Origin of the sequence: Rhizobium herbae (assembly GCF_019511375.1) — a bacterium.
In the GTDB taxonomy this organism is placed as follows: Bacteria; Pseudomonadota; Alphaproteobacteria; order Rhizobiales; family Rhizobiaceae; genus Pararhizobium; species Pararhizobium herbae_A.
This window is the reverse complement of sequence record NZ_JAEUAO010000003.1, coordinates 345,661-572,842: the sequence shown is the minus strand read 5'-3', so window position 1 is coordinate 572,842 and position 227,182 is coordinate 345,661. Positions and strand designations below refer to the sequence as shown.

The 227,182-nt window shown below is 60.1% G+C and carries 223 protein-coding genes and 14 pseudogenes (2 of these 237 running past the window's edge); 140 read left to right on the top strand and 97 right to left on the bottom strand.

All coding sequences use genetic code 11. The annotated features are described in order from the left end of the window. Positions 1-456, top strand: a protein-coding gene (locus JNB71_RS15785) for an IS5 family transposase (protein WP_223215868.1); it begins 335 nt to the left of the window's first position. Within the gene, positions 1-456 belong to an annotated coding region that runs on past the window's edge; the region does not span the whole gene. Here JNB71_RS15785 and JNB71_RS15780 read toward each other — a convergent pair. Then, positions 427-876 carry a hypothetical protein gene (locus JNB71_RS15780; RefSeq protein WP_220372731.1) on the bottom strand — a complete coding sequence of 150 codons (450 nt, stop codon included), beginning with the start codon at positions 874-876 and terminating at the stop codon, positions 427-429. The genes JNB71_RS15785 and JNB71_RS15780 overlap by 30 nt on opposite strands. 993 nt (positions 877-1,869) lie before the next feature. Between JNB71_RS15780 and JNB71_RS15775 the strand changes: the two genes are divergently transcribed. Next, positions 1,870-2,052: a transposase gene (locus tag JNB71_RS15775; protein WP_220372730.1), complete on the top strand. Its 183-nt coding sequence runs from the start codon at positions 1,870-1,872 to the stop codon at positions 2,050-2,052. A gap of 359 nt (positions 2,053-2,411) precedes the next feature. Here JNB71_RS15775 and JNB71_RS15770 read toward each other — a convergent pair whose 3' ends face one another. The 3 genes and pseudogenes from JNB71_RS15770 to JNB71_RS15760 all read right to left on the bottom strand — a co-directional run bounded on the left by JNB71_RS15770 (position 2,412) and on the right by JNB71_RS15760 (position 5,054). After that, entirely contained in the window at positions 2,412-3,485 is a 1,074-nt protein-coding gene (locus JNB71_RS15770; protein WP_220372729.1) for a nucleotidyltransferase family protein, read from the bottom strand. A 317-nt stretch (positions 3,486-3,802) separates the two neighbouring features. Next, positions 3,803-4,250 (bottom strand): annotated as a pseudogene (locus JNB71_RS15765) (VOC family protein); the annotation flags it as partial. 483 nt (positions 4,251-4,733) lie between these two features. Beyond that, positions 4,734-5,054 carry a hypothetical protein gene (locus JNB71_RS15760; RefSeq protein WP_223215867.1) on the bottom strand — a complete coding sequence of 107 codons (321 nt, stop codon included), beginning with the start codon at positions 5,052-5,054 and terminating at the stop codon, positions 4,734-4,736. A gap of 587 nt (positions 5,055-5,641) precedes the next feature. Here JNB71_RS15760 and JNB71_RS15755 point away from each other — a divergent pair. Further along, positions 5,642-5,851, top strand: a pseudogene (locus JNB71_RS15755) (transposase zinc-binding domain-containing protein); the annotation flags it as partial. A gap of 13 nt (positions 5,852-5,864) precedes the next feature. Beyond that, positions 5,865-6,062, top strand: a pseudogene (locus tag JNB71_RS15750) (integrase core domain-containing protein); the annotation flags it as partial. Between the two features lie 149 nt (positions 6,063-6,211). Here the strand turns inward: JNB71_RS15750 and JNB71_RS15745 are convergent. The 5 genes and pseudogenes from JNB71_RS15745 to JNB71_RS15725 all read right to left on the bottom strand — a co-directional run bounded on the left by JNB71_RS15745 (position 6,212) and on the right by JNB71_RS15725 (position 11,428). Then, entirely contained in the window at positions 6,212-6,355 is a 144-nt protein-coding gene (locus tag JNB71_RS15745) for a hypothetical protein (protein WP_220372728.1), read from the bottom strand. Then, a pseudogene (locus tag JNB71_RS24745) lies at positions 6,355-8,174 on the bottom strand (diguanylate cyclase domain-containing protein); the annotation flags it as partial. The pseudogene JNB71_RS24745 and the gene JNB71_RS15745, both read right to left, overlap by 1 nt. A 406-nt stretch (positions 8,175-8,580) precedes the next feature. Further along, the gene (locus tag JNB71_RS15735) at positions 8,581-9,180 is read right to left on the bottom strand and encodes a phospholipase D family protein (RefSeq protein WP_220372727.1); all 600 of its coding nucleotides are present in this window, start codon (positions 9,178-9,180) and stop codon (positions 8,581-8,583) included. A 210-nt stretch (positions 9,181-9,390) separates the two neighbouring features. Continuing rightward, positions 9,391-10,221: a phosphoenolpyruvate hydrolase family protein gene (locus JNB71_RS15730; protein ID WP_220372726.1), complete on the bottom strand. Its 831-nt coding sequence runs from the start codon at positions 10,219-10,221 to the stop codon at positions 9,391-9,393. A gap of 10 nt (positions 10,222-10,231) precedes the next feature. Further along, positions 10,232-11,428 carry a Tm-1-like ATP-binding domain-containing protein gene (locus JNB71_RS15725; protein ID WP_220372725.1) on the bottom strand — a complete coding sequence of 399 codons (1,197 nt, stop codon included), beginning with the start codon at positions 11,426-11,428 and terminating at the stop codon, positions 10,232-10,234. A gap of 109 nt (positions 11,429-11,537) precedes the next feature. Between JNB71_RS15725 and JNB71_RS15720 the strand changes: the two genes are divergently transcribed. The 6 genes from JNB71_RS15720 to JNB71_RS15695 all read left to right on the top strand — a co-directional run bounded on the left by JNB71_RS15720 (position 11,538) and on the right by JNB71_RS15695 (position 16,848). Next, a complete protein-coding gene (locus JNB71_RS15720; protein ID WP_220372724.1) occupies positions 11,538-12,203 on the top strand; it encodes a GntR family transcriptional regulator in 666 nt (221 codons plus the stop codon). Positions 12,204-12,287: 84 nt separating this feature from the next. Continuing rightward, on the top strand, positions 12,288-13,538 hold the full coding sequence (locus JNB71_RS15715; protein ID WP_220372723.1) for an extracellular solute-binding protein: 1,251 nt from the start codon (positions 12,288-12,290) through the stop codon (positions 13,536-13,538). Between the two features lie 106 nt (positions 13,539-13,644). Further along, a complete protein-coding gene (locus JNB71_RS15710) occupies positions 13,645-14,526 on the top strand; it encodes a carbohydrate ABC transporter permease (protein ID WP_223215889.1) in 882 nt (293 codons plus the stop codon). Then, complete coding sequence (locus tag JNB71_RS15705) at positions 14,523-15,350, top strand: carbohydrate ABC transporter permease (protein ID WP_220372722.1); 828 nt, start codon at positions 14,523-14,525, stop codon at positions 15,348-15,350. The genes JNB71_RS15710 and JNB71_RS15705 overlap by 4 nt, the downstream gene beginning before the upstream one ends. Before the next feature lie 2 nt (positions 15,351-15,352). Then, on the top strand, positions 15,353-16,444 hold the full coding sequence (locus JNB71_RS15700) for a Gfo/Idh/MocA family protein (protein WP_220372721.1): 1,092 nt from the start codon (positions 15,353-15,355) through the stop codon (positions 16,442-16,444). Positions 16,445-16,458: 14 nt separating this feature from the next. Next, on the top strand, positions 16,459-16,848 hold the full coding sequence (locus JNB71_RS15695) for a cupin domain-containing protein (protein ID WP_220372949.1): 390 nt from the start codon (positions 16,459-16,461) through the stop codon (positions 16,846-16,848). 422 nt (positions 16,849-17,270) lie between these two features. Here the strand turns inward: JNB71_RS15695 and JNB71_RS15690 are convergent, their stop codons facing one another. The 4 genes from JNB71_RS15690 to JNB71_RS15675 all read right to left on the bottom strand — a co-directional run bounded on the left by JNB71_RS15690 (position 17,271) and on the right by JNB71_RS15675 (position 21,779). Next, positions 17,271-18,479: an MFS transporter gene (locus tag JNB71_RS15690; protein ID WP_220372720.1), complete on the bottom strand. Its 1,209-nt coding sequence runs from the start codon at positions 18,477-18,479 to the stop codon at positions 17,271-17,273. Positions 18,480-18,538: 59 nt separating this feature from the next. Beyond that, on the bottom strand, positions 18,539-19,519 hold the full coding sequence (locus JNB71_RS15685) for an AraC family transcriptional regulator (protein WP_220372719.1): 981 nt from the start codon (positions 19,517-19,519) through the stop codon (positions 18,539-18,541). 285 nt (positions 19,520-19,804) lie between these two features. Beyond that, the gene (locus JNB71_RS15680) at positions 19,805-20,527 is read right to left on the bottom strand and encodes a response regulator transcription factor (protein ID WP_008536437.1); all 723 of its coding nucleotides are present in this window, start codon (positions 20,525-20,527) and stop codon (positions 19,805-19,807) included. Between the two features lie 13 nt (positions 20,528-20,540). After that, positions 20,541-21,779, bottom strand: a complete 1,239-nt coding sequence (locus JNB71_RS15675) for a GAF domain-containing sensor histidine kinase (RefSeq protein ID WP_220372718.1) — start codon at positions 21,777-21,779, stop codon at positions 20,541-20,543. Between the two features lie 280 nt (positions 21,780-22,059). On the opposite strand from JNB71_RS15675, the gene JNB71_RS15670 reads away from it, so the two are divergent. The 5 genes from JNB71_RS15670 (at position 22,060) to JNB71_RS15650 (ending at position 27,413) form a co-directional block, all read left to right on the top strand. After that, the gene (locus JNB71_RS15670) at positions 22,060-23,076 is read left to right on the top strand and encodes an ABC transporter substrate-binding protein (RefSeq protein ID WP_220372717.1); all 1,017 of its coding nucleotides are present in this window, start codon (positions 22,060-22,062) and stop codon (positions 23,074-23,076) included. A gap of 71 nt (positions 23,077-23,147) precedes the next feature. Then, positions 23,148-24,596 carry a sugar ABC transporter ATP-binding protein gene (locus JNB71_RS15665; protein WP_220372716.1) on the top strand — a complete coding sequence of 483 codons (1,449 nt, stop codon included), beginning with the start codon at positions 23,148-23,150 and terminating at the stop codon, positions 24,594-24,596. After that, positions 24,593-25,540: an ABC transporter permease gene (locus tag JNB71_RS15660; RefSeq protein WP_220372948.1), complete on the top strand. Its 948-nt coding sequence runs from the start codon at positions 24,593-24,595 to the stop codon at positions 25,538-25,540. The genes JNB71_RS15665 and JNB71_RS15660 overlap by 4 nt, the downstream gene beginning before the upstream one ends. Continuing rightward, positions 25,537-26,484 (top strand): ABC transporter permease, encoded by a 948-nt coding sequence (locus JNB71_RS15655; RefSeq protein WP_220372715.1) that lies wholly within the window; start codon positions 25,537-25,539, stop codon positions 26,482-26,484. The genes JNB71_RS15660 and JNB71_RS15655 overlap by 4 nt, the downstream gene beginning before the upstream one ends. A 14-nt stretch (positions 26,485-26,498) precedes the next feature. Next, a complete protein-coding gene (locus JNB71_RS15650; RefSeq protein ID WP_220372714.1) occupies positions 26,499-27,413 on the top strand; it encodes an SMP-30/gluconolactonase/LRE family protein in 915 nt (304 codons plus the stop codon). Between the two features lie 566 nt (positions 27,414-27,979). Here JNB71_RS15650 and JNB71_RS15645 read toward each other — a convergent pair. Beyond that, complete coding sequence (locus JNB71_RS15645) at positions 27,980-29,065, bottom strand: LacI family DNA-binding transcriptional regulator (RefSeq protein WP_220372713.1); 1,086 nt, start codon at positions 29,063-29,065, stop codon at positions 27,980-27,982. 210 nt (positions 29,066-29,275) lie between these two features. Here JNB71_RS15645 and JNB71_RS15640 point away from each other — a divergent pair, with 210 nt between their 5' ends. The 6 genes from JNB71_RS15640 to JNB71_RS15615 all read left to right on the top strand — a co-directional run bounded on the left by JNB71_RS15640 (position 29,276) and on the right by JNB71_RS15615 (position 36,142). Beyond that, a complete protein-coding gene (locus JNB71_RS15640; RefSeq protein WP_220372712.1) occupies positions 29,276-30,229 on the top strand; it encodes a sugar phosphate isomerase/epimerase family protein in 954 nt (317 codons plus the stop codon). A gap of 61 nt (positions 30,230-30,290) precedes the next feature. Further along, a complete protein-coding gene (locus tag JNB71_RS15635) occupies positions 30,291-31,523 on the top strand; it encodes an ABC transporter substrate-binding protein (RefSeq protein ID WP_220372711.1) in 1,233 nt (410 codons plus the stop codon). Positions 31,524-31,596: 73 nt separating this feature from the next. Further along, on the top strand, positions 31,597-32,484 hold the full coding sequence (locus JNB71_RS15630) for a carbohydrate ABC transporter permease (protein WP_220372710.1): 888 nt from the start codon (positions 31,597-31,599) through the stop codon (positions 32,482-32,484). Then, on the top strand, positions 32,484-33,371 hold the full coding sequence (locus JNB71_RS15625) for a carbohydrate ABC transporter permease (RefSeq protein ID WP_220372709.1): 888 nt from the start codon (positions 32,484-32,486) through the stop codon (positions 33,369-33,371). Before JNB71_RS15630 ends, JNB71_RS15625 begins: the two co-directional genes overlap by 1 nt. A gap of 5 nt (positions 33,372-33,376) precedes the next feature. Further along, positions 33,377-34,459 carry an ABC transporter ATP-binding protein gene (locus JNB71_RS15620; protein ID WP_220372708.1) on the top strand — a complete coding sequence of 361 codons (1,083 nt, stop codon included), beginning with the start codon at positions 33,377-33,379 and terminating at the stop codon, positions 34,457-34,459. Between the two features lie 30 nt (positions 34,460-34,489). Next, complete coding sequence (locus JNB71_RS15615; protein ID WP_220372707.1) at positions 34,490-36,142, top strand: GMC oxidoreductase; 1,653 nt, start codon at positions 34,490-34,492, stop codon at positions 36,140-36,142. Between the two features lie 992 nt (positions 36,143-37,134). Here the strand turns inward: JNB71_RS15615 and JNB71_RS15610 are convergent. Together JNB71_RS15610 and JNB71_RS15605 are read right to left on the bottom strand one after the other, a co-directional pair. After that, positions 37,135-39,228, bottom strand: a complete 2,094-nt coding sequence (locus JNB71_RS15610; RefSeq protein WP_220372706.1) for an ATP-binding protein — start codon at positions 39,226-39,228, stop codon at positions 37,135-37,137. Beyond that, a complete protein-coding gene (locus JNB71_RS15605) occupies positions 39,225-39,983 on the bottom strand; it encodes a response regulator (protein ID WP_222857299.1) in 759 nt (252 codons plus the stop codon). The genes JNB71_RS15610 and JNB71_RS15605 overlap by 4 nt, the downstream gene beginning before the upstream one ends. A 198-nt stretch (positions 39,984-40,181) precedes the next feature. Between JNB71_RS15605 and JNB71_RS15600 the strand changes: the two genes are divergently transcribed. The 5 genes from JNB71_RS15600 to JNB71_RS15580 all read left to right on the top strand — a co-directional run bounded on the left by JNB71_RS15600 (position 40,182) and on the right by JNB71_RS15580 (position 46,629). After that, positions 40,182-41,198 carry an ABC transporter substrate-binding protein gene (locus tag JNB71_RS15600; RefSeq protein WP_220372704.1) on the top strand — a complete coding sequence of 339 codons (1,017 nt, stop codon included), beginning with the start codon at positions 40,182-40,184 and terminating at the stop codon, positions 41,196-41,198. A 119-nt stretch (positions 41,199-41,317) separates the two neighbouring features. Then, on the top strand, positions 41,318-42,346 hold the full coding sequence (locus JNB71_RS15595) for an ABC transporter substrate-binding protein (RefSeq protein ID WP_220372703.1): 1,029 nt from the start codon (positions 41,318-41,320) through the stop codon (positions 42,344-42,346). A 68-nt stretch (positions 42,347-42,414) separates the two neighbouring features. Then, positions 42,415-44,637, top strand: a complete 2,223-nt coding sequence (locus tag JNB71_RS15590; RefSeq protein WP_220372702.1) for an ABC transporter permease — start codon at positions 42,415-42,417, stop codon at positions 44,635-44,637. Then, positions 44,634-45,695, top strand: a complete 1,062-nt coding sequence (locus JNB71_RS15585; protein WP_220372701.1) for an ABC transporter ATP-binding protein — start codon at positions 44,634-44,636, stop codon at positions 45,693-45,695. The genes JNB71_RS15590 and JNB71_RS15585 overlap by 4 nt, the downstream gene beginning before the upstream one ends. A 139-nt stretch (positions 45,696-45,834) precedes the next feature. Next, positions 45,835-46,629 (top strand): inositol monophosphatase family protein, encoded by a 795-nt coding sequence (locus tag JNB71_RS15580; protein WP_222857298.1) that lies wholly within the window; start codon positions 45,835-45,837, stop codon positions 46,627-46,629. A gap of 226 nt (positions 46,630-46,855) precedes the next feature. Here the strand turns inward: JNB71_RS15580 and JNB71_RS15575 are convergent, their stop codons facing one another. Further along, on the bottom strand, positions 46,856-47,377 hold the full coding sequence (locus JNB71_RS15575) for a hypothetical protein (protein ID WP_220372700.1): 522 nt from the start codon (positions 47,375-47,377) through the stop codon (positions 46,856-46,858). Positions 47,378-47,955: 578 nt separating this feature from the next. On the opposite strand from JNB71_RS15575, the gene JNB71_RS24740 reads away from it, so the two are divergent. Continuing rightward, the gene (locus JNB71_RS24740) at positions 47,956-48,369 is read left to right on the top strand and encodes a hypothetical protein (protein ID WP_346657276.1); all 414 of its coding nucleotides are present in this window, start codon (positions 47,956-47,958) and stop codon (positions 48,367-48,369) included. A gap of 192 nt (positions 48,370-48,561) precedes the next feature. Here the strand turns inward: JNB71_RS24740 and JNB71_RS15565 are convergent, their stop codons facing one another. The 9 genes and pseudogenes from JNB71_RS15565 to JNB71_RS15525 all read right to left on the bottom strand — a co-directional run bounded on the left by JNB71_RS15565 (position 48,562) and on the right by JNB71_RS15525 (position 55,585). After that, positions 48,562-48,810, bottom strand: a complete 249-nt coding sequence (locus JNB71_RS15565) for a hypothetical protein (RefSeq protein ID WP_220372699.1) — start codon at positions 48,808-48,810, stop codon at positions 48,562-48,564. A gap of 80 nt (positions 48,811-48,890) precedes the next feature. Beyond that, positions 48,891-49,631 carry a TfuA-like protein gene (locus JNB71_RS15560; RefSeq protein ID WP_220372698.1) on the bottom strand — a complete coding sequence of 247 codons (741 nt, stop codon included), beginning with the start codon at positions 49,629-49,631 and terminating at the stop codon, positions 48,891-48,893. Further along, positions 49,628-50,812 (bottom strand): YcaO-like family protein, encoded by a 1,185-nt coding sequence (locus tag JNB71_RS15555; RefSeq protein ID WP_220372697.1) that lies wholly within the window; start codon positions 50,810-50,812, stop codon positions 49,628-49,630. The genes JNB71_RS15560 and JNB71_RS15555 overlap by 4 nt, the downstream gene beginning before the upstream one ends. Then, the gene (locus tag JNB71_RS15550; protein ID WP_220372696.1) at positions 50,812-51,027 is read right to left on the bottom strand and encodes a hypothetical protein; all 216 of its coding nucleotides are present in this window, start codon (positions 51,025-51,027) and stop codon (positions 50,812-50,814) included. The genes JNB71_RS15555 and JNB71_RS15550 overlap by 1 nt, the downstream gene beginning before the upstream one ends. 25 nt (positions 51,028-51,052) lie before the next feature. Next, positions 51,053-52,855, bottom strand: a complete 1,803-nt coding sequence (locus tag JNB71_RS15545) for a peptide antibiotic resistance protein (protein WP_220372695.1) — start codon at positions 52,853-52,855, stop codon at positions 51,053-51,055. 5 nt (positions 52,856-52,860) lie between these two features. Then, positions 52,861-53,295, bottom strand: coding sequence for a helix-turn-helix domain-containing protein (locus tag JNB71_RS15540; RefSeq protein WP_220372694.1), 435 nt, complete (start codon positions 53,293-53,295; stop codon positions 52,861-52,863). 402 nt (positions 53,296-53,697) lie between these two features. Next, positions 53,698-54,769 (bottom strand): annotated as a pseudogene (locus JNB71_RS15535) (tyrosine-type recombinase/integrase). Between the two features lie 148 nt (positions 54,770-54,917). Further along, positions 54,918-55,340 (bottom strand): type II toxin-antitoxin system VapC family toxin, encoded by a 423-nt coding sequence (locus JNB71_RS15530; RefSeq protein WP_220372693.1) that lies wholly within the window; start codon positions 55,338-55,340, stop codon positions 54,918-54,920. Continuing rightward, positions 55,337-55,585, bottom strand: coding sequence for a type II toxin-antitoxin system Phd/YefM family antitoxin (locus JNB71_RS15525; RefSeq protein WP_220372692.1), 249 nt, complete (start codon positions 55,583-55,585; stop codon positions 55,337-55,339). Before JNB71_RS15525 ends, JNB71_RS15530 begins: the two co-directional genes overlap by 4 nt. A gap of 193 nt (positions 55,586-55,778) precedes the next feature. Here JNB71_RS15525 and JNB71_RS15520 point away from each other — a divergent pair, with 193 nt between their 5' ends. Continuing rightward, positions 55,779-56,024, top strand: coding sequence for a hypothetical protein (locus JNB71_RS15520; protein WP_220372691.1), 246 nt, complete (start codon positions 55,779-55,781; stop codon positions 56,022-56,024). On the opposite strand, the gene JNB71_RS15515 is transcribed toward JNB71_RS15520, so the two are convergent. Together JNB71_RS15515 and JNB71_RS15510 are read right to left on the bottom strand one after the other, a co-directional pair. Then, the gene (locus tag JNB71_RS15515) at positions 55,971-56,912 is read right to left on the bottom strand and encodes an alpha/beta hydrolase (RefSeq protein ID WP_220372690.1); all 942 of its coding nucleotides are present in this window, start codon (positions 56,910-56,912) and stop codon (positions 55,971-55,973) included. The genes JNB71_RS15520 and JNB71_RS15515 overlap by 54 nt on opposite strands. 32 nt (positions 56,913-56,944) lie before the next feature. Further along, positions 56,945-57,484 (bottom strand): helix-turn-helix domain-containing protein, encoded by a 540-nt coding sequence (locus JNB71_RS15510; RefSeq protein ID WP_220372689.1) that lies wholly within the window; start codon positions 57,482-57,484, stop codon positions 56,945-56,947. 226 nt (positions 57,485-57,710) lie between these two features. On the opposite strand from JNB71_RS15510, the gene JNB71_RS15505 reads away from it, so the two are divergent. Next, positions 57,711-60,404, top strand: a complete 2,694-nt coding sequence (locus JNB71_RS15505; protein WP_220372688.1) for an ATP-binding protein — start codon at positions 57,711-57,713, stop codon at positions 60,402-60,404. Positions 60,405-60,787: 383 nt separating this feature from the next. Here JNB71_RS15505 and JNB71_RS15500 read toward each other — a convergent pair whose 3' ends face one another. Beyond that, entirely contained in the window at positions 60,788-61,720 is a 933-nt protein-coding gene (locus tag JNB71_RS15500; protein WP_220372687.1) for a LysR family transcriptional regulator, read from the bottom strand. A gap of 94 nt (positions 61,721-61,814) precedes the next feature. On the opposite strand from JNB71_RS15500, the gene JNB71_RS15495 reads away from it, so the two are divergent. From JNB71_RS15495 to JNB71_RS15450, 11 genes and pseudogenes are all read left to right on the top strand, one after another. Further along, entirely contained in the window at positions 61,815-62,966 is a 1,152-nt protein-coding gene (locus JNB71_RS15495) for a muconate/chloromuconate family cycloisomerase (RefSeq protein WP_220372686.1), read from the top strand. 4 nt (positions 62,967-62,970) lie between these two features. Further along, entirely contained in the window at positions 62,971-63,261 is a 291-nt protein-coding gene (gene catC, locus JNB71_RS15490; RefSeq protein WP_220372685.1) for a muconolactone Delta-isomerase, read from the top strand. Positions 63,262-63,334: 73 nt separating this feature from the next. Then, complete coding sequence (gene catA / locus JNB71_RS15485) at positions 63,335-64,273, top strand: catechol 1,2-dioxygenase (RefSeq protein ID WP_220372684.1); 939 nt, start codon at positions 63,335-63,337, stop codon at positions 64,271-64,273. Positions 64,274-64,383: 110 nt separating this feature from the next. Beyond that, a complete protein-coding gene (locus JNB71_RS15480) occupies positions 64,384-65,742 on the top strand; it encodes a Rieske 2Fe-2S domain-containing protein (protein ID WP_220372683.1) in 1,359 nt (452 codons plus the stop codon). Further along, a complete protein-coding gene (benB, locus tag JNB71_RS15475; RefSeq protein ID WP_220372682.1) occupies positions 65,739-66,227 on the top strand; it encodes a benzoate 1,2-dioxygenase small subunit in 489 nt (162 codons plus the stop codon). The genes JNB71_RS15480 and benB overlap by 4 nt, the downstream gene beginning before the upstream one ends. A 39-nt stretch (positions 66,228-66,266) precedes the next feature. Further along, positions 66,267-67,289, top strand: coding sequence for a benzoate 1,2-dioxygenase electron transfer component BenC (benC, locus tag JNB71_RS15470; protein WP_220372681.1), 1,023 nt, complete (start codon positions 66,267-66,269; stop codon positions 67,287-67,289). Beyond that, a complete protein-coding gene (gene benD, locus JNB71_RS15465) occupies positions 67,286-68,074 on the top strand; it encodes a benzoate diol dehydrogenase BenD (protein ID WP_220372680.1) in 789 nt (262 codons plus the stop codon). The genes benC and benD overlap by 4 nt, the downstream gene beginning before the upstream one ends. A 44-nt stretch (positions 68,075-68,118) precedes the next feature. Then, positions 68,119-69,450, top strand: a complete 1,332-nt coding sequence (locus JNB71_RS15460) for an MFS transporter (protein WP_220372679.1) — start codon at positions 68,119-68,121, stop codon at positions 69,448-69,450. Between the two features lie 317 nt (positions 69,451-69,767). Then, positions 69,768-70,550, top strand: a complete 783-nt coding sequence (gene pcaD / locus JNB71_RS15455; protein WP_220372678.1) for a 3-oxoadipate enol-lactonase — start codon at positions 69,768-69,770, stop codon at positions 70,548-70,550. Positions 70,551-70,573: 23 nt separating this feature from the next. Then, positions 70,574-70,736: pseudogene (locus JNB71_RS24825) on the top strand (ISNCY family transposase); the annotation flags it as partial. Positions 70,737-70,924: 188 nt separating this feature from the next. Next, entirely contained in the window at positions 70,925-71,530 is a 606-nt protein-coding gene (locus JNB71_RS15450) for an ABC transporter substrate-binding protein (RefSeq protein ID WP_223215866.1), read from the top strand. Between the two features lie 181 nt (positions 71,531-71,711). On the opposite strand, the gene JNB71_RS15445 is transcribed toward JNB71_RS15450, so the two are convergent. Genes JNB71_RS15445 through JNB71_RS15435 form a run of 3 tightly spaced genes read right to left on the bottom strand, consistent with a single transcriptional unit; the run spans position 71,712 to position 74,543 of the window. Next, positions 71,712-72,686 carry a zinc-binding dehydrogenase gene (locus JNB71_RS15445; RefSeq protein WP_220372677.1) on the bottom strand — a complete coding sequence of 325 codons (975 nt, stop codon included), beginning with the start codon at positions 72,684-72,686 and terminating at the stop codon, positions 71,712-71,714. Positions 72,687-72,696: 10 nt separating this feature from the next. Next, positions 72,697-73,407: an SDR family NAD(P)-dependent oxidoreductase gene (locus JNB71_RS15440; RefSeq protein WP_220372676.1), complete on the bottom strand. Its 711-nt coding sequence runs from the start codon at positions 73,405-73,407 to the stop codon at positions 72,697-72,699. 32 nt (positions 73,408-73,439) lie between these two features. Next, complete coding sequence (locus JNB71_RS15435) at positions 73,440-74,543, bottom strand: glycerol dehydrogenase (RefSeq protein ID WP_220372675.1); 1,104 nt, start codon at positions 74,541-74,543, stop codon at positions 73,440-73,442. 84 nt (positions 74,544-74,627) lie between these two features. Between JNB71_RS15435 and JNB71_RS15430 the strand changes: the two genes are divergently transcribed. After that, complete coding sequence (locus tag JNB71_RS15430; protein WP_220372674.1) at positions 74,628-75,410, top strand: shikimate dehydrogenase family protein; 783 nt, start codon at positions 74,628-74,630, stop codon at positions 75,408-75,410. Positions 75,411-75,464: 54 nt separating this feature from the next. Here the strand turns inward: JNB71_RS15430 and JNB71_RS15425 are convergent, their stop codons facing one another. The 5 genes from JNB71_RS15425 to JNB71_RS15405 all read right to left on the bottom strand — a co-directional run bounded on the left by JNB71_RS15425 (position 75,465) and on the right by JNB71_RS15405 (position 81,153). Continuing rightward, positions 75,465-76,463 carry an ABC transporter permease gene (locus tag JNB71_RS15425; protein ID WP_220372673.1) on the bottom strand — a complete coding sequence of 333 codons (999 nt, stop codon included), beginning with the start codon at positions 76,461-76,463 and terminating at the stop codon, positions 75,465-75,467. Beyond that, positions 76,453-77,946 carry a sugar ABC transporter ATP-binding protein gene (locus tag JNB71_RS15420; protein WP_220372672.1) on the bottom strand — a complete coding sequence of 498 codons (1,494 nt, stop codon included), beginning with the start codon at positions 77,944-77,946 and terminating at the stop codon, positions 76,453-76,455. The genes JNB71_RS15425 and JNB71_RS15420 overlap by 11 nt, the downstream gene beginning before the upstream one ends. Before the next feature lie 54 nt (positions 77,947-78,000). Then, entirely contained in the window at positions 78,001-79,242 is a 1,242-nt protein-coding gene (locus tag JNB71_RS15415; RefSeq protein ID WP_220372671.1) for a sugar ABC transporter substrate-binding protein, read from the bottom strand. A gap of 68 nt (positions 79,243-79,310) precedes the next feature. Continuing rightward, a complete protein-coding gene (locus tag JNB71_RS15410; RefSeq protein ID WP_220372670.1) occupies positions 79,311-80,300 on the bottom strand; it encodes a transketolase family protein in 990 nt (329 codons plus the stop codon). A gap of 1 nt (position 80,301) precedes the next feature. Further along, entirely contained in the window at positions 80,302-81,153 is an 852-nt protein-coding gene (locus tag JNB71_RS15405) for a transketolase (RefSeq protein ID WP_220372946.1), read from the bottom strand. A gap of 114 nt (positions 81,154-81,267) precedes the next feature. On the opposite strand from JNB71_RS15405, the gene JNB71_RS15400 reads away from it, so the two are divergent. Next, entirely contained in the window at positions 81,268-82,764 is a 1,497-nt protein-coding gene (locus JNB71_RS15400; protein ID WP_346657275.1) for an aldehyde dehydrogenase, read from the top strand. 5 nt (positions 82,765-82,769) lie between these two features. On the opposite strand, the gene JNB71_RS15395 is transcribed toward JNB71_RS15400, so the two are convergent. The 3 genes from JNB71_RS15395 to JNB71_RS15385 form a co-directional block, all read right to left on the bottom strand. Continuing rightward, complete coding sequence (locus JNB71_RS15395; RefSeq protein WP_220372668.1) at positions 82,770-83,453, bottom strand: GntR family transcriptional regulator; 684 nt, start codon at positions 83,451-83,453, stop codon at positions 82,770-82,772. Between the two features lie 57 nt (positions 83,454-83,510). Continuing rightward, positions 83,511-85,115 (bottom strand): GMC family oxidoreductase, encoded by a 1,605-nt coding sequence (locus JNB71_RS15390; protein WP_220372667.1) that lies wholly within the window; start codon positions 85,113-85,115, stop codon positions 83,511-83,513. A 100-nt stretch (positions 85,116-85,215) separates the two neighbouring features. Further along, a complete protein-coding gene (locus tag JNB71_RS15385; RefSeq protein WP_223215865.1) occupies positions 85,216-85,857 on the bottom strand; it encodes an HAD family hydrolase in 642 nt (213 codons plus the stop codon). Between the two features lie 197 nt (positions 85,858-86,054). Here JNB71_RS15385 and JNB71_RS15380 point away from each other — a divergent pair, with 197 nt between their 5' ends. From JNB71_RS15380 to JNB71_RS15310, 15 genes are all read left to right on the top strand, one after another. Continuing rightward, positions 86,055-86,696: a bifunctional 4-hydroxy-2-oxoglutarate aldolase/2-dehydro-3-deoxy-phosphogluconate aldolase gene (locus tag JNB71_RS15380; protein ID WP_346657274.1), complete on the top strand. Its 642-nt coding sequence runs from the start codon at positions 86,055-86,057 to the stop codon at positions 86,694-86,696. A 58-nt stretch (positions 86,697-86,754) separates the two neighbouring features. Further along, entirely contained in the window at positions 86,755-87,588 is an 834-nt protein-coding gene (locus JNB71_RS15375; protein WP_220372666.1) for an SDR family oxidoreductase, read from the top strand. Between the two features lie 4 nt (positions 87,589-87,592). Next, positions 87,593-88,651, top strand: coding sequence for a zinc-dependent dehydrogenase (locus tag JNB71_RS15370; RefSeq protein WP_220372665.1), 1,059 nt, complete (start codon positions 87,593-87,595; stop codon positions 88,649-88,651). Further along, positions 88,648-89,697 (top strand): galactitol-1-phosphate 5-dehydrogenase, encoded by a 1,050-nt coding sequence (locus tag JNB71_RS15365; RefSeq protein ID WP_220372664.1) that lies wholly within the window; start codon positions 88,648-88,650, stop codon positions 89,695-89,697. The genes JNB71_RS15370 and JNB71_RS15365 overlap by 4 nt, the downstream gene beginning before the upstream one ends. Before the next feature lie 22 nt (positions 89,698-89,719). Beyond that, on the top strand, positions 89,720-91,219 hold the full coding sequence (gene glpK, locus JNB71_RS15360) for a glycerol kinase GlpK (protein ID WP_220372663.1): 1,500 nt from the start codon (positions 89,720-89,722) through the stop codon (positions 91,217-91,219). A gap of 7 nt (positions 91,220-91,226) precedes the next feature. Further along, positions 91,227-92,177, top strand: a complete 951-nt coding sequence (locus tag JNB71_RS15355) for a shikimate dehydrogenase family protein (RefSeq protein WP_220372943.1) — start codon at positions 91,227-91,229, stop codon at positions 92,175-92,177. 12 nt (positions 92,178-92,189) lie between these two features. Then, the gene (locus tag JNB71_RS15350) at positions 92,190-92,765 is read left to right on the top strand and encodes a glucose-6-phosphate isomerase (RefSeq protein ID WP_220372662.1); all 576 of its coding nucleotides are present in this window, start codon (positions 92,190-92,192) and stop codon (positions 92,763-92,765) included. Between the two features lie 12 nt (positions 92,766-92,777). Further along, positions 92,778-93,701 (top strand): phosphoglycerate dehydrogenase, encoded by a 924-nt coding sequence (locus tag JNB71_RS15345; RefSeq protein ID WP_220372661.1) that lies wholly within the window; start codon positions 92,778-92,780, stop codon positions 93,699-93,701. After that, positions 93,698-95,041 carry an MBL fold metallo-hydrolase gene (locus JNB71_RS15340; protein ID WP_220372660.1) on the top strand — a complete coding sequence of 448 codons (1,344 nt, stop codon included), beginning with the start codon at positions 93,698-93,700 and terminating at the stop codon, positions 95,039-95,041. Before JNB71_RS15345 ends, JNB71_RS15340 begins: the two co-directional genes overlap by 4 nt. Then, complete coding sequence (locus JNB71_RS15335; protein WP_220372659.1) at positions 95,025-95,810, top strand: SDR family NAD(P)-dependent oxidoreductase; 786 nt, start codon at positions 95,025-95,027, stop codon at positions 95,808-95,810. The genes JNB71_RS15340 and JNB71_RS15335 overlap by 17 nt, the downstream gene beginning before the upstream one ends. 16 nt (positions 95,811-95,826) lie before the next feature. Further along, the gene (locus JNB71_RS15330; protein WP_220372658.1) at positions 95,827-96,705 is read left to right on the top strand and encodes a sugar phosphate isomerase/epimerase family protein; all 879 of its coding nucleotides are present in this window, start codon (positions 95,827-95,829) and stop codon (positions 96,703-96,705) included. A gap of 69 nt (positions 96,706-96,774) precedes the next feature. Next, positions 96,775-97,674: a MurR/RpiR family transcriptional regulator gene (locus tag JNB71_RS15325; RefSeq protein WP_220372657.1), complete on the top strand. Its 900-nt coding sequence runs from the start codon at positions 96,775-96,777 to the stop codon at positions 97,672-97,674. Between the two features lie 10 nt (positions 97,675-97,684). Further along, positions 97,685-98,494, top strand: coding sequence for an inositol monophosphatase family protein (locus tag JNB71_RS15320; RefSeq protein ID WP_220372656.1), 810 nt, complete (start codon positions 97,685-97,687; stop codon positions 98,492-98,494). A 146-nt stretch (positions 98,495-98,640) separates the two neighbouring features. After that, positions 98,641-99,651: an amidohydrolase family protein gene (locus JNB71_RS15315; protein WP_220372655.1), complete on the top strand. Its 1,011-nt coding sequence runs from the start codon at positions 98,641-98,643 to the stop codon at positions 99,649-99,651. Beyond that, positions 99,648-99,944, top strand: coding sequence for a NifU family protein (locus JNB71_RS15310; protein WP_220372654.1), 297 nt, complete (start codon positions 99,648-99,650; stop codon positions 99,942-99,944). Before JNB71_RS15315 ends, JNB71_RS15310 begins: the two co-directional genes overlap by 4 nt. An 87-nt stretch (positions 99,945-100,031) precedes the next feature. Here the strand turns inward: JNB71_RS15310 and JNB71_RS15305 are convergent, their stop codons facing one another. After that, the gene (locus JNB71_RS15305) at positions 100,032-101,099 is read right to left on the bottom strand and encodes an SDR family oxidoreductase (RefSeq protein ID WP_220372653.1); all 1,068 of its coding nucleotides are present in this window, start codon (positions 101,097-101,099) and stop codon (positions 100,032-100,034) included. A gap of 96 nt (positions 101,100-101,195) precedes the next feature. Between JNB71_RS15305 and JNB71_RS15300 the strand changes: the two genes are divergently transcribed. The 15 genes from JNB71_RS15300 (at position 101,196) to JNB71_RS15230 (ending at position 117,239) form a co-directional block, all read left to right on the top strand. Further along, the gene (locus JNB71_RS15300) at positions 101,196-102,113 is read left to right on the top strand and encodes a LysR family transcriptional regulator (protein ID WP_223215864.1); all 918 of its coding nucleotides are present in this window, start codon (positions 101,196-101,198) and stop codon (positions 102,111-102,113) included. Between the two features lie 177 nt (positions 102,114-102,290). Next, complete coding sequence (locus JNB71_RS15295) at positions 102,291-103,214, top strand: LysR family transcriptional regulator (protein WP_220372652.1); 924 nt, start codon at positions 102,291-102,293, stop codon at positions 103,212-103,214. A gap of 177 nt (positions 103,215-103,391) precedes the next feature. Next, positions 103,392-104,174, top strand: coding sequence for an SDR family NAD(P)-dependent oxidoreductase (locus JNB71_RS15290; protein ID WP_220372651.1), 783 nt, complete (start codon positions 103,392-103,394; stop codon positions 104,172-104,174). A gap of 21 nt (positions 104,175-104,195) precedes the next feature. Next, on the top strand, positions 104,196-105,350 hold the full coding sequence (locus JNB71_RS15285) for an ABC transporter ATP-binding protein (RefSeq protein WP_220372650.1): 1,155 nt from the start codon (positions 104,196-104,198) through the stop codon (positions 105,348-105,350). 50 nt (positions 105,351-105,400) lie between these two features. Then, positions 105,401-106,825: an ABC transporter substrate-binding protein gene (locus tag JNB71_RS15280; protein ID WP_220372649.1), complete on the top strand. Its 1,425-nt coding sequence runs from the start codon at positions 105,401-105,403 to the stop codon at positions 106,823-106,825. 103 nt (positions 106,826-106,928) lie between these two features. Further along, positions 106,929-107,894 (top strand): carbohydrate ABC transporter permease, encoded by a 966-nt coding sequence (locus JNB71_RS15275; RefSeq protein ID WP_220372648.1) that lies wholly within the window; start codon positions 106,929-106,931, stop codon positions 107,892-107,894. Between the two features lie 9 nt (positions 107,895-107,903). Further along, positions 107,904-108,761, top strand: a complete 858-nt coding sequence (locus JNB71_RS15270) for a carbohydrate ABC transporter permease (protein WP_220372647.1) — start codon at positions 107,904-107,906, stop codon at positions 108,759-108,761. A gap of 42 nt (positions 108,762-108,803) precedes the next feature. Then, positions 108,804-109,949, top strand: a complete 1,146-nt coding sequence (locus tag JNB71_RS15265) for an ABC transporter ATP-binding protein (protein WP_220372646.1) — start codon at positions 108,804-108,806, stop codon at positions 109,947-109,949. A gap of 1 nt (position 109,950) precedes the next feature. Beyond that, entirely contained in the window at positions 109,951-110,193 is a 243-nt protein-coding gene (locus tag JNB71_RS15260; RefSeq protein ID WP_220372645.1) for a hypothetical protein, read from the top strand. Between the two features lie 13 nt (positions 110,194-110,206). Further along, on the top strand, positions 110,207-111,184 hold the full coding sequence (locus tag JNB71_RS15255) for an ABC transporter ATP-binding protein (protein WP_220372644.1): 978 nt from the start codon (positions 110,207-110,209) through the stop codon (positions 111,182-111,184). A 15-nt stretch (positions 111,185-111,199) separates the two neighbouring features. Beyond that, positions 111,200-111,988 (top strand): SDR family NAD(P)-dependent oxidoreductase, encoded by a 789-nt coding sequence (locus JNB71_RS15250; RefSeq protein WP_220372643.1) that lies wholly within the window; start codon positions 111,200-111,202, stop codon positions 111,986-111,988. Between the two features lie 11 nt (positions 111,989-111,999). Continuing rightward, positions 112,000-112,860, top strand: a complete 861-nt coding sequence (locus tag JNB71_RS15245) for an ABC transporter permease subunit (RefSeq protein WP_220372642.1) — start codon at positions 112,000-112,002, stop codon at positions 112,858-112,860. Then, positions 112,857-114,134 carry a hypothetical protein gene (locus tag JNB71_RS15240; RefSeq protein ID WP_220372641.1) on the top strand — a complete coding sequence of 426 codons (1,278 nt, stop codon included), beginning with the start codon at positions 112,857-112,859 and terminating at the stop codon, positions 114,132-114,134. The genes JNB71_RS15245 and JNB71_RS15240 overlap by 4 nt, the downstream gene beginning before the upstream one ends. 68 nt (positions 114,135-114,202) lie before the next feature. Further along, entirely contained in the window at positions 114,203-115,789 is a 1,587-nt protein-coding gene (locus JNB71_RS15235) for a Re/Si-specific NAD(P)(+) transhydrogenase subunit alpha (protein ID WP_220372640.1), read from the top strand. A gap of 16 nt (positions 115,790-115,805) precedes the next feature. Next, a complete protein-coding gene (locus JNB71_RS15230; RefSeq protein WP_220372639.1) occupies positions 115,806-117,239 on the top strand; it encodes an NAD(P)(+) transhydrogenase (Re/Si-specific) subunit beta in 1,434 nt (477 codons plus the stop codon). 140 nt (positions 117,240-117,379) lie between these two features. Here the strand turns inward: JNB71_RS15230 and JNB71_RS24820 are convergent, their stop codons facing one another. The 5 genes from JNB71_RS24820 to JNB71_RS15210 all read right to left on the bottom strand — a co-directional run bounded on the left by JNB71_RS24820 (position 117,380) and on the right by JNB71_RS15210 (position 121,240). Next, positions 117,380-117,955, bottom strand: a complete 576-nt coding sequence (locus JNB71_RS24820; protein WP_431028986.1) for a methyl-accepting chemotaxis protein — start codon at positions 117,953-117,955, stop codon at positions 117,380-117,382. Further along, positions 117,930-118,394, bottom strand: coding sequence for a hypothetical protein (locus tag JNB71_RS24815; protein ID WP_431028984.1), 465 nt, complete (start codon positions 118,392-118,394; stop codon positions 117,930-117,932). The genes JNB71_RS24820 and JNB71_RS24815 overlap by 26 nt, the downstream gene beginning before the upstream one ends. A 138-nt stretch (positions 118,395-118,532) precedes the next feature. After that, positions 118,533-118,889 (bottom strand): hypothetical protein, encoded by a 357-nt coding sequence (locus tag JNB71_RS24645; RefSeq protein ID WP_262927104.1) that lies wholly within the window; start codon positions 118,887-118,889, stop codon positions 118,533-118,535. A 115-nt stretch (positions 118,890-119,004) separates the two neighbouring features. Next, complete coding sequence (locus JNB71_RS15215; RefSeq protein WP_220372637.1) at positions 119,005-120,081, bottom strand: PAS domain S-box protein; 1,077 nt, start codon at positions 120,079-120,081, stop codon at positions 119,005-119,007. A 451-nt stretch (positions 120,082-120,532) separates the two neighbouring features. Beyond that, entirely contained in the window at positions 120,533-121,240 is a 708-nt protein-coding gene (locus JNB71_RS15210; RefSeq protein ID WP_220372636.1) for a helix-turn-helix transcriptional regulator, read from the bottom strand. Between the two features lie 87 nt (positions 121,241-121,327). Here JNB71_RS15210 and JNB71_RS15205 point away from each other — a divergent pair, with 87 nt between their 5' ends. Beyond that, positions 121,328-121,726 carry a VOC family protein gene (locus JNB71_RS15205; RefSeq protein ID WP_220372635.1) on the top strand — a complete coding sequence of 133 codons (399 nt, stop codon included), beginning with the start codon at positions 121,328-121,330 and terminating at the stop codon, positions 121,724-121,726. A 575-nt stretch (positions 121,727-122,301) separates the two neighbouring features. Here the strand turns inward: JNB71_RS15205 and JNB71_RS24470 are convergent. Then, a pseudogene (locus tag JNB71_RS24470) lies at positions 122,302-122,412 on the bottom strand (transcriptional regulator); the annotation flags it as partial. 56 nt (positions 122,413-122,468) lie between these two features. Between JNB71_RS24470 and JNB71_RS15200 the strand changes: the two are divergent. Continuing rightward, positions 122,469-123,023: pseudogene (locus JNB71_RS15200) on the top strand (transposase); the annotation flags it as partial. Here JNB71_RS15200 and JNB71_RS15195 read toward each other — a convergent pair. Next, positions 123,015-123,373 (bottom strand): annotated as a pseudogene (locus JNB71_RS15195) (helix-turn-helix transcriptional regulator); the annotation flags it as partial. The pseudogenes JNB71_RS15200 and JNB71_RS15195 overlap by 9 nt on opposite strands. A 146-nt stretch (positions 123,374-123,519) precedes the next feature. On the opposite strand from JNB71_RS15195, the gene JNB71_RS15190 reads away from it, so the two are divergent. Continuing rightward, positions 123,520-123,861, top strand: coding sequence for a helix-turn-helix domain-containing protein (locus JNB71_RS15190; RefSeq protein WP_220372634.1), 342 nt, complete (start codon positions 123,520-123,522; stop codon positions 123,859-123,861). 85 nt (positions 123,862-123,946) lie between these two features. Here the strand turns inward: JNB71_RS15190 and JNB71_RS15185 are convergent, their stop codons facing one another. Together JNB71_RS15185 and JNB71_RS15180 are read right to left on the bottom strand one after the other, a co-directional pair. Then, positions 123,947-124,783, bottom strand: coding sequence for a HEPN domain-containing protein (locus JNB71_RS15185; RefSeq protein WP_346657273.1), 837 nt, complete (start codon positions 124,781-124,783; stop codon positions 123,947-123,949). A 241-nt stretch (positions 124,784-125,024) separates the two neighbouring features. Beyond that, positions 125,025-126,788 (bottom strand): ABC transporter ATP-binding protein, encoded by a 1,764-nt coding sequence (locus JNB71_RS15180; RefSeq protein WP_220372633.1) that lies wholly within the window; start codon positions 126,786-126,788, stop codon positions 125,025-125,027. A 182-nt stretch (positions 126,789-126,970) separates the two neighbouring features. Here JNB71_RS15180 and JNB71_RS15175 point away from each other — a divergent pair, with 182 nt between their 5' ends. The 4 genes from JNB71_RS15175 to JNB71_RS15160 are packed head-to-tail and all read left to right on the top strand — an operon-like array spanning position 126,971 to position 130,019. Beyond that, positions 126,971-127,141 carry a phazolicin family TOMM bacteriocin gene (locus tag JNB71_RS15175; protein ID WP_220372632.1) on the top strand — a complete coding sequence of 57 codons (171 nt, stop codon included), beginning with the start codon at positions 126,971-126,973 and terminating at the stop codon, positions 127,139-127,141. A gap of 57 nt (positions 127,142-127,198) precedes the next feature. Continuing rightward, the gene (locus tag JNB71_RS15170) at positions 127,199-128,047 is read left to right on the top strand and encodes an McbB family protein (RefSeq protein WP_220372631.1); all 849 of its coding nucleotides are present in this window, start codon (positions 127,199-127,201) and stop codon (positions 128,045-128,047) included. 14 nt (positions 128,048-128,061) lie between these two features. Continuing rightward, positions 128,062-128,847, top strand: a complete 786-nt coding sequence (locus JNB71_RS15165; protein WP_220372630.1) for a nitroreductase family protein — start codon at positions 128,062-128,064, stop codon at positions 128,845-128,847. Next, the gene (locus JNB71_RS15160; RefSeq protein ID WP_220372629.1) at positions 128,847-130,019 is read left to right on the top strand and encodes a YcaO-like family protein; all 1,173 of its coding nucleotides are present in this window, start codon (positions 128,847-128,849) and stop codon (positions 130,017-130,019) included. The genes JNB71_RS15165 and JNB71_RS15160 overlap by 1 nt, the downstream gene beginning before the upstream one ends. A 42-nt stretch (positions 130,020-130,061) precedes the next feature. Here the strand turns inward: JNB71_RS15160 and JNB71_RS15155 are convergent, their stop codons facing one another. Beyond that, positions 130,062-130,502: a MucR family transcriptional regulator gene (locus JNB71_RS15155; protein WP_220372628.1), complete on the bottom strand. Its 441-nt coding sequence runs from the start codon at positions 130,500-130,502 to the stop codon at positions 130,062-130,064. A gap of 435 nt (positions 130,503-130,937) precedes the next feature. Between JNB71_RS15155 and JNB71_RS24810 the strand changes: the two genes are divergently transcribed. The 3 genes from JNB71_RS24810 to JNB71_RS15140 all read left to right on the top strand — a co-directional run bounded on the left by JNB71_RS24810 (position 130,938) and on the right by JNB71_RS15140 (position 132,675). Then, positions 130,938-131,303, top strand: coding sequence for a DUF3427 domain-containing protein (locus JNB71_RS24810; protein WP_431028977.1), 366 nt, complete (start codon positions 130,938-130,940; stop codon positions 131,301-131,303). Positions 131,304-131,583: 280 nt separating this feature from the next. Further along, a complete protein-coding gene (locus JNB71_RS15145) occupies positions 131,584-132,393 on the top strand; it encodes a M10 family metallopeptidase C-terminal domain-containing protein (RefSeq protein WP_220372626.1) in 810 nt (269 codons plus the stop codon). A gap of 117 nt (positions 132,394-132,510) precedes the next feature. After that, a complete protein-coding gene (locus tag JNB71_RS15140) occupies positions 132,511-132,675 on the top strand; it encodes a hypothetical protein (RefSeq protein WP_220372625.1) in 165 nt (54 codons plus the stop codon). On the opposite strand, the gene JNB71_RS15135 is transcribed toward JNB71_RS15140, so the two are convergent. From JNB71_RS15135 to JNB71_RS15110, 6 genes and pseudogenes are all read right to left on the bottom strand, one after another. Further along, the gene (locus JNB71_RS15135; protein WP_220372624.1) at positions 132,644-133,039 is read right to left on the bottom strand and encodes an ATP-dependent carboligase; all 396 of its coding nucleotides are present in this window, start codon (positions 133,037-133,039) and stop codon (positions 132,644-132,646) included. The two genes, JNB71_RS15140 and JNB71_RS15135, sit on opposite strands and share 32 nt — an antisense overlap. 90 nt (positions 133,040-133,129) lie before the next feature. Beyond that, complete coding sequence (locus tag JNB71_RS15130) at positions 133,130-133,351, bottom strand: DUF2726 domain-containing protein (protein ID WP_431029115.1); 222 nt, start codon at positions 133,349-133,351, stop codon at positions 133,130-133,132. A gap of 983 nt (positions 133,352-134,334) precedes the next feature. Further along, complete coding sequence (locus JNB71_RS15125) at positions 134,335-135,054, bottom strand: SOS response-associated peptidase family protein (RefSeq protein WP_220372623.1); 720 nt, start codon at positions 135,052-135,054, stop codon at positions 134,335-134,337. Between the two features lie 10 nt (positions 135,055-135,064). Beyond that, the gene (locus JNB71_RS15120; protein WP_220372622.1) at positions 135,065-135,403 is read right to left on the bottom strand and encodes a hypothetical protein; all 339 of its coding nucleotides are present in this window, start codon (positions 135,401-135,403) and stop codon (positions 135,065-135,067) included. 265 nt (positions 135,404-135,668) lie between these two features. Then, positions 135,669-135,887: a hypothetical protein gene (locus JNB71_RS15115; protein WP_220372621.1), complete on the bottom strand. Its 219-nt coding sequence runs from the start codon at positions 135,885-135,887 to the stop codon at positions 135,669-135,671. 433 nt (positions 135,888-136,320) lie between these two features. Then, positions 136,321-136,473 (bottom strand): annotated as a pseudogene (locus JNB71_RS15110) (transcriptional regulator); the annotation flags it as partial. A 135-nt stretch (positions 136,474-136,608) separates the two neighbouring features. Between JNB71_RS15110 and JNB71_RS15105 the strand changes: the two are divergent. From JNB71_RS15105 to JNB71_RS15090, 4 genes are all read left to right on the top strand, one after another. After that, positions 136,609-136,809, top strand: a complete 201-nt coding sequence (locus JNB71_RS15105; RefSeq protein WP_223215862.1) for a hypothetical protein — start codon at positions 136,609-136,611, stop codon at positions 136,807-136,809. A 197-nt stretch (positions 136,810-137,006) separates the two neighbouring features. Beyond that, positions 137,007-137,429, top strand: coding sequence for an antirestriction protein (locus tag JNB71_RS15100; protein WP_220372620.1), 423 nt, complete (start codon positions 137,007-137,009; stop codon positions 137,427-137,429). A gap of 151 nt (positions 137,430-137,580) precedes the next feature. Then, positions 137,581-138,771, top strand: coding sequence for a DUF932 domain-containing protein (locus JNB71_RS15095; protein ID WP_220372619.1), 1,191 nt, complete (start codon positions 137,581-137,583; stop codon positions 138,769-138,771). Between the two features lie 88 nt (positions 138,772-138,859). Further along, positions 138,860-139,300, top strand: coding sequence for a hypothetical protein (locus JNB71_RS15090; protein ID WP_223215861.1), 441 nt, complete (start codon positions 138,860-138,862; stop codon positions 139,298-139,300). 147 nt (positions 139,301-139,447) lie between these two features. Here the strand turns inward: JNB71_RS15090 and JNB71_RS15085 are convergent, their stop codons facing one another. After that, positions 139,448-140,638 (bottom strand): DUF1173 domain-containing protein, encoded by a 1,191-nt coding sequence (locus JNB71_RS15085; RefSeq protein WP_220372618.1) that lies wholly within the window; start codon positions 140,636-140,638, stop codon positions 139,448-139,450. A 192-nt stretch (positions 140,639-140,830) separates the two neighbouring features. Between JNB71_RS15085 and JNB71_RS15080 the strand changes: the two are divergent. Together JNB71_RS15080 and JNB71_RS15075 are read left to right on the top strand one after the other, a co-directional pair. After that, positions 140,831-141,095, top strand: a pseudogene (locus tag JNB71_RS15080) (toprim domain-containing protein); the annotation flags it as partial. A 334-nt stretch (positions 141,096-141,429) separates the two neighbouring features. Then, complete coding sequence (locus JNB71_RS15075) at positions 141,430-142,371, top strand: DUF2493 domain-containing protein (protein ID WP_220372617.1); 942 nt, start codon at positions 141,430-141,432, stop codon at positions 142,369-142,371. 73 nt (positions 142,372-142,444) lie between these two features. On the opposite strand, the gene JNB71_RS15070 is transcribed toward JNB71_RS15075, so the two are convergent. From JNB71_RS15070 to JNB71_RS15055, 4 genes are all read right to left on the bottom strand, one after another. Next, the gene (locus tag JNB71_RS15070; RefSeq protein ID WP_220372616.1) at positions 142,445-142,951 is read right to left on the bottom strand and encodes an RES family NAD+ phosphorylase; all 507 of its coding nucleotides are present in this window, start codon (positions 142,949-142,951) and stop codon (positions 142,445-142,447) included. Beyond that, positions 142,948-143,433, bottom strand: a complete 486-nt coding sequence (parS, locus tag JNB71_RS15065) for a type II RES/Xre toxin-antitoxin system antitoxin (protein ID WP_220372615.1) — start codon at positions 143,431-143,433, stop codon at positions 142,948-142,950. Before parS ends, JNB71_RS15070 begins: the two co-directional genes overlap by 4 nt. A gap of 157 nt (positions 143,434-143,590) precedes the next feature. Beyond that, positions 143,591-143,995, bottom strand: a complete 405-nt coding sequence (locus tag JNB71_RS15060) for a type II toxin-antitoxin system VapC family toxin (protein WP_220372614.1) — start codon at positions 143,993-143,995, stop codon at positions 143,591-143,593. Continuing rightward, a complete protein-coding gene (locus JNB71_RS15055; protein WP_220372613.1) occupies positions 143,992-144,252 on the bottom strand; it encodes an antitoxin in 261 nt (86 codons plus the stop codon). The genes JNB71_RS15060 and JNB71_RS15055 overlap by 4 nt, the downstream gene beginning before the upstream one ends. Positions 144,253-145,550: 1,298 nt before the next feature. Here JNB71_RS15055 and JNB71_RS15050 point away from each other — a divergent pair. The 3 genes from JNB71_RS15050 (at position 145,551) to JNB71_RS15040 (ending at position 146,663) form a co-directional block, all read left to right on the top strand. Then, positions 145,551-145,874: a DUF736 domain-containing protein gene (locus tag JNB71_RS15050; protein WP_220372612.1), complete on the top strand. Its 324-nt coding sequence runs from the start codon at positions 145,551-145,553 to the stop codon at positions 145,872-145,874. A gap of 225 nt (positions 145,875-146,099) precedes the next feature. Then, positions 146,100-146,216, top strand: coding sequence for a DUF4326 domain-containing protein (locus tag JNB71_RS24805; RefSeq protein ID WP_220372611.1), 117 nt, complete (start codon positions 146,100-146,102; stop codon positions 146,214-146,216). A gap of 279 nt (positions 146,217-146,495) precedes the next feature. Then, entirely contained in the window at positions 146,496-146,663 is a 168-nt protein-coding gene (locus JNB71_RS15040) for a hypothetical protein (RefSeq protein ID WP_220372610.1), read from the top strand. A 232-nt stretch (positions 146,664-146,895) separates the two neighbouring features. On the opposite strand, the gene traG is transcribed toward JNB71_RS15040, so the two are convergent. Genes traG through JNB71_RS15025 form a run of 3 tightly spaced genes read right to left on the bottom strand, consistent with a single transcriptional unit; the run spans position 146,896 to position 149,322 of the window. Continuing rightward, on the bottom strand, positions 146,896-148,815 hold the full coding sequence (gene traG, locus JNB71_RS15035) for a Ti-type conjugative transfer system protein TraG (RefSeq protein WP_220372609.1): 1,920 nt from the start codon (positions 148,813-148,815) through the stop codon (positions 146,896-146,898). Further along, positions 148,806-149,045 (bottom strand): conjugal transfer protein TraD, encoded by a 240-nt coding sequence (locus JNB71_RS15030; protein WP_220372608.1) that lies wholly within the window; start codon positions 149,043-149,045, stop codon positions 148,806-148,808. The genes traG and JNB71_RS15030 overlap by 10 nt, the downstream gene beginning before the upstream one ends. Further along, positions 149,035-149,322 carry a TraC family protein gene (locus JNB71_RS15025; protein WP_220372941.1) on the bottom strand — a complete coding sequence of 96 codons (288 nt, stop codon included), beginning with the start codon at positions 149,320-149,322 and terminating at the stop codon, positions 149,035-149,037. The genes JNB71_RS15030 and JNB71_RS15025 overlap by 11 nt, the downstream gene beginning before the upstream one ends. Positions 149,323-149,536: 214 nt before the next feature. Between JNB71_RS15025 and traA the strand changes: the two genes are divergently transcribed. Together traA and JNB71_RS24640 are read left to right on the top strand one after the other, a co-directional pair. Next, positions 149,537-154,156, top strand: a complete 4,620-nt coding sequence (gene traA, locus JNB71_RS15020; protein WP_220372607.1) for a Ti-type conjugative transfer relaxase TraA — start codon at positions 149,537-149,539, stop codon at positions 154,154-154,156. Positions 154,157-154,186: 30 nt separating this feature from the next. Next, entirely contained in the window at positions 154,187-154,309 is a 123-nt protein-coding gene (locus JNB71_RS24640) for a hypothetical protein (protein ID WP_262927103.1), read from the top strand. A 182-nt stretch (positions 154,310-154,491) separates the two neighbouring features. On the opposite strand, the gene rctB is transcribed toward JNB71_RS24640, so the two are convergent. Beyond that, on the bottom strand, positions 154,492-154,833 hold the full coding sequence (rctB, locus tag JNB71_RS15015; RefSeq protein ID WP_220372606.1) for an SMa0974 family conjugal transfer regulator: 342 nt from the start codon (positions 154,831-154,833) through the stop codon (positions 154,492-154,494). 275 nt (positions 154,834-155,108) lie between these two features. After that, positions 155,109-156,113, bottom strand: a complete 1,005-nt coding sequence (locus JNB71_RS15010) for a class I SAM-dependent methyltransferase (protein WP_220372605.1) — start codon at positions 156,111-156,113, stop codon at positions 155,109-155,111. A gap of 292 nt (positions 156,114-156,405) precedes the next feature. On the opposite strand from JNB71_RS15010, the gene JNB71_RS15005 reads away from it, so the two are divergent. From JNB71_RS15005 to JNB71_RS14990, 4 genes are all read left to right on the top strand, one after another. Next, positions 156,406-157,257 (top strand): helix-turn-helix domain-containing protein, encoded by an 852-nt coding sequence (locus JNB71_RS15005; protein WP_222857296.1) that lies wholly within the window; start codon positions 156,406-156,408, stop codon positions 157,255-157,257. A 101-nt stretch (positions 157,258-157,358) separates the two neighbouring features. Beyond that, positions 157,359-158,585: an MFS transporter gene (locus tag JNB71_RS15000; protein WP_220372603.1), complete on the top strand. Its 1,227-nt coding sequence runs from the start codon at positions 157,359-157,361 to the stop codon at positions 158,583-158,585. 2 nt (positions 158,586-158,587) lie between these two features. Beyond that, complete coding sequence (locus tag JNB71_RS14995) at positions 158,588-159,994, top strand: hypothetical protein (RefSeq protein WP_220372602.1); 1,407 nt, start codon at positions 158,588-158,590, stop codon at positions 159,992-159,994. A 372-nt stretch (positions 159,995-160,366) separates the two neighbouring features. After that, positions 160,367-160,855 carry a helix-turn-helix domain-containing protein gene (locus tag JNB71_RS14990; RefSeq protein ID WP_220372601.1) on the top strand — a complete coding sequence of 163 codons (489 nt, stop codon included), beginning with the start codon at positions 160,367-160,369 and terminating at the stop codon, positions 160,853-160,855. A gap of 76 nt (positions 160,856-160,931) precedes the next feature. Here the strand turns inward: JNB71_RS14990 and JNB71_RS14985 are convergent, their stop codons facing one another. From JNB71_RS14985 to JNB71_RS14970, 4 genes and pseudogenes are all read right to left on the bottom strand, one after another. Beyond that, positions 160,932-162,167 (bottom strand): CapA family protein, encoded by a 1,236-nt coding sequence (locus tag JNB71_RS14985; protein ID WP_220372600.1) that lies wholly within the window; start codon positions 162,165-162,167, stop codon positions 160,932-160,934. 69 nt (positions 162,168-162,236) lie between these two features. Further along, a complete protein-coding gene (locus JNB71_RS14980; RefSeq protein ID WP_220372599.1) occupies positions 162,237-163,082 on the bottom strand; it encodes a transporter substrate-binding domain-containing protein in 846 nt (281 codons plus the stop codon). Continuing rightward, a complete protein-coding gene (locus JNB71_RS14975) occupies positions 163,079-163,888 on the bottom strand; it encodes an ABC transporter permease (RefSeq protein WP_223215860.1) in 810 nt (269 codons plus the stop codon). The genes JNB71_RS14980 and JNB71_RS14975 overlap by 4 nt, the downstream gene beginning before the upstream one ends. 4 nt (positions 163,889-163,892) lie before the next feature. Beyond that, positions 163,893-164,544, bottom strand: a pseudogene (locus tag JNB71_RS14970) (ABC transporter permease subunit). 241 nt (positions 164,545-164,785) lie between these two features. Here JNB71_RS14970 and JNB71_RS14965 point away from each other — a divergent pair. Then, the gene (locus JNB71_RS14965; protein ID WP_220372940.1) at positions 164,786-165,697 is read left to right on the top strand and encodes a LysR family transcriptional regulator; all 912 of its coding nucleotides are present in this window, start codon (positions 164,786-164,788) and stop codon (positions 165,695-165,697) included. A gap of 88 nt (positions 165,698-165,785) precedes the next feature. On the opposite strand, the gene JNB71_RS14960 is transcribed toward JNB71_RS14965, so the two are convergent. Further along, positions 165,786-166,130, bottom strand: a complete 345-nt coding sequence (locus JNB71_RS14960) for a MarR family transcriptional regulator (protein WP_220372598.1) — start codon at positions 166,128-166,130, stop codon at positions 165,786-165,788. A gap of 94 nt (positions 166,131-166,224) precedes the next feature. On the opposite strand from JNB71_RS14960, the gene JNB71_RS24460 reads away from it, so the two are divergent. From JNB71_RS24460 to virB11, 13 genes are read left to right on the top strand one after another with little or no spacing between them, the layout of a single operon-like run. After that, positions 166,225-166,746, top strand: a complete 522-nt coding sequence (locus JNB71_RS24460) for a hypothetical protein (RefSeq protein WP_223215859.1) — start codon at positions 166,225-166,227, stop codon at positions 166,744-166,746. Positions 166,747-166,748: 2 nt separating this feature from the next. Continuing rightward, positions 166,749-167,420: a type IV secretion system protein VirB1 gene (locus JNB71_RS14955; protein ID WP_220372597.1), complete on the top strand. Its 672-nt coding sequence runs from the start codon at positions 166,749-166,751 to the stop codon at positions 167,418-167,420. After that, complete coding sequence (locus JNB71_RS14950; RefSeq protein WP_220372596.1) at positions 167,417-167,716, top strand: TrbC/VirB2 family protein; 300 nt, start codon at positions 167,417-167,419, stop codon at positions 167,714-167,716. The genes JNB71_RS14955 and JNB71_RS14950 overlap by 4 nt, the downstream gene beginning before the upstream one ends. Before the next feature lie 4 nt (positions 167,717-167,720). Then, on the top strand, positions 167,721-168,062 hold the full coding sequence (locus JNB71_RS14945) for a type IV secretion system protein VirB3 (protein ID WP_220372595.1): 342 nt from the start codon (positions 167,721-167,723) through the stop codon (positions 168,060-168,062). Then, complete coding sequence (locus tag JNB71_RS14940) at positions 168,037-170,436, top strand: VirB4 family type IV secretion/conjugal transfer ATPase (RefSeq protein ID WP_220372594.1); 2,400 nt, start codon at positions 168,037-168,039, stop codon at positions 170,434-170,436. Before JNB71_RS14945 ends, JNB71_RS14940 begins: the two co-directional genes overlap by 26 nt. Beyond that, positions 170,436-171,134 (top strand): P-type DNA transfer protein VirB5, encoded by a 699-nt coding sequence (virB5, locus tag JNB71_RS14935; protein ID WP_220372593.1) that lies wholly within the window; start codon positions 170,436-170,438, stop codon positions 171,132-171,134. The genes JNB71_RS14940 and virB5 overlap by 1 nt, the downstream gene beginning before the upstream one ends. Further along, entirely contained in the window at positions 171,131-171,346 is a 216-nt protein-coding gene (locus JNB71_RS14930; protein WP_220372592.1) for an EexN family lipoprotein, read from the top strand. The genes virB5 and JNB71_RS14930 overlap by 4 nt, the downstream gene beginning before the upstream one ends. Before the next feature lie 22 nt (positions 171,347-171,368). Beyond that, positions 171,369-172,304, top strand: a complete 936-nt coding sequence (locus JNB71_RS14925) for a type IV secretion system protein (RefSeq protein ID WP_220372591.1) — start codon at positions 171,369-171,371, stop codon at positions 172,302-172,304. 37 nt (positions 172,305-172,341) lie between these two features. Then, positions 172,342-172,617 carry a hypothetical protein gene (locus JNB71_RS14920; RefSeq protein ID WP_220372590.1) on the top strand — a complete coding sequence of 92 codons (276 nt, stop codon included), beginning with the start codon at positions 172,342-172,344 and terminating at the stop codon, positions 172,615-172,617. Positions 172,618-172,621: 4 nt separating this feature from the next. Then, positions 172,622-173,293: a virB8 family protein gene (locus tag JNB71_RS14915; RefSeq protein WP_220372589.1), complete on the top strand. Its 672-nt coding sequence runs from the start codon at positions 172,622-172,624 to the stop codon at positions 173,291-173,293. Continuing rightward, the gene (virB9, locus tag JNB71_RS14910) at positions 173,293-174,144 is read left to right on the top strand and encodes a P-type conjugative transfer protein VirB9 (RefSeq protein ID WP_220372588.1); all 852 of its coding nucleotides are present in this window, start codon (positions 173,293-173,295) and stop codon (positions 174,142-174,144) included. Before JNB71_RS14915 ends, virB9 begins: the two co-directional genes overlap by 1 nt. 9 nt (positions 174,145-174,153) lie before the next feature. Beyond that, entirely contained in the window at positions 174,154-175,326 is a 1,173-nt protein-coding gene (gene virB10 / locus JNB71_RS14905; RefSeq protein ID WP_220372587.1) for a type IV secretion system protein VirB10, read from the top strand. Positions 175,327-175,336: 10 nt separating this feature from the next. Continuing rightward, positions 175,337-176,326: a P-type DNA transfer ATPase VirB11 gene (gene virB11, locus JNB71_RS14900; protein ID WP_220372586.1), complete on the top strand. Its 990-nt coding sequence runs from the start codon at positions 175,337-175,339 to the stop codon at positions 176,324-176,326. A 60-nt stretch (positions 176,327-176,386) separates the two neighbouring features. On the opposite strand, the pseudogene JNB71_RS14895 reads toward virB11, so the two are convergent. The 12 genes and pseudogenes from JNB71_RS14895 to JNB71_RS14840 form a co-directional block, all read right to left on the bottom strand. Then, a pseudogene (locus JNB71_RS14895) lies at positions 176,387-176,610 on the bottom strand (tetrahydrofolate dehydrogenase/cyclohydrolase catalytic domain-containing protein); the annotation flags it as partial. A gap of 3 nt (positions 176,611-176,613) precedes the next feature. Further along, entirely contained in the window at positions 176,614-177,498 is an 885-nt protein-coding gene (gene purU, locus JNB71_RS14890) for a formyltetrahydrofolate deformylase (RefSeq protein ID WP_220372585.1), read from the bottom strand. A 65-nt stretch (positions 177,499-177,563) separates the two neighbouring features. Next, the gene (locus JNB71_RS14885) at positions 177,564-178,790 is read right to left on the bottom strand and encodes an NAD(P)/FAD-dependent oxidoreductase (RefSeq protein WP_220372584.1); all 1,227 of its coding nucleotides are present in this window, start codon (positions 178,788-178,790) and stop codon (positions 177,564-177,566) included. A gap of 52 nt (positions 178,791-178,842) precedes the next feature. Then, positions 178,843-179,160, bottom strand: coding sequence for a MocE family 2Fe-2S type ferredoxin (locus JNB71_RS14880; protein WP_220372583.1), 318 nt, complete (start codon positions 179,158-179,160; stop codon positions 178,843-178,845). Positions 179,161-179,170: 10 nt separating this feature from the next. Further along, a complete protein-coding gene (locus JNB71_RS14875; protein ID WP_220372582.1) occupies positions 179,171-180,184 on the bottom strand; it encodes a sterol desaturase family protein in 1,014 nt (337 codons plus the stop codon). Between the two features lie 11 nt (positions 180,185-180,195). Then, on the bottom strand, positions 180,196-180,987 hold the full coding sequence (locus JNB71_RS14870) for a 3-methyl-2-oxobutanoate hydroxymethyltransferase (RefSeq protein ID WP_220372581.1): 792 nt from the start codon (positions 180,985-180,987) through the stop codon (positions 180,196-180,198). Between the two features lie 91 nt (positions 180,988-181,078). Then, a complete protein-coding gene (locus JNB71_RS14865; RefSeq protein ID WP_220372580.1) occupies positions 181,079-182,083 on the bottom strand; it encodes a LacI family DNA-binding transcriptional regulator in 1,005 nt (334 codons plus the stop codon). A gap of 129 nt (positions 182,084-182,212) precedes the next feature. After that, a complete protein-coding gene (locus JNB71_RS14860) occupies positions 182,213-182,419 on the bottom strand; it encodes a hypothetical protein (RefSeq protein WP_220372579.1) in 207 nt (68 codons plus the stop codon). A 641-nt stretch (positions 182,420-183,060) separates the two neighbouring features. After that, positions 183,061-183,837, bottom strand: a complete 777-nt coding sequence (locus JNB71_RS14855) for an ABC transporter permease (RefSeq protein ID WP_220372578.1) — start codon at positions 183,835-183,837, stop codon at positions 183,061-183,063. After that, positions 183,821-184,651, bottom strand: a complete 831-nt coding sequence (locus JNB71_RS14850) for an ABC transporter ATP-binding protein (protein WP_220372577.1) — start codon at positions 184,649-184,651, stop codon at positions 183,821-183,823. Before JNB71_RS14850 ends, JNB71_RS14855 begins: the two co-directional genes overlap by 17 nt. A gap of 15 nt (positions 184,652-184,666) precedes the next feature. Further along, positions 184,667-185,668 (bottom strand): ABC transporter substrate-binding protein, encoded by a 1,002-nt coding sequence (locus tag JNB71_RS14845; protein WP_220372576.1) that lies wholly within the window; start codon positions 185,666-185,668, stop codon positions 184,667-184,669. 47 nt (positions 185,669-185,715) lie between these two features. Beyond that, the gene (locus tag JNB71_RS14840) at positions 185,716-186,798 is read right to left on the bottom strand and encodes a 4-oxalomesaconate tautomerase (protein ID WP_220372575.1); all 1,083 of its coding nucleotides are present in this window, start codon (positions 186,796-186,798) and stop codon (positions 185,716-185,718) included. Positions 186,799-186,907: 109 nt separating this feature from the next. On the opposite strand from JNB71_RS14840, the gene JNB71_RS14835 reads away from it, so the two are divergent. Next, entirely contained in the window at positions 186,908-187,810 is a 903-nt protein-coding gene (locus JNB71_RS14835; RefSeq protein WP_220372574.1) for a LysR family transcriptional regulator, read from the top strand. A gap of 276 nt (positions 187,811-188,086) precedes the next feature. Here the strand turns inward: JNB71_RS14835 and JNB71_RS14830 are convergent, their stop codons facing one another. The 10 genes from JNB71_RS14830 to JNB71_RS14785 all read right to left on the bottom strand — a co-directional run bounded on the left by JNB71_RS14830 (position 188,087) and on the right by JNB71_RS14785 (position 195,557). Then, positions 188,087-189,124, bottom strand: a complete 1,038-nt coding sequence (locus JNB71_RS14830; RefSeq protein WP_220372573.1) for a Gfo/Idh/MocA family protein — start codon at positions 189,122-189,124, stop codon at positions 188,087-188,089. 17 nt (positions 189,125-189,141) lie between these two features. After that, positions 189,142-189,591: a type II 3-dehydroquinate dehydratase gene (aroQ, locus tag JNB71_RS14825; protein ID WP_220372572.1), complete on the bottom strand. Its 450-nt coding sequence runs from the start codon at positions 189,589-189,591 to the stop codon at positions 189,142-189,144. Between the two features lie 27 nt (positions 189,592-189,618). Then, positions 189,619-189,987: a 5-carboxymethyl-2-hydroxymuconate Delta-isomerase gene (locus JNB71_RS14820; protein WP_220372571.1), complete on the bottom strand. Its 369-nt coding sequence runs from the start codon at positions 189,985-189,987 to the stop codon at positions 189,619-189,621. 25 nt (positions 189,988-190,012) lie between these two features. Beyond that, positions 190,013-190,888 carry a shikimate dehydrogenase gene (locus JNB71_RS14815; protein WP_220372570.1) on the bottom strand — a complete coding sequence of 292 codons (876 nt, stop codon included), beginning with the start codon at positions 190,886-190,888 and terminating at the stop codon, positions 190,013-190,015. Positions 190,889-190,900: 12 nt separating this feature from the next. Continuing rightward, positions 190,901-191,623 carry an amino acid ABC transporter ATP-binding protein gene (locus tag JNB71_RS14810; protein WP_220372939.1) on the bottom strand — a complete coding sequence of 241 codons (723 nt, stop codon included), beginning with the start codon at positions 191,621-191,623 and terminating at the stop codon, positions 190,901-190,903. A gap of 64 nt (positions 191,624-191,687) precedes the next feature. Further along, on the bottom strand, positions 191,688-192,530 hold the full coding sequence (locus JNB71_RS14805; protein ID WP_220372569.1) for a transporter substrate-binding domain-containing protein: 843 nt from the start codon (positions 192,528-192,530) through the stop codon (positions 191,688-191,690). Between the two features lie 52 nt (positions 192,531-192,582). Further along, positions 192,583-193,233: an amino acid ABC transporter permease gene (locus JNB71_RS14800; protein ID WP_220372568.1), complete on the bottom strand. Its 651-nt coding sequence runs from the start codon at positions 193,231-193,233 to the stop codon at positions 192,583-192,585. An 11-nt stretch (positions 193,234-193,244) separates the two neighbouring features. Beyond that, the gene (locus JNB71_RS14795; protein WP_220372567.1) at positions 193,245-193,913 is read right to left on the bottom strand and encodes an amino acid ABC transporter permease; all 669 of its coding nucleotides are present in this window, start codon (positions 193,911-193,913) and stop codon (positions 193,245-193,247) included. Positions 193,914-193,988: 75 nt separating this feature from the next. Continuing rightward, positions 193,989-194,819 (bottom strand): sugar phosphate isomerase/epimerase family protein, encoded by an 831-nt coding sequence (locus JNB71_RS14790; protein WP_220372566.1) that lies wholly within the window; start codon positions 194,817-194,819, stop codon positions 193,989-193,991. Then, positions 194,820-195,557 (bottom strand): GntR family transcriptional regulator, encoded by a 738-nt coding sequence (locus JNB71_RS14785; protein WP_220372565.1) that lies wholly within the window; start codon positions 195,555-195,557, stop codon positions 194,820-194,822. It abuts the gene before it with no gap. Positions 195,558-195,845: 288 nt separating this feature from the next. Between JNB71_RS14785 and JNB71_RS14780 the strand changes: the two genes are divergently transcribed. Genes JNB71_RS14780 through JNB71_RS14765 form a run of 4 tightly spaced genes read left to right on the top strand, consistent with a single transcriptional unit; the run spans position 195,846 to position 199,083 of the window. Continuing rightward, the gene (locus tag JNB71_RS14780; RefSeq protein ID WP_220372564.1) at positions 195,846-196,739 is read left to right on the top strand and encodes a dioxygenase; all 894 of its coding nucleotides are present in this window, start codon (positions 195,846-195,848) and stop codon (positions 196,737-196,739) included. 21 nt (positions 196,740-196,760) lie between these two features. Next, on the top strand, positions 196,761-197,543 hold the full coding sequence (hpaH, locus tag JNB71_RS14775; RefSeq protein WP_220372563.1) for a 2-oxo-hept-4-ene-1,7-dioate hydratase: 783 nt from the start codon (positions 196,761-196,763) through the stop codon (positions 197,541-197,543). An 8-nt stretch (positions 197,544-197,551) separates the two neighbouring features. Continuing rightward, positions 197,552-198,319: a 4-hydroxy-2-oxoheptanedioate aldolase gene (hpaI, locus tag JNB71_RS14770; protein WP_220372562.1), complete on the top strand. Its 768-nt coding sequence runs from the start codon at positions 197,552-197,554 to the stop codon at positions 198,317-198,319. Positions 198,320-198,354: 35 nt separating this feature from the next. Beyond that, entirely contained in the window at positions 198,355-199,083 is a 729-nt protein-coding gene (locus tag JNB71_RS14765; protein WP_220372561.1) for a transporter substrate-binding domain-containing protein, read from the top strand. Positions 199,084-199,341: 258 nt separating this feature from the next. Here the strand turns inward: JNB71_RS14765 and JNB71_RS14760 are convergent, their stop codons facing one another. Further along, on the bottom strand, positions 199,342-199,971 hold the full coding sequence (locus tag JNB71_RS14760) for a GntR family transcriptional regulator (protein WP_220372938.1): 630 nt from the start codon (positions 199,969-199,971) through the stop codon (positions 199,342-199,344). A 378-nt stretch (positions 199,972-200,349) separates the two neighbouring features. Here JNB71_RS14760 and JNB71_RS14755 point away from each other — a divergent pair, with 378 nt between their 5' ends. Genes JNB71_RS14755 through JNB71_RS14725 form a run of 7 tightly spaced genes read left to right on the top strand, consistent with a single transcriptional unit; the run spans position 200,350 to position 206,879 of the window. After that, positions 200,350-201,480, top strand: coding sequence for a BMP family ABC transporter substrate-binding protein (locus JNB71_RS14755; protein ID WP_220372560.1), 1,131 nt, complete (start codon positions 200,350-200,352; stop codon positions 201,478-201,480). A 17-nt stretch (positions 201,481-201,497) separates the two neighbouring features. Next, positions 201,498-202,646: an ABC transporter permease gene (locus JNB71_RS14750; RefSeq protein WP_220372559.1), complete on the top strand. Its 1,149-nt coding sequence runs from the start codon at positions 201,498-201,500 to the stop codon at positions 202,644-202,646. Further along, positions 202,646-203,572 carry an ABC transporter permease gene (locus JNB71_RS14745; RefSeq protein ID WP_220372558.1) on the top strand — a complete coding sequence of 309 codons (927 nt, stop codon included), beginning with the start codon at positions 202,646-202,648 and terminating at the stop codon, positions 203,570-203,572. The genes JNB71_RS14750 and JNB71_RS14745 overlap by 1 nt, the downstream gene beginning before the upstream one ends. A gap of 11 nt (positions 203,573-203,583) precedes the next feature. Beyond that, on the top strand, positions 203,584-204,300 hold the full coding sequence (gene biuH, locus JNB71_RS14740; protein ID WP_220372557.1) for a biuret amidohydrolase: 717 nt from the start codon (positions 203,584-203,586) through the stop codon (positions 204,298-204,300). Further along, the gene (locus JNB71_RS14735; protein ID WP_431029111.1) at positions 204,183-205,850 is read left to right on the top strand and encodes an ABC transporter ATP-binding protein; all 1,668 of its coding nucleotides are present in this window, start codon (positions 204,183-204,185) and stop codon (positions 205,848-205,850) included. Before biuH ends, JNB71_RS14735 begins: the two co-directional genes overlap by 118 nt. Beyond that, complete coding sequence (locus JNB71_RS14730; RefSeq protein ID WP_220372556.1) at positions 205,850-206,533, top strand: cysteine hydrolase family protein; 684 nt, start codon at positions 205,850-205,852, stop codon at positions 206,531-206,533. The genes JNB71_RS14735 and JNB71_RS14730 overlap by 1 nt, the downstream gene beginning before the upstream one ends. Beyond that, positions 206,526-206,879, top strand: coding sequence for a cupin domain-containing protein (locus tag JNB71_RS14725; protein WP_220372555.1), 354 nt, complete (start codon positions 206,526-206,528; stop codon positions 206,877-206,879). Before JNB71_RS14730 ends, JNB71_RS14725 begins: the two co-directional genes overlap by 8 nt. 24 nt (positions 206,880-206,903) lie before the next feature. Here JNB71_RS14725 and JNB71_RS14720 read toward each other — a convergent pair whose 3' ends face one another. After that, entirely contained in the window at positions 206,904-207,491 is a 588-nt protein-coding gene (locus JNB71_RS14720; RefSeq protein WP_220372554.1) for an iron-containing redox enzyme family protein, read from the bottom strand. Between the two features lie 341 nt (positions 207,492-207,832). Here JNB71_RS14720 and JNB71_RS14715 point away from each other — a divergent pair, with 341 nt between their 5' ends. The 5 genes from JNB71_RS14715 to JNB71_RS14695 all read left to right on the top strand — a co-directional run bounded on the left by JNB71_RS14715 (position 207,833) and on the right by JNB71_RS14695 (position 213,747). Further along, positions 207,833-208,036, top strand: a complete 204-nt coding sequence (locus JNB71_RS14715) for a hypothetical protein (protein WP_220372553.1) — start codon at positions 207,833-207,835, stop codon at positions 208,034-208,036. A gap of 13 nt (positions 208,037-208,049) precedes the next feature. Next, complete coding sequence (locus JNB71_RS14710) at positions 208,050-209,255, top strand: YcaO-like family protein (RefSeq protein WP_223215858.1); 1,206 nt, start codon at positions 208,050-208,052, stop codon at positions 209,253-209,255. Beyond that, positions 209,255-210,445, top strand: coding sequence for a TfuA-like protein (locus tag JNB71_RS14705; RefSeq protein WP_220372552.1), 1,191 nt, complete (start codon positions 209,255-209,257; stop codon positions 210,443-210,445). The genes JNB71_RS14710 and JNB71_RS14705 overlap by 1 nt, the downstream gene beginning before the upstream one ends. Continuing rightward, the gene (locus tag JNB71_RS14700) at positions 210,430-213,075 is read left to right on the top strand and encodes an adenylate/guanylate cyclase domain-containing protein (protein WP_346657271.1); all 2,646 of its coding nucleotides are present in this window, start codon (positions 210,430-210,432) and stop codon (positions 213,073-213,075) included. The genes JNB71_RS14705 and JNB71_RS14700 overlap by 16 nt, the downstream gene beginning before the upstream one ends. 447 nt (positions 213,076-213,522) lie before the next feature. Next, positions 213,523-213,747, top strand: coding sequence for a hypothetical protein (locus JNB71_RS14695; protein ID WP_220372550.1), 225 nt, complete (start codon positions 213,523-213,525; stop codon positions 213,745-213,747). A gap of 44 nt (positions 213,748-213,791) precedes the next feature. Here the strand turns inward: JNB71_RS14695 and JNB71_RS14690 are convergent. Then, positions 213,792-214,756 (bottom strand): annotated as a pseudogene (locus tag JNB71_RS14690) (phytanoyl-CoA dioxygenase family protein). Between the two features lie 452 nt (positions 214,757-215,208). Between JNB71_RS14690 and JNB71_RS14685 the strand changes: the two are divergent. The 12 genes from JNB71_RS14685 to JNB71_RS14630 form a co-directional block, all read left to right on the top strand. Beyond that, the gene (locus JNB71_RS14685; protein ID WP_220372548.1) at positions 215,209-215,499 is read left to right on the top strand and encodes a DUF1330 domain-containing protein; all 291 of its coding nucleotides are present in this window, start codon (positions 215,209-215,211) and stop codon (positions 215,497-215,499) included. 13 nt (positions 215,500-215,512) lie between these two features. Continuing rightward, positions 215,513-215,752: a hypothetical protein gene (locus JNB71_RS14680; protein WP_220372547.1), complete on the top strand. Its 240-nt coding sequence runs from the start codon at positions 215,513-215,515 to the stop codon at positions 215,750-215,752. Between the two features lie 362 nt (positions 215,753-216,114). Then, on the top strand, positions 216,115-217,143 hold the full coding sequence (locus JNB71_RS14675; protein WP_220372546.1) for a substrate-binding domain-containing protein: 1,029 nt from the start codon (positions 216,115-216,117) through the stop codon (positions 217,141-217,143). A 69-nt stretch (positions 217,144-217,212) separates the two neighbouring features. Beyond that, the gene (locus JNB71_RS14670; protein ID WP_220372545.1) at positions 217,213-218,751 is read left to right on the top strand and encodes a sugar ABC transporter ATP-binding protein; all 1,539 of its coding nucleotides are present in this window, start codon (positions 217,213-217,215) and stop codon (positions 218,749-218,751) included. 28 nt (positions 218,752-218,779) lie between these two features. Then, on the top strand, positions 218,780-219,772 hold the full coding sequence (locus JNB71_RS14665; protein ID WP_220372544.1) for an ABC transporter permease: 993 nt from the start codon (positions 218,780-218,782) through the stop codon (positions 219,770-219,772). Between the two features lies 1 nt (position 219,773). Continuing rightward, on the top strand, positions 219,774-220,790 hold the full coding sequence (locus JNB71_RS14660) for a sugar-binding transcriptional regulator (RefSeq protein ID WP_220372543.1): 1,017 nt from the start codon (positions 219,774-219,776) through the stop codon (positions 220,788-220,790). Next, complete coding sequence (locus JNB71_RS14655; protein WP_220372542.1) at positions 220,787-221,782, top strand: aldo/keto reductase; 996 nt, start codon at positions 220,787-220,789, stop codon at positions 221,780-221,782. Before JNB71_RS14660 ends, JNB71_RS14655 begins: the two co-directional genes overlap by 4 nt. A 12-nt stretch (positions 221,783-221,794) precedes the next feature. Continuing rightward, positions 221,795-223,543, top strand: coding sequence for a glycerol-3-phosphate dehydrogenase/oxidase (locus tag JNB71_RS14650; RefSeq protein WP_220372541.1), 1,749 nt, complete (start codon positions 221,795-221,797; stop codon positions 223,541-223,543). Then, positions 223,516-224,358 carry a class I fructose-bisphosphate aldolase gene (locus JNB71_RS14645; RefSeq protein WP_223215857.1) on the top strand — a complete coding sequence of 281 codons (843 nt, stop codon included), beginning with the start codon at positions 223,516-223,518 and terminating at the stop codon, positions 224,356-224,358. Before JNB71_RS14650 ends, JNB71_RS14645 begins: the two co-directional genes overlap by 28 nt. A gap of 31 nt (positions 224,359-224,389) precedes the next feature. Beyond that, positions 224,390-225,919 carry an FGGY-family carbohydrate kinase gene (locus tag JNB71_RS14640; protein ID WP_220372540.1) on the top strand — a complete coding sequence of 510 codons (1,530 nt, stop codon included), beginning with the start codon at positions 224,390-224,392 and terminating at the stop codon, positions 225,917-225,919. Beyond that, a complete protein-coding gene (locus JNB71_RS14635; RefSeq protein WP_346657282.1) occupies positions 225,916-226,059 on the top strand; it encodes a hypothetical protein in 144 nt (47 codons plus the stop codon). Before JNB71_RS14640 ends, JNB71_RS14635 begins: the two co-directional genes overlap by 4 nt. A 398-nt stretch (positions 226,060-226,457) precedes the next feature. Continuing rightward, positions 226,458-227,182, top strand: partial view of a DUF3141 domain-containing protein gene (locus tag JNB71_RS14630; protein WP_220372539.1) — the 5' portion only. 1,507 nt of this gene lie beyond the right edge of the window; only the first 725 of its 2,232 coding nucleotides appear in the window; it begins with the start codon at positions 226,458-226,460; the stop codon falls past the right edge of the window.

Below are 227,182 nucleotides of genomic sequence, written 5' to 3'. Positions count from 1 at the left end.
ACTTATAAGGAGGCTTTTGGTCGATCACGCGGCGGCTTTACGACAAAAATCCACGCCCGCGCAGACGGTCAAGGACGTCCTCTCGGCTTCATCCTGACGGGTGGCGAGGTGTCGGACTACAATGCCATTCCGGGCTTGCTGGCAATGCCGGTTTGCAAACCGAGATTGTTTCTCGCTGACAAGGGCTATGACAGCGACTTCCTGCGCGAGGAACTGCTGACCCACGGGATCAGACCAGTAATACCGCCGAAGGCAAACCGGAAAGCCCCGCCCGCTTGCGACTTTCGGGTCTATAAAGATCGAAACCGTATCGAGCGCCTGTTCAATAAGCTCAAGCAGTTCCGGCGCGTAGCCACCCGCTATGATAAAACGGAAAGGTCGTTCGCTGCGTTCCTTGCTCTGGCTGCCGTTCGCGTCTGGCTATCATCATTCATCGGGACGGGCCACAAGCCATGAGGTGATCGGAGCCTCACCAGTTCGGACGTCTTTGTAGGTCGAGCTAATCTTACTCAGCACCGCCTTGTCGTCCGTATCGATCTCGTAGAACGTGCTGTCGACGGCTCGGATTATAACCCACGTCTTGTCTGACTGCGTGGGTCCAGAGCCTACGAACTCGCCCCAGATAACCTGCCGCGTATTCTCCGCCAAGGCAGCTAGATCAGAGCCCGAGAGCCGGGCATTGTCTTGAGCCAATGCCTCCAATTGCTCGCCACCTTCACCTGTCGCCTCAAACCATTCGTGCCCAGGTTTGGACGACTTGACGGTCGAAACAATCCAATTTGCCTGCAAAGACCAAGGTGCCAAAAGCCGCAGTAAGTCTCTGAGATCAATCGCGAGGAAATTCTGTTTGAGATCATAAATCCTAAGTGTCGCCATGACGTCCCCCTGAGGCCACGAATCGCATCGGCAGCAACACTTTGTCAACAGGGCCTAGCAAACAGGCCCGTTGCCGGGAGGAGCATTATGGCGCCAAAGGCAGCATAGTTTTTTATTACGATCTCGCGCTCGACCAAGAGGCTTTGCTCCGCACCTTGTTGTTGGTTTATATAAAGGTCGAGCAAATCTTTCCCGGCTAGCGGCGGGGCTTCCTGCGAATGAGGTAGTGACATGTATCTGAGCCTCCCTGTTTATTACTGTTCCAGAATGACCTAGAAGTGAATAATAGATGGCGGAGCTCTGGCCGTGACCCGCAAGGAGGTCAGCGTGAATGATGTTAAGGCTTCACCGCATAGTTACCGACGAAAAACATCCACAACTCTAAACGAAATCACATCCGGTTGATAAGTTTCCTCGATAACGCCGCTCTCTTCTATTTCGCCAGCAGCTTGACCTTTGTGGCAGGCCGCCACTGTGTTCCTATCTTCCTGCATTACCACATTTCACTTTGACCGCTTTGCATGGCAATTTCGCAACGCTGCGACACGCCGTCAATGCCAACAAGCTCGACTGAGATGATCATCCTTAATTACGACGCCAACGAATGCCCCTTCAGCAAAGGCACCTGCCTACCCGAAATTTCTTACCCCCACCTTTTTCCCACTCCCCGTTTCTTTCTTGGTGGCATTTAATTTGAGATTCCGCGGGGCTGCGAATCTCAAATGAAAAGTAACTACGAGGATCTCCGCGACTGGCGCCCGCAGTCCACCATCTCTTCTATGCGTTGTCGAAGCGGGCTTTATTCTCACCCATCATATGGCCACGCAGCATGGAGAGCATTTTCCTGCCCGGCTCGCTGGCTACACCCGCTAAAAGAGCTGTCCGCAAGTGCAGCTGCAAGATCGGACTTGCGGGGTATCCCCACGGTCACGGCCGTCTTGTGATGTGAAGCCGAACATTGGAAGTCCTAGTGGTAGCACTAGGGGTAGTCCTATGACGAAGCAGCATATTGAGGTGATCACGTCGATCGGGCGTCGGCGGCGCTGGTCCCTGGAAGATAAAGAACGGCTGGTCGCTGCGACCTTTGAGCCGGAAGCGGTTATCTCGGATGTGGCGCGCTCGGCCGGGATTCACGTCAGCCAGTTGTTCCGGAGGCGCAACCAGCCCGCCCCCTGAATGAAGCCGGAAAACTCCAGCCTCCGCTGGTCCAGAAACCTGGGGCGGTTCAATTGCAGGCCGGACTCTAATCCATTCTGGAGCGAATTCGCAGAGGCAGGTCAGAAATAATGCCGCCCCATAAGATTGTGCGGCACTGTAAAGTATCACCGTGCGGCAAGCGGTTGGTTCAGCCCGCGCCGTTCCGCCTCGGTCTTCAATGTTCGTCGTAGGCTGTCCCATTCCTCCTTGTCTTCAACTCGGCTCCACAGCGCGGCGAGTCGATCATCATCTAGAAGCTTCCTAAAGGAGTAAAGTTTGCCCAAAATCGGCTATGCCGCGTGTGTCGAAAAAATGACACGATCACCGCCGTCATAGCGCTACCCTTTGTCAAGAGCGTTGACTTCCACACCGAGGGCGTCCGCCAGCGCCTCCTTACCGTTATCAGGCATCAGCGCGATGCCTGCCGCAAGGCCTTCCTGCCACGAGCCCCCCCGATCCCAGGCCTCCTGGTATGCGTCTGCCAAGAGGTCGCCCTGCCGGGTTTGGATCAGGGCCTCGAAGAGCGTGGCCGCTTGCAAGACGTCCTTGTCCCGCTTCGCCCGCCCGAGCGCGTCCGTGAGCCGCCTTGAAGCCACGATGAGCTTGTGGACGGCATACCGTTCGGGTGCAGGCACGTTCACGCTCACGCCTTCCCGATGGAGCAGCACCGTTCGCACGGGCTCGTAGATCAGGTAGTCGAGGAACCGGAGGTTTTCCGCCGACGCACCGCCGAGAGCGGGCATGGGCGAAGGCTTGCCCGTGTATCCATCCGACCCCCGGTTGCCCGTCAGGAATTCGACCCGGTAATTGGTCCGGTTGACGAATGCGGTCACACGCGCCTTGTCGGCCTGATGGGGGACGGCCCGAAACGAGGGATCGACAGCCTCCAAGATACCCAGGATCGGCGGCAGGCTGTCATCGACCTCCTGAGAGATCGCGAAATCCATAGCCAGGTCTGCATCGCCAGTCTGCATTGCCGTCGTGGGCAACCGGACGCCAAGGACGCCCGAGTAGCAGCCATAGGCAACCGAACCAACGAGGACGCCACGCAGACGGAAGAACCCCGCATCCGCGAGCGCCTTCGTGACATCGCCGGCGAACCGATCGGGAGCCGACATGCCTCCCGAGCGAAGAAGGGTGGACACCAATCGGCGCCGCTCCTTGATGTTGTTCTTTATCTCGCGATGTCGCCTGACACGCGCTGCGATCTCGGGATCAGCTGCGGGGCCAACATAGCTACGCTTGTCCTTGCCCTCAGGAGTAGGGATGTCGAAATAGAAATAGTCTTTGCCTTTCACCGGGACCGTGACAAAGCGGCCCTCGAGCGGAAAGTCAGACTGCCATTGCGCGTCCAACGTCTGCTGGGCGAGTTCCGCGAACATCGTCCGGAATACAAGATCGATATCTCTCATCGTCCAGGCCTCGCCTCGGTTATAATGAGTTTGCGAAAACATTATAGCTTGCCGCAGTTATAATGTTTACGCGAAAACATTATAACTCTCCTGCCGTCTGTCAAGGCATTCGGCCGAGAGGGCCGCCTCTGCAGATTGCCAATCGGGAAATGCACAAGAACTTTCTGCTAGGGGCGGTTTCGTCGAGGAGACATGCGCGCCCCGCAGCAGGAGGGTGCGTCGTGCCAGTCGCCACCGTGTCTAGCCGGATGCTCGCCGTCACCGAGGAAATGCGCACGGTCATGGATTTTGCGCGAAATGTCCTGGAGGGCGACGGCCTAGGGGTTCTTCGGTTCGCGGTCCGAGGAGAGGCTGCCGCGGTTGCGTGCGGTCAGGTTCTCGATCGCATCGGCAAGGTGGATTTCGGCGATGTTGTAGTCGCCGCGCGCTACCCGCATCTTGTGGGCCTCAAGCATGACGTCACCGTGACTGTCGAAACGGTAGGAAGCGAGCTCGCTGAGCAGGCCGAGCGGGTCCTCGAAACAGATCGAATCCATGAAGCCGCGATCCTTGGGACCCGAATGCTGTATGCCTCGCTCGTCGAGCCGCTGTACCGCTTGCCTAAAGGTGGCTTGAGAGACGGCGAAAGCGAGATGATGGACGCAGCCGATGTCGGTCCGGGCTTCGTTTCGGATCGGGCTTGCGGCTTTCGTCCGTGAAGATCGTGATCAGTCGGCCGTCGCCGGGATCGAAACAGAGATGGCTTTCCGAGGCTTTATCGAGATCTGATGTTGCCTGCACACGGCGGCCAATGCCGTGCCGGTGAGACCGAGTTCCGGGGCAAGCTTGCTTAGCGGCGCATTGCATACCCGGCTGTAAAGTTCGCTACGTTTCAACTGCATAAGTAGGTCCGCATTTCTAACACGTCGATATCGCACCACGATGACAAACTGGCGAACGTTGAGAGCTGAAGATTTCGTCTGATCGCAGCGATGCCTGGCTCGAATCGCTCTCGAAGGAGGCGTACCTTCCTTACGGAGGCGCTTGCCGGAGACAAAGAGCGTGACCTGATTTTCGTGGGCGTAAATGGAAACCGATTCCGCAGAATCCGAACCAACTGTCCGCTTCTTTGCGAGGCAATGTTATCGCCCGGTTTCAGGCTTGAACATATTAAACGGACCGTGAGTGTTGACTTCCGCCCATTCTCAGATGCCGGACGCGCACGCCAGCGGCCGAAACCGTCATTCGGATTGAGGTAAAACACCCACCTTACCTCAGGAGAGGTTTCCCCGTTTTGGGAAGTCTCGAGCGAGCAACCATCCTTGATGAGACTTGAAAGTCCGCGTTGATCTTCACGACGAGCAGCTTGCTGAAGTTGCCTGATACCTTGACGAAAACTTCGTCTTTGGACTTGAACGGCGTGATTGTTTTGATCTCGACGTGATCGTTGCCGAGCCGACCATCGGCACCTTGCGCATAGTTCTTGTTCAGCCTTATTCCGTAGGTGATGGCGCCAAAGAGTTCACCAATGTCTCCGTACACATCGAGATGACGACCTGTCTCGAGGTGGTAGCTTTCTGCCAGTGACAAGAGATTTCAAAATACGGGATCAAAGATCTGATCGCATTCGGATATTTGGCGCCCCACTCATGGTAACGGAGCTGTTCTTCCACGTCTGACCAGGAAACCCATTCGCCATCGCCATAGAAGGCCCGATCCGCGGCGGGCGAAGGCATCGATCACGAAAGCGACTTCATCCAAATCCTGGGGGCGTTGAGGGCCGCCTCGGTTTACTATATTCCGCCGGTCGTCGCTCTCGTGGTTGGATAGGCGTTCGCTCGCGAGCGAGAACACGCCTTCTTGCTGTGAGGGCTTGAGCCGTGCCAATAGCCATCGAGATCACGGAAGGCGCTCAACAGGTCCGTGCCACAGGCGCCATTTCACGGCTGTGATCTCCCTGTCGATGGACCAAAGGGTTTCGCAGAGAACGGATTGGGACCGTACCATGTAGTCCGCGATCTGCTGCATAGGCTGGATCCGCATGGCAATGTGGAACCGACACCGCCCTCTACGCCAAGGTGGCGACCAAGACGGTCCGCACAGCTACGAGTCCGCTCGACAAACTCAGCCTGTTCAAGCCGGAAGAAGCCTTCCCCGACGGTTGAGCCTTGCGTCCCTCGATCGAGAACTGCCGCACTGCTGCCCTCGGCGGTCACGTCTGGGCCTGCGAGGACTGCGGCCAGTGGCGGATCGCCTACAACTCCTGCCGCAATCGGCATTGCCCAAAGTGCCAGGGCGCGGCGGCACGGACATGGCTTGCCGAACGGGAGGCCGATCTGCTTCCGCTCGGCTACTTCCACGTCGTATTCACCCTGCCGGCCGAGGTCGGCGACAGACGCGAGCCCCCAGTCGAACGGCATGTCGGAAGCCTTCGTCAAAACCCTGAAACGGGATTACATCCGCATCTCATCCATACCGGACGCCGAAACAGCGCTCCGGCTCATCGATGGATGGCTCGAGGACTACAACGAAATCCATCCCCATTCCGCGCTCAAGATGGCTTCCCCTCGGCAGTTCATCATCGCTAAATCAAACTAGCCGACCTGTCCGGTGAAACGGGGTGCACTCCAGGCGTCGTCATTCAGTGCAAGCGAATGGACGGGCGGTTTCGTGCAACTGAAATCTACTTTCGAGCCTGAAAGATCGGCTGATTTCGTCCTTGCCGTCGAATTACAACAAGGCCCAGTTCACTCGAAGCTGATGGTGTGCAACGGCGGCCCTTCTCGAGCGGCATCAAGTGTGATGCCTGCTTCGCGCCATGGTGGCGGTACGGAGGAAGACAGATGATACAGGTGCATACTGATCGCATCTTTGCGCAGTTTGATGATCAAGCTACGTTCTCGTGCGGAGTGTTGCGTAGCATTGGCTCACGCTTTGGCGCAAGGTCGCCGATCGGCGCGGGTCTGCCCAACAGATAGCCTTGCCCTTCATCGCATCCCTCGCTGCGCAAGACTGACATCTGCTCGTCGGTCTCTATGCCTTCTGCCAGAACGGGGATGTCCAAGCTCTTGCCGAGCGCCAGTACGGCCCTTACGATGGCCTTGGACTGCCGATCCTGTTCGATCCCCTCGACAAAGGCTTTGTCGAGCTTGATCTTGTCAAACGGGAACGACCGTAACGTTTCCAACGACGAGTAGCCGCTCCCGAAGTCGTCGAGAGCCAACCCGACCCCGAGGGCCTTGATCTGGCGAATAACGTGCAGCGAGCGTGTCTTATCTTTGATCAACGCGGTTTCGGTAAGCTCCAGCTCGAGCCGGTGCGGAGGAAGACCGGTTTCAACGAGCACCTCATGCACCAGCCGAGGCAAGTTAGCATCCATGAATTGGACTGCTGAAACGTTGACGGCGACGCGGCAGGGTGAATTCCATGCCGCGGCATCGGCACAGGCGCGGCGAAGCACCCAGGCGCCGAGCGGTCCGATCAGTCCGTTCTCCTCCGCAACGGTAATGAATTCGGCCGGCGAAATAGGTCCGAGCTGCGGATGAGTCCAGCGCAACAGAGCTTCGTAGCCATGGATTTCGCTTGTCGAGAGCGACATCTGAACCTGGTAGTGGACCTCCAAGTCGCCATGTTCCAGGGCGTGCCGCAGTGCTTCGGCGAGCTGTCGGCGCTTGCGCACTCCCGCCCCGAGTCCCGCGTCATAGAACGACAATGCGTCGAGTGAAGCGTGCTTGGCGTGATACATGGCGAGGTCAGCATTGTTGATCAGTTCATCGAGGTTCTGGGCATCGTCTGGCCACATCGCCGCCCCCATGCTTGCGCCCACTCGCATCTCCATGCCCCAAGGCGAACAGGTCGCTTGAAAAGCTCGACAAGACGTCCGCCAAGTGTAGATACGTCGCTCGGAGTGCCGCATCTGATCACCGCGGCGAATTCATCGCCGCCGAGGCGGGCGACAAACTCTCCCTCATGAAGACATTGGGCCATGCGACGTGAGAGGATGCGAAGCGCTTCATCGCCTGCACTGTGGCCAAGCGTGTCGTTGATTTCCTTGAAGCGGTTGAGATCGATGCCGATCACGGCGAATTTGCGGCCGGTTCCCTGGGCTTCATCGAAGAGATTGGCTATGTGCTTCTCGAAGGCAGCGCGGTTCGGCAGGCCGGTCAATGCGTCGTGGGCTGCCATGTGTCGGAGTTGTGCCTGCGAGTCGGCTCGGACACTCGTGTCGATCAGATAGCTCGCGAGCCCTGCACCGACGATGATCAAAGCGACGATGGCGATCGCCAAGGCGAGCGCGAGAACGGCCGCTTTGTCGACCCCAGCGACACTCTCAGTCAGCGGAGTCACGCGATAGGCCGCCATTGCCGTGAAATGCAAGCCCACAATGCCTGAGACCAACAGTGCCACGGCCAAGCAGAAGTGTTGGGCCTTCAGCCCCGGCCGCGAGGTCAAGGCGACCGCCATGCCCGAGCAAAGTACGGGCAGCAATATCGAAGTTACGATGTAGTCGAATCGCCATTCGACTAGCCCGACCACATGATAGGCAAACATTCCGGTGTAGTGCATCGCTGAATACGAAAGGCCCGCGGCAGCACCGCCAAGCAGAGGGAACATCCGCGTCGCACCTATGCCGCTGACCGCAAATCCGACAAGAAGACCAACCATCGCGATCACCAGCGACATCAATGTCAAGACCGGGTCGAACGACACGGGTGCCGGGGGCTCGTACGCCAACATGGCGACGAAGTGGGTGGTCCACACTCCGCCGCCGCCACCGACCGCCGCAAGGAATTGCCAACCCAGCCTCTGACGACCTGACGCCAGTGCTCCACGGTGCAGTAGCCTCAGAGTGATTGCCGAGCCAAAGAGGCAGATCAGCGCCGCCATGAAGACCAGGGGCAGATTATGCTCGTTTAAGATGCAGCTTACGACGGTCATCATTGGCGGACGCTTGAATCCTCGGATACTGGGCGAAAGGCGTCACTTGTAACCCCAGAGCTTGAAGACTCTCTTACCAGAATCTCAATCCAGCCCGATGATGCGCCGACCCGGGTGGACAACGATGAACTTCGACAGGACGCCCCCTGCGAGACCCGCTCGTTCCCATTTTCCTGGGTTAGCCCTCGCTTATGACCCTCCTGTCCGCCATACCCGAAACGACTATGCTGGTCGTGGTCGCGGCGAATGCCTCGGCCGCATCCTTCTGAGCGATCTTGCGCCGGGTCAGTTCCTTGCTCCTGGCTGACAATAGATCAAACAGTTCCTGAGTCAAAGGCGCGGCATGCGCTTCGATCTCTGTGAAAAATTGCTCGAGTTGGAGATCGTGTCCGCCATCGACGAGCTCGTCCTCCGTGAGAAAAACGCCTGCCTCGACGTTATTCCACCATGCACTTTGGGTTAGGTTCGCAGACCCTATGTATGTGCCGGAGCCGCGCCACCAGATCACCTTTGGATGAAACTGGCGCACGAGTTTGCAGACGTATCGCCCTGACCGTCGGGCAAGAAATTGTTCTAGGACGGGAATACTTACAGGTACTTGTTCGTCAAAGCGTCCCCAGTAGCGAAGAGGTAGTTTGTTATTCCAACACCATTCAAAGAGAAGGTCGTTTTCGGTCGCGTAAGCGACCGCGGCGTCAACTCGTTCAGTATCTTTGGCGGCATTTAATAGGATGTTGCGCAGATAGTTGCCATTGATACCGTTCAACAGCAATTCCAAAGCGATTTCTCCCCCCGATGCACGCACTGAGGTGTACACTCTTCGCCCAGTCAAAGGGTGATCAATTGCTGAAGCTCCCAATGAGGACAATATCTTAGCTTCTGGTGCGATAAGAACGCCAGTTCGATTCCCATCAACGCAGTTGCTGGCAGCGGTAGGGGCGGTCAACGCTGATAAACCAAGTATGATTGTGGCCCCGGGGATCGCTTGCTATCTCTCGAGCCGTGCAAAATTCTCCACTTGGATACGGATCGCAGTCTCTGTCGGCAGCCGCTCCATTGAACTTGCGCCATAGAAGCCATGGCATCCCTTCGTCCGCTCGAGAACGTAACGCGCATCGGGGGATGATGATATCGGTCCGCCATGGCAGAGGACAATCACGTCGCTCCGCACCGTCCGCGCGGCATCGGACCATGCTTCAATCCTTTCGATGCAGTCGTCGAGGCTGAGCGCGGTCTCGGCCCCGATCGAACCGCCGGTGGTCAGGCCGAGATGGCAGACGACGATGTCGGCGCCGGCCTCGGCCATCGCCACGGCATCGGCGCTGGAGAAGATATAGGGCGTGGTCAGCATGTCCTTGGCACGAGCGCGGGCGATGATGTCGACCTCATGCTGGAAGCCCATACCGGTCTCTTCGAGATTGGCGCGGAAGGTGCCGTCGATCAGTCCGACCGTCGGAAAATTCTGGATGCCGGCGAAGCCGAGCGATTTGAGTTCGTCGAGGAAATGATCGGGCAGCATGAAGGGGTCCGTTCCGTTGACGCCGGCGAGGACCGGCGTGTGGCGGACGACCGGCAGAACCTCACGCGCCATCTCCTTGACGATCTCGTTGGCATTGCCATAGGCGAGCAGGCCGGCGAGTGAGCCGCGGCCGGCCATGCGGTAGCGGCCGGAATTGTAGATGACGATCAGGTCGATGCCGCCTGTCTCTTCGCATTTGGCGGATAGGCCGGTGCCGGCGCCGCCGCCGATGATGGGCTTGCCGGCGGCGATCTTGGCGCGGAGCTTTGCGAGTATCGTCTGGCGGTCTGGTCTGCTCATGTATTTGTCCTCAGGCAGCGATGGCGCGGAAATTCTCGGCGAGCGCCGAGGCGAAGGCGGAGTCGTTGATGTGGGCGTCGATCTCGATCAACTGCCGGTTGGCGGCCGGCTTCCAGCCATTGCGGATGGCTGAGAAGAGGGCGGCGTTGGCGTTCGGGTCGTGGAAGACCTGGCCGGGTGCGTCGAGGGCCGATACGCCGCCGAGTGGCAGAAGGAACCGCACGGGTCCCTCCATCCTGTTCAAGCGCTCGACGATGAATTGGCCGATCCTGTGGTTTTCCTCCGCCGTCGTTCGCATCAGCGTCACGTTGGCATTGTGGACATGGAGCAGCCGCTCACGGAACTGGACCGGCACCGTGTCGCGCGCGCCGAAATTCACCATATCGACGGCGCCGACCGACCCGACATAGGGCAGTCCCGTGCGGATGATGGCACCGAAGCGATCCTGCGTTGCCGGGAAAACACCGCCGACTAGAAGGTCCGGCACCTCGGTCGTGGTCACGTCGATCAGGCCCGAGACGAGCCGTGAATCGGCGAGCTTTTCCATCGATTGACCGCCGATGCCGGTGGCGTGGAAAACATAGATTTCATGGCTCTGCTCCAGCATTGCGCGAACCTGCGTCACGCAGGCCGTCGTCACCCCGAACATCGTCATGCCGAGCCCCGACTTGTCGCTCGCGGCATCGGCCACGGTATTCATCGCCATGCCGGCCGCGGCATGCGCGGCGTTGCCGATCACCTTGCGGGAGATAGCGTTGAGGCCGGCGACGTCGACGACCGAATACATCATGGCGAGGTCATTCGGTCCGACATAGGGGACGGTATTGCCCGAGGCGACGGTCGACACCATCAGCTTCGGCACGCCGATGGGGAGCGAGCGCATGGCGGCGGTGACGAGCGCGGTGTTGCCGGTACCGCCCAATCCCAGCACGGCGCCGATATCCGTGCGCGTCGCCAGGAAGGCGGCCAGGGCTTCAGACATCGCGGAGACCGCGGCGCCGCGATCGTTCTGGCTGAGGACGGCTGACGCGCCGTCCGGGTGGTGCGACGCGACTTGCGCTGCCGAAATGTCGGCAAGCGCGTAGGCGCCCTGCGTGGCGACATCGACGAGCAGGGCTTCGGCGCCAGCCGCCAGGATAGCCTTTTTCGCATAGGCGAGCTCGTCGCCCTTCGTGTCGCAAGTGCCTACGACATAGACCTTTTTCATGCGCTCCTCCCCGAGTCCGATCAAGAAATTCGTCTATTTGCATTTTGCATATTGTATATTTTCTTGGATATTGCATACTTTTTCGCGGGAAGCCAGACGGAAATCGACCATGAACGCGCCGCGCCACCTCACACTTCGTGAGCGGATCTATGAAGAAATCGTACGTCTGATCGTCGCTGGCGACCTGCCGAGCGGCGCACCGATTGACGAGAAGGAACTGACAGAGAAGCTGCAGGTCAGCCGCACGCCGTTCCGCGAGGCAATCGGCACGCTGGCAAAGGAGGGCCTGATCGAGATCAAGCCCTACCGTGGCTTCTTCGTGCGCAGCTTCACCCGGAAGGAAATCGACGACCTCTATGAATTGCGCAAGACGCTCGAATGCTTTGCGGTTGAGCTTGCCGTTCCACGGATGAGTGACCGCGACATTGCCGGCCTCGAAAGGGTTCTGGATGCCGCCGTCGAGGCGCTCCGCAACCGCGACATGGACACCTATGGCCGGCGCGACCGCGAATTCCACGAGACGATCGCGGAGCGCTCGGAAAACGCGGCTTTGATCGAGACGCTCTCGCGACTCGCACTGCAGATCCAGATCTGCCGGTCGATCGCTAATGAAAGCCAGGAATTCGCCGAGCGCGCCGCGCAGGAGCGTGACGACATCCTCAAGGCGCTCCGCACACGAGACGCCGCCGCAGCTTCGGCGCTGATGCGCGCGCATATCAGCGACGTGCAGTCGGCGGTGCTTGCCCGCTTTCCCAAGGGGATGGCGGAGCGTTGAGAGAGCAATAGCCGGCGGGATGGAGGTCCTGGCCGCGATATGGGGAGGTGCTGGCCAACGGCGCCCGAAAAGGAGGAGAAGGAAATGAATATCATCACAAGGGCCGCGGCGGCCGCGGCATTTCTCGCCGCCGGCGCCGACGTGCGCGCCGAGACCCTGCGCATGTGGGGCCCGGAGCAGATCACCGAACCGCTGATCGCTGAGCTCTGGAACGGTATCAAGGCCGATTTCGAGGTCAAGAATCCCGGCGTCACCGTCGAATTCATCCCGCCGACCGGCACGATCAGCAACGGTGCCGTACAGGCCGCCCTTCAATCCGATGTCGGCCCCGACGTCGTGCTTACCAATTCGGGCATCGGCCGCATCACCGTAGTCAAGAATGCCAAGCAGATTATCCCGCTCACCGCCTATTACGATGAGCGCGCCTGGAAGGACAAGATCTATCCCTGGCTCTTTGAAGAGCTGAAAGGCCAGTATGCCGGCGAGATCTATGAAGTTCCCGACGGGCTCGATGCGCTCGGCATCTGGTATCACAAGGACATGTTCGCCGAAAACGGCTGGACGATACCGGCCACCTGGAAGGACTTCGTCACCCTGATGAAGGCGATACAGGAGAAAAGCATCCAGCCGCTCGCGGTCGGTCCCCGCACGCCCGGCAGCGCCGGACATCTCTTCGGCAATCTGCTGCAATCGGCGAGCGGTACGATTAACGTCGGCAAGGCGTTGCGCGGCGAACTCGCCTGGGACGATCCGGCCCTGGTCGTCGGAGCTGTCCGGCTGCGTGAGCTGGTCGATGCCGGCTTCATCAAGAAGGAAATGGCGGGGCTCGATCTCGATGGTGCATCGCGACTCTGGTTCAACAAGCGCGCAGCCATGTTCGTGGCGGGCCCGTGGTTCACCGCCAATGCGCGCAAGGCCGGTTATGACCTGAACAATGCTGGCTACCTGCCGATGCCGTCTGACATGGCGGGCGAAGCCAAGCCGACGGGTGGTGTCGGCTGGAGCTGGCTGATCCCCTCCAATTCCAAGCAGCCCGAACTCGCGCTCAAATGGATCGATTTCATGCTGTCGGACGAGGTCATGAAGAAGCGGGCGCAGCATGCTGCCAGCACGATGATCTATCCGCGTGAGCTCAAGGATATCCAGCCCTCGACGCGTGTTCTCAAGGAGATATTCGCAGTGGCGGCCAACGGCGTCGGCTACAATCCGAGCGTCTACCTGCCGGCCGATGTCACCGACACCTATTTCCAGGTGATCCAGGGACTCGTCTCGGGGCAGATTTCGGGCGAGGACGGCATGAAGCAGATCCAGGGCAAGATGGTGGCGGTCCGCTGATGCGGGCGTTGCACGGGTGACGGGAGTGGCTGGCGTGGCGGGAGTGCAGGCCTTGGACGATACGGCTAGCGGCGCGGCAGCAACCGCGCCGCCCAGGAAGTGGGAACTGATTCCCGCCGGCCACGGCAATACCGGAACGGCCTTCTGGCTCATGGCGCCGGCGATTGCCGTCTACGGCATCTTCACGCTCTTTCCGATCGCCGTGACCTTCTGGCTCAGCTTCACGGACTCCGCGGGCTTCAACACGCCGGCCAGCTTCGTCGGCGTGGAGAATTACCGCAAGGCGGTACAGGATCCGATCGTCTGGCAGGCACTGTGGCAGACGATCATCTGGCTGATCTATCATGTCGTGCTGGCAGGCGGCCTCGGTCTCGGACTCGCGCTCGCCATTGCGCGTCTCAAGCGCAGCCAGGTCTTCTTCCGCACGGCATTCTTCCTTCCCCATCTCGTGTCGCTCGCGGTGGTCGGCGTGATCTGGGCCAATATCTACGATCCCTTCTTCGGGCTGCTCAATACCGGCCTGACCGAGATCGGGCTCGGCAACTGGACGCAGGGCTGGCTCTCCGATCCGGCACTCGTTCTGTTCTCAGTCAATGTCGCGAGTTCCTGGCAGGGTTTCGGGCTTTATATGCTGCTCTTCATCGCCGGCCTGCAGGATATCGATCCGGCGCTCTATGATGCCGCCGAGGTCGATGGCGCCAACAGCTGGCAGAAGCTGATCCATGTGACGCTGCCTGGCCTGCGCGAGGTGATGACTTTCGTCATGTCGCTCGCCATGATCAACGGCCTCAAGGGTTTTGCAACAGTCTTCGTGATGACCAATGGCGGGCCGTTCTATCAGAGCGAACTGATCACGACCTATATCTACCGGCTCGCCTTCCAGGCGCAGGATCATGGCCTTGCCGCCGTGCTCTGCATCCTGCTCAGCCTGTTTGCAATCACCATCACCATCGTCTTCAATCGCTGGCGAGCGAGGATGGCCCGATGAGCATGCGCAATCGCGAATGGCCGGTCGCGCTGGCTCTCGTTCCCGTCCTCGTTCTGGTTTTGGCGCCATTTGCCTGGCTGCTGGTTTCGAGCCTCAAGAGTGAAGCCGAGATCGGGCGAGCCGATCCTTTCGAATGGCCGGCCGAACTGATGTGGCAAAACTATCTCGATGCCTGGCAGATCGGCGGCTTCGGCGAACTGGTTGGCAACAGTTTCTTCAATGTCGCGGGCGTGGTGATCCTGATGCTGGTCACCTGCGCTCCCGCCGGTTATGCACTATCGAAAATCCGCTTTCCCGGGCGGGAGTGGATGTTCTATGCGCTGATCTTCGGCATGACGATCCCGATCCAGGCCATCGTCATTCCGCTCTATCAAGTCCTTTCGGGGCTTGGCCTCGTCAATTCGCTGGCCGGAATCGTCCTCGCCCAGGTGAGCAATGGCATCCCGTTCGGCATATTCCTGATGCGCAGCTTCTTCACCAATGTTCCGGACGAGCTGGTCGAGGCGGCGCGTATCGACGGTGCCTCGCATTTCCAGATCCTGACCAAAATCTTTCTGCCGATCTCGACGCCTGCCGTGATGGCGCTCGTCATCATCTCGGCGCTCTCGACCTGGAACGATTTCTTCCTGCCGCTGATCGTGCTGATCAGCCCGGATGTGCAAACCATCCCGCTCGGGCTCGTCCGTTTCGCCGGCACCTATGCCTCGGAGTACCGTCTGGTCTTTTCCGGCACGGTTATCTCCTTCCTGCCCATCATTCTGCTCTACATCCTCACCCAGCGCCGGTTCACCGAAGGACTGACGCAGGGTGCCATCAAGGGTTGACCATGTCCCATCACGTCCAGCGGGAGATCCGCTACAATTTCGAATACGAAAACCGCATCCGCGCCTGCTTCATCGGCGCCGGCGGGCATGCCTACCGCAACGTCTATCCGGCGCTGCGCTATGCGCCGGTGGAGCTGACAGGCATCTGCGACCTCGATATCGGCCGCGCCGGAAAATTCGCCAAGCTCTTCGGCGCGGAACGGGCCTATTCCGATCACCGCGAGATGCTGGAGAGGGAAAAGCCCGATCTCGTCTTCCTCGTCACGTCCTATCATCCGGACGGGCGGGTTCAGGCGACGGATCTTGCCATGGAAGCGCTCGCCGCCGGCGGGCATGTCTGGATGGAAAAGCCGACGGCGGCCAGCCTCGCCGAGATCGAGGAGCTTCAGGCCGCCAGCGCGAAAGCCGGCCGCATGGTCATGACCGGCCTCAAGAAGACCTTCTTTCCGACAATCGAGAAGCTGCGCGACCTCATTGGTTCACCCGGCTTCGGCCAGCTCACCTCGATCAATGTCCGATATCCGCAGAGCCTGCCGCCGCTCGCCGAACGCGGCGACCTCGTGAGAATGCAGAGCTTCCTCGACCACATCTATCACCCTGCCGCGATCCTCAACTATCTCGGCGGCAGGATCGAACGCGTGAGCTATGAATGGGAAGGGCGCACCGGCGCGACCGTCACCAACCTGAAATTCCGATCCGGAGCGATCGGCACGCTGCATTTTGCCGCCGGCCAGTCCGGTGGCAGCATGTTCGAGCGGGTCGAGATCATCGGCGAGGGTGCCAATGCCGTGGTTGAGAATGGCAGCAAACTTACCTATTTCCGCCGCGCCGACTTGCCGTCCTATGGCCGCGCCGCGAGCTTCATCCAGCCGGAGGACAATGCCGCGCTGGTCTTCGAGCCCGAGCACTCGCTGGGGCAGCTCTACAACAACAATCTCTTCTATCTCGGCTATGTCGGCGAGATCCTGCATCTTACCGACGCCATTCTCGCGGGCGAACCGATCACCAAGGGCACGCTGGAGGTCGCGGCCGAGATCATGAAGCTCTTCGAATTCTATAAGCACACCGATTCCGGTGTGCTGACCACGCTCTGACGGAAGGTGACGTGATGCAGACGAACGATCCGGTTTCCAGGAACCTCGCCGGCCAGATCGTCCCGACTTCATGGGGCGAACTCAACTGGAAGATAACCGACGACGCGGTGCCTGGCGCCGAAATGACCTTCGGCACCTGCCGGATCAATCCCGGCGAACGCAACGGGCTGCATTCTCATCCCGACTGCGAGGAAATCCTCTATGTCGTCTCGGGACGATGCGAGCATAAGCTCGGGGACGAGATGCATCTGCTCGAGCCCGGCGATGCCATCCGCATTCCCCGCAATGTACGGCACTGGGCGAGATGCCTTGGCTCCGAGCCACTTTTTGCATTGATCTTCTTCTCGTCCGGGAAACGCACCGCCATCAGCCATGAGGAAGAAGGTAGTACATTCCGTAGATAGCCGCTTGCGACGTTCTCCGTTGTGTTGATGGGGTCGACTGTTCGCATCTCATCAAGAGCGGGGGATAGGATCCGGACCGGGCGGCATGTTGCCGGCTCCTGTCGTGGGAGCGGACACTTGGCGAGGCCGAATGCCGACCGGCCGCTTCTGGCCCGAGCCACAGACGTACGAGGAGGAATTCGCGATCTAGTCGCCCGCATGGGGCGAGATGGCGGCTTTCGGGCGCAAGCTTGCCGCGCCATTCGTGAGCGCCGATCTGCAGCGCCCCGCAATCCAGATTCTTGTGGTTGCGGTCATGGGCGATCGGGCGATGCTCCTCGCCGCAACGAGAACGCATCGCCACGTCCCGGATTTAGCCTCACCCGGCCTCCTGGCCACCTGAGACCTAGCCTCTTCTGCTCACCTTCACCGGGGGCCAAGAGTCAGCTGCGGGGCTGCAGCAACGCCAGGACGATGGTCGATGCCGCCAAGACGGCGGTAATGATCAACGGCCCGGAAGCGCCATGGTGATCGACGATGTAACCGCCGAATACCGCACCCATGCTGATGGCGACCTGGAACGAAACGACCATCAAGCTGCCAGCAGCCTCCAAGGCGTCCGCTGCGCCCCGGGACAAGTTGGTAGGCAATACCACCGGAGCCATCCCAAAAGCTAAACCCCAAAGTGAAACCAGGGCAAGCGCGATGCCGCTATGTTCACCCCAGAGTACGAGAGCAAGCGCCGAAAACGCCATCAATACGCCGGTGACAGCGAGCGCCATGCGGATATTTGCGTCTGCCAATCGGCCGCCGGCGACATTGCCGATCACAGCGGCGATGCCAAACCCGAGGAGCGCCAAGGCAATCGGCCCGGTGCCAAGGAGCGTCACTTGTTCGAGGAAGGGTCGCACGTAGACCGAGCCGGCAAAATGCCCAGTCATCAGCAAGAGGATGGCAAGCATTCCCAGTTGAACAGTGCGCCGTTTCGTCAGCCGGAAGACGTCGGAAAGACTGTTGCTTGTGCTTGCGGGTAGCGTCGGCAAGCTGAGTACCTGCAGCAGCATCGCAACCGCTGCGAGCCCTGCAGTCATGGCCGTGGCGGCACGCCAGCCGAGCCAATCGCTAATCAAAGCACCCATCGATGGTGCAGCGATGGTGGCAAGAGAGACGCCGAGGGTGACTATGGCCATGCCCCGACCTGTCGCATTGGTGCCAACCAATCTCGCCACGACGGCAACTGAAAGCGCCCAGAAACCACTAAGCGCGATGCCCAGCCCGGCTCGACCCAACAACAATAGCCAAAAATCCGTCGCGAGCGCGGCCACGAGATTGGAGCCGATCGCCAAGGCACTGAGGCCAACCAGGACAGTCTTCCGGTTCAGTTTGCCGATGAGAACATTGCTCAACAAGGCCGTCACCGCGCCAACAGACGCGGTGGCGGTGACAACCTGACCGGCGGTTCCCTCGCTGACGCCAAGGTCACGCGCCATTGGCGTCAACAGACCTGCCGGCAGGAATTCGGCTGACACCAGCGCAAAGCTTGTGGCTGCCATTGAAATAACGGCAAACCAGGTCGTGGGGCTCCATGTACTCGGGACGGTAGAATCGAGGCCAATCGCGGGGCCGTCAAGCTGTGATGTTGTGTCCGTCATTGAAGTACCTCCAAGGTTTGGAAGTCTTAATAGCGGAGTTTTCCAGGATGATATGTGTCCTAAAGTCCGAATTCTATGTCCGTTCGTCCGGAAATGGTGCGGCGCACAAAGCCAGGTGAAACGCGGGTGATGCGCTTGAAGGCGCGAGCGAAGGAAGCTTCAGATTCATAGCCCAGTTGAGAAGCGACCTCGGCGACCGACATGTTTTGACCGAGTAGCTCTCGTGCAAGCTGCATGCGCAGACGGGCGAGATAGCGTGCCGCGCCTTCCCCCAAAATAGCGCTGAAGCGTTCCGCGAAGATCGAGCGCGATTGACCTGCCACGCCAGCAAGGGTCTCAAGCGTCCAGTCATGGCCGGGATCTCGGTGCATGGCTGCCAGCGCACGACCGATATGAGGATCACGGATCGCGGCGAGCCAGCCGCTGGTCGAGGCTCCGCTGCAATTGACCCAGCAGCGAATAAGCCTCGCGACGAGTACGTCCGCCATGCGTGACAAGACCGTGGCGCTGCCTATCTGGGGCTGCGACGCCTCTGCCGTCATGGCGGCGAGGAGGGGGCCGACGATCGGATCATTGCCAGCAACATCACAGCCCTTGATGATCGGTGGCATCAGAGCGATCAAAGGGTTGAGGGCATTCGCACCCAAAGCCATGGAACCGCAGAACAGGGTGCTCGTCGCTCCTGTTCCTTCATGCACCACTTCGCAGACATTGCCCCCCAATTTGGTGACGTGACAGCTCTTAAGCGAGTCCCCGACAACATCAGGCTTGCTGGCCAGTCGGTGTTCGACACCTTGTGGCAACAACACCAGGTCGCCGTCTTGTAACTCCTGCCATCCCTGGGCTTCGGTATGGACCCAGCATGGCCCCTCACTGACGAAATGAAAGCGAAGCAGCTGTTGCTGCGGAAAGGCGATGCTCCATGGGTGGCGTAGCTCACAACGGCCGTAGTTGACCCCACTCAGGCGAAAGTCCTGTAGAACTTCGCTTAGTGCGTCCGTAGGAATATGTGTCGGAGATTGGGATGAACGATCAAGCATTGGGACAATTTATATGCCAGGCGTCCGGCATGCAAGTAAGACATCTGCGCCATTGGCAATGGGCAACTGCCCCTTTTCCTTTGTGGAAGCCTAATGTCTCGGCCTAGCTGACGACCGGACGTACCCGTGCGGTTTGTGCGCATGGGGAGGCATAGGGGAAGGCCATGGCATGTATGATAGGGACCGAATATAAAGCTCGTGTGAGGCGCCACGCATCGCATAGCTTATAGGGTTAGGCAATCGGATGCCTTGCTGCTCATCGAACTTCCGGATCGTGTCCCGAAACTACTTTCCATCAAGCCACTCCTGCAGCTCGGCTTCGGCCCGCTCCAGAGCGCTGTAGTTCAGAAGTTTGCGCAGGAAAGCGACGGTCACGGCGCGGGCGCGGAGATTGAAGCGGCCGTCTTCGTGATCGTCGCCGGCGCTCTGGTAAACATCGAGCTTGTCGTAGAGCTGCTGCAGGCGGTTCTGCACGCTGCGCAGCGAAAGGCCCCTCCGCTTGGCGATCGCCCGGTCCGTGAGGCCGAGCGCGATATCGACGAGGATCTCGTATTCGGAATCGGTGAAACCGTTCGTCTGGCCGAGGCTCTTCTGCTGCAGGCCTCGCACTTCGCGGTCGATGACGCACTGGCTCTCGATGAAGATCGAGCGCAGCGCAAGCTTCAGCCGCTCGTCGGAGGCGGATTTCAGCACATAGCCATAGGCGGCGCCATCCGGCACGATACGCGAGACCCCGCGCACATAGGCCTCGTCCGAATAATTCGACCAGAACAGTATGCGTGTCTCCGGCCGCTCCTTCCAGATCGTGCGCGCCGCCTCGATGCCGTTGCGGTTCGCCATCTGCAGGTCCATGACGATATGGGCTGACTTATGGTCGCGCGCGAGCTTCTCGCCGACGGTGCCATTCTCCGCCTCGATCACCGTGTCGCATTCGGGCAGCGCCGCGTTCACAGCCTCGTGCAGATAGGACCGGTGCAGCGGGTCGTCCTCGACGATCAGAACCTTCATTGCGCCTCCCTCCTCAGTTCTGCCCGCTCGCCGGGTCGTGCGGGCCGAGCGGCAGCACGACGCGCACCGCAGTACCGCGATTGTTGTGGCCTGGCCCGATCGTGAAGCGCGCCGAAATCAGCCGTGCCCGGGTCTTCATATTGTCGATGCCGCCGCCGATCCGTCCCCGCGCCTTGGCGAGCCCAGTGCCGTCGTCGGTGATTTCGATCGACAGCCGCTCGTGGTCGGCCTCGAGCCTCACGGTGACGGCAAGCGGAGCGGCATGGCGCACCGCATTGTTGATCGCTTCCTGGGCGATGCGGAACAGCGCGACGCTAACGGTCGGTTCCAATTGCTCCAGTGCGCCATGGGTCTCGTCGACGAGGCCCCATTCGATGGCCGATCCCGTGTCGCGGGTCGATCGGTCGAGATGATGCTCGATCGCCTGTGCGAGGCCGAAGAGCTGGAGCACGGACGGTTTTGCCTGCTCGATGATCTGCCGCAGATCCTGCATGCAATGCTGCAGGGAGCGCGAAAGCGGCTCCAGCGCCTCGGGCGACACCTCGCCGTTGCGTGACAGCCGATCGATCCGGCGGGCGAGCCGCGTCAGGTCGGCCAGCGTCTGGTCGTGAAGGTCCATGCCGATCCGCTGGCGTTCCTGCTCAAGCGCTTCGGTCAGCTTCAGCGCGCCTTGCCGCAACCCCTCCTCGCGGGCGCGGGCTTCGGCCTCGACGATCGCCGAGCGTTGCGCATGCTCGGCCGCCTGCAATGCGTAGAAATAGGGCGTCAGCAGGTCGGCTATGATGCGGGCGCGTTCGATATCCTCCATCGTATAGACGCCCGCCGTCTGCGACGAACAGGAGAGCGCGGCGATGATTGTGCCCTGCACCTTCATCGGCACATGCAAACGGCTCCTCAGCGACTGTTCGACGATCGGACGCTTGAACGCGCCCTCGAAATGGAAACGCGGGTCGGTCATCGCGTCGTCGGCGAGCAGAAAGTCCACCTCGCCCCAAAGCAGCGAACGGATGGGGCTGTTGACAACAGGCGCGCCGGCAAGATCGCCCCAGGCGGTCTCGATGCCTGTCTCATAGGCCGTGTGGTAGTTGCCGCCTTCGAGCAGAACGCAGACATCGAGATGGTCGTGCGGGATGATATGGGCGACCTCGGCCGCAACGGAACGGATGGCCGAGCGGAAGTCGAGCTGGCCCGCGAGCAGCCGGGAAATGCCGAGATAGTGGTCGAACATGGCTGCGGGTGCGAGATGCAGCATCGTCAGTTCCTCCCCGAGACGGCAGAGGGCTCCTCAACCCGCTGCTATCTTTTCCCAGTAAGCGCCGCGGAAGCGCCGCCGTCTTGCGTAAACCCGCAATTTGTTGCGTAAAACCCGCAAACGACTTGCCGCCTTGCCCCTATACAGGCCAATCGATCTCCCGCATCCTGCCCTTACTGAGAGGAGGAAGCTCAGTGCAAGAACAATTTTCACTCAAGCGCAATTGGGACAGGCAGGAGAGTGAAGCGATCGCCGACCGGCGATCATGAGGGAGGAAGACATGACAATCCGTAAGATGCTTCTGGCATCGGCTGCTATTGCTTGCGCCGCGATGCCCGTTTCCGCCTTTGCCGACACGTCCGCGAAGAAAATCGCCCTTTCCAATAATTATGCCGGCAATTCGTGGCGTCAGGCCATGCTGACGAGCTGGGAAAAGGTGACGGGCGAAGCCGTGAAGGCCGGCGTCGTTGCCGCGGCTGACCCCTTCACCACCGCCGAGAACCAGGCGACGGAGCAGGCGGCGCAGATCCAGAACATGATCCTGCAGGGCTATGACGCGATCGTGCTGAACGCCGCCTCACCGACGGCGCTGAACGGCGCGGTCAAGGAAGCCTGCGACGCCGGCATCACCGTGGTGTCCTTCGACGGCATCGTGACTGAGCCCTGCGCCTGGCGCATCGCCGTCAACTTCAAGGAAATGGGCCGCAGCGAGGTGGAGTACCTGGCGAAGAAACTCCCGCAGGGCGGCAACCTGCTCGAGATCCGCGGTCTGGCCGGTGTCTTCGTCGATGACGAGATCTCGGCGGGCATTCACGAGGGCGTGAAGCAGTTCCCGCAGTTCAAGATCGTCGGCTCCGTTCATGGCGACTGGGCCCAGGACGTGGCTCAGAAGGCGGTTGCCGGCATCTTGCCGAGCCTGCCCGACATCGTCGGCGTGGTGACACAGGGCGGCGACGGTTATGGAGCCGCACAGGCGATTGCCGCGACCGACCGAAAGATGCCGACCATCATCATGGGCAACCGTGAAGACGAACTGAAGTGGTGGAAGGAGCAGAAGGACAGCACCGGCTACGAGACCATGTCCGTATCCATCGCGCCCGGCGTCTCCACGCTCGCCTTCTGGGTCGCCCAGCAGATCCTCGACGGCAAGCAGGTCAAGAAGGACCTCGTCGTGCCCTTCCTGCGCATCGACCAGGACAATCTCGAGACGAATCTCGCCAATACCCAGGCCGGCGGCGTCGCCAACGTGGAGTACACGCAGGCTGATGCAATCAAGGTGATCGAGTCGGCAAAATAAATCTCCCGGCGACTGCCGCGCGGGCGCAAATGGCCGCGCGGCATTCGTTGTGAGCAGATGTGGCGGGCAGTATGGATGAGGTTTTGAAGGCGGTGTTCGCCGTCGATGGCGCCAAGGTGAACTTTGGCGCGGTCAGGGCGCTCGACGGCGTCACACTCCGCGTCATGCCGGGCGAATGCGTCGGCCTCGTCGGCCACAACGGCGCCGGCAAATCCACGATTGTCAGCGTCATCAACGGCGGCCTCACGCCGCATGAAGGAAGCGTGGCGAGCGACGGCGAGAGACTGGAGCGTTATGGCATCAACGCGGCGCGCGCCCGCGGCGTGCGTTGCGTCTTTCAGGAACTTTCGCTCTGCCCCAACCTCTCGATCGTCGAGAACACCCGCATCATGCACCGCGATCTCGGTGGCTTCGGCTGGCGCAAGCGCGCCGCAAAAATCATCGAGAAAAGCCTTGATACGGTCTTTTCCGGCCACGGGATCGACAGCGGCCGGGCTGTCGGCGATCTTTCGATCGCCGAACGGCAGATGGTCGAGATCGCCATGGCCTTTTCCGATGCCGGCATCGCGCCGCGGCTGGTGATCCTCGACGAACCCACGTCGTCGCTCGACGCAAGCCTCGCTCGCCAGATGCTCGATCACGTCCGCCGCTTCACCGCCACCGGCGGCTCCGTCATCTTCATTTCGCATATCCTGCACGAAATCCTCGAAACCTCCGACCGCATCGTCGTCATGAAGGACGGCCGCGTCGTCGCCGAGCGCCCGGCGCAGGGTTTCGATCATCATGGTCTCGTGGAAGCCATGGGCACCGTCGCTAGGGGAGAGGGCGGGCAGCGCTCGCGCGAACAATCTACCGCGCCGCTCATACTGTCGCATCAGGCGAAAGGCCTTCCCTTCGCGGCGCGCGAGGGCGAGATCGTCGGACTGGCGGGGCTGGCCGGCCACGGGCAGACCGAACTGCTGCTCGCGCTGCATGCCGCCCACTCCGGCAACTGGCTGCCTGAACGCGATCCGCTCGTTACCTTCGTCGCCGGCGACCGCCGCCTCAATGGCGTCTTCGAGCTATGGAGCATCCTGCGCAACTTCTCCATCGCCTCACTTGGTGACCTGTCGCGGCGCGGCCTCGTCCTCGCTAACGAGGAAGAGACAAAAGGCGCCGACTGGAAGCGGCGGATCGAGATCCGCACGCCCGATATGGACAACCGCATCCTGTCGCTTTCCGGCGGCAACCAGCAGAAGGTGCTTTTTGCGCGCGCACTTGCGACGCGCGCACGTGTTGTCCTGATGGACGATCCGATGCGCGGCGTCGACGTCGGGACAAAGCAGGAAGTCTACGCCATCATCCGCGAGGAGGCAGCGCGCGGCCGCACCTTTATCTGGTATTCGACTGAAACGGACGAGGTCCGCCTCTGCGACCGCGTCTACGTCTTCCGCGAAGGCCGTATCAAGGCCGAGCTCGCCGGCGACGAAGTCAACGAGACGAATATCATCGCCACCTCCTTCGAAGGGGTCGCCGTATAATGTTCCGGCTCTCGTCCGATGCCATGCGCCTCGCCATCCCCGCCCTGTCGCTGACGCTGCTGCTTGCCGCCGTCTTCTGGATGCAGCCGCGCGCTGTGGGCTATGTCGGGCTCAACCTGCTGTTCAACCTGGCTGTGCCCATCGCGCTTGCGACCATCGCCCAGATGCTGATCATGGCAGTGAACGATCTCGATCTTTCGATGGGCACGTTCGTCAGCTTCGTCGCCTGCGTAACCGCGACTTTTCTGCGTGATGCCCCCGCGACCGGCGTCCTGATCCTTGCCGGCGCGATCGGGACCTATGCGGCGCTCGGCGTTATAATTCATCTGCGCAATCTGCCGTCCATCGTCGCCACCCTCGGCATGAGTTTCGTCTGGGGCGGCCTCGCCGTGCTGCTGCTGCCGGCACCTGGCGGCCAAGCGCCGGATTGGGTGCGCTGGCTGATGACCGTGAAGCCGCCGTTGGCGCCGATGGCGATCGTCGCCAGCATCGCCATTGCCTCTGTCGCCCATCTTCTCGTCATGCGGTCCTCGCTCGGCGTGCTGATCCGTGGCATCGGCGGCAACCAGCGCTCGGTCGAGCGCGCCGGCTGGTCGATCGTCGCGGCGCGCGCCAGCGCCTATGGTCTTGCCGGCCTCTTCGCCGTGCTCGCCGGCATCTCCCTCGTCGGCCTGACTACCTCGGCCGATGCCAATATCGCGCTACGCTATACGCTTTTGTCGATCGCCGGCGTGATCCTCGGCGGCGGCGAGTTCATCGGCGGCCGCGTCTCCCCGATCGGCGCCGTCATCGGCGCGCTGACGCTGACGCTTGCCGGCTCGTTCCTGTCCTTCCTGCGCATCTCGCCCGACTGGCAGATCGGGGCTCAGGGCGCGATCCTGATCATCGTGCTGGCGCTCCGCCTGATGCTGAACCGCTTGGAGAAGCAGGAGAAACGCCGATGACCCCATTGTTCCGACTGGTCAGCAAGCCCTGGATCTGGTCGTGGCTCGCCGCTTTCGTCGTCTGGTTCCTGACGATCATGGTGACGCTCGGGGCGAGCACGCTGGGCTTGTCGCAGGCTGCGCTAACCTTCGCCGCCTTCTCGGTCATCGTCGGCATCGGCCAGATGTTCGTCATCACGCTCGGTCCCGGCAATATCGATCTGTCGGTTCCCGCGACCATGACACTTGCCGGCACGGTGGCGCTGAAGCTGATGAATGTCGAAAACGGCTTGATTCTGTCCGGCCTTCTCATCGCCCTCGTCATCGGTCTCGTCGTCGGCCTCTGCAACTACGCGCTCATCAAGGCGCTGCGCATTCCGCCGATCATCGCGACACTGTCGACGAGTTTCATCGTGCAGTCCGCCGCGATCTGGACGAACCGAGGATTGCGCATCAAGCCTCCGAGCGTGCTGGCGGAATTCACCACGTCGAACACGCTTGGCGTACCGAACGTGGCAATCGTCGCACTCCTCATCTCACTCCTCGCCTGGTTCCTGCTGGAAAAGACGATCTACGGGCGCTGGATCTCGGCGATCGGCCAGAGCATGCCAGCCGCGCGCATGGCAGGCATTCCGGTCGACGGCACGCGCTTCGTCACCTATCTCTTCTGCGCCGTGCTCGCATCGGTCGCGGGTTATCTGCTCGCCTGCTTCTCGGGCGGGGCGGCGCTCAATATGGGCTCGGAATATCTCCTGATGTCGATCGCCGTCGTGGTGATCGGCGGCACGGCAGTCGCCGGCGGCGATTCCAACGTGCCGGGCATTTGGGGCGCATCGCTCTTCATGTTCCTGGTCGTTTCCATGCTCAACACCTACGGGGTCGGCGCGGGCATCCGCCTGATCATGACAGGCCTCATCATCATCAGCGTCATCATGCTCGCCGGCCGCCGGGCCGGCATGCGATAATTGGGAAGATCGCCATGGCCGAGGCCAGCATTTACGAAATCCACGACCCGAGCTTCCGGCAGTTGATCGTGACGAGCGCCGGCCTCGACGAACTCTATTCCGGCTGTCGCTGGGCGGAGGGTCCCGTCTGGTTCAACGATGCGAACCAACTGCTCTGGAGCGATATTCCCAACCAGCGTATGCTGCGATGGACGCCGGAAACTGCCGTCTCCGTCTATCGGCGACCCTCGAACTTCGCGAACGGCCACACGCGCGACCGGCAGGGACGGCTGATCTCCTGCGAACATGGCGGGCGGCGCGTCACGCGCACCGAGGTCGACGGCTCGATCACTGTGCTCGCTGACCGCTTCGAAGGCGCCAGGCTCAATTCGCCGAACGACGTGGTGGTGAAATCGGACGGCACGATTTGGTTCACCGATCCGACCTACGGTATCATGTCGGACTACGAAGGCTATCGCGCCGTGCCGGAGCAGCCGGCCCGTAACGTCTACCGGCTCGACCCAACGACCGGCGCGCTCGCGGCTGTCGTCAAGGATTTCATCCAGCCGAACGGCCTTGCTTTCTCGCCCGACGAAACGATCCTTTACGTGGCGGATTCGGCGGCAAGCCACGACGCAAGCCTGCCACGCCACATCCGCGCGTTCGACGTGGTCGACGGCAGCAGGCTCGCCAACGGCCGCGTCTTCTGCCTGATCGACAACGGCATTCCCGACGGCATCCGCACCGACGTGAATGGGAACCTCTGGTCGAGTGCGGCGGATGGTGTGCACTGCTTCGACCCGACCGGCAAACTGATCGGCAAGATCCGTGTACCGCAGACCGTTGCCAACCTCACCTTCGGCGGGCCTAAACGCAACCGGTTGTTTATTGCGGCGACGCGGTCGGTTTATTCGGTCTATGTCGCGGTGAGCGGCGCTCAGGTGCCATGAGGCCATGTCGCCGTTGGCGTGATCGAGCGATCGGCTCTGCAGTCCGTATCACGTGGCATTGGAGATGCCGCCAGCGACATCCCATGCATGATTGGTGATCCGCTACGACATGGAGAAGTACGGATGCGGTCGCGAGGAAGCCATGCGCCGGGCAGTCGAGGAGCGCCACCGAGACGCCAACAGGTGGTAGACACAGCGCGCCGTCCTGTCCGGTATTCGACAACCTCTCTTGACACCGCCTGTCCTGGCTGGAATGGCATAACCCCGCGTCGCGTCATAAATGCCGAAGTTGCGGAGACGGTTTTCCAGAAACGTTCCCGATCTGTGCTCGCAGGATCGCATAACATCTCCTGTGGAACCTGCGAAAATGACTCGGGACGAGCTGCTGATCGCAGGTTCGGTTCCTTTCAAGACCGCCGTCTGCGGAATTGCTGGTCGTTGGTTCTGATCCCGTCAACTTGGCAGACGTCAAACGACAAGATCTCAGGTTCTGCTCCCTTTCAATTCAATCACATAGCGACTTCTCGGCCGACCCACGCTCTTATCGAGCGCGATAACAAAACCGCTCAACATGAATTATTCGCCTTGGCGGCTGGTCCAACACTTTTCCTCATGATGAGCCGACTCGGAATGATCATCCTTGTCGGCACTTCGTCAGCGCCTTCGCTCATGCGCTGCATAAGTATTTCCACCGCGGTCTTTCCCATCACTTCGACAGGTTGTTCGATTGTCGAGAGGGGCGGATGGCAGTATTCGCAAACGGGTGAGCCGTCGAAGGAGATAACGGAAAGATCTTCGGGAATGCGCCAGCCTCTAGCCTGCACACCACTGATGAACGAGATCGCCATATCGTCGCTCTCTGCGATGACCGCCGTCGGTTTGACGGCGAGCTGGGTAAAATCCTCCACCGCGTGCTTTCCGGCCTCGAAGCCGTGCTGATAGGATAGGACCCCGCCCGATCGTGTGATCGAGGCCGGATCGAGACCCGTCTCGTGAAAGGCATCAACCAGCCCGCTGAAGCGCTCGATGTCATGATAGTTGTCGGACGGCCCGGCGATATAGAAGAATCTCTCATGACCGCGCGCGATCAGCATCCGCGCGGCTTCCGCCACCGCGCCGCGATCATTGGTGACGACGGAAGGAACGGACGCATCGCTCATATCGAGCAATAGTGACACGATCGGCAGCCCCGCCTCTGCGAGCGAGCGGCCAGCGACTTCGGGGAGTTTGGAGGACAGGATGATCGCCCCGCGCACCGTGCCGCCGAAGGCCAGGTTGAGAATGTGTCGTTCGGATGTTTCGTCGCGGTCCAGGTTGGCGATCATGAGATTGTAGCCGTTCTGGATCAGCGCCTGGTTGATGCTCTGAAGGACCTGTGGAATGATCTGGGACGCGCCGTGATGCAGCGATCCCGGCAGCACGATCATGATGATGTTGGACTTTCCGATGCGGAGATTGCGCGCCATCGCGTTTGGCGTATAGCCGAGCTTTTCCGCGGCGGCCGCGATCTTGGCGCGTGTCTTCGCATTGACACGTCCGGGATTGGCGAGTGCGCGACTGACTGTGGAGATTGCCACCCCGGCAAGGTCCGCCACATCAGCCATCAGTGGGCCGGAATTTTCCTCCGCGGGCAAGATTTTGTTTTTTTTCACCTATTCATCTTTCGCATGAATGCCTGCGTCGCCGATGCTACGGCAAGCGGAAAGTTTTGGCAAACGATTGCCAATAAGTACTTGCACAAAAGAACGGCTTGGCTATTATTCGTGCATGGCAAACGATTGCCATTTTTAATGCGCTGTATTTACTTGGATTTTCTGATGCGGATCGCGGCTCCGCAACCTGTGTCCTGAGGACGGAAAAGCATGGCAGTCGGTAGCAAGCTCCGGTTCGGAGTGGATCTGGTAACCTTCTTTCATCCCAGTTTTTGGGGCGTGGAATCGTTTGCCGAGATCATCGAACATGCCCGCAGCCAGCCGCGCGCCTTCTGGGACAGGATTCTCGACAGTGTCCAGGCCTCGGGCGTCACCGGCGTCGAGCTCACCTTTTCGCCGTTCAACTGGCAGGATGCGATCAAGACCTATGGCTCGATCGAGGCTTTCGCCGCCGAGCTTTCGCGTCGCGGTCTCGAACTCGCCAGCGGCTTCTTCGCCGAGCTCGAGGCGGCGGGCGATTTCACGGAGCCTGGGGCGCAGGCCGCACTGATCGAAAAAGCCGAGAAATATGCCGACTTCATCAAGGCTTGCGGCAGCGACATAATGGTCATTGGTGCGCCATTGCGTCAGACGCCCGGTGCTCAGCCGGTTCGGTTTCACGACTTCGACAGTGCCCGCAAAATTGCGGATTTCCTCAACCGGCTCGGCGCGGTTCTTCATGCCAACGGGGTGAGGCTCGCCCTCCACACGGAGGCGCATTCGATCTTTGCCTCGGCCCGCGACGTCGATCTGATGATGCTGCTCACCGATCCGGCCTATGTGCATATGTGCCCGGATACGGCTCATATCGTCGTCGCCGGCTCCGATCCGATCCAGGTGGTCGACCGTCATCACGAGCGCATGATCATTGCTCACTGGAAGGATGCGCTCGGGCCGATGCCGGCCGACACGCCGATCGACGAGCATATCCACGAGCGTCATCAGCCCTATTTCTGCGGCTTCGGTCTCGGACGTGTCGACTGGCCCGCCTGGGCACGGCTGCTGCGCGACCGCGGCTACGAGGGCTGGGCCATTCTCGAGCTCGATGCCGCCCCCGATCCGGTCCAGGACATTGCCGATGGGCTGAGGCTGGTCCGGCAGGCGCTGCTGCCGATCTATCGTTGACGCTTCTAGACTGAACGACCAACGGTCCCACCAAAGAGGGCCATTTTGACGAGGTGGAACAATGAAGAATGCCATGAAACTGTTGCTTGCCGGGGCTGCTCTGGCGGCGCTGCTTGCTCCGGCGAATGCCGACGACAAGCCGAAGGCCGAGGTCATGACCTCCTGGACATCGGGCGGTGAGGCCGCGGCGCTCAATATAATCCGGTCGGAATTCGAAAAGCGGGGCGGAGAGTGGGAGGATTCGTCCATTGCAGGCTTCGGCGCGGCCGACGCTGCCTTCCAGAACCGCATCGTGGCGGGCGATCCGCCTACCGCCAAGCAGGTGGTCATCGGCCTCGATCCGGCCGAGTTCATCAAGCAGGGCCTGATGAATCCTATCGATGATGTCGCCGCGGCCGGCAAATGGGCCGACGTCCTGCCCAAGACGATCTACGACTTCATCTCCCATGACGGAAAGGTCTTTCTTTCGCCGACCGGCGCCCATGGCGAGAGCTGGATGTTCTATTCCAAGGAAGCCTTCGAGAAGGCGGGCATCGCGTCGGAGCCGAAAAGCTGGGACGAGTTCTTCGCGGCCATGGACAAGCTCAAGGCAGCCGGGATCCTGCCGATCGCCTGGGGCGGCCAGGCATGGCAGGAGACCAAGGTATTCAACATGATCCTGCTGTCACAGGCAGGCATCGACGGCTTCCTGAAGATCTATGTCGATAAGGATACGAGCCCCGCTTCGATGGAGGCCATCAAGAAGACGCTGACCATCCTGGGCAGGATGCGGGCCTATGTCGACGAGGGTGCGCCGGGCCGCAACTGGAACGATGCGACGGCCATGGTCATCACCGCAAAGGCCGGGGTGCAGTTCATGGGCGACTGGGCAAAGGGCGAATTCACCGTTGCCGGCAAGGTGCCGGGCAAGGACTATGGCTGCATGATCTTGCCGGAATCTGAGGGAATGGTCTTTATCGCCGACTCCTTCGACTATCCGAAGACGGGGGATGCCAGCCAGGACAAGGCACAGAAGCTCTTGGCTGAAGTCGTGATGGACCCCGAGGTGCAGGTCGCGTTTAGTATCAAGAAGGGTTCGATCCCGATGCGCACCGATGTCGACAAGTCCCAACTGGACGCCTGCTCCCAGAAGGGCCTCGAGCTGATGAGTGCCGGCAAGATCGTCCCCGATCAGGCGATCATTCTCACGCCTCAGCAGGCCGGTGCGCTCGCGGATTATGTCGATGCCTTCTGGAGCAATCCGTCGGCCAATGTCGACGAGGAAGTGGCTAAGTTCCCGAGCATATTCCAGTAGTATGGCCCTCTACCGGCCATCCGCATTCGTCATAATGCGATGCGGATGACCGGCGCGGGACTGGTGAGCGCCGATGTCACGAAGCTACAAGCGATCATTTGCCGTCACCACGGCTCTGTTACCAACATGGATCGCGGTCATCGTGATCTATGTCGGCACGATGCTGTGGTCGATCCGTCTGTCCTTTACCGATTCCACGCTGTTTCCCTCCTCCAACTATGTGGGTCTTTCGCAATATGCGAAGCTGTTTGCGACGCCGAAATGGTGGGCGGCACTGCAGAATGTTGCCATCTTCGGCGTTCTCTACGTGCTGGGCTGCCTGGTCGTCGGCTTCCTGCTCGCGGCAGCCCTCGATCGTAAGATCCGCTTCGAAAGTGTGTTCAGGACGATCTTCCTCTATCCCTATGCCATGTCCTTCGTTGTGACGGGCCTGATCTGGCAGTGGATGATGAACCCTACCTTCGGCATACAGGCCAGTGTTCGCGCCTTCGGCTGGCAAGACTTCTCGTTCGATTGGGTCGTCAACCCCAACCTGGCCATCTATGCGGTCGTTATCGCCGGGATCTGGCAAGGCGCCGGGCTCGTCATGGTCATTGCGCTCGCCGGCATGCGGGGGATCGAGACCGAACAATGGCGGGCGGCCCAGATCGACGGCGTTCCCGCCTGCCGCATCTATCTCTCCATCATCCTGCCGCAGCTCGGACCTGCTCTCGCCGCTGCTGGCATGTTGCTCGCCCTGGGCGTCATCAAGACCTATGACCTGATCGTAGCCATGACCAATGGCGGCCCGGGATATGCGACCGAAGTTCCTGCCAAGTTTATCATGGACAGCCTGTTTCAGCGGCAGAATCTGGGGCTGGCGACGGCCGGCGCGACGGTCCTGGTGTTGACCGTCATCGCGGTGGTCGCGCCTTTCCGCTACGCCGTTCACATGCGGGCGAGACGCCGGGAGGGCGCCTGATGAGCAATCACATTCGTCCGAACGGACCGAAACCCTCGCGGCTGACGCCCGAGCGCATCGGGATATATGTCTTTCTCATTGCCGCGGCCCTGTTCTTCCTGCTTCCGCTCTTCGTGATGCTCGCCACGTCGCTGAAGACGATGGATGAAGTCCGGCTCGGCCAGATCTTCGAACTGCCACGGCAATTCGACATCGGCGCCTGGAGCACGGCCTGGTCCGGCGCCTGCCAGGGGATAGAATGCGTCGGCGTGCGCAGCGGGTTCTGGAACTCGGTCAAGATCACGGTTCCCGCCGTCACCCTCTCGGTCTTCCTCGGCGCGCTGAACGGCTACGCCCTGTCCTTCTGGCGCTCGTCAAGCTCGCGAATTCTGTTCGCGCTGCTGATGGCCGGCGGCCTGATCCCCTACCAGATCTTCCTCTACCCGCTGGTCCGTATCATGGCCAATCTCGAGCTTTACAATTCGCTCGCGGGCATCGTCCTGGTCCATGTCATTTTCGGCCTGCCGCTCGTGACTCTTCTGTTCCGAAATTACTTCGTGAATATTCCCGAAGAGCTCTGCCGGGCGGCGCGTGTCGATGGGGCCGGGTTCTGGCGCATCTTCTTCGAGATCATGCTGCCCCTGTCGACGCCGATGATTGTCGTCGCCTCGCTCTTCCAGTTCACAGGGATCTGGAACGACTTCCTTCTGGGTCTCGTCTTCGCCGGACGCGACAACCTGCCGATGACGGTCCAGCTCAACAATATCGTCAACACCACGATGGGCGAGCGCGCCTACAACGTGAACATGGCCGCGACCATCCTCACGGCGCTGGTGCCGCTCGCCATCTACTTCTTCTCAGGGCGCTGGTTCGTCCGCGGCATCGCTGCCGGCGCAGTGAAAGGTTAGGCTTCATGGAAACATCGATTTCCATTCGCGATCTGAAAATCGGCTATGGCACGCATACCGTCATCGAGCGGCTGTCCCTCGATATCGCTGTTGGCGAGTTCCTGGTGCTGCTCGGGCCGTCGGGCTGCGGAAAGTCGACGCTTCTCAACACGATCGCCGGCTTCAACGAAGCGTCCGAGGGCGAAGTCTGGATCTCGGGCCGCAACGTGACTTGGGAGGAACCCAAGGACCGCGGCATCGGCATGGTGTTCCAGTCCTATGCCCTCTATCCGCACATGACGGTTCGCAAGAATCTCTCTTTCGGGCTGCGCGTCGCCGGCGTGTCCAAGGATGAAATCGCAAGCCGCGTCGAAAAGACAGCGGCCCTTCTTCATCTCGAAAACCTGCTCGAACGGCGTCCGGCGCAACTGTCCGGCGGGCAGCGCCAGCGCGTGGCGATTGGCCGGGCTCTGGTTCGCGAGGTCAGCGTCTTCCTGTTCGACGAGCCGCTCTCCAATCTCGATGCCAAGCTGCGCAATGAACTGCGTGTCGAGATCAAGAAGCTGCACCAGCAGCTCGGCAATACGATGATCTATGTGACCCACGACCAAGTCGAGGCGCTGACGCTCGCCGACCGCATCGCCGTGATGCGCCAGGGCCGGATCATGCAGCTCGGCGCGCCCAAGGAGATCTATTACAGGCCGGCAAATCGCTATGTTGCCGGCTTCATCGGCTCGCCGGCGATGAACTTCATCGATGGCGAGGTCACGGTCGGAAACGGAGCCCCGTTCTTCAGGAGCAAGGACCTGCTCGTCGACCTCTCCGCCTATCAGTTTTCTGCCGAACCGAAGCCTTGCCCGGCCACGCTGGGGTTTCGGCCGGAGCATCTCGTATCCGGCGGCGCGGCGGCGAAGTTGCCCACTATCCCCGGGATCGTCTCGGTCGTAGAGCCGATGGGCACCGACACCGTCGTCTGGTTCGACTGGTCGGGAGAGAACCTCTCCTACAGGGTCATGGACGATGTGGCGCTCAACCCCGGCGATAGCATCAAGCCGGGACTCGCCATCGCCAAGGCCTCTCTCTTCGGCGCCGACGGCGCCCGCCTCTGAAACTGCCTTCAAAGAATAGGGAATTCCCACATGTCTCAGGTCATCTATGACGCGTTGGTGATCGGATCCGGCGCCGCCGGATCCTTTGCGGCCAAGGAACTGACGGCCCACGGGCTTTCGGTGCTTCTTCTCGAAGCCGGGCCCGCGATCGGACATGGGGACTTCGACCCCTCGCGCAAGAAGTTGCCCGCCAGCAGCATCAATATCTGGGAGCGCGCAAGGGCTACTTTGAAGGGGCAACCCATTCAGGCCCGAGCCGCCTTCTTCACCGAGCGCTTCAGCCACTTTTTCGTCAATGACCGCAAGAACCCCTATACGACACCAAAGGATGCGCCCTTTCTCTGGATCCGCGGGCGTCAGAGCGGAGGGCGGCTTCACAGCTTCGGTCGTGTGCTTCTGCGCTGGACAGACGACGATTTCAAGATCAACACACTGACCGGCAAAGGGGTCGATTGGCCGGTCTCCTATGCCGAGCTTGCTTCCTACTATGACGAGGTCGAATCGTATCTAGGGCTTTACGGCAACCGGGATCATGTCCCGACGCTGCCGGATGGCATCTATGCCAGGCCGGCGAAACTGACGCCGGCGGAAGAAATTTTCAAGCGCGAGGTCGAGGGTCGCTGGCGGGATCGGCATGTTGTCTCCTGGCGCTACATCGCGCCGGAAATCGAACGCACACCGCGGCCTCTGCGCGACGCGCTTCAGACTGGAAACCTGACCATTCGGCACGACGCCGTCGTCCGCCGCATCACGACGGACGAGCAGAATGGCCGGGCCACCGGCGCAGAATTCGTCGATCGTGTCACCGGCAAGATGGAAGCGGTCCGGGCGGCGACAGTCGTATTGTCGGCGTCACCGATCGAGAGCGTCAGGCTGCTCCTGAATTCGGCTTCAGCCCGGCATCCGGACGGATTGGGAAACAGCTCTGGCACGCTCGGGCGCTTTTTCATGGACCAGCTTCCCTGCCTCGCCTTCGGCTCCTTTCCGAAAGCCAAAGGCTGGGCGGTCGACGATTCCGCCCCGGCGGACCCTTTCTACAATCCCTCGGGCGGCATATTTGTACCCCGTTTCGACGCAGCTTCGCCCGACCGGGGCGATTTCAACTATCAGGGCAGCGTGGGTCGAGCCCCGGTGGGAGACGATGCACCTGCGCGCCTTGCCTTCTTCGGCTTCGGCCGAATGTTGCCCCATGCGGACAATCGCATCACCCTCGACCTAAAGCGCAAGGATGCATGGAAAATCCCTGTTCCTCATATCCGTTGCACAATGCGTGACGAAGAGCATGCGCTTCTGCGCCGGCAGGAGAAGACGATGGTCGAAATGGTCCACGGCGTCGGCGGCGAGCTTGAGTTCATCGGTTCGCCGCACGGGCTGACGGAAATGGGGCGCGGCGCCTTTCCGGACGCCGACCCGTTCAGCCGTCTCATGTTCCGGAAATGGTTCCGCAAGACCATGTGCATGGGAGCCGCCATCCATGAAACCGGCGGAGCGCGGATGGGCGCGTCCGGCCAGGACTCGGTGCTCAATCCGTTCAATCAGAGCTGGGACGTGCCAAACCTTATTGTGACAGACGCAAGTGCCTTTCCAGGTAGCGGCATTGCAGGTACCACGCTAACCGTCATGGCCCTGACCATCCGTGCTTGCCGCAACTTTGTTCGACAATACAGAGCTGGGGCGATGTAGCTCTCGATTTGCCGCGATTCTGACGTATCTCAGGAGGATTTCTGCTGCGGTCGGCTCCGTGATCTGCGTTCCAAGCTTGCTCTGCTGAAGCAATTCCCAGCATCTCGTTTGGATACCACAATGCGAAACCTAAGCGGAGGCTTGGATGACAACTGTATGGTCTCCGGTTCGTATCTCTTCAACTGCGTGGAGTGCCACGCCTCGCAGCTAATGGTTCAGCGACATGGAGAGTCGGAACTTCAAATCTACTCGAGACGATCTCACTTTCAGAGCTCGTTGCGACCATATCGAATGCCGCGTTGACACATCAATTCTCCGAGGAATCCATTCTAATCAGCAGAATACGCGCCATACCTGACCGAAGCGCGGGTGGATCGCCTGCGAGACCAGTTCGGAATTTCATAACAGGGATTCTCGCTTTAACTTAGCGCGCGCCGGACCGCCTCCATTCGAAAACCCGGATAAACGAGCGCATAGCCAAATCCGGCTAGCGATGCCCCGGCGAAGCCCACGCAGGCTGCCGGCGCGATCCAGACCCGGCCGGTGCCGTGCTCTGAATGATGACGAAGATCGCTGCCGCTGCGTTCGCAAGCGCTCACCGGCCCGCTCCCGCCGGCGCACTCAGCTTGTTGATCTCGACGCTCGGGTAAACTCTCTCTTCCAATAAAAGATCGAACGGCGGCCCTTATCGGCGCATCCGGTTCAATGTCGACCTATGATATCCGTTCTGCAGCAGAAAACCTGAACTGCTGTGCTGACCCACCGTCGAGGATCGCCTTGGTGAGGCAGGCCACCCGGTTCAACTGAGTTTTTCTTCATGTTGAGAAGTTGGGCATAATTCGATTCCTGACAAAGCTGCCCCACAGTTTTGAAGCATTTTAACCTGCTCCGAGAGATCGGAGGAAAGCTGCCATTCGCTCAAGACTTCACCAACCTCCGAGCGCCGCAACCCACACAAGGTTGCAAACTATTCAAGGACCTGGAACGCGATTTCACGCCGGAAACAACAGTTCAACGATTGTTCCCTTTCCCGGCTGCGAGGAAATACGAGCGTCGCCGCCACTTTGGCGGACGAAGCCATAAACCATGGCCAGGCCAAGACCCGCGCCGCCTTCGGCATCGCGGGTGGTAAAGTAGGGCTCGAATGCCTTGTCGATAGCCTCGGGCGTCATGCCAATACCGCTGTCCGTCACACTGACGCTGACGCCGGTCTCGCTGCGCGCGCAACGGATGAGGATCGTTCCGCCCGCTGGCATGGCCGCGGCGGCGTTGAGGCAGAGATTGAGGATCGATTGTTCGAAGAGCGCCGTGTCGATGAGGAAGGCGGGCAGGTCGTCGGCTATCTCGAAGGCAAGCCGGCATTTTTCGCCGATGGCGATTTCCAGCACATCGGCCATGCCGCGCAGCACCGCACCCAACTCCACCGCGTCCGGACGGATCGGCTGCTGGCTGCCGATGGAAAGCATGCTCCCGGCCAGTGACCTTCCGCGATCGGCAGCCTTGCGGATGCGGGCGAGGTGCCGCTTTTGCCGCTCATTGAAGCCAGTTTCGCGCTCCAGCAGGCCGAGGCTGCCTGTGATGATGCCGATCATGTTGCCGACCTCGTGGCTCACCTGGTGGGTCATGCGCATGATGCCATCGAGGCGTTGTATCTTTGCTGCCTCCGCCTCCTGCCGGTCCATGTCGGTGATATCGCGCGCCAGCAGCACGATGCCACCGTCAGGTTGGCGCGACAGTGACACTTCAGTCACCCGCCCGGCGTCAGAGCGGTGGCGCAGCACCGACCGGTCGGAGAGCAGGCCTGCGTCGTTTTCGGTCGGAAGGAGCGCCGGATCGATCTCCGGCAGCGGCGTCACGAAACTGCGGACCGGCAATTTCCTGGCCGAACCAGACCAGCCGACCAGCTCGATGACACGGCGGTTCATAGTGATCGGCCGGCCGCGCGGATCGAACAGCGCGATGCCCTCGTTCATACTGCGGAAGGTGGAGCGGATGGTGCGGGCAGCGGCCTCCGCCGTGCGCCGCAGCCGCGTCACGCGCTCGACGCTCTCGCGGAACGCACGAAAGGCTTCGAGCAGGCGCACCAGCTCGGTTTCCGTGCCGTCATAGCGCGGCGCATCGACATCTTTGCGCCCCTCTGCCAATTCGTTCATGCCGTTCGAAAGGGAGACGATGCCGCGTGAGACGCGCATGACGGAGCGGATGGAAACGACAGCCATAGCCAGCACGAGCAGCGAGGCGACGGCGACGATGACGAGGATGCGGCTCAAGGCGTCGGAGGTCAAAACGAGGTCGTCGCTGAGGCTGCGGGCGACGGCCTCGCTCTGGGTTTCCGTCGCATGCGACAGATCGCGCGAGACCGTATGCAGGCGCGAGACGGCGGCGCGGATGGCAAACATTTCCAGGAGATAGCGTGTCTGTGCCTCGAACACCCGTTCGTAAGGCGCAAGCTCGGCGGCGGCTATCCGGATGTCCGGTGCGGCGGGTTCGAGGCGCGGGGCGGTTTCGGAGACGTAGCGCCGGCGCAATTCGCCGAGCTGGAAGAGGCTGTCCGAATTGGAGGCGGATTGCACGACGGCGTTCAGCCGACCGCGCAAGTCGGCATCAGCAATGCCGCTGCCGGTTGCGATCTCGCCGAGCGCTGCCGCAGCCTCCGCCTTATGCTGCTGGGCGGATTCCGCGTCGCCTGCAAGCGCCGTCGTCTGCGTGCGGATCGTTTCCAGCAGCTCGACGATACGGCTGCTCGCAAAACCCTTCACTGCTGCCCCGTCGTTCTCAGGTTGCATGGCGCGCAGCAACGTATCGACCTGCACGACGACGGAGCGGCTTTCGCTGGAAACCCGGTAGGGCGAGGTCGCATTCATCAGGAAGGGCGCGCTGGAGACGAGATCGGAAACCTGCCGCGACACCAGCGAGGCCTTGGCGAGACTCGAAAACGCCTGCAGGCCATAAGCGGCCATCTCCTGGCGAGCCCGCTGCAGGCCGTAGACAGCGATGGTCGCCAGGCTGAAGACGAGCACGCAGATGAAGGCGATGGCAAAGGGCAGGCGAAAGGCGATGGAGGAGAGGAAGGGACGGCTGATCACGATGCGGTCTCGCCATCGTCGGTGTCGAGAACATAGCCCTTGCCGCGGCGCGTCTTGATATGGCGCGGCAGGTCCGGATTGCGCTCGATCTTGCGACGCAGACGCAGCACGAGCACGTCGACATTGCGGTCGATGTAGCGCTCGCTTTCCGCGCCCAGCCGGTCGAGGATATGCGCGCGGCTGACGGGGGCGTTCGGCGTTTCGGCGAGGATTTCGAGCAGCGCGAATTCGGCGCTCGTGAGCGACTTGGCAGGATCTGCGCGGCAGATGGCGCGGCGGCTCTTGAGATCCACCGACCAGTCGCCGAGCTTCAGGGATGTAGGCTCGTGCTCCCGTTCGCTTTCCCGCTCCGGCTTCAGCGAGGGGATGGTCCGACGCAGCACGGCCTTGATGCGCGCCGTCAATTCGATGGGCTCGAAGGGTTTGACGACATAGTCGTCGGCCGCCGTTTCTAGGCCGAGGACCCGGTCCGCTGCGCTGCCGGCAGCCGTCACCATGACAATGCCGATATTGGTCTGCGCCCGCAGGCGCTGCGCGAAGGTACGGCCGGAGGTGCCGGGCAGGTTATGGTCGACGAGCACGAGATGCACCGTTTCGCGCGAAAGCACGATCGCCGCTTCCTCCGCTGATGGCGCGGTGAGCGGCGTCCAGCCCTCCGCCTCCACAAGGTCGGAGATAAGCTCCGCCATGTCAGGATCGTCCTCGACGATCAGAATGCTGATCCTCTCATTCAACACATGCACGACCTCCCGCATCCATTATAGGCAGGGCCGTCACGATCTTCAAAGCGGGCTCGTGTTATGCGCTTTGTCACATTTGTAACCTTTGTCATTTTTTAAGGGTACGTCGCGGGCAAAGCTGTAAGAACCGTAACCATTCTTCGGTTGCGCAAGGCAGCAGATGTGACATCCTTACTGCGGAGATTGGGACGCAAGATCCAATGGGAGGAAATCGTGAGAGGCATTACCGCTTTCAGCGTGTTAGCGGCTTTGTGGCTGGCGAGCACCGGCATAGCTGCCCCATCGCTGACTGTTGTGTGCGGTGTGGACGAGATGTGGTGCGCCGCGATGAAGACGGCGTATGAGGCAAAGAGCGGGCACGAAATCTCGGTAACCCGCAAGAGCACCGGCGACATCCTCAATCAGATCCGCGCGGAGAAAGCAGCGCCGACAGTCGATGTCTGGTGGGGCGGCACGGGCGACACCCATCTGCAGGCTGGTTCTGAAAATCTTCTCGAACCCTACCAGCCGGCCCATGAGCGCGACATGCTGCCCTGGGCGCAGAATTTCTTCGCCATGTCTGGCGGCCGCTCGGCCGGTATATATGCCGGGGCGCTCGGCTTCGCCTATAATGCCGATCTGCTGCGCGAGCTGAAGCTGCCGGCGCCGACCTGCTGGATGGATCTGACGGATACCGCTTATCGCGGCCGCATCCAGAGCGGCAATCCGAATTCTTCCGGCACCGCCTTCACCACGCTTGCGACGCTGGTCCAGCTCTTCGGCGAGGACGAGGCTTTCCGTTATCTCGCCGCGCTCAACCGCAACATCGAGCGTTACACTCCCTCCGGATCTGCGCCTATAAAGGCGGCAGCGCGCGGAGAAACGCTCATCGGCATTTCATTCATGCATGATGCCGTTACGCAGAAGCAGGCGGGCTTTCCGCTTGTGATCGTCGCACCCTGCGAAGGCACCGGTTACGAGATCGGCGCCGTGAGCATCGTCAAAGGTGCGAAGAACATCGAGGAAGCAAAGCGCTTCGTCGATTTCGCGCTGAGCCCGGAAGGGCAGGGGACAGGAGCGGCGTCCGGCCAGAACCAGGTGCCATCAAACGCGAAATCCAGTCTGCCGCTGGCAGCGCCTGACATTTCGATGATCAAGATGGTGGACTATGACTTCGCCACCTTCGGCTCGCCGGAAGAACGAAGTCGACTGCTCCGCAGGTTCGATGCGGAAATTGCCGCAACGAACTGATCGAGCCCTTTAGACAAACAGCAATCGGAAATCGTGAACGCGCTGCCGCGGGCAGGCCGAAGGCCCCGCTGTGTCTCGTTCACGGGAAAAATCTAACCCAGGCACAGGAGGATGCCCGCATGAAAATCAACACCCTTTCCCTCATGCTCTTCGCCGGCACGGCGCTCGGGGCACTACCGGCGCAGGCCGCTGGCGAACTCAACCTCATCTGCTCGGCCGACGTCGTCATCTGCGAGCAGATGAAGGGCGATTTCGAGAAGGCGCATAGCGACATCACGGTGAACATGGTTCGCCTCTCGTCCGGCGAGACCTATGCCAAGGTTCGCGCCGAGGCTCGCAACCCGAAGACCGACATCTGGTGGGCCGGCACGGGCGACCCGCATCTTCAGGCGGCATCGGAAAATCTGACGCTGGAATACAAGTCGCCGAAGCTCGATGAGCTCAACGATTGGGCAAAGAAGCAGGCCGAAAGCTCCGGTTACAAGACGGTCGGCGTCTATGCCGGCGCGCTCGGCTGGGGCTACAATACGGAAATCTTCAAAACCAAGGGCTATAAGGAGCCGGTCTGCTGGGCCGACCTTCTGGCGCCGGAACTGAAGGGCGAAATTCAGATCGCCAACCCGAATTCCTCCGGCACCGCCTATACGGCGCTTGCCTCTCTCGTGCAGATCATGGGCGAGGACCAGGCGTTCGACTATCTGAAGAAGCTGAACGGTAACGTATCGCAATATACCAAATCCGGTTCTGCACCCGTCAAGGCGGCTGCGCGTGGTGAGACAGCGCTTGGCATCGTTTTCGTGCACGACGCGGTGGCGCAGACGGCGGAAGGCTTCCCGGTCAAGTCGATTACGCCCTGCGAAGGCACCGGCTATGAGATCGGCTCCATGTCGATCATCAAGGGCGCGCGCAACCTCGACAATGCGAAGATCTGGTACGACTGGGCGCTGACGGCAGAGGTCCAGTCTCGCATGAAGGATGCCAAGTCCTTCCAGCTGCCTTCCAACAAAAGCGCGGCAATCCCGAAGGAGGCGCCGCGCTTCGAGGACATCAAGCTGATCGACTACGACTTCAAGACCTATGGTGACCCGGCAAAGCGCAAGGCGCTGCTGGAACGCTGGGATCGCGAAATCGGCGCCGCCGCCAACTGATGTCCTGACGGGCGGCGCCTGCCTCCACAGGCGCCGCCTTCCTACACTCAAAAACAGCGAGGTCGGCCATGAGACATGGCAATCGCAGGCTGGACGTGGTCCTGCTCCTGGGCGTGGTCGCATTGACCCTATTGCCCTGGTATCGGATCGAGAACGGCTTCTTCGGGCTCGGTTGGCTGGCCGGTTTCCCCCTTTCCACGGAGGCCGCCCCCGGTCTCGTACAGATATTCGCGCATGGCCGGCTGTGGCTTGCCGTGGCTCTCGTGCTTCTCCTCCTGGCTGTCGTCGCCCGCGGCATTGCGGACCCGATGCGCCGCGGCGCCCTGCTCGCCTGGTCCGGTGCGATCGGTGTTCTTTTCCTCTCGCTCCAGGGCCTCGCCATCGGCTTTTCAGGCTGGAACTGGACGGTGAGCGAGACACTCTTCGGCCCGCTCTCGAACAGTCAGCCCGCCATGGGCGCCGGTGCGGTGCTCTCTTCCATCACCTTCGTGCTGCTCTTTGCCTTCGGCCTTGCCGAGCGCGGCGTGATGAAGGGCGATGCCTTCGTCGTCAGCGCGATCGCACTGCTGGTCTTCCTCGTCGCGGTCTTCGTCTTCTACCCGATCGGCAGCATGTTCATCGGTGCCGTGCAGGATTTCGACGGCTCGTTCAATGCAGCCAATTTCATCCGCAACATTCAGGATCCGAGCATCTGGAGCCTCAACTGCGTGATCGGTGCTGGCCGCTGCGGCGTCGCCTGGCGCACGCTGTGGCTTGCCATCATGACCGGCCTCGGCTCGACCCTGCTCGGCCTTGCCTTCGCGCTCGTCGCCACCCGCACGCGCTTTCCCTTCAAGAAGGGCCTGCGGCTGCTGACGATCCTGCCGATCATTACGCCGCCCTTCGTCATCGGTCTGGCGCTGACGCTGCTTTTCGGCCGCGCCGGTGTCGTCACGCAGGGGCTGTCGCAACTGTTCGGCCTCGAGCCCGGCCGCTGGCTCTACGGCCTCACCGGCATCTGGATCGCGCAGGTGCTGTCCTTCACGCCGATCTCCTTCCTTGTGCTGATCGGCGTCGTCGAGGGTGTCAGCCCGTCGATGGAGGAGGCGTCCACGACGCTGCGCGCCGGCCGCTGGCGTACCTTCTGGCGGGTGTCGCTGCCGCTGATGAAGCCTGGTCTCGCCAACGCTTTCCTCATCGGCTTCATCGAAAGCATGGCCGATTTCGGCAATCCCCTGGTGCTTGGCGGCAGCCACGGTGTGCTCTCGACGGAAATCTTCTTTGCCGTGGTCGGTTCGCAAAACGACCCATCGCGCGCCGCCGTGCTCGCCATGGTGCTGCTCGCCTTCACGCTCTCCGCCTTCCTGGCCCAACGCGTCTGGCTGTCTGGCAAGAATTTTGCCACCGTCACCGGTAAGGGCGATAGCGGATCGCATATCGCTCTGCCGCGCGGGCTGTCGATCGGGGTTCACGCCGTCGTCATCCCGTGGATCCTCTTCACGCTTGTTATTTACGGAATGATCCTGATCGGCGGCTTCGTGAAGACATGGGGCCTCGATAATTCGCTGACGCTCGACCACTACGCCAAGGCCTTTTCGATCAGCTTCGAAAGCGGGATTGCCTGGACGGGCGTCGCCTGGAACTCGTTCTGGACAACGATGGAGATCGCGCTGATCTCCGCCCCGCTGACCGCGGCTGTCGGCCTGTTGACCGCCTACATCATCGTACGTCAAAAGTTCGCCGGCAAAAATGCCTTCGAATTCGCCCTGATGATGAGCTTTGCCATTCCCGGCACCGTCATCGGCGTCAGCTATATCATGGCCTTCAACTTACCGCCGCTCGAAATGACCGGCTCGGCTCTGATCCTGATCGCCTGCTTCGTCTTCCGCAACATGCCGGTCGGCGTGCGCGGCGGGATTGCCGCGATGAGCCAGCTCGACAAGAGCCTGGACGAGGCCTCGCTGACGCTCCGGGCCAACAGCTTCCGCACGATCCGCAAGGTTATTCTGCCGCTCCTGCGTCCTGCCATCACTGCCGCGCTCGTCTATTCCTTCGTGCGAGCCATCACCTCCATCAGCGCCGTCATTTTCCTCGTCAGCGCCGAATACAACATGGCAACCTCCTACATCGTCGGTCTGGTCGAGAATGGCGAATACGGCGTGGCGATCGCCTATTCCTCCATGCTGATCCTCGTGATGATCACCGTCATCGCCGGCTTCCAGCTCATCGTGGGCGAACGGCGCCTGCGCCGTGAAAACCGCGTCGCCGGCCTCGCCACCTCCGCTTCCTCTCGTCAGGAGAAAATCGCATGATCAACCAGAAAGCCGGTTCCGTCGTCTTCCAGAACGTGCGCAAGACGTTCGGCGCCTTCACCGCCATTGCCGACCTGTCGCTCACCATCGAGCCCGGCACGCTCGTCACCCTGCTTGGCCCTTCCGGCTGCGGCAAGACGACGACGCTGCGCATGCTTGCCGGCCTCGAACATCCTTCGGCCGGAAAAATCCTGATCGGCGGCAAGGACGTCACCATGTTGCCGGCCAACGAGCGCGACGTCTCGATGGTCTTTCAATCCTATGCGCTGTTTCCGCATATGAATGCGCGCGACAATGTCGCCTATGGCCTGGAATCCTCCGGCCTCAGCCGCAAGGAAGCGCGCGAGAAGGCGGAAGAGGGGCTGGCGCTCGTCGGCCTTGCCGGCATGGGCCATCGCCTTCCGGCCGAGCTCTCCGGTGGCCAGCAGCAGCGCGTTGCCGTCGCCCGCGCGCTGGTGCTGGAGCCGCAGGTCCTGCTTCTCGATGAGCCGCTCTCCAACCTCGATGCGCGCCTGCGCCGCAAGGTGCGCACCGATATCCGCCAGCTCCAGCAGCGTCTGGGCTTCACGGCCGTCTATGTCACCCACGATCAGGACGAGGCGCTTGCCGTCTCGGATCGGATCATCGTCATGAAGGATGGCGAAATCGCCCAGTCCGGCGCCCCGCGCGATCTCTATGAAGCGCCCGCTTCAGCCTTCATCGCCGATTTCATGGGGGAGGCGAATGTCATCCCGTGCGAGGTGGTCGGCATCGACGGCGCCGATGCGGAAATCCGTATTGGTGGTTTCAAGCATCGCGTGCCAGCCGGGCGGGCGACGCCGGGTGCGGCAAGCCTTGCCGTCCGGCCCGGTGCCATCGCCGTTTCCGAGGGCCGTGGGCAGGGACTAGCCGGCCGTATCCTGCACTCGGCCTATCTCGGAGATCATGTCGAGTACGAGGTCGAAACCGACGTCGGCACGCTCTTCATCGTGGACCACGCCGTTGACCGCATTTTGCCGGTCGCGTCCGACGCAACACTCGGCTTCCGCAGCCGCGGTATCGCCCTTATCAGCGCGTGAGAGCCTCTCATACATTAGAATTCGATTGCCCGGCCGCTTGGTCGGTGGCGGATCTCACCTGGTGCGCCGGCAGCTATCCGACTGGCCGCCAACCTCTTAAAAAGCTAACGACCAGACCTTTACACGGAGTACCTGCATAATGTCGCAAGAGACGGGACTCGATACACGCTTTGCCTTCGCCAATGTGATTGCACAGGAGGCGGGTGCCATGGCGCTCGATTATTTCAACCGGCGTGAAACGCTTGTGATCGAAACGAAGCGGGATTTGCAGGATGTCGTATCCGTTGCCGACCGCAACGTTGAAACGTTCATTAGACAGCGGGTGGCGGAAACTTTCGGCGCAGACGGATTTCTCGGTGAGGAATACGGATATCAGGAAGGTCAGTCGGGATTTACATGGGTGGTCGATCCGATTGACGGAACAGCGCCCTTCGTCAATGGCATGGCTACATGGTGTGTGTCGATTGCCGTTCTGCACCGCGGAGTGCCGGTGATCGGCATGATCAACGTGCCGTGCGATGATGAGCTCTATGCCGCGGCTGCGGGCATGGGTGCGAGCCTTAACGGCAAGTCACTCAGCCTCGATCAATCACGAACTTTGCAGAATGCGATGACCGGCATCGGCTGCAACACCTATGTCACCCCGCAGCGGGTAGGGGCGATCATTGCTGCCTTGCTCGGCAAGGGAGGGAATTTCATTCGCAATGGCTCCGGTGCCTTGATGCTGGCCTATGTGGCCGCGGGTCGTCTTGTTGGCTACTACGAGCCTCACATGCGTGCCTGGGACTGCATGGCCGGCTACTGCCTCGTCAAAGAAGCCGGTGGAACTCATCTTGCCTTTCCAACTGAGGGTGAAGCCTTGTTACAGGGCCATCCGGTGCTGGCGAGCAATCAGACAGTCTACGCCGATCTGCTGGCAATCCATGCCGATTGAGAGGTCCCTGCCAGCGCGCGGTCGATCCGCTCATGGTGCCACATGAACCTTGCTTTGTCGCCTAGCTGTGAGCTTTCGGCGTTTATCGATCCGGAGCGATCTGGAAGACCGGTTGCCATCCCCAGTTTTCCAGAACGCACCGAACGAACCTTCATAAGAATACTCCACAACGATCTTCGTCGACCGGCTCGATACCATTGCTATGAGTTCCATACATCGCCTTATCTCAAGAATGCCTGGTTTGCCGCTGCACAAGTGAGATTTCGTACAAGCCTCTGTGCAACCCACGACATTTGTAACAACATCCATTCCTTCTCCGCTCTGCAAGAAGCGCCTTGCAGAGCGGGAGAAGAAATTTTGTTTTTTCCGCCAATGTCTTGATCTTGCTGGCGTCAAGCTTGCTGACGAACTCTGTTGAGTGTTCCTCACGCAGGTGACGAGAGACGTCCCGCCACGCTTCCTGCCCCGCCAGGATCGCGGCGAGCCGGCCGTGGATCGTCAGGTCCGCCGATTTGTCATCCTTCGAAGGCGCGATGACCACCTTCTGAATGACCTGCCGGGCGATCGATATCCAGGCCTCATCCGCTGGGTTCTCTCGCGTGGCCAGCATGTTCCTGACCGCGGCGATCGCGCTCGTCAGAATTCCGCCGTTGAGGGGAGGCGGCATTGGCGCAGGGATGGAGGTTGCCGGGAGAGTGATCAGCCGTCCGGTCAGGGCCAAGCGCTGCTGTTCCAGTTCATCGAGCATCTGATCGAGCGCCGGGATCGCTGGGTGGCCGGCTACCTGGACGGTCGGCGATCTTCTCACCGATGGCCCGTTGTTTTGTCTTTGTCGTGTGATCTCGGAGCGGAGCCGCGGTTCCGCGGGCACGCGCTCCGGCCGCGTGTTACGGCTGAGGCGATGTGGCGGTTGATTCTATCGAGATTGTCCGCTCCAAGATTGTCCGGCACAGCTGCGATGATCCGCTCCTCCAGCTCAAACCGGCTGATGGTCTTGTTGTTGGTGCAGACGATCCGCCGAGATGTTCGATCGGCAACTTCTTTTGCCCGTTGGTGCAGCCGTAGCGGTCCTTGGCCATGATCGCATAGGGACCGAGGCAGTGCGCGCATTCCAGGATGCCGCTCAGCAGGTATTGCGGCCGCCGGTGCGCCTTGTTCAGCCGGTTCCTTGTTGTCCGGGAAAAGCTCTTCTCGACCTCCATCTGCCGCCGCTTGACCGCCGTCCAGAGCTCGTAAATCAGAGTCGCGGAGGTGAAAAAGTGGGCATGACCATGAGAGGACACAGCTCGCGGGATTCCCAACCGATGTCGGCCAAGAAGCGGGGATGTGACCCATGCGCGGCACGCAAATGATGGACGGTCAGGCCGATCTCGCCATAAGTTCCCTGCGCTCGATCACCACCTTCACGAGGGCGTGCGCCGCCAGAACGGGCGACTGATCGCTGTCCTCGATAATGAGAAGGCCCGGTCCTGCGCCCTCAGGAGCGATATCCAGTCGTTCGCCGGGGATGATCGCCACGGGTTTTCCGTCTTCCAGAAATGTTTTGATCAAGGGACCTGGGCCGCGATTGTGCGCTTCCCACACGGAGCCGGAAAAGCCGACGCAGAAAGCGGCATCGAACCGCTGGCGGATTTCAACAAACTGCACGGCCAAAAACTCATTGCTCTGCCTGGCGTACGCCAAACAAGAACCTTCTTCGTCATGAAAGAGGTTAAGGAGAATGCGCGGCTGCCGTTCTGATCCACGAGGGCGCAGCCCTTCATGTTCTTGAACCCGAAATAACGACGGCCGGACGCATGGGTTGCCGCTTCCTGATGAGGGCTCGGAACAATCCCACGGCTCTTGCGAGACCTAGTGATGTCCGGTCAGCGAGCCACTCTCTTGATAGCGCTCTGCCAGACCGTCCGGCAAGATCTCGACCACGGTTTGGAGCTATTGCCGTTTGATCCCCTCCTTAAAATAGGACGCGATTTCGTGCGAAACATCGGCGCGATGACGCAGTTCCTTAGCAATCTGCTCAAGTGCCAGGTCGAGGCAATAGACCGTCTGCTCCGCCTCGAGAAGCACGGCACTTTCTCTGGCAAAAACGACAAGGCGGGCTATGGCATGGAATTCTTCAATCTGGGCTTCCGCCGACACCTTCAGCTCCGAGAACGGGATGGTGGTTTGATGGGTCGTCATTTCTGGCTCCGCAACGATAATGTTGCGTTGATCCTAGACACAGCGGATGGAAACTTCGCGTGACACAGGCGTGACACACTTCAAGATAGATTGCCGGGCCGGCGTTCCACGGAATGTTGTTTAACCATTTCATTCCAAAGGGTTGTTCGCTGGAATTGCCATTCCAGCTTGGCTGTCGGCCGAATGTCAGAGAGGCGTGACATCACTGACAGAAGCGCGATCGCATCGGCGCGCTTCTGATTGACGGCCAGGTGCCGAAGAGCCGCGACAATGGAAGATCTTCTCTCCTCGTCTATACCATCTAAACGCTCAAGCACGGATCGCCACGTACGATCCTTGAAGAAGATTGAGCGGGCAATCGCGTTGAGACGGTCGGCTTCGCTGCAACTGACGACCTGCCTGTCGACCAGGGCCTCGAGCGTTGCAGAAACGTTCACCAAGGGCTCGCTGAGGGAAAGCCAGCCGAGTTCGGCCGGGCCATGGAGCTGGGCCACATCCGAATCGTCTTGGCGGTTTCCGTCTTTATAGTCCTGGAAAATCTTGCCCACACCGATCATGCCGAACAGATGGCATTCCGCAGCCCTCAATGCGCCCATGCTGGCTGCCCCGAGAAGCGTAACGCCAGCGCTGAGCGCATACAGGATCTCCTTATGCCAGACCGGAGCGGTATATTCGAAGCCTCCGTCAACGATACCGATGACAGAGGCACCTTCCTCCACAGCTTGAAAGACGTCCCCCTGGATAGCCGGACCGCGGACAACGATATCACCGGCGCGCTTGCCTGCATCGGGCAATGTCGGGCCAACAAACAGTATTTTCATCCGAACGACCCTTTGGACAGGGCACGCGCGCCAAATCTCTGTGCGCGGCCGCCTTCGGGATTCTCTAACTCTGGTGCAAGCACTTTTACCACCGCAAACGGCCACGCAGGATCAGTAAGCGGCACGGCGATGATTGGTCCAAGCCCCATGCGCCTTAAGACATCAACGGTCGCTTTGAGGCCGCCACCCACCTGGCTTTTGAAATCGTCTCGACACACAGTGCCAGGATGCGCTCTCAACAGATGGCGCGTTTCCTCAGCCAGTGGTTGGCGATAGACCGAAGGATAGATATCGTCCCTGCCGCCGCTAATAAAGGTCATGCGAGATTGTGCCGCTTCGGTAATCGCGCGCGAGATAGCCTTTTGAACTGACGGATGCGTTCCCGCTCCATAATTCACATCGACAAAACGGGGCCGCCGAGCGGAGAGCACCTCCCCAGGAGCGACGAGAGCCGTGAAGGAGGGGACACCAATATCGCTGGTGATATCGAACAACCGCAACACCAGGCCTGCCGTTTCGATACGAGCAGCCAGTGCCGTTGTATCGGCGCAGCCGAGAGATCGCGGGTCAATGCACGACGCTCGCCTTGCCTCGAACCTGGATACCTGCCAAAGCACATATGCGTCCCGCTCGATCCGCTCGTGCAGACCGTGGAACGTGGCCTCCTCCACAGTGTTTCCCGAAGCCAAGCCATCGGATGATTGCCAGTATCTGCAATCGCCCAGCGTCCGGTCGAGCATTACAGCTTCGAGCGGTACGTGGATCTCTTCACCGGAAATCAGCTCACGGCCAGCTACCCAATCGACATTTTCACCGTCGCCGGCTACCGTTTGACCGGGCGCAATGAGGTTGGGAAGTTTATGAAATCGCTTCCCGGCACTCTTGAGCGTGTGCGTCGTTGCCTGAAGAGTGTCGCAGTGTGGCGTCGAGGCGATGACCCGCTCCAACGCTTCCATTACAGCTGATGTCCTTGCTTCATCGTCGGTAACGCCCTTTCCCTGGGCGACGACTATCGATCTTGCATTGGGTGTGTACGCACACCAAACGGGAATGCCTATACGATCCAGATCTGTGTGCCGAGCCACGCGCGTGATGCCAAAATCCGAAAGGAGGCCTGAGACACGATGATAAGTCTCCGCCGGGCTACATACCCTGTCACGCCACCCCGATTTGCTCAGCATCAGGTATCAAAAAGTCCCGCCGACACCGATGATGCAGACGAGATGGCCACTGCGAAGTCGACGTCCTTGACCACCACACCGCCGGACGCGCGAAGCTGGTTGGCCGAGGCCAGAGCACCGGTAACGGTGTTGAGCGGAGTGACCGTCCCAGCATCAATGTCAGCAACATAAAGTGTCGGATCTCCCGGAAATCCTATAACGACTACCTTAGACATTCCATTTTTCTCCTTTGTTGAGGTTTCAGTATCCGGCTTTTACGAGACCTTCCCGATACATTTCCTTCTGCCATGGCTCTCTGATCGGCAGGACCGCGAGCCATTTCTGCAAATCGAACTGAGGGTTGGCCTCCTTGTCCTTCCTGCGATAGTGATGCGCACGCTTGGTGTCGCCGAGCATTGCGCAGCTTGCAGCCAACAGCCTGTAGGCGGACGGCTGGTTAGACATGCTCTGGATGCGGGAGATCGCTTTATCGAACGCACCGACGAAGTAACTCGCGCCAGCAGCGCACCAGAAATATTCATCGGGTCCCAGCGGATTGAGTGCGATGGCCTTGTCGATTTTTTCCAGGCCGTCTTTTGGGCGCGAAGCATGAATGAGCGAGTCGGCGAAGCTGTAGATCGCATCGGCATAATGTGGGCTCAACTCCTCGGCCCGGCTAAGCGCATCCAGACTTTCGTCGAGTTCGCCCAGGTACAGTTTCGCCACGCCAAGCTCCTTGAAACCGTAGGCGATTTCAGGATTACGCTCGATTGCAAAGCGGGCGCTTTCCTCCGCCTTCCTTAGCAACTCAGGATCGCCACGGGCAGTGAGAACCCATTCGAGCGAGTAGGTTTTGGCAAGGCCGCTATATGCATGAGAGAAATTGGCGTTCTGCTGCAGCGCCTCGCGGAATGTCTTTCGGGCGCCGCGCACCGATGGCAGGGTAAGCCGGCTCATTTGTTGCACGCCGAAAAGATATCGCTGATAAGCGTCAGGGTGGTATTCGTAATCGCTGAGGGCGCTTTCGTTGCGCTTTAGCTCGGCGAGAATTCGATCCGCGACGATCTCAGCCAACGCCTTTCGATGGGATGATAAAAGCCCGCGCGCGATTTCGAAGCGATCGGCGTAGATCACATTGTCCGAGGGGACGAAGATGATTTGAACGACGAGGCCTTCACCCGTCAACTTCGTATCGACCACATAGGAAACGTCGTATCTTTCGAGGAGCAAGAGCTTGTCGTCGCTCGCTCGAATGCGTTCTGCCGTGTAGGGCGCAACGATCGACAGGCCGCGCAAGGCACAAAGGCCTATCGCGACATCGTCAATCAATGCACTGGCCGTGGGAAGATCCAGTTGTGAGGCGTAAACTCCAATTGGCGGCAGAAGCGCAACCCGTGGCTGCTTCGGCGACTGGAACGGGCGTTCCGTACCGACCACCGCTATCGCACCGGCAGACTGGCTTTTCCCCTCCACCACGCGAGGGGAGGCACCCATTTTCGAGCCGATCGAAAGGGTGCTCCGCACCAGTTGGTCGTCCGGAAAGCGTTCAAGGATGTAAAAAGCTGCTTGTCGTCTCGCCGCGACTTCCACCGAGGTCGCTGTATTGGCCGACATTTCAAGCAGCCGAGCACGCATCAGCTCGAGTTGCCTCTGACGCTGTTCCTTCAGCCAGCGACCAGATAGACCGTCGGCTTCATTCGTGTCGGCAAGAAACGTCCGATTGATCAAATCGACGAGAGACGACAAGGGTGTTTCTGCTGGGTGTGTCGCATCGAAGGCGTCTGCGTCGCAGACGAGTTGTTTACGATCGAGGGAAATATGTGTCGGTGAAAACGTCAACAACGAACCGTGCGGCCTCAGACGCGATATCAACTTCCTGAGATTCGTAAATGCAACAGCTCGGTGGTCGTTGCCCCACAGAAATTCCGCAGCTTCCTCACGGCTGATTTCAGCGGATGCGCTCGTCGCGAGGTAGGCAATCAGCAACAGTCCCTTACGAGGATACTTAGCCTCGTCTCCTGCAGCGTCGAGCAGGCGCAGCCTACCAAATGTCTGCAAGAACACGTTGCTCACCTAAGGACGTTGGTTGAATGGGGCGCCGCATCTGCAATTTGAATGCCAATGTCATCGGCGCCCGCCAGCGCCTTGGTCAGGGTAATGATAGTTTGCCGGACCTTCTTACTTTTGATCGACGTGAAGGCTCGATTAAGGGTCACTCCATCGCGCGAAAGGAGGAATGTCCCAATTTCGTCAACCTCTTGGAGATCCGGCGCCGACTGCTGATCCTGGAAGAAATAGGTTACCGGAACGCCCAAAACTGCTGCGGCCGCCTGCAATTTGCTCGCGCTGATCCGATTGGTACCCTTTTCATACTTCTGGATCTGCTGGAAGGTGATGCCCAAATGGTCTCCCAGCTTTTCCTGGCTCATTCCCAACACAAGGCGCCGCGACCTCAAGCGATTGCCAACGTGGATATCGATTTGATGTGGCGTGCCTTTTGCCATGCTAGTGCGCTCCCTGACGTGAAGAATTCAATCATGCGTTGACTCGCACCATGACAACTTCTTTCCAGAATGCAACAAACACTTGACTGGCCGGGATTACAAACGTCCAGGAAGCCCAGGCCGAGGGCACTCCTTCTGTTCAATTTTGCTCTAAGCCCGCCAGAATCACTCTGGTGTGGGCAAACCTCGATCTCTCCCACCGCCCTTTAGATGCTACACACCGTGGGAAACCTCTGAATCCGGAACATCAGCGAGATGGTTTGACTATCTCGCTGAGCACCGCGAGCGTCTCGTTCGTTCCTCGGCTTGCAGCCCGTTCGCGTTCGGGCCAACAGCTGCCATCGTTATTGACCTCGCCACCGATTTTGTAACGATCTCATTCCCGCGGAAAGGGAGGGTCTCTTAAAGCCCTGATGCGTTGGTGAGATTTGTGCGAAAACGGTCGCGCCGCCGCTGATACTTGCGCGTCATCTCGGCCGAGGCGTGGCCCAGCTGCTTTTGCACATAACGCTCCTCTATGTCGGCCGAGGAGGCAAGGCCGGCCCGCAGCGAGTGACCTGAGAACAGCAGGGCCCGTTCGGCTTCGGGCAGATCGGAGCGGACGCCGGCGGCGAGAGCGGTCTGCTTGACCAGGCGGGCGACATGCTTGTCGGAGAGCCGTTCGACGCCACTGGCGATGCGGCCAAAGCGGATCCAGCTTTCGAGGGCGGCGACCGGGCAGGCCTGCTCGGCGGCGCCGCGACCGACCTCGACCTCACGCCAGCCGGTCTTGCCGCGCAGCGTCAGCAGCACGCCCTCCGGAAAGATCTCGATCCAGCCACGGCCGTCGCTGTGGTTCCCATCCAGATGGTCGTCGCGCACGACGTCGAGGCCGACGATCTCGGAGCGCCGCAGGCCGCCGGCGAAGCCCAGCAGCAGGATGGCCCGGTCGCGCAGACCCCTGAGATCATGGCCGAGCGTGTTGACCATCGCCTTGATGTCGTCGCCGAGCACGGCTTCCTTCTGCCGTGGCGGCTTTGCATGCTTGCGGCGAATGCCGGCGAGCACCGTGGCGATATGCCGATCGGCGCGATCCATCGGCACGCCGCGCTGGCTAAAGTTCCAGGCGAGGCCGGAAAGCCGCCGCTCGATCGTCGCGACCGAGAGGGCAGGGGCATTGCGCTTCCGATCGCCGGCCGCACTGCCTGCGGCAGGCGCCGATATAGAGGCCGATAACCTGGCTCGACGGCGGCAGCGGCTCAAAACCTTCCCGGCGGCACCAGGCGGTGAAATGCGAAAAATCCTTGGCATAGGCGCTGCGGGTGTTGTCGGAGCTCGCGGCGTTGGCGTAGGCCGTCGCGGTTTCGACGAGGGCCTCCAGCCGCGGCGGGACACGGGACGTCGGCCCGGGGGCGACTGTCGCCTGCGGCGCGGGAAGTGAGACGGCCGTCTCAATTACGCGATCGACGCTGTCGGAAAGATCGCCATCGGCGATTTCGTCGATTCGTGTTTGCCAGGGGATTATGCATGGTTCGGGAGGCTATCAGCCTATGTCCGATAAGGCAAGCTTATCGGACATCTCGAGACGACGACGGGCGGTGCGGTAATATTGTCCTAAAGTGTTTAAACCGCACCCTGCGAAATCAACCCAGCCAGGGATCGACGATGATTGCGCCTGTTCCCTCGAAGTCTTTGACGTTGCGGGTGACCACTGTGAGCCCATGAACGAGGGCTGTCGCCGCAATCAAAGCATCGACTTCATTGCGCCGATCGGGAATGTGCAGATGGGCGCAGCGTGTCGCGATGGCATCGTCGATGGGAACGATGCGGCCGGCAAATTCTGGCCGGACATGACTGTCGAGCCAGGTCCGCAACCGCGCGCCTTGGCGAGCATCGCGCCGCTGCACGCCAAGGATACCCCGCTCCAGCTCCAGGATGGTGATCGCCGAGAGGAAGAAAGATGCCGCATCTTCCCGACCGACCCAGTCGACGACATTGGCGTCGGCCTTGCCGTCACCGATCTTTCGTAGTTCCGAGACGACATTGGTATCGAGCAAATAGGTCAAGACAGATCCACCGCGCGCGAAACAATCTCAACACGCTCCGGCGAAAAATCGATTTCGGAAAGCCCGGGCATGGCCAGGGCCTCGACCAGGCTGCGGCGCTTTCCGGAGAGACGCTTGAAGTCGTCGTAGGTCATCAGCACGTGCGACGGCTTACCCCGGTCGGTGATGATCACAGGTCCGTTTTGCGCGGCTTTCTTGGCGCTGCTGACATCATGATTGAGTTCACGGCTTGTGAGGGTGGACATGGCACGGCACTCCCATGTAGGTATGTACCTACATATAGCACCAATCGGGGCCGATACAAGACTAGACGCTACAGGATGGCGACTCGCCCGGGAATGGATGGCGCACCGCTCCAATTTCAGTTACCGGTCGTTACGCAGCAGCGTTTCCCGCACTCGCCATATCGGCGTCTTGCGGATATGACCGTCGAGATTGGTGTCGAGGACGGCAATCCGGCTCCGCCACAGCCTGCGTCTCGAAGCCGCCCATCGCCTCAAGCGCGATCGCATCGGCGTCGATGGTCTTCAACCGGCCGATCAGTTCATCGATGCCGGCATCGTCATCGCGGACAGCGAAAGCCTCACCCTCGCACCTTGGCTTTTCAACCGCCCGACGCGCCACGCGGGGTCACCGCGCGAAAGCGCTCTTCAAAGCCGCTACGGCATACGAAACGGCTCCTAGTGCGGCGGGGGTATCTGCCAGCGGGTCCAGTACTGCAAAATCATGGATCGTGCCCAGGAACCTTACCGCGCTCACTCTTACTCCGGCCTGCATCAGTTTACGCGCATAGGCCTCACCTTCATCTCTAGCCACGTCGTTTTCAGCCGTCATGATCAATGTTGGCGGCATCCCTTCAAGGCTGCGAATGGACGCGTCCTTTGGGGACGGTACGTGCACGCTAGCCAATGGTGCAAGCTCGTCAAAAAACTGCGACATCAGCTTTTCTGTCATCCAGGGTCCTTCGGCGAAGGACTGGTAAGACAGTGTGTCAAACTTGTCGGAGAGGGCAGGATTGAAGAGGATCTGGAGCAAGATCACGGGACCGCTGCGGTCTTTCGCCATCATGCACAGCGACGCAGCAATGTTTCCGCCAATGCCGTCCCCAGCGACAGCTATACGGGTCGGGTCCAGTCCCATCGACCGGCTTATTTCGATAACGCCGCAAAGAGCGCTATAGGCCACCTCGACCCTCGTGCCGAAATCTCCCTCGCTGACGTCTACGCAAAGCACTGCGACGCCACCACCTGCCGCAAGGTCGCGGCAGAGTCGTTCACCGTTGAGCGGGCCCTGTTCTTTACGCCCGCTCGAGCAGTAGAAGAGAAGGATTGGGCAGGGGGACGGCGCTAATCCAAGGGGCAGCATCAGACGCCCGCTTGCTTGATATTGCTCGCGTGGGAAATTGAGATCGTGGACGCTCGCAAGGGGTGCATCACAATCCTCCTGCAGGTCATGGAAACGACCTCTCAACTCATCAATGTCCTTGGCGGGACCAGAGTACCGGTCCAAGAATTCCTGTGTCAAAGTGTCGAGGACCGGGTTGGAGGAGGCGGATGTAATGTGAAGAGCCATATCGGACTTCGCTATACTTGAGGGGTTCTGGTTCATTCAGCGGGGGCGAAATGAGTGCGGCGCCAGTGGCTTGGAGTTTCGCCAGTCGACTGTCGGAAAAGCCGCGAGAAGTGAGCCTGATCGGCCAAGCCTACTTCGAGCGCGATCTGCGCGAGAGGTTCGTTCGTCTCCGCCAGAAGCGCCTTCGAGCGCTCGACTCGCATCTGCTGCACGTAGGCATGAGGAGTGACGCCGAAGCTTTGACGGAATGTCTTGGAGAAGTGGCTAACGCTAAGTCGGCAGACGGCAGCCAGATCTTCGCAACGTATCGTCTCGGAGAGATTGCACTTGATGTACTGGATGGCCCGCTTCATCTGCCAGGGGGCCAGGCCACCCATCGCGTTCTCTTTCGGCTCCGAGCGAAGGAGCGCCCGGGCCTTAGCAAGGCAGGCGCGCACCGCTTCAATGTCGCGATCCACCTCGACGTTCGCCTGTTCCAGAAGCTGCTTGATGCTGGAGGCTATGCCGTCGGGAAGATCGGAGAGAGAGACAGGAGAGATGGGACCAGTTTCCGTAACGCGGTAAAAAGACATTGAGAACTCCTTTCGGTCGGTTGGAACGGCAATCGCCTTGTCGATGACCAACTTCTAACCCAGGCCTCGTTCGGAGCGTGACTTAAGCTTTGTGAAGAGTTGCAAAGGGGCTTAATGGCGCTTTGCGTGGCGGCGAGGAGCGCCGGGAACGAAAAACAGGAATCTCTTGGAAGACGGCGCTTCTCGTTGTTGCTAAAAGGATCTGACAGAAGATCGCCCCTCTCTAATGATGGCCATGCAAGACAGCACCTTCACCTTCGACAGATTTACCCTCTCCATTTCGAAACGATCTCTCTTCGCTGACGGCGAGCCCGTCCGCCTAGGCGCCCGTGCGCTGGAGTTGCTGATCTTGCTCGTGGAGAAAGCCGGAGAGCTGGTCACAAAAGAGCAGTTGATGCAGCGGGCATGGCCTGACGCGACGGTCGATGAGAATGCAATGAGGGTTCACTTGTCCGCGCTGAGAAAGGTCCTTGGCGAAACAGCGGACGGTATCAGCTTTATCCAGAACGAGACTGGGCGCGGATACCGGTGGGTGATTCCGGTCTCTGTCGCGGGGGCGCAAGCTGCTCCGGTTCCGACAGCTTCTCCTCGACCTTCATACTTCTTGCCGGCAAGCCTGGGCCGGATCATCGGCCGTGATGAGGTGGTTCACGGATTATCCGAGCTCTTTCCTGATCGGCGACTTGTCACAATCGCCGGTCCGGGCGGGATCGGAAAGACAACTGTCGCTCTGGCTGTTGCTCACCGGGTGGCGAACGAGCAAAAGATCGCTGGCTGTTTCATTGACCTGGCCCCCCTGGCCAGCGGCACCCTCGTCGTCTCGGCGCTTTCCAGTCAGTTGGGCATCGCGGTCTCGGGCAGTGCCGAGCAGGCGATTGTTGCGGCGCTTGCGGACGAGACTGTCCTTATTGTCTTCGATAATTGCGAGCACGTCGTCGACGCTGTGGCGCGACTGGCTGAAACCATCCTGCAGGGCGCGCTGGGTGTGAACATCCTGGTCACAAGCCGCGAACCTCTCAGAGCCGCTGGAGAATCGATCTTCCGCCTGCAGACGCTAGAAGTACCCGCATACGCAACCGGCATGACCACAAGGGAGGCTCGCGAGTTTTCTGCCGTCCAGCTATTCTGCAACAAGGCTGAAGCGAGTTCCAGCGGCTTCGAGCTCACCGATTCCGACGTCCCGGCGGTGCTGGACATCTGCAGCCGTCTCGACGGGATACCGCTGGCCTTGGAGATGGCCGCCTCGCGCATGGACCTTCTCAACGTGCAGGAAATGGCCCGGCGGCTAGATGATCGGTTCACCGTGCTCACGAGAGGTCGGCGAACTGCCATGCCGCGCCAGCAGACGCTTCGGGCTACACTGGATTGGAGCCACGAGCTACTATCCGACACAGAGAAGGCAGTCTTCAGACGCCTGTCTGTCTTCCGTTCTTCGTTCGAACTCGACTCGGCTATCGCAGTGTGTCTGGGGCCCGGTCTGGAAGATTTCGTCGTATTCGATGCCCTGACGGCCTTGGTCGAGAAATCCCTCGTGACGATGGATCGTCGCGATCGGTCTTCCCTTTACCGTCTGCTCGATACCACCCGCTTCTACGCAGCGGAGAAGCTCGGTAAGGGCGCCGAGTTCAACGAGACCATGCAACGGCACGGTCAGAAATGCTTGAAGCTGTTCTCGTCGGAGATCACGACCTGGGACGGTAAGAACCCAGCCCAATGGCTCGCCGTCAATAGCTGGCGGGTCGATGATCTCAGGGCGGTGTTCGACTGGGCGTTTACGTCGGGCGATCACAAACTTGGCCTGGATCTGGTCGTCGCGTCGGCGTCGATCTGGTTCCACCTCTCTTTGCCATCAGAATATCTTGCCATTGCCCGGAGGGCGATGGCATCCATTTCGGGGACTGATCTGGTAGGTTCGGCCGCGGAACTTGAACTACTGGCGACCTTTGGCCACGCCCTGTGGCACACGTCTGGACCGACCGAGGACATGAATGACGCCTTCAAGCGGGCGGTCGAAATCGCCGACGAGCTTGACCTTCAAGGTCATAAGCTTCGTGCCGTCTGGGGCTTGTGGGCACGGGCCATCTTGTTTGGGAATTATCACGAGAGCCTTTCCTTGGCTGAGGGATTCAAAGGCCCCGCGTACGATACCGGCGAACTTGCAAACATCCAGACCGCCGATCACATGCTCGCTCTTTCCCATCATTTCATCGGCAATCAGGAAGAGTCCCTCCGCCTCTTGATGAAGGTGATCGCAGGTGATGACGCACCGGTTCGAGCAAATCATACGAACCACGCGCAAGTTGATGGCAAGACCGCCGTACTTGCTCTTCTCATGCGCATAACTTGGTTGCAGGGCGACAGCGAGCGCGCGCTGGAGCTTGCCAAGGACTGCGCCGAGGACGCACTGGCCTTGGATCATGATCTGTCGATCTGCTACGGGCTAGCGATTGGATGTATCCCTGTGGCGATGTGGTGCGGTGAACGCGAATTGGCCGACGAGTGGAACCGCGATCTAGTACGGCGGGCAACAAAGCGTGGCCTCAGACATTGGCAGGCATGGTCGGACGGGTTTGCAGCGATACTGACTGGAACGAACGTGTTCCCCAGGGACGCGACAGCGATGCAAGCGGAAGTTTTCGCGTCGCTTACGCCTGCCGCATTGAGCGATGAGTTGCTCGAGAGACTTGAAACGAAAGGAAGCCTGTGGTGCGGGCCAGAATTCATGCGCATTGCTGCCATGCGGGCTGACTCCACGGCGGAAGCAAGCCGCGAAGCTCTTGAGTCAGCGCGCGCTATGGCCAAGCACCAGGGTGCTGTCGCGTGGGAGCGACGCATCGAGGCATTACGCGCCTCGGACGGCAACTTTCCCGTCGCTCGAAGGTATGCCGCGGTCCGCTCTGGTCAAGGAACAGAAGATTGATCGCTTGCCAGAGCGTACGTTTGACGGGATTTCAGCGACAGCTCGATGCACGATGGGAAGCGCAGGTTGACTGTGACAGTGTGCGGCTGCTCCGATGGCCCTGAGCTGCGCAAGTCGGCCGATGCCGGTTGAAAGACGCGCCGAAGATTGAGACGTACCCGCAAGATGAACCAGCGGCGTTTCCAATGGATGAGTGATCCTGCCGATCCACCGCGTCTGGTCCGAAGCTCTTCAACTGCTGCAAGACGGCGCACGGCACCGCGGAGGGGTGAGGACATCGTCACCTTATTTCAATTGGTTAGTTTCAAGTGGCCGGCGGGCCGCGGGTTCGCACCCCTTCAAGAGCGCCACCGGTGATTTTGGGAAGTCGCGCTTGCAAAAACTCAAGCCTGATCGAGTTGAACGTTGGATAGTTGCAGCCAAGGGGGGTTGTCGGCGTACATTTCGCGAATGAGCTGCTTGATCTCTTCGACCCTTCCCTTCGCATCGTCGCGCCTGAAACTCATGATGATCGGGGAGGTAGCGTTCTCGTCTTTTATGATACGGTAACACACGTCGTCGGGTCTTTGCCGCTGCGACGCCGCGGGAACGACGCATAAGCTTACCCCGGCCGCCACGATACCCAATGCCGTTTGAATTTCACGGACTTCTTCCACGCTCCCAGGTGAGATGCCTTGCTCCGTCAACATGTTGAGGATCTCGTCGGCAAAGCTCGGACGCGGCGCCGACGGATAGACGACCAGCGGCTCGCCGGCGAGTTCGGCAAGGGCAATCGGTTCAGTGGAAAGCGATTTTGGATGTCCCTTGGGGAAGGCGACGACCAGTCGCTCCTCTCGAAGCGTCAGCCTCTCGATCTCCCTATCGTTGAACCGGACCCTGCCGAAGCCGACATCGATCCGTCTCTCCTTGAGAGCAGTGACCTGCTCAATTGACATCATTTCCCGGATCTCGATGTCAAGATCCGGCCAGCGCTTGCGCATGCGGCGGACGAGGTCCGGGATGCCGCCATAAAGGGTCGAGCCGACGCAGCCGATGACGTAGCGCTCCCGCCGCGACAAGCCGATCTTGCGCGTCTGCTCGCGCATGTGCTCGGTCCGAGCGATGATCTGCCCGGCCTGCTCGTAGAAGAAGCGGCCGGCCTGCGTCAGATCGAGAGGACGGCTCGAGCGGTCGATCAGCGGAACACCGAGTTCGTCCTCCAATTGCTGGATCTGCCGGCTGAGGGGCGGCTGTGCAATATGCAGGGTTTCCGCGGCCCGCGAGAAGTTCCGTTCGCGTGCGACGGCAAGAAAGTAGCGCAGTTGCCTGAGCTCCATGATCATACCTTTCAGGTATCAAATCCAACTTTTATAGTTTTGGACTGATGCAAAAGTGGGCGCTAATTTCCCAGTACTCAAGGGAGGAAAGCCGGTGTCATCCGAAATCCGCATCAGTGAGATCGAAACGATTATACTCGATCTGCCTACCATTCGGCCCCATCGGCTGTCGATGGTGACCATGAACCGGCAAAGCATGACTATCGTTCGCGTCCGCTGCACCGACGGCTTCGAGGGGCTCGGAGAGGGGACGACGATCGGCGGTCTCGCCTACGGGGCCGAAAGCCCGGAAGGCATGAAACTCACGATCGACGCGTATATCGCGCCGCTGCTGATCGGCTGTGACGCGACGCGCATCCAGGCAGCCATGGACCTCGTCGTCAAAGCGGTGAAGGGAAATCACTTCGCCAAATGCGCTGTCGAGGCGGCCCTGCTCGATTGCCATACGCGCCGCCTCGGTCTGCCGATGTCCGAACTGCTTGGTGGCCGACGCCGTGACAGCCTCCCAATCGCCTGGACGCTCGCTTCCGGCGACACGGTCAGGGACATCGACGAGGCGCAAGCCATGCTCGACCGGCGGCGCCACAAGGACTTCAAACTGAAGATCGGCGTAAAATCGATTGAAGATGACATCCGCCATGTGGGCGCTATCCGCAACGCACTACCGGACATGGCCTCCATACGTGTCGACGTGAACATGGCGTGGCGGGAGCGGGAGGCGCGCAATGCAATCGCGGCCCTGGCCGATGCCGGCTGCGTGCTGGTCGAACAACCGGTAGAGGGGATCGCATCGCTCGCCCGTCTGCAGCGGGTTTCCCCCATCGCCATCATGGCCGACGAGGTTCTCGTCGGGCCGGAAAGCGCGCTCGAGGCGGCGACTGCGCGGGCCGCCGACGTGTTCTCAATCAAGATCGAGCAGGCCGGAGGGTTGTTTGCCGCCGCCCGGGTGATCGCGATCGCGGAAGCTGCGGGCGTCAGCGTTTATGGCGGCACTATGCTTGAGGGGCCAATCGGCACGATCGCTGCCTCTCAGCTGATGGCAACCGTCAAGGAGCTGGAATGGGGCACCGAGTTCTTCGGACCGCTGCTCCTGACCGAGGAACTCCTGGAGGAGCCGCTGCGCTTCGAGAATTTTGAGCTGCGATTACCAACGGGTCCAGGGCTCGGTGTGATGCTCTCCGAGGAAGCCGTCAATCGCTTCCGCAGGGATGGCAAGCAAGCTTCGACCTTGCGTGTGGTGGGGTGAGACCATGCTTTTTCATGTTCGGATGAACGTGAACCTTCCCCATGACCTGCCCGCTGCCGAGGTGGCCGAAGTCGTGGCCCGGGAGAAGGCCTATTCGCAGGAACAGCAGCGCAGCGGCAAGTGGCGGCATATCTGGCGGATTGCCGGTCAGTACGCGAACTACAGCGTCTTTGACGTCAGGGACAATGCGGAACTGCACGAGGTTCTCTCGGGACTTCCGCTATTCAGATTCATGGACATCGAGGTGACGCCGCTTCTGAGGCACCCCTCCGCGATCCGTGAGGACGATACCTAGAATCTTCGTTAGGGGTTGGTCCCGGGAGGACGGGAACCGCCGCAGTTTCAAAAATCCAAGTGGAGGAATCAACATGAACGTGAAGATTTTCGACAGACCGGATATCCAGGAGTTTCTCAAGATCCTGAGCGGTTTGGACAGGACCGACGGCAATCCGCGCGTCAAAGAGATCGTTCATCGAATTGTGTCCGACCTGTTCAAGGCGATCGATGATCTCGACATCACTCCCGACGAATACTGGACCGGTATCGCCTGGCTCAATGAGATCGGCGCCGCCAGTCAGGCGGGCCTGATCTCCCCCGGCCTTGGCCTTGACCATTTCCTCGACGAGCGTCTCGACGCGATCGACAAGGCCCTAGGCATCGACAATCCTACCCCGCGCACCATCGAGGGACCGCTTTACGTGGCTGGTGCGCCGGTGTCGCACGGCTTCGCCCGTCTCGACGACGGCACCGACGAGAACGGCCACACCCTCATCATGCATGGCACCGTCTACGGGGTCGACGGCAAGCCGCTGCCGGGCGCCACGGTGGAGGTGTGGCACTGTGATACGCGCGGTTTCTATTCGCACTTCGACCCGACCGGAAAGCAGGCGCCGTTCAACATGCGCCGCACGATCGTCACCGATGAGAACGGCTGTTACAAGTTCCGGAGCATCGTCCCGCATGGTTACGGCGTGCCGCCCGGCAGCCCGACCGAGCAGTTGCTTTCTGCGCTTGGCCGCCATGGCCAGCGTCCCGCGCACATCCACTTCTTCATCAGCGCCGACGGTCACCGTAAGCTGACGACCCAGATCAACATCGAAGGCGACCCGCTGGTCAACGACGATTTCGCCTATGCGACGCGCGACGGCCTAGTGCCGGCCGTTGTCGAGCGAACCGACGAGGCCAGCATTGAGGCGAACGGCCTGAGCGGCCCGTTTGCGGAGATCGCGTTCGACATTCATCTCACGGCGCTCGTGAATGGCGTCGACAACCAGATCAACGAGCAGCGCAAGCGCGCCGCTGCCTGAGCGGCAAAGCCGGCAGCCGGTGTGGGCTGCCGGCCCTGACACCATCGTCATCATCGACATTGTTGCAAAGGCTGCGCCGGTCACAGCGCGTTCTTTGCGGGAGAGAGATCATGTCTGCGATTATAGACAAGGCCCGGGACCTCGATCACCTGCTCGCCACCGCCGTGCAGGACGACAAGGAAGCCGGCATATTCCGCTGCCGCCGCGACATCTTCACCAATGAAGACCTGTTCGAGCTGGAGATGAAGCACATCTTCGAGAGCAACTGGGTCTATCTGGCCCATGAAAGCCAGGTGCCGGAGAACAACGACTATTACACGACCGCGATCGGTCGTCAGCCGGTTGTCGTGACCCGCGACAAGAACGGGGAATTGCACGCCGTCATCAATGCCTGTGCCCATCGCGGTGCGATGCTTTGCAGGCGCAAGCACGGCAACAAGGGCAGCTTTACCTGTCCGTTCCACGGCTGGACCTTCTCCAACACCGGCAAGCTCCTCAAGGTCAAGGACGAGAAATCCACGCAGTATCCGCCGCAGTTTGCGAAGGACGGCTCGCACGACCTCAAGCGCGTGCCGCGATTTGCAAACTATCGCGGCTTCCTGTTCGGCAGCCTCAAGGAGGATGTGCAGACGCTGGAAGACTACCTCGGGGAGACGAAGGTCATCATCGACCAGATCGTCGACCAGGCGCCAAACGGGCTGGAAGTGCTGCGGGGCAACTCGTCCTACATCTACGACGGCAATTGGAAGCTGCAGATGGAGAATGGCTGTGACGGCTATCACGTTAGCTCCGTGCACTGGAACTATGCGGCGACCATGGGACGGCGCAAGGAAGAGGGCACGAAGGCGGTCGATGCAAACAGCTGGAGCCGGTCTGTAGCAGGCGTCTACGGCTTCGAAAACGGTCATATCCTTCTTTGGACGAACACAATGAACCCGGAGGTCCGTCCGGTTTACGGTCACCGCGAGGAGATCAGGTCCCGCGTCGGTGAAGACAAGGCGGACTTTATCGTCAACCAGACCCGCAATCTCTGCATCTATCCGAATGTCTTCTTGATGGACCAGTTCTCGACGCAAATTCGCGTCACCCGTCCGATTAGCGTCGACAAGACCGAAATCAGCATTTTTTGCTTCGCACCGAAAGGCGAGAGTGAAGAGGACCGCAGGCTGCGCATCCGCCAGTACGAGGATTTCTTCAACGTCTCCGGCATGGGCACTGCCGACGACCTCGAGGAGTTCCGCGCCTGCCAGGCCGGCTATGCCGGCACCGCCGCGCTGTGGAACGACCTGTCGCGCGGCGCCCCTCTGTGGATCGACGGTCCTGACGAGAACGCCAGGCGCATGGGCATCGAGCCGCTCCTGTCCGGGGAGCGCAGCGAGGACGAGGGCCTGTTCGTCCGTCAGCACGAATATTGGGCCAAGGTGATGCGCGAGGCGCTCTCCAGCGAGAAGAATGGAGTCGTCGCATGAGCCTTTCCTATGACGCCATCTGCGCTTTCCTCTATCGGGAGGCGCGCCTTCTGGACGACCGTGCGTGGGACGAATGGCTGACCTGCTACGCGCCAGACGTGACCTACTGGATGCCGGCCTGGGACGACAACGACCAGCTTACTGAAGACCCGCAGTCGCAGATCTCGTTGATCTACTACGCGAACCGCGACGGCCTGGAAGACCGAGTGTTCCGCATCAAGACCGAGCGTTCCGGCGCCTCCACGCCGGAACCGCGCACCAGCCACAACGTCTCCAACGTCGAAGTAGTGGCGCACCGGGGCGACGAAGTCGACGTGCGCTACAACTTCCACACGCTGAACCATCGCTACAAGGTTACCGACCAGTTCTTCGGCACCATGTTCGTCACCCTGCGCAAGAGCGACGGCGGGTTGCTGATCGCCAGCAAGAAGATCGTGCTGAAGAACGACTACATCCGCCAGGTCATCGACGTCTATCACATCTGACAGGCGTCGCTGGCCGCTACGAATAGAGGAGGAGGGTTCATGGCCTGCTACAGGATCGCATTGAACTTCGAGGACGGGGTAACCCGGTTCATCGAGTGCAAAGATGGCGAGAAGGTTCTCGATGCCGCCTTCCGCAGCAAGATCAACCTGCCGATGGACTGTTCCGACGGCGTGTGCGGCACCTGCAAGTGCCGGGCCGAGAGCGGCAGCTACGACCTCGGTGACGATTTCATCGACGATGCGCTGACGGCGGACGAGGCCGAAAGCGGCCTTGTGCTGACCTGCCAGATGAGGCCGTCCTCCGACTGCGTGATCGCCGTGCCGACGACATCGGTGGCGTGCAAGACGGGGCAGCAGACGTTCTCCGCGACAGTGGCGCGCGTCAGCCCCCACAACGATGCCGCGATCGTACTGGAGCTGGACGTGAATGCCGCGCCTGCCTTTTTGCCCGGCCAGTACGTCAACATCGACGTCCCCGGCAGCGGTCAGAGCCGTTCCTATTCCTTCAGCTCGGCGCCGGGCGAAGGGCGCGTCGGCTTCCTGATCAAGAAGATGCCTGGCGGGTTGATGAGCACCTGGTTGGAACGCGCGGAGGTCGGCACGAAACTCGAGCTGACAGGGCCGCTCGGGAGTTTTTACCTGCGCGACGCCCAGAGGCCGCTGCTGTTTCTTGCCGGCGGCACCGGTCTCGCGCCGTTCCTGTCGATGCTCGAAGTGCTGGCGCGTGCGAATTCTCAGCAGCAGGTTCACCTCATCTACGGCGTGACCCGGGACCTGGACCTGGTGCTAGTCGACGAGATCGAGGCTTATGCCAAACGGCTCCCCAATTTCACCTACAGCACCGTCGTCGCCGAGGAAGCCTCCAGTCATCCGCGCAAGGGCTGGGTGACCCAGCATGTACCGGCAGAGGTGCTGCATAACGGTGATGTGGACGTCTATCTCTGCGGCCCGCCGCCCATGGTTGATGCCGTGCGCAAGCATTTTGACGAGCAGGGCGTAAAGCCGCAGAGCTTCCATTACGAGAAGTTTACGCCCAATGCGGCGGCGAGGGAGGCCGCATGAGTGCGCCTCGTTTCGCGGGCCGTTTCACCGGCAAGGTGCTGGTTGTGACCGGCGCCGCGCAGGGGATCGGCCGCGCTGTGGCGCTGCGCGCCGCGCGGGAAGGTGGCAAGGTGCTGCTCGTTGATCGCGCAGAGTTCGTCGCCGAGGTGGCGGCCGAAGCCGGGGGCTTTGAAACTGCTGCCTTCAACGCCGACCTCGAAACCTATGAGGGGGCAGCCGCCGCGATGCGGTTTGCCGCCGAAACGTTCGGCGGCATCGACATCCTGATCAACAATGTCGGCGGGGCGATCCGCATGCGTCCCTACGCGGAATTCGAGCCGCCGCAGATTGATGCCGAAATCCGCCGCTCGCTGATGCCGACGCTCTACTGCTGCCACGCCGTCCTGCCGCATCTGTTCGCGCGCGGGGGCGGCACGATCGTCAACGTGTCGTCGAACGCGACGCGAGGCATCCACCGCGTGCCCTATTCCGCAGCCAAAGGCGGCGTGAACGCCATCACCCAATCGCTGGCGATGGAACTGGCGCAGCGCAATATCCGTGTAGTCGCAACCGCGCCTGGCGGCACCGAGGCGCCATCCCGCCGAATCCCGCGCAATGCCGCCGGCGACTCCACCGATGAAAAGGGCTGGATGGCCGATGTTGTGCGTCAGGTGAAGGAAACCAGCTTCGTGAAGCGCTACGGCACCATTGAGGAACAGGTCGCACCGATCCTGTTCCTGGCCTCCGACGAGGCGTCCTACATCACCGGCAGCGTGTTGCCTGTGGCTGGCGGCGACACCGGCTGAAGACTTCAAATTAGAATGCGTAACGGACTCGAGGAGGAGTGATCATGCGCACCATCGATGTAAATGAAGCGATAGACAACAAGCCGTTCGGGGGGTTCCAGTGGTTGGTAGTGGGGCTTTGCGCCCTGCTGCTGATCGTCGACGGCTATGACGTGTTCGTCGCCGGCACAGTGCTGCCGACGCTGATCGCCGAGTGGGGCCTGAGCAAGCCGCAGGCCGGCGCCCTGCAGGCCTGGGCGCTGTTCGGCATGATGTTCGGCGCCCTCTTTTTCGGACCGCTTGCAGACAGGATCGGCCGCAAGAAGGGCATCGCCATCAGCTTCGTGCTCTTCACGGCGTCCACGCTGCTGACCGGCTTCGCCAGCTCGCCGGGCGAGTTCAAGATCTTCCGCTTCGTCGCTGGTCTTGGATGCGGCGGGCTCATGCCGAATGCGGTGGCGTTGATGAACGAGTACGCGCCGAAGCGCCTTCGCGGCACCATGGTGGCCCTGATGTTCTCCGGCTATTCGGTCGGCGGCATGGTCGCCGCAAGCCTTGGCATCGGGCTCATCCCGCAGTTCGGCTGGAAGCCGATGTTCTTCGTTGCCGCGCTGCCGCTGCTGATACTTCCGGTCATCCTGTGGAAGCTGCCGGAATCGCTGGGCTTCCTCATCCGTCAGGGCGAGCAGCAGAAGGCCAAGCAGCTCTACGCGAAGATTGATCCGTCGGCGCACCTTGGCCGCGACGACAAGCTGGTCTTCACCGAAACCATGGGCGTTTCTGCATCTGTGGCCGAGCTGTTTCGCCATCAGCGCAGCTTGCGCACGCTCATGCTGTGGGTGGCCTTCTTCTGCTGTCTGCTGCTCGTCTACCTGCTGTCTTCCTGGCTGCCGAAAGTCCTGCAGGAAGCCGGCTATGCCGAGAGGGCCAGCCTCCTGAGCCTCTTCTCGCTCAATTTCGGCGGCATGGCGGGCGCGATCGCCGGCGGCTGGCTCGGCGACCGCTTTGGCCTGCCGAAGGTGGTGGTCGGCTTCTTCGTCGCCGCCACCGCCTCGATCGCGCTGATCGGCGTCAACCTGCCGGAGGGGCTGCTGTTCCTGACAATCTTTATTGCGGGCGCCACGACGATTGGCACGCAGATCCTCCTCTATGCCAGTGTCGCACAACTCTACAATCTCTCCGTGCGTTCTACCGGGCTCGGCTGGGCTTCCGGCGTCGGCCGCGTCGGCGCCATCGTCGGGCCGACGCTCGGCGGGGTCCTCCTGGCGCAGGAACTTCCGCTGCAGCAGAATTTCCTGATCTTCGCCATTCCGGCTGCGATTTCGGCCTTGGCGATGCTGGTCTTTGCGGTCAACAATGCCCGCAGTGCCGAAGCTGTTCAGCTCGCGGCGGCATAAGGCAATGTTACGGTGGCCAGCGAAGGCGTTCTTTGCATTCGGCCATCTTAGCAAGCGAAACTTCCACCTTGCCGCCTACGCCAACCCACGGATTATTGTGGTCAGGCAGCGCAGGGCGTAGACTTTGCGCTGCTCAATCCTGGATGAGACAATTTCCCTCGGGACGTTTCTTCGTTCCCGGCTCCGGCATGATAGTGTTCGGTCTAGGCTCGGCCTTCTGGGAGTTCTATCGGCTTGCCGCCCAATTGCTTCGGCCGGTGGGAGCCGCTCCGTCGCCTTCGCCCGGAGACATGCCCCTAATCGAAAGAATGCAGACCATGACAAGCCTCGACCTTTCGACCCACAGCCTTCATTACCGCATCGACGGAGACGCTGATGGAAAACCCTGGCTAACGTTCTGTAATTCACTTGGTACGGACCTGCATATGTGGGACGAGCAGGCGGAGGCCCTCTCCAGTGACTTCCGCATCCTACGCTACGATCTCCGAGGCCACGGAAGGTCCACGTCGCCCCGCTCTCCCTACGCCCTATCAGACCTCGGCCGCGATGCGATTGCACTGTTCGATTCGCTCGGCATTGCACAGACGCATTTCTGCGGCCTTTCCATAGGCGGGCTCACCGGCCAGTGGCTTGGCGTCCATGCCAGCGAGCGTTTCAACAAGATCATCGTCGCCGCTACCGCCGCAAAGATTGGCACCGCCGAAAGCTGGGCGACACGTATCGACGCTGTCAGGCAGAAGGGAATTGATTCCCTAACCGCCTCCACAACCGAACGCTGGTTCTCGCCGGCCTTTCATGTAGCCGAGCCGAACAGGGTGAACCGGATATTGGAAAGTTTTGCGGCGACCTCCGTCGACGGATATGTGGGCTGCTGTACCGCCCTTGCCGATGCCGATCTGCGCAGCGAAATCGGCCAGATCGACAAACCGCTGCTGGCGATCTCCGGTGCTGATGATCCCGTCTGCCCGCCCGCCGATCTCAGGGCGATTGCTGCAGCGGTCAAACATGGCGGGCATGTCTCCCTGCCTGGCCGGCACATCATTAACATTGAATCCGCGAAGGCGTTCAATGACGCCATTAAAGCATTTTTCTACCAATGATACCTGTCGCAGAGACGGCTGCACACAAGATCAATCTGACCCCCAGCAGGAGCGGACTGATCCTCGATCTCATCATCGAAATCGGCAATCCGGCCGATGCCCTTACTGGAAAGCTAGAACGCCTTCTACGGTGAGGCGCCGCAGCAGGCCGCCGCCGACACGGCTATGCAAAGACATGGAAATTTGCGCTAAGGCCAAGGCTCGCGTTGCCCTTGGCCTACCGGGCTGCCGAAGGGCTGCGTCCGCGCGATATCGTTGATCCCTATCTGCATCTCCAAGAGATCGGGGTGAAGATTCGTCAGCATCCACATTCTTGTGGATGGCGCAGAACTTCGATCGGAAAGATCATACCCACAAAAATAATGGGAACTCAAATGAGTATCACGACACGAAATCCCGAGTTCATCACGCGTCGCGCACTATTGGGATCTGCCGCTGCCGGAGCGGCGGGAATGGTCGCTTCGAGCGTCTTTCCCGCGCCCGCATTGGCTCAAGGAGCCAAACTGAAGGTCGGCTATGTCAGCCCGGTCACCGGCCTTTTCGCAACCTTCGCCGAAGCGGACTCGTTCCTGCTGAAGCAGGTCCGAGAGGCATTGAAAGGCGGCATCGTCAACAACGGCAAGACATATGAAGTCGAGATCATCGATGTTGATGACCAGACCAACCCGGATCGCTCGACGAGCGCAACCCAGCAGCTCATCAATTCGGACGAGGTGAACATCGTTCTTGCTCAGGGAGCTTTGGGCATCAAGAACGTCAGCGCCCAGTGCGAACTCGCCGGGGTGCCGTCGATTACGACCATGGACCCATGGCAGGGGTGGCTGTTCCCGCAGGGGGGCAAACCTGATACCGGGTTCAAATACGCGAACCATTTCTTCTGGGGTATTGAGGATATCATCTCGATGCCTGATCGAAGATCGTCTGCAGATCTGCGCCGACAATGTCGAGGCCGGACATGGACATCTCTAGCGATTGGCTGAATGTTCCATCAGCCGCCGCCGCAGTCTGCTGACCGAACGAAATGCTGTCGAGGGTGCCGACAACGTTGCCGGTGTCGGGATCAAGGGTCCAGCCGGTGGATACCGACCATTGAGATTCCAGGTGTTCCACTGAGACTTGGCACCAAGAATTGCAGGGACTGCCGGCCGCCGGGCTTGTCGGCTATAGAACGACAACACGGTTCCCCGAATTAGGTCCTGCTTTCAGCCGGGCAAGCGCAGCCGGCAAGTCGCCGAAGCCCGCCGTTTCAATGAGTTGGGCATCAAAACGTCCCTCGTGGATTGCTCCCGCCATACTGGCTCCGCTTGCGACGAGCTGTCCCCATTGCTGATCGCATGCATGGGTGTGCATCGCGTTGAGGCCCACCTCATGCAGCGAGATGGTGGTGGTGAATGCCGGCAGCGGCGCGGTCTCCTGCCTGTCCTGGATGCAGACGAGATGGCCGTTTGCTGTCAGAAGGGGCGCGAGGCTGGCGGCATGTGCACCGCTCACCATGTCGAACACTGCTTGAAGCGGTTGATGTCGCGCGCGGCCTTTCCAATCGTCCTTCCAGCTTTCCTCGCGGTAATCCGTTATGCTCGCCGCGCCGAGTTTCAGGAGGCGGTCCGTCTGCGATGCCGAGGCGACGGCATGAACGATGCAGCCCTTGTCGCGGGCGAGCTGAAGCAGGGCGCCGCCGACTGCGCCGGAAGCACCGGTGACCAGAACATGGGCTCCCGGCCTGAGAGGAACCTTGTCGATCGCCTGTTGCGCGGTCAGGCCGGGGCAGGGGATTGCGGCCGCCGCGGCGAACGGCAGGCCAGCCGGCAGCGGAATGGCCGCCCGTGCAGGAATAAGCGTGTATTCGGCAAACGAGCCCTGCCGTGTCAGATCGTTGTGATAGGCGACACGGGCACCGATACCGATGTGGCTGACGTCTTCGCCGATTTCCTCGACTTCGCCGGCGCCATCAACGCCGGGAATATGCGGCCAGGACCAGGCGTCGTGACCCCAGAGGATGAATTTCCAGTCGACGGGGTTGAGGCCGATCGCGCGATTGCGGACGAGCAGTTCGCCGCGCTTAGGGCGGGGCTTCGGCATGTCGCGCAACTGCAGGACATCGAGGTCGCCGGTCTTGTCGTGAATCCAGGCTTTCATTGTTTTCTCCTCAGCAGATCGAATAACCGCCGTCGATCGGGATCATGGCGCCGGTGACATAGCCTGCGTCGGATGACAGCAGAAAGCGTACCACGGAGGCGATTTCGGCGGGTTTTGCCCATCGACCCATGGGAATGCGGGTGCCGATGCGTTCGGCTCGGGACGGATCCGTGCGTGCCTTTTCGGAAATCCGTGTTTCCACCCAGCCGGGTGCAACGGAGTTGACCCGGATACCGCGTCCGGCCCAGGCAACGGCCTGCGAACGTGTCATGGCCGCGACGGCCCCCTTGCTGGCGGTATAGGCGGGAGCGCTGGGTGAGCCGAAAATCGCCCACATCGAGGCGATATTGACGACGGCGCCCCCGGCGGACCCAAGCCTGTCGAGAAGGGCCGTCGCAAAGGCAAAGCCGGCGGTGACATTGACACGCATCACCTGTTCGAAGGCGTCAGTCTCCCATTCCTGCTGATGGCGCAACATGCCGGCACAGTTGACGAGTGCGGCCACCGGCTGTCCTTCTGGCAGGGCTGCGACGCTGGCCGCCGTGTCGGTAAGGTCGACCTTGTGGAAGGTTACATTGGTGTTGAGTTCGTCGTCGCGATGGAGGCCGAGGGCGACGACATGATAGCCGCTTTCTGCGAGAAGCTCGGCAACTGCCCGGCCGATGCCGGTACCGCCGCCGGTCACCACCGCCAAGGGGCGTGTCTGATCCTGATTAGGCATTGTTTCCTCCTGTTTGTTCGTTGGGCAGGCCGTCAAGCCGCCTCGGCCTCCACGGCCTGCATCGCATCCACAATTTGTTTCGTAGTGAGCGGATGCGGGAAATTCAGCATATGCGGCACGGCAATCGACGCTTCGGCCACTGTCTGGAAGTGTGTCCTATCGACCGCGTGCCCTGCGAGCGCCTTCAGGCTGAGGGGCAGGCCGGCATGCCGGTAAAGTGTGGTTAGGGCTGGTGGAAGGCTTTCGCCGAGCAGCCGATGGTGGACCACGAGGCCATAGGCGACCTGGAACCCGTGCGGCTTTCGGGCGACGTCCGAAACCAGCGGCAAGCCGCGCGTGAGCGCATGCGGGACCGAAAGGCCACCGCTTTCGAAGCCGAGGCCTGCCATGAGGATCATCGCCTCGACCGCAGCATCGAAGGCTTCGTTCGGCTTTCCGGAGCCTGCAGCATCATAGGCAGCAGCGCCATGCGTGATCAGCGTGTCGTAACAGAGGGAGGCGATCGCTCTCGCAAGCCGTGTCGGGCGGGCACGGAACATGGTTGTGCCACGGCCGTCAGCACAGGCAAGCGCCTCGACCTTTTTCGACAAGGCATCGCCCAGTCCAGCCGCGAACATCGCCTTGGGCGCTCCGGCCAGAATGTTCGTGTCGACAACCACGAAATCCGGATTCCGGCCGAGGTGCCGGACCTCGATAAGGATGTCACTGTCGTCGTAGAGGACATAATTCTTGCTGGTCGGCGCATCGTTGGAGGCGACGGTCGGCACGGTGATCAGCTTGAGGCCGCGTAGATCCGCGAGCGCCTTGGCCGCATCGATGGCGCGCCCGCCGCCTGCCGCGATGACGATATCAGGATTGTCCTTGCCCAGTGCCGTGGAGAGCTGCCGGGCTGTTTCAAGCCCCAGTTGGCCTTTAAACGCGAGGATCACGATTGAAATCCCAGCTTTTTCCAGTGATTGGCGAAGGATGTCTTCGATGAGCGGCAGGATATGGATATCCGCGACCAGAACGGCACTCGTGCCGATCTGCGCGGCGAAACCGCCGATCCTGTCGAGGATTTCACGGCCCTGGACATAGCGCGATGGAGCACCGAAGACGTTGAGTTGCGGATCGAAAATGGAAAGGGGATCAGGCATTATTACTCTCAAGATATTTTCATATATGATATATGATTGTACAGCGCGTGCAAGCGCCTTGTCTCCGTTTTAAGGAAGAACTGCATGATTTCCGGAAAGACCCGCTTCGTTCCCCTGCTTGCCCATCCCGTTCACCACGTGCGAACGCCTGCCTTGTTCAATGCCGAATGCACGCGACAGGAACTGGATATGGTCATGGTACCGCTTGATGTACGGCCCGACATGCTCGAGCATACGGTCGCGGGTTTTCGGGCGATGGAGAATGTCGCGGGCATGGTGGTTACCATCCCGCACAAGGGATCGGTTGCAGCTCTTTGCGACCGGAAAGTTGGTGCCGCCGATCTCGTCGGTGCCTGTAATATCATCCGCCGGGAGCGGGACGGCAGCTTGACCGGCGGCATGTTCGACGGCGAAGGCTTCGTCGCCGGCCTGAGGCATCAGGGGTTCGAGCCGAAGGGGCTTCGGGCCTTGCTCGTCGGAGCAGGTGGTGCGGCGAGTGGTGTCGCACATGCTCTTCTGCAGGCCGGCGTTGCCGGTTTGACGATCGCCAACCGTTCGCGCGACAAGGCCGAACATCTTGCCGGTGAACTCGCGCGTGTCTTTCCGGATGCGCGGATTTCGGCAGGTGTTTCGGATCCGGCTGGTTATGATCTCGTCGTCAACGGCACGGCGCTCGGCATGCATGAGGGGGATGCCTTGCCGGTCGATGTCGAGCGGCTTGAAAGGGGAACCATCGTTGCGGAAGTCGTCATGCAGCCGGACATGACGCCTTTGCTGGTCGCTGCGGAAGCGCGCGGGTGCCGTGTTCACAAAGGTACTAATATGATCGAACAGCAGGTGCGATTGCTCGTGGATTTTCTAAAGTAAGAAAAAAGGTCCGCATCGCCTGTCGATGCGGACCAGTTGCGCTGCCTGGGAGGCTCAGACGCGTCTCTTGGCGTGTGCGCCGATGCCCTGCATCAGCACTGCCAGAATGATGATAACGCCCTTGATGATCTGCTGCGGATAGGCGGGAACGCTCATCAGGTTCATGATGTTTCCGATCAAACCGAGGATGAGAACGCCGATCATCGTGTTCGTCACCGTGCCCTTGCCGCCGGACAGCAAGGCTCCGCCGATCACACAGGCGGCGATCGCATCCAGTTCAAGGCCGATGCCTGTGACAGGGGTGCCGACGGCAGTGCGGGCGGTCACGAAAACGCCGGCAAGAGCAGAAAGCGCGCCGCAGAGCGTGAAGGCGAGAAACTTGTAGCGCCAGACGGGAAGGCCGGCGAGGCGCACGGCGCTTTCGTTGCTGCCGGTGGCAATGGTGAGACGGCCCCAGTTGGTCCGTCGCAAAAGGAAGATGAAGAGCGCGATGAAGAGCAGTACAGCCAGTACCGGCCAGGGCAGGCCGATGCCGGGTATGCCCTTGCTGCCGAAGGCTGTCAGGATCTGCGCCGTCGGCAGGTCGCGCGGAAAGCGGACCGGCTGGCCGTTCGACAGCATATAGGCAAGGCCGCGCGCCATGGTCATCATGGCGAGTGTGGCAACGAAGGACGCCATGCCGAAACCTGCAACGAGAAAGCCGTTGACTGCGCCGAGCAAGGCCCCGAGCAGAGTGGCTCCGAGAATGCAGACGACCAGGGCAGTGCCGCCATCGAAAGGCAGTGCCGGCATGACCATGGCCACGCCCATGCCGCCAATCGCGGCGACGGAGCCGACCGAAAGGTCGATACCGCCGGTCAGGATCACCAGCAACATACCGATGGCGACGAGTGCGAGCGGCGCCAGCTGCCGCAACAGGTTGTAGATGTTCTGGAGTGTCAGAAAATGCTCCGACAGCATGGCCGATGCGACGATCAGGGCCGCCAGCATGACATAGATGTTGTAGGTGATCAGGGTGGAAACGAGGCTCGAAGCCTTTGGATTAGTGGACATTTTCTCGCCCCATTGCCAGTTCGATGATGCCTTCCTCCGTGATGGCGTCGCCGGAGAGTTCGCCGGTGATCGTGCCCGCGCGCATGACGAGCACGCGGTCGCACATGCCGATCAGTTCCAGCATTTCGGAGGAGACCATGATGATGGCGGCGCCGCGGGCCGCCAGTTCGTTGATGACGCGGTAGATCTCGACCTTGGCCCCGACATCGACGCCGCGCGTCGGTTCGTCGAGCAGAAGAACGTCGCAGCCCGAGACCAACCATTTCATCAGCACAACTTTCTGCTGATTGCCGCCGGAAAGCGTGCCGGCATCAGCGTCGATACTTGCTGTCTTGAGGTTGAGTTGCTTGCGTAGAGCCTCGGTCGCGCTACGTTCCCGGCGATCACGAAGCAGGCCGAATGGCCCGAGATGTGGGTTGACTGGCGTCATCATCGCATTGTCAAGGATCGGCATGTCGAGAAGGCACCCCTGGTGTTTGCGGTCTTCCGGAACCAGGCCGATACCCGCGCGCACGGCTTCCCCGGGCCGACGGATATTCAGCATTTTTCCATCGAGGCGCACTTCGCCGGTGGAAAGCAGATCGGCGCCGAAAATCGCCCTGAGTACCTCGGTTCGCCCGGCGCCGACGAGGCCACCGATGCCCAGTACCTCGCCCCTACGAACGTGGAAGCTGACACCGGAAACGAGCGGTCCGGTCGAAAGATTGTCCACCGCAAGGGCGACTGGGCCGGGCGCGATATCACGGGAAGGAAAGAAATCCTTCAGTTCGCGGCCGATCATCAGGTTCACGAGGCTCTTGTGGTCGAGCGTCGACGTTTCCCAGGTGCCGACCGTCGCGCCATCCTTGAGGACTGTCACGCGCTCGCAGAGGCTGAAGATCTCGTCCAGTCGATGGGAGATGTAGATGACGCAGACGCCGCTTTCCCTCAGTCGCCGCACGAGCTTGAACAGCTTTTCCGTCTCGTGATTGGTGAGCACCGCGGTGGGCTCGTCGAGGACGAGGATCGAGCAGTCGCGCGACAGCGCCTTGCAGATCTCCACCACCTGCTGGTGCGCGACGGTGAGGTCGCCGGCAATATCGTCCGGATCGATGTCGTCAAAGCCCATGCCGGCGAGCAGCTCGGCAGCGCGCGTCCGCATGGCGCGGCGATTGACCAGGAACCCATGGCCGAGCGTTTCGATCAGGATGTTTTCCGCTACCGTGAGATGACGCGCGAGTGAGAATTCCTGATAGATGATGGAGACACCTTTTCGGATCGCGTCCTGAGGGCTGGCGATGCTGACGGGTGATCCGTCAATACGGATCTCTCCGCGATCGTGGGTATAGGCGCCGGCGAGTATCTTCATCAGGGTCGATTTACCTGCGCCGTTCTCGCCCATCAGGGCATGGACTTCGCCGGCGCGTGCGCAAAATTGTGCGCCCGTCAGTGCGGCAACGCCGCCGAATTCCTTGGAAATCTCCCGCATGTCCAGGCGGTCCATCTGATCCTCCTTGCCGATGGGGCGGGCCTGCTAGAGGCCCGCCGTTTCACGCTATCAGCCCTTGAGTTCGCCGATCGTCTTGAAGGCCGGAACGGTGTAGCGGAAGAAGGGGTTGGCCGTGTCGGGATCGATGAACTCGTCCGCGTTCGTCCCGGTCACGATCTGCGAGGGATAGTAGGAGCCGAGCGGCAGGTTATTGGCGTCAAAGCCCTTGTCGAAGATCTGGTTGATCAGCGTCATGACGCCTTCTCCGGTATGCGAACCGGAGCAAAGACCGGTGACCAGCATGTCACCGGATTTCACGAGGTCGAGAGCCGCGCGGAAGCCATCCGCCGCATTTGCGACCGCGATCTTGCCTTTGAGCCCCTGGTTTTCGAGCGCGCGCAACGCGCCCATGCCCATGAAGTCATTTTCGGCGAGAATGATGTCGAGCTTCGAGGAATGTGCGGTGAGAATGTCTTCGGCCGCATCCAGTCCGCCTTCCTCTGTCCAGAGGCCGACCCCCATGGAGACCACACTGAACTTTGCTTCCGGATAGTCGAACGAACCGCCGGTCTTCAGCTCCTGGAATTTCTTGAAGCCGGCGAGCATCGCGTCTTCACGGGAGAGATTGAGGTCGAGCTGCTGCGCACGCTCATAGATGATGCCGGTGATCATGCCGTTGACGCGGCTTTCCGATGTGGAATTGCCGACGGTGCCGAGGATTGCCGCTGCCGTGATCGGCTTATCGGCGCCGTAATGCTGCGCGACATAGCGACCAGCTTCAAAGCCGTTGCCATAGGGGTTGAAAAGCACGGTTGTGACGATCGAGCTGTCATCCGGGACGGTTCCAAGCGCGATCACCGGAATACCAGCATCGACGGCACGTTGGGCGTCGGCCGCTGCCGCCGCGAGATCGGTCGGATCCATCACGATGACATCGACCCTCTTGGCAATGAAGGCATCGATTTGCGCCGAGGTCTTGGCCGGATCGCCATCGGCGACCTGTACGTCGAGTTCGTAGCCGTATTCTTCGGCCTTGGCCTTGGCTGTATCGATGACGCTGACGAACCAGGGGTTGCCGAGCGTGATTTCCGTCCAGCCGATCACCAGTTTTTTGCCGGGCTCGCGGGCAGCGGTCGGCAGGGCTTTGGCAATGCCGGACCGATCGGCCATGTTAGGATCGATGACGCCTGACAGCGCCGAATTCGGCAGGAGCGTGTAGATTTCGTGTTTGTCGGCGGCCATCGCCGTCGTGGCGGATATGACGAGTGCTGCCGTGTACAGCATGCGCGATGCGGATTTCAGGAACCTCATGGTCTCTCTCCCTCTGTTGTGAAGTTCGATGTGGGGTCGCACGCCCTCCCGGCGCGCGACGACGCCTGTCAGCGGATGATTTCGCGGACAACCGTTTCGATGCCGGCCTGATCGAGCCGGTAATGGGCGTAAAGGTGCGTCGGTGGCGCGATCAGCGCGTATTCGTCGCGAATGCCGTGGCGCACCAGCCGCGCCGGGCTTCCCTCTTCGGCGAGCACTTCGGCGACGGCAGCGCCGAGACCACCGAGAATGTTGTGTTCCTCGATCGTCAGGATAAACTTCGAGCGGGCGGCGGCGGCAAGAACGGCGTCCCGGTCGAGCGGCTTGACCGTCGCCATGTCGATGACGCCGACGCTGCGGCCTTCCGCGTTCAGTTTCCTGGCGACCTGGATCGAGGGATGAACCGGAAGACCGCAGGCGATGATTGTCAATTCCTCGCCTTGCGCATGCTCGATTGCCTTTCCGAAAACGAAATCGGCCTTCGGATCGTAGATGTCCGGCTCGCGGCCACGCCCCGTGCGGAAGTAGATCGGGCGGTCATGATCAGCAGAGGCGCGGATGGCGGCTTCGAGCTGTGGGCCATCGGACGGCGAGACGATGGTCAGGTCGGCGATCGAGCGCATCGTGCCGATATCCTCGGTTGCGTGATGTGAGGTGCCGTAAAATCCCATGGAAATGCCGGTGTGATGGCCGATCAGCCGGACGGGCAGGGCGCAATAGGCGACGTCCATGCGGATTTGCTCGCAGGTGAGCAGACCAAGGAACGAGGCGAAGGTGGCGACATAGGGCATTGTGCCGGTGGTCGCGATGCCGGCAGCCGCCGAGACCATGTTCTGCTCGGAAATGCCGAAGGAGAAATAGCGGTCCGGGAACCGTGCAGCGAAGCGGTTGAGGCCGTTGGAATACTGCAGATCTGCGGAGCCTGCGACGATGTCGCGGCCCGCTTCAACGAGCGAGATCAATCCGTTGGACAGATGGTCCAGGCCCGGGTTCTTCATGTTCAGTTCGCGGTAGTGCCAGGAATTCGGTGAATTCGGGCGCAGGTTGGCAATGCTCATCTCAGATCACCTTGGAAAGAATTTCTTGACGGGCGGCTTCCGCGTCGGACGGATCGAGGTAGCCGAGGTGCCAGCCCGGTTCGGTTTCCATGTAGGAGACGCCCTTGCCCTTGAGGGTGCGCGCGATGATGCAGCAGGGCTTTTCGCGTGCTGTGTCTGCTTTGACGCGGCGAAGGAGCGCGGTCAGTTCGGAAATGTCGTGGCCATCGACGACATGCACTTCCCAGCCGAAGGCGCGCCACTTTTCGTCCAGCGGTTCGATGCCCATGACGTCATCGACAGCGCCATCGAGCTGGTAGCCGTTGCGATCGACGATCGCGACGAGGCGCGAGAGCTTGTGATGGGCCGCGCCGATAGCCGCCTCCCAGACCTGGCCCTCCTGCATCTCGCCATCGCCGAGCATCACGAAGGTGGTGAAGTCACGGCCCTGGCGACGCCCGTTGAGCGCCATTCCGAGGCCATTCGATAAAGCGTGGCCGATGGAGCCGGAGGAGAAATCGACACCCGGCACCTTGCGCATGTCGGGATGATCACCCAGCGGGTTGCCGAGCCGGGTATAGCCGTTCAGAATTTGTGTCGGGATGTAGCCGAGCTCGGCGAGGATGGGGAACAGGCCCACCGCCGCGTGGCCCTTGCCCATCAGGAAGCGATCGCGATCCGGCCATTTCGGATCCGGCGAAAGCCGCATCACATCGTAGTATAGCGCTGCGAAGATCTCGGCGGCGGAAAACACCGAGGTGTAATGACCCACCTTGGCGATCTCGATGAGCCGGATCGTTTCCAGCCGCACGAATTGCGCGCGATCCCTAAGGCGCGCGACCTCGGCTTCGGTGGGGTGAAAATCGTTTCTCATCGGCTGCGTCACGCGCTCCTCCTCTGAATTGCCAAACAGAAGCAACAATTCCTTGCGAGGCGGCGATGTAACATGATATATGATATATGTCACGGACAAAAATTGGAGGAGAACGTGAATCTTGCACTGACACATTCGGATGTGACCGCCATTCGAAACCGGCTCGGCATCAAGGGGCAGGCCTTTATCGATGGCCGCCTGATCGATGCGGCTTCGGGCGAAACGTTCGATGACATCTCGCCACGCGATGGAAAAGTGATTGCGCGCGTCGCGGCCGGCGACAGCGAAGATATCGATCGCGCCGTCCGGGCCGGGCGCCGCGCTTTCGAGGCAGGCGTCTGGCGTGACCGGTCGCCCAAGGAACGCAAGAAAGTGCTGCAGCGCTTTGCGGCGCTGTTCGAGAAGCACATGGACGAACTGGCCGTGCTCGAAACGCTCGACATGGGAAAGCCGGTCTCCGAGAGCCGCAATATCGATGTCAACGTCGTCCTCGATACCCTGCAGTGGTATGCGGAATGCCCTGACAAGCTCTATGACGAGATTGCCCCGACGGGACCCGGACAACTCGCGACGATCACCCGCGAGCCGATCGGCGTCGTCGGCGCCGTGGTGCCGTGGAACTTCCCGATGCTGATGGCGACGTGGAAGTTCGCCCCGGCGCTGGCCATGGGCAACTCGGTCGTCTTGAAGCCTGCCGAGCAGTCGCCGCTGACGGCGATCCGGCTTGCGGAACTGGCGGCGGAAGCCGGTGTTCCCGATGGCGTCTTCAATGTCGTTCCCGGTTTAGGCCCCACCGCCGGCAAGGCTCTGGGCATGCATATGGATGTCGATTGCCTCGCCTTCACGGGCTCGGGTGAAGTCGGCAAGCTGTTCCTGCAATATGCCGGACAGTCGAACATGAAGCGGGTTTTCCTGGAATGCGGTGGCAAGTCACCGAACATCATCCTCGACGACGTTCCGGAACTGCGCGTCGCTGCCGAGCGTGCGGCCACCGCGATCTGCTTCAACCAGGGCGAAGTCTGCGTTGCCCCGTCACGGCTGATCCTGTCCAAACGTATTCAGGACCAGTTCCTCGATATCGTCGTCAGTACAGCCAAGTCGATCCGTCCCGGCGATCCACTCGATCCGGAAACCAAGCTCGGTGCGCTGGTCGAAAGCAGTCATCGGGATCGTGTCGAAAGCTATATCGCCAAGGGGCGGGAGGAAGGGGCGCGGCTGGTGCTCGGCGGTGATCGTCCGACCGATACTCCGGATGGCTACTACGTCAATCCGACGATCTTTGCCGATGTGCGCAACGACATGACCATCGCGCGCGAGGAAATCTTCGGGCCAGTGCTCTCGACGATCACGGTAGAGGATGACGAAGAGGCTGTGCGTGTCGCCAATGACACCTCCTATGGTCTTGCCGCAGCGGTCTGGACGCGAGACTTGTCCCGCGCCCACAAGATCGCCCGTAAACTGCGCGCCGGCACGGTTTGGGTGAATTGCTACGACCATGGAGATGCGACAGTGCCTTTCGGCGGCTTCAAGCAGTCGGGCAACGGTCGCGACAAGTCCCTGTATGCGCTCGATAAATACACCGAGCTGAAGACGACCTGGATCGAGCTTTGACGATATCAGGAGGCGGCTCCGGCCGCCTCCTTGGCTTCCAGCCATTCGACCATCACGACGCCGACGCCGATATCCGCCTGAATGGCGCGCCGGCACGCGTCCGGATCGCGCGCTGTGAGCGCGCGCAGCACGTCATAATGGCCATGATCGCCGCTCGCCAGGATGCGTGTCGGGGTATTGAGGTGATAGAGGTGGATGAGCGGCCCCATCTGCGCCCACATGGCCTCGATCGTGGCGTAGAGCATCGGCATCTGGGCGGCTGCCGCGAGCCTGAAGTGGAACTCGCGGTTCACGCGCGAGGCCTCCAGCGGATCGCTGGCCGCGGCCTTCGTGAAGTCTGCCTGCAGGGCTTCAAGGGAGGCCAGTTCCTTCTTTGAAATTCGACCAGCGGCCTGCGCCGCCGCTTCTCCCTCCAGATGATGGCGGATGATCTGGATCTCGCGCAGCTCCGATGGCGTGAGGCTGCGCACCTGGATCGAGGTCGCCGCCCGCATTTCCAGTGCCCGCTCGGTGACGAGCCGGAAGATCGCTTCGCGAACGGGCGTGATCGAGACACCGAGTTGCTCGGCCAGACTCGCGATCGTCAGGCGCTCGCCCGGCTCATAACGTCCATCCATCAGCGAAGAACGGATCGTGCCATAGACCTGCTCGGAAAGGTTTCCCTTGTTGATCTTCGGCAATTGATTCATCGAGGGCCTGTGGCGGTTTGTGGGTTACGATATCTGCGTCTCAGCTTACAATGTGCATTACGCGTTGGATGGCGCAAGAGGCGTGAGGCCACGGACCATGTCCGATGCCTTCTCGCCGATCATTATCGCAGTCGCGTTCGTATTTCCCGAAATCAGCGTGGGCATGACGGAGTTGTCCACAACGCGAAGATTTCTGAGGCCATGCACCCTGAGCTCCGGATCGACCACCGCCATCTCGTCGCGGCCCATGCGGCAGGTTCCGACCGGGTGATAGACGGTCTTTCCCTTGGAGCGAATGTAGGCGCCAAGCGCTGCCTCGTCGTCGATCGTCTTGCCGGGATAGGCCTCGGTCTTCTCGACATAACCTTCAAAGGAGGGTTGGGCGAGAATCTCTCGTGCGAGCTTGAGGGCCTTGATCGAGAGGCGCATGTCTTCCGGTGCCGTCAGGTAGCGCGGATCGATGACAGGGTGGTCGGCCGGATTGGTGGACTTGAGGCGGATCTCCCCCCGGCTTTCCGGACGCAGCACGCAAGGGTTCACCGTCGCGCCGGCGCGTTTGATCGGTTCCTGGTCGCTGTCCATGAACACGATCGGCACGAAATGCATCTGGATGTTCGGCTCCGCCTCCATGTCGTCCACGTTTACGAAAGCGCAGGCCTCCGTGACGTTCGACATGACGGGACCGGACTTGAAGAGCAGATATTGCAGCCCGTTGCGGATCGAACGGAAGAAGCTGTCCTCGCCATAATAGCCGTGCCGGCCGGTGCAGAAGCGAATGGCGGGAAATTCGAGATGGTCCTGCAGGTTCTGGCCGACGCCCTCAAGCCGATGCTGGACGGCAATGCCATGCCGGCGCAGTTCCGCTTCCGGGCCGACGCCTGACAGCATCAACAGCTTCGGCGTCTGGACCGCGCCGCCGGAGAGGACGACCTCCTTGCCGGCGAAGACCTTCTCTATTCTGCTGCCCCGCACATATTCGACGCCGGTGGCACGGTCTCCCTCGAAGAGAATGCGTGTGACCAGGCAGCCGGTGCGGATTTCGAGATTGCCGGTCTTCAAGGCAGGGCGGAGGTACCCGACTGCCGCACTGCATCTGCGTCCATTGCGTGTCGTCGTCTGGTTGAAGCCGACACCACGCTGGCGCACGCCATTGAAATCCGGGGTGTAGGGTATGCCCGCCTCCTGCGCGCTGCGCACGAAGGCGCGCGTCAGGTCCGTCACTTGCCGCAAGTCCGAAACGCCGAGCGGTCCGCCCGTCCCGTGATAAGCATCGGACAGCCGGTCGTTGTCTTCCGCCCGACGGAAGTAGGGCAGCACATCGCCATAGGCCCAGCCATCGGCACCGAGGCGCGCCCAGTCGTCATAGTCGCGCCGCTGGCCACGGATGTAGATGGCGGCATTCACCGATCCGCCGCCACCGAGCACCGCGCCCTGTGGCAAGATCGGTGCCCGGCCGTTCAGAGCGCTCTGATGCTCCGTCTTGTAGTGATAGAGCAAGTCGCTATCGAGCAGTTTCACGAAGCCCGCAGGGATGTGGATGAGCGGATTGCTGTCGCGTGGACCTGCTTCAAGGACCAGCACCTTGCCTGCATCGGCAAGCGCCAACCGTCCTGCCAGCGCACTTCCCGCTGAGCCTCCGCCCACGACGATGTAATCAACCATTCATGCATCCCCCAATAAGATATATGATATATTTTATTGGAGACGTGTCGGATCGTCAACCACGGGAAAGGAGTGTCTTTTGAAATTCCAACGCTTTGGCTCAGCGGCGTGCCAGCACCTCGTCTTCAAATACGCGCATGGAGGAAAGCGTTCTGACGCCTTGTGGTGCAGTGCTGTGGCTGTGGGGAACGAAAACAGTCTCGATGCCCGCGGCCTGAGCGGCGGCCGCGCCACTGACGCTATCTTCCACGATGACGCATTCGCGCGGCGTGACGCCGAGAAGGTAAGCAGCGCGCAGATACCCTTCCGGGTGAGGTTTGCCATGCAATACGTCATTGCGGGCGACTGTTACCAGTCCTGGGCGCACAAGGCCCGCGGCACGCAGATTGACATCCATGATGGCTCGGTCGCTGTTCGAGATCACCGCCTGGCGAATGCCGGCGGCGTCGAATCTTCTCCAGGTCAGGACGGCGTCGTCGTAGCCCCGCAAAGCTCCTGCAGCGCGAAAGTAGAAATGGTGCTTGCGTCGTTCCCAGTCTGTCGGATTGGTCCGCAGGCCGAAGGTTTCGACGACATAATTATAAATCTCGTCCGACGAGCGACCGACGACACGGTCCTTGAGATCTGCCGGTGGGGTCAGTCCGGCTTCCTTCATGGCAAGGCCAAGCGCATCGACGGCGATATCCTCGCTGTCAACGAGCGTGCCGTCCATATCCCACAAGACTGCCTTGATCATTGTCATCCACCGCTTCCGTTCTGGTCCGGACCCGCTTTCCGGAAGAAAGAGTGCCCAAGGTTGCGGGTCTGCCAAGGGGTTCGAGCGCCCAGCGACCTTGTCTTCAGCGCAAAAAATAAAAATCATTTTTTTTCCTATTGTGCAATAACGAATTTCATTCTATAAATTTCCCACGGTAGAAAATTCGATCGAAAGGCAATCAAGTGGCGGCTGGAACGGATATTCAAAAGCGGATTGCTGCTGCGCGTCTCCTGCCGGTCGTGGTGCTGGAGCGCGCGGAAGACGCGGTGCCGCTGGCGCACGCTCTGCTGAAGGGTGGGCTTGCTGTGGCGGAGGTCACCTTCCGGACTGCGGCTGCCGCAGAGGCGATCTCCCGCATCCGCAAGGATGCGCCTGATATGCTCGTGGGTGCCGGTACGGTTCTGACGCGGGAGCAGCTTGCCGATGCCGGCGCGGCCGGCGCGCAGTTCGTCGTGACGCCTGGCTTCAACCCGCTGATCGTCGAGGCGGCGCAGGCGGCAGGATTGCCGATCGTGCCCGGCGTCAACAATCCGACGGGTGTCGAGCAGGCAATGTCCTACGGACTGGAGACTGTCAAATTTTTCCCGGCCGAGCCGAGTGGCGGCATTCCCTTCATCAAGGCTCTCACGGGTCCTTATCCGGGAATGCGCTTCGTGCCGACCGGCGGCATCGGTCCGGGCAATCTCGCGTCATATCTGGCTGTGCCGGCGGTTCTGGCATGCGGTGGCTCCTGGATGGTGGATGCCAAGCTCATTCGGGACGGGAATTTCGAAGAGGTTTCCAGGCTCACGGCGGAGGCCGTCGCGCTCGCCCGCAAGGGGTGATGCGGTTCTCAACGATTACGAAAACAAGCTCCGGGAGGAGCGAACACGGAGGTTTCACATGGCCAGCAATACCCTCTCCGAGGGCCTGTCCCTCAGGGGCAAATCCTGCATCATCACGGGCGCTGCCTCGGGGATCGGTGAAGCCGTTGCCCGCATTTACGCACAGAACGGTGCCAAGGTTGCCATGGTCGATTTCGACCGCGAGCGCCTGGAGCGTGTGGCGGCAGAGATCAAGGCTGATGGCGGCACGGTTCTGCCGATCTATGCCGATGTCTGCGAAGAGGAAACGGTCCGCTCGTTCTTCAAACAGGTGAACGACGCGTTCGGTTCGATTGATGTGGTGGTCAATTCGGCCGGCCGCGACAGTCTCGCTCCGCCGGTGACGCGGGTTACACTCGAAGAATGGAACAAGACGATCGGCCCGAACCTGACGGCGGTTTTCCTCTGCTGCCGTGAAGCCTTCATCTACATGGAAAAGCAGGTCGATGGCGGCCGCATCATCAACATGGGCTCGTCGTCCACACGCGTTGCCTCCGGTCCCGGCCACAGCCCATATCGCGCGTCCAAGCACGGCATGCTGGGCTTCTCCAAGAACATCCTGCTTGAAGGCAAGGACAAGAAGATCGGCGTGACCGTGCTCAATCCGAGCCATGTGAAGACGCCGATGACCGAGATCATCGACAAGGGCCTCTATGACGGTGACCTCGAGGCCTATGTCGATGGCTGGCTCGACGAAAAGGAAATCAAGGAAGGCATCCACGCCTCCTGTATCGACGTCGACAATGTAGCGTGGCTGGCCCTTTATGTCGCGACGCGCACGCCCGACGTCACCATTCCGACGATCTCGCTTTACCCGACCCACAAGGCTCATCGCTACGGGATGGAGGTCTAGGGCGATGAAGGCCGCCGTCTATCAGGGTCAGGGCAGGATCGCGCTGGAGGAACGGCCGCAGCCGCAGCCTCTGGACGACGAAGTGCTGGTCCGCGTTTTCGCCGCCTCGATCTGCGGCACGGACACAAAGGTCCTTCGCGGCGGCCACTTTCGCGTCGGGGTCAACGACACGCGTGTGCTCGGGCATGAACTGGCGGGAGAAATCGTCGAGGTCGGCCGGCATGTGTCGCACTGGCGTCGCGGCCAGCGGGTCTCCGTGGTGCCGAATATCGGCTGCGGACATTGCGACATGTGCCGCAAAGGCCTGAACAACATGTGCGCGGACTACAAGGCTTTCGGCATCGACATCGATGGTGGCTTCCAGCAGCACATGATCGTTACGGCCGGCGCCATCTCGGGCGGCAATCTTTTCGAGATTCCCGAGACGATGAGCTACGAAGAAGCCTCGCTGGTCGAGCCGTTGTCCTGCTGCTTCAACGCCTGGAAGGACCTTTCCGTGACGCCGGAGGATCGGGTATTGATCCTCGGAACAGGACCGATTGCCGGCATGTTCCTCCAGCTTGCCCGTGCTTATGGCGCGCGGCAGGTGATCGTCGTCGGCCGCCGCGCCGAACGACTCGAGGAGATTGCCCCGCTGGGTGCTACGCATACCGTGGACTCCAGCAGGGTCGACGCCGTCGACGAGGTCATGCGCCTGACGGGCGGTCATGGTGCCGATGTGGCACTCACTTGTGCTCCGGCACCCGAACTTCAGGTCCAGGCCCTGTCGTGCCTCGCGCGGCTCGGCCGGATGAATTTCTTTTCCGGTCTGAACAAGGGAACGCGCGTCGAGCTCGATACGAACAAGGTTCATTACTGGGGCCTCAAGCTTTTGGGTTCGACCGGCTCCAGCGTCGAGGACTATTCGCGCGCGCTCCGGCTCGTCGAAACCGGCCAGATCCGCGTCACCGACGTCGTCACCCATCGCTTTGGCATGGGGGAGGCGGTTGCCGCCTTCGAACATGCCCTGTCCGGCAAGGGCATGAAAACGATCATTTATCCGCAGGAGGAGAAGCTGCAATGAGAGCGGCTGTGTTGCATGCGCCCGGTGATCTGAGGGTCGAGGACGTGCCCGTTCCCGAGATCGGCCCGGATGACGTTCTCGTCGAGGTCAAGGCCGCGGGGATATGCGGCTCGGATATCGGCCGCGTCATGGTGACCGGCACCTATCATTTTCCGACCATTCCCGGACATGAATTCGCGGGGAGGGTGGAAAAGGTCGGCGCGTCTGTCAGCCACCTGAAGGTCGGCGACCGGGTGGCCGTCGCACCCTTGATGCCCTGCCGAAAGTGCCAATGGTGCGAGGCGGGCAAGTTCCATCTCTGTGACGATTACGACTTCATGGGCTCGCGCAGCGATGGTGCGTTCGCTCAGTATCTCTGCGCACCCGCCACAAATGTTCTGAAGGTTCCGGACAGCGTGCCCTACGAGGTCGCGGCGACCATCGAGCCGGCTGCGATCATTCTGCACGGCATCCACAAGCTCGATATCAAGCTCGGCGATGCGGTGGCTGTGGTCGGCTGCGGAGCACTCGGTTACTTCGCGCTGCAATTCGCCAAGCTGTCCGGTGCGCGGCCGTTGATCGCCATCGATGTCGATGACGACAAGCTGGCGCTGGCGCGCGAGGTTGGAGCCGATCTCTGCCTCAATCCGACCGGGGACGACGTGGTTGCCCGCGTCCAGGAGGCGACCGGCGGGCGTGGTGTCGCGGTCTCGCTGGAATGCGCGGGATCGGCGCCGGGCCGCAACCTCTCCATCATGGTCACGGCCAAGCAGGGTTCGATCATGCTCTACGGCACGGCGTATGGCGATGTCACATTCGCGGAAAAAGCCTTCGCGCGTATCGTTCGCGAAGAGCTTGAGGTCGTAGGGTCCTGGAATTCCTATTCGCTGCCATTCCCTGGAAAGGAGTGGTTTGACATCATTGGTTTGCTTGGTGACGGCCGCCTGAAAGTGGAGCCGCTCATCACGCACAGGGCGGCGCTGGAGGAGGCGCCGTCCATATTCAAGGCACTTAAAGAACGAAGCTTCGGCGGGTACCACAAGATTTTGTTCAAGCCGAACGACTGACGCATATCTGGGAGGAGACATTATGGTGGAGCGCTATGTCATGGCGCTGGACGAGGGAACGTCCAGCGCGCGGGCGATCCTGTTCGACAGGGCAGGCAACATCGTCTCGCTCGCTCAGCGGGAGTTCCGACAAATCTATCCACGGCCGGGCTGGGTGGAGCACGACGCGAACGAGATCTGGTCGACCCAGCTTTCCGTTGCGCGGGAGGTCATTCATAACGCCGGCATCGAGGCTCATCAGGTCGCAGCCATAGGGATCACCAACCAGCGTGAAACCTGCCTGATCTGGGATCGCAAGACGGGCGTTCCCCTGCACAACTCGCTGGTCTGGCAGGATCGCCGCACCGCGGGTGTCTGCGACCAGCTGAAGGCAAGGGGGCTCGAACGCTATGTGAAGGAGACGACCGGCCTCGTCATCGACGCCTATTTCTCCGGCACCAAGCTTGCCTGGATCCTTGAAAACACGCCGGGTGCGGTCGAGCGGGCCAGGCGCGGGGAGCTTGCAGCCGGCACTATCGATACCTGGCTGATCTGGAACCTGACGGGCGGCCGCGCCCATGTGACGGATGCATCGAACGCGTCGCGGACGCTGCTGTTCAACATCCATACCGGCGATTGGGACGAGCGTCTTCTGGCTGAACTCAACGTCCCGCGTTCCATCCTGCCGGACGTGCGCGACAGCTCGGACGTCTACGGCCTTGCAGATCCCGACCTTTTCGGCGCCGAGATCCCGGTCGCGTCCTCGATCGGTGACCAGCAGGGCGCTCTGTTCGGCCAGTCCTGCTTTGCCGAAGGCATGGTCAAGGCGACCTACGGCACCGGCGGTACCCTGTTGATGAACACGGGCGCGCAGATGCGGATGTCGGAAAACGGCCTTCTCACCACTGTTGCCTGGCGGCTTGGTGGCAAGCTTGAATATGCGCTGGAAGGCACGCTGTTTTCCGTCGGTTCGGTGGTTCAGTGGCTGCGCGACGAGCTGAAGATCATTCATAGCGCATCGGAAACAGAAGCTGCCGCGCTCGAGGTGCCCGATACCAACGGTGTCTACATCGTGCCCGCCTTCAACGGACTGTCGGCGCCTTTCTGGGACCAGTATGCGCGCGGCACGATCGTCGGCATCACCCGTGGTGCGAACCGCAATCACCTGATCCGCGCCTCGCTCGAATCCATGGCCTACCAGATCCGCGATGTGATCGACCGGATGGAAGCCGATTCCGGCATCGCGCTTGCCGAGCTCAAGGTGGATGGTGGCGCGGCGATGAACAATTTCGTGCTGCAGTTCCAGGCCGATCAGCTCGGCGTGCGGGTGCTGCGACCCAAGGTGATCGACACCACCGCGCGCGGTGCGGCGTTCCTCGCGGGCCTTGCCGTCGGTTACTGGAAGGACATGGCCGACCTGCATACCGCCTTCGCGCTCGACCGGGAATTTCAGCCTTCGACGGACCGTGCCTCCGCCGATCACCTTTACAACGGCTGGTGCCGCACCGTTGACCGGTCGCGGGACTGGGCCGAGCACGAATGAGGACACTCTGATGGCATACACCCCCGCAACCCGGCGCACGATGTATTTCATCGGGGTCACGACCGGGAAATCGTCGATCATGAAGGTGTTTCCGGCCTGGTCGGTGCATCTTGGCCTCGACGCCGAGATGAAGGGCATCGATTTCGTGCCGAACTCCGATCCGGTGTCCTATCGCGGCGCGGTCGAGTTCATCAAGGCCGACCCTTTGTCGCTGGGTGCGCTGGTGACGACCCACAAGGTCAATCTCCTGAAGGCGTCGCGCGTTCTCTTTGATGACCTCGATCCCTATGCGCGGACCCTGCACGAAATCTCCTCGATCTCGAAGCGCGGCAACCGTCTCGCAGGCCATGCCAAGGATCCGATCACAGCCGGGGCGAGCTTCGAGGCGATCGTGCCTGAGGGATACTGGGCGAAAACCGGCGCCACCCTTTGCGTGCTCGGGTCCGGTGGGTCGTCGCTTGCCCTGTCACTCTATCTGCACAACAAGAAGCAGGCCGGCGGAGACGTCCCGCAGCGCCTGATTGTCACTGCCCGGCGCGAAGCTTCGCTTGCCGAGATGCGTCATGTGCATGGTGAGATCGGCTTTTCCATTCCGATCGAGTACCGCCTCGCGCCGACACCGGAAGAAACGGATCGCGTCGTCGGCGACCTGCCTGCCGGCTCGATGGTGGTGAATGCGACCGGGCTTGGCAAGGATGGACCCGGCTCACCGCTGACGGACACAGTCCGCTTTCCCGAGAATGGTCTTATCTGGGAATTCAACTATCGCGGCGACCTTGTCTTCCTCGATCAGGCCCGTGCCGCCGAGCAGGAGCGCAACCTCACGGTCCATGACGGCTGGGTCTATTTCATCCACGGATGGACGCGCGTCATCGCCGAAGTTTTCGACATCGACATCCCCATGTCCGGGCCAGCCTTCGAGGCCTTGAGCCGTATCGCCCGCGACGCAACTGCCTGAAAGGAAACAGAAATGACCGCCATATTCCCAAGCCTTCACGAATTCAATCTCAACAACGGCCTGAGCTCGACGCGCGAGCCCATTCGCCGCACGCTGTCCAAGATGAAGGGCATGTTCCACGATCAGGCTGCCTTCGAGGCGCAGCTGTCGAAGGGTGATGCACTGCTTTACGAATTCTACGACATGGGCGTACCGGACAGCGAAAAGGACGTCGCCTATGGCACGTCGATCACCTATCCCGGCAAGGTCGGTGACGAATATCACATGACCAAGGGGCATTTTCACACGGTCATCGACACGGCCGAAGTCTATTATTGCCTGCGCGGCCATGGCTACATGATGATGGAAACGCCGGAAGGCGAGACGCAGTGGCTGGAGTTCCTGCCCGGCAAGGCGGTATATGTGCCCGGCCGCTGGGCGCATCGCTCGATCAATGTTCATCCGACCGAGCCGCTGGTGACCTTCTTCGCCTTCCCGGGCAATGCCGGCCATGACTATGGCACGATCGAAAGCAAGGGTTTCCGCAAGCTGATGGTCGAGCGTGACGGCAAGCCGACCGTCATCGACAATCCCCGTTGGAACGGTTGAGCGGATAGAACGATGCCCGGTCGGATCGCCATCACGCCCCGCTCTCTCTCCGGCTCCGGCCATCCGGTTCTCACGCGCCTGATGGATGAGGGGTTCGAGATCGTCTTTCCCGCGCCCGGCAAGACACCATCGGAGGAGGATCTGTTGCGTACGATACCCGGATGCGTCGGCTGGCTTGCCGGCGTCGAGCCGATCAGCACGCGGGTGCTCGATGCGGCCAAGGGATTGCGGGTCATCAGCCGTAACGGCACCGGCGTCGACAATATAGACCTTCGGGAGGCTGAGGCTCGTGGCATCACGGTGGAGCGAGCCATGGGCGCCAATGCCCGTGGTGTCGCCGAACTCGCCGTTGGCCTCCTCCTTTCATCGTATCGGCACATCCCCTGGTCGCACCAGCATCTCGTCAAGGGAGAGTGGTGCAGGCGGATCGGCCAAGAAGTGAAGGGGCGGACGCTCGCCGTCATCGGCTGTGGCGCGATCGGCCGGGAGGTCGTGAACATGGCGCTCGGGCTTGGCATGGAGGTGATCGGATATGACCCCTATCCGGACAGCCTGTTTTCTCCTTCGAGGTTCCATTTCGCGGCGCTGCAGGATGCACTTGTCGCCGCCGATGCTGTTTCCTTTCACTGCCCGCCTGGGGAAAAGCCGATCCTGGACAGCGCCATGCTTTCGCGCATGAAGAAAGGCGTGATCATCGTCAACACCGCGCGGGCCGAATTGATCGACGATGCTGCGATGCTGGCGGCGTTGGAGGGCGGGCACGTGACGACGCTGGCAACCGATGTCTTCCATCACGAGCCGCCGGAAAGTTCCGCGCTTCTGAGCCACGAGCGGGTGATTCTAACTCCACATGCCGGCGGGTTCACCGAGGAAAGTGTCGATAGGGCAACGACTGTCGCCGTCGACAATCTGCTGAAAAACCTGGTGCGGCGATGAGCATCATCGAGGTCGAGCCGCTGACGTCGGTGGAAAGCCTTCCGGCGGGCGAGGGGGCGGCGCTCGCCTGGCTCGGTCAGGCCGGCTTTCTGATCCGGCAGGGCGGCCTGAGGATCGTCATCGACGCCTATCTCTCGGACTCGCTTGCGGACAAATACCAGGGAACGCTGTTTCCGCATCAGCGCATGATGCCGGCTCCAATTGAGCCGGAGGCCTTGACCGGCGTCGATTGGCTGCTCTGTACACACGGTCATACCGACCACATGGATCCTGCAACGATTCCGGCCCTGCTGGCGGCAAATCCCAACGCGAAAGTGCTTGCACCGCGCGCGGAAAAAGCACGCGTCTTGGAGCGGGGCGTGCCGGAGGGGCGGCTTACTCTAATCGACGCGGGCGAAAGTGTCGATCTCGGCGGTATCGTCGTGACGGCGACGCCGGCCGCACACGAGGATCTGCGTCGCACGCCGGATGGCTATGTCTTCCTCGGCTACGTGCTGACCGGTGGTGGGGTAACGCTCTGGCATTCGGGCGACACGATCCCCTTTCCGGGCCTTGCGGAATGGCTGATGCCCTTCCGGGTCGATCTGGCGCTGTTGCCGGTCAACGGCCGCGATGCCCTGCGCGCTGCCAACGGCGTGCCGGGAAATCTCACGTTGGAAGAGGCGGTGGAACTCACAGACGAGATCGGCGCCCGGGCCATGATCGGTCACCATTTCGGCCTTTTCGATTTCAATACGCTCGACCCGGAAGATGGTGCGCGGATATTGGCGGCGATGAAGCCTCGGGCCGAAATCCGACTGGCGGAGGTTTCAACGGCATTCCGGGTTCGCCCCGCAGAGCGGGCGCCCCTTTCGGTTCTTATCGTCTGTCGGGGCAATATCTGCCGATCGCCGACGGCCGATGGCATTCTTCGCGCTGTTCTGCCCGGCCACAGGATCGATAGCGCTGCGATCATGGACTGGAATGTCGGAAAGCCGCCGCATGCCGAGACGGTGGCAGTTGCTGCTGCCCGCGGCGTTGCGCTGGAAGCGTTGGTGGCACGGCAGATTCGGAAGACAGACTTCGAGGAATTCGACTTGATCCTCGGCATGGACGACCACAACATGGAGGCCATCCGGGCACTCCGCCCGGAGAACGGCCATGCCCGCATCGGCCGTCTCGGCGCCTATGTGGCGCCGGGCGAGGAAACGACAATCATCGACCCATGGGGGCAATCGCGAGACGCCTTTGAGGCGGTTTTCGATCAGATCAACACGGCCTGCGAACGGCTGGCGCATTTCGCGCGGACCGCGCAGGCGGGCAACGGACAAGGGAGCAGCAGAGATGGACTTCGGACTTAAGGACAAGATCGTCATCGTGACGGGCGGCGCGACGGGTATCGGCCACGCGATCGCCCGTACCTTCCACGAGGAGGGCGCGACGGTCATCATTAATGGCCGCGATCAGGCCAAGCTCAACAAGGCAGCAGCATCGATCGGCCCGCGCGCCCACGGTGTCGTCGCCGATCTCCTGACGCAGGAAGGCGCTCTGGCACTTGCGGACTTTGCCGCCGGCTTCGGCCCAGTCTCGTTCCTGGTCAACAATATCGGTGTCTTCGACGTCAATGATTTCTTCGAAGTCAGTGACGAGCGCTGGATGGAATATTTCCAGCACAATCTCATGACCGCGATCCGGATCAGCCGTCTGGTGATGAAGGACATGCTGGCGCGCAACGATGGTAGCATCGTCTTCATCTCGTCGGAGGCTGCGATCCGTTCGATCGGCAACATGACGCCGTATTCCGTCACCAAGACGGCGGTGCTGGGACTGAGTCGTTCGCTGGCGGAGCTGACGCGCGGCACGAATGTGCGCGTCAACAGCTATATGCCGGGCTCGACCGCGACGGAATCGGTTGAAACCTATTTCGCCGATCTCGCCAAGCAGCAGGGCAAGACGGTCGAGCAGGCGCTCGCCGATTTCTACCGCGACGTACAGCCGTCCAACCTGACGCAAAAGCTCATCGATCCGGCCCTGCACGGGCGCGGCGTCGTGCAACTGATGACCAACGCGGCCATGAACGGTGTCTGCCATCGTGCCGATGGCGGGACGATACGCTCCATCTTTGGCTGATCTTCGGGAGGAAGAAATGGGCGGAAAATTGGGAATACACAGTCTTGTCTTCACTGACGACTGGTCGGGCGACAGGGCGGCGGAAAGCTGCCGGGCAGCAGCGGAGATCGGATTCGAACTGATCGAAGTGCTGATGTTCGATCCGGCGGCGCTCGATATTCCGCTCACCCGGCGCGTGGTGCGCGAGGCGGGGCTTGAGCTTCGTCTCGGCATGGCGCTCGGCCCCGATGCTGATATTTCGTCCACGGACACCGCGATCGCGCGGCGTGGCGAGGAAATGGTCGCAAGAGCGCTGGAGATCGCTTCGGAACTCCGCGCGCCGGCCGTTTCCGGCATCACCTATGCCGCCTTTTCCAGCTATTCCGCGCCGGCGACGCAGGAAGCGCGGAAAAGGGTTATTGAAAGCCTCAGCCGTCTCGACCGCCGTGCCGGCGAACTCGGGGTGCGGCTCGGACTGGAGCCGGTCAATCGCTATGAGAGCTATCTCGTCAATACGCTCGATGAAGCCGCAATGTTGATCCGTGCTTCGGGTGGCGCCAATCTCTTCATTCATATGGATACGTTCCATATGAACATCGAGGAGGGGGATATCACCGCCGCCATCCATCGCAACGCCTCGCTCCTTGGCTACGCCCATGTCGCCGACAGCAATCGCGGAGCGCTCGGCGGGGGACATTTCGATCTGTCGGCATACTTCAGGGCGCTGGAAACCGCGGGCTACTTCGGCGACTTCACATTTGAAGGTTTTTCCACCCGGGTCTTGAGTGATGCGCTTGTCGGTGGGGTGCGGCTGTGGCGCGAAGCCTGGGACGATTCCCTTGTGGCAGCCCGTGCTGCTTATGATGTTCTTCGCGTCATGCGGGAGAGTGCGAAGGCGTCATGCAAGGTCTGGTGAAAAAAGAAATTTCATTTTTGAGGGCTTGGCGGTTATAGAATTGCGACGAAACAGTCGGAGTCGTGATCGATGGACAAGGCAGCGGACAACAAGCAATCCATCCTGATGCGGATCCGCTGGAAGGCCGGATATATGAACCCGGCCTTACGGCGTATCGCGGATCGGGTGGTGAAAGCGCCGGAGGAGATCAAGTCCATCTCGATCAAGGATCTCGCCCTGCAGTGCGAGGTCTCGGAATCGACGGTCACACGCTTCGTGCGCGAAATCGACGTGCAGAGTTTCCAGCAGTTCAAGATCCTGATCGCCGAAGAGCTGTCTCAGGGAGCTGCCGCTGCCGAGCCATTGTCCGAACGTCATGTCTATGAGGACATCACCGACCAGGACAATACGTCATCAGTTCTCTCGAAGGTCGCGGCCCGTTATGCGATGACGGTCTCGGATACGCGGGCGGGACTTGCGGAGACGGAACTGGAGCGCGCCGTCGAGGCGATTGAAGAGGCCGACGTGCTCGGTTTCTTCGCCATGGGCGCGTCGCTGCTTTGCGTGGAAAATGCGCTGCTGCGTTTCATGCGGGTCGGCAAACGTTGCCTGTTCTTCCGTGACCTGGGTATCCGTCAGATTTCCACCTCCACGCTGGGGCCGAAATCGCTGGCGATCGGCGTCTCGAATTCCGGCCGTACCATTTCGACCGTGGACAGCCTGCAGCAGGCGAAGCTGCAAGGCGCAACGACCTTGGCGATCACATCCTTCCCGGATTCGCCAATCGTGCGGCACGCGGATATCTGCCTCTTCACGCCGACCATCACCGGCGTCGTAGGTCCGGGCGAATATCACGAATCCATGGTCTCTAAGATCGCGCAGCTTCAGGTCATCGACACGCTCTATTCGCTTTATGCAGTGCGCAATTTCGGTCGGGCCATCGAAGGCCTGGAGCGGACCTCCGACGTGACCGCGCTGACTCGCTACTAGAGGATTTTTTATGCCTGATACGCCTCCCTCCGTCGCAGGGCTGGAAGCCCGCCTTGCTGCCGCCGAACATGCCACCCGTGAAGCCGGGCGCCTGTTGCTGTCCCATTACGACCGCCGCAGCCAACTGGTCATTGAGCAGAAGGGGCTGAACGACTTCGTGTCCATTGCCGATCGCGAAGCGGAAGACGCGATCGCCGCCATTCTTCGTCCTGCCTTTCCGGAGGACGGATTTCTCGGCGAGGAAACCGGTGTCTCCGGTGCACGGAAAGCAGACCTTGTCTGGTGCGTCGATCCTCTCGATGGCACATCGAATTTTCTGAAGGGTGCGCACAACTGGTGTGTTTCGGTCGGTCTGTGGTCAAAGGGAGAGCCGATCCTCGGCGTCATCTATGATCCGCTCCGCGACGAACTTTTTGCCGGTGCGGACGGGATCGTGCCAACCGTCAACGGTATGCCAATCTCGGTCAGCACTACCGGCAGTATCGACAAGACGAGCCTCGGTCTCGGCCACAATCACCGTATTGCGCCGGCCGCTTTTGCGGTCGATGCGGAGCGGCTCTTCTCGGCCGGCGGCAGCTTCCGGCAGGTCGGCGCCGGTGCTTTGATGCTTGCCTACGTGGCTGCCGGTCGGGTGGATGGCTATTTCGAGCGCCATATGTGGTCTTGGGATGCCGTTGCGGGTCTCGCTCTCATCAAGGCGGCCGGTGGCCGTTTTCTAGCCTATCCTCAACCCGGAACGGCGCTTCCCAAGGGCGGGATTGTGCTTGCCAGCGGCCCGGCGCTTTATCAGGTTTTCGTCGATCTCTTCCAGCTCGGTTGAGCCAAGGCGGTCTTGCGCTCGCTGTCATGAAGACAGTCTTCGGATAACTCGAAGACTGCTGCATTCGTGTACATGCTATTGACCCAAATGGCCTTTTCGGGGCCGCCACGGCGCATCTGCGCCTTTGGATCGATGGGAGAAAGCGAATGAAAGACGGAATGTTTGTCTTTGACGCGGCGGTGCATTGCCAGGACTTCAGTAATGGCCAGATCAAGGACGGCAGTGACGGCCGGCGCGTGCGCATCCTGCGTGAACAGCTGACCGGTTTCATCAATTTGACCGGCCGGCGCGGGCCGCCGCCGGAAACAGAAACGTTTTCCAATCCTGACCTCGACTGGGGGGTGGATATGTTGTTCGGCAAGGCCGATACGGACATGGCCTGCGCCTGCTCCGTGCCACTGTTTTCGCATTGGCGGGCGGGTCTCGGTCCCGTGGAACTCAGCCATGCCCTCGCCAAGAAAGATCCCAAGCGCATCGTGCTGACCGGTGGGGTCGACCCTGCCTATCATGGTCTCGGTCCGGCCCTGAAGGAGATGGAGCGGCAAGTGCATGAGCTTGGCGCCGTCAGCTTCAAGTTCTACCAGTATCAGTCTCGCGGGTGTTCCTGGCGCGCCGACGACCGTGACATTGCCTATCCTCTCTGGGAAAAGGCTATCGAGCTCGGCGTGAAGATGGTTCAGTTCCACAAGGGCTTTCCGTTGGAACTCGGGCCGGTCGAGGCCTTCAAGCCGAACGATATCCAGTATGCCGCCGCCGATTTTCCGGAACTGAATTTCGGCATCCACCACCTCGGCGATCCCTATGTCGATGAAACGATCTCCATCGCGAGTCGGTTTGAAAACATTTATCTGATCCTGCCGCTCTGGTTTAACCAGTATTATCTCCAGCCTTGGAAAATGCTGCAGCGGCTAGGCGAAGCGCTGCTTTATGTCGGCTCCGATCGCATCTGCTATGGCTCGGAAGCCTTCATCTGGCCGCATGTCCAGACCTATATCGATACGCTCGCCAATCTCGAAATGCCCGAGGAACTGCAGGAGCGTTATGGCTATCCGGAAATCACCCGGGAGATGAAGGAAAATATCCTCGGCAAGGCGTTTGCGCGTGGCATGGGCATCGACATCGAGGCGAAGAAGCGTGAACTGGGACTGGTGGCATGATCGATCGTGTCCTCCTTGACGCGGCCCTCGGCCGTGTGCGGCCTCTCATCCTCGGACATGGGGGTGATATCGCCATTACTGATGTGAGGGGCGATGGCGTGGTCAGCGTTGCGCTGACCGGCGCTTGCCGCGCCTGCCCAAACCTCGCCATGACCTTTGTCGGTCCTGTCCGCACCTTCCTGATGGAGGTGCCTGGGGTCAGCGCTGTCGAATGTGATCAGGTGAATGCCGGAGCGCGGGCGTTGTCGCGCCTCGCCAGACTGCTTAACGCCCATCCCTATCCCGCCGCCTGACGGCGGGACTTTTATCGACGCATAAAGAAAGAGCGCATCGGCAAGGCCGATGTGCTCTTTTCGTGAGTGGGTGGACCTCTGGCGACGTCAGGGAATGATGCGCTCCGCGCGCAGCCGGTCGAAGACGTCGATGAAAGACTTTTCCGTGTCCTGAATTTCTCCGAAGCCGAGCGCCCGGCTCTTGGCCATGGAGTGCAGGCATTCCATCGGGCGGCCGAGGTCGAGATCCGTATGCCAAGGGGAAGCGAGACGGTCGAGGGCGTGCGGCTGGAGGCCATGCTGTCGCACCAATGCCTGCCAGTCCGGATCGAGGTCCTGCATTCGATCCGTCAGTGAATTGTACTGGCCGGGATAGGCGCCCACCTCGATACCGAAATAATCGGCGATGTGCTTCCACAATTGCTCCCAGCGGAAGACGTCGCCGTTGGTGGCGTTAAAGGCTTCGTTGCGGGCATTCGGCTCCGTCGAGGCCCAGACGATATGCTTGGCAAGCAATCGCGCATCGGTGATGTCATTGATGCCGTGATAGGCCGTGGGGGTGCCGGGGAACGTGAAGGGGCGGCCGGTCGCCTTGCAGATGGAGGCGAAGGTTGCGAGTGTGGCGCCGATATTCATCAGATTGCCGACGGCATAGCCAATGATCGTATGCGAGCGGTGTACCGACCAGCCGTAGCCGTGGCGGGCGGCATAGTCCATGGCAACGTCCTCGAGTTCGTAATAGAAATTCTTCTTCGTCAGGCGCGGTGCGTCCTCGCGGAAGGGTGTGACCGGCGTTACCTTGCCATAGTCCTCGAACGGCCCGAGATAATGCTTGGTGCCGGTGACAACGGCGACATGCTCCACCGTGCCGGCGGCTGCAACGCCATCGAGGAGAGTCCGCAGCATGCCTCCGTTGAGCCGGATGTTTTCGTCCTCGTTTTTCCCGAGCGTCCATGTGCAGAAGTAGACATGGGTGGGGCGAAGCGTCGCCAGCGTTTTCAGTGCTGCTTCGCGATCCAGCAGATCGACGGCATGAGTCTGCATATAGGATGCGCTGATGGGGGGGCGGCGCGATAGCCCCGTTATCTCCCAGCCGCCGAGATCGCGCAGGTGTTCGGCCACGTTGAGCCCGACAATACCGGTCGCACCGGCCACGAGTGCCCGTTTCTGATACATGTTTCAGTCTCCTCCATTGGGGTCGAAGGAGACCACTGCCATTTCCGGCTTGCCGCAGTAAGCAGCACTCTGTCATAAGTGAAGTGATCACGTGTCATGAATGAGGCAGTTATGTCCGGCCGCATTTCCGAAATCGAGGTTTTTGTCAAGGTTGTCGAGACCGGCAGCTTCACTGCAGCTGCGGATGCCCTTCGCCTGTCTCCCTCGGCCATCAGCAAGATTGTTGCCCGCATCGAGGCGCGCCTTGGCCTGCCGCTTGCCATCCGCTCGACGCGAAAACTGCGTCTGACTGTCGAGGGGGAGGACTATTTTGCCCGCGGCAAGCAGATCCTTCAGGACATATCCAGCCTGGAGCGGGGTGTACGCGAAAGCGCCGGCCAGATCGGCGGTACGCTTCGGGTCAGCTGCAATGTGCCTTTCGGCATTCATCGTGTCGCGCCGCTGGTTGCCGGTTTTCTCGAAACCTTTCCCGATATTGCACTGGAATTTTCCCTGTCGGATACGACCGCGGACCTCATCCGAGAGGGTGTGGATGTGGCCATTCGTACCGGAGTGCTAACCGATTCAACGATCCGCTTTCGCCGTCTCGCGTCGTCGCCGCGCCATGTCGTGGCGTCGCCGGCCTATATCGAGCGGCATGGCTTGCCGATCGAGCCGCGCGATCTCCTGGAGCACAATTGCCTGACGCTCGGTTTCAGCCGCAGCTATGGAAAATGGCCGTTCCGGGTCGATCAGGATGGCGTCGTCACCCAGCTCGATCTGGCTGTGAAGGGCAATCTCAGCCTTGACAATGGCGAAAGCCTTCGCCGATTCGCCCTTGATGGAGTTGGCCTCGCGCGCCTTTCGGATTTCCATATCGGGCATGATCTGAAGGCTGGGCGGCTTGTCTCCGTGCTCGAAACATTCAACCCCGGTGATCGTGAGCCTGTCTCCATCATTTATGCCGACCAATCGCCGCTGGCACCACGTATTCGTGTCTTCATCGACTATCTGATCAAGCACCTCGCGCCATAGCAATTTTGATTTGTGACGTATTTTCCATACTGAAATGATTAATATTCGCAGAGGGATTCCGTGGGGCGGTGTTACTGCTTGATGACGGTTCCGGTTTTTTCAGAAGGAGGGCGCCCCGGAAGCGGCGCCTGGGAGACCGAAACTGCCGGGCAAGCCTGCCCGAACGGAGGACTGCGGATGAACTGTTTGGCCGATCTCAGGATGTTTTCGGAAATAGCCCGCTCACAGAGCATGGCGAGTGCTGCCAATCGCCTCGGCATGGCGCCGGCGACGATCAGTGGACGCTTGAAGGCGCTGGAAGACCACTATGGCATGGCGCTGGTGCGGCGCACGACGCGCTCGCTTCTTCTGACGGACGAGGGCAGGCTGTTACTGGAGCATGCGGAGCCGGTGCTCTCCGGCTTTGCGGATCTCGAGCGCGAAATGGGCGGCCGGCGACATGCTGTCGAGGGCGGGCTGGTGCTTTCCTGCGCTACCGATATCGGACGTGGTCATGTGCTGTCACTCGTCCATGCCTTTGCCCGCGCCCATCCGCATGTCAAATTCTCGCTGCGTTATGATCCGACCGGCAGCCTCAATGAAATTCATTTCGATGCCGCCCTTCGCGCCGGTCCCGTAAAGGACTCGGGCCTGACGATCCGAAAGCTGTTCGCGATGGAAACCGTAACGGCCGCCGCTCCCGGTTATCTGGCGGAGCGCGGCATCCCGGCATCGCCGGAAGCGCTGGAAGATCATGACTGTCTGCGTCTTGAAGGCTCGATGATCGGCGGTGATGTCTGGACATTCGAGGCGGGCGCACAGCGAAATATTGCCGTTGGCGGGCGGTTCCGGGCAAGCGATCCTGAGACCCTGAAAACCCTTGCTCTGCAGGGGCTTGGCGTCTTGCGTACTGCGCGCGCGGACATTGAATCAGAGCTTCGTTCCGGGAGGCTGGTGCCGATACTTGCGCCCTTCGAGCCGGCAGCGGCCCGTGTCAGTCTGATCAGCGACACACGGCGAAGGCTTCCCGCACGTACGGCAGCCTTCATTGATTTCGCTCTGCAGCATTTCGCTGGTGGAAGTGACCAGACGCATAAGCGTTGGCGGCAAACAGCCGCTTGATCGTGTAAAATTTTTTTTCTTGCAAAATTTATAAAAAGAAATTAGTTCTATCGGGCAGGGCAAGTTCCTTGGTCGAGAGGCTAGTGGCCGTCAGGCCGACAGGAGAGGAACGCGCAAACCGCCTGGAGGGGCGGTGCGCCGGAGCGGATCGCTCCGTATGCCAGGGAGGTTTAGGCAATGGATTATGGGCTGAATGGCAAGCACGTGCTTGTAACGGGAGGGGCGACGGGCATCGGCCTGGCGGTTGCGGAGGCGTTTGTCGGCGAAGGTGCGCGCGCTACCGTCAGTGGCCTTTCCGAGGCAGAGGTCAATACCGCTGTAATGCAGCTCGGCAAGGGCGCCCAAGGCATGGCCTGCGATCTCACGGTTGCGGGCGAGGACAAGCGGCTCGCCGATTTCGCTGCTGACGCCGCGCCCGTGGACTTCCTGATCAATTCCGTGGGGATTTTCGAAGTCCGTCCGTTCTTCGAGACGCGGGATGAAGACTGGTTCCGCTTCTTCGACGTCAATGTAATGACCGGTGTGCGGATGTCGCGCCTCATCCTGAAGAGCATGCTGGAGCGGGGCGAAGGCTCGATCGTTTTCATCAGCAGCGAAAGCGCGGTGAAGCCGCAGGCCTGGATGCCGCATTATGGCGCCATGAAAGCCTGTCTGCTCGGCGTATCGCGGGCGCTGTCGGAGCTGACGCGTGGCACACAGGTTCGGGTCAACACCATCCTGCCGGGGCCGACCGATACGACGGCCGTGCGCCGCTATCACGAGGAAATCGCCCGCGAAAAAGGTATCACGCGCGAACAGGTCGTCTCCGACTATTTCGATGAGACGGAGCCAACCTCGCTCATCCGCCGGATGATCGCTCCGGCGGAGGTGGCGGCAAGCGTTGTTCATCTTGCCGCGTCTCCTGCCCTGAATGGCATGGCGATGCGCGCCGAAGGCGGCACCATCCGCGCAATTCTTTGATTTCTTAAACCGGAAAAGACCATGGCTGACCTTCAGATCGAAAACCTGGCGAAAGCTTTCAAGGGTGGGTTCACCGCACTGAACGGCGTCTCGCTCGATGTCGCGGACCGCGAGGCGGTGTTCCTGCTCGGCCCGTCGGGGGCAGGCAAGACCACGACGCTTCGTCTCGTCGCCGGGCTGGAGGACGCGACCGCCGGGCGCATCATGATCGGCGGCCGCGACGTAACCCGCTGGACGCCACGCGAGCGCAACCTCGCCATGGTCTACGACAAGCATTCGCTGTTTCCGCATCTCACGATATATGAAAACCTTGCCTATCCGCTGCGCATCCGGAAAATGTCCGATGCGGATATCCGCCGCCATATCTCCGGCGTCGCGGAAACCTTGCAGATCGAGAAGCTGCTGGAGCGCCGTCCAAATCAGCTGTCGGGTGGTCAGCAGCAACGTGTGGCCATCGGCCGGGCGCTGGTGCGCGACGCGGATGTATTCCTGCTGGATGAACCGATCTCGCATCTCGATGCCCAGTTGAGGGCGCGTATGCGCGTCGAGTTCAAGCGGTTGCAGCGCGATTTCCGCGCGACGATGCTCTACGTCTCCCACGATCAGCTGGAAGCCATGACCATGGCGGACCGGATCGTACTGATCAACAAGGGGAAGATCGAGCAGATCGCCGCGCCGCAGGAACTGTTCGATCGGCCGGCAACGCTATTTGCAGCCACCTTCATCGGCGAACCGCCCATGAATGTCATGCAGGCGGTGATTTCGGAATCGAACGGCTGCAGGTTCCTGCGTATCGGTGAGGCGTATATCGAGGTCGACAAGGACTGGATGCAGGATGGTGAGGCGCTCCGGCCGGGCGACAAGTATCTGCTGGGCCTGCGGCCGCAACATCTTTCCCTGTGCCCGGCGGACAGCACGCATGCCTGCCGGGTCAACGGCACGATCTTTGCTGTCGAAACGCTCGGGTCACGCGTTGTCTTCGATATCGACGTTGAGGGCACCGTGATCCGCGCGATGTCGACGATCGACGCAGCGCTCAAATATCCCCACACGATCGGCGCGCCAATCTCTTTCCGGATCGATCCGGATTTCATCTATCTGTTCGATGCCGACCGGGGCCGCATCGTGCGCCAGGCACGTTTCACGACAAGGGGGAAAGCAAGACTCCACGCCTGACAAGGCGTGGCGAAGGGTACGCATGCATCACCAAACCTGAGGAGGAGATAATGAACGTCATGAAAACCACGGCCGCACTGGCGGCCGGCCTTGCGCTCTGGACGCTGGCGCTGCCTGTGCAGGCCCAGACCGAAGCGCAGAAAGCGCTTTCCGGCACCACCATCCATTTCCTTGCGCCATCCATGCCGCAGTTTGCCGCGCTCGGAAAGTTCCTGCCGGAATTCGAGCAGAAATACGGCATCAAGGTTGTCGTCGACGAAGTACCGTTCGAAAACTACCGGCAGAAATCGCTGGTCGAAATGCAGCAGGGCACCGGCACCTATGACTTCTTCGCCGTGGACGTGATGTGGCTCGCCGAATATGCCGCCGCCGGCTTCCTTGAGCCGCTGATGCCCTATGTGAAGAATACGGACCTGACCGACGCTGACTACGACATCGATGACTTCCTGCCGCGTGTCATCAGCGGCACGGGCGTCTTCAACGATACGCTGTTCACGATCCCGATCGGCGCCGGCCCCGTCGGCACGACCTTCCGGGCCGATGTCGCGGAAAAGGCAGGCTTCAAGCTGCCGGAACGCTTCTCGCCGGACTTCACCACGCAGTACATGTTCGATGCCGCCAAGAAGGTGAACAATCCCGAGAGTAACATGATCGGGTTCGCCAATATTCCGGGCCGCTGGTTCTGGGGTGTGACCTATCTCCCCTATCTTTATGCCTTCCAGACGCCGGAGACCAAGGGCGACGAATATGTCGACAAGGACTGGAAGATCTCGATCAATAACGAGCGGACTGTCGCTTCGATCGATTACTTCACCAGCTTCAAGCAGTTCATGCCCTCCGACAGCGCCAACTGGGGCATCGGCGAGGCGACGGCCGTGTATCAGGCGGGCAACGCCTTCGGAACCTGGAACTACCAGGACTTCGTCAAGGGCTTCTTCGAAGACCCGGAAACGCAGGCGAAAGTCGCCGGCAAGAATGTCCACCTGCATACGCCGGTTGGTCCGAACGGCGTGATCGATCCCTGGTTCGGGGCCTGGTCGCTTGGTCTGTCCAAGGACTCCAAGAACAAGGAAGCAACCTGGACCTTCATCCAGTGGCTCACATCCAAGGACATCCAGGCTCGCGCGACACAGTACGGTGCAGGTCCCTCGCGGCACTCGACATACAAGAGCGAGACGCTGGCGAAGTATCAGCCCTGGTGGCCTGGCGTCTATGAATTCATGCTGAAGGAAACCAATCCGGACGAGCGAATTCGCGTGCCGGAATGGGCTGAAATCTCCGACATCATGGGCGAGGAAGGCAACCGGGTCTGGATCGGCGAGATCGACAGCAAGACGGCCGCCGCCAACATGGAAAAGCGCATGACCGAAGCCATGCGCAAGGGCGGCTATTACATTCCGGGCCGTGACGACCTGCCGAAGCAGCAGTGGCGTGACCTGACCTACTACGACCGTCTGCCGTCTAGCTGGAACTGATCATCGGGTCCGTCCGGGCGTGTCTGACACCCGGACGGACAACCCGGCGCGGTCTTTACCGAAGCGCCAACTTTTCTCACTATCAATGCAAAGGGACTGAGACATGTCGATCTCGGAACATACCACCACAGCCCATGCGCTGACCTTCGGGCAGCGGGGCTTCCTATCCCGTTTCGGCCCCTCGAACCGGACGATCTTCCCTTGGGTGCTGATGGCGCCGACGCTGATCATTCTGTTCGCGATCGGTATCTATCCGTTCCTCTACTCGCTCTATATCGCAGGCCACAACGTCATCCTGTCGAAGCCTTACATTCCGCAGCATTTCGTCGGGCTCTATCAGTATCAGGCCGTCGTGCAGGATCCGGAATTCTGGCATGCGCTGCGCAAGACGCTGCTCTTCACCGTGCAGGCGGTTTTCATCGAATTCTGGCTCGGCCTCGGCCTGGCGCTGCTCTTCCAGCGGCAACTGCAGGGCGTCGCCTTCATGCGCCTCTTCATCCTCATTCCGATGATCCTGCCGCCGCTCGTCACTGCGCTGGTCTGGCGCTACATGTTCTATCCCGGCGCCGGTCTCATGACCTACTATGTCGGTGCCGTGACGCGGGCTCTGGGCCTCGGTGAAATCCCGTTCCTCTCCGATCCGGTCATCGCCTTTCAGACGCTCGTCTTCGTCGATGTCTGGGAATGGACGCCCTTCATGTTCCTGATGCTGTCGGCCGGCCTCGCCTCCATCCCGCGTCAGCCCTATGAGGCAGCGGAAATCGACGGTGCGGGATCCTGGCGTGTGTTCTGGACGATCACCATGCCGCTGCTGCGTCCGGCGATCCTGATTGCCGTGATCATTCGCACCATGGATGCCTTCCGCACCTACGAACTGATCGTCATCATGACCCGTGGCGGGCCGGGTAATGCCACCACCACACTCAACGTGTTTCTCACCAAGACGGGCCTCGAGTTCTTCGATGCGTCGAAGGCCGCAGCGCTCTCGTTGATCATGATGATGATCATCATCGTGATGAGCTTCGTGTTCATCCGCGTCTTCCGGTCCAAGACCGAAGTGGCCGAATAGGAGATTGCCATGAAGAAGCTCAGTTCCATGCCGGAATCGCCCAGTGCACCGCCGGCGCAACGCAACTGGTGGGTCTATGTCGTCCTCATTCTCGTTTGCGTCGTCAATTTCCTGCCTTATCTGCGGGTCGTGATGGCCGGCTTCATGGATGGCGCGACCTCCTCGTCCGCCACGCCTATCTGGTTCTTCTCGCCGTCTCTGGAAGCCTTCGATTACCTGATCTTCGAGAAGGGGATCATGAAGAACTTCTTCAACAGCGTCGTCGTGTCGCTCGCTTCCACCTTCTTCTCCGTGACGATCGGCATGTTCTGCGCCTATGCGCTGGCACGCTATGATTTTCCGGGACGAGACGACGTTTCCTTCTGGGTGCTCACCAACCGCATGATGCCGCCGGTCGCCGTACTCATCCCGATCTTCGTGACATTCCAGACTGCCGGCTTGCTCGATACTCTGCTGGGGTTGATCATACTCTATACCGCCATGCAGCTTCCCTTCGTTGTCTGGATGCTGACCGGCTACTTCCGTGACATTCCCCGCCGCTACGAGGAATCCGCCATGGTAGATGGCGACACCTGGTTTGCCGCCTTTCGAAAGGTCACTTTGCCGATCATGGCACCGTCGATCACGGCAACCGCGATCTTCGTGATGATCCTGTCGTGGAACGAGTTCGCCTTTGCCACCTTCCTGACCAGCAACCAGGCGAAGACCATGCCGCCGGCCATCATGGCCTATTCCATTGGCGCCGATATCAAGTGGAACGTGCTGGGCGCTGCCGTGGTCCTCATCACCGCTCCGCTCATCCTCTTTGTCCTGTTGCTGCAGCGTCAGCTGATCAGCGGCCTTTCCCAAGGGGTTGTGCGCAAATGATCCCTCTCCCCATCAGCGCAGGCAAGACATTGGAGCGCCACCATGGCTGAACTCGAGATCAACAGCCTCATGAAGCAGTTTGGTGCTTTCCAGGCCGTCAACGATGTGAATATCACCGTCAATAATGGCGAGTTCGTCTTCCTTCTCGGCCCGTCCGGCTGTGGGAAGACCACGACGCTGCGCATGATCGCCGGCCTTGAAATGCCGAGTAGCGGGCGGATCGCGATCGGCGGCCGCAATGTCACATTCCTGCGCCCACGCCACCGCAATGTCGGCATGGTCTTTCAGGATTACGGCCTCTATCGCCACCTGACGGTGTTCGGCAATATCGCCTATCCGCTGGAAGTGCGCCGCCTGCAGCGGGCCGAGATCGCCCGCAAGGTGAGTGCCGTTGCCCGTACCATGCAGATCACCGAGGTCTTGCAGCGCAAGCCGGACCAGCTTTCGGCAGGACAGCTGCAGCGCGTGGCGATCGCCCGCATGCTGGTGCGCGATGCCGATGTCTTCCTCATGGATGAGCCGATGTCCCATCTCGACGCGCAACTGCGCGGCCAGATGCGCGCAGAGCTTCGCCATATCCAGAAGAGTGTCGGCGTCACCACGATTTTCGTGACGCACGATCAGCTCGAAGCCATGACGATGGCAGACCGCATCATCGTCATGAAGGACGGCGAGATGCTGCAATTCGCCACCCCGCGCGAAATCTTCGAGCGGCCGGCGACCGAGTTTGTCGCGACCTTCGTCGGCGAACCGCAGATGAATGTCTTCGATGTTCGCATCACGCGTATCCAAGGAAAGATCGCCGCCATGACGGAGGACTTCGTCATCCCGCTTGATGCGAGATGGATGCAGGAGAACGGTGTGGAGAATCTGGTCGGCCAAGGTGTCCGGCTCGGCGTTCGGCCGGAGCATATCTCGGTCAGCGACAGGGCGGAAGGTGGCCACGGCGTCGCTGCCGAACTCTATTCCTTCGAACCGACCGGCGCTGAGAACCTCTACGTCCTGAAATGCGGCGGCGTAACCATCACGACGCGCAGTTCGACAACCGAAACCGCCCATCTGGCGAAGGGGGAGGGCAGCCGCCTCTACGCCGGGTTCGATCCGAATTGGATCTATCTGTTCGAGCCGGGGTCCGGCCGCACGATCGCGCAGGCTGCCGCCAGCCGGTCCGAAAACGAGGAGATGTAAAATGCAGGGAAAATTTGTTCTTTTCCTGATCCTGGCACTGCTTCTCGGCTCCTGCACGGTCATGACCGGCAACGTCTCACACTGGCCCGCGTCACTGATCGCTGTCGTGGTCATCGTGGCGTTCAAGCTCTGGAACGATCGCATCAAGCTGCTCGCCTGGCCGATGGAGTTCCTGCTCGCTGCCGGTGTCACGATGATCGTGATCAATCTCGCACGGCTCTACATGATGCCGGTGGTCTACTGAGAGGGAAATCGCGATGGCAACCCATGCTCTTGTCGTTAATGGCCTCGTCAAGGCTTTCGGCACGAAACAGGCTGTGCGGCATGCAAGCTTTTCGGTCGCGCGTGGCGAGATCACCGGTTTTCTCGGGCCGAATGGTGCAGGCAAGACGACAGTCATGGGCATGATCATCGGCTTGCTGGAGCCGGATGCAGGGACGATCGAGTTCCTTGGCCGCCGTGACCGTAGTGACCTCTCCATTGCCCGGGCGCGCAGCGGTTATCTTCAAGAGCGGCCGCGGATCTATCCCGAAATGTCCGCGCGGAATTATCTCCGCTTCTTCGCCGATCTTTATGGCGTGCCGGATGCGGCGATGCGTGTGAACGAGGCCCTCGATCGCGTCGGATTGCGTTCCGCCGCCGAACGCAGGCTCGGTTCATTCTCGCGCGGCATGCAGCAGAGAGCATGTCTGGCACGCGCCATGCTGCACAGGCCGGAATTCCTGATGCTGGACGAACCCGCGCTCGGCCTCGATCCGAACGGCGTTGCCGATATGCGGGCGATCTTCCGCGAGATGAAGTCGGATGGCGTCACGCTTCTGTTTTCCTCGCATCAGCTGGCGGAGATGGAGCGCGTCTGCGACAGCGTCGTCTTCATGCGCGAAGGAGAGGTGATCGCCGCGGGCCGGCCGTCCGAGATCGCACCGGGCGGCTGGGCGAATGGCGGCCTGCGGGCCGAGGTCTTCGAGGCAATGGATAACGCGCTGAAGGCGATCTCCGCCATGCCCGAGATCGTCGAAGCCCGGCAGGTCGGGCCGCAGCATCTACTGCTCCATCTGAAGGCTTTCCCCGGGGATGCGCGCACCGCGCGCGCTCAAGCGGCCAGCCTGCTGTCGGCGGCCGGACTGACGGTGCTTTCCGTCGACGTCGATATGCCGACGCTGGAGGATGTGTTTCTCGGCCTGACCCGGCCGGAATTTGTGGCAGGCCATGAACCGGCCGCCACGCTGATGTAGGAAAGGATATGTCCGATGGACCTGGGTTATAACAACCGCCGCTGCCTGATCACCGCCTCGACCGGCGGTCTCGGCTTCGCCATAGCGCGGGCCATGGCCCTCGAAGGCGCGACCGTGGTGATCAATGGGCGCAGTGTCGAGACGATCGAGCGCGCGATCACACGCCTGAGCGCCGAGGTGCCGGCGGCCAAACTGGAAGCCGCCGTCGGCAATTCCGGCACGCGCGAAGGCTGCGACGAATTGATCGCCAATTGTCCCGACGTGGACGTGCTTGTCGTCAATCTCGGGATCTACGAGGCGGTCGATATCTACAAGGCCGGTGACGACCGCTGGTATGAGCTGATCGAAGTCAATGTCATGAGCGGTGTACGCCTCGCCCGCCATTACCTGCCGAAGATGCTGGCGCGGGATGCCGGCCGCGTGGTCTTCATGGCGAGTGAATCCGGCATCAACCCCGCTCCCGAAATGCCGGCCTATAGCGCGACGAAGACGATGCAGCTATCGCTTGCCCGCAACCTTGCCGAGACGACGAAGGGCACCAATGTCACCGTCAATTCCGTCCTGCCCGGCCCATGCAGCACCGAAGGTGTCGCCGACCTCATTGCCGGCCTCTATCCCGGTGTGCCGACGCCGGAGGCCGAACGCCGTTTCGTCGCCGAGAACCGTCCGACCTCGCTGATCCAGCGCCTGTCGAAGCCGGAAGAAGTCGCGGACTTCGTCACCTTTCTCGGTTCGTCGCGCACCGGCATCGTCAATGGATCCGCTCTGCGGATCGATGGCGGCCTCATCCGTACTGTCATGTAAGAGAACCGGCTATGGAATATGTTCGCCCCTTCTTTGTCGGATTGGACCTTAAACCTCCGGGTTTCATCCGGCAGACCGTGCTTCTGGTCCGGCGGGAGACGGCGGCGAAATTCCACGCGATCTGGTTCTGGCTGGTAGCGACCATCATCGCATTGATGGCCTATGCCTACGGTTCCGGCTTCCAGAACACCTTCCAGACCGAATCCGTCATCGTGGCCGCCGATCCCCTCGCCGGATTGAACGTTGCCGTCGTCATTTTTCTCGGCCTTGTCCTGGGTCTGCGCCTGGCCGGAGGTCTGAGCTGGGAGCGGGAACACGGCACTCTGGAGGTACTGCTGGTTGGGCCGGTTTCCTGGTCCGCGATCATCCTTTCGAGATATCTGGTCGAGGTGATCGTGCTTGTCGGACTGATAACGCTCTATTGCAGCTATCTGCTGCTCGCCCAGCCACTCGGTGCCGGCGTGATCCACCTCCCGGCATTCGTCTCGCTTGCAGGATCCGTCATTTTCGTCCTCCCGGTGATGGGGCTGGGGCTTCTGGTGTCCGCCTGGGCCGGTTCCGTGCGTGGCGCGGTCGTCGCCTATCTGTCGCTGGTATCGGTGATGGCCGTTTATGAAGCCATGCTCGGCCTGTTGCGCGGTATGACCGCCGATGAAATGAGCCTGTTTGCGCTCTATCTGCGCGCCGGGCTTGAAAGTACCGCACCACTTGTTCATGTGCTTTCTCCCGTTGCCGGCGTTGGCCTGCTTGTTCAAAGCGCCTTCGAACACACGACACCGGGTCTTGCGCAGATCGCATCCTCGTTTGGGCTGACGATAATCCTGCTGGTTGCTGCCTGGTTCACAGCACACCTGAAGGGAGCCAGCGCATGAGGTCCGTTCTTCTTGCCCTTTTCCTTGCCGCGATGACGGCTGGCAGCGCCGGGGCTATCGAGCCCGAGCGCCGGGATGCCATTGTTGTAACCGGACGTGTCTGGGATGGCTTCGCCTTCCAGGAAATGTTCCTGCCCTCGCGGTCGTCTGCGCTCCACCTGATCGCCGGTGAAGACAGTGCGCTCTCCTTTGTCGGCACCAAGGAGTACTACTGGCCGCTCTCACGGCAGGTCTATGTCGATTTCGAAGCGAAACGTCAGGATCTCGATGGCATCCTGAAGATCAGCAAGGACGGCAAGGATATCGCGGCCATCCACCTGTCACCCTATGTGATTCTCTATCCGCAGGGCGCCGTTAACGGCCACGGGGAATTGTTGTGGGGCGATGCCGCCTTGGCTGCTTACAGGACCTATCAAGATGATGAGCGATCGTTCAATCGTCGCTATTCCGGGGCTCTGGCCCGCCAGACCGCTTACGAAAAGAGGCTCGTCGAGGCCGGCACTGCGCGGATGAAGGGCGCACCCGCTGAAGTCATCTCGCCTCCCGAAGCCTTGCCGACGCCGAGCCTCAAGCTTGTGACGGCGCCTGTCCGGGCCTATCGGCTCGCTGTCCCCGCTGGGCGCTATGACATGGCGTTATATACGAAGGAAAGGCCGATCGAGGGGACCGCACGGACGCTCAATGTCATCGACATGAACGGCCGGAGTGTAGTGGTTGCAGACGTCGTCCCGGAGGAGCGCTGGACGCGCCCGATTCAGAGCGATCATCCTGGCGAGCGCATATTCGTCAGGCCGGGCTCGACCTTTTACCTGACGCTTGCGGCGGCAGATCGGTTTCAGGAGCCGGACTACCTGTCCGTCGTCTCGCCGCAGACGGATGTCGTGCAGGGCCGCGACATCGTGGTTCGGCGCAAACCCGCAGACATTGACGTGGTCGATGTGCGCTTCGGTGACGTCGAGGCTCAGGCGTCGCTTGCGCGGTTCAAGGTCGAACAGGCGACGGGGTCCGGGTTCGGTTATCGGGTCCGTTCCGTCAAGTCGGGCGAGAAGGAGGATTTGACCGCCTTTGCCGTGACAGTCCCCTCCGACAGAGACGTTATCTCCGGTCAGGTCTCAACACAGACTAGCTCTGCATCTGCTTTCACCCGCGACATCGTGGTGGTTCAGCCGCGCAACAGCGGTCTCGCGCTCGGCCTTGCCTTTTTGCCGCTCCTCGGTTGGTGCGGGGTCAGGCTCCGCAGGCTGGGAGCATCCCGCAGCAGGCCGGCTGGTTGATACCGGCAATTCAGCAAGATTTCGGAATTTGATCAGCCGGCGTCGCACCGGTGAAGGGAAGGTATGACATGAAGATATTGACACCGCGGGAGATTTTTCCCGGTGAGTCGCGTGTTGCGATGACGCCGGAGAGTGCTCAAGGGCTGCAGAAGCTTGGGTTTGGTTGCGTGATCGAGACGGGCGCCGGGTTGGCGGCGGGGTTTTCGGATGACGCGTATCGGGCTGTTGGTGTGGAGATCGCGCCGTCTGCGGCGTCGGTTTGGGCCGGGGCGGATGTGATCGTCAAGGTTCGGCCGCCCGAGCCGTCTGAGGTGGCGCTGTTGTCGCCCGGCAAGACGCTGATCTCGTTCTTCTATCCGGCGCAGAACAAGTACCTTTTGGACGCTGCGAAGGCGACCGGTTCGAACGTGATTGCCCTGGACATGGTGCCGCGTATCAGCCGAGCCCAGAAGATGGATGCGCTGTCGTCGATGGCCAACATCGCCGGCTATCGCGCAGTGATCGAGGCCGGTAGCAATTTCGGGCGGTTTTTCACCGGGCAGGTGACGGCAGCCGGCAAGGTGCCGCCGGCCAAGGTGCTGGTGATTGGCGCGGGTGTCGCGGGCCTGGCCGCGATCGGAACTGCAACCTCGCTCGGCGCTATCACCTACGCCTTCGATGTGCGGCCGGAAGTGGCCGAGCAGATCGAGAGCATGGGCGCGCAGTTCGTCTATCTCGATTTCGCCGATGGTCAGGGGGCAGGCCAGCAGGACGGTGCCGCGACCGGCGGTTATGCCGCCCCGTCCTCGCCGGAATTCCGCGAGAAGCAGCTTGCAAAGTTCCGCGAACTGGCACCCCAGATCGACATCGTCATCACCACAGCACTGATCCCCGGCCGTGACGCGCCCAAACTCTGGCTGGAAGACATGGTGGCCGCGATGAAGCCGGGATCCGTCGTGGTCGACCTTGCCGCCGAACGCGGCGGCAATTGCGACCTTACGGTGCCGGACCAGAAGATCGTCTCGGACAACGGCGTCACCATCGTCGGCTATACCGACTTCCCGAGCCGCATGGCAGCACAGGCCTCGACGCTCTATGCGACCAATATCCGCCACATGATGACGGACCTGACGCCGGGCAAGGACGGGGTTATCGTCCATAACATGGATGACGACGTCATTCGCGGCGCAACGGTCACCAAGGATGGCGAGATCACCTATCCGCCGCCGCCGCCGAAGATCCAGGCGATCGCCGCCCAGAAGCCGAAGGAAAAAGCCCAGGAACTGACGCCCGAGGAGAAAAAGGCAAAAGAGGTCGCCGCCTTCAAGGCGCAGACGAAGAGCCAGGGCATCCTGCTGTTCGTGGCGACCGCTCTGCTGCTGGTGGTCGGTTCCGTCGCACCGGCGAGCTTCATGAGCCATTTCGTGGTCTTCGTGCTCGCCTGCTTCGTCGGCTTCCAGGTGATCTGGAATGTCAGCCATTCCCTCCACACGCCGCTGATGGCGGTGACGAATGCGGTCTCCGGTATCGTCATCCTCGGCGCACTGCTTCAGGTCGGGTCAAGCCATTGGCTCGTGGTGATCCTGGCCGCGCTGTCGGTCCTGGTCGCCACGATCAACATTGTCGGCGGCTTCCTCGTGACGCGCCGCATGCTCGCCATGTTCCAGAAGTCCTGAGTTAGAGGCCACCATCATGACCATTGGTATCGTTTCGGCCGTCTATGTCTCGGCTGCTGTTCTCTTCATCCTGTCGCTTGGCGGGCTTTCTGGCCAGGAAAGTGCCAAGCGCGCCGTTTGGTACGGCATTGTCGGCATGGCGCTGGCTGTATTTGCCACTGTTTTCGGACCCGGTGTCGGCAACTGGTTCGTCATTCTCATGATGATCGCCGGCGGCTCGGTGCTCGGCACCTATGTCGCATCCCGCGTGCAGATGACGGAAATGCCGCAGCTTGTCGCGGCCCTCCACTCCTTCGTCGGCCTGGCCGCCGTCTTCATCGGCTTCAACGCGCATATGGAGGCGGCCAACATTGCCGGCATGGACGAGGCGGCGCGTTCGGCCTTGTCAGGCTTTGCCGGCATCCTCGCCCACAAGAGCCCGGTCGAGCTGGCTATCATGAAGGTCGAGGTGTTTCTCGGCGTGTTCATCGGCGCCGTCACCTTCACCGGCTCGGTCGTCGCCTTCGGCAAGCTGGCCGGCAAGGTCGATGGTAAGGCAAGCAAGCTGCCCGGCGGCCATTTCCTCAATGCAGCCGCCGCCATCCTCTCGCTGCTGCTGCTGATGATGTATGCCAATGGTGCCGGTGCTTGGACGCTGATCGCCATGACGCTGCTCGCCGGATTCATCGGCTATCACCTGATCATGGGCATCGGCGGCGCCGACATGCCGGTCGTCGTATCGATGCTGAACAGCTATTCCGGCTGGGCGGCCGCCGCCATCGGCTTCACGCTCGGCAACGATCTTCTGATCGTTACCGGCGCGCTGGTCGGCTCTTCCGGTGCGATCCTGTCCTACATCATGTGCAAGGCGATGAACCGCTCCTTCATCTCGGTCATCCTCGGCGGCTTCGGCGGTACGACGGGACCGGCGATGGAGATATCAGGGGAACAGATCGCCATCGATGCCGACGGTGTTGCCTCAGCCCTCAACGATGCCGACAGTGTCGTCATCGTGCCGGGTTACGGCATGGCGGTGGCGCAAGCCCAGCAGTCGGTCTCGGAACTGACCCGCAAGCTGCGCGCCGCCGGCAAGACCGTGCGCTTCGCCATCCATCCCGTCGCCGGTCGTCTTCCCGGCCATATGAACGTGCTACTCGCCGAGGCCAAGGTGCCCTACGACATCGTTCTGGAAATGGACGAGATCAACGACGATTTCCCGAATGCCGACGTCGTCATCGTTATCGGCTCCAACGACATCGTCAACCCGGCCGCCCAGGAAGACCCCAATTCCCCGATCGCCGGCATGCCGGTGCTCGAGGTGTGGAAGGCCAAGCAGGTGTTCGTTTCCAAGCGCGGCCAGGGCACCGGCTATTCCGGCATCGAGAACCCGCTGTTCTACAAGGACAACACCCGCATGTTCTACGGCGATGCCAAGAAGAGCATCGACCAATTGCTGCCGATGATCTCTTGAACACAAGGATGGGGCCGAAAGGCCTCATCTGTATTTCGGAGGGAACCCATTTTCTCACCGGAAGTTGCGCACTCACCCAAACCGCAAAGAGCGGGAGGCCAATGCTCCCCGCTCTTCTATTTTCTCTGCTCTCATCCTCATCACACAGTTTGTTTCGTCAATTTTGTAATGCTACCGACTACTGACGATCCGAAGAGGGGGACTTGTGCCGTCCGGTCCTGCTGAGACTGGGCCGCATATGACGGATAGCGGAAGCGGCCGAGCAATTGGGCTAGGCGATCGGCTTCCTCGGCGAGGCTGGCGCTGGCGCCATTCGTCTGGACCACCATGACGGCGTTCTGCTGGGTAAACTGATCCATCATGTTGACGGCGGCGTTGACTTCGGCGAGGCCAACGGCCTGCTCGCGCGCCGATGTGGCGATTGCCTGGATGAGCTGGTGGATTTCGCGGATATGCGTGCCGATCTCGTTCAGCGACTGGCCAGCCTCCTGAACGAAATGCACGCCGTTTTCCACCTCGGTATTGGAGCTGGCGATCAGTTGCTTGATGTCGCGCGCTTCCTTTGCCGACCGCTGGGCGAGTTCGCGGACCTCCTGCGCAACAACGGCAAATCCCTTGCCCGCGTCGCCGGCGCGGGCGGCCTCGACCCCGGCGTTCAGGGCTAGGAGATTGGTCTGAAATGCGATTTCATCAATCGCTCCGACAATCTTCGACATCTGACCAGAGGACTGCTCGATCCGGGCTCATCGCCTCGATGGCGCGATTGACGATATCTTCTGACCGCTCGGCGCTACGATTGGCAATATCGGCGATCTTGCGGGCATCATCCGCCCGTCCCGAAGCCGAGGTGACATTACCGGTGATTTCCTCAAGCGCGGCGGCGGTCTCTTCGAGGCTCGCCGCCTGTCGCTCCGTCCTTGAGGACAGATCGGCGCTGTCGGTATTGATTTCCTTCGTCGCCCCGGCAATTACGCCCGCGGTGGAGGAAATGTCGGCAAGCAGAGCGCCGAGCTGAAGGGCTGCCTGGTTGAAATCCGCCCGCAACCCTTCGAATTCGGATGAAATCGCGTCGACAAGTTCGACCGTCAGATCGCCGGACGCGAGCCGATCCTCTCCGTGAATCCGGTGAATGGTGAGATCATTGCCAAGTTGCACGGTGCGACTTCCGCCATGATCGAGAAGGCAATTGGCTCGGGGAACCGGCGCAACGTGGCGAGCTCGACTTCGACCTTGCCGCCGTCGCGCTTCGCCCGGTCAGCTGTAGCCCGGTTGGCGAGCGAAAGGCTGGCCGGCTTAACGCGACCGGTCCGGTCCGGGATCGTGGCCGCCTTCTCTGGTCGCTGATGGTGCCAGGCTATCCAACGGAATGCACAGCCGGACTACCAAGCCCTCAGGTGTCCATTGCTTCGACAGATCTGCCCTCAGCTGCTGCGTGGTGCCCGAAATGAGTTTGCTTCCGAACCCCTCGATCATCTCGTTCGTCATCGCGGGTGCACCGTTTTCACGCCAAACGAGCACCAAGCGGCCGGCCTCTTCGGTACATTCGATGGCTATGCGCCCGGTAGGGGTGGACAGTGCCCCGTATTTGGCTGCATTCGTCGCTAACTCATAGATCAATAGCGAAACGGGTGTGATGGCTTTTTCGCTCACGGGGGCATCGGGACCGTCGATCGCAATGCGTGTCGGCTCACCGCCGCTGTAGTCATAAGGCGCGAGGATAATCTGGATAATCGCATGAAGCGTTGTGGCCGGATCCCCCAGATAGTCATCGGTCGCGGGTCGAGCTCGTGTCAACGCGTGGGCGCGCGCGAGCGCGTTGAGGCGGTCGCGCAACGAGGAGGCAAGCGCGACCACTGACGGGGCGCTGCGAGCGCTGAGCGACAATACCGCCAGCCACGGCAAACAAGTTCTTGATCCGATGGTCCATTTCCCTCAGGAGGAGTAACTGTTCCTCGTGCGACCGACGCCTTTCGGTAATGTCGCGAGCAATCTTCGACACACCGATAATGTTCCCTGCCGAATCCTTGATCGGCGAGACCGTAAGGGAAATGTCAACCAGGCTTCCATCCTTGCGTTGGCGAATGGTCTCGTACTGGTTAATGCGTTCGCCGTTAAGAATCCGCCCGAGGATGATCGGTTCCTCGTCCTGCCTGTCCGATGGGATAAGCATTGTCCCCGGTTGTCCGATCGCTTCGTGCTTCTGGTAACCGAACAAACGTTCGGCGCCAGCATTCCAACTCGTGATAATGCCGCGCAAATCCTTGGCCAGGATGGCGTCCTCTGCCGATTCAACAATAGAGATTAGTCGACGGGCGTCATCGTCGGCCAAGTGGCGAGCAATGCTAAAGCCTAGTTGCCGCGCCACCGTCAGCGCCAGCTCTATCTCATGATCCGTGAAACTGTGGGGCGTTCGATAATAGGCCATGAATTTGCCGATGACGCAGCCATCAATCGTCAGGGGAATGAAGGCGAGTGCCCGGATTCCTTCTTTGCGGATCGTCGCTTTTAAGCCTTCGGATTCGTCCGCCACCTCGATGTCTTCGATGCAAATCGGATTTGCCTCGTGATCGCCCGGCCGCCAGGGGGAGTGGCCGTCGACAGCCAGTCGGTACTTTTCAGACAAGCCGCGCCAAGCGACGAACCGCATGACACCTTCAGTATCAAAGCGGAGGATAGAGGCGCGCGGACAGCTGAGGCCATCGGCGATTGCGTCGAGGGCTGCGTCATAAACCTCGGTCAACGAGCATGCACGGTACAGGCGGTCGGTAAATCGAAAAAGTACAGCCTGCGCTTGTGCACTGAGGAGCGGGACTTTCTTCATCCGTAGCGGCTCTATCTCCATCCTAGACTCCGCAGGTCAGAGTAAACGGGATTCATCCGTCAGCTTACTGATTGTTTGGCGAGAGTGACACGCAGTCGTGGAAGAGCGGCACTTGGTCCGGCACTTGCGATTGCGTTCTACAGAGCCACTATCAGCCAATTGAGCGTGCAAACGGCGGCTTTGCCTGTGTTTCGATGATGCCGCAAACAGACCCCTTTTTGTCGCATAAAACAGGCGGCAACGCTACTGAATTGATGCGTATGATGGGGTCATTTCAGGGAGGGGGCGAAATACTACCTTAAGCGATCGGGCGGGTTATCCTAAGCGCCATGATAACTTTCACACGGTAGGGATTTTTGGGCGGTTTAGCTTACACAACAGCCGCTCGATAGTCCCCCGCAGACGGCAAAGTGCGACCCGTTGCTGCCGCTCGTCGATATCGTCCGGGATTTCCTGTGCTGGGCCGAGGCGGTCATTGCGCCCCACGAAATTTCCGCATTTCGGCATCGCGCCACTGCTGCCATTGCTGCCGCAGCTTGCTCCTGGACATGCCTATGATTTCATCGAGAATCTCAACCTTGAGAAGTTGTTCGGTGCGGAAATGCCGGAAGGCTTGTTTCGATTGGCACCACGCGATCAAGAGGCTGTGCGTGTCGGCATAGCCGAGAAGCACAGGCCACACGATGCGGCTGGTGATCGCCCCATCCGCCGCGCGATAGTCGAGCTCGAGCTTGCGGCCCTCCCTGATGGCCAACCTGAGCGGACGCGTGTCGCGTGTCACATCGCCGCCGACATCATCCGGTCTGATGCCGACGGCGGGCTGGGCAACATAGGGAAGAAGGTTCTGCGGCATGACCGATGTGATCTTGGCCATCACATCGGTGGCGGCATTCCTTATTGCCGCGTCGTTCAACCTTGCCACCATTTGAACGCCGAGCACGACGGCCTCTATCTCGTCAGGGGTCAGCATGAGCGGCGGCATGTCATATCGCGGGTCGAGCACGTAGCCGAACCCCGCTTCGCCTTCGACCGGAACACGCTGGGCAATCAGGTGTGCGATATCGCGATAGACGGTTCGCCGCGCGACCTCAAGTTCATCCGCAAGCTCAGACGAGGTCACCGGGCGGCTCGACCGTCGAAGAATTTGGATGATCTGGAAAAGCCGATCTGCTTTTCGCATGCCTGATGACTCCTGCTGCCACCACGCTGTCAGCACGGCTCTGTCACGAAAGCAAGGGAAGAGATGGTCGCACACAAGGAGAAGATTATGAAGTTAGCATCCACCCGCCTCATCGCCTCGGATATCAACAGCATGGTGGCCTTTTATGAACTTGTGACGGGCTGCCGGGCCGACTGGCTTGCGCCCGTCTTCGCCGAGATCGTCACCCCCGGCGCGAGCCTTGCAATAGGCAGCGCGGAAACCGTGGCCTTGTTCAGCGTGGGCAGTTCTGAGCCAGGATCCAACAGGACAGCCATTCTCGAGTTCATGGTGCCGGACGTCGATGCGGAATTCGAACGGCTCAAGGACCAGGTCACTGTCGTGCACCCACCCAAGGATTTGCCATGGGGCAACCGGACGGTGCAGTTTTCAGACCCCGAGGGGACACGCGTCGCCCTCTATACACCCGTAACCGACGCCGCGCGACGGCGTTTCGCTGGCCGTTGATTGGCCGATGTTGCCGGCTCTTCTGTTGAGTAACCTTCCGCGCGCAGACGATCGCAACCCAGCGCGACTCGCAGACCATCTCGTTGCGTGCCGCCGCGTCGTAGCTTAGTGGAATTGCGCGTCGACAGGCGGAACCAGTGCTTGGTCATGGTTCCAAGCTTGGCCGCTCAAGGTTTCGCCGTCCAACGACATTTGAGAAATCAATTATCGACTATCGATTCAGAAATGATGCGACGCTTAAGCGTCAGCCCACCCGGAGCTGGCAACAATGCATGAACTCCGGTCGCTTGTTTCTGTCTAGTGGCGGTGTAGGTTCCAGATTTCTGCTGCGTCGCGCCCAAGTTCAGCAGGTGCCTGCAAAGGCAGCCCTGAACAGAAGATTCCCGCCCCACCCCTGATTTCCACTCCGCCCTTGGGCGGAGCGAAGCAGGCGGAGGCCTGAACGCGCTTTCACATTGCGCCGAAGAGAAGGCCGGAGCCTGGTGGTAAACGCGGAGTGGGGCGGCCGCCATTTTGCTTCCCGGCTGCACGGACCATCGATGTGGAAGGAGGAGGGGCCGCTTAGCGGCCGTCCCTTATGTTTGGGCAACAGCTTCCGCTTGGCCTGGTGTCATCCGTTTCAGAAGTCGGATCAGATCGCGCATGGTGTCGGGCGGTAATCGTTCGATAAGCTGAATTAGCGCCCGAAAGGCCCGGACATGCTCCCCCACTTAGTTAAGTGTGTAGGAGTAGTGTCGGTATTATGACTAGCATCAAGCATAAGATAGAGGTCCTCTCCGGGCTTGAACGACGGCGGCGCTGGAGCACGGCGGAGAAGTTGGCCATCATTCAGGAAACCTACGAGGCAGACGCGACGGTGAGCATCGTGGCCCGTCGTCATGGGATTCAGCCGAACCAGTTGTTCGCCTGGCGCAGGCTGGCGTCTCAAGGCGCGTTGACGGCGACGGCCGCCGAAGAGGAGGTTGTTCCGGCATCCGAATACCGGGCGCTTCAGGCCCAGGTGAAGGAGTTGCAGCGCCTGCTGGGCAAGAAGACGATGGAGAGCGAAATCCTCAGGGAAGCCCTCGAAATCGCCGGAGGCCCAAAAAAAACGGATGTTGCGCTCGATCTCTCTTCCGAGGGGAATTTTGGAATGAAGGCCGTCTGCGAAACTCTAGGTGTCGCCCGGTCGAATATCGCTGCGCGTGCCGCAAATTCCCCTTCCAGAGCCAGAGGACGTCCACCACTCCCGGATCGGGAACTGGTGGAGGATATTAAGGCCATCATCGCCGACATGCCGACCTACGGCTATCGGCAACAATGTCAGGCGATCCTCTGCTTCTTCAGGCGTCTTGCCCCACAAGTGCGGCGCTGTGTCGAAGATCATATCGAGGGGCATAAAGCCCATGATCTCACAGAGGTGAATCAGTCGCGGGACCGACATCCGAGCTTCTGAGCCCCGCTCGTACCTGCTGTAAACAGATACCGAGAGTCCTAGCAAATGCGCCAAATCGGCGCGGGAGATGCCTTTGGCCTCGCGCGTTTTCTTGAGCCAGGCCGAGATCTTTTCATCCATCTCCTTTGCGGTAAGGATGCCGTCGAAACCTGGCGGAAGACCGGCCTGTCAAATTCCGGATCGTCTACTTCGACCAAACCTTGTGCGCTCATCAAGCTGACTGCATCCGTCACCGGCCTTACCCTTTTTGTATGTACCGCCCTCAGCGCCCACTATGCACCACATTGAAGTATTTTGGAGTACGCTCTCCGAAGAAGACACTTGATGCAGTTGATGTCATGTTGGCCATCGCATTCGTATGCAACGAAGGCTTAGGGGGATCAGCCAAGCAACGCTTAGTGAAGGACTCGGCGTCTCTTTCCAGCAGGTCCAGAAATATGAGAAGGGTACCAATCGCGTCGGATCAAGCCGGTTGCAGGGGATCGCAATCATTCTTGGCATCCCGATTTCCTTCTTTTTTGAGGACGGACCGCGCGCGGTGCCCGACGCTCAGCCGGACATGAATGCCGACAATGACATCGTCGCTCTCTTCAACACGGCGGAGGGTCTCGCCCTCAGTCGCGCCTTTTCCAGGATTGAAGATCCAAATGTCCGCAGGAAGTTCGTTGGCCTGGCGACGGCATTGGCGGCTAAGCCTTAATAACGCGGGACGCATGGGACCTCGTCAGAAGGACAGGCGCTCCGTGCAGATGATGTTGACTGATTCCTGCAAGGCCTTCACGCGCTCAACCACAGGCCAGCTCCTCGGCGGAGACGGTGTATTTGGGCGAATAGCGCGCTTCGACATAGGCTCGCCTAAGCCTTTCGAAACAGCGCCTCGCAAAGCGTGTGTCGCGTGGCCAGACGTCTACGAGGCGGGGATCGACGCTTTCGGCCTGCGAGCGAAGCTTGTCGAGACGATGGAGCTTTGGACTATAAAGGGTCAGGACGAGCAGGGTGCAATGATACAGCCGTTCGGCAGCTTGGTGTAGATTGAAGACCCCTTCGCTGTAATTCCCGCGTTCGATCAGGAAGAGGGCGGAGGCCTTGAAGGCGTCCGCACTTGGAAACCAGTGGTCGAAATGCCTTTGTGCCTCGGCGCGGGCCTCCTCTGGTGCGAGGGGTTTGGGGGAGGCGAGTGGGAAACCCGGCGTTTCATAGAGCACGATCCCGTCGCGGGCGATGTCGATGAAGAAGGGGCGGCCGGCGGTAAGCTGATCATTGACGTCCTGATAGCTGTGGACGATGAAATTGACGGGCGTCGAGAGCCGGCGGGTGATGATCAGCTCCTGCGACAGGCGCTCCTCGGCTCGTTCCCACGCCTCGTGCTCCTCGCCGAAGCTCTCATAGTTGACGACGATGAGCAGATCGTAATCCGAGCGGTAGCCGCTCTTGCTGTCCTCGACCCAGTCGCCGCGGGCATAGGAGCCGAACAGGATCAGCTTGAGAATGCGGCCGCCCTTCTTCTTGTCCGAAAGCTTGCCCTTCTGCGCTTCCTCGAACTCGTCGAAGAGAATCTGCGCGACGCGAGCGAGCTCGCGGCGCTTGTTGTCCGGCAGGTGGTCCAAACGCTCACTGAGCATCGGTAAGCGCTGCCGCGGCGATTTGTGATGGGTTCTCGGACATCATCCTCGATTTAGCCGAAAATGCCTGACGAAACAACGCCGCTACACTCCCGCTGCCACCACGCGATGCTTCTCTCGTGCTGTCTGACATGAGTGCACGGTGTTCAGCCGCAAGGGTGCTCATGCCACATGGCAACGTTAGCTGACTAGGCCGATGCCGAGGTCGGCGGGTCCGAGGCAAAAAAGCAAGCACCGCGGGTTAGTTGGCTTCCAGAGCTGCGTCTTGTCGGGTGCCGGCTTCACCTTCAACGAATTTTCGATACTCTGAATTATTGACGAGGAGCGCGGAATGGGTGCCTGCCCAATACTGCTGCGCAGGGGCCAGAAATAGCACTTGCGTATCGTCATTGAGCAGTGAGAGGTCATGGGTAACAGAAATACTAGTGCAACTCTGCTGCAATTCCGCGAGAGCATCCAAAACCCGCTTACGATTAGCTTCATCCAATGCTGCCGTGGGCTCGTCCAAAATTAGCAAACGCGGCTTTGTCAGCAACGCGCGCGCCATGGAGAGCCTTTGTTTTTCGCCTCCCGATAGCCGGTTGCCTCTTTCTCCAACAGTTGGCTCACCTAAAGTTTGGTGACGTTGAACGACCTCATCAAGCGCGAGCTTTCGAATTACATTCTCAATCTCCTCGGCTGACGCTTCTATTCCAAAGGCAATATTCTCAGATATTGACCAGTCGAATAGCAAGCAATCCTGCTGCACTACGGCGACATTTGATCTGAAGATAGCTGCGTTATGCTCGGTTATCTTTTGCCCGTTGATGAGATAGTCGCCACCACTGGCAACGGATAGGCATGAAATCACCTTTAAAAGCGACGATTTACCTACGCCCGAAGGGCCGACGATGAACAACTGCCCGTGGCTGGGAACAGTAAAGGACAGATCAGCCAGCAATGTTCGATCATCAATTTTAAGCAGCAGGTTTCGCGCTATCAACGATACAGGATCGCTGCTTGCCGCATCGAACTGAGCGATCTGTGGGACGGGCACTGAAAGCAGATCTGTCAATAGGCGCGCCTCACCTAAGGAGGAGCTCACTTCCCTGTAAACCCTGGCAAGTGTCTCAACTGGCTGGAGCAGGCGGATGATGTAGGTGTTCAGGAGAACAAGTTCTCCGATACTCATTGTCCCTCGACTGGTATCAACAGCCCCACGCCAGAGCACGCCTAGAACAACAATGCCAAACACGAGGGCCTGAAGAACTCCAAAATAGGCCCGCTGTTTAAAAGTCACCGCCCACGCGCGATCATTGATCTTTAGCTTTGCATTCAAGCGCTCCGTGAAATCCGGCACCATGTTGGATTGTTGCACGAGTTCCGCGTTTGCCACGCCGTCGAGGCCGAAATTCCAAGCCTGAATACCGGTTTCCATCGCTCCTTCTGTCGCCTTCCTGATTTTGGCGGCTGAGATATTGGTGATGGCTCCGTACAAAAAGAGAGCAGAGAACAGAAAAAGCGCTATCCACGCATCGATCATAAAGGCAATAACCGAAGCGGCTATCACCAGCTCGATCAGCGTCGGAATTAGAAAGAACGTCAAGTTCGACGTGATTTCGCGAACAGCATCAAGTCCGCGCTCAACGGTCCTCCCTATCTCATAGGTGGTGTAGTTCTTCAGGCGATAATACGGCAGCGACAATGCATGTCTGAACACATGCGTTGTAAGGTGTCGTTGGAGACGCAAATTCATAGGTCCAAATGTGAGCCACTGGGCCTGCTCCAAAATACCTACAACCGTCAGACCGATCCCAAATGCGATTATGTATTTGGTACCCAGCTCAACCTGAACGTCGCCCTTCGTGAGCGCGTCTATACCTAACGAGAAAAATATGGGGAACAGCGCTGCGCCTATCGCTGTAAACGTAATAGTTGCCAAAACCAACGAAAACAAAGCTCTTTGTTTTCCGCTCTTCAAAAGCATATCGTTTATTATGCCAAATAAGTTTGCTTTATCACCCATTATCATTCAACTCCTATTGCATATTCATGATATAGCTAAGAATAACCAACTTTATTATTCGTAGCTTCATTCGATATGTACTTGATACCATGATGTTTTTGCTTGACCAACAAAAAATCCATGCTAGCTATTTCTTGGCAGCAATATCGCTGCACTCAGAATGCAAGCACAGGAGGTAAGTGATGGCTTCGCAGATTCTTAACCCGCCGCAGTTTGGCACCGAGATCGAGTTCATCGACGCCGGTGAGACACCAACCCAGACCGCAGCTGCAACATGCTCGCGTTGCGACAGCAGCAGCCGTTGCGGCGCTTCTGGCAAGTCGTCTGGCTCCGCCAGCTCCGTATCGGCCTAACCGGGCCAAGGCGGCCCCGTCCGGGGCCGCCACCCTTTTCACAGGAAGTTGGCATTCATGTTTTCGGTATCCCCATTTATACTGAGTTCCACGCCAACCGACGGTGCGTGGCAGCTTTTCACGCCGCTCGGTGCCGCTCGGGTAACGGATGCAAATCTCGTTGCTGCGCTGGGCGAGCTGTCGACACTGAACCCTCACATTCATGAAGAGGCCATTGGCAGACTCTTGGAACGACAAGCGCTGCCGATAAGCGCCGCACAGCAGTTCCTGGAGCGCCTGAAGGTGCTACGAAGGATCGACGAGAAGAAGAACATCGTCGTTTTCTCGCCCTCGGAATCCATTGCAGCCGGCTTAGCGGAGCTGGTCTTGAGCCGTGACGCGGTTTCGTGCCGTTACTGCACGAAAGTCTCCGATATCGCTGGCGCCGAGCTCGTACTTGCGATCCAGAATCAATATCAGCCACAGCTTGCGAGGGAAATTTACAGCGCATGCAAAGAGAAAAAGGAGAGCATATTGTTACACTCCTATTTTGTCTTTCGGCATTTCATAATCGATGGATTCTACTCTCCTGCCATCGATCTGCCGGATCATTTCAGCGGCCTGCACAATCTAGCGGGCCTCGACCGTTCGGCAAAATTCAAGCCTGCGAGCTGGGCCGATTTCTTTTTCACTGATCCCTATGCAATCGAGACGTTGTCGGTACCCACCTTTCCGTCCGCCGACATCGAAATCTCCGCCGCCCTTCACCTGGCTTACACTCGCATGCGGCCTTTGCTCACAGACGGCGTATCGCCGCTCTTTCCAGACGACTTGAGCACGGTCATAGAACTGAATCTGGACACCGGTCGAGTTGAACGACACAGGGGTGTCCATTCCAATTTTAGTTCCACTCTCAGAGAGATTTAAAGAGGAGATCCCCCATGAGGCATGTCAAAATCTCTTCCTTGAACCAGATCGCGCATGCAAGTCAGTTTGTTGATGCCGAGGTGGAATCAGAAATTCGCACTTTTCACCAGCACACCATTTCCGTAGCTGGCACTCTGCTCGAAAACTCACTGAGCCAACCATACCTTACGCTTGAGGATCTGAAACGTGCGGAAGCATTCGAAACGCGCTTCTCCCATATCACTGGTAACATAGAGGGGAGTCTTGAGAGGACAGATCCAGTGATACGCTGGCCTTCTGTTTCTACGGGAAGTCCACGTCAGATCAACTTCGCAACTGTTGCCCAAATTTTTGCTCAAGCAATCGGGGCAGACAGCAGCGGCCGCAGACCTTACCCATCCGGTGGTGCATTGTACAGTATTGAAACTGTTGCAATATTGGGGGATTCGGTGGGCGGCGCTACCGACTTCAGCGTCCTTCACTATCTCCCGGTCAGCAATTTTTTTGAGGTGCTGCCTGGAGCATACGATCGGGAGAAGTTCCAGAAAATCTATAAGATCGAGGCCGCAGCCTTCTATGTGGCATATTTTATAAATCTAAAAAAGGCGATTTTTAAGTACCGGTCCAGAGGCTACCGGCTAGCTCTGATGGAAATTGGATCAATGTACCAGCAAATGCTGCAGGTTGCCCAAACTCACGGGCTCGGATCCAGAGTGCTCTCAGGATTCTCTGAATATGCACTGGCAAAGAATTGTGGCTTGGATAGCCGAATTCTCTTACCTGGCATTATCCAGGCCTTTGCATACCCGGGAGAGCATTGATGTTTCAGTCCTTTCGCAGTTTTGCGGTACAGACGCCACGCTATCGGGTTACGCCTGCTTATCCGGCTTGCATCCATGAACCTACGGTTTACTCCGCTGATGATGTGAACGCCGTAAATGGGCATGGTTTCGGATTTGGGGACGGGGTCGCAGTAAAAGCGATCGGTGAATATCTGGAAAGATATGCGGCCTTCAGAGCAGTAACACACAGAAAATCCGGGGCAATCGCTGATATGGGCCTGGGCCTGTCGGAAAGGCAGGCACTTGTGCAGGCTCTCCGGCAGACATGCAACGACAACATTCGCGACGACATCGAAGCGCATTCTTTTCGCCTCGTTGAGGTCACCCGGCTTGGGACAGACCACAGAGTCCACTACCCCGCCGTTTTCCTGTCCCTTCATAGTTTTGATGGGCAGATCGATTCCAGCTTTCTACCTGTCAGGGACACGTCTGGTTCTGCCATACATCGAAGCAGAGCAGCAGCGCTACGGGGCGCGCTACTTGAATTCGTCGAGCGACAGTGCACGACAGCGATGTGGGTGTCTCGTCGGTGCAATGACATCCAGGCCTTTACCGATAAACTAAAGGACAAGAAGGCTATCGCAACTCACAACCAGATGGCGATGAACGGCAACATCCGAGTCTTGGACCTTTCATTCATAAGGGGCGTGAGCGTGCAATTTTGTGAGTACAGCTCGAAAAGCGAAGGGGCCGTTGTAAATTTTTCTTGTGGGTGTGCGGCTGACTTTGACGCGGAGACGGCGCTCATGAAGGCATTTACGGAAACCTGGCAGACTTCTCTGCTGCTACCGCAGATGGAGTTCTTTGGTAGCCGTGATTATGGCAGCAATGCACTCAAACAAAATTTCCAAGCGGCGAACAGGCCGGAATTTGATCTCGGTGTGCAAAAAAAACCAATCGAGTTCGGATCGACGTTACCGGGTAACGATTTGGATAATCTGATCCAAAACATACAGACGATATCTGAAAACGTTTACGTCTACTTTCGCGAACTCAACATTGCGGGCGCGGAGTTGCATTTTTGCCGCGTCGTATCCCCTGACTTCTTCATCCATATGAGCCCAGGGGAGAGCAATAACAATGAAAACGCTTGGATAAACTCATTCTGTAAGGCGTCGGAGAGACGGCTTGAGCCGATGCCTTTTTCATAGAGATCAGGGCGGCGGATCTCCGCCGCCCTGATCTCTAGATCGCTATTCCTCGGCCCTCGTAGAGCGCTTTGAAACTGTAACGCCTAGGCCAATATCCTTGGCGATTTTCGAGCGTGCCGTGGCGTAGGATGGCGCGACCATTGGATATTCTGGTGGCAAACCCCATTTGACACGGTATTCGTCAGGAGTGAGGTTATAGCTTGATTTTAAATGCCGCTTCAATGAACGGAATTTTCGACCGTCCTCCAGGCAGACAATGTAGTCTTTCTGGATTGACTTTTTAATTGGAACTGCCGGCTGCTGTATTTTGATTAAAGGTGCCTCGATGTGTCGAGGGTTTTGCTCCAACGCATTTTGGACACTAACAATAAGGCCAGGAAGATCCTGAAGCGAAACATCGTGTCTGCTCACGTATGCCGTGACGATGTTGGCGGTCAGTTCGCTTATGTTTTCTGGGGATGGATTTTCAGGCTTGGAATTCATCGAACAACCTACGTACCGACGAACAGGCTTTGTCCAACACCGGTTCAGCCTTTACGCAACTGCGCTAAAGGCCTTCATCTCTGTAAAGGACGCTGTTACAGCGGAAATTGACCTGGGTTCAATCCGTCTCGTAGCGCAATAGGAAACGATGCCATTTGCGTTCTCTAACCGAGAAGATTGAGTTGAATATTCAGTGAAATGAATATTCTCCCCTTAGATTAGGTTCGACCTCAAAATCTTGTCCTCCAGCATTTCCCTAGCCCTGAGAGGTTACACCAAAAAAGAAGACCATAATCAAGCGCATTTCAATCTGTCGTCGTGGCTTTTAAAAAATACTAGGCGACTTCATCCCCTCGAAAGCGCCACGGCTACGCGCCGGCTACCTAACCGCCAAAAAGAACAATCGCGCACGAGTGAAACAGGCAAAACTACATCGTGCTGACCTGCCACTGCGAATTTCCTCCAGATTGGATTAGAGTCCGGCCTATTGTGAACCGCCCTGCTGGTTTTGTGCCAAAACCGCCTCACATCTTTCTGCTCGTCACCTTGGAGAAAGAGGGGATGATGGACGAGCATCGCTATACCGACCATTTTATTTCGGCCACGGAATTCTCCTGGCAAAGCCAGAATAGGACGAAGCAACAATTCAAGCACGGGGAGATGATCCGAGACCATCAAGCACTGGGTCTTCACATTCACTTGCTCGTCCGAAAGACGAAGAAAATCGGACCCAGGCCAGCACCGTTCATCTATTGTGGCGAAGTTGACTTCGCTCGACAGGCGAAATGCCGATTACCGTGACGTGGCGACTGCGGGAGGCGGTCCCATCGATGCTTCTGTCACAGCTGAAGAGTTGACATCTCAAGTTTGTCAGAACGCTGATAGGTTGTTGAGTTGCCGAAATTCGAGTGCGCCAATGCGGAAATGATTTCGTTATTGGTTCAACTTGCCGAGACGCCGCGGCAGGTCCGCGCCTTCAAATCAATCTTAGATGGTTCTTTCACCCGACCATTGCCCCTTTGCGATTGATCAAAGCGGCAGAACAATTTAAGCGTGAGCTGTCAGTATATTGGGGACGATAATGGGTATAACCTTGAGAATGGGTGCCGGCTACAGCATCGATATGGGTGATTTTGATTTTGCGGTGTCTGACCTGTCAGACGCCTATATTAGCAAATACAACAGCACCACGATCGTGGGCTACATTGGCGGGGTGAAAATTACGATCATAGGGGCTGGTTTCACATACAATAGTAGTGGCATCACCGGCGGAGAAATACAGAGCATTTCGGAAACCTACGGTGGTGAAACGCTTTTTTCACTCAGCGGTCTGCGACTGTCTGTCCAATCTATTGTGAGTGCAGTGGAATCTGGAAGCTTCTCGGAAGCCAAACAGCTGGTGACGTCTATGCTCTCGGGTTCCGACAATATTTTCGGCGGCGAGTATTCTGACGCGCTCTTTGGATTCTCTGGCAACGACTATCTCTCGGGAGGCCGCGGTGACGATGCACTTAGCGGAGGTTCTGGGGCTGATAAACTGCTGGGCGGTCTCGGTGTCGACCATCTGTTGGGGGGAGCCGGCAACGATACGTTTGTCTACACTTCCGCTTTGCAGTCGAACTCACGCGTCGGCCTAGACACAGTCAGCGATTTGACGATTGGTGACAAAATCGATTTGTCGGATATCGATGCGAATACTGGGACTGCCGGCAATCAGGCGTTCAGTTTCATCGGCACCACGACCTTTCACGGGAAGGCAGGTGAGTTGCGCTTCGAGAAGAAAGCCTCGGACACGTACATCTACGGCGATGTGAACGGCGACAAAGTGGCTGACTTTGCACTTCACCTGGATGATGCGGTGACGCTAAGCAAAGGCTTCTTCGTCCTCTGAACGCTTCCGCTCCTGGCTGCGGCGGGGTTTAGGCGAATCCGCGGCTACCACGATTGTGTCGTTGTTACCAATGCAACCGTGCGTGCTATGCTGTTTCCCGTTTTAAGGGAGGCACACATGCATGAGTTGGACATGGCATTTGATCTGCTGACGACCACCCAGCAGATCATTCAAAACAAGCGGGGCCTGGAGGTGCTCCACTACCTGGTCACGATGGCGATTATGGAAGCCGAGGATCGACGCAGGGACATCAGGAAATCGCCGAGACCCTTGCCTCCGTGAGGGTGGCGGACAGCGCGTATACCGACGACAGATCGGCATCCTCGCTTAAACCATTGAAGGACGGATGGCGCAGCTTGCCAACTTCCGTCCAGGCGCGATATTCGATATCGGTGGCGAGCATCGGCCGCGTGAAGACGGCATTTTTCCGGCCGAGCTTTACCGCCGGTGTCTTTGTCGGGATCTGCTCCAGCAGCTCGCGCAGCATCTCGGACGATTGCCGACGCGGGCCGACATAGACGAGGCTCCCGTCCTTACGCGCGGCCAATAGCAGCCGACCGATCGCGCCTCGCACCGTTGACGGCTCGAAACCGGCGATTGCGAAATTATCGCGGCGAACGCACTTGATCTTCAGCCCCGAGGTCATGCTGGGGCAACCGATTAGGCATCAGCCAAACCCTCGCTGGCGCGGTGAACCACAGAGAAGGCTGGCGTGGGCAGACCAAGGTCAGGGCGGCTAGTCGCCAGCCGGCTTGTCCACTAGCTTCTCGACGAGTCGCCGAAGCTCCGACGGCGTCGTTTGGCCAGCCACGACCTCATTGTAGCCGATCCCGGCCCGTCGCAGCGCTTCTTTCTTGACGGCATCGCGCGCGGCCGCCGCATTCCGATAGTGTGCCCCGCCTTGGTATTCACCGATGATGATGGCCGGTGTGATAACGTATTTGAGCGCCCATTCGATGACAGCTGTTCAAACCTCTTCAAAAAGCAAAAGCGTGCTATCGTTGATCGGTTCGACAGTGGGAGGCACATTTATGACGACTAGGTGGGACTTCACTTACAGAGAATGGGACAGTCTCGTGCGCCTCTACGACCATGAGAGCGCAACCCTCCCAGACGATGTCGACCGAAAATGCCGGGAGCTTGGCTTGACTGACGAAGCAGGTCTTACTGACGCCGGAAAGCGACTTGTCGAGCACGAGCTTCTTATCGAGCGAAGGAACCGGCTTCAGCGATGAACCTCATAGACTACGCTCCTGCCGCTGCTTCACGCTGTTATGGCGAGGTGCGCAAAGGTGATTTCCTGTTGCAAGTTTTGATTGTTTTTCAAACGCAGAAGTTGAAAACCGGCCCTTCGGCCCGGCTCTCGAGGCCCATTCGGGCAACCGGTCGATCGCTGCGAAACGAGGGGTCACAACAAGGATCCATCGCCGCTCGGGGTGCAGAGCGACGGCACTGTTGGGCGGTCAGGCCGTTGAGGCAATCGACCATGTCGTCGATCTCATCGAAATCCAGACAATCGAGCTGGATGTCCTTATAAAAGGTCGGCTGTCCGGTCAATCACGGACCAATATTCGTCTCTGTCGTTTTTCCTTGCGCTGTACTGAGGTTAGGCATGGGTCGTCCTAACATAAGCCGGATTGTAAAATTTGCTTGAGGTGATGCGGTTTGGTCGGCCGATTCTGGCGCCGTCACGGTGCCCTCCTTTCGCTCGGAAACGTGAGGATCGCCCAATTTGTTCCTCTGAGCCGGATCGCTCAGTTTCGCGGGCTGGATCGCCCATCCCAGTAGTCAGCAGCCAAGTGCTCCCCGCAGCGCCATTCGGTGATGCCATGGCCACGCTCTTTGCCGAAGGCGCCCCACTTCACGCAGCCAGGATAATCGCAGTAGTGATCGAAGTGCACAGGCGCCGCTGGCGGTGGGTTGGTCCGCTCGTCAGGCATGTCAACCTCCTGGCGGCAGCAGAACCATCCGGTCTTCGGGCAAGGCACGTTGCAGAACTTTTGCCACGTCCCACGGCGCGGTCAGCCAAGTCTCAATTTCGTCTCGCTCGGTCAGCAAGACCGGCATGGCTTTTTGATGGATCGGCTCGACGATCGCGTTCGGCGTGGTCGTCAGGACTGCGAACAGGTCGGCCGTGATGAGGCCTTCCTTGATCTTGCGGACGCTTTCCCATTGCGGCACCCAGATGCCGGCGAAGAACATCAGCGGCCGCTCCGGGCTGTTGGCGAACCACGCGTTCGGAGTTCTTTCACCTTCGACCTTGTTGGCGGGGTCCGGTTCGGCGAAGCTGGTGATCGGCACGACACAGCGGTTGTCGACGCCCAGCCAGCGTTTCCAATGCATGCTCGCCGTGTTGCGGACATTTGTGGTGCCACCGTCCGGTTCCATTTTCAACAACTGCTGGAAGTCGACATCTTTGCCCTTGGCGCGCAGCTTGCTGGCGCGGTTGGTCGCCGCTTCGAACAGCGCTTGGCTGGAGCTCGGCAGCCCCCAGCGCACCATCGCCAGCTCGCGGCCGGCCGGCGTATTGCGCACGATCGGCGCCATGCGGTCGGGCCATACTTCGATCTCCGGTTCCATGTTGCCGATGCTGTCGACCATCGCGCGCGTGACGCCGCGGATCTCTTCCTGGCTGGTATAGACCCGGTACAGATTACACATTGCGCGCTCCCTACAGCGTGACATCTTTCCAGACGGGCCTTTGCACCGTCCTGATCTCGATCAGTCTGCGCACCGTCATGCCGACACGTTCGCGCGCGCAGGGCGTCTCCAGTTTGGCGCTCATGTAATCCCGTTTGCCGCATTTCGAGCAATGGAAATTCTCCTGAATATTCAGGAAGGGAACGTCACCGAGAATCTTGATCAAATCGCCGGGGTCATAGCGATGTGTCACTCTACAGTGCTGGCAGGTGATCTTGATGAATTGACCGAGCACCACCGCAGACGACATTCTGGGAAGATGCCCGGCAATGCTCGGATGCATTCGACCGGTCTGGGCACCTTTCCTCATCGTCCCAGCTTCCTCAGAAACAGTCGGTTGCCGATGCGATTGCCGCAAGGGGGGCGACAGCGAAGGCGCATCGGCAGCGTAACCAGTTCGACGTTCCTGCCGAATCGACGCGCGATTGCGCGCCGGTCTAGCTCGTCCTCGTGGCCGCATGCGCCGCACCGGGCGACCATGACGAACCATTCCGGAAGAGCGCTCAACGTCTCGTAGTCGAATTGTGGCCTGACGCTCGGCGTCAGCACTATGCTCTTGTCGTGCCGCATGACGGTCAGTCCCGGTCAAAGCTCGGTTTCCACCCGCGGGTAAAGCCGATGCTCATGCCCATCTGTGTCAATGCCAACTGCTCCCGCAAATGCCGGCAATCCTCCAACAAGGTGCGCACGGCTGCATCGGCGTCGCCGTCGTGGTAGCGAAGAACGTCGTTGAATTCCGCCTCCGGCGACGATGGAGTGGGTTCATCGGGTAGCGCTGCTTTGAGCGGACGCATAGCTTCTCCTCTCCGCGGTCCATGGACCATCGGACGATATAAGAACACACAGTTCAGATGGGCGGCTGTAGCACCGCGTTTGTTCTTATTATGTTCTCATGCGGAGGATAGTCAAGACAGCCGGGTTCCCAAATCGCCATCGACGATCGGCCTTGCGATTTTCGCGACAAGATTATGAATCCATCAATTTCATGAAAGCTGTGATCAGCCGGCTTCGATATGTTCCACCTGCGGCTCCTGAATGTCGAAACAGGAAGCACCGCGCGACACGTCGCTCCTTTAGAATGCAAACAGGGGCAGCGAAGCCGGATGCTGCTGGCCCTGCTGATATCAATAAAAATCGCACGCTGGCGAGTACATTTCACACAGCTACGCGCCACAGCACGGCGGTCCTTTCCCCCGGCACCATGCGTTGCAGAAGCCGAATGAGATCTCACATGGTGTCCTGCGGCAGTCGCTCAATTAATTTTGTCAGCGTCCGGCGATCGTCTGCTTCTTCTTGCGTTTTCCCCACAGATGCGGGGCCGGCTTCAAAGAGCATATCGATGGGCATGAAACCGAGGAGTTCGCAGAGATGAATCATGCGGCCGGCGGTCACGCGATCGCCGTTCAATCGCCGATTTCAACCTGCTGGCCGTACGCTAGAGCGAGATCTCGCCACCCTTCATTGATGCTTGGAAAAAGCCGACAAGGACATACCGATAGTTGCCGGATTTCTGAGGTGCTGCGGCCCCCGGCCGACGAGATACCCGGCGAGACCACTGCTGCCCCCGCGGCGGACGCGGACGGGATTATCGATGACAATGATGTGGAAAGTGCTCACGTCGAACTGCCGGCCTTCCTGACGGAAGGCGCGGATGCCGAAGAGGCATCCGTCGATCGTGCGGAGGACGACGGCGCGCATCTCGAAGCGGCAGAATAGTCCCTTCAGACCACGCTCTTTCGGAGGCCCGGCCATTGTGTCTGGCCCTTCTCAGTGGAGACAAGGCACGTCGTGCCGGGAAGGGACGGCTGTGGTCGGCGGGCGGAGGAAGAGAGGGGCCGGAGGAGGGTTGAAGCCGGGCGATGGAGAGAGGGTTGTCCGGCCTGAACCCTGTCGCCTCTCTGGAGATAAAATCGATGTCGACATCCGTGATTGCGCCCCAAAGCGCCACCATCGTCCCCGAAGAGCGTCGCCCGGAATTCCTGCCGACCCTGTTCGGGCGTTCACTCCTGATCGTCGCCGAGAACGCGGTCTATAGCCTCATGGAGCAGCTGAGCCCGCTCGACTACGGCGGTGGCTGCTGGGATTTCTACGAACACAAGGGCGAGCCGCTGTTCCTCGCTCCCCAATCCAAATCGCGGTTTCGGATCGTCGGCGAGATCACCGGATTTCAGGGGGAGGTGTCCGCCGAGGCCGCCGGCATCATCTCCACGCTGTTCGCCTTCTCCCACCTCTCCTTCCAGTATCAGTCCGAACGTCTCTCTGAAGGCTACGGCCGTCTCTACGCCTATTCGGCCGACCATCCGGAAGCTGCCGAGATATTCCAGGCGATCGATTGAGAGCCATTACGCGCCACTCTCGCGTGGCGCGCCTCAGCGTCCCGCCTGCTTGCGCGTCGGACAGACGCTTCGGCGGTGAGCCATCTTCCACCCACCAGCTCGTTGTCGCGAAAGCGATCAGCCGCGTTTTTACGTTTCAGGAGATTTGAGCATGAACACCATGATTTCCAGCCTGCAACCGGTCTCGTCCGGCTTCGAGGTCGATATTTCCCGCGGTGAACGCATCGGCCGCGTCTCGTCCGAATGGTTCTCGCGCCCCGATGATGAGCGCTACCTGTCGCTCACCGATCTTCACCGCGCGGTCAGCGCCAGGGCCGATCGCGCCCGTGTTCGAACCGTCGAAAGCGCGGAGATCCGCGTGGAAGCCACTCGTGACAATGCCGAGCGCCTTACCTTGCTCGTTCCCGGCGGGCGTCAGCCGATTGCACCGACGCATTGGAGCTATGGCCAGCTTTGCAGGCTCGTCGGTGCGCCTGCGAGCTATATGCGGCAACTGCCGGCACCTCTGGCCGCAATCAATCTTCAGCACGGGCTCCTGAACCACGATGCCGAACTGGTCAAAACACTGGAGATGGATGACGGTCGCATCGAGCTGCGGGCAGTGACTGGACCCGAATATGGGCGCATCTGGGATAAAGATCTGGTTGCCGCCGTGATGAGCATCGCCGGCAACGGAACTGGCGATACGATCTGGAAGGTGCCGGGCGTGCTCGACTGGTCAACCATGACCCACAATCCGTTCGTCGATATCACCAAGGACACCACGACGCTTTATGCCAGCGACCGCGATGTCTTTCTCTTCCTGGTCGACGACACGCACCCGATCGAGGCTGGTCGCCTGCCGAACGGCGAGCCGGATCTCTTCTTCCGCGGGTTCTATGCCTGGAACTCCGAGGTCGGGTCCAAGACACTCGGAATCGCGTCGTTCTATCTCAGGGCAGTTTGTGCCAATCGCAATCTGTGGGGAACCGAAAATTTCGAGGAAATCACCATTCGGCACTCGAAGTTCGCGGCGCAGCGTTTTGCTCATGAAGCCGCCCCGGCGTTGACAAACTTCGCCAATTCCTCGCCCGCGCCGTTCATCGCCGGCATTCGCGCCGCCCGCGAACGGGTGGTTGCGCGCAATGACGAGGATCGCTCGGATTTCCTGCGCAAGCGCGGCTTCTCCAAGGCCGAAACCGGCAAGATCATCGAAACGGTGCTTTCTGAAGAAGGCAGGCCACCGGAGAGCATCTTCGATTTTGTTCAGGGCATCACGGCGATTGCCCGCGGGAAAGCCCATCAGGACACGCGGCTCGAACTGGAAGGCAAGGCCCGAAAGCTGCTTGAACGCGCGGTCTGACTACGGTCTTCGCGCGGAATCTCTCCTTCGTTCCGATGAAAACCCGGCCAATCGCGCCGGGTTTTCGCATTGACGCAAAGACAATCCCATGTTCAAGACCGAAGCACTCTCTGCTATGCAGAGCGGCCGCCTGAACGCCGCCCTAGACAGGCAGTACCGATTTGACGGCGTCGTCAAATCGCTCCGCTCCCACATAGAGGAACTGGCGGCGGCAGTTCCGCTGGAGCTGACCGAAGGAGACGGAATGATTGATTATCCCCGGACGCACTTCAACCGGCTCGCTGTAAGGCCCAAGACGCCTATATCGCGCGTCTCAGGGCGAAACGATACTTCTACATCAACGGATGGGCGGTTCCGAAGCTGGTCTATGACGCGACCAGACGTTGATCTCGGCCTTTTGCTCGGCAGCAACATCGGAATTTTGCACAGGCATAGGCGCACCATGCTCGCCGGATTTCTCTTCGGCGCCGACCTGATCGCCAGCAGCTTTCAGGTCGATTTTTCCTCAGATCGGATGTTCTTTCCGTGACAGGCGACGCCGATCCGATCTTTGATCTCGACGACGAACCGCTTTTTTTCAGGCTTGGCGATGGTCCGATTGAAAAAGGCAGATAATGGCGCAGGTGCTCTTATTCGCCTCGCCCTGTCAAGGCCCCCGCAGCTCCGTGTTCCCGTATCAAGGAAGTCGCGGCATCTCGCTCTCGGCCACCCTCCAGACCCAGGGCGCGATCTCCGGTCTCGCGTCTATCATAGTGGTGAGTGCCTGCTCGTATTCATCTCCGGCGCTTGCCGGGACGATGAACATCGCGACGGGGGCAGGCTTCTGTTCCGGCAATGTCACCGACACGATCGGCGCATCGCGAGGTAGGTTGAATCGCAGGCCCTTGACGCTCTTTCGCTTAAGGTGGCTCAGCTTCTCTAAGAGCCATAGCTCGTGGATGTCCTCGAATGGCAGCCAATGCTCGTTAACCACCATCAGCGCCACCTCTTCGACCGATGCGATGCCGGCGGTCGAGATGCCGAAGGTGGCGATGACGATCAGATGGAACTCCTCGTTCGATCGCCACAACTCCAGTTCGGTCTCATAGCGGGCTGCAAGACGCCGCCATGCGCCATCCTCAATCATCAGCGGGAAGGGCATGTGCCGCACGATAATCTTGTGCCCCTCGCGGGCCGCGGAAAACTCCTTCACCTCGGCCACGATCATCATCAGCTTGCGCGGTCCCGAACCTGTCGCTTGCACACCCTTGAGCGCCGTGGCGCGCCGGGCAGCGATCCCGTCCTTGTCGTCTGGATGAAATACCTCGGGAACGAAGAGCATATCGCTCAACGGACCGCCCCTTGCGGTCATCTGCGAGGCGGCATTGATGAGGCTCGCGCGCACCCGGCCCCAGCCGCGCCGGCCCGCCCATGTCGAGCGCCATTCCGTCAGTTCGCCGGCCTCCCAGAGATAATGCAGCATTGCCTTGAGCGACAGCTTTTTGGGCTCGCTGCGGATGCCTTGCTCCGCTCTCTCAGCCGGCGTGCCCGGCGCCGCTAGTGGCCCGCGTTTTGTCAGGGAAAAATCCAGCTTCAGGTCGGCCTTGCCGCTGGCATTGATCTGGATCGCGTTGCCGATCAGGGGACCGAGACCGGAAAGCTCGTAGGGCGGCTCATAGGAGGGGCACGCGGGATCGTGGTCGCGCCCCGAAAGCGGCATGCGCTTGATGAGATACTGATCCTCCAGGCGCGCGATATACATCGCAACCGGGGGCTCCTTGCACATGCACATCGGGCGAAGCCTTTGTTCATAGGCGTGCAGAAGCAGTGCCCGAAACTCGGGCGAGGATTCGTCCACTATCTGATCGCCGATCGTGAAGTTTCGCACTTTGGTTCTCCCCTTGCTTCCGCCGAAAGTACACGGGCAGCGTCTATTTTACTATCAAAAAACGGACAGTAAAAAACCCTGCAGTTGCAGATGTGCGGCCTTCGGGCTCTGATCGGACCGGTCGCGGAGACCGCCGTCGGCGCGCGCTCGGGGAACGCAGCTTGGCTGGAACCGATGGCCGGGGGTGACGTGGCGCTGACCGCCAATCACCTCGCCGCCTTTCGGCTGCCCGATGCTGCCAGCGCCTCTACATCGCCGCCCACGCTGATGCCGCAGGCCGCCACGGCATTAAGCGTTGAGCCGCAGCGCGCAAGCGCTCAGAATTCTGCCGCTTGTGCTTGCTCCGGAACTTGGCGACTTCAACGAGGATCTGCGCCGGCTCGGTCCGGACCGGCTCACGGCGAATTTGCGGTCGCAGCTCGTGCCTGATGACGCATTGGCCTTGCCGCCTGCGTGAACCGGCCGTGAGAGGAAGGCGGGGATGAGAGGAGCGGCGTGGGAGAGAGGGCCGGTCCTTGCCAGTCTCCGTTCGAGCTGGCGCGCGCCCGCGGGCCTGCCGAGATGCGACCCTTACCATGCGGCGGCCGGTTCTTCAGCGGGTCAGGCAGGTTTCTTCCCCTGCCTGGCCGCAGCGCGGCCCGACATTCCTTGCGGGTCAAGAAACCCTTCTTCCGCCGCCCGGCGCTTCGCTGGGCCGCGGCGCGAGGGGCGCCGCGGTTCCGGCCCGCCACCGCATGGAGAGGGATCGCCGTCAGACCGCGAGAGGCGCGGCCGCAGCCACGGAGACCATCATGAACCTGACCCTTCCCCTCGATGAGGCCTTCGAACCCCACCACGCTACTTCCCCGACCGACCGCTTCATCTACGAGATGCAGATCTACGGCCATCGCCCCTTCCAGGACGAGCCCGACCCGCGCCCGCTGCCCGAGGAGCCGGTCGTCCAGTCGGCGCTGAACGCGCTCTTTGATGCGATGTTCGAGATGCTCGGCGACACACGGCTGGAACCCGATCTGGAAGACCTGCTCTGGTCGACGGTCAACCTCTTCCATCGGGCCGGCGAACGCATCCAGCGCGAGCTTCAGCGCAACGAGGATGTGCAGCGCGCCGGGCAGCGCGAGCAGGACGGCAGCGAAGTGAAGAGCGTCGAGTTGGAGCGCCACATCGCCGAAGGCATCACGCTCCTTGAGCGCCGCAACGCCTTCGAGTTCATGCGCGACTATGCCGCGGATCTCTTCGAAGCCCAGACCGGATCCGCCTGGCGGCCGCGCACCGGTTCGAAGGTCAGCCACGCCAACATGACCGCGGCGATGATCGACAGTCGCGACTTCCTGTCCGCCCGCCGCCGCGCCGAAACCGAGGTGCTGATCCCCGCCGGCACAAAAATCGCCTTCGGCGGCGGCATCGACTACAACGATCACGAACGGATCTGGACGAAGCTCGACCAGACGCTTGCCAAATATCCTGACATGGTGCTGCTGCATGGCGGCTCGCCGCAGGGTGCCGAACGCATCGCCGCCTGCTGGGCCGAGGCGCGCAAGGTGACGCAGATCGCCTTCAAACCGAACTGGACCAAGCATGCCAAGGCAGCACCCTTCCGGCGCAACGACGACATGCTGTCGGTCATGCCCGCCGGCGTCGTCATCTTTCCCGGCTCCGGCATTACCGGCAATCTCGCCGACAAGGCCCGCCGCTTCGGCATCCCGGTCTGGCAGGCCGCTGGGGATAGCGCGTGAGCGCCATTTCCTCCGCAAGTGCGGGATGATTGCGAGTTCGCGTCTGGATCGCGTCGACGCAACGCGAACCCATTCATGCCGCCGGTGGGTGCAGCCTCGTATCGAGCGCAAAGGCCTCCTGGAATTTCAGAGCGTAGGGGCCGGTCCCGCTGCCCGCCAGAAAGATCAGGTTCCAGCTATGCGACGACACCGCGCTCGGGATCGCGACGAAACGGTGACGTTGAAGCAGATCGTCGCCGAATGCTTGCTGACCCGCGCCAGGAATGCCGGGGCGGAGCCAATTGGGGTTGGGCACGCTTCCCGGATCGAGGACATGGACATCGCCGGCATCACCAATGACAGCCGCTGTCATTATGTGCGCAACCGTGTCGAGCGACCGGAATCCCTTGTGGACCGCGACCTCGAGGATCGCCGTCGCGGGATCGAGCGAACAGTAGACCGCGCGAACACCCTTGCTGTTCCAGCGGCCGCCAACGCGATAGGCGCCTTCGCCGCTATCCCATGTCGGAGCGTGGACGGCCTGATCGAGCCGCCACGCGACCAGCTCGGTCCCGCCGAGCCCGATTGGCAAAAGGGTCATGCATAGACGCCGTATTCGAGACGATCGAGATGGTCTTCGACCAACTCGACGCCGGCGGGCGTCCCGAGAAGATCTATCGGGCGGCGCTGGTCGAGCCCGACCGCGGGCCGCTCCAGCCATTGCTCGGCTTCAGCCTGCGACCCGAACACGTCCGTTGCCTTTGCGAGGATCTCGGCGAATTTCCACGTCCGGCCGCTCTGTTCCTGGCTGAGCGGCTTGGAAGGAGTGTCCTTCCGCCGCTGCCAGGTGCGCAAGCTCATGCCCACCGCCTTTTCCAGCGAGTCCGTCTTGCCGATGATGACCAGATGTCCGACAAGATGATCCAGCGCCGAGGCCGGCAGGCCGCGCAAAAGCAGCTCATGCGCATCGAGGGGGCTGGTCAGGCTGCGCGCAAGGACGCGCGCACCACCGAGCAACGCAGCTACCTTCTGCAGTTCGCCGGTCGTCGCTTCAGGAGCAATTTTCTCTGCAGCAATAGCCATGGGGTCATCTCCGCGTCACGTGTCGCTTTATATATGACAGGTGACGCTGCTGATTTCAAGGTGACGTGTTGCTGCTCGGCGGTCATACGGCATATGCGTCTGGGCAGCTGGCGACGATGTCGCGGATTCCCCGGGGCGGCCGTGAACCAGCCAAGGCTCACTGCGACCAATCCTCCAACCGCAGGTTCTCAACCCTGTGGAACTCGCCGACATTGTTGGTGACGAGAGTCAGTCTGCGGGCTTTCGCCTGCCCTGCGATCAGCACGTCATACGGGCCGATGGGTGTCCCCTTCGCGGCAAGGGCCGCCCGGATTTCGCCCGCGACAAAGGCATCGTTCTGGTCAAAGTCGGCGATCGGAAAATCCGCCATCAACAAACGCAAGGTTTCGAGATTGTGTTGCACCTTCGCGCTTTTCTGCGCTCCGAAATAGAGTTCATACGCGACGACCGACGGCAGGCCTATACTGCCCTGAGGGCTCTGGAGGACACGGCTGATCAAGGCGTCCGACTTGCGGCCGATCAAGGCAATAACGGCGTTGGTGTCGAGAAGATGCGAGATCACTGAAACACCGCGTCAAGCTCCGGTCGATCCTGCTGTTCCGGCTGCTCGCGCCCGCTCTCCATGAAGTCTTCACTCATGCCACGCGCCAGTGCTGCCTTTAGCGACGACCACGGCTCGCCCGCCTCGATATGCGGGCGGAGAATGAGAGCATCGCCCTCCTGCGTGATCTCCACGCGCTCGACGTTGAAGCGGAATTCTTTCGGCAGGCGGACAGCCTGCGAGTTTCCGGATTGGAATACCCGGGCAAGATGGGGCATGGTCGCCTCCCTTTTGTATCTACGGAGGCGTATATACGGCCTTTTAGCCCTCAGTTCAAGAAGGATAGGGCACTCGATTGCATCCTGCGGTTCGGCGGATCGGGCTCTAATTCGCCCGGCAAGCTGGCTCCACGAAGCCTGCAAGCAGTCTTCGCGCCTGACGATGTAACGGTCCCTTGCTTTATCCGGGGGCACCGACCTGCCTGCTCGACCTAGGGCGTCAAGCTTCTGGAACGCTGCAACGGCTTCGAGCTCATCGCAATTCAATATACTACGGCGAGCCTGACGCGGCAAAAAGACACGCGGCTACGAGGTCGCTCCACCCTTCGGGGGTTCCTGCACATCTGCAAAATCTGGATAATGCGGAGGATCAAGCCAAGGCGGCAGTTTACGACATGCGACCTGAGCAAGCACAATGCCGATGTCACCGCCGCCTACGGCCGCGAACTTGTCGTGCTCACCCGGCATGGGAAACCTTGGTTCCTTTTGAAACCACGAGCATTACAAGCGAATGCGAGCCGATGGAGATCCTCGACGCGGCCATCGTCTCTCCGAGATGACGGAGGAACACGGGAACTCTTCGCCTGGGAGATCGACCAGCTGGCGAACGGGGACGGGGTATGACGCCGACCCGTGAGCTCGTGCGCGCGCGAATTCACGGACGTCAAGCGATGTCGGCCCGTTGCTCAGGATCGACGGACAGGGCAGGCGGTCGTCTGTCGAGGCGACTGCGGTCGTGTTGAGACCGGACGGCGGCGGATCGTTGAAGATTGCCTCGTCGATATCGGCGCTGACAGCGTCGCGAGATGTTGCGGCGCCGTTTGCTGGCGATATGGTCACCGCGGTCGTCTCAACGTGCACACGCGAGATGTGGCGGCAGTCGACGCAACCTGCTGACTACGATCGGCCGGGAAGGGCGAGGGGAACATCGCGCCGGCGGTGTGCCCGCAATGGAAGATGCTGGCAGTCTTTTGCAGCGCCGGACCGGGTGGCCTGAATGGTTTGTCGCCGGCTTCGGTTGCACGAGACCATTCCCGTTTCTATGTCGCCCTTTAGCCGACCGCCTGCTTTTGCGGTCAACCCCTGAAGGGGTACGTCTCGGCGAAAATTCAGCAAAATTCGATTTCGGTTCTTCATGCGGGCGCCTGGCGCTTCCCTCCCGCAATCGAGACGAAAGCGCCCCCGCTTTTTACGGAAAATTGAATTTTGCAGAATTTTCGCCGAGATGACCGCTGCAGATCGGCCGTCTCTTCGCGCGCCATCGGGAATGGTCCCGAGCAACCGAAGGAGACAATACCATGGCCACCACGATCGCAACCCTGACGCAGAAGACCGATGGCACCCTCGAAGGCATCTTCGCCACCATCCGGGTCAACGCCCCTATCGCTATCGTCCCGAACGCCGGCAAGGAAAGCGAAGAAGCGCCCGACTACCGCGTCATCCACCGCAAGACCGGCTTCGAGATCGGCGCAGGGTGGAACCGCATCGCCCGGCAGACCGGCGAGGAATACCTCTCAGTGAAGCTGGAGGCTCCGGAGATCGGCGTGATCTTCGGCAACCTCGCTCCGGCCCCCGGCGGCGATCCGAACCGCAAGGTGATCCTCTGGAACAACCCGAACTGAGCCGCGAACCGCCGGTACCGAGCAAACGGGGCCGGCGGTCTCCATGAAGGGATCCGACAATGGCAAAAGTTCTCAACGCCCGCGTCGTCGGCCGGCGAGGGGGCCAAATCGGCGCTACATCGGCCGACCGGACATATTCGGCAAATCAGTTCGTCATTGGACGCGACGGAACACGCGCTGAAGTAATCGCAAATACGCAAATGGGCGCCAACCCAGCCACGCATAATGGCCGCCTTCCCGGAGCTGGCCGGCAAGGATCTTGTTCGCTGGTGCGCACCGCTCCCGTGCCACGGCGATGTGTTGCTGGACATGGTGCAGCACTACGTCTGCCGTGAAGTTTGATGGGACCAATCCGCAAGCGGGCTTCGAGCCCGCTTGCGGCTTTGTTGGTGCCACACGAGAGGAAAGCCTGTCTGCTCAGATAGCCAAGTCTGCCATGAGCGATCGCGCGGCCTCAAGGACGGCGGCCCCTCCAATTTTTCCGCCGAACCGCTGAAGCGGCCCAGCGGAAAAATCGGTTCCTCCGCGCGCCGGTTGCGCCGGTCGCTGACGCGATCCTTGACCCGGCCCGACCCTCACGGACCCGGGCGCCATCTTTCACATCTATTTAAGGAGATGACGATGACGATTGCACTCGAAATTCAAGTTGAAGAGCTGCGCCAGGAACTGAAGAATGCTGATCCGGCCGAGCGCCGCCAGATCGAAGCGGAGCTGGAACTGGCTCAGGCTGAGCTGGCGGCACTGGTCGCCGAAGAGGAGGGCGCCACCGACGCCGCGCCGCCCTTCTGAGGGCGGCGTTTGCCGTGTCACCAGGCCTGGCCCGCCGGACCGACCGACAGGCCAGGGCTCGAAGCTTCGCTTCCCACGATGATCACAGTCGTGGATCAGGGGGACGCCTCGAGCAGACTTCCCGCCGTTGGGCCACGCCGGAAATTTGCGTTCCGTCTATATGCCGCCTCTCGCGATGCCCCGCTGACCAGATCGACCGGTCCGTGGGGCAAGGAGGGAAAACCCCTCGCGCTCACGGGATCGCCCTGACGAAGCGATTGGCCTTCGCCGCCTGATCCATCTCCTTTCGCCGGAAGTAGATCGCCCGCCCGCAGCGGATCGGGCTATGCCCCTGGACGATGATGATCTGCTCGTCCTTGCGCATCGATTGCGTAATCTCGTGCGGCATGATCAGCGGCCGGCGCTGGAAGCTGACGCTCTCCGATTTGCGTGATGCGCTGTTGTTCGTGTCCCAGCCAATGTTGCGGGAGATTCCCTTCACTTCGACCGTCATCTCGCCGCATTGTGCCGAGACGTTGCGCGCCGTGTCGAGCGCCTTGATCGCCGCATAACTCGCGAAGGCGCAGCCATCGATCCATGACGTCGCGCCATCCTTGCCGAAATGCCGCTCGAGTTGCCCGACCGACTGGTACATCAGCATCATCGAGATGCCGTACTTGCGGCCACGGTCGCGCGCCTCCTCGAGCACCCGCATGTAGCCGAGCAGATCGACCTCATCGAGCATGAACAGCGCCCGGCGCTTGAAGCGGCCATCGGCGCGCACCATGGCGTTGATCAGCGACCCAATGATCACTCGGCCAATGCCCGGACACGAGCGCAGGATCGATGCCGAGATGTTTAGGAAGACATCCTTCTTGCCCGTAACGACGTCACTCGACTCGAATGCATTGCCGCAGACGAGCGCGGCGTAACTATCGAGGGAAAGCCACTGCGTGTCCTTGGACGCGGTCGAGTAAACGCCGGAGAAGGTCTGCTCGGTCATGTTGGTGAAGACGCCGAGCGTTTCGCGGATGAAAGCAGAAGCGGAATGTCCTTGAATGTCCCGCAGCATGGAGAGCACGGAAGGTTCCGGCTCGGAAACGATCTGCCGGAGACTGCGCAAGGTTCGCCGTCCCTCATATTCCGGCGAGAGCATCACATGGGCGAGCAACCCGGTCAGCAGATTGTGCGCCTGGTTCTGGAAATAGGATCCGGTCGAGGATTCGAAGCGCACGCTCTCCGACAGCAGCATATGCGCGATGCCGACAATGTCCTCTTCCTTGTGCGGTGAACCTTCAATCCCATCCAGCACGTTGAAGCCCATGATCGGGTTCGTCGGATCAAGCACCATCACCTCGCGGCCGAGCACGCGGGTTCGGTGCTCGACCACCATCGGCGCGACCTCGGTCGACGGATCGAGGCAGATCAGCGGACCGGTGTATCTGAGCGCCGTCGGCACGACGTTGCTGGTCGTTTTGTAGCCACCTGACCCGGCGAAGAACAGCATGTGGGTGGAATCGAAGTCCTGTTTGTAGGTCAGCAATGGGGCCTTTCCGCCTTGGCCCCAGGTGGCCGGATCATTCGGATCGAACGGCAGCTCACGGACAATTTCCTTATCGACCCGGTACCGCTCGCCGACGACGATTTCTCCGTCGGACGGAAAGAGCTTTCCGGCCGCCGGCATCGGCAGCCAGTCCGCATCCCCGAAGGTTCCGCAACTGGCGCGCTTTACCGGCTCGGGCACGACTGTGGAAATGCGCGCGGCCACCGCGACGACCATGAAGCCGGCGACCGCCCCGATCACGGCGACCATATCGAGATAGGAAAGTGCACGGTCCCATGTCACCGCGCCGCCGTCCACGGATGGAGCGAGCCGGCCGAATTCGCGTAAGCCATAGAAGCCGACCACAGCCAGAAAACAGACGAGGCTGGCCATCGCCACCGGCCTTCGCCGGTGCAATGGCAGCGCCCATACGCTCAACAGCCCCGCCAGCGGTCCGAACAAAAGCGCCGGCACGGGCGAGGCCCGCAGGAACCAGTATGCCGTTTTCCCGGACAGGCTGCCTGCGAGCGCCGGCCAGCGCCAGCCGACGGCGTAGACGGCAAAGGCCGTGACGGCGATCGGTACCAGAACGAGCAACAGGCTCGGATGCAGTTTTGCCCTTAATGCCATTCCGCTGTTTCCCGGGTAGGTGTCTCCGTCGCGCCCGGCGAAGGCGCCTTGAACGCCTCTTCGCCTATATCGCGCAACCGCCGATGTTCTGATGAGCCCGGAGCAACTCTTGCCAGCTCGAGAAGACCGCCAAGCAGAAATGCCCGGTCAGCCTTCGTGAGCCCCGCCCTGATGACGATGCCGCCGAGCAGGAATTTCTCGCGCGCCTCACGCTTGCGATCAGCTGTCACGAGAAACCTCCGCCGCCGTTCCAGTGCCGCCAGCTGCTGGTCGACGCGGCGAAGTAGATACGCCGGCAGCCCCCTTCTTCTCCCCTTTGCGAAATCGCGCCGCGATCTCTTCAAATATCCGATCGATCTCCTCGTCGGCGATCTCCATTTCCGCCAGCCCCGATTTCGTTGCCGCGCGCGCAAAGCGCTCGGCGGACTTTGCGATCATCGAGCGTCTGCGCTCGCGCAGCTTCTCGATCTGAGCGTCGATGTCGGTGATCGATGATTTTGCGGCCATTCCAGCGTCCCTTGTGAAGCAAATCTCTGCGACTATTTTACTATCTATTTTCTGATAGTAAAATAGGGTAAGTTGCATTATCCCGAAAACGTCGCAGTCGGATTCCGGCAAATGGCCGTCTTCCGGAGAAGCGGCATCGGCCCTGCAGGCCAATCGGTTCGAGGGCGCAATATACGTCGCGGGCGCGACGTGCTTGAGAGGTCTGGAGACATCAGTGGCGATCATGTTCGTCAGAGCGCAGGTGATCAGCAGGGGAGCGGGACGCAGCATCGTCTCGGCCGCCGCCTATCGCCATCGCGCCCGGATGATGGACGAACAGGCCGGTACGTCCTTCAGCTATCGTGGCGGATCACGGGAACTGGTGCATGAGGAACTGGCGTTGCCCGACCAGATCCCTGCCTGGCTGAAGACGGCGATCGAGGGGCAGTCCGTCGCCGAGTCAAGCGAGGCGCTCTGGAATGCGGTGGATGCCTTCGAGACGCGGGCGGACGCGCAGCTTGCCCGCGAGCTGATTATTGCCCTACCGGAAGAGCTGACGCGGGCGGAGAATATCGCGCTGGCGCGCGAGTTCGTACGCGACAATTTCACGTCGAAGGGAATGGTCGCCGATTGGGTCTATCACCACAAGGACGGCAATCCGCATATCCATCTGATGACGGCGCTGAGGCCTTTGACGGAAGAGGGCTTCGGGCCGAAGAAGGTGCCTGTGCTTCGCGAAGACGGCGAGCCGCTGCGCGTCGTCACGCCCAACCGGCCGACCGGCAAGATCGTCTATAAGCACTGGGCCGGCGACAAGGAAACCATGAAGGCGTGGAAAATCGCCTGGGCGGAAACGGCCAATCGGCACCTGGCGCTTGCCGGTCATGAAATCCGTCTCGATGGCCGCTGCTATGCCGAGCAGGGTCTCGACGGCATCGCGCAAAAGCATCTCGGCCCTGAGAAGGCGGCGCTCGCCCGCAAAGGCATCGAGATGTATTTCGCGCCGGCCGATCTGGCGCGTCGGCAGGAGATGGCCGACCGGCTGCTGGCCGATCCGGAACTCCTCCTGAAGCAACTTGCCAACGAACGCTCCACCTTCGACGAGCGCGACATTGCCAAGGCGCTGCACCGCTATGTCGACGATCCCGTCGATTTCGCCACTATCCGCGCCCGGCTGACGGCGTCGAACGAGCTGGTCACGCTCAGGCCGCAGCAGCTCGACGCTGAGACCAGCAAGGCCACCGAGCCGGCGGTGTTCACCACGCGGGAGATCCTGCGCATCGAATATGACATGGCAGAGTCCGCTCGAGTGTTGTCGGAGCGCAGGGGCTTCGGCGTGGCCGAGTCCGAAGTCGCCGCAGCCGTGCGAAGGATCGAAAAGGTCGATCCGGAAAAGCCCTTCAGTCTCGATCAGGAGCAGGTCGATGCGGTCCGTCACGTCACTGGAGGCGAAGCCATCGCAGCCGTCGTCGGTCTCGCGGGTGCCGGCAAGTCGACCCTGCTTGCCGCCGCACGTGTCGGCTGGGAAAGCGAAAACCGGCGAGTGTTCGGTGCGGCGCTTGCCGGCAAGGCGGCCGAAGGACTGGAAGACAGTTCCGGCATCAAATCGCGCACGCTCGCATCCTGGGAACTGGCCTGGGCGGGCGGGCGCGAACAGCTCAATAGCGGCGACGTGCTGGTGATCGACGAAGCCGGCATGGTGTCGTCGCAGCAGATGGCGCGCGTGCTGAAGATTGCCGAGGAGGCAGAGGCGAAGGTCGTGCTCGTCGGTGACGCGATGCAGTTGCAGCCGATCCAGGCGGGCGCGGCGTTCAGGGCAATCACCGAACGGATCGGCTTTGCCGAACTTGCCGGCGTGCGCCGTCAGCGTGAGCAGTGGGCGCGCGACGCCTCGCGTCTCTTCGCCCGCGGTAAGGTTGAAGAGGGCCTCGACGCCTACGCCCAACAGGGCCGTATAGTCGAGAGCGAAACCCGCGCGGAAATCATCAATCGTATCGTTGCCGATTGGGCGGATGCGCGCAAACAGGCGATCGAGAAGTCTGTATCCGGCGGAAATGAAGTCCGGCTTCACGCCGACGAGCTCCTTGTTCTCGCCCACACCAATGATGATGTTCGGAAGCTGAACGAGTCCCTGCGCAACGTCATGGTCGAGGAGGGCGCGCTGACAGGGGCGCGGGAATTCCAGACGGCGCGGGGTTCGCGCGAATTCGCCGCCGGCGACCGGATCATCTTCCTGGAGAACGCCCGTTTCGTTGAGCCGCGCGCCCATCGTCTCGGCCCGCAATACGTCAAGAACGGCACGCTCGGCACGGTCGTTTCCACTGGCGACAAACTGGGCGACGTGTTGCTGACTGTCCGTCTCGACAATGGCCGCGATGTCGTCATCAGCGAGGACAGCTACCGCAATGTCGATCACGGCTATGCCGCGACAATTCATAAATCGCAGGGCGCCACCGTCGATCGGACTTTCGTGCTCGCCACCGGCATGATGGACCAGCATCTGACCTATGTGGCGATGACCAGGCATCGCGACCGCGCCGATCTCTATGCGGCGAAAGAGGACTTCGAGGCCAAGCCGGAATGGGGTCGTAAGCCGCGCGTCGATCATGCCGCCGGCGTCACCGGCGAACTGGTCGAAGAAGGGATGGCGAAGTTCCGACCCGCTGACGAGAATGCCGACGAGAGCCCCTATGCCGACATCCGAAGGGAAGACGGAACCGTCCATCGTCTCTGGGGTGTGAGCCTGCCGAAGGCACTCGAGGAGGCCCGGGTCTCGGAAGGCGATACCGTCACCTTGCGCAAGGACGGCGTCGAGCGGGTCAAGGTCCAGGTTCCTACCGTCGATGACGAGACGGGCCAAAAGCGTTTCGAGGAACGGGAAGTCGATCGCAATGTCTGGACCGCACAGCAGGTCGAAACCGCAGACGCCCGCCAGGAGCGCATCGAGCGCGAGAGCCGTCGGCCGGAGCTGTTCAGTGAGCTTGTCGAGCGTCTCGGCCGATCCGGCGCCAAGACGACGACGCTCGATTTCGAAAGCGAGGCCGGGTACCAGGCGCACGCACAGGATTTCGCGCGGCGGCGCGGCATCGACACGCTCGCCGAGGTCGCGGCCGGAATGGAGAAGGGCGTTTCGCGGCGGCTGGCTTGGATTGCCGGGAGGAGAGAACAGGTGGCGAAGCTCTGGGAGCGCGCGAGCGTGGCGCTCGGCTTCGCAATCGAGCGCGAGCGGCGCGCTTCCTACAGCGAGGAACGGACGGAATCGCTTTCCGAAGGAATCCCGGCCAGCGGGCATTATCTTATCCCGCCCACCACGCAGTTTGCACGGAGCGTCAACGAGGACGCGCGCCGCGCGCAGCTTGCCTCGCCGCGGTGGAAGGAACGGGAGGAAATCCTCCGGCCGCTGCTCGAAAAAATCTATCGCGATCCCGACGCAGCGCTTGCCCACCTGAACGCATTCGCCTCGGATTCCGCCATCGAGCCACGCAAGCTCGCCGACGATCTCGCCCATGCGCCGGATCGGCTCGGCCGCCTGCGCGGGTCCGACAACATCGTCGATGGCCGGGCGGCGCGCGACGAGCGCGGCGTTGCCACGACGGTGCTCGACGAACTGCTGCCCTTGGCCCGCGCCCATGCGACCGAGTTCCGCCGGAACACCGAACGGTTCCACGAGCGCGAGCAGACGCGCCGGGCCTGTATGTCCCTGTCTATCCCGGCGATCTCGAAACAGGCCATGGCGCGCCTCGTCGAAATTGAGGCGGTGCGCAGGCAGGGCGGTGACCACGCCTGGAAGACCGCCTTTTCCTTTGCCGCCGAGGATCGCTCGCTCGTGCAGGAAGTGAAGGCGGTGAGCGACGCGCTGACCGCCCGCTTCGGCTGGAGCGCCTTCACCGCCAAAGTTGACGCGATTGCCGAACGCAACATCGCTGAGCGCATGCCGGACGATCTCACGGATGACAGGCGTGGGAAGCTGACGCGACTCTTCGAAGCCGTCCGTCGCTTCGCCGAGGAGCAGCATCTTGCCGAAAAGAAGGACCGTTCGAAGATCGTTGCCGGCGCGAGTGTCGAGCTCGGCAAGGAGACGATCGCCGTGCTGCCGATGCTCGCCGCCGTGACGGAGTTCAGGACGCCGGTGGATGATGAGGCGCGCCCACGCGCGCTTGCGGTCCCGCACTATAGTCACAATCGCGCTGCGCTCGCCGAGGCCGCCACACGCATCTGGCGCGATCCGGCCGGCGCTGTCGACCGAATAGAGGACTTGATCGTCAAGGGTTTTGCGGCCGAGCGGATCGCGGCGGTCGTGGCGAACGACCCCGCGGCTTACGGTGCGCTGCGCGGCTCAGAGCGCTTGATGGACCGCATGCTCGCCTCTGGCCGGGAGCGGAAGGAGGCTTTGGAGGCGGTGGCGCAAGCGTCCGTCCGTCTGCGCTTGCTCGGCACGGCGTATGTCAGCGCCTTCGACGAGGAGCGTCAGGCCATCACGGAAGAGCGCCGCCGTATGGCGGTCGCCATTCCCGGTTTGTCCCAGGCTGCCGAAGATGCACTGCGCCGACTGGCAGCGGAGATGAAGAAGAAGGACAGCAAACTCGACGTCGCCGCCGGTTCGCTCGATCCCGCCATCGGCCAAGAGTTCGCCGATGTTAGCCGGGCGCTCGACCAGCGGTTCGGCCGCAACGCCATCCTGCGCGGCGAGAAGGACGTCATCAATCGCGTGCCGCCCGCGCAGCGGCGTGCCTTCGAGGCAATGCATGAGCGGCTGAAGGTACTTCAGCAGACCGTCCGCATGCGGGCGAGCCAGCAAATCATATCGGAGCGTCAGCAGCGCATCATCGCTCGGGCGCGTGGCGTCACATGCTAAGAGTTCTCACGGAAACGAAAGGAAGAGGCCATGGCCGAGCAGGAAGACTCATACGACGCGATCGACTGCACCGAGATCGCCACCGAGATCCTCAACCACGCCCGGGCGATTGTCACGGCGCGTGTGTATGAGCTTTCTCGCGCAGCATCGTGAGACGGTACCAAACGGCCTTCTCATGCCGAAAAAGCAGGCCTGAAGGGAGGGAACTCGCGAAGGTAGCGTCTTCCCTCGCGATCAGCGCGGAGCAACCCGTTGGACGTTCGGCGCTGAGCAGGTCGAGGCGAAACCCGGCGGGCCAAGGCAGTGGTTATTTCTCGCTGGCCCGAGGCCGTTTTTTATGCTGTTCGTTTTCGGAGCCTCCTGGCAGCGCCGAAGGGCGCGCCTCCAGCCGGGTGCCATTCGACGGCCTCACCCGAAAACTCCGCGATGGCGGACAGGCTGCCCTGCAGAAGCGTTCGGATGCCATAGAGGGTGACAGAGTCATGCGCTTCGACCCGGAAGTGCAGACCTTCATCAGTCGGCCTCATGATCGCGCGCGCATCGCCAAAATCGAGAACCTTGTCGGTGCTCGTGACACCGATCGAGCGACAATAGTCGCTCAATCGGGCGCAGACCTTTTCGGCGACTCTTTCTGCATAGGGGATCAGCACAAATGCTTCGCAGACATGCTTGTACATGGGAACACGTCCCTCACCTGAAGCGCCGCTTGGGGTAAGCGACAACGATGGCGCTCCGCAAGGTGAGATGCACGTCACCCGGCTCATCGATCTGAGCGAAGTGCTGGACATTCGCTTTCATCACGGCAGTTGCTCCTTACGGTTTGGAAGAACGCCCGCTGAGGCAGATAAGCGCCGGAAGCGGATCAATGTGGTTGAACCGCTTTTCGCTGACGCGGTGGAGACCCTTTGATGCTCGAGAAGCAAAAACTTATCCCGGAGCCCCACCAAAGAGTTTAGGATCGCCCTGATAGCCGCCTTGCCTCCGATTCTGGGTAAAGCCGATAAGGAAGGTCCGCATAGACGTATTCTGCTGGGATCGCGGCTGGGCACAGCTTCGATAGGAAGAGGTCGAGATTTTCGGGACTGTTGCTGGAGATGAGGGTGTAGAAATTGCCGCTGTTCCAGGTGGCGAATGAGTGTTCAAAAAAACGGCGCAGTGTCTCGCTCATCTCCGCAAGACTGACTTCGCTTCGATCCATTCGCGTCAGGACCGTCTCTTCTTTCGCGCGAATATCGGACGCACTGAAAAAGCGAGCCTTGAAACCATGGTCTTTTTGCCGTTCGCGCCGCCGGTACTCTTCGTCGTCTTCATGCTTGAACTTCTCGACGAATATGAACAGGCCGTTGCTTTTAAGCTGCTGGGACACAAAGCGAATTTGATCGAAGCGATTCGGCGAATACATCTGGAAGGTCGTGTCCTCGATAATAATATCGAAGCCGCGGGCAAACTTGCGAAGCTCGCCGTCATCTTGGATCTTCTCAGAAGTCAGATGATGAAACGGCCCATGGAAAAACATGGCATGGGGAGGAACCCCATAGGCATAGAAGCTTCTCAGGTTCTCGATGTTTGGGCTGCAGGATAGTGTTTCGACCCTGCCATCGCCGAGTTCGCCAATCACGCGGGCCATTGTCCCCTCGGCGGTTCCCAGCGTGTAGAGCCTCAGCTTTCCCCTTCTGGCGCGCGCATATTTGAGGATTGCACAGCCCATGCGGCACTCTTCCTCGAACCGGTAGGGTATGCTGCTGAGATAGTGCAGATCGAATGGGCCTTGGCGCAGTGGATGAAGAGCCGAAAAGCGCCTGAATGTCGGGTCGAGCGGAAAAAGGCGGCGATCGAGTTGGGGCGGACGGACAGGCACCCCGGCCTGACCAGATGCAGTTGTCGAAAAGAAATCCGAAAGCTCATTGAGACGAGGTGCGCGGTCGCATTCCTCGATGAAATCGTCAAATTCGTTCATGCGAAAGACCTGCCTTGCTCTCGCATCATCGCGGGTTCCCTTCTTCCACGAGGACACCGGGCATCCTGGAAGTCAGATCGTGGTGCAATGACGCTCGGCGATGAGATGAGCGTCTAGCTCTGATTTTCGCATCCACGATCTTGATCAGCTTTCATGAAATTGACATGAAATTCGACCTAAGGTTAAAGGAAGTTTGGTTGGCAACTTTGAGTGAGATACGGTTGCTGCCGCGCCGACTTTAAAGGGAGCAGCTATCCGAGTGGGGATCGTTCCAGCAATACAACCAGAAAGCATGAAGCAGTCCCAAGGCCAGGTCATCCTTCACAAGCAAGGCCTCTGGAGCAATGCCCGAGCCGATGTCGTTCGCCGGCGCGGCCTGGGACGGCAGGTGATAGACGTTGTAGCGGATCACCACCTGATCTTCCTCAACATACGTGGTGCCGCGAAGTCCGGCGAAAACTACCTCGACGGGCGCAAAGTCGGGTTCACTCCCCGTCCAGACGGCTCTCTGGTTTACATTCCGCCTGGCTGCCGTTGGAGTGGTTGGGATGAAGGGGATGCCGAGGCCTGCTATCTCATGATAACGGTGGCGCGGGAGTTTTTCATCAACTTGTCTACGGGGCGGACGGGCGTCGGCACCTTGCGTCCAGAACTCGGTTTTAGAGATCTGCCGATCCAATGCCTGTCGCGTCACATTGCGGGCGAACTTTCAAACGACGATTCCATGAGCGATCTGATCGTCGAAGGGCACCTATCAGCCATCTTTGGACTTCTGCAACGCCGCTCCCGCACATCCGGCAGGGCCTCTCGAGGAGGACTGTCACCTGCGGTTCTCAAGAGAGTAATCGAGCGAATCGACGCCCATATCGATCGCCCCCCGAGCGTGCGCGCGCTGGCTCAAGAAGCGGGGGTGACCTATGAACATTTTTCCCGCGCTTTCAAGCAGTCACAGGGCTCAACGCCGTATGGCTTCTATAACCAACGCCGCCTCGGACGCGCAAGCGATCTTCTCCGTACGACGACAATGACTGTGACAGAGGTGGCGATTGCCTGTGGCTATGCCAGTGGCAGTCACCTCTCGACCAGGTTTCGTCGCGAGACCGGGTTCTCACCCGCCGAGTATCGGGCGCTCTGGAGGGGATAACCCGGTGCTGAAGGAGAAAAAATATCAAATTCATGAAAGCCGCCCACGACCGAGACGATTAGCATGTCCTCACGAAATTGCCAGAAGTGAGTGGGAATGGAATGGGCATATTGATTGGCGGCCCGACGAGGCGGAATAGCGCTCCCAGCATCTATCTGTTCTGTGTTGTGGCTTCCGCTTCCGGTCGCAATGCCTACTTCGTGATGGCGGCCTGGATTGCCACCGATGTTAGCCACAGTGCAAGCGCACTTGCCATTCTTCTGGCGCTCGGCAGTGCCGCCGAACTGCTGACGAGCAATCTCGGAGGCGCGCTGGTCGATCGATTTGATCGCCAATTCGTTTGTGTGGGTTGCGATCTAATCAGGCTCGCCCTGATGTTGTTGACCGGATTTGGTTTCTTGTTCGGGGACGCGCTTACGATTCTTTACGTATCGTGGACCATCTTTGCCATCATCGACCGGACCCATTCGACAGCGCTGCAGGCGATAATTCCATCCTTCGTGCGCCCCGAAAACCTCGGTTCATTTAATTCGGTCTCTTATGTGGGAATGCAGACTGGCAACCTGCTCGCCGCCCTCGTCACGGGGTTCACCCTCACCGCCACCGGCACGTATCTGACGCCACTCCTGCCCGGTGCCTTTTTCATCCTGTCACTATTGGCGCTATTGGCCATTCTTAGCCGACAGCAGCTCTCTTCTGCTCAATGCTGCTCCGTGAACCGCAGCATTCGTCGATTGGATCTCATGCCGACGACCTTCACACTGCAATCGCTGAAGGCCATCTCCACCATGTACGCGCTGATCTACGCAATGGGCATGCTTATCAGCGTGCTCGGCTCCGCATACGTGATCCATGAACTCGAGGGTTCAGCGCTTCAGTTCGGCTATCTTGAGGCGGGCTGGGCCCTGGGTTCGATTGCGGGCTGTGCAACGTTTCTTGTCGGAAGCGCGCTCTCGCGACGGCAGAGCGTCCTTTTCCATTTGACGCTCGCCGGCATCATTCTTACCGTTTTTTTGGTTCTTCAAAGCTTTCTGTTAGCACTCATTCAAATGACGATCCTCGGTTTCAGCTACAATATTGCTAGGGTTCTGATTGATGTGCGGGTCCAATCGACTGTCCCGGTTGGCATGCTGGGGCGGGCGCGAAGCCAGATCCATACGATCTGTGTCGGGATCGGGCTTTTGGCATATGGCGCCATTTGCGTCATGGGAGACGCGATCCTGCCCTCGGAGATTTTCGGGCTCTTCGGCGCGCTGATGATCGCAGTCGCACTCTTTTGTTATGTGGGAATGGATCGGGGAGGGCCGCCGGAAGGCCGGCTTGTCTGAAGATGGAGATATCGATCAACGAGGAGCTCGTATCCAAGAGCGAGGTCCTGGCTCTTATATTTCAGTTGTTCCCCTGGGCACGTCAGTTTGAGCATGCCCAACTGAGCGACTATGCCAAATCCGTATTTGCCGCAAACGCCGAGCAATCTGAGTGCGCCCCGCGCAGCCAGGCCATGTCGTTATTGGGGTCGTTGATCGGAAGGGTTGCGCAGCGTCGCGGTTTTTCGACAGCACAAGTATCTAGATTTGAAAGGGAAATCCAGGCATCACCGGTGCTGCAGACCGGTCCCCACCTCCACCTGTTGATCGAGCCAGACGCGTTCTACACCCATCTGTTCTCGCTGATGGGGCTCCGCTCTCATGGCAGGGCATGCTATATTTCCTATGCCTGTTCGACCGTAAAGTTTGTTGAACGGGGCCGCAAGGGGCCCGCTTGGCTTCAAATCGATGGCGATGCCGTCAATGTCTTCGGCTTGTCGCGCAGCAAGATGATTCCCTACAGCATTCTTGGCAGGAACAGCTGCTATGGCTTTCAACTTCAAAATGTCGACAGACACGGCCCGGACTCGGAACCACTTTCCTGCCTGCGCGAGATTTTGCCAGCGGGCGAATTTCCGTCAGCTGCAGAAGCGATCAAGGCGGCAAACCTTAGCCTCTGGAAGCGATATTTCGACAGCCGGATCGACTTTCTTCAGCTCGATGACGGCGATGTCGCCGATCTCGTAAGGGATCATCTTTGCGACGGGCGATCATGGCTGCGAAACCGCTTGATCGAGGATCAGGCATTTGCCGCGCGGTTACTCCTTCGCATCGATCGGCTCGCCGAGACGGCCTGGAGAGGCTGGCTGAAGAATTCGACCCACTTCTTCTGGGGCTGCATCGATGGGCGACTTATTCCGCTTTGGCTCGATGGTGCCGTTCTCCAGTCGAACGGCGCGGAGGATATCCGAGTTGAATTTTCACCGGCAAGTCTTGTCGAGGCCCTGGAGACTGGCCGGATCGTACCGAACCTTCTGCTGATGTTCATCGTGACGTCGATCCTGCCCGGTGTGCGCGTTCTCGGCGGAAGTCGGCATACGATCTATTATCCTTTGATGCGCTGGGCGTTTTGCGAAGCTTTGAGGAGCAACGACCGTGATGCGCAGCTTCTCAGCACGCTCTCCAAGGACGAACGGCCCGGTGTCTGGGGCCACCGGGTCATTTCCTCGCCTTGCGAGCCATTTTCACTGCTGAATACGCCTGACCAGGGCGGCATCCCGACACTTCTCGATCGATTTGGCCAGATGCGCATCCCCGACGCCTCCGGACCTCTTTCGAGCTTCACGCAGGATCCCCTATGGGCGGCGCTGGCGGCAGCATATTCCGCTGGGAAGGCCAGCGGCAATTCTCCGCAATGGGCATTCTCCTGATCGTCTTATTCCATCATTTCATCGGCGAATTCGCGAGCTCCCGCTCTCGGAGCGCATGTGCGTTCTTAAGTCGAAGCCCTTGAATCTTGTAACCGATTCGGTTGCGCGATAAGCGGATTTCAACTATCTTTCTCGGCGAGGCAGTACGCGCTGCCTTGGGGATTAGAACCCCCTGCTAGCGGTTGGTGTCGGCCGATACGGCACCACACTCCTTGACCTTTTTGGTCGGGGAGCCTGTGGCGTATGTCCAGGTTCCTCGGAACTAAAGGCCATAGGGCCGGCTAGCACGGTGTTCTAACTCCCCGATCAGTGGGTTGAGCGAGTTTTCAGCGGGGGCGCACCGCATGAACCTCTCCATACGGGGTGTCGACCATGAATCGCCATATAGCAGCTGTCCAAATCCGGTCGTCGAGGCGAGCGCAAGCCTCGCGGTCGAATATTGCACGCGAATCGGTGCATCCGGTCGACCTGCATGTCGGGCAGCAGATCCGTATTCGCCGGATACAGTCGAATGTATCGCTGGGCGATCTTGGCGCCGGCATCGGCGTCAGTTTGCAGCAGGTTCAGAAATATGAAAGCGGGAGGAACCGCGTGAGCGCCTCCATGCTCTACGAACTTGCCAATTGCCTCAGGGTGCCCGTCTCAAAGTTCTATGAAGGCCTTCCAGGTCCCGAATGCGTTGAAGACAGCCAAATCATGACCGAAATAGACGAGCGGATCGCCTATATTTCCACTGCGGAAGGGCGCCGCCTAATCGAGGACGTTCTACTGCTTCCGGCGCGTGTGCGCAGCCGCGTCGTGGCGCTCGTCAGTTCGATTGTCGACGAAGAGATGGTGGAGCAGACAGTCGTCGATCGCTAGGAAAATGAAATGTCGGCGGGCATAGGCCCGCCAGTTGTTGAAATGCGATACGGGACCATGCGCTTCCGCTTCGGATCTACAGCGCGATCCGACCGATACCGCTCTCCCGAGACAGGACAGTGTCAAAGCCGGCGCTGCGCTCGGCAAGGTCGTCAAGAATGTCTGCCGCCATCCTGCCACCGGCAAGGACAGGAAAGGCAAGGCGGTCACGTTCAGGATCCGATAATGCCTCGGTTCCGCCGATGACGATCGGGCGTAGGCTAATGTCTTCCAACCGTCCGCCAGATCCGAAATTGCAGGTCGCGATAACACTTTTCCAAACTTCCGGCGGGCTCCATTCCTTTTCCACCTTTTCCGTGTGGAAGAGGAAGTTTCCAAGGCCATAGAAAATCGGCGTATTCTGATATATCTCAATTGCTTGAAGGACTGGAGCGCCATGGCTGACAAAGAGGCCCGCGCCCGCGTTCACGCAATCATGCGCGAATTCCCGAAGCCAGGACGGGACTTGCTGCCAATTGGGCTCCCAATGGTGATGATGCAGGTAAACGATGACAAATGCATCACGGCCTGCTTCTTCAGCGATTGCAGAGAGCTGAGCCCGGGCGCTGTGCCTATCCACCACGACGCGGCGAAGGGCCTCGTCGGATCTGCGAAAGACCGTTCCATAGAAATCGATTTCGTCTTTGCCGTCTACATCAGGCGGATTTTCCGGCTGCGCATAATTCGCCCGCTCCAAAGCCGAACTTTGAAATCGCTTCTGTATGGAGCGAAGCACGTTTAACGTTTCGACCTCCAAGTCGAATACCCTGGACACTTTCAGCCTGTTGATGCCGGGCCTTGCCATCCGGCCTTCGCTTGCATCATCGGCGTACATGAAGGATGGGCCAGGGCCCGCATCCATTGCGATCAGGGCGACGCTTCTGGATCCGAACGTTTTTTTATGAGCTTTGGCGGCGTTACGCTTGTCGACACCGATACCGGCATGAAGGAAGTTTTGCGCCGCAGCTTCCTCCAGCGTCGAGAGAATGCCCGATGGGCCAAGATCAAAAGCATGGTTGTTAGCCAAAGCCAGGCTATTGAAGCCCAACTCCTTTAACGCGGGTAAAACCTCCGGCGCTGCGGCGCCGAAATAGGAGCCCTTGAGCGGCCACCCACCATGACGACCATGGATCGTCGTTTCGAGATTGGTAAACGCAACATCGCTTGCCTTGAGAATCTGAGCGATTTCATCAAGTCGCGGGTCGCTTATCGCTCGAAGATCGTGGCGAATGAGCGATTGGCCGGTCACAGCAATGGAAAGGGGTGCGGACATACAGTCGGCCTTTGATTTTTGGGATTGTCGATTGCGCATGCGCCGAGGATGCGCGGAGCGGAGCATGCCTCAGTTCGAAGCGTGTGGTGAAATGTCGATTTGGAACCATTGTTCGCTCAGCCGCTTCAATGTTCCGTCTCGCGTGGCGTCGTCGATGGCACTGTCGAACGCCGCGAGGAGTTCGCGATCGTCCTTCCGGAGCCCGACGCCAACGCCGGGTCCCCACAAGCCACCGGAGAGCTGTGGGCCGTACAACATCGCGATCCCCCCGTCCTTGCTGTCTAGAAAGGCTTTCCAGGTGAAATAATCGGCGAGGCCGCCGTCGATGCGCTCAGCCACGAGATCGAGATGCATGCTGTCCTGAGAGTCGTAGCTTCTGATCGTCGCAACTTTGCCGAACAATTCGTTGAGCACCGCTTCCGAATTCGATGATCGCAGGACGCCGAGGTTTTTGCCGGTGAGCGCCGCTCTAAGCTGATCGATGACTGCCTGCTTTGGCGTGTCAATGTTCGTGAGATTAAGCTTGATTGCCGTGTCGGTGGGCGGAAGATTCACATCCTTGCGTATGACGAGCTGGTTGAAGCCTCCGGCATAGGGCCTGGAAAAAGCGATCGATTTCTTCCGCTTCTCGGTTATCGCCATGCCGGAGATGATGGCATCGAACTTTCCAACGGTTAGGGCCGGTATGATTCCGTCCCAGTCCTGGGGCACGAAAGTGCATTCGACATTCATGCGCCGGCAGAGATCGCGAGCAACATCGATGTCAAAGCCGGCCAGCTCGCCCTCGGCATTGATTGCATTCCAAGGCGGCGAAGCACCTTCAGAGGCGATAGTGAGTGTCTTCCTGTCCATCGCTCCTAAGTTGTTGGCGCAGATGACAAGAGCACATAGGGCAAGCAGGAATGTTCGTTTCACGAGATAATCCTTTCATCGTTGGGTTTGACTGTGGTGTTCCGGAGATCAGGTTCCGCGCCAAGTTTCGTGGGTGCGAACGCTGGCTTTGGCATGCGCTCCTTGATGCCGGTAGCGTTTGCATTGGGCTGCTTGCTTGGTCGCGCCCAGTACATTTCAAGGATCTGGAACGCTTGCGTGATCAGGAGAGTGAGCAGCAGATAAAGAGCGCCCGCGACAATGAAGACCTCGTATGGCGCGAATGTCTCGGAAACGAGCTGCCGGGCGAGGCCGGTTATCTCAAGCAGGGTGATGGTGCTGGCGAGGGAACTTGCTTTCAGCATCCCAATCACCTCGTTTACATAAGCTGGAAGAGCGATGCGGATCGACAGCGGAAACACGATCAGCCGCGCCGTATGGTAGCCGGACAAACCCAAGGCTTTCGCCGCTTCCACCTGTCCACGCGGAACCGCCTGGATTCCACCGCGGAGGACCTCCGTGGTATGGGCGGTGCTATTCAAGGTGAACGCAATAAATGCGCACCAGAATGGTTCTCGCATCACTGTCCAGAGAAAGCTCTGGCGGACGAGGGGAAGCTGTCCGATCCCGTAGTAAATCAGGAAAAGCTGTACCAGCAGCGGCGTGCCGCGGAAGGCATAGGTATATGCCAGGACCGGTGCAGAGGCCCACGGATTGGATGACGCACGCAGGAAGGCGAGCGGGATCGAGATCACAAAACCTGCAGCAAGCGCCGCGAACGTGAGAGCCAAAGTGAGAACGAGGCCGCGGGGAAGGGTGAGAAGCGCTTCAAGTGCGATGGCGGTATTCATCGCTTCAACCTTTCGCCAGGGGGAGAGAGTACCGACGCTCAATCAGCCTGAACGAAAGCAGGGAAAGGCTTGTCAGGGTAAGATAGATCGCAGATGCGGCGAGGTAGAAGGGAAGGGGAGCGCGCAACGAGCCAGCCCCTATATAGGCGACGCGCATGACGTCCGTCAGCCCGACGACGGAGATCAGTGACGTATCCTTTATCAAGGAGATACAAAGATTGCAGAAGGCAGGCAAAGCGATCGGGATCATCTGGGGAATGATAATCAGAAGCCAGAGCTGCCAGCGCGAGAGCCCGAGCGCCATCGCGGCCTCTCGTTGGCCCGGTGCAACTGCATTGATCGCTCCACGAAATATCTCTGCCGCGTATCCACTGAACACGACCGTCAATGCCGTGACGCCGGCCGCGAACGCATTGATCTCGATGTAGCGGCCCACAACCGCGCTCAAGAGGGCTGTTCCCCCGAAATACATGAGAAGGATGATGAGAAGTTCAGGAACACCGCGGATGACGCCCGTGTAGGCCCGCATGCAAGCGGCGCGAGTTCCGGAGAATTGCGATAAGCAATCCTAATATGGTTCCCAGCACACAGCTCAAGAAGAAAACAAGCAGTGTATTTATCAGCCCGAGGAGGAATTGATCTAGGAAGCCGTACAATTAGTCCTCCAGAAAAGTTTAATATTGGACTGGTGATCGCGAACTAAATCGCTATAATTCCGATATAGACACAGTTTTAACCAATGGTCGACGATATATAGTGTTTCAACCAGCGATTAACATTGCGCTTATCCGAAAATATACTTTGACTTGCCGTAGTCAATTTATAAGATGCAGGAACTTTCGATAAGCGGAGCTTATGAGCCTTAAGCTGCTCGACTACACCAAGGGGTATTTAATGATGGATATCACTGGCTCCGGAGTGAGGGTTCGCCAGCTTCAGATCTTGCGGGAGGTTATGCGTGCCGGCTCGGAAAGGCTGGCAGCACAGGTGTTGCGAATAACACAGCCGGCGGTCAGCCAAAACATCAAGCAGCTGGAGGAGACGATCGGATTCGCGCTCTTCCGTCGGGAAAACAATAGGCTGATCCCCACCACCAAGGCATGGGAATTTCTGCGCACGATCGATGCGGCCTTTGCCGGTCTTGATCGAATTGGGCCGTCAATCGAATTCTTGCGGAACAACGATACGCGTCTGATCGGCATCGCGGCACCAAGTGCCTTCTCATTCGTAACCTTGCCGAGGGTGGTCAGAAGGATCCGCGAGAAAAGCCGTTCTTACGCAGTTCAGGTGAAAACGGGCACTTACCAGCAGATTGCAGATCATGTGCTAAACGGTCGCGTGGATCTCGGCATCTCGCGATTGCCCGTTGATGAACGCATCCTTGATTGGATGCCGATCGGCTCTGCCACCAACGTATGTCTTTTCCCGGCAAATCACCGATTTAAGACACAGCAGGTTGTCACCGCCGAAGATCTTGTCGGTGAGGCTATTGTCGACATCGATCCACAGTTTGCGTCTCACCAAATGAGCGTCAATGCCCTTCGATATATGGGAACGGCGCCCGAGATCGTCGTGGAATATGACGCCAACGGCCATGATATCGGATATGTCATGGCAGGGATCGGCGTCTCGATTACGAATGAGATTGTCGCGAAGGAATATGCCAATTTCGGCGTCGAGTTCCGACCGTTCCAGCCAGGAGCGGTATATCACTATGTCGTTGTCTGGCAAAAAGATCGAAAGATGAGTGATAGCCTTAGATTTGCAGTGGAACAGATCGCTGTGGCTGCGGGAGATCGGGCTGCATAAATCTCAATCAAGTTGCAGGTGCAACCACGCCGCCCGTTTCTCAGTGTGAGTTTAGTGCAGCCGCCCACTCGGGGTTCACTGGGCGATGTTACCCGAGCTTCAACTTCTCGATGATTTCCGGACCGAACTCGTATTGCCAAGCCGTTCCACGCCCTGCCGAATTCTTCACGATCGTTTCCCGAAGAATGCCGCGTGCAACGAGCGGATCAATCGATTCCTTCACCGTGTTGCGCGTCATTCCCGTCACTTCCTTGATGTTCGCGAGGGTAAGCTTCTCGTGCCGCTGGTGCATCAGGTAGAGCACCGTCATCATGCCGACCTGCTTCAGGCGCGACTGCGGCGTCTCTCCTTCGACCGGTTTGTCGAGAACTTCCTCCAGGGTGAGGGCCGAAAACCGTTGGGCCTGCAATTCCGGCTTGCGTGTGCTTGTCATCGGTCAAACTATAAGATATTTGATAGTATAACGAGTCGCGAAGTCGCGAGCCGATCGGCTCCGAGGTGCGGCGCACCGGTGAAGGGTGGTGATCATGATAAAGGCTCTCTTGAAGGCATTCGTTGCTACAGCCAGTCTAGCGTCAACCTCTCTCGTTTTCGATAGTAAAGGCCGCGCGGATGACTGGGGATGCGAGGTTATCCTCTGCCTTTCCAACCCTGGAGGCGCGACGCAATACGCAGAATGCCGGCCACCGGTCGAAAAGCTCTGGCGCGAACTCGCGAAAGGGCATTCATTTCCGAGCTGCAGCGGGGTGGGTTTCCAGGCTTCTCGGCCGCGATATGAGCCCTACTATTGCGATGCGGGCTACCGGCTGACGACTCGCTACGGCGATCGCGGGCAGGAGGCGAGTTGTGTCTCGACGACGCCGCAGACCGTTGCCAGCAGTGAGTGCTACTCCCACGGAGGCAATGCGGGATTCTCTTCCAGTTGGCATTGGAATGGCGGAGGACGTCAATGCCAGCGCTATGTGACTATACGGCCCCATGTCCGCTCGCAACCGCATTACATCGATGTGACGATCGACGGGGTTGGACGCCAAAGGGTGTGGTACTGAGCATGCCCGTCTCCTTTATAGATCTCGCACAGACTTGCGCGCCGCTTATTGCGGTCGAGACTCTAGCAGGCGTGGTGAGCCTCGAGAGCCGCTTCGCCGCCTACAACATTCGCATCAACAGCGGCGCGCCGCTCGCCAGGCAGCCGAAGTCGAAGGCCGAGGCGATCGAGGTTGCGACGGCACTCGCCGCAGAGCGGCAAGACATTCAGCTGGGCCTCGGTGGGGTAGGGATAGAAGAGCTTCGGAAGCTGAAGCTCTCGATCTCCGACGCGTTCGACCCGTGCCTGAACCTTCAAGGCACCGCCGTGCTGCTCGATGGCTACTATCGGCTCGCTATCAAGGCTGGCGCCGAACCGAATCTTGCCGAGCAGGTGATGCTGCAATCCTGGTACGGGCGGGACGATCCCTCTGTCGGCGCCATGGTCAAGTACGACGAGCAGGTCCGCCAGGAAGTCAAGCGCCTCCGCAAAACTCTCGCGATGCTGACGATCGAAGATGGTGGGGAGGGCAGGAGGTCGAACGAAACAACGGCTGTCGATGTCGCCGTCGAAGCCCAGAGCGATGATCCACCCGTCGATCAGACCGCGTCCCCGCCGACATGGGATGTTTTCAGTTCGCGACGGAAATCTTCCGTCCTCGTGTTTCAGAACAGTCAAATGGAGCAGAGTGAATGACTTTAAGTTCCCGTATCCGCCCGATTGCCGCCTCCAGCCTCATGGCCGCAGCCATCGTGATCACCCTAGTCGAGCCGGCCTTTGCACAAGCCGCCGGCATCGAGACCGTGTTGCAGAACATTGTCGATATGCTGACCGGCAATATCGCCAAGCTGCTGGCGGTCATCGCGGTGATCGTGATCTGCATCGCCTGGATGTTCGGTTACATGGACCTGAGAAGGGCAGGCTTCTGGATCATCGGCATCGGCGGCATCTTCGGCGCGACCGAACTCGTCAACACCATCGTCGGGAGCTGACGGGATGACGAATGCGCGGCCGGCGCTCGAGGAAGACACCCTGTTCATCGCCTGCACCCGACCGGCGATGATTGCCGGGGTCACGATGGAGGCCATGGGCATGAACATCATGCTCACGACCATTCTCTACATCGTCGCCGGTTCGATTGCCTACTTGGCTGTCGGCGTTGTCTTTCATTTCGTGTTCCGAACGCTGGTCAAGCACGACCACAACATGTTCCGCATCCTGCTGGCCTGGGTGGAGACGCGCGGGCGGTCGCGGAACAGCTCCTATTGGGGCGGGGCGACCGTGTCGCCGCTCAGGGTCGCCCGCCGTTTCGATGAAAGGGATCTCGCCATTGCCTAGCATTGCGACGCTTAAAGCTCGGGAACTCGGTCCGGAGACCTTCATCCCCTATGTCCGTCACGTCGACGAGTCGACCGTCGCGCTCGACTCCCGCACGCTGATGGTGATGGTCGCGCTCGAAGGCGTCTCCTTCGAGACCGCGGATATTCTCGATTTGAACGCCCTCCATCGCGACCTCAATACGTTCTATCGGAACATCGCCGACGAGCGGCTTTCCTTGTGGACCCATCTCATCCGCCGCCGGGACAGCGACTATCCCGAGGGCGCCTTCGGGACACCTTTCTCGGCCGCGCTCAACGACAAATACCGCGCGCGCATGGTGCGCGATGACCTGTTCCGCAACGACCTCTATCTGACGATCCTCTGGTCTCCAGCTCTCGATCCCACTGAGAAGGCAGCGAAGCTGTTGTCGCGGCTGCGACGGTCCCGTCGGGCGGGTGTCGAACTGGATGAGGAAGCTCTCAAGCAGCTTCGGGACAAGCTCATAGACGTCACCGCGGCGTTGAACCGCTTCGAGCCGCGCGTGTTGTCGCTCTACGAACACGATGGCCTCATGTTCTCGGAACCGAGTGAGGTGCTGCACCAGATCGTCGGCGGACGCCGGGAGCCGATCCCGTTAACAGAGGGGCGCATCGCCTCGGCAATCTACTCTGATCGCGTCATTGTCGGCCGCGAAACGATCGAAATCCGCCACGAGGCAACAAGCCGCTATGCCGGCATGCTGAGCTTCAAGGAATATCCGGCCCGAACCAGGACAGGCATGCTCGACGGCGTGCTCACCAGTCCCTTCGAGCTCATCCTGTCACAATCCTTCTCCTTCGTCTCGAAGGCGGACGCCCGCGCGGTCATGGGCCGCAAGCAGAACCAGATGGTCAGCAGCGGTGACAAGGCGGCCTCGCAGATCGAGGAGCTCGACGAGGCCATGGACGATCTGGAGTCCAACCGGTTCGTGCTCGGCGAGCACCATCTGACACTCTCCATCTTTGCTTCATCCGTGAAGGACCTGACCGACAATCTCGCCAAGGCGCGCGCCAGTCTGACCAGCGGCGGCGCCGTCGTCGCGCGCGAGGATCTCGGCCTCGAAGCGGCCTGGTGGGCGCAGTTGCCCGGCAACTTTCGCTATCGCGCCCGGTCCGGGGCGATCACGTCACGCAACTTTGCCGCGTTGTCGCCCTTCCATTCCTATCCGATCGGCCAGAAGGACGGCAACGAATGGGGACCGGCCGTCGCTTTGCTCAAGACGGCTTCGGGCTCGCCATACTACTTCAATTTCCACTACGGCGATCTCGGCAACACCTTTGTCTGCGGGCCGTCAGGCGCCGGTAAGACGGTGCTCCTCAACTTCATGCTGTCACAGCTGGAAAAACACGATCCGCATGTGGTGTTTTTCGACAAGGACAGGGGAGCCGATCTCTACGTGCGCGCCGCCGGCGGCACCTATCTGCCCCTCAAGAACGGCATTTCTACCGGCTGCGCCCCCTTGAAGGCCCTTGATCTCACGCCGGAGAACAAGGTGTTCCTCACCCGCTGGGTCGGCAAGCTCGTCGTCTCGGCCTCGCGGGAACTGACCGTGACTGAACTCCGCGACATTGCGTCCGCCATCGACGGGCTCGCCGACCTGCCGGTCGAGCGTCGGACGATCGGCGCGCTCAGGACTTTCCTCAACAACACCGATCCGGAAGGGATTGCCGCACGGCTGCGGCGATGGGAGAGGGGAGGGCCGCTCGGCTGGGTCTTCGACAACACCATCGAGGACATCGGCTTCGGCGAATTTGGCCTCAGTGGCAAGTTCGTCGGTTATGACATGACTGACTTCCTCGACAACGAGGAGATCCGCACGCCGCTGATGGCCTATCTCTTCCATCGCGTCGAGCAATTGATCGACGGTCGCAGGATCATCATCGTCATCGACGAGTTCTGGAAGGCGCTCCAGGACGAAGGCTTTCGCGATCTTGCCCAGAACAAGCTCAAGACCATCCGCAAGCAGAATGGGCTCATGCTCTTCGCCACGCAGAGCCCACGCGACGCGATCATCTCGCCGATCGCGCACACAATTATCGAGCAATGCCCGACGCAGATCTTCCTGCCGAATTCCCGTGGCGATCGCGGCGACTATGTCGACGGCTTCAAGCTCACCGACCGCGAATACGAGCTGATCGCGCGCGAACTCTCCGTCGAGAGCCGGCGGTTCGTGTTGAAACAGGGCCACAACAGCGTCGTCGCCGAGTTGAACCTCAGCGGTTTCGATGACGAACTCGCCATCCTTTCCGGCCGGACTGCCAATGTCGAGCTTGCCGACGCGATCCGTGCGGAGGTCGGCGACAACACTCAGAACTGGCTTCCGATTTTCCAGCAAAGAAGGAGTGCGAGCTGATGGCTTCCTATCGACTTCACGGTATAGCCCTTGCGGCGGCGCTCATCCTTTCCGCAGGCACTGCGGCAGGGCAGGGAATTCCGGTGATCGACCAGACGGCGATCGCCAAGCAGATCGAGAGCATCGCGCAGTTGAAGTCACAACTCGACGCGCTCAATCAGCAGATCGAGCAAGCACAGCAGCTCTACGGCTCGCTCAACAAGCTGACCGATATGGCGGATGTCGCAAGCGTCCTCAACGATCCGGCCATCCGCAAGGCCTTGCCGGCAGACTTCGATGCCATCGAGGGGCTGTTCACGGGCAATGACACCGGCATCTTCGGGGGCTCGGCCTCAAAATTCCTCGAGGGCAATACGACCTATCGGACCAGTGCTGACGACTTTTATGCGCAGGAGCTTTCCCGCATTCAGAACAAGAATGCCGGGCAGATGAGCCTCGGACAGCAGATTTACGATGCCGCGACCAAACGGATCGACGGTATAGACCAGTTGCGCGAGAAGATATCGACAGCGAGCGATGTCAAGGATATCGCCGACCTCCAGGCGCGACTTCAAGCCGAGACGGCGTTCGTGCAGACCGACGTCCTGCGCATGGAAGGCTTGCGGATGGTGCAGCAGGCCCAGGCGCAGGTCGAGGAACAGCGCAAGGCCGAGGACTGGCGCCAGCGCATGGACGCAATGGGAGCCGCTCTGCAATGAGGCTGCACTTTCTTTCTGTTGTTCTCATCGTTCTCACCGCTTGCTCCAAGGAATTCGAGCGCGTCTATACCGTCGATGACCTGATGGCCGACAAAGCGCTACTTGCCGACGTGATCGGCAAATGCCGCCGCAATCCGGGTGAGTTGGGCAACACTCCGAATTGCCAAAACGCTGCGGCCGCAGATTTCAGGGCACGTCTTGAACGCAGGTAAGGGGCGCTCGGAGGTAAAAACCGTGTATCAAGTCTTCGCCTTTGTCGACGGACAGTTCAAGGCACCGCTCGAGAACTTCATTGCCTCGGGAACGTCGAACATCGCCGAGTGGGTCGCTGGCCCGCTGACGGCAGCGGTCACCCTTTACGTGGTGCTCTATGGCTATCTCGTGCTGCGAGGTTCCGTCCAGGAGCCGATCCTCGATTTCGCCTTCCGCGCAATCAAGCTCGCCATCATCGTCATGCTGGTGAAGAACGCCAGCGAATACCAGACCTACGTCACCAACATCTTCTTTGACGTCCTTCCGCGCGAAATCTCCCAAGCGCTGAATACCGGCATGAGGCCAAACGCTTCGACCTTTGACGGCCTACTCGACAAGGGACAACAGTGCGCCAAAGAGATCTGGGCGCGTGCCTCCTGGCCTATCGACATCGTCAGCGGCACCAGCGGCATGCTCGTGATCGGCGCAAGCTTCATTGTCGCCGCTATAGGGTACATCGTCTCGCTCTATGCCAGGCTGGCGCTTGCCATCGTGCTGGCGATCGGCCCGATCTTCGTGGCGCTCGCGATGTTCCAGTCGACGCGGCGCTTCACAGAAGCCTGGATCGGGCAGCTTGCGAACTTCGTGATCCTGCAAGTGCTCGTCGTCGCCGTCGGCTCGCTGCTGATCACCTCAGTTGACACGACCTTTTCGGCGATCAATGGCTATAGCGATGTGCTGATGCGGCCGATCGCGCTCGGCGCCATCTGCTTCGCCGCCCTCTACGTCTTTTACCAGCTTCCTGGCATCGCCTCGGCACTTGCCGCGGGCGGGGCGACGTTGACTTACGGTTATGGTGCGACGCGTGAAGCGCACGAGAGCATGCTTGCCCGTGCCACCTCACATGGCTTCCGTGCCGCTGGCCGCGGAGTTCGCGCGGTCGGACGGACATTCAGATCGAAAGGCTCCAGCTCATGACGCCCTTCGCACGAACAAGAAGAAGGCCTTTCACGGAATGATCAAACCAATATTGCTGTTATGTGTGGCGGCTGCTCTCAGCGGCTGCGCATCGATGACTTATCCGCTCGCAAAGTGCGACGGATATTCGCGCCGGCCGCTCAATCGCTCGATGTGGCAGTGGAAGGACAATAGCAACCTCAAACAGAAACATTCGGATGCGCGCCCGGCAACCTCGTCGCGTGTGGCCACTGCCTATGCCGAAGAGGGGAGGGAGGCGGCAGCCTTCACCAGTTTCGACATCGATGCCTCGTACCGTCGCTGCGAGGGGTAGCACCATGGTTTCGACGGACGATCTCAAGAGCTATTTCGAGAAGACACGGCGTTTCGATCAGGATCGCCTGCTCCAGGTGGAGCGATCGAACCGCATCGCCTGGTCGATTGCCATCGGTGCCAGCATCATCGCCGGTGCCTCGATCTTCGCGATTGCGGGGCTTACGCCGCTCAAGACCGTGGAACCCTTTGTCATCAGGGTCGACAATTCGACCGGCATCGTCGATGTCGTCTCGGCTCTGACGTCGACGGCCGGCACCTATGACGAAGCCGTCACTAAATACTTCGCAGCCAAATATGTTCGCGCCCGGGAAGGCTATGTCTGGAGTGAGGCGGAAGAGAATTTCCGGTCGATCGCGCTGTTGTCGACGCAAGCAGAGCAGACTCGGTTCGCGGCGCTCTATCGTGGCAGCAACCCCGAATCGCCGCAGAACATCTACGGTCGCGGCGCGACCGCCAAGGTTAACATCGCCTCGATCTCGCTGATCAACCGGAACGTCGTTTCGGTTCGTTACATGCGCACGATCACCCGCGGCGATGACGTCCGCACGACCCACTTGGTTGCGACGCTCACCTTTACCTATGCCAACGTCCCCATGTCGTCGACGGATCGGCTGGTAAATCCCCTCGGATTTGCCGTCAGCGAATACCGGGCCGATCCGGAGGCGGTCAACTGATGCGAAACACAATCATCCTGACCCTGCTCCTTACCGGAGCCGCATCGGCGGCGTTCGCCCTGGAAATCCCGCGCGGCGCATCGCAGGACAGCCGCGTTCGCTTTGTCGATTACCAACCCTACAACATCACCCGCATCGTCGGTTCGTTGCGCTCGTCGGTGCAGGTCGAGTTCGCGGCGGACGAGGAAATTGCTCATGTCGCTCTCGGCAATAGCGTTGCATGGGAGGTGGCGCCCGCCGGCAACATCCTCTTCCTGAAACCGCGCGAGCACCAGCCCGTTACCAACATCTCCGTCGTGACGACGCGTAGGGACGGGTCCACGCGCAGCTACCAGATGGAGCTGACGGTCCGAGACGGGACGGTCGAGGTCGGCCAGAACACCTATTTCTATGTCAAATACCGATACCCGGCCGACGAGGCCGAACGCCGGCGGCAGGCGGCCGCGGCGCGCGCGCTCGCAACTCAGGCGAAGGAGGCCGACAATGTGTTGGCTCTGCACGAATCCTCCGGGCCTCGGAACTGGCGTTACTCCGCACAAGGCGCGCAGGCGCTCGAGCCGCAAAGCGTCTACGACAACGGCAAGATCACCACCTTTGCCTTTATCGGAAATCAGGAAATGCCGGCAATCTACATCGAGAACTCCGATGGCTCGGAAAGTCTCGTTCCAAAGTCAGTCGACGGCAATCTGGTAATGGTCCACGCCATCAGCCGGAAGTTCATCTTGCGCAAGGGAGGGGACGTGCTCTGCGTCTTCAACGAGGCTTACGACCTTATCGGCATCAATCCCGGCACCAACACGACCTCGCCCTCCGTTGAGCGCGTCGTGAAAACCGGAACCACAGCGCAGTAGGGGATTGTCATGGTTCAGCAAGACGAGAACCGCATACCGGGCGAACGCGCCGAGACAGTCACCGGCAGGCGGATCGACAACAATCCCGCCCTGAAGCGCGGCGCAGTGGCAATCGCCGTTGTTGCCTTTGTCGCCTTCGCCCTTTGGTCGATGAGTGGTGAAAGGAAAAAGCAGGAAAGCGCCCCAGCCGAGCGGGTGGTCATTCGCCAGACCACAGACTTCGAACCCGCCAAGGAGAAGCTGGAACCGGTTCTGGCAATACCGGAGGTGAAGCTGCCGACGCCGGTCGTAGCCGAGGAGGTCAAGAAGGAAGATCCGTTGCTTGACTCGGCGCGTCGTGCGCCCGTCATGGCCTATAGCGGACAGAAGAATCCAACCGCGCGCCGGGAGAACAATGAAACGGCTGCGTCGCCGAATTCCAGCTACCTGCCGCTCGATGCCAATTTCATGAGCCAAAATAACCAGACCAATAGTGACGAGCAAAGGTTCAACGGATTGCTGAGACCGACGCAGCTCGAGGGCTCACGCGCCGGCACGCTCGGCAACCGCGATTTCATCGTCGCGATGGGGACATCGATCCCCTGCGTGCTGGAAACAGCGCTGGCGTCCGATCAACCGGGCTTCACCAGTTGCGTCATCAACCGCGACGTCCTCTCGGACAATGGCCGGGTCGTCCTGATGGAAAAGGGTACCCAGGTCGTCGGTGAATATCGCGGCGGGCTTCAGCGCGGGCAAAAGCGGCTGTTCGTTCTGTGGAACCGGGCAAAAACGCCGAAAGGGGTCATCGTCACCCTCGCGTCACCTGCCACCGACGCTCTCGGCCGCGCCGGCATGGACGGCTATGTCGAGATCCATTGGTGGGAGCGGTTCGGCAGCGCGCTCCTCCTCTCCATCGTTGGCGACGCGACGAGCTATGCAAACAGCCGCCTGCAGGACAGCGACGTCGACGCCCAGAACACCTCGAGCGCCGGCCAGCGGGCCGCCGCGATTGCGGTCGAACAATCGATCAACATTCCTCCCACGCTCCTGAAGCACCAGGGAGAACTCGTCTCGATCTTTGTTGCCCGCGACCTCGACTTTTCCGGTGTGTACAGGCTCCGCCTGACCGAGCCAAGGAACCGAATTCTCGACCGGGCGGTTCTGGGAGACTTCAGACCGCCATCGACGTTGGTGACGAAGTAGGGTTGGGGCGATGACCGAGGGGCCTGACGCGACTGTGGTGCGTGAACTGCTCTTTCCGTTCGCGCCGTTCCTGGATGACAGGTCGCTCTACGAAGTGATCGTCAATCGGCCCGGGCAAGTATTAACGGAGGGCGCCGGCGGATGGCGGACCCATGATGTGCCGGAGCTTACCTTCGAAAAGCTGATGCGCCTTGCCCGGGCCGTGGCCAGTTTCTCCCATCAATCCATCGATGTAACGCGACCAATCCTGTCGGCGACGCTGCCGAGTGACGAACGGATCCAGATCGTGATTCCGCCTGCGACCACCAGGAACACTGTCAGCATCACCATCCGAAAGCCGTCGTCGGTCACATTCACGCTCGACGATCTGGAGGAGAGGAAGTTTTTCGCCGAGACGCGAGCAGCCAACGAAGGCACGCCCACGCGCGAGGAGAATTTGCTGGCGCATTACCGCGCCGGTCGATTCAAGGATTTTCTGCGGGAAGCCGTCATTGCGCGGAAAAACATCATCATCTCGGGCGCGACCGGATCGGCCAAGACGACGCTCTCGAAGGCGCTGATCAAGCACATCCCGGAGCAAGAGCGGATCATTTCGATCGAGGACACCCCTGAACTGGTTATTCCCCAGCCCAACCACGTGCGCCTGTTCTATTCGAAAGGCGGCCAGGGACTTTCAGGCGCTGGTCCTAAAGACTTACTGGAATCGTGCCTTCGCATGCGGCCGGACCGCATTCTGCTGCAGGAGCTGCGCGATGGCACGGCCTTCTCTTATGTCCGCAATGTCAATTCCGGTCACCCAGGATCAATAACCACGGTGCATGCAGATTCCGCCGAGCTCGCCTTCCAGCAGTTGACGCTTCTCGTGAAGGAATCGGAAGGGGGTCGTAATTTAGATCGTGAAGACATCGATAAACTGTTGAGGGTTTCGATCGACGTCATTGTTCAGTGCAAGCGAATGAACGGGCAGTTCCGCGCAGCAGAAATCTATTTTCGGGTTTGACAATTTTGTATTTCCGTCGGCGCCAACAACAGAACGAAGCGCTTAAAAGGGGACTCGCGGCTTCGTGTCGGCCGGCAGCATGTGCTGGACGGACTTGAAGCCGCATTCCTTGGCCATGCGGCTCTTGGAGCCGACATAGGCGTGGCTTGCCGGATCGTCGCCGATGATGATGACCGCAAGTCCGGGCTTGAAGCCGCTTCCTTCTCCAACGCCACGGCCGCAGTCTTCACCGCGTCAATCACGGAAGCGACAACCCGCTTCCCATCGATAATGGTGGCCGTCATCGATCAGCCCATGCGCTCCGAAGCGAAGGAGCCCGGGCTTGCCGGGAAGACGACGGTGCGGTTGCCGTTGATGAAGGTGCGATGATGAATGTGCGCGTGCACGGCGCGGGCCAGCACCTGGCTTTCGACGTCGCGACCGATCGAGACGTAGTCTTCGGCCGACTGCGCATGGGTGATGCGGGCGATGTCCTGCTCGATGATCGGACCTTCGTCGAGATCCGCGGTAACATAGTGCGCCGTCGCGCCGATCAGCTTCACGCCGCGCTCATAGGCCTGCTTGTAGGGATTAGCGCCCTTGAATGACGGCAGGAAGGAGTGGTGGATGTTGATGATCTGGCCGGACATCTTCTGGCAGATGGCATCGGACAGGATCTGCATGTAGCGGGCCAGCACGATCAGCTCCGTGCCGGTCTGCTCGACCACGTCCATCATGCGGGCCTCCGCCTGGGCCTTGTTGGCCTTGGTGACGGGAATGTGATGGAATGGGATGTCGTGGTTGACGACAACCTTCTGGTAGTCGAAGTGGTTGGAAATGACGCCGACGATGTCGATCGGCAGCGCGCCGATCTTCCAGCGGTAGAGCAGGTCGTTGAGACAATGGCCGAAGCGCGACACCATCAACAACACCTTCATGCGGTTTTCGCTCTCGTGGAATTCGTATTCCATCTCGAAGGGGACGGCGACGGCGGCGAAATCAGCGCTGATCGCCGAACCGGAAAGCCCCTCTTCGGAAATGAAGCTGACGCGCATGAAGAACCTGCCGGTATCGAGGTCGTCGAACTGCGAGCTGTCGATGATGTTGCAGCCCTTCTCGGCCAGATAGCTCGAAATCGCCGCAACGATGCCGCGCGTCGATTTGCAGGATACGGTGAGTACATGGGTGGTCATGACTGTCCTCAGTCGAACCGCCATCGAGCGGTCTATTCAAGTTGATATTGACAGGGTGGGGGGGATCAGGCGGCGAGCAGTTGTTTCAGCTTGACCTCCGGTGCGGCGAGCGCTGCCGGATCTGGATGACGGCCGGCGGCAATCAGCATCTCGGCGAGCCGGATATCGCGAGCGATCGCGTTGCCCGGTCCGACGCCGCTCGCGGCAAGCAGGCGGCCATCGGCGTCAAGATGAAAGAGGATGAACGCCTCGGTCGACAGATTGCGTCGAACCGTCGTTACAGCCCCCTCGGCAAGCCCCGCGATCTGCAGCGTCAGGTCGTACTGATCCGACCAGAACCACGGCACAGCGGCGCTGGTTTCTTGTGCGCCCATCATGTTGGCGCCGGCAAGCGCGCCCTGCTCATGCGCATTGCGCCAGGACTCTAGCCGGATACGCCGACCGCCGTAGTGACCGATTGGAAAGGAGCAACAGTCCCCGGCCGCGAAGATATCGGGATCGCTTGTTTGCAGATGCTGATCGACCGCGATGCCGTTGTCGATGACAAGACCGGCCGCATCGGCGAGCGCCACATTCGGAATCGAGCCGATACCGAGGACCAGAAGGTTGGCCGCAATCACCCGGCCGTCTTCCAGCGAGATGCGCACGTCACTCGACCGTTCATTGATCGCGGCTATTTTGATACCGAAGAGAAGCTCCACGCCCGCGCCGCGATGGCGGTTGCAGACCACCTCGGCGATTTCGGCTGGGACGCCGCGGGTAAGAACGCGCGGCAGGCCTTCGAGAATCGTGACGCTTGCGCCGAGTTTTCGGGCGCTAGCGGCAAGCTCCAGGCCGATGAAACCGCCGCCGATGATCGCAATATGGTTGCCTTCGGCCATGTGCGGGCGGATGGCCGAGGCATCGCCATAGCTGCGCAGGACGCGGATGCGGCCGTCCGAGCACGGCGCCGCCGGCAGTTCCCGTGCACTGGCACCAGTGGCCAGAAGAAGCTTGTCGTACGGAAGCCGGGAGCCGTTCGAGAGTGCTACGTTTCTTCCGTTCCTGTCGATTGCAGTCACCGACTCCCCGATCACTATCCGGATGCGCTCCGCCTCGAAGTGGGCGGCATCGGCAACGAAAGTCGGCCGGGCGCCCGCGACGATGGCATCCTTGGAGAGTGGTGGCCGCTCGTAGGGCAAGAGCGGTTCCGTACCGACGAGTGTGACTGCGCCGTCGAAACCCCGTTCACGCAGCGCAAAGGCTGCGCGTGCGCCGCATTCCCCGGCGCCTACGATGACAAAAGAGGACATGACCAAGCCTCGCATGTGAGAGAGAAAGTAAAACGCGGTCCGACCGGATGCTTCAGCCCGGCAGTTCGACCAGCACCGCCCCATCCTCGACGCGCGCGGCGTAGACGCTGAGGTTCTTGCATGCCGGCAAGCGCTTGGCCTCGCCGGTGCGGTAGTCGAAGATGCCGGAATGCTTGGGGCATTCGATCTCGTAGTCCATGACGAGTCCATCGGCGAGGTGAACCGCCTCATGGGTGCACAGCCCATCGGTGCAGAAGACCTCGTCGTCCGAGGAGCGATAGAGCGCATAGGTTCGGCCGGAGTGGTCGAAGCGGCGCGCTCCTTCCTGTTCGATATCGTCGAGGCGGCAGGCGGGAATCCAGTTGGTCATGATGTCCTCGTTACTTTGCGGCGGTCGCCGCATTGGCGCGGGCCTTACGTTTTTCATATCGTGCCTGCATCCGCGCATCGCTTTCCTTGGTCCCGTCGTGCCAGGTACCGAGCCACTTGTCGAAAGGCACAAGGCCGTCGCCGTAGTTCACCTCGAAAAACTTGTGATGCAGGTAATGGGTATAGGCGTGGCTGTCGATCGCCGCCTCCGCGCCCAGTTCGATCTTGTCGAAACCAAGATGGCCGACGACCGCCCCGAAACCCGAATAGTGCAACTGATAGATCGCAAGAATGGGGTTCGACGGGATGATAAGGTGGATGAGCGCGGCGGAAAAATAGAGCAGTTGCTCCACCGGATGCATCGACAGCGATGACCAGGGCGACGGATTGACCGAGTTGTGGTGGACGGAATGGATCCAGCGATAAAGCGGGGCCCAGTGAATCAGCCGGTGGATCGCGAAGAAATGCGCCTCATGGAAAATCGGCATGACAAGCGCGATACCGAACAGGTACCAGGGCTTCGCGGCAAAGGACACCCACGGCACGAGCCCATTTGCATAGGCATAGAGGATGCCGACCTCCAGTGCCGTCCAGATCGGAAGAGCCATGCCGAAGGTCCGGATGATGCCGTCAGCATTCTGGCTGTTGAAGAGGAAGGCCGGGTTCTTGTTGTCGCCGGGAAACTTGCCATTGTACTTGAAACGGTTGTCCTGGGCGCGAAGGATATACAGGCGCAGTTCGAAGGCACCGTAAAAGAGGAAAACGGCAACGCAGTTGACGAGGAAGAGCCGCAGGATCCACGCAAAGTGGAAGGTTTTCAGGACCTCCGCTTCCGGCACGATGAAATGCCAATAGGCGACAGCCGAGGCGGCGAAGAGCACGTTCCACGGCAGGAAATAGTGTGGCAGCCATTTCAGGAAAGCCAGCGGCTTCGGAGGTAGGGTGAAGACGGGGGCGGTCTCGATCCGTCCGTCGGGAGCCCAATCGCCCCGCTTGTTGCGTTTGCCAAAGGTCAGGTCATCCATCGGGGTCTCCGTCAGATCGATTGGGCGAGAGTGGAGAAGCGTTCGAAGGCGGCGTCATCCATGTCCACCTGATGCTTCGTTTCGGGGTAGGCGCCGCTGGCGACATCGGCAGCAAATGCGCGGAAGGCTTCAACGCGTTTCGTCTGCAGCTCGGCCAGGAGGGCGACGAAATCGGCGTATCGTTTGGCATGGCGGGGATAATGGTTGGCATGCGTGCCAAGCACGTCCGAGGAGAAGAGATATTGCGTGTCGCAAGCCGAACCGCAGCCCATTCCCATGGTGATCATCGGCGTGTTGCGGGTGATGTAGTCGGCGAGGCGCACTGGCACCACTTCGACCTCGATCGCTGCGGCACCAGCATTCTCGAGATCCCTCACGGCGCGCAGTACACGCAGCGCTTCCTCCGCTGTCCTGCCGATTGCCCGGAAATTTGTCCATGTGCCACGGTTCGGCACGAGCCCGACATGACCGGTCACCGGTACGCCTTCCCGCGCCATCGCTTCGATGAAATAGGGAGAATGCGAACAATAGATGGAGTCGGCGCCGCGCTTCAGCATCTGAAAACCGAGACGGATTGCTTCTTGCTGCGATGAAACGGCACCGTGCGGCATGCCCACCGACAGGAAGGCAAACGGCACGGCCGAGCGAATGGTTTCGAGATTATGGTCCGGTTCGCAGGACAAGATGGTAATCCCGCACTCCACCGCTGCCGCGGCTTCCTCAGCATTGTCCACATGCAGTTGGAGCCACTTGCGCGAGCCTTTTTGGCTTTGCAGGTCATGGACCGTGGTGCGTCTTGTCATCAGATCCCCCCTCGATTTGTGGGGCGATCATAGTCTGCAGGTCGAGCATCCGCTGCTGGTTTGTTGATCAAATCAGATCAAGCACTCGGTGTCAGAGATTTTCCCGAGTGATCGTAACGAACCGGATCGGATCGTTGGCGACCGGCTCGCTGACAAGGCCGAGGCGGGCGAGCATCAGATCAAGCGCGCGGCGCGCCTGGGCCTCTGGCGCCTGGTCCAGGACGACGGACATGACTCCGTCCCGCAAGGCGGCTGCACTTCGCTCGGTAAGTTCATGGCCGACGAAGAAGATGTCCCGGCCGCGCGGTTGCTTGCGTAGGACCGATGCGAGCGAGGAATTGGCGCCGCCCGCATTGTAGAAGCCCACCAGATCCGGCCACGCCTTGAGCGCCTCTGCCAGCATTTCGGCGCTGCGTATGGCCTCGTCCTGCCCAAAGAGAACAGCGGCGAATTCCATTCCGTCGCGCGGGCGCTCCGCGAAATAGTCGGAGAAACCGCGAATGCGGTCGCGGTGAACCTGGTATATCTGGCTGTGACAGAGTGCGACGACCGTACCGTTGCGTGGCTGCATGCTCGAGATAAACAGCCCGGCGCTTCGCCCGGCGGCGTAGTTGTCGATCCCCACATAGCTCGCTTCGATGCTTTCTGCCCGCGTGACGATCTGGATGATCGGAACGCCTTCAGCCTCGACAGAACGAAGCGCGGCGCGGACCTCCGGTTGGTCCGGTGCAGCGACGATGAGGCCGGCACGCTTTCCCTCAGGTCTCGCGATCCACTCCGCAATCGTCAATGGATCTTGCTCATCCAGGAAGGTACGATGCACTGCGACCGTCGTATCGAGCAAAGCGGCGCCTCGCCCGAAGGCCTGCGCAAGCCGGGAGTAGAACGTCGTCTCCGGTCGCATGAGAAGGACATCGATACGCACGATACCGCGATGGAGGTCCGGCAGCCGCTTCGGGTAGTCGAGTGCGCGTGCGGCGGTCGTGACCTTCTCCACAAGGGCAGGACGCACCCCTCCGCGCCCGTTCAGCACCCGCTCGACCGTTGCCGTCCCGACGCCCGCAAGGCGCGCGATATTCTGGAATGTTGGCTTCATCTTATGTATTCAACCTCAGCGGCCGTCTCACGGATTGATCCAGAATAGTGAACGAGTGATACAGCAAAGTGAGATAATGATCTCGCGCTTTAACTTTGCTATTCTGACATGCCAGGCCAGGTTCGCCCATCAAGGCCGCAAGAACTTGCTCAGCACCGTAGTCGGCGTCCTCACCTCCAGCCGCGCCTCTGGCGCATGATCACCATCTCCATCATGAACGAAATCGCTGTCCACGACTGCAGGATCTCGAGCGAGTACCGCTTCCGACGCAACGCTTGCAGCGTCCTCGAACGGCACATCGAGACGGAGTGGCTTTCCTGTGAAGGCATGGTTCATGGAGGCATCCTTTCAACGAAATGTCGTTGGCGATTGGCATCTCTTGAACGTGAAAGGGATTACCGTCCACGGCGTTTGCTTTACGCCAGCGCGGAAGAACCATCCCATTCCAAAGCTAGTGAGCAATTTCCCGTCTGATTGAATCGATCAAGGTTTTCAAATCAGTGTCGACCTGATTCAACCTCCATGCTGGTCAGGGAGGCCAGCATGGATACCTAAAGCTCTTTCACTCGATCTGCTTCAGCGAGTTGTGAATGCGATTGCCGCCGGCATGTCCCGCGGACAAGCGGCTGAGCAGTTGGGTGTGAACAGCCAGTGCTGTTCGCGGACAGCAGCAGTTCAGCGACACCGGAACCATTCAATCCGACAAGCAGGGCGGCGACCGCCATTCGAAACACATCAATGCCCATGCCGCTACGATCCTTGCCTCTGGGACGAATGCAGGAATTACTTCCGGGCTGTCGGGAATGATGCTTTCTGATGGGAAAATTGCTCTAAAACAATGGCCGCTCTGAAACACCTGCGATTTCAGCACATTGATTGACATCAGGTGTTGTTACGCGTTCGAACTCAAATCTGCAAGGAAGGGGGTGCCGTTATCAGCCCCCTTTCCAACTCGCATGGATAAATGATCTCGATCGTTACGCCGCTCTCTCTTCCGCGGCGTTCGGTCTCCACTTGATAAGTCGGCCTTCCAGTACATCGAGAATTCGGTCGATGATGAGCACGAACATGGCCAGGATGATAATACCGGCAAATACACCGACCGCGTCGAAGTTGCCTTCCGCCTGCGCGATCAGGTAACCGAGCCCTGCAGAGGAGCCGAGATATTCGCCGATGATGGCGCCGACCACTGCGAAGCCGACAGACGTGCGCAGCGACGACAGGATCCAGCTTGCTGCTGCCGGGAAATAGACGTGCCGCAACAGATCGGAACGTTTGGCCCCGAGGATCCTTGCATTTGCGAGGACCACCGGATTGACTTCGCGCACGCCCTGCATCGCGTTGAAGAAGGTGATGAAAAAAACAAGCGTTACCGCAAGCGCCACCTTCGACCACAGGCCGAGTCCGAGCCAAAGCACGAAAATCGGGGCAAGCACGACGCGTGGAATGGCGTTCAGACCCTTGATGAAGGGGTCCAGAATCCGCGCCGCGCTGCGGCTAAGACCGAGCCATACGCCTGCCGCGACGCCCAATCCGGTACCGATGATATAACCCAGCACAGTCTCCGTCAGTGTGATTGACACATGACGATAGAAGCCGGGATCGACAATCCAGCTGACGATTTGATTGAAGATATCCAGCGGGGCGGGAAAGAAGAAGACGTCGATGAAGCCGGCGGTCACGCCAAGCTGCCAGCCGCCGAGGATAAAAACCAGCATACCGAGCTGGATAATGCGTTCAGTCACGACGTTCATAGCTTTTCTCCACTTCGCCGCGCAGGGAAGCCCAGATATTGCGATAGAGATCCATAAAGCGTGGATCGAGTTTGATCTCAGCCACATCCCGGGGCCGCTCAAGATCGACCGGGAAACTTTCGATGACCCGCGAACGAGGGCCGGCGGCCAAAATGGCGACGCGGTCTCCAAGCGCGATTGCCTCTTCAAGGTCGTGTGTGATCATGACGACGGCGCGACGTTCTTCCTGCCAAAGGCGCAGCAACTCATTCTGCATGAGGTGCCGTGTATGAATGTCGAGCGCGGAGAAGGGCTCGTCCATCAGGATGACCTTAGGACCGGCAATGAGGGCTTGCGCCATCTGGACACGTTTGCGCTGGCCGCCGGATAGTTGATGCGGATAGCGTTGTTCGAAGCCCTTGAGCCCGACCTTGGCAAGCCAGCTCATCGAACGCTCGCGGCGCTCGGTGGGTCCAACACCCCTGAACATCAGGCCGAGTTCGACATTCTCAATGGATGTCTTCCACGGGAGCAGCGCGTCCTGCTGGAACAAATAGCCGATGTCGTTCTGCACGCCCTTTACTGGCGTGCCGTCGATAGACACCGTTCCGTTCGCGGGTTTCAGAAGACCTGCGATCGCGTTCAAAATGGTGCTCTTGCCGCAACCGGTCGGGCCGACGATGGCGAGAAACTCGCCATCGTCAACCGTCAGATTGACGTCCTGCACCGCGACGTAGGCACCAAACGACATTGTCACGGCATCGATCGATACCATCGACTTTGCGTTTTGCTGTCCCGTCGGGATAGACATGGGTTTTACGACAGCCAAAGACATGGCCTCCTCCTAGGATCAGTTGGTGGTCTTGTCCGTAACCTTGTCCACGAAAGCGTTCGTGTAGGTTTTGGAAAGATCGATTGTTGCCGCAGCAACCTTTTCGTTGAAGCTCTTGAGAACGGCCAACGGCGTCTGCGTGTCTGTCTCGCTGAATTTGCCGTCCACCGAGAAGATCGGTTTGGCATTCTGGACGGCCTTCACATAGGTGTCCCGGTCGCCGGAAATGAATTCTTTCGGCAGTTTTTCGACGATCTCTTCAGCGCTATGTGTGTTCATCCATGCCAGTGCCTTGACCGTCGCGTTCGTGACCTTCTGGATGGTTTCCGGGTTCTCATCGATATAGGCCTGTGTCGCATAGAGGACGGAGGTCGGATAAATCCCGCCATAGATCTCCTTGGCTCCCTCGTCGCTGCGGGCGTCGATCAAAATCTTGCCGACACCCTTGGCCTCGATGAAGGTGGCCGCTGGATCGTAGTTTACCAATAGATCAACTTTCCCCTGCTCGAGCGCCGCGACTGCGGCCGCGCCGGAGCCGACGCCGATCAATGAGATGTCGTCGGCCGAAAGATTGTTGCGCTGCAGGTAGTAGCGAACGAAGAAGTCGGAAGATGATCCTGGTGCGGTGATGCCGATCTTCGCGCCCTTGATCGTTTCCGGTTTGGTTGGATCGAAGGACGAGTTTTTCCCGCCGGCCAGAACCAGGCCAGAATTGCGTGCAAGCTGAACGAAGCCGACAACCGCCTTGTTCTGCGACTGCATCTGGATCGTATGGTCGTAGAAGCCGACAGCGATATCCGTGGAGCCGGCAACAAGCGCCTGCAGCGTCTTGGAGCCGCCAGAGGCGAAGTTTTCGACGGTCACCTCAAGACCTTCCTTCTCGTAGAGACCCAGGCCAGCTGCGACCGGGAAGGGCAGATTGTTGAGGTTGTAGGACCCGACGCTGATACGGACGGGTTCCGCAAAAGCCGATCCAGCGAATGCGACCGTTGCCGCAAGGGCGAGTATGAGTTTACGCATGTGTATTCCTCCCTGATGCGTGGCGCCCTCCCGGCAACCACTTTCGATTATGCCGCGCAAACCATTTGCACGATAGGTTTTGCAAAGACCCGACCCTCGAAGAGACGTCGGGCCGTCCGCAGGATTCCGGCAACCGTCTTGCCGTCGCGGGTATCCAGTTTTACTTCCAAACGACCGCTTGGATGTTCCAGAACGAGGACGACCGGCGGCTTACGGTCGCCGATCAGCCGCGCGGCTACGGTTCCGTCGCTGATGCAGGCCGTGGCAATCCCAACTGCGCCGGTCGTTGCGAGAGACGGGTGGCACTGGTGCGGCATGAAATAGCGCACGCCGAGATCACCACCTTTGGTGGGTCTGGAGATCAGCACCGGCTTGGGCGTGACCTGGTTGCTGACATCGCCCATGCCCATGCGCCGGCCGGCCTCGAGCCTCAGAATTTCGAGACGGCGCAGCATTGCCTCGTTGGCGTTGAGCTCGGCAGTCGATTCATTGCCAGTCATGCCGAGGGCGGGGGCTTCCAGCAACATCATCGGCATCGCGCAGTCGATGCAGGTGACGTCGATACCGTCAATCCTATCTCGGGGGTTGCCGGTGGGAAAAAGCTTGCCCGTGCGTGCCCCTGCCGCATCCATGAAGGCCAGCGCGATCGGCGCAGCATTGCCGGGCACGCCGTCGATCGAGGCATCTCCCAAATAGGCAACGCGGCCTTCAGGGGTTGGAACCTCCGCTTCGATGAGTTTGCCGGTATTGACGTTGTGAATGCGCACGCGGGTCACGCCCCTCGCCGCCTTGACCAAGCCGGCCTCGATCGCGAACGGCCCGACGGCCGCTAGCATATTTCCACAATTCGGCGACGTATCGACAAATTGCTGATCGATGCGGATCTGGGCGAACAGATAGTCAACATCTGCATGAGACACGGTTGCAGGGCCGACGATGGCAACCTTGCTGGTGACGGGGTTACCGCCGCCGATACCGTCGATCTGCAGAGGATGACCGGATCCCATGACCGAAAGCAGAATCTGATCGCGTTGGCGCTCATCCGACGGAAGGTCGGAAGCGAGAAAGAACGGTCCCTTCGAGGTGCCGCCTCGCATCAGAACACAGGGAATGGAAATCAGGTCGTTCATGGTTGTGTCCGCATACTGATGTGATTTAAATATCAATCAGCTTCTTTGTTGCAGTAAGCGGCAAAACCATTGATATGTGAAATGCGAATATCAGAGGGAATGATGCGCTATGAGCATTAATTGCGAGATATTGGATCTGCGCGCGTTTCTATCGGTCGTCGAATTGGAAAACTTCCACCGCTCTGCCGAAGCGCTCAATCTGTCCCAGCCGGCACTCAGCCGTCGAATTCAGAAGCTGGAGCTGGCAATCGGGGCGCCTTTGCTCGAGCGCACCACGCGTCATGTCTCGACTACCGCCCTTGGCGCGGAACTGATCCCACTGGTACGACGAATGCTTGAGGAGTTCGACACGTCGCTCTTCGCCGTGCGCGATGTCGGGTCCCAGCGTAGTGGCCTTGTGACGATCGCATGTCTGCCAACGGCTGCTTTCTATTTTTTACCGACCGTCATCAAGCAATTCAGCGCCGAGTATCCCAATATTCGTTTTCGCATTCTCGATCTGCCGGCCACCGACGGTCTCCAGGCAGTCGCCCGCGGGGAGGTCGAGTTCGGTATCAATATCATGGGCTTTTCGGATCCCGACCTTGTCTTCGACCGGCTCATCGAAGATCCATTCGTGCTGGCAGCACGAAAGGATCATCCGCTGGCGGCGAAGAGCGAGCTTGAATGGGACGACCTGGCGCCCTACAGACTGATCACAGTTCACCGGTCCAGCGGCAACCGTACGCTTCTTGATGCAGCTTTGGCAAAATCAAACCTGAAACTGCGCTGGTCCTACGAAGTCACACATCTCTCGACGTCGCTTGGTTTGGTGGAAGCCGGCCTTGGCATTTCGGTTCTGCCGAAACTCGCTACACCACAGGAAGAGCATCCGTTCCTCGTCACGAGACCTATTCGCAATCCTGAAATCTCACGAACGATCGGCATTGTGCGCCGTCGCGGCGGGACGCTTTCGCCCGCGGCCGAGCGCTTCATGACAATGTTGATTGGGACGTGGGCCGAAGGAAACTGAGCAACTAATGAGCTGCCGGGATGGTCGCCCGAGTAGTTTTCTGCCAAATGCTTCTTTCCGCGACCGGAAGGCCTCGAAGACACCGTTCGACATGAAGCGCCACCTGTTTGGGATCATTCCTAATGAGGATTGAGGCCGAAACCATCCAACAAGATGGTTTTCGCAAACCGTCGTCAGAGCCTCTTCCGCCATGCGACGCAGCGCTCTCGCAACCTCTCCCGCTAACTGAGCGGATAATGCAGATAGATGCGAGCGGGGCGTCCCTCTTGCTTGTTTCTATCCCAGGACAATGCGTTCGCCCCTCTCCGCCGATTGCTTGATAGCCATAATGACTTTCAGTGTGTTCAGCCCTTCGCGCCCGCTCACCAGCGGGGGTTCTTCACCGCGGATCACCTTGCAGAACTGCCGGATTTGCAGCGCCAGCGGGTCTTCGTCCTGAACGGCGATGCGGCGCCTTTCGAATGGCTCCCACCAGCTCCGTTTTATGCCGTTTTTCCACACCTCAAGCGACGGGATCGTTAGGGATCCGTGTGTCCCCCCAATCTGGTAGCATGCCTCTTCCGTCTTCGGATAGGCGGGATTTTCGCCCGTCGTCATCTCCCAGCTCCAGGGTGCGACGACGGCATCCGAAACGGAGGCAGTGGCAAGAAGACCGCTCGCGAACTCCATCAGGATCACCGAGGTTTCCTCGACGACATTGCCGCGGACAGCACCGGATTCACGTGCCTGTACGGCGACGATGTCCCCGAAAAGGTAGCGCAGGTTGTCGATGTCGTGGATCAGGTTGAGGAATACAGGGCCGGCTCCGGCTTGGCGCCGCCAGGCGATGTCGAAATAGTCGTCCGGCTTGAACAGCCAAAACATCGCATTGGCCACGAGGATGCGGCCAAGCTCACCGCTGCCGATGATCTCTTTCGCCTTCTGGATCATCGGATTGTGGCGGCGATGGTGGCCGACCAGAAGCGGAACGCCGGCGGCTTCCGCCGCGCCGATCAACTGTTCACCTGCCGCGATATCGTGGGCGATCGGCTTTTCGATCAGCACCGGCACCCCGGCGGCAACGGCTTCGAGACCGTTGGCGACATGCACCTGGTTCGGCGTCGCGACGATGATGCCGTCGGGACGATCTGTCTCGATCATGGCTGCAAAGTTCGCAAACCATTTTGCGCCGGATTCCTGCGCGATCTTCTGCCCGAGCGGCATCGGATCGACGACAGCCAGAAGTTCCGCCTGCGGCTCGGCAAGCACGTGCTGGATATGTCGCTTGCCGATCAGGCCGGCGCCGAGCACCGCAAGCTTCACTTTCCGATCCATGCCGAGCCGCTTCCCCATCACTTCTTCTCGGCGGACGTGATCAGGCTTGCCACCCGGCGGATCGCCAGCTGATAGCCCTCGGTTCCAAGACCCGCGATAACGCCATCGGCGCGATGCGAGACGAAGGAATGATGGCGGAAGGCTTCTCGCTTGTGAACGTTGGAAATATGCACCTCGATCACCGGCTGCTCGAAGGTATTCAGCGCGTCGAGAATGGCGACGGAGGTGTGGGTGAAGGCGGCTGGATTGATGACAATGCCGGCCGCGTCCTCGCGCGCTTCGTGGATCCAGTCGATGATCTCGTATTCACGATTGCTCTGGTGAAAGCGGATGTCGTGACCGAGTTCAGAGGCGAGCCGGCGGCAATCGGCCTCGACATCGGCGAGCGTCTCGTGGCCGTAGATGTGTGGCTGGCGCTTGCCAAGCAGATTGAGGTTCGGGCCATTGAGAACGTAGATCAGGCTCATTCTTCTTCCTTCCTTATGCCGGAATGGTCACGGCAGCGTGGTCTCGTGGATCGCAAAATCGGGATCCGACTGGATAAGATCGGCACGCAGGGCGCAGCGCCCCTCATCGAGTGCCGGACGCGCGACGCCTTCGGCTGCGTCATAGACCATCTGCAATATCGCCCGCTTTTCGGCCGCCGAGCGTCCGGGCGCGATGCGCAGGATGATCTGCACGAACTGGTTGGCGGGATGCTCGTCGGCGACCAGCGAATGCGTGGCCTCGCGCCCAAAGGTGCGCACGGCATTTGGCTTGACTGCGCCGCTGTCACGCACGCTGCGATGAACGGCCTGCACCAGCGCCGGCATGTCGATGCGACTTCCGGCTCCCGCGCTGTATTCGATCACGATGTGCGGCATCCTGTTCCTCCTTCGCCAGCCTGGATCAGGAGGCTTTGCACAGTTCGGTGAAATGGCTGCTCATGCGTTCGGCGTCGGGTTCGATACCGCTGAAGAGCTTGAATGCCGCAGCCGCCTGGAACACCGTCATCCCCCCACCCGGCAAGGTACGGCAGCCGAGACGGGTTGCCAGCGCCAGAAGCTCGGTCACCAGCGGCATATAGACGATGTCGGCGACCCAATGATGGGGTTCCAGCCAACACTCCTCGATCGGCAGCCCGGCATGGTTCTTCATTCCAGTCGGCGTCGCATGGATGAGGCCGTCGGCGCTCCGCATCGCTTCGCCCACATCGGTGATCGCAAAAGCCCGTTCGGCGGAAAACCGGCTGTTCAGAGCCTCCGCCAGCTTGCTGGCGCGTGTACCATCCTGATCGAAAATCGCGAGACGTTCGATGCCGAGTTTCATCGCAGCATGGGCAACAGCAACGCCGGCGCCGCCCGCGCCCAAAAGGACAGCCCGACGCCGCGAAACATCAGGAAGTCCGCGCCGAAAGTTTTCGTAGAATCCGTACCAGTCGGTGTTGTGACCGGTTCGTCTTCCGTCCTTGAACACAACGGTGTTGACCGCGCCCAGCATGCGGGCGTCGTCGGAGAGATCCGTGAGGTACTCAATCACAGTCTGCTTGCAGGGGTGGGTGATGTTGCTGCCGGCAAAGCCGCGCGCTTCCTCTTCCGCAAGGAGATCGGGCAGGGCGGTGGGCGGAAGGCCGCGCTCCGCAAGATCAAGGAGTTCATAGCGATAGTCGAGACCCTGTAGTGCGCCTTCGCGCTCGTGAAGGGCAGGCGATTTCGACATCTGGATATCCGCGCCGATCAGTCCCACCAACACGGCGCGCTTCATTGTTTCGCTTGAAACAGTCATATGCGGGTCGCCTTAGTGATGGGCCAGGATTTCGCCGAGGAAAGCCTGGGTGCGCGGATGCGTTGGATTGCGGAAAAAGGTTTCCGGCGGTGCCTCTTCGATGATCTCGCCGGAAGCCATGAAGATCACGCGGTCGGCCACCTGCCGGGCAAAGCCCATTTCATGGGTCACGCAGATCATCGTCATGCCGTCTCTGGCCAGCCCGATCATCGTGTCGAGGACTTCCTTGACCATTTCCGGGTCAAGTGCGCTGGTCGGCTCGTCGAACAGCATGGCTTTCGGCTCCATGCATAGCGCACGCGCAATGGCAACGCGCTGCTGCTGTCCGCCGGAAAGCTGGGCGGGGTATTTTTCAGCCTGGTCGAGAATGCGGACGCGCTCAAGATATTTGCGGGCGATTTTCTCGGCATCCGCCTTGCTGGTGCCGCGGACGCGCATCGGCGCAAGCGTGCAGTTTTCCAGGATCGTCATGTGCGGAAAAAGGTTGAAGCTCTGGAACACCATGCCGACTTCGCGCCGGACGGCATCGATCGACTTGCCGCTGTCATCCAACTTTGTCCCCTCGACCATGATCGTGCCTTTCTCGATTTTCTCGAGCGCATTGATGCAACGGATGAGCGTGGACTTGCCGGATCCGGACGGTCCGCAAAGGACAATCTTCTCGCCTTTGCGAACCGTAAGGTTGATGTTCTTCAACGCATGGAATGCGCCGTACCATTTATCCACGGCTTCCATAGAAAGAAGCGGGCTTTGAGTGTCAGCAGCGTGCAGCACGGCGATCTCCTGCGCAGAACATGTATCAGTTGATGGTGAAGGGGATGTTCGGGAGGGACTCGGGGAACTTCGGAACCTCCACCTTCATCCACTTCGCATAGACCTTGGCGTGCTCTCCGTTCGCCAGGATCTTGTCGAGGAAGGCATTGACGGTTTCATTCCAGTCCTTCTCGCCCAGTCGTGTTCCGACGCCGTTGAATGTCGTGAGGAAATCGATCTTGCGTTCATATGTGCCGGCACTGGCTGCTTCCAGACGGTCGAGGTAGAACTGGTTGCCGCCGACCGCCTGCACCTGGCCGGAAAGCAGCGCCTGGATGGAAGCGGCATCATCGTCGAAACGCCGGACGGTCGCTGTATCGCCGACAGCGGCGGTCACCGCCTTATCCTGCGAGCTTGACTTTGGAACGCCGATCTCCAGGCCCGCGAGATCGGCGATTTCGGCCATCTTCTTGTCCTTCGGTCCGTAAAGCGAAATTGTGTTGCCAGCATATGGCTTGCTATATTGGATGGACTTCGCTCGTTCCTCCGTCATCGCCATCGTGGCAAACAGGACATCGACCTTGCCGGTAACGAGCGCCGGAATGCGATTGGCGACCGCGAGCGGTGCAAATTCGACCTCTACGCCCAGCTCCTTGGCGAAAAGCTTGGCGATATCGGCGTCGAAGCCGTCCTGAACGCCGCTGGAATTGACAAAGCCCCAGGGAGCGTTGTCGCCCTGAATGCCGACGACGACTTTGCCCTTGGCTTTGACCTCATCCACCGTCGCCGCTTGGGCAGACATCGGCGATAGCCACGGGGCCATCATCAGCGCTGCGGCTGCGAACAGAATTCCACGGCGCTTCAGGCCCGTCTTGAAGCTGCTGATCATTACCTTCTCCTCCTTGGTTGATTAGAGCTTGAGTGTTTGTTGGATTGCCAACTTACCGGGCGGCCTTTGCCATCCGATTTTCGAGCCGGGCCCCGTAGAGAGAAAGGGGCCAGCAAATGATGAAGTAGATCGCGCCGACGATGCCGAAGATCAGCAACGGCCTGTAGGTCTGGTTCGAGACGATCTGTCCGGCGCGGGCGAGTTCGATGAAGCCGACGATCGCGGCAAGCGAAGTGCCCTTGATGAGCTGGACGAGGAATCCGACGGTTGCTGGCAGCGAGATCTTGAACGCCTGCGGCAGGACCACGTCCTTCATCCGCGACACATAGTGGAGGCCCAGCGCATTGGCCGCCTCCGTCTGGCCTTTCGGGATTGCCTGGATGCCGCCGCGCCAGATCTCCCCGAGAAAGGCGCTGGCATGCAGCGTAAAGGCGATGGCCACAGCCGCCCATGCCTCGATGCTGACGCCGAGAAGCCCGATCCCGTAATAGACGACGAAAAGCTGCATCAGCAGGGGCGTTCCCTGGAAGACGGAGATATAGCCGGCCGCCGTCTTGCGGAGCGCGGATCGTCCCGACGTTCGGGCAAGCGCGATGACGAGTCCGAAAACGCCGCCGCCGATGAAGCCGATCGCGGACAGAAGCAATGTCCACTTCAGACCCTGCAGCAGGAAAAGCATTTCGCTTTGGCCGATAACACCCATTGTCCTGCTCCTCACCGCACCGGATAGCTGAAGAAATGCCGCGAGATCAGCGCAAACAGCCCCATCATCATCCAGGAGATGGCGAGGTACATCAGCGTGATCGTGAAATAGACCTCGAAGCTGCGGAACGTGTCGGACTCGATGATCTGGGCAACGGAGGTCAGCTCGTAAGCCGCGATGGAGGTGCAGACCGATGTGGTGAGCGTCAGCATGATGAACTGGCTGGTCAACGAGGGATAGATCGCCCGAAGCGCCGGCTTCAGGACGATCAGGCGAAAGACCTGTGCCTTGTGCAGACCGAGTGCCAGGCCGGCTTCGACCTGACCTTTGTGGATGCTGTCGACACCTCCCCGAATGATTTCGATCGCATAGGCGCCGCCATTGATGGCGAGCGCAATGATCGCCGTGGCAGTGGGGTTGAGGCGAATGCCCATCATCGGCAAGGCGAAGAAAATGAAGAAGATCTGCACCAGGAAAGGGGTGTTGCGGACCACTTCGACGAAGGCGATGACGGCCGCGCGCAAGGGACGGATAGTCGATGTTCGGGCCGCGACGCCAATCACGCCGATCACCAGCGCCAGCGACATGCCTGCCAACGCAAGCCCGATCGTCGCCAGGGCCGCCATTAGCAGGTCGGGCATCTTTTCGAAGACGACGCTGAAATCCAGCACATAATTCATGACAATATCTCCCTCCCGTCGACGGGCTCCTCCGCCTGTCTGCGTATGTGGATCCGTTTTGCGCGGTGCTTCTGGTTAGCCGGTCAACGCTCGGGCGGCATTATAAAGGTGACGTAAATGCTCCTCCGGCGCCCGGCTGGAATCGATCGGCACCTCCACCGAAACGGCAGCACCTACCGGCAACACCCGAATGAGGCTCGCAACGGGAAGGTCACCTAGCCCCGGCGCAAAACGCCCCGTCCTGGCCTCGCTGACCTTTTGATCCGCCGTTATCGGCGCAGGTCCGCGGGCGTCGCAGAGCTGAATGCTCCTGATCTTGCCTTGAGGGGCAGCAGAGACATCCTCGACTTGGCCGCCATTGCGGAAGAAATGCAGCGCATCGACCAGCGCGCCGGCATTATCCCGGTTCGAATCCTGCACGATCGACAGGCTGTCGTGAAAGCTGGCGACGGTGCGCCAGCCCATGTTCTCAAGATCGACGCCCATGCCGAAAGTGGCCGCGAGGTCGCAGAGTGCTGCGAAATTGGCGACGAGGCGTCCCCGCTCCGGGTCGTCGCCGCAAACGCTGAGACGGCGCGCACCGAGCGCGCTGGCGCCTGCAAGCATTGACGTCAGAGCGGCGGCATCAAAGTCCGGCCCGATAACGACGAATTCGATGTCATAGAGCGAGATCCCTTCACCATCCAGGAGGGCCTTGACATCACGAGCCACGTCGCTTCCCGCCGGCAGCTCATAATAGGGAGCGCCGGGAAAGGCCGGATGAAGGCGCAGGCCAACCGACGAAAAGCCGGCTGCGGCTGCGAGCGACACGAACTTTGCCGGCTCGACATCGATCGCTGAAAAATGCGCGACCCCCAACGGCAATGCGGAAGCCTTGGCTGGTGTGGTTTCCTCCCGGGTCTCCATTCAGGCGATCCCCTTTTCAGCGAGATGCTTTCGGAGATTTGTCCCGGTGCGATGAATGTGTTCGCGCAGCCTGTCGCAGGCATAGTCCATATCCCGCGCCACGGTTCCCTGGGCGATTTCGCTGTGTTCGACGCTGACATTGCGGTCGCCGGACGTTCGGGTGAGAAACGTGCGCCGATAGCGGTCGTTCAGGTTCAGCATGGTCTTGCAGAAACTGAGAAGCAACGGCTTCCGGCAGCCCGAAATCAATGTGAGATGGAACTCGCGGTGGACCGCCTCCCACTGCTCGAGCGTTTCGGGTCTGGAGGCATCCCGTTCCGTGCGGTTCAGGCGATGCAGCGCACGCATGATATTGCCTTCCCATTCGACATCGCCGACGCGCATGGATTCGCGCAGCGCGTAAGTTTCGAATTCCTCTCGCAGGCTGGTGATCTCTTCAAGGTTGGACAGCGATACGGGCGATACGCGGTAGCCGCGATTGTCTTCGAACTCGACGAGCCCGTCCGAAATCAGACGCGCCAATGCCTCGCGCAAAGGACTGAGGCTGACGTTAAAGCTCTGCTTCGCCCGATCGAGATTGATCTTGCTGCCCGCTTCAAGCTGGCCTGAAATGATCGCTTCGCGCAACTGCGAAACAAGCTGGCTGGCGATCGTGTTCTTGCCGTCATCCAAAAACGAAGGGGGCGTTACCGCCTCCGCACCGCTTTCCGAAATCAGGCTTCCAGGCACTGATCGCAATGGACATCCTCCCAGATGGGTTCCGCCACGGTTTCCAATGGCGGGCTTCATTATCGACGATTGATATAATAAACGATTATTTCTGTCAAACGATTTGGCGAAGAATTCTCTTGATTGCCACCAAGGAAAAACTTCCATAATATCTTAGCTAGTAAAATCAACAATATGATGAGTGATCTGGCGCCGCTGTCGGCAGTTTATGCAAGAATCGCTGAGGGTGCAGCAGCTTCCCGCTTGACAAATAATCGATGATTTAAGACAACGTCTGCGAGCGCAGGGAGGAGCCACATGGTGATACGGACCCAACAGGATGTGACGACCGCGGTTTTGAAGGTCATGGAGCAGACCAGCGACGATCGTCTTCGGGAGATCATGGTGTCGCTTGTGAAGCATCTGCATGCCTTCGTCCGGGAGGTTCGCTTGACGGAGCCGGAATTTCGCGACGCCACGGCAATCCTCAACGAAATCGGCCAACTGCAGACGGACAGCCACAACGAGTTCGTCCTGATGGCGGGTTCGCTGGGCGTTTCGACGCTGGTCTGCCTGCTCAACAACGGCGACCGGGGGCAAACGGAAACGTCCCAGTCGCTGCTTGGCCCCTTCTGGCGCCTCAACTCACCGCGCGTTGAAAATGGCGGTACCATCATTCGGTCGGATACGCCGGGTTCGCCGCTGTTCATTCACGCGCGAGTGGTGGATGCGCAAGGCAGACCCATTGCCGGCGCCGAAGTGGATGTCTGGCATGCGTCGCCCGTCGGTCTCTACGAGAACCAGGATCCCGATCAGGCCGAGATGAACTTGCGGGGCAAATTCACGACGGATGCGGACGGTCGGTTCTGGTTCAGCACTGTGAAGATGATCGGATATCCGGTTCCGGTAGACGGTGTTGTCGGCCGGCTTCTGAAGGCGCAGGGGCGTCATCCTTATCGTCCGGCGCATCTGCACGCGCTGATCTTCAAACAAGGGTACAAGACCCTGATTTCACAGGTCTTCGACCCCAGCGATCCGAATATCGATTCCGACGTGCAGTTCGGCGTTACGTCGGCGTTAACAGGTGATTTCGTGCGGCACGACGAACCGCATCCGCACGGCCCGCATGTGAACGTTCCCTGGTTTTCCCTGGAATACACCTATGTGATGGAGCCGGGCGAGGCGGTGCTGCCGCGCGCGCCAATCAAATAAGCAAACGGGAGAACGACACCCATGTTGACGGATGAGGAGCGCCGCGTTGCGGCACAGGCGTTACTGACCGCCGAGCAAAACCGGGTACCGATCCCGCAGCTCAGCAAGACATACCCGCAGATTGAGATCGAGGACGCCTATCGCATTCAGGATCTTTGGGCGGAAGGCAGGATTGCCAAAGGTGCGCGCGTCGCGGGCCACAAGATCGGCCTGACATCGCGGGCCATGCAGATGGCATCGAAAATGACCGAGCCGGATTACGGGCGCATCCTCGATGATGCTCTCTTCAACGACGGTGCCCAGATCAGGGCTGATCTCTTCATCAAGCCGCGCCTTGAAGTGGAACTTGCCTTCATCATGGGCGAGGACCTCGAAGGTCCGAGCACCCGAATCTACGACGTCATGCGCGCCACCGAATTCATTGTGCCGGCACTCGAAATCATCGACTACAGGACCGAAGTTCCCCGTGCGATCACCGATACCATTGCCGACAATGCAGCCTTCGGCGCCATTGTCGTCGGCGGGCGTGTGATCCGGCCGATGGATGTCGATATCCGATGGATTGGTGCGACACTTTCGAAAAACGGGATCATTGAGGAATCCGGCGTTTCGGCTGCCGTCATGGGACATCCCGCAGCAGGTGTCGCCTGGCTCGTCAACAAGCTCCATGCGGTTGGCGGCAAACTGGAGAAGGGGCAGATCGTGCTGGCGGGCTCTTTCACGCGGCCCGTCGATATCGTCGCCGGCGATGTCATCCAGGCGGATTACGGTCCGATCGGCGCGCTCAGCGTTTCATTCCTTTAGGTGATGTCATGAATCTTCCGGAAAACCGCTTCAAGCGTGCCCTGACCGAGAAAAGGCAGCAAATCGGGCTTTGGTGTAGCCTGCCCGGCAGCTATGCCGCCGAAATCGTCGCGCCCTCGGGATTCGATTGGCTGCTGTTCGACACCGAGCATTCGCCGGGCGATGTCCTGACGGTGCTGCCGCAGTTGCAGGCCGTTGCGGCCTACGACGTTTCGCCTGTCGTGCGGCCGGCCAGCAACGATACGGTGCTGATCAAGCGATACCTAGACATCGGTGCGCAGACTCTACTCATTCCCTATGTCCAGAACCGGCAGGAAGCCGAGGCAGCGGTCTCCGCCATGCGCTACCCGCCTGCCGGGATCCGCGGCGTGTCGGGGCTGACCCGGGCCACGCGTTTTGGGCGTGTCGCAGGCTATGCCAAGCGGGCAGAGGAGGAGCTGTGCCTGCTGGTGCAGTTGGAAACCCGTGCGGCACTGGAGGCGTTGGAGGCAATCGCACAGGTTGATGGCGTCGATGGTGTCTTCATCGGTCCCGCCGATCTTGCCGCTAGTCTTGGGCATCCGGGGGAGCCCGGCCATCCCGAAGTCGTGGCCGCCGTCGAGGATGCGATCACCCGTCTTGCAGCTCTCGGCAAACCTGCAGGCATCCTAACGCCTGACACCGCCTTTGCTGCCCGCTGCATCGAACTTGGCACCACCTTTACCGCGGTCGGGATCGATGCCGGCCTTCTCGCACGCGGGACTGAGGCGCTTGTCACGAAATTCAGGCAACAGTGACCTCAAGATCGCGCTGTCCCGCAGGAGATCGAAACATGGCCGACGATATCGCCTCTTCGCTCAGCGCGCTGATGCCGAAAGGTTATCTGCGGGCGGCTGTAAACCTTGCCAATATCGCTTTGGTGCAGCTCGATCCGAAGACGGGAGCCTTCGGAGGCGTCAGCCCGCAACTTGCCAGAGACTTTGCAGAGCGCCTCGGATGCAGAGTCGAATTCGTCGCCTATCCATCGGCAGCCAGTATCCTTGACCGGGTCGATCGGGACGAATGGGATATCGCCTTCCTGGCCGCCGACCCGGCGCGCGAAGACAGGCTGCTGTTTTCGCCCGCCTATGCGCTGATCGAGGGTACGCTTGTTGTTCGAGACGGGACCCCGTATCGCACGATTCGGGACGTCGACGTGGAGGGCGTGGAAATTTGCGTCACCCGAAACGCTGCTTATGACCTCTATTTGTCCCGACATCTCGCGCATGCGAAAATCGTTCATTCGTCTACGCCGGGGGAAGCCCTTGAACAGCTTGTAGAAGGCCGACACCACGCCGCAGCGGGTGTGCGGCAAGCACTTGAGCGCTTTGCGGGCGAGCGCAAAGGTTTCCGCGTCTTAGCGGACCCGTTCCTGATTATCAGGCAAACGATCGCTGTCAGCCGCTCCCATCCAGCTGCGGGTCTCCTGGTGCACGAATTCGTCGAGGAGGCCCTTCAAAAAGGATTCTCCGAAAACGTCGTTCGCGATGCGCAACGCAATGGTGTCGCCTTGCGGAATTGAGCCCGTGTAGAAGCGGCTCTGTTGCAAGAATTCCTCTGATGCCGGAATGATCGCTGGCAATTTTCAGCGAGAGACACTTGATGAATGATTCCAAGTGATTTGGCGGCGGTGCGATTATATTGCCGCCATGGGGTGCGCTACCGTGAACTTGCATCCTCCGAAATAATTGGGATGCAGGTTTTCACTGCCTGCTTGCTTTCAAGCTCGCGAAATAACGCGGTAGAGGTGCGCATGTCGGTCCGTGCTTAAGGCATAGAGTCACAGGGTCGCTTCCGCACTGCGTGCGAAAACGATGCTGGCGTCACTGACAGTGGAAACATGGGCATAGGCGGCGCGGCTCGCACTAGCCGCGTCTGCGCGCAAAACCGCTTTGACGATGGCGTCGTGCTCCTCGTAGGACCGCAAAAGACGACCGGGAAGCCGGAATTGGGCGCGGCGAAACGGCGCCAGGCGGGCTCGGGTCTGCGTCACAAGTTCGAACACGTGGTCGTTGTGGGCACCGCGGTAGAGACGCGTATGGAACTCCGTATTATGTGCCGAATAGTCATCTTCGGCACCTTGATGAACCAGCCGTGCCGAAGCCCTGTGTTCCATTTCCAGCATCCGGCGCTCGTCCACCGTCATCCGTTCCGCAGACAAGCGTGCACAGATGCTTTCCAGTTCCGCCATCGCCTCGAACATTGAAGCGAGGTGCTGCTGCGTCACATTGGTGACGACGGCGCTTTTGTTGGGCTCGCGCTCAACCAGGCCAATCGCGCAGAGCTGGCCAAGAGCCTCGCGCACCGGTGTGCGCGACACTTCGAAACGATTGGCCATCGAAATCTCGTCGAGCCTTTCGCCCGGACGCATGGCGCCAGTGATGATCAGATCTGCAATTGCCCGGACCATCTGCTCGACAGTCGTTCCGGACCGGATGATTTCTTTTTTTCTTGCAAGTTTCACGGATCGAATCTGCTTGAACACATTCTGTATACAGATGCAATGCAGAGCCTCTGTTGTCAATGACGCGGAAATTCGGCTGAATTTCCAGGAGAGTAGGCAAACGACGACCCCGGCTCGCCGATGTGTGTTACGATACTGGCGTCCAAAATTCAGGCGCGCTCAAAAATAAATCAATCCCTAAAATAATTGCATACAGTTTACGCGACTTTCACTTGGCGAGCAAAAAAATCCCTTGAAAAACAGCGACTTGATAAGTGGCACGGTCATTGCATACACTTTATTGCAACCTTTCTGAACCCGGCATCACGCCGCGAGGAGCCCGCAATGACCAAACTCCTTCCCATGAACCGCCGTAACTTTCTGCAGACAACCGCCGCTGGTGCCGCAGCCATCGGTCTTGCGCCTTCGCTCTTTTCGACGCGGGCCGCTGCCCAGGCTGCCCTGACCGTCGGCTTCATCTATGTCGGCCCGAAGGACGACTACGGCTACAATCAGGCCCATGCCGAAGGTGCCGCGGTCATCAAGGCGATGCCCGGTGTCACGGTGGTCGAAGAAGAAAATGTTCCCGAGACTGTCGATGTCCAGAAAACGATGGAATCGATGATCAACCTGGATGGCGCAAGCCTCGTCTTCCCCACATCCTTCGGCTACTTCGACCCCCACATGCTGGCCATGGCCGAGAAATATCCCGACGTCCAGTTCCGCCATTGCGGCGGCTTGTGGCAGGAGGGCAAGAACCCGATGAACACTGGCTCCTATTTCGGCTATATTGGCCAGGGGCAATATCTCAACGGTATCGCAGCCGGTTACGCTTCAAAGAGCAAGAAAATCGGCTTCGTCGCCGCCAAGCCGATCCCCCAGGTGCTACAGAACGTCAACTCGTTCCTGCTCGGCGCGCGCTCAGTCGATCCAGCCATTACCTGCCAGGTGATTTTCACCGGCGAATGGTCGCTGGCGGTCAAGGAGGCGGAAGCCACCAACGCGCTGATCGACCAGGGCGCGGACGTCATCACCTGCCATGTCGATAGCCCCAAGGTGGTGGTCGAGACCGCAGCCGGTCGCGGTGCCTTCGTGTGCGGCTACCATGCCGATCAGAGCCCGCTGGCACCGGAAAAATACCTGACCGGCGCCGAATGGGCCTGGGGCAACGTCTATACCGACTTCGTCAAAAAGGCGCAGGCCGGTGAGAAGCTCGGCAATTTCGTCCGTGGCGGGCTGAAGGACGGCTTCGTCAAGATGAGCCCGCTCGGGCCGGGCGTCTCCGCCGAGGCACGCACCAAGTTCGATGCGACGCTCGCCGAAATGATGAAGGGCAGCTTCTCCGTCTTCAAGGGGCCGATCAAGGACAACAAGGGTGGCGACGCGGTGACCGCCGGCCAGATGCTTGCCGAAGACGCGATCGAACTCGAAAGCATGGCCTATCTCGTCGAGGGCGTCGTCGGCTCGACATCCTGAGGAAAGGGGAGAGCGCCATGACGATCGAGCTGAACACCCCAGCATTGCCGCCGTTATCCGTGCAGTCCGGAAGCCTCCGGCCGATCCTGGAATGGATCGCGCGGCGGGCCGAACCGGTGGTGATTTCGCTGGGCGCGATTTTCGCCGGCCTGGCGCTCTTTTCCATTTTCATCGCGGTGGTCGGCAAATCGCCGATCGACCTTTTCAAGCTGATGTATACCGGCGGATTCGGCAGCTGGTTTTCCATCCAGAACAGCCTCAGCCGCGCGGCCCCCCTTTTGCTTACCGCGCTCTGCGTGGCATTGCCCGCCCGGCTTGGCCTCGTCATCATTGGCGGCGAAGGGGCGGTGGTGCTGGGCGGCGTGGCGGCCGCCGCTGTTGCTCTGCCTCTCACCGCGACTGTTTCTCCAATCGTGCTGCTTACGGTTATGGCTGTCGCCGGCATGATCACGGGCGGCATCTGGATCGGCATGGCCGGTCTCCTGCGCCACTGTCGCGGCGTCAACGAAACCATCGCCTCGCTGCTGATGGCCTATATCGCCATTGCCCTGATGAATCACTTCATCGAAGGGCCGCTGCGTGATCCGGCGAGCCTCAACAAGCCATCGACGGCGCCGCTTCCGGCCGACTACATGCTCGGCAACATTCCTGGCATGGACGTCAATTGGGGGCTGGTCATCGGTATGGTCGCCTGCATCGTCTCCTGGATCCTGATCGAGGCTACAAGCATCGGTTTCGCCGCCCGCATCGCCGGCGGCAATGTTCGCGCCGCACAGATCCAGGGCCTGCCGGTGGGCCGGCTGATCGTCGGCTTCACGGCCTTGGCCGGCAGTTTCGCCGGCCTCGCCGGCATGATCGAAGTTGCGGCCGTGCAAGGGTCCGCCAATGCTTCGCTTGCCGCAGGCTACGGCTATACCGGCATTCTCGTCGCCTTTCTCGCGCGGCACAATCCGCTGGCGATCATCCCCGTCGCTGTCCTGCTCGGCGGCATTGATGCCTCGGGCGGCCTGATCCAACGCCGCATGGGCCTGCCGGATGCCACCGTACTCGTCCTTCAGGGCACGCTGTTCGTGGTGATCCTGCTGTGCGAAACCCTCTATGGCCGCTTTAGGATCTTCAATCCCGACCTCTGGAAAATGCCCGCCGTCAAAGGAAGGACCGCCTGATGGAAGACACCGGTATCGGCCTCTGGGGCGTGCCCCTCGCCATCTTCTCAGGCGCCATCCGCGTCTCGACACCCTTCATCTTCGTCAGCCTCGGGGAATCGATCACCGAGCGCTCCGGCCGCATCAATCTGGGGCTCGAGGGCACCCTGGTCTTCGGTGCGATGACGGCCTACGCCATCGCGGTCATGAGCAATTCGCCCTGGCTCGGCGTGCTTGCCGCCATGGCGACCGGGGCGGTCTTCGGCCTCCTCCACGGCTGGATCTGCAAGTTTCCGAAGGTCAACGACATTGCCATAGGTATTGCGATGATGCAGTTCGGCCTGGGCCTTGCCTTCTTCCTCGGCAAGCCGTTCATCCAGCCCGTCGCGCCGCACCTGCCGTCCATTTCGCTTGGAGGCTGGTCGAACTACCCGCAAATCCAGTCGGCCCTCAATATCAACGTGCTGTTCATCATCGGCGCGCTCCTCGCTGTCGCCCTGTGGTGGGCATTCAAGAACACTCGCGTCGGCCTGATCCTGCGCGTCGTCGGCGACAGCTCCGACGCGGCCCGCGCCATGGGTCTCAATCCGGATACGGTGCGATTGCTCGCAACCGCCGTCGGCGGATCGCTCGCCGCAGTCGGAGGTGCCTATCTCTCGCTGTATTATCCCGGTTCCTGGAATGAAGGTATTTCGTCGGGTCAGGGCTTGATGGCCGTCGCGCTGGTGATCTTCGCCCGCTGGAACCCGATCGGCTGCTTTCTCGCAGCCCTTCTCTTCGGCGGCGCCGGCGCGCTCGGCCCCGCACTCCAGTCGGTCGGCGTCACGCAGGGTTACTATCTGTTCTACGCGGCACCTTACGTCCTCACCCTTTTCATTCTCGTTGCCACCTCCTCGCCCACCCGCTCGCTGGCCGGTGCGCCCGGCGCCCTGTCGATCACGAAATAGGAGCTTTCGCCATGAAGACACTTTCCAGCGCAGCGCTCACCGGTGAAAACCTCAGCTATATCGAGGCCGATCCCTATCCATGGCCATACAATGGCGCGCTGCGGCCGGACAACACGGCACTGATCATCATCGATATGCAGACGGACTTCTGCGGCAAGGGCGGCTATGTCGATCATATGGGCTACGACCTGTCGCTGGTTCAGGCCCCGATCGAGCCGATCAAAAAGGTGCTGTCAGAAATGCGCACCAGGGGCTATCATATCATCCATACCCGCGAAGGCCACCGACCGGACCTGGCCGACCTTCCGGCCAACAAGCGCTGGCGCTCGCAACGCATCGGCGCTGGCATCGGCGATGCAGGTCCCTGCGGCCGCATCCTGACCCGTGGAGAACCTGGCTGGGATATCATTCCGGACCTCTATCCTATCGAGGGCGAAGTCATCATCGACAAGCCCGGCAAAGGTTCCTTCTGCGCTACCGATCTGGAACTGATCCTCAACCAGAAGCGCATCGAAAACATCATCCTCACCGGCATCACCACCGATGTCTGCGTTTCCACCACCATGCGGGAGGCGAACGACCGGGGGTTCGAATGCCTGATGCTGGAGGATTGCTGCGGCGCCACCGACTACGGCAATCATCTTGCCGCGATCAAGATGGTCAAGATGCAGGGCGGCGTCTTCGGTGCCGTTTCCACCTCGGAAACCCTTGTGAGGCATTTGCCATGATCGCCCATATCCGCGACACCCCACTTCCACAGGCAGGCAAGGCCGTCGGGATCCAGACCATCGGCATGACGATGCGCTTCGGCTCGTTCACCGCGCTCGACAACGTCTCGATCGACGTTCCAGCCGGTACATTCCACGCGCTGCTTGGCGAAAACGGCGCCGGCAAGTCGACGCTGGTCAAATGCATCATGGGCTTCTACCACCAGACCTCCGGCTCGCTCTCGGTCGATGGCCGCGAAGTGGCGGTCCAGTCGCCGCGCGACGCCGCGACCTACGGCCTCGGCATGGTGTACCAGCAGTTTACCCTGGTCCCGTCGCTGACGGGCGCAGAAAATCTCGTCATTAACCGCACCCATGTGCCCGCCGTGATCAACTGGGCGAAGGAGCGCAAGGACCTGGCAGCCTTCATGGAGCGCATGCCGTTCAAGATTGCGCTCGACCGCCCGGTGCGCGAGCTGGCGGCAGGCGAGAAGCAGAAGCTCGAAATCGTCAAGCAGCTCTATCTCGGCCGCAGCTTCCTCATTCTCGACGAGCCGACATCGGTGCTGACGCCTGCCGAAGCCGATGAGATGCTCGGCCTGGTGCGTGGCATGACCGAGCGGGGCGAGCTGACCGTGCTGATGATCAGCCACAAGTTCCACGAAGTGACAAAGTTCACCGATGCCGTCACCGTCCTGCGACGCGGCAAGATGGCCGGCGGCGGACTGGTCAAGGACCTGACCACCAAGGACATGGCCGCAATGATGATCGGCGACGTCAAGCTCGCCGAGCTCGACACCCGGCTGCCGGTGCCCGCCGATGCCAAGCCCATCCTTGTGGTCAGCGATATCAGGGCGCCGGATCGCACCGGGCTGAAGATGATCGATATTGGCAGCCTGACGGTCCATGCCGGGGAGATCGTCGGCATAGCCGGCATTTCCGGTAACGGTCAGAAGGAACTGGCGGAAGTGCTGGCCGGCCAGCGGCCAGCGGATGCCGGGAGCATCACGGTGAAGGGGTCGCTCTACGGCGCAACCCGGCAGGAGACGCGGATCAACAATGTCCGGTTCATCCCTGAAGAGCCGCTCAACAACGCCTGCGCGCCAAAGATGACCGTGACGGAAAATCTCGCTTTCCGCACCTTCGACGTGAAGAGAGAGGGTGGCGATGCGCTCTGGCTCGACATGAAGTCGATGCGCAAGCGCGCAGCCTCGCTGATCTTGGATTTCAAGGTGAAGACGGCGTCACAATCCTCGCCCATCGCCTCGCTTTCCGGCGGTAACGTCCAGCGCGCCGTGCTCGCCCGCGAACTGACCGGCGACGTCGACCTGCTGATCGTCTCCAATCCCTGCTTCGGACTTGACTTCTCCGCCGTCGCCGAAATCCGCGCCCGCATCATGAAGGCGCGCAATGCCGGCACCGCCGTTCTGCTGCTCTCAGAAGATCTCGACGAGCTCTTGGAAATGTCGGACCGCATCATGGTCATGTCGGACGGCAAGCTGGTCTACGAGACGCCGGCGCTATCGGCCGACATATCCGTTATCGGCGCTCATATGGCGGGGCATCACTGATGCCAGAAAGACTCACAGCAAAGATCAAAGCCGAACCTTTTGCCTTCCCGCTCAAACGCGATGCGATCGCGCTCATCGTCATCGACATGCAGCGCGACTTTGCCGAACCCGGCGGCTTCGGAGCCAGCCTCGGCAACGACGTCAGCCGCATCACCAGGATCGTGCCGGACGTCAAACGCCTGATCGAGGCCTTCAGGACGGCTGGCCTGCCGGTCATCCATACGATGGAATGCCACCGCCCCGACCTGTCCGACCTGCCTCCCGCAAAGCGCAACCGTGGCAACCCGACACTGAAGATTGGAGATGCGGGACCGATGGGTCGCGTGCTGATCGTCGGCGAGCCCGGGACCGCGATCCTTTCCGAACTCGCACCGACCGACGGCGAAATCGTCATCGAGAAGCCCGGCAAGGGCGCATTCTACGCTACCCCGCTTGGCGATCTCCTCAAGGCGCGCGGCATCGAGCAGCTGGTGTTTGCCGGCGTGACCACCGAGGTCTGCGTCCAGACAACCATGCGTGAGGCCAATGATCGCGGCTACGAATGCCTGCTCGCCGAAGAGGCGACGGAGAGCTACTTTCCGGCATTCAAGAAGGCGGCCATCGCCATGATCACCGCCCAGGGCGCCATTGTCGGCTGGGTCGCCTCGGTCGATTCCATCGTAGAGGGGATTGCGCATGCCTGAGACGACCCGCGAGAGCCTGACAACTGGGGGATGGCGGACACTCCCATTTGAACCCTTTCGCAATGCGGTGACGATCCACTGGATCCAGCATTTCGAGGGAGATCAGCCGGGCGTGGCGCTGCTGAAATACGAGGCCGGCGCCTCCGTTCCGCGCCACCGGCATATGGGCCTTGAGACCATCATGGTGCTCGAAGGCACGCAATCCGACGAGGGTGGCGACTACGGCCCCGGCAGCCTGGTCGTCAACAAGGAGGGCACCGAGCATTCAGTCTGGAGCGACACGGGATGTGTCGTGCTGATACAATGGGACCGGCCTGTGAAAATACTGCAGGAGGAACCGGCATGACAGAGCGCCTGCATTGTTGCGCACTCAGCCGAATGGCGACGCGCCAGACAGGTCGAGCGGTCGCAGGGCTCGCACGCTGGCTGCGAGTGCCTCGCAGCTGTGGAGCACGCTCAAGCCGACCATTTCAAGGTGTTTCTCATCCAACGGCAGCATATTAAAAGTCTGATCGATCTCGGCACTATGGGTTGGATCAAGGTCTCCATGAATTCTCAAAGTCCTGAACGTTGAGTCCGGCAAGCCAGAACGGTTCCGAATCTCATCAATTTTACTGTCCGCAGGAGGAAAAGCTTCGAGAACTGCAATGTATCCGAGTAGCATGAGAGGGTGATGGTGATGAACCCAATAGTACTGGGTGCCGACCAATCGCGCCACTTCAACTGAAGGGGTAATGGACAGAATTCGCCCAGGATCGCATCCGGCAGCCTTCAGGTCCTCAAGTGCCCAAGTATCGTGGTGCAGCTCCTCGGAAATATGATGCCGATAATATCCTCCCAGCAACGCGGCAGACTTATCGGCTCCCTCGAGCTGATCGCACCGCTCAGCTGCGCATTGCATTAGGGGAACCGACGCCCGCATGATTTGATGAAGCAAGACCAAGAAAGCAATCGTCATTTCCCGGTGAGGTTCGGTTCGCCAAAGGTCGCCGAAGGCCGCCCTAAGAGCTGGCAAGCAGAGCTCTATTCTGCCCCTCACAAAGTCACTATTCGATTGTCTTTCAAGCATATCCATAGAGACACCAACCACCTACCAACAAACCAAATCGGAAAATCTTAGCTCATTGTGGATACTATTCAAGTTCGGCCCAGTTAGCAGCCACGTACCTCTTTAGTATTACTGGACAGGTATGGAGCCACCAACATATTATTACTGAAGGCCAGCGGTTCATGATTCCCAGATCGCTGACGGCAATCTTGCAAGCATCGAAAAATTGTTCAGAGCCTGAGGAGATCACAATGCCGGGCTTCCAGTCAAATTTCGACAAGCTGAAGAATTCAAATGTCATTCCCGACGTGGACGAGAATATGCTCCCGAAGGTGGTGTATGACGCGATCGAAAACCTGACCGATGATGAAATCGCGGTTCTTGTAAACCTTAGTCAAAAAACCGGGTCCCATATATATCTCAACCAGAACCACCAGGTCATCTGTGGGTTCTGAAGCGTCGCCCAGCATGCTGGACCGCTGGCCGCTGTACGACCGACGCAACGAGGGGCGTAGCGCCTTGGAAGAGGCCAAACGCAAGCTGTTCCTCAAAACAACAACGGATCAAGTCCCAGTAACGCGCATTGCCGATATCACATCGCTCGACGTCCTGGGCACTCCTGTGTTTGCGGCGGTCACTCCCTTGGCAAGGGACTTGACCACTCATCTGGGAAAGGGGCTGAACGAGGAAACGGCTCGCGTCAGCGCCGTGATGGAGGCTGTCGAGAGGGTGTCCGCAGAGGAGCTGGAGAGCGAGTCTCGGCATGCCACTTATATCGAGTTGACGTCCACGGGTTCCAGGGTTGCGGATCCACTGTTCTTCGATCTTCCACCGCTGACCAGCTATCGTCCGGATTCCCCGTTTGATTGGGTCGAGGGTTGGGAACTGGTCAGCGCGCTTCCGATTTGGGTTCTGGCCGACCTGGCGAGGTCTCCTGGAAAGGAAGGCATACTGGACCAGGTCGATACCAATGGCTTGGCTGGCGGGTTCACTCGTGGCCGGGCGGTGCGCAGCGCAATTCTGGAGGTTATCGAACGGGATGCTGTCAGTCAGCATCACTTCTTCCAACAATATGGACGTGAAGGGGACGCCGGGCCTGGTCGGCGCAGGATTGATCTGGGCTCACTTCCTCCCATACCCAAGGCGCTGGCGGAGCGTGCCCAAAAAGCAAACCTGAAAATCATACTGGAAGATCTGACGACCGACCTTGGGATTCCAGTCATCTCGAGCACGCTGATAGATCCATTCTTCTGCGGTGCCGCCGGGCCTATGCCGCTCGTCGTGGAGGGTTGGGGCGCCGACCTTCTGGCCGGAGCCGCCGTTACACATGCTATCCTCGAATCATTCCAATCACGGCTCGGGGTAATTCACGGTGCCCGTGACTCTTACAATCAGGTGCCAGCCTCGCGGCGGAATACCGAACACACGTCTTGGAATTCCGGGGCGGAGCATGACTTCTCCACAATTCCTGACACAAACTTGCCGGACCTCGAGACAGAACTGCAATTTATAATAGAGAGGCTAAAGTCCATAGGGCTGACGCAGGTCATCGTAATCGACATGAGCCGGAAATCCTTGGGCCTGCCTGTTGTAAGAGTGCGCGTCCCCGGTCTTTCGCTTTTTACCATAGACCACTGTCGTGTCGGCTGGCGAAGTGCAAGGCACCTGTTGTAATGACCGCGACGATGCGGATGCCGCCGGTCGTATTTTTGGGCCCAAGCGCCCCCGCTTCAGATATCCTGTCCATTTTGCCTGACGCGATCATAAGACCTCCAGCGAGGCGAGGGGACCTTTATGCTTATCGTATCCTGAAGCACGAGTTCTTTTTGATCATCGACGGCGCATTTGGCAATGTCCTTTCCATTTCGCCACGCGAGGTCGTTGATGTTGTCCGGGATGGGGCGGTTGTGGTTGGCGCCTCCAGCATGGGCGCGTTGCGAGCCGCGGATTGCTTTCCGGCGGGTGCGCATGGCGCGGGGATCATATTTCGACTCTTCAAGGATCGGGTCATATCCGCCGAGGACGAAGTGGCAGTCCTGTTCCGCGAGGACTTGCCCTTTCCGCCGCTTACAGAACCATTGATCAACATGCGGATCGCTCTGCGACGGGCGACCAGGAAAGGTCTCGTGAGGGCGCTCGATGCTGAGAAAATTATTTCGGCGGCTCAATCGCTTCATTTTACTCTGCGGACTTGGCCGCGCGCCTATCAGGGGGCGGGGTGTGCTCCCTCCAGCGAGATTCTCAACTTCTTAAGCGCGATAGACATAAAGCGCGCCGACGCTGTTCTGGCTGCAAAGCGGGTCTCGAAAATGCGAAAGGCCTGTAAAGCACCGCTCCGCCGATCCAGTTCATCTCAGCTGTTTGGACTCTTGGGCGATGGAAGGGAGAGACCTGCAGACCCGCTGGGTGGTGGTGGTCGGCAACAAATTGAGCCTGAATTCGTCGAATGGCTTTGCTGCTCAGGCAAGGCATACAGATGGTTGCACAGTGAAATTACCAGGCGCAACGGCGAATTGGTGGCGCCGATCTCATCAGTTTGGAATATTCTTGACGGCTTGGGCGAGCTAGAGGCAGAACTGATGAGGTTCGACGTCTTCAGGAGGGCCATCTCCGAGGCTCGGCGATGTGGCGTTCACCCCAGTATCGAGGACCTCCGGCAGGCCGAACTTCAGTTGGTAAACGCTCATGGTGTCGGTTCATGGAATGAGCTCCTCATAAGCATAGGAAACGACCCGTCGTACGCAGAACGGCTAAGCATACATCGCACCCAACTAGCTCTGACCAAGTGTGTTCGACGTACTTTTCTGTTCGGACACGGTCAGGCGGCAACTCCGAGGGAGGTGTTGTTGTGGAAACCCAAATAGAAAGCCGGCCTCAACCAACAGACGACAGCGTTTGCATGCTCTTTACCGACATCGAGGGGTCGACAAATCTGGTGGATTCTTATCCCGATCTCTACGATGAGATGCTCCTTCGGCACAATGAGCTCTTGCGCAACGCCATCTACTCTTACGGTGGCGAAGAAATAAACGTGGTGGGAGATTCTGTGTTCGCGCTCTTTCCTGGCTCCACCCAGGGGGTTCAGGCAGCGATTGACGCGCAATATGCGCTGACGAAAGAGGAATGGGCTCAAGGATGCAAGCCTCTGGTCCGGATGGGGCTGCATTCCGGAAAGGTGAGAAGACACGACACTGCCATCACCGGGATAGAGGTGCATCGCGCGGCTCGGATCGCCTCCGTGGCGCACGGGGGGCAGATCGTCATTTCGAATGTGGTCCGCGATGCGATAGCAGAAGGCCCTATCGGGGCGAATGTAGAAATACGCGATCTCGGATTTCATCGCCTCAAGGACCTTCGATATCCGGAAGCGCTGTTCGATCTGGTGATCCCGGGATTGCAAAGCGATTTTGCACCCGTCTCATCTATTGGGGCGAATCGCACGAACCTCCCATCCGATGTGTCCGTTCTCTATGGTCGACGCTCCGAAATGGAACGGCTCGGGCGCATCATTGCAGATAAGCAGAGCCGATTCGTCACGCTGACGGGTGCCGGGGGTGTGGGCAAGACCAGCTTGGCGATCCACGTTGGCAGATCAGTATTAAGCTCCTTTTCACGGGGAGTGTTCTTCGTGCAGTTGCAGGAAATTGACAGTCCGGATCTGATCGGTTCGGAGATCTGCAAGGCCGTTGGTCTGCAGGAGGTACCCGGCATCTCCGCCATAGAAACGGTGTGCAACGCGCTCGGCGGTGCTGAGGTGTTGTTAATACTCGACACGTTCGAGCACCTTGTCGAAGGTGCACCTGTCATAAACACCATCCTCAGGCGATGCCCGGCTGTCACCATTGTGACCACCAGCCGTGAGCCGCTCAAATTGCGCTCCGAGATCGAATTTGCCGTGCCTCCACTCAGCCCTCCCGATGAAGGGGCGGGCTTCGATCAAATCGAAGAGAACCCATCCGCGCAGCTCTTTGAGTATTTCGTGCATCGCGAACGGCCAGATTTCAGATTGGGAGATGACACAGCAGGTTTGGTCTCCAGGATATGCCGGCGACTTGATGGGCTACCGCTGGCGCTTGAACTGGCAGCCTCGCATGTGGGGCTCCTGGGCCTAGCAGAGCTGGAGGAGCGGCTTCGAACCTCAACGCAAGACCTTCGGAGCAAGGCGCGGGATATCGACCCCCGTCACCGCACGCTTCGTCTGATGATCGGATGGAGCGACCGTCTCCTGACAGAAAATCAGCGTCGGGTTTTTTACGCGTCGGCTGTGTTAAATGGCGGGTTCGATCTCCATGCCATCGAATCCTTGTTCAACCACGATGCCGACGTGGTCGACGCCGTGGAAGCTCTTCTGGACAAGAGCCTGCTGTTCAGAAAGACGGCGCTGGGCCAGCCGCGCCTCAACATGCTGGATACGCTTCGCGATTTTGCGCTCGATAAACTGCGGGAGTCGGGCGAGTACGACACTATGCGGACTCGTCAGGCGGATTATTTTACCGACCTTGTTCTATCAGCCGCGCCAAACGTGATGCGGTTTAATCAGCGCGACTTTGTCGAGCATCTGATGCAGGAAGCCGGAAACATTCGCGTGGCACTTGATTGGTGCATGAGGCAATCCAGCGCCTTGCAATCCGCCAGGCTCATGGAGGCGCTGAAGTGGCTTTGGATATCAAGAGGCCAGTTTTCGGAAGCGAGAACATGGTCGGATAAGGCTTTGGAGCACGCGCGCACCACGGGTGAGCCGGAGCCGCTGGCGGGAATTTTGAACTCAGCCGCATTGATCCAATACATGTCCGGTAATCCCGAAACAGCCCGTGAATATGGTGTTGAAAGTCACCGGATTTACTGCGAGCTGGAGAACAAGCCGGGCATCGCAAGTGCCGGAATTGTTGCCGGCATCGCGCAAGCTACCTCGGGCGACCCCGAGGCAGGGGGCATGTTGATCGCGCAGTCATTGGAACTGTCAAGGCTCATTGGCGATGACTATGGAACCGTGCTTGCACTGATTGCAATTGGGGAAGGGACACGCGCCGAGGGGGACGAGGCGGCTGCTGAAGCCTACTATCTTGATGCTCTCAAACTGCTCGAGGAACTGGGTGACACCTATTGGCCTGGCCACCTGTTGCAAAACCTTGCCCATTTTAGACTGCACAACGGTGACTGGAGGAGCGCTGCAGCGCTCGCTCGCCAGGCCTTGGCCATCGGCGAGAGATATGACTATCCAATGGTGGTGAACCTCGCGATTGCAGCGATCAGCGGAGTGCTCGCGGTGAAAGAGGATTGGGACGGTTCTGCAGAAATCATCGGGGCTGTGAACGGTCGCCTCGCGCGGCTAGGAGTTCGGTTTGAGCCGACAGATGACGCTGATTTTCAAAGAATCGTGTCTGCGGTCCGCAAAGCGTCGGGCAACGAACGCTTCACGCGTCTAAGCGAAATGGGGGCCGATCGCCAATGGGACGAGGTACTTGCGTCGTGCCGCGCCTCCGTTGCGGCTTAGGGCTTGACCACTCGGCGGACAATCGAGGGCGAGGCTGCTTTGCCTGCGAGACATGCGTCTCTTCATGGTCAGTTTTGTTCACGACGAAGACTGGGCTGTGAGCGACCTTAGGCCCTACACAATTTTTCATTGTTTTCGTTAGGAGAAATTCGCGGCCTAATTGAGCCCCCATCAATCGATGCGCGCGTTCTGCTCCAGAACTTCGTCCATAGCACAATGTCAAACGGCCGGCGCGCGGAAACGCTCCGACGCTCTACCCTTGGGGGCGGTGCAGAACGCCAGGACAATGCCCTGCACTGCGCACCGGCGTCTTAGTGTACGTCGAATGGACGAGGTTCAAATCATTTCTACCTCGTCCAGCCAAGCCAAACCTCCCAAGCGCCGACATGACATTGCTGCCCGGTAAGCTCATGGTCTTGTGCTCACGTTTGTGACAAGGAGGTCATGATGACATCAAGAAAGCTAGTGCAATCTGTCGCTCTCAGCATCGGCATGCTGTTTGCCGGCGCGAGCGTTGTGGCCTACGCCGGAGACTACTGCCCGCCTGAGACCACCGCCAAGGGAAACAATGGCTGGGGTCAGGAAAAGAACAAAGGTACCACCGACGGAACAAATGCGGGAAGCGACAACGGTGCTACGGCCGACACGAAAACGGCCAGCACTGAACGGTAGTTTCGGCGCAATTGCTCGGCGGCGGCTTTCCGTCGCCGCCGAGTTCAGCGGATGACGGGTTCACCGTGATAGCGGCGCTTCGACGGCTTCGACACGCCAAACCCGACCTCCATCATCAGGCGCGGGGACTGTTTCGCCAATGTCCCCATATGAAAACCAAACGGGTCTTCGACAAAACCCGTGCCAGCCTTGCCGGTCAGCGTGACGGCGCTGTCTTCACCATAAAAACCCAGCACTTCTTCCGCCGGATGGCCAACGAGCAGTGTCAATTGATGCTTCATGCGCCGGCGGTTGTGGCTGCCGCGCACATAGACATGCGGTCCGGCATCGGCATCGACGTCGGTGAGGTAGAAAAAGAATTTCAACATCCGCCAATCGTCGAGATCGAAATGGAACTTGAACGAGGCGCGGCTGAGATCGGCTTCCGAGGCGGACTTCGTCGGGAAGCTCCACCATGTGCGCGTCGTGATCAACTTGGCTTCACCGCCGAGATAATGCCTTGCCACCTCGAGAAGCAAGGGGTCCCGCTGCACCGCCGAGGCGGCGTCACATTGCTGGACTCGCTCGAAATGATGACCGCTCAGTATCGTGCGGCCAAAGCGTCGCTCGGCATCTGCGTGCTCACTGGCGATAAACTCAAGCTTGCGATCGAAGTTGCCAAAGCACGGCGTTTCCTGGCCGAAGCGGGCGATTTCCGCTTGAATCGGAGCCGGCAGTGTAAGACCGGTAGCGATACCTGTTCGTCTGAGTTCGGCCGCGACAGCTTCCGCTCTCAGGTCACCGAACATCGAAGGCGCAGTACTTGCGCTCGATCGCACGGGTCTGGCGGTCAGCCAGTGCGCCTTGCGGAACGCCATCGTCCGCGCCAGCAGGAACATCGGCAGCCAGGCGGGGTTCTCGCGCAGGTCCTAAGATAGGTGGGGATGCGCGCAGCCATGCGACGGAAAGTGCCACCGCTGCGGGCGATGGTTTCCAGATCGCTCGGTTTGGATGTGCTTGCATCAAGCATCTTACCGAACCTTTTTTCCATCCGCGGTCTCGGCCACAGTAACCCAGAACTGTTCATGTTGCAACGCAGCAAAAGGATCGTCATGAACGGGCCAGTCCCAGCAGCCGTCGGTAAGACTGCGTGGCGGATGGGACGCTCAGTCACCCGCCCTGAAGGCCTGCAGGAATACAAGGGGAAGAGTAAGCGCCGAGCGCCAAGCAGAATCCGCTGGATGGATGACTCACTCTGCTCTGATCGATGGCGCGGCCCATCAGCGTTCTTGCATATTGCCAACCTATTAGAAGATGCTAATTTGCATAGGGTCACTTGGATCCGCAGTCGGCATCACCTTCCCCGAGGCCAAAGCCTCCTGGGTCGCTGCCACCAGGTGGAAAAAGACGACTCGAGGCCCGGGTGATCCTCGCAACTAATTCGGGCCTCCTGGCCCAGCGTGTTGGCCGAGGAGGGCAACAATGGCCGCTTACCTCATCGCCGACGTCGACGTCTTTGATGCCGAAGCCTTCGAAGAGTACAAACGGGCCGTGCCAGCGACCGAGGAACGGTATGGTGGTCGCTACCTGGGGCGCGGCGGCGCAGCCAAGGTACTCGAAGGCGACTGGGAGCCGCACCGCCTGGTCGTCGTCGAGTTTCCAGACATGGCAGCGTTGATGGGTTGGTATAATTCGCCAGAGTACAGTCGGCTTAAAGCCATTCGCGAGCGATGTGCCAGGACGAGGATCATCGCGCTTGAAGGCATTGCTTGAGGGAGTAGCGCGCATGACGTTCTACGCCTGGACAATCAAGTATCGCGGTCGTGGGGAGATCAAGCACGTTACAACACTTGCGGAACTGTTCGACGTCCTCCGCATTCTCAACCTCCCCGGTCTCGCGCCACCCGGCTTCGCTTTGCCGGATGGCGAAATCGCCGACCACGGACATTACACTCATAATGAAGGCGGAAGCGATGAATGGAGCCTCATCTGGACGAAGATCGACGAGACGCCTATGGCAGATTGACACTTCGCAGATGGGCAGTTCCCGAGGGGGGGCTGCCTACAGGGTGATTGTCGTGGCCGTTTTGCCGTTTAGCGGGCGCTTCAGATGAAAGCTGGCAAGCCGGTTCTCCGCATTGCGACCGACGAGCGCGTCTAATCCTGTCATAACCGAACCGCTATCCTCGCGTTTCAAGCGCGCCATCGGATCGCTCTCGCCCTGTGTGAAATATATTTCTGCATCTGAATTATATTGACAGTGCTGTGCCGTTGCGGTTAACTGCCCATACCGGAATTCGAGGAGGAACTCCGGTCTTCATTAGATCATCGGCCGCCCTGTTGGGCGCAGCCGGATATTGGGAGGGGCTTCGGCCTCGAGGAGGAATCTTGCGCAATTTTCTAAGCACGACCGCGTTGGCGATCCTTGCATCGACGCTTTTTGCCGGCGTTGCCAGCGCGGAAACGGACAATCCGTTCCGCTGCAAGCCGGGCGAAAGATACGTCATGAACGTCATGGTCTCGGGCGTCGAATACTGGTTCCCTGTCTATGAAATGTTCAAGCAGGCGGGCCAGCAACTCGGTTGCGAGACCGCCTATACGGGCACGCCGGAATATGACGTCAACAAGCAGATCGCGACCTTCGACCAGGCGCTGGCCCAGAGCCCGGCCGGCATCCTCGTTCATCCGATGAACTCCGACCCCTTCATCGAGCCGATCAACCGAGCGATCGATCAGGGAACGGCGGTCGTCACCTTCGCAGCCGATGCGCCGCTTTCCAAGCGTATCTCGTTCATCACCTCGGACAACACCCGCGAAGGCACCTATGCGGCCGACGCGATCGCCGAGAAGATGGGTGGCAAGGGCGAATATGCGGTTCTCGAAAACCCCGGTCAGGATAACCACGACAAGCGCATCGCCGCCTTCATCGCCCGCATGACCGAAAAATACCCCGACATGAAGCTGGTCGGCCGCGCGGCCTCCAACCAGGATCCGAACAAGGCATACCAGGGCTTGATGAGCCTGAAGCAGGCACATCCGAACCTTGGTGCCGTGTTCATGCCGGAAGCCAACTCCGCGATCGGCGCCTCGCAGGCCAACAAGGAAAGCGGCGGCAAGATCCTCGTGATGTGCGCCGACGTCAATGCCAACATTCTCGACATGATCAAGGCGGGCGAAGTGTTCGGCTCGATCAACCCGAACCAGGGCATGCAGGGTTATATGGGCTTCATGCTTCTCTGGCTCGCCAAGCATCCGGAACTCATCGACCCGATGAACGATGCCAAGCGCGCCGGCTTCAATCCGATGAGCATTCCCTTCGTCGATAACGGTCTGTCGATTGTTACCGCCGACAATGCCGACGACTTCTACTGGGACAAGTACCTCAAGCGGCGTGGTACCAAGGGCATCGAGGAGTAAGCCCTTTGTGCCGGCTGTCCGGGGAATGATGCTCCGGACAGCCACCGCAAACGTGATGAGGAGATTGTGATGGCGTCGGTGCCGGTTCTGGAAATCCGCAATGTCAGCAAGCATTTCGGTGCGGTCAAGGCGTTGACGGACGTGAGCTTCAGTCTGGAGAAGGGCGAGGTTCATGCGCTTTGCGGCGAAAACGGCGCGGGCAAGTCGACGCTGATGAATATCATTGCCGGTGTGCTGCAGCCGACCGAGGGCGAAGTGCTCGTCGATGGGGCGCCGGTGAAGGTGACGTCGCCGGCGGTGGCCCAATCGCTGGGACTGGGTCTCGTGCACCAGGAGATCGCGCTTTGCCCCGATGCCACCGTGGCCGAGAACATGTTCATGGCGACGACGAACCGCCGCCGCTCGCCGTTCATGAACTATGGCAGGCTGGAGCGGGACGCGCAGGCCGTGATGAACCGGCTGGCGCCGATCGACGTGCGCCGCAAGGTCGGCGAGCTTTCGATCTCCAGCCAGCAACTGGTTGAGATCGCCAAGGCGCTGACGCTCGATTGCCGTGTCTTGATCTTCGACGAACCGACAGCGGCGCTGACGGAATCAGAGGCGCAAGTTCTGTTTGGCATTATTCGCGACCTGAAGGCGCATGGTATGTCGATCATTTACATCAGCCACCGCATGGCGGAGATCTTCAGCCTGTGCGACCGGGTCACCGTGTTTCGCGACGGGCGCTATGTTTCGACGGAGAAGGTCGCGGAGCTGACGCCGGATGATGTGGTGCGCCGGATGGTCGGGCGCGAAGTCACCCAGCTCTACCCTGAAAAGCAGGCGCTGGCCGAGGCGACCGGCGAGACTATTCTCAGCGTCCGCGATCTTGGCGACGGCAACCGCTTTAACAATGTCAGGTTCGTGCTGCGCAAGGGCGAAATCCTTGGCGTCGGCGGGCTGATCGGCTCGGGACGCACAGAGATTGCCGAAGGCATTTGCGGACTGCGGCAAGTGACGGAAGGCGAAGTGCATCTGCACGGGCAGAGGTTGAACACCCGGTCCTATGCGCAAGCCGTCAAGGCCGGTGTCGTCTACCTTTCCGAGGACCGGAAGGGCTCCGGCGTCTTCCTGGAGCTTTCCATCGCCCAGAATATTGCCGTTCTCGACCTGAAGTCGCTGACAGGGCCTTTGGGTCTGTTGAATTCCAGCGCCGAAGCGGATCGTGCCAACGATCTGACCCGACGGCTCGGCGTGCGGATGGGCGGCATCGACATGCCGGTTTCGTCACTGTCGGGTGGCAACCAGCAGAAAGTGGCGATTGCCAAGCAGCTGGCGGTCAATCCCAAGGTCATCCTGATGGACGAGCCGACGCGCGGCATCGATGTCGGCGCCAAGTCGGAAATCCACCGGCTGCTGCGCGATCTCGCCCGCTCGGGTATCGGCATCGTCGTCATATCGTCGGAACTGCCGGAGCTGCTCGGGCTTTGCGACCGGGTGCTGGTGATCCGCGAGGGCACGGTTGCCGGCGAAGTCGAGGGCGTGACGATGACGGAAGAGGCAATCATGCGGCTTGCGTCGGGGATCGGCGCCCACACCAACTCAAAGGCATCAGAGCATGCCGCATAATGAACAAGCAGGTTTAGGAAACAAAGTCATGGCGGACGCTACGTTGACAACGGCACATCAGGCGCGGGCGCCCGGCTGGAAACGGCTGGGAACCATGCGCGAGGCAGGGCTGATCGCGATCATCCTGGCGCTCTGCATTGTCATGAGCTTTGCCTCGCCACATTTCCTGACGCTCGGCAATTTCCGGGCAATGCTGATGTCATTCTCGGTGGAAGGCATCGTCGTTGTCGGCATGACCATCCTTTTGATCGTCGGCGGCATCGATCTTTCGGTGGGCTCGGTCGTCTGCTTCTCGATGGTGCTGTCGGGCTCGCTGTTCCTGATGGGGCTCGATCCGTGGAGTGCATCCCTGATCGGCATTGTCGTCAGCGGCCTGATTGGCTGTGTCATGGGCTTCTTCGTGACGGTGGTGGGCTTGAACCACTTCATAACCTCGCTGGCGGCGATGGTGATCGTGCGCGGCATCTGTCTGATCATCACCAAGGGCACGCCCCTGTCCCTGTTCACCCTGCCGCCCTCGTTCAAGGCAGTCGGGCAGGGCACATTCTATGGCATTCCCTATGTGATCCTGATCTTCGTTGCCGTCGTCGTGCTGTTCGACTTTCTGCTGCGCCGCGCAACGGCCTTTCGCAAGGTGTTCTATACCGGCAGCAACGAGAAGGCGGCGCTCTATTCCGGCATCAAGACCAACCAGGTGAAGTTCTGGGTGACCGTTCTCTGCGCCACGCTGTCCGGTGTCGCCGGTGTCATCTACATGTCGCGCTTCGGTGCCGCGACCCCGACCTTCGGCGTCGGCATGGAACTGAACATCATTGCGGCGGCAGTGATCGGCGGCGCATCATTGAATGGCGGCTCCGGGACGATCCTCGGCGCAATCCTGGGTATCGCTCTTCTCTCGGTCGTGACAAGCTCTCTGATCCTGCTCGACGTCTCGGTCTATTGGCAAGACATGATCAAAGGCTGCATTCTGCTTGCCGCCGTCTCCATCGACCATTTCCTGCACAAGCGGAAGGTTGCCTGATATGTCGCCCAATAGGCTGATAGCCAAACTCAAACCTGCAAATGCGCCGCGCGAGGAAATCGTCATCGCCCGCCAGATGCACCAGGCGCTGGTCCTGCATTTCCTCGAAGGACTTACGCAGGCGCAGATCGCCGATCAGCTCGGCATCTCGCACGCTACCGTCAACCGACTGATCAAACGCGGCCGACAGCTCGGCCTCGTCGAAATCAAGATCAAGTCGCCGATGGAGCCGCTGGTCGACATGGAAGAACAGCTACTGGCGCTCGGCGGCATCAGCCGTGCCGTGGTCGTGCCGACCGTCTCCGACAATCCGCAGACGGCACTTCAGGCGGTCGGTGAAGCGGCGGCCCGGCTGCTGCTGGAAGAGATCACTGATGGCGACACGATCTGCATCACCGGCGGCAAGGGTGTCAGTGCCGTGGTTGCCGGCCTGCAGGCGCAGCGGCGCTTCGATGTCGAAGTGATCCCGGCAACCGGCTGTGTTCAGGGCAAGCACTATACTGACGTCAATCACGTCTCGACTATGATGGCCGACCGGCTCGGCGGACGTTCGTTCCAGATTCACGCTCCGCTCTTTGCCGACAGTGCCGCGGAGCGCAATATGCTGATCAACATGCGCTCGGTGGCCGATGTCTTCAAACGAGCTCGCGAGGCAAAGATCGCCGTGGTCGGCATCGGTTCGATCCTGTCCGACGACTCCAGCTACTACGATCTGCATCCGTCCTCGAGCACGGACCGCGCGGCAATCGAGCGCTCCGGCGCGTCATGCGAACTTCTGGCACATCTTCTCGACGATCGTGGACAGGTCTGCGACTATAGCCTCAACCGGTCGCTGGTGTCGCTGACGCTGCCGGAATTCGCCTCGATCCCCACCAAGATCGGCGTGGCGAGCGGGCCGAACAAGGCGAGGCCGATCCTCAGCGTTCTGCGCGGCAATCACCTGGATACGCTGGTGACCGACGAGGCGACGGGTGCGCGCGTCCTCGCGCTGGCGAATGGCGAGGGAAAATGGGCATGAGCGGGCAACAATTGACGCGTGAGATCGGCAAGTCCGGCGTTTCTGCCTCCGCCGTGGGCCTAGGCACCTGGGCAATCGGTGGCTGGATGTGGGGCGGGACCGATGAAATGGAATCCATCGCCGCGATCCAGGCTTCGCTTGAAGCCGGCGTGACGCTGATCGATACGGCGCCAGCCTACGGACTCGGGCGTTCGGAGGAGATCGTCGGCAAGGCCTTGGCAGGCCGTCGCGACAAGGCCGTCATCGCCACCAAATGCGGCCTTGTCTGGCATACCCGGAAGGGCAGGCATTTCTTCGATCAGGATGGCAAGCCGGTGCACCGTTATCTCGGCCGTGATGCGATTGTCCACGAGGTCGAGGAAAGCCTGAAGAGGCTTAGGACCGATACTATCGACCTCTACATCACCCATTGGCAGGACCCGACGACACCGATCGAGGAGACCATGCGGGCGCTGGAAGACCTGAAGACCGCAGGCAAGATCCGGGCGATCGGCGCCAGCAATGTCAGCCGAGACGACCTCGATGCCTATATTGCGGCCGGTGGTCTCGATGCGATCCAGGAACGGTTCAGCATGATCGACCGCGAGATCGAGGTAGACCTCCTGCCGTTGACGAAGGCCAACGGCATTGCGACGCTCAGCTATTCGTCGCTGGCGTTGGGGCTGCTCTCCGGCACGATCGGCCCCGACCGGGTGTTTTCCGGCGGCGACCAGCGCAAGGACAACGCGCGCTTCTCCGTCGCGAACCGGCAGAAGGCGGCGGCACTTGCCCACGCGATCCGGCCGGTTGCGGAAAACCATGGAGCCAGTATCGCCCAGACCGTAATTGCGTGGACCCTGGGCCAGCCGGGCGTGACCTTTGCGCTCTGCGGGGCTCGCAACCCGGCACAGGCCCTGGACAACGCGCGGGCCGGGACCATCCGGCTAGACCCGACCGATCTTGCCGCCATCGATGCAGCCATTGCGGCGGAACTGACTGATATGGACAGGTAGCGGATCGCCATCATGAAACGTAAAGAGATGTTGGACGGGCTCCGCCAGAACCCGAAGGTGGACGTTTGTGTCGTCGGCGGCGGCATCAACGGCATCAGCGTCTTTCGGGAGTTGGCGCTGCAGGGGCTGAACGTGCTGCTCGTCGAGAAGCATGACTATTGTTCCGGCGCCAGTTCTGCACTGTCTCGAATGGTGCATGGCGGGCTGCGCTACCTGGAGAACGGCGAATTCAAACTGGTGCAGGAATCGCTGGTCGAGCGGGACCGGCTGTTGCGCAATGCGCCGCATTACGTTGCGCCGCTGCCGACAACGGTACCGGTGTTCGATATCTTCTCCGGTCTCTGCAATGGCATCGTCCGGTTCTTAGGCCTCGGCCGCCGCCCGAGCCGGCGGGGCGCGGTGGCCATCAAGGCGGGCCTCAGTATCTATGATTTCCTGACGCGCAAGCGGGCGCTGATGCCGCGCCACCAGTTTCGCGGCCGGCGCACGACGCTTCAAAAATGGCCGGCGCTCAATTCCGGGATCAAGAGTTCCGCAACCTATTTCGACGCTTGGGTCAGCCATCCGGAACGGCTGGGCATCGCGCTTCTGCAGGATTGTCTTGCTGACAACAGTCAGGCGCGGGCGCTGAACTATGCGGAACTGCGGCGGACGGAGAATGGCCAGTATCGCGTCGAGGACAAGATCTCGGGCACATCCGCTACGGTCGAGCCGGCCCTGATCATTAACGCGACGGGCGGCTGGATCGACATTGCCAATCAGAGCTTGTTTTCACCGCGGTCACGCCCGGCACCGCTGATGGGGGGCACCAAGGGCTCGCACCTGATCATCGACAATGCGGAGCTGCGTGCAGCACTTGCCGGCCATATGATCTATTACGAGAACCAGGACGGGCGGATCTGCATCCTGTTTCCCTATCTCGGCAAGGTCCTGGTCGGTTCCACCGATATCCGCGTCGATGATCCGGAAACGGTGCGTTGCGAGGCCGACGAGCGCGACTATATCCTGCAATCGCTCGCCTTCGTGCTGCCGGGCATCGCCGTCCGGCCTGAGCAAATCGTCTTCCAGTTTTCCGGCGTACGGCCGCTGCCGGCCAGCACTGACAGCTTTACCGGCCGTATTCCGCGCGATCATTTCTGCACGATCGTGGAACCCAGGGATGGCGGGCCGCCGGTGCTGTGCATGATCGGCGGCAAATGGACGACATTCCGGTCCTTCGGAGAAATGGCAGCCGACATGGCGCTGGAAAGGCTCGCCAGGCGCCGCCGCGTCGCGACAACCGACCGGCCCATCGGCGGCGGGCGGGCCTTTCCCGCCCACGCGTCACTCTGGCTGGCGCACGTAGCTGCAGCCAAGGGAATTTCCGGCGAGCGTATGGCTGAGCTGTTTGGTCGATATGGCACCAATGCCGAGGCGATTGCCGGCTTCATCGCCGCAGGGCCCGACGCGCCGCTGCCGCACGCCGGCTACACGGTGCGCGAATTGCAGTACCTGATCCGCAATGAAGCGGTGGAACATCTCGACGACCTGCTTTTGCGGCGCACGACGCTCGCCGTCTCGGGCGAACTCTCGCTGGCCATGATGGATGCCGTGCTCGACCTGCTTGCGCAGGAAAAGCAATGGACGCCGGGACGACGCGCCAGCGAGCGCGACCGTTTTCTCACTCTTCTCAGCGAACGCCATGGCGTCGATGAAAGCATGCTTTGCGCAAGGAACGAACCAAGGAGCTCAGAATGCGACACAACAGCAAAGTCCGGATGAACCGGCTGTTCGGCGGCGGGCGCTGCCTAGACGTGGCAATCGATCATGGCGTCTGCAACGAGCCATCCTTCCTCAACGGGCTGGAGGATATCCAGGGGGTGGTCAAGGCACTGATCTCTGCCGGGCCGGATGCGATCCAGATGAATTACGGCCAAGCAGACCTGCTCCAGGATGTGCCGGGCAGGAACAAGCCGGCGCTGGTCATGCGCATCGACATGGGCAATCCCTATAACCGCATTCGCCACCGCGACATGTGGGCGGTGCTGCAGAACGAAGCCGAGCCGCTGATCGGCGCGCTTGAGATGGATGCGGCCTGTGTCGTCGTCAACCTGTTCATGCTGCCGGACGAGCCGGACCTGTTCCGCCAGTGCGTGCAGAACATTTCCCGCGTGCGGGCCGATTGCGACAAATATGGCATGCCGCTGATGATCGAGCCCTTGGTTATGCAACCGGTTGCCGAAATGGGCGGCTACATGGTCGATGGCGATGCCGACAAGATCGTCACGCTGACGCGACTGGCCCGCGAGATGGGAGCCGATATCGTCAAGGCCGACCCGACTGACAATGCCGAGGACTTCCACAGAGTCGTTGAGGCGGCGCGCTGCCCGGTTCTGGTGCGCGGCGGCGGCAAGGAAGATCTGCGCGTCGTGTTCGATAAATCTGCGGCCTTGATGCGGCAGGGTGCAATGGGCATGGTCTACGGGCGCAACATCTATCAGCACGCCGATCCGAGCGCCGTGGTGCGCGGGCTGATGGCGATCGTGCATCAGGACGCGAGCGGCGAACAGGCTTTCGCACTGTACCAGCAGCGCTGAATTGCGGTTTCGAACCTTGGAGGGGTTCTGAATGGGAGATTATCTTTTGGGGCTCGACGCCGGGAACACCGTCATCAAGGCGGTGATTTTCGACCGGGCGGGCAACGAGATCGCGGCTGCGTCCGCCGAGGGGCATAGCCGCATGCCGTGCCCCGGCCATGTCGAGCGCGGGCTTGATGAACTCTGGACGAACGCGCGGCAGGTCATCGGTGCCTGCCTCGAGGAGGCGGGGATCAAGCCGGATGACATCGCCGCGATCGGCTGTGCCGGCCATGGCAACGGCCTCTATGCGCTTGATTGCGAAGGCGCTCCGCTGCTCGGCATCCAGTCGCTGGATACGCGGGCGGCCGCCCTTGTCGATGAATGGAAAAACACCGGTGTGGGCGACCGAACCTATCCGCTCGGCCGGCAACGGCCATGGCCATCGCAGACGCCGACGCTGCTGGCCTGGCTGAAGCGTTACCGGCCGGAGACCTTTGCGAAAATCGGCACCGTCTTTCTTTGCAAGGATTTCATCGTCTACCGGCTGACAGGGCAACGCGTCAGCGAGGTTTCCGACATGACCGGCTGCGGGCTGCTCAACGTTGCCGGCCGTCGCTACGATCGCACCCTCATGGACGCCTACGGCCTCCATGACTGCATGGGGCTTCTGCCCCCGTTGATCGAAAGCGCCGATATCGCCGGGCATGTGACGGAAGCGGCGGCGGCGCAGACGGGGCTTGCGGCCGGCACGCCCGTGGTTGCCGGTCTGTTCGATGTCGTCGCCTCGGCCGTCGGTTCCGGGGTGACGCGGACGGGCGCGGCCTCCATTATCGCCGGAACCTGGAGCATCAATCAGGTGATTGTCGATAGGCCGGAACTGGAAGGCCCTGTTTTCATGTCGTCGACCTTCGACCGCGAGCGCTACATGGCGATCGAGTCCAGCGCCACATCGGCGGCAAATCTCGAGTGGCTGGTGCGCGAATTCTTCTCAGATATCGATACGAACGGACGCTCACCTTTCGATTTCTGCTGCGATCTCGCATCGACTATCGAACCGGCGGCGGACGATCCGCTGTACCATCCGTTTCTCTACGGCGCCCAGCAGGACGGGAACGCGCGCGCAGGCTTTTATGGAGTAGCAGGCTGGCATACGCGAGGCCATCTGGTTCGGGCCGTGCTGGAAGGCGTCGCCTTCGGTCACCGCCAGCACATCGAGACCATGCGCCAAGCGGGCGCCGTCTTCGATGAAGCGGTGCTGTCGGGCGGCGGCTCGCGCAGCATCCTCTGGCCGCAGATCTTTGCCGATGTGCTCGGTGTCCCGGTCTGCGTCGCCCGATCGCGGGAGACCGGCGCGCTGGGAGCTGCGATCGCGGCGGGAACTGGCGTCGGCCTGTTTTCCGATTTCGCAGGCGGCGCTTCCGCCATGGTACGGACGGACCGTTCTTATTGTCCCAACGTCGCGCTTGAGGGCCATTATGCGCGGCGCTACGGTCTCTATCGTGACATCGCCGACGCCATGGCGCCGCTGTGGCGGCGGTTGGCGGCGACGACGGCTGAGGCGCCGGGAGTGGCGGCGTGAGCAGGCACGGCAATGAAACTGCGATCGACGCGGGCAGCTATGACTTCATCATCGTTGGTGCGGGTTCTGCCGGCTGCGTGGCGGCGAACCGGCTGTCGTCCGATCCAGGGACACGGGTCCTGGCGGACCTGCCTGTCTGACGATATGATTTTGCCGAACTCGGACCGCATCCCCCTGAGCTGATCACAGCTGATGTGCAGCAGCATGTCGTGTTCGCAATCGCCTGGCCATTGATATAGATCAACGCACGCGGAGAGATCGGAGGCATTATGCGACCGCTATCGTCGTCGGGTTCGTGCAGCCTTTCCCGTGAGTTTTGCCGTCTGTCGATGCTATTTGATGTCACGCAGACGATATGTTTCAATGCCAATATCATTCGCCTTCGGCATAGACGAAAAAACAGCATCCAACACGGGTATTCATGTATCCTCGAGTAGGCCCGGTTTGGCGGGCCAACGCTCCCGGTGCATGGGAAATGAGCTGAACGCTTCAGTCGTCGCCATGAATTGCTCCCCTATATCTGCAAAGGAGGGACAGAATGTCCGAGCTATCCATTCTTTCATCGACACCGAACTTCACCAACCCATTCGCCAGCTACTGGATCGACGCATGGCAACGCTCGATCCTTTACCTCGACGTCATGAAACGGCGCGGGGCGCAGTATGAGGAGCAGTCGGCTCGCACCGCGCCGCATGTGCTGGATTACGCCACCGAGCTCGTCTGCGATGGGCGAAGCCTGGCGCGGCCGGTCAATTACGGACTGGTCCGCATCGTTCCACCGGCCGGCGTGGTGATCGATCCGCTCAAGCGTCCGTTTGTCGTCGTCGATCCGCGTGCCGGCCACGGGCCTGGTATTGGTGGTTTCAAGGCCGATAGCGAAATCGGCGTGGCGATGAAAGCCGGGCATAGCTGCTATTTCGTAGGCTTCCTGCCGGAACCCGTTGCGGGGCAGACGATCGAGGACATCGTTCACGCAGAGGCCACGTTTCTCGAGACCGTCATCGAGCGTCACCCTCAAGCGGATGGAAAGCCCTGTGTCGTCGGCAACTGCCAGGCGGGCTGGTCCGTCATGATGCTTGCCGCGCTGCGGCCTGAGTTGTTCGGCCCCATCATCATCAGCGGCACGCCGCTCTCCTATTGGGCGGGTGTCAAGGGCCAGTATCCGATGCGTTATTCCGGCGGCCTTCTCGGCGGAAGCTGGCTGACGGCCCTGACCGGCGATCTCGGTGCCGGCAAATTCGACGGGGCATGGCTGGTGCAGAA

Bases quoted from the DNA above. Each gene is read 5' to 3' on its own strand.
- JNB71_RS15780 (WP_220372731.1), bottom strand. From the start codon at position 876: ATGGCGACACTTAGGATTTATGATCTCAAACAGAATTTCCTCGCGATT.
- JNB71_RS15775 (WP_220372730.1), top strand. From the start codon at position 1,870: ATGACGAAGCAGCATATTGAGGTGATCACGTCGATCGGGCGTCGGCGG.
- JNB71_RS15770 (WP_220372729.1), bottom strand. From the start codon at position 3,485: ATGAGAGATATCGATCTTGTATTCCGGACGATGTTCGCGGAACTCGCC.
- JNB71_RS15730 (WP_220372726.1), bottom strand. From the start codon at position 10,221: ATGAGCAGACCAGACCGCCAGACGATACTCGCAAAGCTCCGCGCCAAG.
- JNB71_RS15725 (WP_220372725.1), bottom strand. From the start codon at position 11,428: ATGAAAAAGGTCTATGTCGTAGGCACTTGCGACACGAAGGGCGACGAG.
- JNB71_RS15720 (WP_220372724.1), top strand. From the start codon at position 11,538: ATGAACGCGCCGCGCCACCTCACACTTCGTGAGCGGATCTATGAAGAA.
- JNB71_RS15715 (WP_220372723.1), top strand. From the start codon at position 12,288: ATGAATATCATCACAAGGGCCGCGGCGGCCGCGGCATTTCTCGCCGCC.
- JNB71_RS15705 (WP_220372722.1), top strand. From the start codon at position 14,523: ATGAGCATGCGCAATCGCGAATGGCCGGTCGCGCTGGCTCTCGTTCCC.
- JNB71_RS15700 (WP_220372721.1), top strand. From the start codon at position 15,353: ATGTCCCATCACGTCCAGCGGGAGATCCGCTACAATTTCGAATACGAA.
- JNB71_RS15695 (WP_220372949.1), top strand. From the start codon at position 16,459: ATGCAGACGAACGATCCGGTTTCCAGGAACCTCGCCGGCCAGATCGTC.
- JNB71_RS15690 (WP_220372720.1), bottom strand. From the start codon at position 18,479: ATGACGGACACAACATCACAGCTTGACGGCCCCGCGATTGGCCTCGAT.
- JNB71_RS15685 (WP_220372719.1), bottom strand. From the start codon at position 19,519: ATGCTTGATCGTTCATCCCAATCTCCGACACATATTCCTACGGACGCA.
- JNB71_RS15680 (WP_008536437.1), bottom strand. From the start codon at position 20,527: ATGAAGGTTCTGATCGTCGAGGACGACCCGCTGCACCGGTCCTATCTG.
- JNB71_RS15675 (WP_220372718.1), bottom strand. From the start codon at position 21,779: ATGCTGCATCTCGCACCCGCAGCCATGTTCGACCACTATCTCGGCATT.
- JNB71_RS15670 (WP_220372717.1), top strand. From the start codon at position 22,060: ATGACAATCCGTAAGATGCTTCTGGCATCGGCTGCTATTGCTTGCGCC.
- JNB71_RS15665 (WP_220372716.1), top strand. From the start codon at position 23,148: ATGGATGAGGTTTTGAAGGCGGTGTTCGCCGTCGATGGCGCCAAGGTG.
- JNB71_RS15655 (WP_220372715.1), top strand. From the start codon at position 25,537: ATGACCCCATTGTTCCGACTGGTCAGCAAGCCCTGGATCTGGTCGTGG.
- JNB71_RS15650 (WP_220372714.1), top strand. From the start codon at position 26,499: ATGGCCGAGGCCAGCATTTACGAAATCCACGACCCGAGCTTCCGGCAG.
- JNB71_RS15640 (WP_220372712.1), top strand. From the start codon at position 29,276: ATGGCAGTCGGTAGCAAGCTCCGGTTCGGAGTGGATCTGGTAACCTTC.
- JNB71_RS15635 (WP_220372711.1), top strand. From the start codon at position 30,291: ATGAAGAATGCCATGAAACTGTTGCTTGCCGGGGCTGCTCTGGCGGCG.
- JNB71_RS15630 (WP_220372710.1), top strand. From the start codon at position 31,597: ATGTCACGAAGCTACAAGCGATCATTTGCCGTCACCACGGCTCTGTTA.
- JNB71_RS15625 (WP_220372709.1), top strand. From the start codon at position 32,484: ATGAGCAATCACATTCGTCCGAACGGACCGAAACCCTCGCGGCTGACG.
- JNB71_RS15620 (WP_220372708.1), top strand. From the start codon at position 33,377: ATGGAAACATCGATTTCCATTCGCGATCTGAAAATCGGCTATGGCACG.
- JNB71_RS15615 (WP_220372707.1), top strand. From the start codon at position 34,490: ATGTCTCAGGTCATCTATGACGCGTTGGTGATCGGATCCGGCGCCGCC.
- JNB71_RS15605 (WP_222857299.1), bottom strand. From the start codon at position 39,983: ATGCGGGAGGTCGTGCATGTGTTGAATGAGAGGATCAGCATTCTGATC.
- JNB71_RS15595 (WP_220372703.1), top strand. From the start codon at position 41,318: ATGAAAATCAACACCCTTTCCCTCATGCTCTTCGCCGGCACGGCGCTC.
- JNB71_RS15590 (WP_220372702.1), top strand. From the start codon at position 42,415: ATGAGACATGGCAATCGCAGGCTGGACGTGGTCCTGCTCCTGGGCGTG.
- JNB71_RS15585 (WP_220372701.1), top strand. From the start codon at position 44,634: ATGATCAACCAGAAAGCCGGTTCCGTCGTCTTCCAGAACGTGCGCAAG.
- JNB71_RS15580 (WP_222857298.1), top strand. From the start codon at position 45,835: ATGTCGCAAGAGACGGGACTCGATACACGCTTTGCCTTCGCCAATGTG.
- JNB71_RS15575 (WP_220372700.1), bottom strand. From the start codon at position 47,377: ATGCTCGATGAACTGGAACAGCAGCGCTTGGCCCTGACCGGACGGCTG.
- JNB71_RS15565 (WP_220372699.1), bottom strand. From the start codon at position 48,810: ATGACGACCCATCAAACCACCATCCCGTTCTCGGAGCTGAAGGTGTCG.
- JNB71_RS15560 (WP_220372698.1), bottom strand. From the start codon at position 49,631: ATGAAAATACTGTTTGTTGGCCCGACATTGCCCGATGCAGGCAAGCGC.
- JNB71_RS15555 (WP_220372697.1), bottom strand. From the start codon at position 50,812: ATGCTGAGCAAATCGGGGTGGCGTGACAGGGTATGTAGCCCGGCGGAG.
- JNB71_RS15550 (WP_220372696.1), bottom strand. From the start codon at position 51,027: ATGTCTAAGGTAGTCGTTATAGGATTTCCGGGAGATCCGACACTTTAT.
- JNB71_RS15540 (WP_220372694.1), bottom strand. From the start codon at position 53,295: ATGGCAAAAGGCACGCCACATCAAATCGATATCCACGTTGGCAATCGC.
- JNB71_RS15525 (WP_220372692.1), bottom strand. From the start codon at position 55,585: ATGTCCACCCTCACAAGCCGTGAACTCAATCATGATGTCAGCAGCGCC.
- JNB71_RS15515 (WP_220372690.1), bottom strand. From the start codon at position 56,912: ATGGCTCTTCACATTACATCCGCCTCCTCCAACCCGGTCCTCGACACT.
- JNB71_RS15510 (WP_220372689.1), bottom strand. From the start codon at position 57,484: ATGTCTTTTTACCGCGTTACGGAAACTGGTCCCATCTCTCCTGTCTCT.
- JNB71_RS15505 (WP_220372688.1), top strand. From the start codon at position 57,711: ATGATGGCCATGCAAGACAGCACCTTCACCTTCGACAGATTTACCCTC.
- JNB71_RS15500 (WP_220372687.1), bottom strand. From the start codon at position 61,720: ATGGAGCTCAGGCAACTGCGCTACTTTCTTGCCGTCGCACGCGAACGG.
- catC (WP_220372685.1), top strand. From the start codon at position 62,971: ATGCTTTTTCATGTTCGGATGAACGTGAACCTTCCCCATGACCTGCCC.
- catA (WP_220372684.1), top strand. From the start codon at position 63,335: ATGAACGTGAAGATTTTCGACAGACCGGATATCCAGGAGTTTCTCAAG.
- JNB71_RS15480 (WP_220372683.1), top strand. From the start codon at position 64,384: ATGTCTGCGATTATAGACAAGGCCCGGGACCTCGATCACCTGCTCGCC.
- benB (WP_220372682.1), top strand. From the start codon at position 65,739: ATGAGCCTTTCCTATGACGCCATCTGCGCTTTCCTCTATCGGGAGGCG.
- benC (WP_220372681.1), top strand. From the start codon at position 66,267: ATGGCCTGCTACAGGATCGCATTGAACTTCGAGGACGGGGTAACCCGG.
- benD (WP_220372680.1), top strand. From the start codon at position 67,286: ATGAGTGCGCCTCGTTTCGCGGGCCGTTTCACCGGCAAGGTGCTGGTT.
- JNB71_RS15460 (WP_220372679.1), top strand. From the start codon at position 68,119: ATGCGCACCATCGATGTAAATGAAGCGATAGACAACAAGCCGTTCGGG.
- pcaD (WP_220372678.1), top strand. From the start codon at position 69,768: ATGACAAGCCTCGACCTTTCGACCCACAGCCTTCATTACCGCATCGAC.
- JNB71_RS15450 (WP_223215866.1), top strand. From the start codon at position 70,925: ATGAGTATCACGACACGAAATCCCGAGTTCATCACGCGTCGCGCACTA.
- JNB71_RS15445 (WP_220372677.1), bottom strand. From the start codon at position 72,686: ATGAAAGCCTGGATTCACGACAAGACCGGCGACCTCGATGTCCTGCAG.
- JNB71_RS15440 (WP_220372676.1), bottom strand. From the start codon at position 73,407: ATGCCTAATCAGGATCAGACACGCCCCTTGGCGGTGGTGACCGGCGGC.
- JNB71_RS15435 (WP_220372675.1), bottom strand. From the start codon at position 74,543: ATGCCTGATCCCCTTTCCATTTTCGATCCGCAACTCAACGTCTTCGGT.
- JNB71_RS15430 (WP_220372674.1), top strand. From the start codon at position 74,628: ATGATTTCCGGAAAGACCCGCTTCGTTCCCCTGCTTGCCCATCCCGTT.
- JNB71_RS15425 (WP_220372673.1), bottom strand. From the start codon at position 76,463: ATGTCCACTAATCCAAAGGCTTCGAGCCTCGTTTCCACCCTGATCACC.
- JNB71_RS15420 (WP_220372672.1), bottom strand. From the start codon at position 77,946: ATGGACCGCCTGGACATGCGGGAGATTTCCAAGGAATTCGGCGGCGTT.
- JNB71_RS15415 (WP_220372671.1), bottom strand. From the start codon at position 79,242: ATGAGGTTCCTGAAATCCGCATCGCGCATGCTGTACACGGCAGCACTC.
- JNB71_RS15410 (WP_220372670.1), bottom strand. From the start codon at position 80,300: ATGAGCATTGCCAACCTGCGCCCGAATTCACCGAATTCCTGGCACTAC.
- JNB71_RS15405 (WP_220372946.1), bottom strand. From the start codon at position 81,153: ATGAGAAACGATTTTCACCCCACCGAAGCCGAGGTCGCGCGCCTTAGG.
- JNB71_RS15395 (WP_220372668.1), bottom strand. From the start codon at position 83,453: ATGAATCAATTGCCGAAGATCAACAAGGGAAACCTTTCCGAGCAGGTC.
- JNB71_RS15390 (WP_220372667.1), bottom strand. From the start codon at position 85,115: ATGGTTGATTACATCGTCGTGGGCGGAGGCTCAGCGGGAAGTGCGCTG.
- JNB71_RS15385 (WP_223215865.1), bottom strand. From the start codon at position 85,857: ATGACAATGATCAAGGCAGTCTTGTGGGATATGGACGGCACGCTCGTT.
- JNB71_RS15375 (WP_220372666.1), top strand. From the start codon at position 86,755: ATGGCCAGCAATACCCTCTCCGAGGGCCTGTCCCTCAGGGGCAAATCC.
- JNB71_RS15370 (WP_220372665.1), top strand. From the start codon at position 87,593: ATGAAGGCCGCCGTCTATCAGGGTCAGGGCAGGATCGCGCTGGAGGAA.
- JNB71_RS15365 (WP_220372664.1), top strand. From the start codon at position 88,648: ATGAGAGCGGCTGTGTTGCATGCGCCCGGTGATCTGAGGGTCGAGGAC.
- glpK (WP_220372663.1), top strand. From the start codon at position 89,720: ATGGTGGAGCGCTATGTCATGGCGCTGGACGAGGGAACGTCCAGCGCG.
- JNB71_RS15350 (WP_220372662.1), top strand. From the start codon at position 92,190: ATGACCGCCATATTCCCAAGCCTTCACGAATTCAATCTCAACAACGGC.
- JNB71_RS15345 (WP_220372661.1), top strand. From the start codon at position 92,778: ATGCCCGGTCGGATCGCCATCACGCCCCGCTCTCTCTCCGGCTCCGGC.
- JNB71_RS15340 (WP_220372660.1), top strand. From the start codon at position 93,698: ATGAGCATCATCGAGGTCGAGCCGCTGACGTCGGTGGAAAGCCTTCCG.
- JNB71_RS15335 (WP_220372659.1), top strand. From the start codon at position 95,025: ATGGACTTCGGACTTAAGGACAAGATCGTCATCGTGACGGGCGGCGCG.
- JNB71_RS15330 (WP_220372658.1), top strand. From the start codon at position 95,827: ATGGGCGGAAAATTGGGAATACACAGTCTTGTCTTCACTGACGACTGG.
- JNB71_RS15325 (WP_220372657.1), top strand. From the start codon at position 96,775: ATGGACAAGGCAGCGGACAACAAGCAATCCATCCTGATGCGGATCCGC.
- JNB71_RS15320 (WP_220372656.1), top strand. From the start codon at position 97,685: ATGCCTGATACGCCTCCCTCCGTCGCAGGGCTGGAAGCCCGCCTTGCT.
- JNB71_RS15315 (WP_220372655.1), top strand. From the start codon at position 98,641: ATGAAAGACGGAATGTTTGTCTTTGACGCGGCGGTGCATTGCCAGGAC.
- JNB71_RS15310 (WP_220372654.1), top strand. From the start codon at position 99,648: ATGATCGATCGTGTCCTCCTTGACGCGGCCCTCGGCCGTGTGCGGCCT.
- JNB71_RS15305 (WP_220372653.1), bottom strand. From the start codon at position 101,099: ATGTATCAGAAACGGGCACTCGTGGCCGGTGCGACCGGTATTGTCGGG.
- JNB71_RS15300 (WP_223215864.1), top strand. From the start codon at position 101,196: ATGAATGAGGCAGTTATGTCCGGCCGCATTTCCGAAATCGAGGTTTTT.
- JNB71_RS15295 (WP_220372652.1), top strand. From the start codon at position 102,291: ATGAACTGTTTGGCCGATCTCAGGATGTTTTCGGAAATAGCCCGCTCA.
- JNB71_RS15290 (WP_220372651.1), top strand. From the start codon at position 103,392: ATGGATTATGGGCTGAATGGCAAGCACGTGCTTGTAACGGGAGGGGCG.
- JNB71_RS15285 (WP_220372650.1), top strand. From the start codon at position 104,196: ATGGCTGACCTTCAGATCGAAAACCTGGCGAAAGCTTTCAAGGGTGGG.
- JNB71_RS15280 (WP_220372649.1), top strand. From the start codon at position 105,401: ATGAACGTCATGAAAACCACGGCCGCACTGGCGGCCGGCCTTGCGCTC.
- JNB71_RS15275 (WP_220372648.1), top strand. From the start codon at position 106,929: ATGTCGATCTCGGAACATACCACCACAGCCCATGCGCTGACCTTCGGG.
- JNB71_RS15270 (WP_220372647.1), top strand. From the start codon at position 107,904: ATGAAGAAGCTCAGTTCCATGCCGGAATCGCCCAGTGCACCGCCGGCG.
- JNB71_RS15265 (WP_220372646.1), top strand. From the start codon at position 108,804: ATGGCTGAACTCGAGATCAACAGCCTCATGAAGCAGTTTGGTGCTTTC.
- JNB71_RS15260 (WP_220372645.1), top strand. From the start codon at position 109,951: ATGCAGGGAAAATTTGTTCTTTTCCTGATCCTGGCACTGCTTCTCGGC.
- JNB71_RS15255 (WP_220372644.1), top strand. From the start codon at position 110,207: ATGGCAACCCATGCTCTTGTCGTTAATGGCCTCGTCAAGGCTTTCGGC.
- JNB71_RS15250 (WP_220372643.1), top strand. From the start codon at position 111,200: ATGGACCTGGGTTATAACAACCGCCGCTGCCTGATCACCGCCTCGACC.
- JNB71_RS15245 (WP_220372642.1), top strand. From the start codon at position 112,000: ATGGAATATGTTCGCCCCTTCTTTGTCGGATTGGACCTTAAACCTCCG.
- JNB71_RS15240 (WP_220372641.1), top strand. From the start codon at position 112,857: ATGAGGTCCGTTCTTCTTGCCCTTTTCCTTGCCGCGATGACGGCTGGC.
- JNB71_RS15235 (WP_220372640.1), top strand. From the start codon at position 114,203: ATGAAGATATTGACACCGCGGGAGATTTTTCCCGGTGAGTCGCGTGTT.
- JNB71_RS15230 (WP_220372639.1), top strand. From the start codon at position 115,806: ATGACCATTGGTATCGTTTCGGCCGTCTATGTCTCGGCTGCTGTTCTC.
- JNB71_RS24820 (WP_431028986.1), bottom strand. From the start codon at position 117,955: ATGTCGAAGATTGTCGGAGCGATTGATGAAATCGCATTTCAGACCAAT.
- JNB71_RS15215 (WP_220372637.1), bottom strand. From the start codon at position 120,081: ATGGAGATAGAGCCGCTACGGATGAAGAAAGTCCCGCTCCTCAGTGCA.
- JNB71_RS15210 (WP_220372636.1), bottom strand. From the start codon at position 121,240: ATGCGAAAAGCAGATCGGCTTTTCCAGATCATCCAAATTCTTCGACGG.
- JNB71_RS15205 (WP_220372635.1), top strand. From the start codon at position 121,328: ATGAAGTTAGCATCCACCCGCCTCATCGCCTCGGATATCAACAGCATG.
- JNB71_RS15190 (WP_220372634.1), top strand. From the start codon at position 123,520: ATGCAACGAAGGCTTAGGGGGATCAGCCAAGCAACGCTTAGTGAAGGA.
- JNB71_RS15185 (WP_346657273.1), bottom strand. From the start codon at position 124,783: ATGCTCAGTGAGCGTTTGGACCACCTGCCGGACAACAAGCGCCGCGAG.
- JNB71_RS15180 (WP_220372633.1), bottom strand. From the start codon at position 126,788: ATGGGTGATAAAGCAAACTTATTTGGCATAATAAACGATATGCTTTTG.
- JNB71_RS15175 (WP_220372632.1), top strand. From the start codon at position 126,971: ATGGCTTCGCAGATTCTTAACCCGCCGCAGTTTGGCACCGAGATCGAG.
- JNB71_RS15170 (WP_220372631.1), top strand. From the start codon at position 127,199: ATGTTTTCGGTATCCCCATTTATACTGAGTTCCACGCCAACCGACGGT.
- JNB71_RS15165 (WP_220372630.1), top strand. From the start codon at position 128,062: ATGAGGCATGTCAAAATCTCTTCCTTGAACCAGATCGCGCATGCAAGT.
- JNB71_RS15160 (WP_220372629.1), top strand. From the start codon at position 128,847: ATGTTTCAGTCCTTTCGCAGTTTTGCGGTACAGACGCCACGCTATCGG.
- JNB71_RS15155 (WP_220372628.1), bottom strand. From the start codon at position 130,502: ATGAATTCCAAGCCTGAAAATCCATCCCCAGAAAACATAAGCGAACTG.
- JNB71_RS15145 (WP_220372626.1), top strand. From the start codon at position 131,584: ATGGGTATAACCTTGAGAATGGGTGCCGGCTACAGCATCGATATGGGT.
- JNB71_RS15140 (WP_220372625.1), top strand. From the start codon at position 132,511: ATGCATGAGTTGGACATGGCATTTGATCTGCTGACGACCACCCAGCAG.
- JNB71_RS15135 (WP_220372624.1), bottom strand. From the start codon at position 133,039: ATGACCTCGGGGCTGAAGATCAAGTGCGTTCGCCGCGATAATTTCGCA.
- JNB71_RS15125 (WP_220372623.1), bottom strand. From the start codon at position 135,054: ATGTGTAATCTGTACCGGGTCTATACCAGCCAGGAAGAGATCCGCGGC.
- JNB71_RS15120 (WP_220372622.1), bottom strand. From the start codon at position 135,403: ATGAGGAAAGGTGCCCAGACCGGTCGAATGCATCCGAGCATTGCCGGG.
- JNB71_RS15115 (WP_220372621.1), bottom strand. From the start codon at position 135,887: ATGCGTCCGCTCAAAGCAGCGCTACCCGATGAACCCACTCCATCGTCG.
- JNB71_RS15100 (WP_220372620.1), top strand. From the start codon at position 137,007: ATGTCGACATCCGTGATTGCGCCCCAAAGCGCCACCATCGTCCCCGAA.
- JNB71_RS15095 (WP_220372619.1), top strand. From the start codon at position 137,581: ATGAACACCATGATTTCCAGCCTGCAACCGGTCTCGTCCGGCTTCGAG.
- JNB71_RS15090 (WP_223215861.1), top strand. From the start codon at position 138,860: ATGTTCAAGACCGAAGCACTCTCTGCTATGCAGAGCGGCCGCCTGAAC.
- JNB71_RS15075 (WP_220372617.1), top strand. From the start codon at position 141,430: ATGAACCTGACCCTTCCCCTCGATGAGGCCTTCGAACCCCACCACGCT.
- JNB71_RS15070 (WP_220372616.1), bottom strand. From the start codon at position 142,951: ATGACCCTTTTGCCAATCGGGCTCGGCGGGACCGAGCTGGTCGCGTGG.
- parS (WP_220372615.1), bottom strand. From the start codon at position 143,433: ATGGCTATTGCTGCAGAGAAAATTGCTCCTGAAGCGACGACCGGCGAA.
- JNB71_RS15055 (WP_220372613.1), bottom strand. From the start codon at position 144,252: ATGCCCCATCTTGCCCGGGTATTCCAATCCGGAAACTCGCAGGCTGTC.
- JNB71_RS15050 (WP_220372612.1), top strand. From the start codon at position 145,551: ATGGCCACCACGATCGCAACCCTGACGCAGAAGACCGATGGCACCCTC.
- JNB71_RS24805 (WP_220372611.1), top strand. From the start codon at position 146,100: ATGGCCGCCTTCCCGGAGCTGGCCGGCAAGGATCTTGTTCGCTGGTGC.
- JNB71_RS15040 (WP_220372610.1), top strand. From the start codon at position 146,496: ATGACGATTGCACTCGAAATTCAAGTTGAAGAGCTGCGCCAGGAACTG.
- traG (WP_220372609.1), bottom strand. From the start codon at position 148,815: ATGGCATTAAGGGCAAAACTGCATCCGAGCCTGTTGCTCGTTCTGGTA.
- JNB71_RS15025 (WP_220372941.1), bottom strand. From the start codon at position 149,322: ATGGCCGCAAAATCATCGATCACCGACATCGACGCTCAGATCGAGAAG.
- JNB71_RS24640 (WP_262927103.1), top strand. From the start codon at position 154,187: ATGGCCGAGCAGGAAGACTCATACGACGCGATCGACTGCACCGAGATC.
- rctB (WP_220372606.1), bottom strand. From the start codon at position 154,833: ATGTACAAGCATGTCTGCGAAGCATTTGTGCTGATCCCCTATGCAGAA.
- JNB71_RS15010 (WP_220372605.1), bottom strand. From the start codon at position 156,113: ATGAACGAATTTGACGATTTCATCGAGGAATGCGACCGCGCACCTCGT.
- JNB71_RS15005 (WP_222857296.1), top strand. From the start codon at position 156,406: ATGAAGCAGTCCCAAGGCCAGGTCATCCTTCACAAGCAAGGCCTCTGG.
- JNB71_RS15000 (WP_220372603.1), top strand. From the start codon at position 157,359: ATGGGCATATTGATTGGCGGCCCGACGAGGCGGAATAGCGCTCCCAGC.
- JNB71_RS14995 (WP_220372602.1), top strand. From the start codon at position 158,588: ATGGAGATATCGATCAACGAGGAGCTCGTATCCAAGAGCGAGGTCCTG.
- JNB71_RS14990 (WP_220372601.1), top strand. From the start codon at position 160,367: ATGAATCGCCATATAGCAGCTGTCCAAATCCGGTCGTCGAGGCGAGCG.
- JNB71_RS14985 (WP_220372600.1), bottom strand. From the start codon at position 162,167: ATGTCCGCACCCCTTTCCATTGCTGTGACCGGCCAATCGCTCATTCGC.
- JNB71_RS14975 (WP_223215860.1), bottom strand. From the start codon at position 163,888: ATGAATACCGCCATCGCACTTGAAGCGCTTCTCACCCTTCCCCGCGGC.
- JNB71_RS14965 (WP_220372940.1), top strand. From the start codon at position 164,786: ATGGATATCACTGGCTCCGGAGTGAGGGTTCGCCAGCTTCAGATCTTG.
- JNB71_RS14960 (WP_220372598.1), bottom strand. From the start codon at position 166,130: ATGACAAGCACACGCAAGCCGGAATTGCAGGCCCAACGGTTTTCGGCC.
- JNB71_RS24460 (WP_223215859.1), top strand. From the start codon at position 166,225: ATGATAAAGGCTCTCTTGAAGGCATTCGTTGCTACAGCCAGTCTAGCG.
- JNB71_RS14955 (WP_220372597.1), top strand. From the start codon at position 166,749: ATGCCCGTCTCCTTTATAGATCTCGCACAGACTTGCGCGCCGCTTATT.
- JNB71_RS14950 (WP_220372596.1), top strand. From the start codon at position 167,417: ATGACTTTAAGTTCCCGTATCCGCCCGATTGCCGCCTCCAGCCTCATG.
- JNB71_RS14945 (WP_220372595.1), top strand. From the start codon at position 167,721: ATGACGAATGCGCGGCCGGCGCTCGAGGAAGACACCCTGTTCATCGCC.
- JNB71_RS14940 (WP_220372594.1), top strand. From the start codon at position 168,037: ATGAAAGGGATCTCGCCATTGCCTAGCATTGCGACGCTTAAAGCTCGG.
- virB5 (WP_220372593.1), top strand. From the start codon at position 170,436: ATGGCTTCCTATCGACTTCACGGTATAGCCCTTGCGGCGGCGCTCATC.
- JNB71_RS14930 (WP_220372592.1), top strand. From the start codon at position 171,131: ATGAGGCTGCACTTTCTTTCTGTTGTTCTCATCGTTCTCACCGCTTGC.
- JNB71_RS14920 (WP_220372590.1), top strand. From the start codon at position 172,342: ATGATCAAACCAATATTGCTGTTATGTGTGGCGGCTGCTCTCAGCGGC.
- JNB71_RS14915 (WP_220372589.1), top strand. From the start codon at position 172,622: ATGGTTTCGACGGACGATCTCAAGAGCTATTTCGAGAAGACACGGCGT.
- virB9 (WP_220372588.1), top strand. From the start codon at position 173,293: ATGCGAAACACAATCATCCTGACCCTGCTCCTTACCGGAGCCGCATCG.
- virB10 (WP_220372587.1), top strand. From the start codon at position 174,154: ATGGTTCAGCAAGACGAGAACCGCATACCGGGCGAACGCGCCGAGACA.
- virB11 (WP_220372586.1), top strand. From the start codon at position 175,337: ATGACCGAGGGGCCTGACGCGACTGTGGTGCGTGAACTGCTCTTTCCG.
- purU (WP_220372585.1), bottom strand. From the start codon at position 177,498: ATGACCACCCATGTACTCACCGTATCCTGCAAATCGACGCGCGGCATC.
- JNB71_RS14885 (WP_220372584.1), bottom strand. From the start codon at position 178,790: ATGTCCTCTTTTGTCATCGTAGGCGCCGGGGAATGCGGCGCACGCGCA.
- JNB71_RS14880 (WP_220372583.1), bottom strand. From the start codon at position 179,160: ATGACCAACTGGATTCCCGCCTGCCGCCTCGACGATATCGAACAGGAA.
- JNB71_RS14875 (WP_220372582.1), bottom strand. From the start codon at position 180,184: ATGGATGACCTGACCTTTGGCAAACGCAACAAGCGGGGCGATTGGGCT.
- JNB71_RS14870 (WP_220372581.1), bottom strand. From the start codon at position 180,987: ATGACAAGACGCACCACGGTCCATGACCTGCAAAGCCAAAAAGGCTCG.
- JNB71_RS14865 (WP_220372580.1), bottom strand. From the start codon at position 182,083: ATGAAGCCAACATTCCAGAATATCGCGCGCCTTGCGGGCGTCGGGACG.
- JNB71_RS14860 (WP_220372579.1), bottom strand. From the start codon at position 182,419: ATGAACCATGCCTTCACAGGAAAGCCACTCCGTCTCGATGTGCCGTTC.
- JNB71_RS14855 (WP_220372578.1), bottom strand. From the start codon at position 183,837: ATGAACGTCGTGACTGAACGCATTATCCAGCTCGGTATGCTGGTTTTT.
- JNB71_RS14850 (WP_220372577.1), bottom strand. From the start codon at position 184,651: ATGTCTTTGGCTGTCGTAAAACCCATGTCTATCCCGACGGGACAGCAA.
- JNB71_RS14845 (WP_220372576.1), bottom strand. From the start codon at position 185,668: ATGCGTAAACTCATACTCGCCCTTGCGGCAACGGTCGCATTCGCTGGA.
- JNB71_RS14840 (WP_220372575.1), bottom strand. From the start codon at position 186,798: ATGAACGACCTGATTTCCATTCCCTGTGTTCTGATGCGAGGCGGCACC.
- JNB71_RS14835 (WP_220372574.1), top strand. From the start codon at position 186,908: ATGAGCATTAATTGCGAGATATTGGATCTGCGCGCGTTTCTATCGGTC.
- JNB71_RS14830 (WP_220372573.1), bottom strand. From the start codon at position 189,124: ATGGATCGGAAAGTGAAGCTTGCGGTGCTCGGCGCCGGCCTGATCGGC.
- aroQ (WP_220372572.1), bottom strand. From the start codon at position 189,591: ATGAGCCTGATCTACGTTCTCAATGGCCCGAACCTCAATCTGCTTGGC.
- JNB71_RS14820 (WP_220372571.1), bottom strand. From the start codon at position 189,987: ATGCCGCACATCGTGATCGAATACAGCGCGGGAGCCGGAAGTCGCATC.
- JNB71_RS14815 (WP_220372570.1), bottom strand. From the start codon at position 190,888: ATGACTGTTTCAAGCGAAACAATGAAGCGCGCCGTGTTGGTGGGACTG.
- JNB71_RS14810 (WP_220372939.1), bottom strand. From the start codon at position 191,623: ATGGAAGCCGTGGATAAATGGTACGGCGCATTCCATGCGTTGAAGAAC.
- JNB71_RS14805 (WP_220372569.1), bottom strand. From the start codon at position 192,530: ATGATCAGCAGCTTCAAGACGGGCCTGAAGCGCCGTGGAATTCTGTTC.
- JNB71_RS14800 (WP_220372568.1), bottom strand. From the start codon at position 193,233: ATGGGTGTTATCGGCCAAAGCGAAATGCTTTTCCTGCTGCAGGGTCTG.
- JNB71_RS14795 (WP_220372567.1), bottom strand. From the start codon at position 193,913: ATGAATTATGTGCTGGATTTCAGCGTCGTCTTCGAAAAGATGCCCGAC.
- JNB71_RS14790 (WP_220372566.1), bottom strand. From the start codon at position 194,819: ATGGAGACCCGGGAGGAAACCACACCAGCCAAGGCTTCCGCATTGCCG.
- JNB71_RS14780 (WP_220372564.1), top strand. From the start codon at position 195,846: ATGGTGATACGGACCCAACAGGATGTGACGACCGCGGTTTTGAAGGTC.
- hpaH (WP_220372563.1), top strand. From the start codon at position 196,761: ATGTTGACGGATGAGGAGCGCCGCGTTGCGGCACAGGCGTTACTGACC.
- hpaI (WP_220372562.1), top strand. From the start codon at position 197,552: ATGAATCTTCCGGAAAACCGCTTCAAGCGTGCCCTGACCGAGAAAAGG.
- JNB71_RS14765 (WP_220372561.1), top strand. From the start codon at position 198,355: ATGGCCGACGATATCGCCTCTTCGCTCAGCGCGCTGATGCCGAAAGGT.
- JNB71_RS14760 (WP_220372938.1), bottom strand. From the start codon at position 199,971: ATGGTCCGGGCAATTGCAGATCTGATCATCACTGGCGCCATGCGTCCG.
- JNB71_RS14755 (WP_220372560.1), top strand. From the start codon at position 200,350: ATGACCAAACTCCTTCCCATGAACCGCCGTAACTTTCTGCAGACAACC.
- JNB71_RS14750 (WP_220372559.1), top strand. From the start codon at position 201,498: ATGACGATCGAGCTGAACACCCCAGCATTGCCGCCGTTATCCGTGCAG.
- JNB71_RS14745 (WP_220372558.1), top strand. From the start codon at position 202,646: ATGGAAGACACCGGTATCGGCCTCTGGGGCGTGCCCCTCGCCATCTTC.
- biuH (WP_220372557.1), top strand. From the start codon at position 203,584: ATGAAGACACTTTCCAGCGCAGCGCTCACCGGTGAAAACCTCAGCTAT.
- JNB71_RS14730 (WP_220372556.1), top strand. From the start codon at position 205,850: ATGCCAGAAAGACTCACAGCAAAGATCAAAGCCGAACCTTTTGCCTTC.
- JNB71_RS14725 (WP_220372555.1), top strand. From the start codon at position 206,526: ATGCCTGAGACGACCCGCGAGAGCCTGACAACTGGGGGATGGCGGACA.
- JNB71_RS14720 (WP_220372554.1), bottom strand. From the start codon at position 207,491: ATGACGATTGCTTTCTTGGTCTTGCTTCATCAAATCATGCGGGCGTCG.
- JNB71_RS14715 (WP_220372553.1), top strand. From the start codon at position 207,833: ATGCCGGGCTTCCAGTCAAATTTCGACAAGCTGAAGAATTCAAATGTC.
- JNB71_RS14710 (WP_223215858.1), top strand. From the start codon at position 208,050: ATGCTGGACCGCTGGCCGCTGTACGACCGACGCAACGAGGGGCGTAGC.
- JNB71_RS14705 (WP_220372552.1), top strand. From the start codon at position 209,255: ATGACCGCGACGATGCGGATGCCGCCGGTCGTATTTTTGGGCCCAAGC.
- JNB71_RS14695 (WP_220372550.1), top strand. From the start codon at position 213,523: ATGACATCAAGAAAGCTAGTGCAATCTGTCGCTCTCAGCATCGGCATG.
- JNB71_RS14685 (WP_220372548.1), top strand. From the start codon at position 215,209: ATGGCCGCTTACCTCATCGCCGACGTCGACGTCTTTGATGCCGAAGCC.
- JNB71_RS14680 (WP_220372547.1), top strand. From the start codon at position 215,513: ATGACGTTCTACGCCTGGACAATCAAGTATCGCGGTCGTGGGGAGATC.
- JNB71_RS14670 (WP_220372545.1), top strand. From the start codon at position 217,213: ATGGCGTCGGTGCCGGTTCTGGAAATCCGCAATGTCAGCAAGCATTTC.
- JNB71_RS14665 (WP_220372544.1), top strand. From the start codon at position 218,780: ATGGCGGACGCTACGTTGACAACGGCACATCAGGCGCGGGCGCCCGGC.
- JNB71_RS14660 (WP_220372543.1), top strand. From the start codon at position 219,774: ATGTCGCCCAATAGGCTGATAGCCAAACTCAAACCTGCAAATGCGCCG.
- JNB71_RS14655 (WP_220372542.1), top strand. From the start codon at position 220,787: ATGAGCGGGCAACAATTGACGCGTGAGATCGGCAAGTCCGGCGTTTCT.
- JNB71_RS14650 (WP_220372541.1), top strand. From the start codon at position 221,795: ATGAAACGTAAAGAGATGTTGGACGGGCTCCGCCAGAACCCGAAGGTG.
- JNB71_RS14645 (WP_223215857.1), top strand. From the start codon at position 223,516: ATGCGACACAACAGCAAAGTCCGGATGAACCGGCTGTTCGGCGGCGGG.
- JNB71_RS14640 (WP_220372540.1), top strand. From the start codon at position 224,390: ATGGGAGATTATCTTTTGGGGCTCGACGCCGGGAACACCGTCATCAAG.